The sequence below is a fragment of the Salinibacterium sp. NYA9b genome (assembly GCF_976973725.1).
The window spans coordinates 1,882,843-2,106,789 of sequence record NZ_OZ333476.1 but is presented as its reverse complement, the minus strand read 5'-3'; the positions used below and the strand labels follow the sequence as shown (position 1 = coordinate 2,106,789).

Sequence of the window (223,947 nt, the reverse complement as noted above, 5' to 3'; positions counted from 1 at the left end):
ATTGCCGGGATGAAGTTGATGCCACCCAGCAAGTCGCTGCTGCCGAACGTGAAGCGGGGGAAGCCCACCGAGATGTCCAGACCAATGGTCGAGACGAAGAGCCCGATGAGCAGCGCGATAGTGCCCTTGACTTGAGAACCGCGAGAAATAATGACCGCGGCCGTCAGGCCCAGAATTGCGACCCAGAAGTACTCGTACGACGTAAAGAGCAGCGCCACCTTGGCAAGCTGTGGTGCAGCGAAAATCAGCACCAAACCACCGAAGATTCCGCCGGTCGCCGACGCCAGCAGGCCGACTCCGAGCGCGAGAGCGCCCCGGCCGTTCTGGGTCAAGCGGTAGGAATCTTCGACGTAGGCCGCACTCGCCGGTGTGCCCGGCATCCGCACCAAAGCCGACGGGATGTCCCCCGCGAAGATCGCCATCACCGACATCGTGATGATCGACGCAATGGCGGGAAGCGGGTCGAGGAAGAACGCGAAGGGCACGAGAAGCGCGGCGGCCAGCGTGGCAGTGAGGCCAGGAATGGAACCAATGAAGATGCCGTAGACGCCTGCGGCGAGCACGACGAGGAGCAGTTCCCAACTCGCCACCATGCTGAGCGCCTGGGAGAGATTGTCGATCATGTTCTAACCCCAGAATCCAAGAGGAAGCGGCACGAGAAGCACCTTGTTGAAGATCAACCAGACCACGAGCGTGGTGAGCACGCCGGCCGTAATGGCGACCCACCACTTCGTGCCGAGTCGGAAGATCAGACCGACCGTCATCACACTGACGGTCGTGAGAAAGCCGAGGAAGTCGACGGCGAGAAGATAGAAGATGACCGCACCGATGATGAGCCCGGCATTGATCCACCTGCTCCAGACGACAGCTTCGCCCTTTTCTTTCGCCGGTCGAACCGTCTTGCGGGCTTTGAACCATCGCCCCAGAAGCAGCAGCCCCATGAGGATCATGAGCCCGCCAATAATGCCGGGGAAGAGCGAGGGGCCGAGCTCTCCGCTCGGCAGGGTGGGGTAATCGCGAACGGCGAGAAGGATGGCCGAGCCGAAAACAACTACGACCACGCCACTGGCGAGGTCGTAGCTGTTTTCGGGCTTGCCCACCGACTCCTCTACCTCCGGAGCGGTGTCGAAAGTCATCCGGTCAGTCCTGCTGCTTCCATGATGGTTCCCTTTGCCTTGTCTTCGTTGACGATGAACTCAGTAAACGCGGCTGTGTCCTTGCCGTCAACGCCGAATCCGGCCGTCGTCATGAATTCGACGTACTCGTCGCTCGCCACGATGTCAGCAACCTGGCATTCGAGTTCAGCAACGATGTCTTCGTCCATTCCAGCGGGGCCAGAAACACCGCGCCAGGAACCCATCGAGAAGTCGATTCCGACCTCCTTGAGGGTCGGAACGTCGGGGTAGTTCGGGTCGCGCTCTTCGCCCATGATGGCGAGCGGGCGAGCTTCGCCGGCACCGATCATAGTGGCGTTTTCAGCGAGGCTGGCGAACGTGACATCAATACCGCCAGCAGCGAGCTCTTGAAGGGCGGGAGCGGAACCAGCGCTCGGTACCCAACGGATGTCGTTGACATCCATGCCAGCTTCAAGGAGCATTCCGGCGCGAGCCAGGTCCCAAATTCCGCCAATTGCTGTTCCTGAGCCGACGATCTCGCCGGGGTTAGCGCGGGCATCATCCAGAAGGTCTTCGATCGTGTCCCACGGGGCGTCAGCGGCAACCGTGATGCCCGAGGGGTCAGAGTTGACCTGAGCGATCGGGGTGATGTCTTCATAGCTGAGGTCGGTGAGACCCTGCCAGTGCATCATGGTGATTTCCACCGTGGTCATACCGATAACGGAGCCGTCGGCGTTGCCGTTAGCGATGGCCGTGTGACCGATAACGCCACCACCGCCGTCACGGTTGACGACGTTGACCGGAACTCCCAACCGGTCAGACAACTGAATTCCGACGAAGCGAGAGACGCTGTCGGTGCCTCCGCCGGCAGCCCACGGCACGATGAATTCGATCGCACCGCTCGGGTACGTCGACGAAATGTCACACGCATCACCCGAACTGCCCGCGGCAGAATCAGTAGAAGTTTCGCCGGACTGCGCACAGCCACTGACGAGAAGTCCCGCGGAGACGGCTATGGCGAGTCCCGAAACCCTGACGCGACGCGAAGGCTTGTGCAAGAGCCCGCTAGAGGCGATTTTTGACATCGACATTGATATCCAACCAATCATTGTTGTTAATTCACGTTCATGCTTGTGAACGCCGAAGATACCATAGTTGGCAGGGTGCTGTCTTTAGTGCTGCAAAAACTCATCGTCAGAGAAGTGCCACAACGAGTTCACATCTGTAAACTCCGGACTATGCAACACCAGACAGCGGCGTCACCAGCCCATTCCGTCAAGTCGGCCGATCGCGCATTGGCGATCGTCGACTTGGTCGCAGCCAAGGGCTATGTGAGCTTCACCGAGATCGTTACCGCGCTCGCACTGCCGCGATCTAGCGCCCACGGCTTGCTCAACACGCTGCACTCTGCGGGCTGGCTTGAGCATGACAACTCAACCCGGCAGTATTCGTTGGGGCTGCGCGCCTGGCATGTCGGCCAGATGTACACCGGTCACAACCAGATCGCTAACGCAGCACGGCCGGTGCTCGATGACCTAGCATCCGATCTCGGCGAAACCGTTCAGCTGCTTCGCCTCGATGGTGCAGAAAGCGCATATTTCGCTATCAGCCAGCATTCCAGTGAGGGAATGCGGTTCGGTTCGTCGGTCGGAATGAAGCTCCCCGCCCATGCAACAGCGCCAGGCACGGCGCTGTTGAGCAGCCTCGATCCCACAGAAGTGAAGCGCCGGCTTGTTGCCGCTCCTGCGCCGTTGTTGGTCAACAAGGTGGCCGTCGAGGTGCCCGTTCTTCTTGCCCGCATTGCCGAAGTGAAGGCGCGGGGCTACGCCCTGGACGATGAGACTTACCTCGCAGGCTCCCGCAGCGTTGCTGTGCCGCTCACGAGCGCGACCGGCGGAATCACTGCGGCGATCTCCATCACGATGTCGGCGACGCGTACGAGCGATCTCTGGCCGACGGATGTGCTGCGGGCTCTGGTGGCAGCAGCGCACGAAGTGCGGGTGCAGCTCGGCGCTCGCGAGCCCGAGATTGTGGTTCCAGCGCTGGGGTAGTCACGGCGCTCTCGCCCCACGACCGCACTTGAGATCTTGGTATACCAGTATACTAACTCCGGATGTCGGCCTAATGGAGGGTTTTGAGAATGCACACCAATTCAGCGAATCGCAGTGAGATCGATGAGCAAGCGGCGGCGCACCTCGCCCCGTTAAGCCCCGAAGCGACCCTCGCACTCAGTCGAGTGAGCACCGCAACGATCACCACTCAGTTGATGTCTCGTGGGCTGCGCAACACCTACCTCGAGGGGCTCGAATTCTCGAACCCCGAGCGCCAGCGTCTGCTCGGAGAAGCATTCACGATGCGGTGCATCCCCGCCAGAGAAGACATCGATGTGCCGTCGATCTTTCAGGACTACGACCATCCGCAACGGATCGGTGTCGAGTCGGTCGAACCGGGGCAAGTGCTCGTCATTGACGCTCGCGGCAAGAAGCGGGCGGCATCCATTGGGCACATTCTCGCGACGCGCCTGAAGATGCGAGGAGCAAGCGGAATCGTCAGCGACGGCTCGTTCCGCGACATGGTCGGTTTCGAAGAACTAGACCTGCCGACGTTTTCTGCCGGTGCATCGCCGACAACCAACCTGGCGCAGCACCACGTTGTGGACTTTCAGATCCCGATCGCGTGCGCTGAAGTCGCCATCTATCCGGGCGACATCATGGTGGGCGATCGCGATGGAGTGGTCTGCATCCCGCGTCACCTCGCCGAGTCTGTGGCGCACGACGCTCTCGAGCAGGAAGAGCTCGAAGAATTCATCCTGTCGAAAGTTGAAGCGGGAAGCCCGCTGCGCGGAACATATCCGCCCAACAAAGAACTGCTGAAGAGCTACAGCGAACTGCTGCCCAACTAATCGTGAGTCCGCTACAGCCCGAGCTCACGCTTGGTTACACGCTCGATGGAGGCACCAATGTGTTCTTTCATCAGACGCGCTGCCGTCGTGGCATCCCCGCTGCTCGCTGCAGCGTAGATGGCTTCGTGCTCGCTCGCTTCAATCTCGCGTCGCGGCCAGTTCTCCCAGAGCACTCCAGCAACGGCCAACGCCGTGAGATCCTGCAAACGGTCGAGCGAATTGACGATGAACTCGTTCTCGCTATTGGCATACATTCCGCGATGAAAGCGACGGTTGGCGAGCGCGGTCGCCGCGTTGTCGTTGGCGGCGGCGAAAATGCGAGCGTCAGCCAGCGCCTGACCAGCGACAGTGAACTCACGACCGCTTCGCGCAGCATCCATAATGGCCCACGGTTCGAGCAAGACACGCTCTTCATAAATGTGGCGGATGTCAGTGAACCCCAGTCGTCGAACCGAAATGCGGCGGGCCTGAACATCCAGCAGTCCCGATCGCTCGAGCACAATCAGCGCTTCACGCACGGGAGTTTTCGAGACCCCCAACTGCTCGGCAATCTTTCGCTCGACAAGAACCTGACCCGGTTCCAACGCTCCAGAAACGATCGCCGACCGCAGTGCATCGATGATCTGATCCGTGCGCGTGGGAGTGTCCGCCTGCGGCGGCAGCGGGGACGGAAAAGTGGCGTCGAGCGACTGGGTCATGGAGGTCAGCCTAAACGACCACACGCTCTGCCTCGCAAATGCGACACCAGAACGGCCGCGCACTTCACACCCCACCGCCCCTCATCCTTGGGAGAATCATGCTGACAACGACCAACCCCGCAACCGGGATTACGAACGAAACCGACATTGAACAGACGTCACCGGCAGAGACTGCCGCGCGGGCCGCATCCGCGCAGCTAGCGTTTGACACGGTGCGGGGGAGCACTCGTGACTGGCGGGCCGGGCTGTTGGAGGCACTCGCCGACGGTTTAGAACGTCACCGCCCAGCGCTCGTCGCCACAGCCAATGACGAAACCGGTCTTGGCGAGGCGCGGTTGAATGGTGAACTCAATCGTTCGCAATTTCAATTTCGACTGTTTGCTGAAGCCCTTCGTGAAGGTAGCTACCTTGAGGCCACGATTGACCACGCCGGGGAAACCCCGCTAGGGGCTGCGCCTGAGCTGCGCCGGATGCTGCTGCCCATCGGGCCAGTAGCGGTCTTCGGATCGAGCAACTTTCCGTTCGCGTTCTCCGTTGTGGGCGGTGACACGGCATCGGCGCTCGCGGCGGGCAACAGCGTCGTCATCAAAGCGCACAGTTCGCATCCGCTCACCTCGCGGTTGTCGTTCAGTACCCTCGCTGACGCGGCTACGGCCTACGGTGCTCCGGAGGGCATCCTTGGCATTGTGTATGGCACCGAGTCGGGGCGTGTTCTCGTGGCCGACCCGCACATCGCTGCCGTCGGATTCACCGGATCGCTCGGAGCAGGAGAAGCGCTGCTGGCAATCATCAGCACGCGCCCCAACCCGATTCCGTTCTACGGAGAACTCAGCAGCCTGAACCCGCTTATCGTGACGCCGGCGGCAGCAGCCGAGCGCACGACGCAGATCGCTGAAGGGCTGTTCGGATCCTTCACCCTGGGGGCCGGTCAGTTCTGCACCAAGCCGGGCGTCGCCTTCGTGCCGCGGGGTGCGAGCGGAGACGCGATCCTCGAAGATCTGCGAGCGCGCACCGCCGCGGCTGGTGGAATGGTGCTGCTCAACGAACGCATTTCGCATTCGCTGACCGACATCCTCGGAAGAATCACGAATGATGGTGGCGCGAACGTACTCGCGGTCGGCTCGCTGGCTGGCGCGGGCATCCTTGCGGCGCCCACGCTGCTGGAGATCGATGCTGCAGACTTCACTGAAGCAACCGCCGAGGAAGCCTTCGGGCCCGTGCTCGTTGTCGCTCGCTTCGACTCGCTCGAGCAGATCTTCCACGCCGTCGATGCCATGCCCGGTTCGCTCACCGCCACTATTCACCACGGCGACGATGAACCGGATGTCGTACGCCAACTTTCTGAGCGGATTGCGCCGACAGTCGGTCGACTCGTTTTCAACGGCTTTCCTACCGGAGTGCGAGTGTCGTGGGCGCAACACCACGGCGGAAACTGGCCGTCCACAAACTCCCAACACAGCTCCGTTGGGGTCAGCGCCATCCGTCGTTTTCTCCGCCCGATCGCTTTTCAGGATGCGCCAGCAGCAGTGCTCCCCGAGGAATTGCGGGAGGAGTTCTCCTCAATCCCGCGTCGTATTGACGGTGTGCTCATTCTTCCGGCCCGTGCCGCGACCAGCAAAAAGGTGATCGTGTAGCCTCGACTCGTTGGTATACCAAGCCTGACCATCCCCGATTTTTAGTACCTGTTTTTCATCGCTCAACCAGAAAGAGGCACCATGCAGCTCAACCTCACCGGCCGCAAAGCCCTAGTCACCGGCGCAGGACAAGGAATTGGCGCGGCGATCGCGCTTGGTCTCGCCCAAGCCGGCGCAGATGTCGTCGTCCACTACGCCAAGAGCAAGGATGCCGCTGCCGACGTCGTGGCCCAGATCGTGGCCCTCGGCCGCACTTCGGTCGCGGTGCAGGGTGACCTCACCGACTCTGCCCAAGCAACATCCGTCGTGGATGCCGCTGCGCAAGCGCTTGGTGGTCTCGACATCATCGTGAACAACGCAGGAAACCTCGTCGGGCGTCACACGATCGCCGAGATGAGCGACGAGCACTGGCACCAGGTGATGGATGTCAACGCCACGAGCGGGTTCTTCGTCTCTCGCGCGGCGATCCCGTACCTGACGCAGTCGAGCGCCGGCCGCGTCATCATGATGTCGTCGCTCGCCTCCGAAAATGGTGGTGGCGCCGGTGCTGTTGCCTACGCGACGGCAAAGTCCGCCATCGTCGGCTTCACGCGAGGTCTCGCCAAGGAGCTTGCCGCGTCGAACATCACCGTCAATGCTCTCGCGCCCGGGTTCATCGGTGACACTCCGTTCCACAACAACTTCACGCCAAGCAGCGCGCAGCCCGGAATCATCGCCGGTGTGCCGTTGGGGCGCGCTGGAACTGTGGAAGACGTCGCTGGCGTCACCACATTTCTTGCGTCAGACCTGTCGTCGTACGTCACTGGCCAGGTTCTCGACATCAACGGTGGGCTGAACTTCCGCTAACCACCGGTTCGGGCTTAGCCGACTATCGCTTCAGCTGGCTAGCGCTTCGGCTGGCTAGCGCTTCGGCTGTCCACCGCTTCAGCTCGCGACCGCTTCAGTCCTTCAGGGGGATGACCGCAATCTTGCCCTTTGCGCCTGCCACGACGAGAACGTTGCTGGCCTCGATTCCGTCGAGGGCGGCAACGATTTCGGCGATGCCGGGCTCAAGCGGCGAGGTCGTTGCTCGCTGAAGAACCGTCACGCGAGCTCCGGTTGCGGCACGCACGGCATCCACAAGCTCGGCGCTGTCGTTGGAGGCCACGAGCGTGACGTGACTGATGCGACGAATGACCTCTTCAGTGACGCTGGAGGCGCGGTCGCGTTGCCAAATCGCGAAATGGTAGGCCGCAACAAGAAGCGTTGCGGTGAGCAACCCGAGGGCCTGGCGTGAACGCTCAACGAAGCTTTCACCGCTGCCACCATCGAGCAAGAACGAGAACAGCTGGAACCCGATGACGAGCAACGTGATGAGTGCCACGAGCGCGCTGAGGCCAAAAATGATCACCAAATAGACGCGGCGCCCTGGAGCGGAAACGCGCTCAGGGTTCGAGGCCTGCAGTGGCTTCCACAACATCCACCACAGCACGCCGCCTACTATCAGAGCGCTGAGACCGCTCAGCAGCAGACTGCGGATGTTCCCCTCAATAAGCGAATTGCTCGAGGTAGCGAGCAGCGCATTCACCATCACACCAACACCTGACGCCGCGTACGCCAGCGAAACACCGGCACTCGCAAGCCGCGTAGCTGAACGCACCCCGGCTGAACGTCCGGCGACAACACGAGCGTGATAAACCAGCACGAGAGCACCGACGACCGCGTTAGCGATTGCGATTCCGAGGGGCTCGAGCGTGACAGCGAGAGGCTGCGTCGACGCCGTTACCAGCTCAAGAATGGCGGTGAGCGCGACCATGATGCCCGCAGCGAAGACCGCGATGGACGCGATTCCCGCAATAAAGACGAGCAGCACATTCGAGAAACCCTGAGACTGCTCCCGCACGCCAACACGGAACCAATGCCACCACCACAACAGCGCACCGCCGACGGCCCAGACGAGCCCCTGCAACACCAGCTGCCATACCGGATCGCTGATCACAACTGAGCCGAGTGCAGCATCAACCGCAGAATCAATGAGTTGGCCAAGAGCCCACACCAGACCACCGGCAGCGTAAGTCAGGCCAACGAGGGACGCGATTGCGGGGGCCGCACCTGGCAGTCGGGTTGGTGCCTTGCTAGGGTGTCGCCACATCCAGTAATGCCACAGCCACACCAGTGCCCACACAATACCCACAGCGAGCCCGTACGGCTGCCAGCCATTTACAAAAGCTTGCGCTGCCCATGTGAAGAGCGCAATTGTCGACACCAGCAGAGCCACCGTCGACATGATCGTGAGATAAACAGGCCACATGACGGATGCCCGGTCGCGGGTCATCGTTGCGTCCCGCCAGATCAACCACCACAGCACCGCGGCAAGAGGGCCAGCGATCAGGGCAGAAGCCAACGAGGTCGCCAAGCCATAGTTATCGAAACTGACCTCGAGGCGGTTAGCCGAAAACAGTCGATCGAGAAGGCCGCTGACACCACTCGCCGCGATGATCACGGTCGTTGCGAGCAGAAGGTAGGTGATGACGCGACGCACCGTTTGCACGCCGCCGACCGCCGGAACCACGCTGGGCGGGGGAGTGGGAGTCGATCTCATCGAGGTCATTCGCCTATTCCTTGGTTGTAGCACAGGGTCAGATCCCACGGAGTTGTTTCAATCCGCCACGTTCTACTCTCGAGAACGAGGGTGAATACTTCCTCAGAAACGTAGCCGGAGCCACCGAAGTCACCGCTGCCGCGTTCCATCGACACCCGCACCACCGCGGTGTCGTCGTTGATGGTTGTCGAAATGACGGTCATCCGCAACCCCTGAATCGTGTTCAGGTCGGCGCTCTCGCAATTCTCACGCAGCTCGGTCGACAAAAAATCGCGTGCCGCCGAATAGTCGCTCTCAACAACAGCCAGCGAGTATGACTGCACGACACCCTCAGGTGTCGTGGGGTCTATTTCTGAAGCGCCGCCTCGAGTGAACACCACCACGAGCGCAATCACCACGATTGCGGCGATGACGGAAAGGATCACGATGAGCGTGCGATCGGGGCGTGCAGTGGTTGGTTCCATGACGCCAGCATGCGCCAAAAGTGACGCTTAGTCCATACTCAACAATGTTCACGATCGCTTCACCCGCTCGTCAACACTGTTGTGGCGATTCTAGGGAATGCTACGTTTCATCCATGTCAGTAGCAGTCGAGTCATTTTATGTCGGCGGCGTTAAGTCGGGCGCCTTGCTGCGCCGCCTGAACGCGGACCGCATCACCACGCTGCTGGCATTTCAGAGTCCAGACGGGCCTCTCATCCAGCTTGAGCAAACGACGTGGTTCGCGCCATCTCCTTTGGAGTGGACCAAATTCCGTTTCACTGACCACCTCGCGGGAGTCGAGACCGAGAGCACCCGCGAAAAGTGGCTGGAGAGCCAACAAAACACGCTCAATGCTGAGTTCGGCGAAGCGATCCCCAGCTATCTAACGCACGTGCTCCTCGCCTCCTTTCTCCAGTCACGTGCAGAGAGCCGTGACTTCGGGCAGTTCGCAGAGGGAGCCCCCGACACTGTCGTCGCTGCACAGTTCATTCGCGGTGCGACCGAAGAGATTCAGGTGGGAAGCAACTCAATCGCGGCGCAGAAAGTGTCACTTGTGTTGGACGGTCACGCGACGAATACCTTCTGGGTTGATGGGCAGAGCATCCTCAAGTCGGATTGGAATGGGGCCGAGTCGTATCCGGCGCCCACCCTTGATGATGCGCTTGACGGTCTCAGCACGCCCATCGTCGAGATTGTGACCGCGTTCGCGCACGCCATCGCCGAATAGATCAGGCGGTTGGCTTGCCGCGCATCTCGAGCGCGATCTGTGAGGCGTCGAGATTCGCCAAGGCATTCTCCAGCAGGTCGGCATCGAAGATGCCGTTATCGCGCGCGTCAAGCAGAGCCGTGCGCTGAGCATCAATGACCGCCAGTCGGTGGCGTTTCTCGTCATCGAAATCAGCGTCCAGCGGAGCGTAGGCGTTATCGCTATCAACGACAGCACCATTGACATCCAGCCGCGGAGGGATGGTGCTCGCGCTTGCTTTCAAGAGGGCAAAGAGGCGGGTTCGTTCTTCCCGTTCTCGCTCAGCGACCGCGACCTTATCGGCCTTCGGTGAGATCCGTCGTACGACGGTGCCGATCGTTCCACCCTGGACGAGCAGTGACATCGCCGCCACCGCAAACGCAATCAAAATGAGGGTCGAACGCTGAGGAGTGTCAGCGGGCAACGTCTGGGCTGCAGCCACCGTGATCGCGCCTCGCATGCCAGCCCACACCACAGTGGTGCCCTCGCGCCAACCCAAAGGCTCACGCCGAAAATACTCGATATCGGCCAACGACCGAGTGACCAGACCGGTCACGCGTTGAAGATAGCGCTCCGATCGGGCCGGATTGTGTTTACTGCCGCGCTCCGCCGCATCCTGAATGTCCTTCGGTGCATTCAGCCGCTCTTGCACCACCTGCATTCGCGACTTCATAGACTCATGCCGCTTCGAACGGCGGGCCAAGAACGCGAGAAGGGGAGCGACATACGCTGCACGCACCACGACTGTGATCACGAGAGCCCCGGCCGCGATCAGCACCGCATTCCTTATTCCTGCATCATCGTTTTCGACATCCGTCAGAATGGCCGAAATCTGAAGGCCCATCATCAAGAAAATGGCGCCCTCAAGAACGAGCTCGATCATGCGCCAGTTCTGGGTGTCCGAAAGCCGATTCTGGGGCGAGAACAATCGTGGTGCCCGGATGCCGGTCACAATTCCTGCAACAACAGCGGCGACCAGCCCCGAGGCACCCAATAACTCGGCAGGAACCGACGCAATAAAGGGGACCGTGAACGAGATCGCCGTGTTGACGGTGGGATCGGTGATGCGTTTGCGAACAACAAGGTTCAGCCAACCAACCGCACCACCAATGACGAGGGCGATCAGGACCGAATAGGAGAAGGAGCCAACCGCACCCCAAAACGAGAACGTTGCTGCTGTCGCCACAATCGCGGCCCGCAGCAGCGCGAGGGCAGTCGCATCGTTCAGCAAGCTTTCGCCATCGAGCATGGCAACAACCCGCTTCGAGACTGGTGTCTTCTTGATGATGGATGCTGCAACGGCATCCGTGGGGCTCACGATGGCGCCCAACGCAACACCCCACGCGAACCCGAGCCCCGGAATTACGAGCATGAAGAACACGCCAAGGATGAGCGCAGTGCCCACAACTAGCACCACCGACAGTCCGCCGATGGCCCCAAACTCCCGCCGGAAGTTCATGGTCGGCAAGGACACCGCCGCCGAATACAGCAGCGGCGGAAGGATGCCTTGAAGAATTAGTTCAGGATCGATCTGCACCGAGTCGAATGCCGGCACGAGACTTGCTGCAACGCCAATGGCAACGAGAACGAGGGGTGAAGCAACTCCGAAGCGGGGGCCGAGCAGCGTCGCAGAGGCAATCACAATGAGCGCGACCACGATCACGATAAGCAGTTCGGTCATTTGCTGAGCCTTTCAGGGAAATTTATCGAAAAGCTGATAGCCGGAGAGGACTGATGCTGTCTCAGCGCGAGGGCGAGAATGGATAGACTCGCACCGACGAGTTTGCCTAGGCGTTAGGTGGCTCTTGCACCTTGGCCAAGGAGGTCCACTATGAGAAGAAAACTACTCTCCGCCGCTGTTTGCGGTTCCACCCTATTGCTTGCACTCACCGCCTGCAGCGCTCCTGCAGATTCGGGATCGACCGCCGGTGGCGAGTTGACCGGAACCGGTACTGGCGCAGAATGCGTCATCGATTCTGCGATCCCCATTGGTGCTTCCTTTAGCCTCACCGGTGCTGCTGCACAGTACGGTGCTGGGCAGAAGAATGCACTCGAACTTGCGGTCACGACTCTCAACGAGGTTGGCGGCGTCACGTACAACCTCACTGTCGAGGATGACGCGACCGACCCGAAGGAAGCCATCCAGGTCTTCGATAGCTTCATTAGCGCTGGCGCTAGTGTCATCATCGGCCCGACGCTGTCGAACACGGCAAAGCAAACAGACCCGATCGCGCAGGACGCTGGCGTTCCCGTGCTCGGTGTGTCCAACACTGCAGCGGGCATCACCGAAATCGGTGACTACATTTTCCGCGACTCCCTCACTGAAGATGCCGTCATCCCGCAGACCGTCAAGGCTGCTGTTGACAGTCTCGGTGTGCAGAAGGTCGTTGTCATGTACGCCAACGACGATGCGTTCACCGAATCTGGCTACCAAGCTTTCGCTGCCGCTCTCGAGGACCAAAACGTTGAGGTCGCTGAAACGCTCACCTTCTCCAAGGCTGACACTGACTTCCGCGCCCTGCTCAACAAGGCAAAGCAGTCTGACGCCGACGCGATCATCGTTTCTGGTCTCATCGATGCTGCAGTGCCGCTCGTGACCCAGGCCCGTGAAATCGGCATCGACACCCCGATCATTGGTGGAAACGGCTTCAACTCGCCCGCACTCATCGAAGGTGCTGGCGATGCTGCAGAAGGCGTCATCGTGGGAGCCGCGTGGAACTCTGCGTCAGACAACGAGCAGAACGTGAAGTTCATTGATGACTACACCGCCGCCTACAGCTCAGCTCCCGACCAGTTCGCCGCTCAGGCGTACGCCGGAATGCAGATCATCGACCAGGCAGTCCGTTCAGAATGCTCGGGCGAGCGTGACGGTATCAAGGCTGGCCTTGGCACAATCACGGATGTTCCTACCGTTCTCGGTAATGTGACTCTGAACGCGAACCGCGACGCTGAACATGACGCTCTCGTGCAGATCGTTCAGGACGGCCAGTTCGTCATCCTGAACTAGCGTCACCGCACCGCACCGCCAAATACATGCAGACTGCGTGCCGCCTTCGGGCGGCACGCAGTCACAGAGCAGGGACACCACCAATGCAACTCTTTCTGGACGGGATATTTCTCGGCTCGATCTACGCGTTATTCGCGATCGGGTTCACCCTGGTATTTGGCATTCTTGACCGGCTGAACCTGGCCCATGCGGCGGTGTTCACCGCCGGCGCCTTGGTCGGTATCGAGATCGTCACGGTCTTCGGGGTCCCGATCTGGCTGCTCATCCCCATCGTGCTGGTGGTTGGCGCGATCCTGGGCATTGCTATCGAGCGCATCGCTTTCAGGCCGCTCGCCGGTCGCCACGATGCGCACTTCGCGGGGCTCATCTCTTCGATTGCGTTCGGCGCGATTATCCTCTCTCTCTTGCAGGCGCTGTACGGGGCCGATACCCGTCGTTTTCCCGCGGATGCCTTTCCCACTACGCGCGTGGAAATCTTCGGCGCGACAGTGTCCCTGCTTCAAGTCGTCATCCTCATCATCAGCGTCTCGCTCATGGTCGTTCTCACCTGGCTCGTGGCCAAATCCAAGCTGGGGCGAGGAATGCGCACGATCGCCGAGAACCCGCACGCCGCCGCCGTCCTCGGCCTTAACGTGGGTCGCATCAGCAGTACAACCTTCGCGCTCTCGTCTGCACTCGGTGCGGTTGCCGGTGTGTTGTTCACCCTGAACGTGAATGCTGCATCCCTCGGCATCGGCCATGCCGTTGAACTCAAGGCCCTCGCGGTGATCATTGTCGGCGGAATGGGATCCCTGCCGGGAGCACTCGTTGGTGGTCTGATCCTCGGTCTGGCCGAAGTGCTCGCCGTCAACTACATCGGCAGCTCGTGGCGAGACATGGTGGCGTTCGGTCTTCTGTTCCTCATCCTCATACTTCGACCGCAGGGCCTCTTCGGCGCTCGCAAGACGCGGGAGGTCTAATCGTGATCGCGGAATACTCGTCACTCATCACCCTGATCGCCCTCACGGCGATTCTCGCCTATAGCTTCTACGCCGTGCTCATCGCCGGCCAGTTGAGCTTGGCGCAGGTAGGGCTCGCCTCGTTGGCGGCCTTTACCTCGGCGCTTGTCGTACCCTCCGAGCCACTATTCGGCTTTATCCCGCCGCTCGTCATTGGCATCATCTTCGGCATGATTGTCGGCGCCTTCGCCGCGTTTATCTTGGGACTGCCCGTCATTCGCCTTCGTGGCGTGTTTCTTGCCATCGCCACTCTCGCCTTCGGTGAAATGGTGCGGATCTTTCTGATCAACCAGACATGGACGAACGGTGCGCAAGGGTTGAGCTTCGCCAAGCTCGTTGGCCCCGGCGTCGCCTGGATCGCGTTGATCGTCGTCGCGTACTGGTTCTGGCGCCTGTCTGGTTCCCGCCTCGGGCGAGCGTTCGCCGCAATTCGCGAAGATGAACTGGCCGCGACCACCATGGGCATCGACGTTCCTCGGTACCGGATGGCGTCGTTCGTGATCGCCGGAGCAGTTGCGGGCCTCTATGGCGTGCTTCTCGCGCACTTCTCCCGGTTCGCGGATCCGAACGAGTTCTCCTTCACCGCTGCAGTCGATGGACTTGTCACCGCAGTCGTCGGCGGCGTCACGCTCTTCATCGGCCCCGTCCTTGGCTCCGCTTTCCTCAGTTTGCTTCCTGAAGTGCAGCGCGCGATCGGAATCGATGCCGGGTGGATTCGCCCCACGATTTCGGGTGTGCTTCTTCTGGTCGTGATTCTCTTTCTTCCCGGTGGCCTCTCGGGGCTCATCCCGGTGCGAAAATCGGCCAAGCGACTGAACGTCGATCCCTCATTCCAGCCCACGCTGCCTGCTCTGCCAGCTGTTGGTTCCGAGCTTGTCAACCTCAGTGGCCTTGGCAAGTCGTACGGCGGAGTTCACGCCGTGCAATCTGTTGACCTCACGGTGAATGCTGGAGAGGTGCTCGGACTGATCGGGCCGAACGGCGCAGGAAAGACCACCCTCGTCAACATGGTGACCGGCCTGACGCCGCCAACGACGGGAACCGGCAGTGTTCTCGGCGTTCCTCTCACCGCCAGCACAAAAGCTCACCGCCTGGCGCAAGCCGGAGTGGCGCGCACCTTCCAGCAGATCAAGCTCTTCAACCGCCTCTCGGCGCTCGAAAACGTGCTCGTCGGCGGCTACCGCATCACGCAGGACACCCTGTTGCGTCGGCTGTTCTTCTTGCCCTCAGCTCGACGTCTCGAGCGTGAAGCCGTCGCGATGGCCTCGGCCCAGCTGGTCCGCGTGGGCCTCGGTGAGAAAGCCGCGAACGCCGCCGGTGACCTCTCCTATGGCGACCAACGTCGACTGGAGATCGCCCGCGCGCTCGCCTCGCATCCGTCTCTCCTCGTGCTCGATGAGCCCGCAGCGGGAATGAACCATGTCGAAGCAGCAAGCCTGTCGGAGCTCATTCGTTCGCTGGCCGCCGACGGCATCGCCGTGCTCGTCATTGAGCACAATGTGCGGATGATGCTGGCCACGTGTGACCGCATCATGGTGCTGAACTTTGGTGAGATCATCGCCTTCGGAGAGCCGAGCGAGATCGCTCGGGACCCGCGCGTGCTCGAGGCCTACCTCGGATCAGCAGGCTCCGATGAGGATGTCGAGGCGGCATCCGTGCTCGCCTCCGAAACCCTCGCCCACGTCGTTGATGACCGTGTAGCCGAGCACCCCGAGCATGACGGTGCTGCTGCGGCTGACGACGCGACTACCCCGGAGGAGAACCGATGAGCGACCCGATTCTGAGTGTCACGGGCCTGCAGGTCAACTACGGGCGCGTGGAGGCCGTGCGCGACGTGTCCTTCGAGGTGCCGGTCGGCTCGCTTGTCACGCTCGTCGGCGCCAACGGTGCAGGCAAGACTTCGGTGCTCAACGCCGTATCGGGGCTCTTGCGCCCCCGCCAGGGAGTCATCACCTTCGAGGGCACAGACATCACCAAGTGGCCGGCGCACCGCCTAGTGAAGGCCGGCCTCGTGCAGGTTCCTGAAGGTCGTGAAATCTTGGGCACCCTAACCGTTGCTGAGAACCTCACCCTTGGCGGCTGGCACCGGAGCAACAGCGCGATGCACACAAAAGTGGCCGAAGTCTACGAACGATTCCCCGTGTTGTTTGAGCGTCGCAAACTGCATGCTGGCGCGCTATCGGGTGGAGAGCAGCAGATGCTGGCGATTGCCCGCGCTCTGATTGCCGAGCCGAAGATTCTGCTCCTCGATGAACCGTCGATGGGACTGGCTCCGAAGATCGTCGACGAAGTGTTTACCGTGATCGAGGAAATCCGGCAGACCGGCACCACGGTCGTTCTTGTCGAACAGAACGCCCGCCGTGCCCTCGCCGCCGCCGACTACGGTTACGTCTTGGAGACCGGCGAAGTGTCGCACTCTGGCCCCGCCCATGAACTGCTCGCTGACGAGAAGGTCATCGAGGCCTACCTCGGCCTCGACTAGGGCAGACAGCGAAAGACCCGCAACACTCTCGTCGTTGAGTGACGAGGATGCTGCGGGTCTAGCCACGCAGTGGGGCGACCTGTGTGGTCGCCGTCACCGCAACTACGGCTGACTGCGGATGATCGAAATAGGCCCCGACTGATCGCTCGCTGTCGTCAGTTGGCGCGAAGCGGCATCCGTTGTCTTCGCTTCGGCATCGTCGCTGTCATCGTCGTCCCCGAGCACGTTGAGCGATTCCGTGGCTTCTCCGCGGTCGATGCTGGTGGCCAACGGAACCTCTTTGAGGAACATCAGCAGCACGGCCGAGAGCAGAACCAGCGGCACCATGTAGAGGAACACCGGTGCCAGCGAATCGTTGTAGGAGCTGACGATGATCTCGCGCAGTGCGTCCGGAAGGTCGCGCACAGCAGCCGGCGTCAATGAGTTGGTGTCGCCGGTGGTGCCAGCGGCAGTCGCCGGAAGGCGGGTGCTCAGCAGATCGGTGAGACGAGCAACGAACAGGCTGCCGACCACTGCGGTGCCGATTGAGGCACCAATCTGGCGGAAGTAGTTGTTGGATGCCGTAGCGGTGCCGACCTGCGAGTTGGGGAACGTGTTCTGCACGATAAGCACCAGAATTTGCATGCTCATGCCGATACCGAGGCCCATCACGGCGAGGTACGAGCAGAGAATCCAGAGGGGGAGGTCGGGCGTCATAGTGGAGAGCAACGCCAAACCGGTAGCGAGAACAAAGGCGCCCGTGATCGGTAGCCACTTGTAGCGGCCGGTGCGACTAACCAGTTGGCCCGCCGTTACCGAACTCAGAAGAAGCGCACCCATCATCGGAATCATCAAGAATCCGGCCTGGGTCGCATTCACACCCGTCACCATCTGCAAGTACGTCGGCATGTAGGCGAGGGCACCGAACATGGCGATACCGGTAATCAGGCCGGATGCCGTCGTGAGAACAAAGTTGCGTTCCTTGAACATGCCCATGGGCATGATCGGCTCGGCGGCGGAGCGTTCCACCATCACGAAGGAGAAGGCGGCTACAACGGCGATGATGATTAGCGAGATGATGAGCAGCGAATCCCAGTCGTACTGTGTGCCACCCCACGTTGTCGTGAGAACAACCGCTGCCGAAGCAATGGCGAGCAACACCATGCCGGCGACATCGATACTCGGCTTGCGCTTGTTGTGTGGGGGGAGTTTGAGCAGGGTGACGGCAGCGAGGATCGCAAGGGCACCGAGCGGGAGGTTCATCCAGAACGCCCAACGCCATCCGATCGACTCAGTGAACCAGCCACCGAGTAGTGGCCCGGCGACGCTCGCGAGAGCAAATACGCCGCCGATCGCGCCCATGTAACGGCCGCGCTCGCGTGCGGGAATCACATCGGCAATGATCGCCTGCGACAAAATCATGAGGCCACCGCCACCGAGTCCCTGAACGGCACGGCCGACGATCAGCCAGGTCATGTCGGGGGCGAGCCCGCCGACAACAGAGCCAATCATGAAAATAGAAATTGCTCCGATGAACAGACCCTTGCGACCAATGAGGTCACCGAGTTTTCCGTAGACGGGCATCATGATGGTCGCAGCCAGAATGTAGGCCGTCGTGACCCACAGCATGTGGTTCACGCCATCGAGCTCTCCCACAATGGTGGGGAGCGCGGTGCTGAAGATGGTTTGGTCGAGAGCTGACAGCAGCATCGTCACCATGAGACCCACGAACAGCAACAGGATGCTGCGCTTCGTAGCGGGATCGTTGAAGGTTTCGGGAGTGACGTCGGCGACGGGTGGTTCGTTGGTGGTTGTCATTGAAGTGTGTTCAGTGTTTCTCGTGTAAGTCCGATCGCGCGAAGGTACATGGAGTCGATGTCGGCGGTAGCGCCGGCAGCAATCCATTCCTTGACCGCGATTCGAACGGATGCGACGCAAGTGGCTACGGCAATTTCGGCGACGTGTTCGGGGTCGCGGGGGAGCGTAGTTTCTCGCTTATTGAGGAATTCGACAACGGCAGCAGCCATCGTGCTGTTCAGTTGCGTGAATTGGTGAATCTGTCGGCTCAACAAACGCGGGTGCTCTTGAACAAGAGCCATCCGCTGAGTTTTGAGCTGAGTTCGTGCGGCCATCGGGCCAAAGATGTGGAACATGGTGGAGACGATCGCAACGACCAAGTCATCGGTTTCTGCGCCGGCGACGCCAGCATCGATCGCGCGCTGAACTTCTCCCATGTCTTGAGTTCCGAGGATGGCATCCTCTTTGCTCTCGAAGTAGTTGAAGAAGGTGCGCGGCGAGATGTCGGCGCGGTCGCTGATCATGTCGACCGTGGCGCCATCGAGTCCTTCGGCCGTGACGATTTCAACCGCGGCAGTTTCGATGCGCAGTCGCGTTTCGATTCGTTTGCGGTCGCGGAGACCGAGGGCAGGAGTATCAGGCACTCAGCAATAATTGCAGAGACTGCAAAAATGCACAACTGCAAAAAGCTGGGAGAGTGCTTAGAGGTCCGCGCCGGCTAGAGCGTGATGGATTCGCCCGGCTGCAGAACCGTCAGTTCGCCACCGTAGCCAGCCATGGCATCCGTAATTCGGGCGGCCGAGAGGGCAAGTCCCTTGTCGGAGAGCACGGCATCGTGGGTCTGAATCGCGCGCTTCGGGGCCAGCTCGGTCACGTAATCCATGACCTCACTGATCTTGAGCCACGGAGCGCCGGCGGGGATCGCGGCGGCAGCCACGGGCTTCGGCGGCACCGTGAAGGAGTCGCCGCCGTACCAAAACTCGCCATTCACGAGCACGCCGAGGTTGTCGATCATGGGGATCGAGGGATGGATGATGGCATGCTCGCCGCCGAAGAACTCGAGTGTCCAGGCCCCCACGGTTTCGCTCGCGCCGTCAACGACTGTCGTGATGTTCCAGTTAGTGGCAGCGGCCGTGACACCGGCAGGGCCGAAGATGGGCGCGTCGGGATTGTTGTCGCGAATGCGCTGCAGTTGCTCGTCGGTCCAGTGGTCGGGGTGTTGGTGGGTGATCACGATGGCGGTCACGTTGTCGAGCGCGGGAAGCGGCGCGGTGAACCCGCCGGGGTCGATGACGAGGCGCTCATTCTGGTGTTCGAGAACGAGGCAGGCATGCTCATACTTGGTGACCTTCATGGTTCGAGCCTAAGCCTGTGGTGCGCTGGATGCGAGACAGTGCGACATACTGAAGTGTGGAGTCGATCAAACCCCTGCGTCTCGTTGTCGCGATCAATCCCACAGCATCGTTTGGCCGCGGCAAGAATGTGGGCCCTCGTGCTGTTGAGGCCTTGCGCGCACTCGGGCATGACGTGACCGCGCTTGAGCAACCCAATTTCGCTTTGCTGTTGAAGCGCGGGCGAAAAGCGGTCGCGAAGAAGCCGGATGCCCTACTTGTTGTTGGCGGCGACGGCATGGTCAATTTGGGCACCAATCTGGTGGCGAAAACCAAGGTTCCTTTGGGCATCATTCCGTCGGGCACTGGCAATGACATGGCTCGGGGTCTTGGCATCCCCCTGTCTGATGTGGATGCCGCTGTTGCGAGTGTTGTTCGCGGCCTTGCGAGGCCGCCGCGGGCTATTGACGCCGGCAGCGTTACCTATGTCGACGACGCCACTGGTTCGGCCGCGACCCGCTGGTTTGCGTGTGTGCTCTCCGCCGGTTTTGATGCGATCGTCAACGAGCGTGCGAACCTCATGTCGTGGCCGCGCGGTGCCAGCCGCTACACGGTCGCGCTTCTTATCGAACTGTTGCGGTTGCGCCCGATCCACTACAAGCTCACCCTCGACGACGTGGTGATTGAAACTACGGCTGCGCTTGTCAGCGTGGGCAATAATGTGTCGCTCGGTGGCGGCATGAAGGTAACGCCCGATGCGATTCTGGATGACGGCCTCGCCGATGTTCTCGTCGTTGAAGCTCTGTCGCGGTTGGCTTTCTTGCGCGTCTTCCCGCGCGTCTTCAGTGGCAGGCATCTCAGCGACCCTCGCGTGACGGTCTATCGGGCTAAGCGAATCCGTATCGAGTCCGAGGACATCATGGCGTACGCCGACGGGGAGCGCTTTGCGGCGCTGCCGATCGATATCAAGATGGTCGCTGGCGTGCTGAACGTTCTGGATCAGCGGCCGTAGCCAGTGCTTGCTGGTGTCCCGCTAGGCGGCGGGGGAGGCGGCATCGGTAGCGATGCACGCGTAATCAGTCATGAGCGTGCCATCGTCGGTGGAGTGCTCGGAGATGATGAATTCCTGGTCGGGGCGTGCTGCGCCATCCGCCACTGTCTCTTTGAACGCGCTGAAGGTGTCAGAGCACGCTGAGGAGACCGCGTTCTGCAAGCCGCCGGCGTCAGTGATGGCACTCTTCTCGAGTTCGCCCTTGCCGATCACAATGTGGCTGTGATCTGTGGTGCACGGGGTCACTTCTGCTTCGCTGAGGTTGCTGCCGTCAACGAAAGTAAAGCAGTCATCGACGAGTAGTTCGGTGGAGCCGATGATGGTCGGCTCGAGCACTTGGCCGCTGTCATCGCGCGGAATTTCAGGGGAGAGGAGTGAGCACCCCGTGAGTGCGGCGACAGCCGCAACGGCAATAAAAGTGGCAGTGGTGGCGCGCGTGAAGGCAGTCAAAAATGATCCTGTGATTATAAATTGGCAGAAGTGGGAAAAGTAGTGCAAAAGGTGTGGCATACTTTTCTAGTTGTTGTGAGGCCCCATCGTATAGAGGCCTAGTACGCCGCCCTCTCACGGCGGTAACGCGGGTTCGAATCCCGCTGGGGTCACAGTAGCAAAATCCCGGTCTCGTTCGTGTGAACAAGACCGGGATTTTATCGTTAACGGGACACCCAGTTCAGGGGGTCAATTCCGCCTTCATGGCGCGGTGCCCGCGGCAGTGCGGACGTCAGCGTTGAGCTGGCTTCGGAGAACCGTCCTGCCGCCGCGGCCCTTGCTTCGTGATGAATTCTCGTTACGGTGGAGGGGCGCCTAACTCCAGCGCAGTCGGGATGTGATGCAGATGTTTATGGGTGGGAACGGCCAGTGGGTTCGCGCCCGCAATGAAGCCGGAGCCAAACTTTTTCTTCAAGAGAAACAGTTGGAGGCCGAACGTCATGCAGCCTCTCGGGCTCGCTCCCGAGCATTCTGGAAGCGAACCCGTCGACGGGTGCGTGAATCGTGGCAACGCTGGCGAGCTAAGCGCCAATCACACTGAGCGTGCTTACTCCGCGATGAACTCGAGAATGTCGCGGCCGAGTTGCTCCTGGTAGTCGCCGTAGATGCCGTGGGGCGCTCCCGCATACACCTTGAGCGTTCCGTGCTTCACGAGCGCTGCGGCCTTGTGGGCGGCATCGTCGATGGGCACAATCTGATCGTCATCGCCGTGCGCGAGCAGGATGGGAACATCCAGAGCCTTCAGGTCTTCGGTGAAGTCGGTTTCGGAGAATGCCTTCACGCAGTCGTAGGCAGCGGCCAGATTGACGTTCATGCCCTGGCGCCAAAACTCGCGTTTAGCACCCTCTGACACGGCGGAGCCGTCGCGGTTGGCACCGAAGAATGCTTCGGTCAGGTCAATGTAGAACTGCGACGCATCCTTCAATACACCCGCACGGATGCCATCAAAGGTTTCCATGGGCAAGCCATCGGGGTTGGTGTCGCTGGCCACCATCTGCGGCGGAACAGCGCCGGCAGTGATGACCTTCGCGACGCGGCCGTTGGCGTGCTGAGCGGCATAACGCACCACTTCACCGCCACCCGTTGAGTGGCCAATGACGACGAGGTTGCTGAGGTCGAGGTGCTCGACGAGCTCAGCGAGGTCGCGGGCATAGGTATCCATGTCATTGCCGGTGTAAGTCTTGGAGGAGCGACCGTGTCCGCGGCGATCGTGCGCGATAGCGCGGTAGCCGTTGTCGGCGAGCAGTTTGATTTCGACTTGCCAGGCATCCGAGGAGAGAGGCCAGCCGTGGCTCAGTAGTACCGGCTGACCGGCACCCTGATCGGTGTAGTAAATCTCGGTTCCGTCGGAGGTGGTGAAGTAGGGCATTACGGGTTCCTTTCAAGTGGTGGGGAGAACTCTGTCTCAGGCTAGAAAGGCAATCGCTGGTGCGCGTGCCCCCACGAGTCCTAGGCAGGTACCCTCAGAGGCCCGCACCGGACTAGATTTACTAGTGCGGGAATTGGGAAAGGACCCCTCGTGGCCGATCAACAGGGTGCGCTCGGTGAGTACTTGTGCGCTCGCCGCGGGGTGCTCACGCCTGAGCAAGTAGGCTTGCCGGCCGATCCTCAGCGCCGTGTCGCCGGGCTGCGTCGTGACGAAGTCGCCGCGCTCGCGGGCATCAGCCGCGAATACTACGTTCGGCTCGAACAGGGCCGAGATAATCGCCCGTCGATGCAAGTGATCAGTGCGCTCGCGCGAGCGCTTCAACTCGACGAATTTGCTGTCCGCTACCTCGTGCGGTTGGCAACACCTCAAGCGCCTCGACCGCAAGCAGCGGGGCCGTTGCCGGATGCCATCACGGGCCGTCTACTCGAGCAGTGGCCAGATAGCCCCGCCCTCGTTCTCGACCCTAACCGCGACATTGTCGCCAGCAATTCACTGGCCCGAGCTCTTGTTCCTGAGAGTTTTCAGGTCGGCATGAACCTCATGCTCAATACCTTCTTGCCCGGCGCTCGCACGCGGCATCCTGATTGGAGCGGTCTCGTCTCTGATCACGTTGCGGCGCTTCGCTTCTACAGCGATCCGACAGATCCACGTCGGCAGGAGATCGTCGCTCAGCTGCTGCGTGAACAGCCCGAGTTTGCTCGCTGTTGGGCGCGCCATGACGCCCGACCGTTTAGCGAGCGGATGTTTCGTGTGCCGATTGCGGGGGTCGGGGAAGTGGAACTCAACATCCAACTCTTCTCGCTGCCGGTGCACTTTGGCTACGAGCTGATGGTGGTATTTCCGACCCCCGGATCGCCCGCCGCCGCCGCTCTCGCGTACCTCGCCGCCCGCGGTACTGGGTCCGGCATGACCCCCACACGCTTCAGTGAGCCAGACGCACCGACGCGCTAAATCGCGGTGGTGGGTGGCCCCACCGGGGCTAGGCTGCCGCGACGATCGCGCCCTACGGTGAGCACATGAACGAAGATGTCGATCCCGTCGTTGCGCGCCAACGTGCTCTGGCGAGCGCGCACCTCAGGAACTGGCGTGAAGTGCCCGCAGTGCTGCTGGACCGGCATCTTGAGGTGCTCGCCTCGAATCCGCTCGCTCGAGCGCTCTCCGCCAGTTTCGAGAGGGGCGTGAACCTCGCTCGTTTCACCTTTCTCGAGCCCACTGTCGAGCGCAGTGGGGCATCCTTCACCGCGGCGGCAACCCAGGTCGCCGGGATGCTCAACGACTCGCTCGCGCTTCATGAGGGCGATAGCGAATTTCGGGAGATAGTGGGTGAGCTCTCGGCCAAGAGCCACACATTTTCCGAAGTGTGGGCGAAGGAGTCGATCGGAGCGCAGGTGACCGGCAACGTTGGCTTTACTGATACCCGCGTTGGCACGCTCAATCTGGGCTATAGCCTCGTGAGAATCCCCGAAGACCCCGACGACTACCTACTCGTGTTCTGCACCACCGATGATGGCGCGCAGTCGCAACTCGATGCACTGATAGCGCTCATTGCAGACGATTCTCCGTCTCTCATTGAGAGCTGATGGGGCTCCACGCGAGGAGAGGTTAGGCGTCGGGTGATGGCTCGTCGGAACGGAAGTCGGATGCCCCGGGCCGGCGTATCGACACGAGGTACGCGATGGCGGCTGCAGCGTGAGTGTCGGGCTCGACAAGGTACGTCACAAGATATTGGCCGGGAGCGTTCGATACTTCGAGGGCTTGCCAGCGAAATTCGACCCAGCCGATGGGGTCAACGTGCACGTGGAGTGTGCCGCCCGTATGGGGTCTGGCTTCGTGCCGTGCCCAGAGTGGTCGAAAGCTTCGGTAGGTCGTCGACAAATAGCCGACCACCTCGTGCAGCCGCGGATCATGGGGGTCGCTTGAGAAACGAAGGGCGGCGAGCATCTGGTTGAGAATGGACTCCCAGCCCTCCAGCACCGCGGCGGGCTGCTCCTCGTCGATCGCGCGGGCGTACCCGCCGAAAGCGTCAATGAGCTGATTGTGCCCCGGTTGTACTTCGGGACTGAGGGCGCGCATCAACTGATTGGCGGCGAGCACATCATGGTTGCGATCAAACAGGTAGGCGGGGGTGTGCGACCAGTAGTCGAGCAATCGCAGCACCGACTCCGACAACGGATGCGAACGCATCGTTTGTGACCCCGGTCGCGCTAGTCGAAAGAAATAGTCGCGCGCATCGTCATCCAAGCGCAGCGCTCGCGCCAGCGCGCTGAGCACCTGGTCGGAGGGGTGCTGATCGCGGCCCTGCTCGATACGCACGTAGTAATCGGCGCTGATGCCCGCGAGTTCGGCGACCTCTTCGCGACGAAGCCCAGACACTCGTCGGCCCGCCGTGGCGGGCAGTCCAACGTCGGCGGGCTGCAGCGAATCCCGACGCGTCCGCAGATACGTGGCGAGCGGATTCGGCTCGTGGGCCATCGGGTCTCCTCGTGCTCTCGGCAGCGTGCTCAGTGCTGAATCTAGTACACGATTCGTAACAGAAAGTAGCGAGAAGACACATGCTCGACGCGTGCCCTAATGAGGCTCAAGATAGGGCTCACACCCCATCCGGAACCCTGACTCACCAAGGAAAGCGACCATGCCACATCTCACTGCCACGCCCACTGCGATCGAGAATCGATGGGCGGAGAGCGCCCGCCCCACCACACCAGAGGGCTGGCTTCAGCGCGCTCAAGAAGTGTCTGACATCCTGGCGGCAGATGCGGTTGAGCGGGATGTCGCCAACCAGCCGCCGCACGCCGAAGTGGCGCTTCTCAAGAACTCCGGGCTCGTCACGCTGCTCGGGCCGACCGAGCATGGCGGCGGTGGGCAGGCGTGGGAGACCACCTACACGGTCATCCGCACGATTGCGCGGGGTGACGGCTCGATCGGGCAACTGCTCGGCTACCACTACCTCTGGGCGTGGGCGGCACGCCTCGTCGCCACCGACGAGCAGATCATCACCGTGGAGAAGCACTACACCGAGAACAACTACCTCTTCGGCGGTGCGGTGAATCCACGCGATTCCGATTTGCTCGTCACGGATGAAGGCGACGAGATCGTTTTCACCGGCAACAAGTCGTTCTCCACGGGCGGTGTCGTTTCGGATCTCACCGTGCTCGAGGGCATCCTGGAAGGAACAGACACTCATGTTTTCGCCATCGTGCCGACAGACCAGCCAGCAATCGTGTTCAACGGCGACTGGGACAATCTCGGCCAACGACTGACCGAGTCCGGCTCCGTACAGATTAATGGCGTGCGCACCGGCTGGTCGTCAGCGCTGGGATTCGTGAACAAAGAGTTCCAGCCCCTCACCTACGGCACTCTCAACGTGCCAGCGATCCAGTTGGTCTTCGCAAATTTCTATCTCGGCATTGCTCAAGGAGCGATTGAAGCCGCGTCGTCATACACGCGCACCAAGAGCCGCGCCTGGCCCTATGGCGGTGACAACAAAGCGCACGCGAGCGAGGAGTGGTACATCCTCGAAGGCTATGGCGAACTGCAATCGAAGCTGTGGGCGGATGAGGCCCTGCTCGATGCTGTCGGCACCGAAATCAGTGCGGTGCTTCACGCGCCACGCACCGAGCTCACCGAACGCCGCCGTGGCGAAATCGCCGTGCGCATTGCAGCCGGGAAACTGCGCATTAGCGACGACGGCTTGGAGGTCGCAACGAAGGTGTTCGAGCTGACGGGAGCTCGGGCATCCGCCAACTCAGTCGGCCTCGATATTTTCTGGCGCAACCTTCGCACCCACAGCCTGCACGACCCGGCGCCCTACAAGAAGCGCGAAGTCGGTCAGTACGTGCTGCTCAACGAAGTGCCAGAACCGAGTTGGTACACCTAAGCAGCGTTGGGCGCTGAGAGTAGTTAGCCCTTGACTGCGGCGTCAACAGCCTCCGGCAGATTCTCGAGACGACTCGTCTCGATGTATTCGTCATTCACGAAGAAGGTGGGAGTGCTGTTGACGCCCAGCTCAACGCCGGCATCGAAGTCTGCCTCGACGCGAGCCTGAGTTGCGGGGTCGGCGACGGCGGCATCGTAGGCATCCATATCCAGCCCGATTTCGACGGCGAGCGCGCGGAAGGCATCTGTTTGCGGGGGAGTTCCGCCGGCCCAGTCACCCTGAGTCTCGAAGAGAAGCTGATACATGGCCTCGAATTCTCCCTGCTGGGCAGCAGCCTCGGCCGCGAGGGCGGCATCCATCGAGTTGAGGTGGCTGGGCAGCGGGAAGTAGCGAACGACGTAGTTGATATCTCCGTCGTACACTTCGCGCAGGGCCTCAACATAGGGATAGAACTGGCCGCAGGCACCACATTCGAAGTCGAGGAATTCGACGACGGTGACCGCAGCGGGCCCGACGTTGTCGACATAATTCGAGTCGCTGGCTACAGCGGAGGCGAGTTCGGAGGACCCCGAGCTGGTGCTTGCTGTCTCGGTATCGGCGTTCTTCGCCGTCACGTACACAAAGACGAAGGCGGCGACGAGAGCGAGGATGCCCAGTGCAGCAAAGGTGGGCAGGAGGGCTTTCTTCACACGAGACTCCGAACAGGCTGGGATTGACGGCCAGCGCCCATTGCTGAGCGCGAATCAAGGCTATGCGAAAGTCGAGCCGCGCGGAGGCCGTTCACGATGACCACCAGTTCGGCGAGCTCATGCACGAGCACCACTCCGGCCAGGCCGAGAACGCCCGTGAGCGCCAGCGGGAAAAGACCCACGATGATCGCGAGCGACAGCACGATATTTCCGGTCATGATGCGACGCCCGCGCCGCGCATGAAGCAGCGCCACCGGAATGAGTCTCAGGTCGCTGCCGGTGAAGGCGACATCCGCAGACTCGACCGCCGCTGCCGAGCCTGTCGCACCCATTGCAATGCCCACGTCGGCGGTGGCGAGTGCTGGCGCATCATTGATGCCGTCGCCAATCATTGCCGTGGGGGACACCTGGGAGAGTGCGGCGATCGCATCGGCCTTGTCGGCGGGAAGTAGTTCGGCGCGCACATCGCTGATCCCAGCTTCGGCCGCAATCGTTGCCGCCGTTCTGGAGTTGTCGCCCGTGAGCATCAGGGTGCGGATGCCCGCGCTCGCCAATTGCGAGACAGCCTCCGCAGCGTCGGGCCGCAGTTCGTCGCGGATGCCGAGTAGCCCGATCACGATGCCGGAGCGTTCGATGGCCATCACGGTCATGCCCTCGTCGGCGAGGCGCAGCGCTGCGGGAGAGAGCGCTGCTGGGTCCATCCACCGGGTGCTGCCGGCGCGCACGGGAACGCCGTTCAGGATGCCGGATATTCCGCGGCCGGCATCCTCCCGCACTTCGAGTGCCTCGGGGTGGTCGGGACATGCGGCCAGGACCGCGTGAGCGAGGGGGTGCGTGCTGTGCGTTTCGAGCGCAGCGGCGGTGCTGAGCACCTCGTCGCGCGTCACCCCATCGACGGTTTCGACGGCAACAACGGTTGGCTGGTTTCGCGTGAGCGTGCCGGTTTTGTCGAAAGCAACGGTGCGGATGCTGCCCATGCGTTCGAAGGCGGCGCCCGATTTCACGATGATTCCGAGCTTGCTCGCGGAGCCGATCGCCGAGATGACCGTCACAGGAACGGCGATCGCGAGGGCGCACGGCGATGCGGCAACAAGCACGACGAGCGCTCGTTCGGTCCAGAGTTCGGGGTCTCCGACGAGGAAGCCGAAACCGACGATCGCGGCGGCCACTCCCAAGACGATCGGCACCAGAGGGCGCGCGATTCGATCGGCCAGCCGGGCGCGGTCGCCCTTACGAGCATTTGCTTGCTCCACCAAGTGCACGATTGTGGTCAGGGAGTTGTCGGTGCCGTTCGCCGTGGTGCGGATGCGCAGCACACCTTCGCCATTGATGGAGCCAGCCAGCACGGCGTCGCCAGTGTCGACCGCGGCGGGAAGCGACTCGCCGGTCACCGCTGACGTATCGACGCTGCCTCGACCACTCGCGACAACGCCATCCGTTGCCACGCGTTCGCCCGCGCGCACGACGAGAAGATCACCAACGACGAGGTCGCGAGCCGCAAGAGTGAGAATGCTTCCCTCCCGTTCGACGAGAGCCGTGTCGGGAATGAGCGCGAGCAGGGCGCGCAGACCATGGCGGGCACGGTCCATCGCGCGATCCTCGAGTGCCTCGGCAATGGAAAAGAGAAAGGCGAGCGCGGCCGCTTCGCCGACGTGATCAAGCAGTACCGCCCCGATTGCCGCAATCGTCATGAGCAAGCCAACGCCGAGGGAACCACGCACGAGGCGACGCACCGCGCCCGGAACGAAGGTTGCGGCCCCCGCGAGCAGGCTGAGGCCGAACATCGTGCTCACCGGCCATCCAGCGAGACCCGCCCAGCCGGTAATGACAGCTGCCGCGAGCAGAATGCCGGACGTGGCAGGCAAGGCGAGCCCCCGGTCCTTCCACCATGGCGCGAGCGCGTCATCGGCTCCGTGCGGTGCTGGGGTGCCCGCCGAAGAGTGGGCAGAGGCGGAGGCGGAGGCGGGGCCAGCGGCGGCTAATGAGTCAGCAGCGCGCGACTTCTGCGGAGCATCCACTCCACAGCATTCTTCGCTCACGACGCGGCCACAGTCGGGGTCGCGCTCGCCGCTGCACTGTCGCAGCACAGCGGCACATCGCAGTTCTCATCGGAGCAGGGCACCCCGTCGTCGACGGCCAGCACGACGTTCACGATGGCAGTGAGCGCACGCGTGAGGTGGGCATCCGCGATCTCGTAGCGGGTCGATCGTCCCTCGGGGGTTGCGGCCACTAGTCCGCATCCGCGCAAGCACGTGAGGTGGTTGGAGACGTTGCTGCGAGTGAGTTCGAGATCGTGTGCCAATTGCACGGGGTAGCCGGGTTTCTCGAGCAGCGAGAGCAGGATGCGGGCGCGAGTGGGGTCGGCCATCGCGCGACCTAAGCGGTTCATGACATCGACACGAGAAGCAATGGTCAGCATCCACTGACCATACAGTGATCGCTGACGTTAATTCCACACGCGAAACTGTGAGTTACCGGGCCTCGCTCGGGCCAGCGTCGGCTATCATGGGGCACGCGAAGGGGAGTATCCCACCTCGTTGTACTCGTCAATACGAACCGCTCAGTAGCGGTTCCGGGGCAACGGCATCCACGTCTCTTGTGGGTGCGGGAGAGACTTTCGAGTCTTGCTACGCTTCGAAACCCTTGAACGGATTCTTTTGACTACTCTGCCTATTTGGTTTGAAGTGACGTCGATGTCAGTGCTGCTGATCATTTTGACGGCCGACCTGATCATGGCTTACAAGCGCCCCCACATTCCGAGCACTAGGGAATCGGCACTGTGGGTTGGCTTCTATGTAACGCTCGCCCTCATCTTCGCCCTCCTGATGTTCCTCCTGGGCGATGTCGAACAGGCCGGCCAGTTCATCGCCGGTTGGGTCACGGAATACAGCCTTTCGATCGACAACCTCTTTGTCTTCGTGATCATCATGGGCCGCTTCTCGGTGCCACGAAAGTATCAACAAGAGGTGCTGATGGTCGGCATCCTGATCGCCCTCGTTCTGCGCGGAATTTTCATTCTGCTCGGAGCGCAACTGATCGAAAACTTCAGCTTCATCTTCTACATCTTCGGTGCGTTCTTGCTCTACACGGCCATTCGCCAGGTCTTCGAGGACCATGACGATATGGAGCAAACCGAGAGCGGGATCATCCGCTACTTGCGCAAGCACATCAACATCTCGCCAACCTTCGACGGTGGCAAGGTGCGCACCGTTATCGACGGCAAGAAGGTCTTCACGCCGATCCTCGTGGTGTTTGTAGCGCTCGGTATCACTGACCTCGTGTTCGCGATCGATTCAATTCCGGCCATCTTTGGAATCACGACAGACCCGTTCATCGTGTTCACCGCCAACATCTTTGCTCTGATGGGGCTTCGACAGTTGTACTTCCTTCTCGGCGACCTCATCGACAAGCTCGAGTACCTCCACTACGGCATCGCTTTCGTGCTCGCGTTTATTGGTGTGAAGCTGTTCCTGCACGCCATGCACGTCAACGAGCTGCCGTTCATCAACGGGGGAGAGCCGCTGCTCTGGGCACCCGAGATCGGCACCTGGACCTCGCTCATCGTGATCCTTGCCGCGATGGCCGTTGCCGTCGTCGCGAGCCTTGCCAAGATGCGCCGCGACAAGAAGCGCGAGCTCGCAGAACTCTCGGTCGACTAAGCGGCCGTCCGCAACTGACAACGCGCGGTGGCGCCCCGTGAGCTCGTGCTCGAAGGGCGCCACCGCGCGTTTCGTTTTTAGAGCGGTGCGTTAGCCGGCAGTAACGAGGCGCGACTGCGCGAGACGTTCTGCGGCGTCCAAGGTGGTGATGCTCTGGGCAGCGGCATCGCGGAAGATGGTGGTCACGGTGTCACCGATGGCTTCGACCCGCTTCGTAATGGCTTCGGCATCCGCATCCGGCTCCGAAGCCATGTCGAGGTAGATCACACCGCCACCGTTCACCACGAAGTCCGGCGCCCACAAAATGCCGCGCTCGGCAAGAGCCTCGGCGCCGTCGTGTTGGGCGAGCTGGTTGTTGGCAGCCCCGACAACCCCGCTGACGTTGAGTTCGCGGATGACGCGGGGGCTGAGCGCGCCGCCCATGCCGCACGGGATGTAGAGGTCGGCAACCACGCTGTGCGCTTCGTCAGCGTCAACCCAGTTGGCGTCGAGTTCTGCTGCGAGCAGTTTGCGGTCGAGGTTAACGTCGGTGACGGTGAGCACAGCGCCGGCTGCGGTGAGGGAGCGGGCCAAACGGCCGCCAACCTGGCCGAGGCCAGAAATGACGAGATGACGCCCGGCAAGATCGCGGGTGCCGAAAAGGGCTTCGCACGTGGCGAGGATGCTCGCGTGCACGCCTGCGGCGGTGGCATCCGCCGGTTCTCCAGCGCCGCCCTGATCGGCAGGGAGACCACACACATGTTCGGTGCGCTCGGCAACGATCGACATGAGCTCGGCGCTCGTGCCGACATCTTCGGCCGTCATATACGCGCCGTTGAGGCTCTCGATGGCGTCGCCGAGATCGAGCATGGCCTCACGCTTCTGATCCGCCGTGAGGGTGACGCCCATAGGGATATGGATGACCGACTTGCCGCCACCACGGTTGAGGCCGGCCGCAGAGTTCTTCAACGTCATTGCAGCAGAGAGGCGCAGAGCGTCAGCGACAGCATCGGTCCAGTGCGGATAGTTCCACATTCGCGCACCGCCGAGGGCTTGTCCGAGAACGGTGGAGTGGACGGCGACGGTGATGACAAGCCCGGATCGTTTTCCGGTAGAGATAAGAACGTTCTCGTGCGTGAAATCCGCATTTTCGAGAGCGGATACGGGGGCTTCTAGCGTCGTTGATGCGTGCGAAATCATGAACTTCTCCTGCGTGTGGGCCTTGTGGGCAAAACAACAAAATGGCAAGTGGTGGTAGCGCGAGGGTGGTGCGCTCTGGTCAGCATACCGCCGGGGTTCGGCGGTGTCGCCTATTCGTTGCTACCTTATGATTTGGCACATGCATGAGCGATCGAAAACGGTCGCCACGGGCCGAGAACGTGCGTCCAGCAGCGACAGAGAGACCAGTTCATGAGCGACATTTCGTCAACGCCTCAGCCGAACGAACCAACACCTCAGTCGAGCAGACGCAGGCCCATCTGGAACCTCGTGAAGTTCTTTGTCATCCCGCTCGCGATCATCGCGATAATCGGTGTGCTGACGACGCAAAAGCATGATGGTCGGGCCGAGATCATCGAGAATGGTCTCGTGACGCAGGCCGTACCGACCGGCAACACTGTTGATGAGTCGAGCCGCTCTGGCCGCCACACGGTGCAACTCGTCAGGCTGGAGTTCAGCTACGAGGTCGACGGCACAACCTATACCGCTCTGGGCGACCTCAGCTACGAAGAAGAATCCTTCGATAAGGATGCCGCGCTCGCCGCAAATCCCACGGCCGAGGTTCACTACGTCGACGCCGACCCCGCCACGGCCATCGTGCTCGACACCGACTACCGCTAGGCGACCGCTAGTTCGCAGAATGCGGTTTGTCGCTCGGCGTAGACTAGAGAGATTGAGCCGCGCTCTTTGCGGCACGATCGTCGATTCGAAAGAGGTGCGCTATGGGCAAGACCCTGGCTGAAAAAGTGTGGGATGACCATCTGGTCGTCAAGGGTGCCGATGGCACTCCCGACCTCATTTACATCGACCTTCACCTTGTGCACGAAGTCACGAGCCCTCAAGCTTTTGATGGACTTCGGATGGCCGGCCGCCCCGTTCGCCGCCCCGATCTCACGATCGCAACTGAAGACCACAACACCCCGACTCTCGCGATCCATAAGCCGATCGCCGACCTCACGAGTCGCACCCAAATTCAGACGCTGCGCAACAATGCCAAAGAGTTCGGCGTTCGACTGCACTCGCTCGGCGACATCGAGCAGGGCATCGTTCACGTTGTTGGCCCGCAGCTCGGCCTCACCATGCCCGGCATCACGGTGGTCTGTGGTGACTCTCACACGAGCACCCACGGCGCCTTCGGTGCGATGGCATTCGGTATCGGCACGAGTGAAGTCGAGCACGTGCTCGCGACTCAGACCTTGCCGCTCAAAGCTTTCAAGACGATGGCGATCACCGTGGAGGGCGAACTGCGCCCCGGCGTAACCGCGAAAGACATCATCCTTGCTGTCATCGCGCAGATCGGAACCGGCGGAGGCCAAGGCTACGTTCTCGAGTTCCGCGGCAGCGCCATCCGTTCCCTCTCCATGGAGGGTCGCATGACGATTTGCAACATGTCGATTGAGGCTGGCGCTCGCGCCGGCATGATCGCGCCAGACCAGATCACCTACGACTACCTCAAGGGCCGCCCGCACGCTCCTGAAGGTGCCGACTGGGATGTCGCCGTTGAGTACTGGAACACGCTCGCCACCGATGACGACGCCGTCTTCGATGCCGAAGTCTTCCTCGACGCCAACACGCTCGAGCCCTTTGTCACCTGGGGAACCAACCCTGGTCAGGGTGTCTCGCTCAGCGACAACGTTCCCGTGCCCGCTGACATCGCCGACCCCAACGAGCGTGCGTCAGCCGAGCGTGCCCTCGAATACATGGCGCTCGACGCTGGCATGGCGATGAAAGATATTGCCGTGGATGCCGTCTTCATGGGCTCCTGCACCAACAGCCGTATCGAAGATCTGCGCGCATTTGCGTCGATCATCAAGGGTCGCAAGAAGTCTGATCACGTGCGCGTCATGGTCGTTCCCGGGTCTGCCCGCGTCCGCATCGAAGCCGAAGCCGAAGGCATCGACAAGATCGTGGAAGAGTTCGGCGGCGAATGGCGCTTTGCGGGATGCTCAATGTGCCTCGGCATGAACCCCGACCAGTTGGCTCCGGGAGAGCGTTGCGCTTCCACCAGTAATCGCAACTTCGAAGGCCGCCAAGGCAAGGGAGGGCGCACTCACCTCGTGTCACCCCTCGTCGCCGCCGCCACCGCCATCCGTGGCACGCTCTCGAGCCCGTGGGATCTAGAGAACAGCCCGCTGCCCGAACAACTCGTGTCAGCCAGCACCACCGCAGAGGAGTCGCGCTAATGGACAAGATCACGACCATCCGCGGCAACGCTGTTCCGCTCAAGCGCAGCAACGTCGACACCGACCAGATCATCCCCGCTGAGTTTCTCAAGCGAGTCACCAAAACTGGCTTCGACGACGCACTCTTTTTTGGCTGGCGCCAGGACCCTGAATTCATTCTTAACCGCGAGCCATACAGCCACGGCAAGATTCTCATCGCAGGCTCAGACTTCGGCACCGGCTCTAGCCGGGAGCACGCCGTGTGGGCGCTTCGCGACTTTGGCTTCCAGGCCGTTCTCAGCTCGCGCTTTGGTGACATTTTCCGCGGAAACTCAGGCAAGCAGGGGCTTCTCGCCGCACAGCTCGCCGAAGAGGATATCGAGACCTTGTGGGCGCTCGTTGAAGCCGACCCCGAACTCGAAATCACCGTCGATCTTGAGACCCGTTCGGTGACAGCCGGTTCAGCACAGTTCTCTTTCGAGATTGATGATTACACTAGGTGGCGTTTGCTCGAAGGGCTCGATGACATCGGTCTCACTCTGAGAAACGAATCAGATATCACGGAGTTCGAAGGGCACCGAGAAGCATGGCGCCCGACAACCTTGCCAGCGAAGTAGAGGTAACGATGAATCCATTGGCTCAAGACGCAACAGCGGCAGCCAAGCGATCCGGACTGCATTCCAACCAAATCGTCATTAATGGTGGAAAGCCTCTTCGTGGACGCATTAATGTTCGCGGCGCGAAGAATCTCGCGACAAAAGCCATGGTGGCAGCCCTTCTCGCTGACACCCCGAGTGTGCTCAAAGATGTCCCGGCCATTAGCGACGTTGGCGTTGTTACCGGAATGCTCGAGGCCTACGGCGTCACTGTCACGGAGACGGGCGACGGCGAGCTGACCCTCGACCCCAAGAACGTGCTCAAGGCACACTTCGCCAAGATTGATGCGCTCGCGGGCTCTAGCCGCATCCCGATCCTCTTCTGTGGACCGCTGCTGCACCGCCTCGGTGAAGCATTGATTCCCGACCTCGGTGGTTGCCGCATCGGTGACCGCCCTATCGACTTCCACTTGGATGCGCTGCGTGCCTTCGGTGCCGTCGTCGACAAGAGCTATGAAGGCATCCGTCTCACCGCTCCCGATGGCCTCCACGGCGCTGACATCGATCTGCCCTACCCGAGCGTGGGCGCAACCGAACAAGTGTTGCTCACCGCCGTTCTCGCCAAGGGCGTCACCGAGCTCAAGGGCGCGGCCATCGAGCCCGAGATCATGGATCTCATCGCTATCTTGCAAAAGATGGGCGCGATCATCAATGTCGAGCCCAACCGCGTCATCTTCATTGAGGGCGTCGAGAAGCTCAGCGGCTACAACCACCGCGCACTCTTCGACCGCAACGAGGCCGCAAGCTGGGCATCCGCTGCTCTGGCCACCGGCGGAGATATCTTCGTTGAGGGCGCCATGCAGCAAGAGCTCATGACCTTTTTGAACATCTTCCGCAAGGTGGGTGGCGCGTTCGATATTGCTGAAGACGGCATCCGTTTCTGGCATCCCGGTGGTGCCCTCAAGCCCGTTGTCATCGAAACTGATGTGCACCCTGGCTTTATGACGGACTGGCAGCAGCCCCTTATCGTTGCGCTCACTCAGGCTGAGGGCCGTTCCGTGGTTCACGAGACGGTGTACGAGAACCGTTTGGGCTTCACCGAGGCGCTCGTTGAGATGGGCGCGAATATCGAAGTTTTCGAAGCGGGAATCGAGTCGGTCAGCCGTCGCGTTCCTCGCCGCCCCTTGGAGCAGGCTGCCGTCATCATCGGCCCGACACCACTGCACGGTGCGGATGTTGAGATCCCTGACCTTCGCGGTGGTTTCAGCCACCTCATTGCAGCGTTGACCGCTGATGGTCAGTCGACAGTCAGCAACATCGGAATTATTGCGCGCGGCTATGAGCACTTCATCGACAAGCTTGAATCACTCGGTGCCGACTTCGTCTACGAAGGATAAGTCGCCGGTGTCATCTGGCTCTAATGGCCCCCGACGCGTGAAGTCAGAGAAGACTGCCGCGTTCCGCGTGCTCGCATTCTTGTTGCTTCCCACGATGACCGTCTTGGCAAAATTTAAGTTGCATGACTCACACAATGTGCCCGCCGACGGTGCCTTTGTGATCTCACCCAATCACTACAGCAACATCGATCCTGTCGTGATCGGTGTTGCCATGTGGAAGGTGGGGCGGATGCCGCGCTACATGGCAAAAGCATCGCTGTTCAAAGTTCCCGTTGCTGGTTGGCTGTTGAGAAAGTCGGGCCAAGTGCCCGTCGAACGCTCCCCGCGCGGGCGCCAGAGTGGTGATCCGCTTAAGGCTGCCCGTCAGATTGCCGATCAGGGGCTTGCTGTTGTGGTGTATCCGGAAGGGTCGCTTACACGCGAGCCCGATATGTGGCCCATGCGCGGAAAGTATGGTGCTGTTCGCACGGCGCTCGAGGCTGGCATCCCGTTGATTCCGGCGGCGAGCTGGGGCGCCCAAGAAATTCTGCCGCGCTACTCGAAACGTATTAGTGTTTTTCCTCGAAAGACAGTTCACATTCGTTTCGGTGAACCTCTGGATTTGTCTGAGTACGAAGGCAGACATTTGGATTCGCGTTTGCTCGCTGAAGTAACGGAGAAACTCATGACCGCCATCACGTCGCTACTCGAAGAGATCCGGGGAGAAACTGCCCCTGCGGTGCGGTACAACCCGGCAGAGCACGGTCAGAGTGAGACCGGCCGATTCGAGAGCAAGTAACGTGCTGAGCGGAAGCGCTGGAGCGCCAGAAACCCCTCGTCGCGTCGCCGTTCTCGGCGCCGGTTCCTGGGGAACCACCTTTTCAAAGATCTTGGCCGATGGCGGCAACGATGTTGCGCTCTGGGCACGCCGCCCCGAGCTTGCCCGCGAGATCACGCAATCCAAACGCAATAGCGACTACCTTCCCGGTATCAACCTCCCGCGCTCGTTGTGGGCCAGCGACAAGCTGCATGAAGTTCTGGATGGCGCCGAGCAGGTGTACCTCTCGGTTCCGGCTCAGTCGTTGCGCGAGAACCTGCGCATCGTTCGCGAACTCATCCCTGAGAACGCCATCATTGTCTCGCTCATGAAGGGTGTCGAAAAGGGCACCGGAGCGCGGATGAGCGAAGTGATTCTGCAGGAGTTGGGGGTTGATCCGAACCGGGTCGCCGTGGCATCCGGCCCCAACCTGGCGCTAGAAATTGCCAAAGAGCAGCCGACGGCAGCGGTAATGAGTAGCGCAAGTCTCGAGACCGCTACCGCCGTTGCGGTTACGGCGCGCAACCGCTACTTCCGTTCATTCGTGAACACCGATGTCATCGGTACCGAATTCGGCGGAGTGCTCAAGAACCTCATCGCCGTGGCGATCGGCATCGTGGACGGCGTTGGCTACGGTGAAAACACCAAGGCCTCGATCATCACGCGCGGCCTCGCTGAGATGACAGATTTCTCGGTCGCCTTCGGTGCCCGACCAGAAACGTTGGCGGGGCTTGCCGGTCTTGGCGACCTCATCGCTACGTGTGAGTCATCGCTCTCGCGCAATAACACCGCCGGCCGCCTTCTCGGCCAGGGCTACAGCTTCTCTGAAGTCATCAAGCAGATGAACCAGACCGCTGAAGGCCTCTCATCGGTGGCACCCATCCTTGAGCTTGCCCTCTCCAAAGGCGTTGACATGCCCATCGCAAGCCAGGTGGCTGAAGTGTTGGCGGGCACCCTCGCCCCCCGCGATATCGCCCCACATTTGACCACTGACGACCTTCCTCAGGGGGAGTAAACGATGACGGCCCAACCCACAACAACCGTGGTTTTGCTGTTCGGTGGTCGTTCTTCGGAACACAGCATTAGCTGCGCAACCGCCGGTGGCGTTCTTTCGGCCATCGACCGCGACAAGTACACGGTCATCCCGGTCGGAATTACGCGCGAGGGTGCGTTCACCCTCCAACCTGACGACGCCGATACTTTCCGCCTCAACCCCGAGGCCATGCCGGAGGTTGTCGACAACGGCACGCGCGTGCACTGGCCGGAATCTTCCGCCTCTCGCCAGTTGACGGTCACGGATGCCGAAGGCACCACTCGTAGCCTCGGTGACGTTGATGTGGTGTTCCCTATCCTTCACGGCCCGTTCGGCGAAGACGGCACCGTGCAGGGGCTCATCGAGCTCACCGGCCTGCCGTATGTGGGCAACGGCGTGCTCGCGTCGGCGATGGGGATGAATAAGCACTTTACGAAGCTCGCGCTCGAAGCGGCTGGCGTCGCTGTTGCTCCGTGGGTGACGGTGTCGGCACAGCAGTGGCAGCGCACTCCGGATGTCTGGCGCAAGCGTGCATCCAGTCTCGGGTTTCCTGTCTTTGTGAAGCCTGCCCGCGCAGGGTCCTCGGTCGGAGTGACCAAGGTCTCGAGCACCGAAGAGTTGGATGCTGCTTTCGCGACAGCATTTGCCGAAGACTCGACAGCGCTTGTTGAACAGGCGATGACGGGCCGCGAGATTGAATGCGGCGTGCTGTCGGGCCGCGACGGTGGCGAAACTCGCGTGAGTGTCGCCGGCGAGATCGTGGTCACCGGTCGCGACTTCTACGACTTCGATGCCAAGTATCTCGACGTTTCTGCCGCCGAACTGATTTGCCCAGCACCTCTGCGGGATGGCGAACTGTGGCAAATGCAGCGCACCGCTGCGCGCGCGTTCGAGTCCATCGGGGGAGCAGGCCTTGCCCGGGTCGACTTCTTCTTTGACGGCACCGAATTTGTGGTCAACGAAATCAATACCCTGCCGGGCTTCACGCCGATCTCGATGTTCCCCAAGTGCTGGGCTGCAAGCGGCATGAGTTACCCCGTGCTGATCGACGAACTCATCGAACTCGGGCTAGAAACCGTTCGCTAGGGCGAGCTATTCGGATTCGTCGTCGCCGGAATCGGCGGTGTCGTCGGGAGCGGGAGTGTCAGACAGGCCGACGCAGAAGCGGTCGGCGGGCACCTGACTTACGGCGCCGGCGAGCTGACTGAGGGCGTCGAAGCCAGAGACCTCGTCGCCATCGATATCGGGGTCACCGTCGCTATCGATGATGACCTGCACAGCAGGATCGCGGCCGTACGACGTGAATACATAGTTGGGGGCGTCGCTGTCGTCTCGCAGCCAGTCGATTCCATCGTCTGGCGCAGTGACACACGCGAGTTCCGCAGTCGGATCAGGCACAGCCACGCCACAACGCAGCAGAATGTTTGCCGGTGTGCCCCACGCTCCAGTGCCCTGGGCGTTGGTTTCGCGCTTGTCGAGCCCCGCGACAGTGTCGGGGAGGCGCACAATCACGTCGGCACAGGTGGGGTTAGCGGCGTCATCCGCCGGTTCGAGTGGGACGATTGCCGCGCATCCGCCCAGCGTTGCTAGCAAAGGAATCATCGCGAGCATGGCGATTATGGGGGTGCGGGTCGTCGTTCTCATCGCCTTCAGGCTACCGTGAGAATATGACGATTGACCGCGCGAGCGAGACCCTTGACACTCTCGGCGGCGTGGGCGAGCTTGCCGCGCTCAAGCGCATCTTTCCGCGACTGCCTTCTGCTGCGGCAGAGCTTCTCGGCCCGGGCGATGACTCTGCCGTGTTGGCAACGCCAGACAAGCGTGTCGTGATCACGACGGACATGATGATTCATGGCCCAGACTTTCGGCTTGCGTGGTCCTCTCCGTACGATCTCGGCTGGAAAGCTGCTGCCACAAATTTGTCGGATGTCGCAGCGATGGGGGCGGTTCCCACCGGTCTCGTGGTCGCAATTGCGGCGCCCAACGACACCCCCGTCTCGGCGCTCGAAGCAATCGCTGACGGGCTGCGCGAGGGCTGCGAAACGCTCGCTCCTGGTAGCGGAGTGATCGGCGGCGACCTCTCGGTCTCGACAGTGCTCACGATTGTCATCACGGCTTTCGGTGATCTCGAAGGGCGCGCCCCGGTTCTGCGTTCCGGTGCACGCGTCGGCGACGTGATCGCCGTCTCAGGCACGCTCGGTCTCGCCGCTGAAGGCCTCCGCCTCCTCTTCACCGCGGGCGTCGTTGATGGCGAACCGGATGCCGCAGCGGCCGCCGCGCTCGCGACAACGCATCCCGACGCCATCGCCGCCCAGCTCAGGCCAGCACCGCCGATCGCGGACGGCAAAGCTGCCGCTCTCGGCGGAGCCACGGCCATGCTCGACCTGAGCGACGGGCTCGCGATTGATGCTCGCCGTGTTGCTACCGCCAGTGGCGTTGGGCTTGATCTGTCATCCGAAGCGGTGGGTGGTCGGGCGCAGCTCGATGGTGGCGAAGACCATTCGTTGCTCGCGACTTTTCCCGAGTCAGCGACCTTGCCAGCAGGATTCCGCGCGATTGGTCGCGTCGTAGAGGGCGAGGGCGTGCTCGTTGATGGCGTCGCCTACACCGAGCGCGGTGGTTGGGACCCCTATGCGGGCTGGGACGGTGCCGTCGGCTGAACGCCGAAGTGCCGGCAGGCTATGCCGCGGTCGGCTGAACCCAGTAGAGCGTGGTGTCGCCGTAGTCTTTGCGACGGTCGAGTTCGAGCCCAGCAGGCCATTCCGGTTCGGGGTCGCGCGAGCTGCGTTCGACGATCACGAGGGCGTCGGGGCTGAGCTGGCTGGCGAGCAGTTCGAGCGCCACGAGAAGTTCACCGTTGCCGAGTTCGTAGGGCGGGTCGATAAACACGAGATCCCACTGATCACCGGATGTCTCTAAGAACGTGTGCACAGCGCGAGCGGCGGTGAGAATGATCGGCTTTGAGCCGCGCGGAGCTTTCGCCGCGATGAGCGTCGCGTTCTTGCGGCAGGTGGCAGCGGCGCGAGCGTTGTTCTCGACGAGAGTGACGTGGGGTGCGCCGCGCGAGGCTGATTCGAGCCCGAGCGCTCCGGTGCCGGCGTAGAGGTCGAGCACGCGGGCGCCCTCAATGGCGTCGCGGGCTTCGAGCGCGGAGAAGATGGCTTCGCGCAGGCGGTCGCTGGTGGGCCGAGTGCCCGCGCTCGGTACGGCAATGGTGAGGGAGCCGGCATACCCGGCGATTATGCGTGTCATAGCGTGTCGAGCCTAGCCGGGGTGAGCGGGCGGGCGCACGGGGCTCGCGTGGTGGCGGGTGGACGAGCCCGAGGGCGGGGCAAACGCCAGTGGTCCCCGGTACTCTTCTAGGGTGACCTCGCCCCTTGATCAGAAGCTCAGCGCCGTCTTGGGCGGGCGCACCGCTACCTCGATGCAGCGCGGTCTTGGCCTGCTCACGGTCGGCGATCTGATGACCCACTATCCGCGGCGCTACGCGCGGCGAGGCGAGCTGACTGCGCTGGCTCAATTGCCGTTGGATGAGGCGGTGACGATCGTCGCCGAAGTGCGCGAGGTGCGCAATCGTCCGATGCGCAACAAGCGCGGCTCGATTCTTGAGGTGTCGATCAGCGACGGCACGGGCATCCTGACTCTCACGTTCTTCAATCAGGCCTGGCGTGCCAATGAGTTGACGCCGGGGGTGCGCGGAATCTTCGCGGGCAAGGTTGGCCAATATCGCGGCACGCGCCAGCTCGCTCACCCCGACTACGAACTCTTTGACCGGGATGCTCTCGAGCTCAAGAAGCCCGAGCAGGCCAAGTCATGGGCTGAGCAGCCGATCCCCATTTATCCGGCGACGTCCACGGTCGCGAGTTGGCAAATTCAGAAAGCCGTCGAGGTCGTGCTCGATACGCTTGGCCCGCTTGATGACCCGGTGCCGGATGCCGTGCGTCGCGAACGCGAGTTGCTTCCGTTTGCGAAGGCGCTTGAGCAGGTTCACCGTCCGAAGGTTGACTCGGACTGGCGGGCAGCTCGTGACACCCTGCGTTTTCAGGAAGCATTTGTTCTGCAGTCGGCGCTTCTGCAACAGCGTCAGAAGCAGCGTGAGTCGGAAGCCATCGCGCGCACGGCCGGCCCGCTGCTCGAAGGGTTCGACGCAGCGCTACCGTTCACGCTCACGGGTGACCAGCAGACGGTGGGGGAGGAAATCTTCCACGACATGGCGCAGCCGGTGCCGATGAATCGTCTCGTGCAGGGTGAGGTGGGTTCCGGTAAGACTCTGGTCGCGCTGCGGGCGATGCTCGCGGTCGCGCAGTCGGGTGGGCAGTCAGCGTTGCTGGCTCCCACCGAGGTTCTGGCGCATCAGCACTTCCGTTCGATCATCCGCACGTTAGGCCCCGATCTCGCGGCCGAACTCCGCCCGACCCTCATCACTGGTCAGCTGCCGACAGCAGAGCGCAAGAAGGCGCTGCTGGCGACCGTGTCGGGGGCTTCTCGCATCGTGATTGGCACGCATGCCCTCCTCGGCGACGCGGTCACGTTTGTCGATCTCGGTCTCGTCGTCGTTGATGAGCAACACCGTTTCGGCGTCGACCAGCGGGAAGCGCTGCGGCTCAAGGGCGCGAAGCCTCCCCACGTTCTCGTGCTCACGGCGACGCCCATCCCGCGCACGGTTGCGATGACAGTGTTCGGCGACCTCGATATCTCCTCGATTGCTGAGTTGCCGGCTGGCCGTCAGCCCATCAGCAGCCACGTGGTGCCCCTCGCCGAGAAACCCGGCTGGGTGTCGCGCGTCTGGCAACGGCTGGCAGAAGAACTCGCCATCGGTCGTCAGGGCTTCGTTGTGTGCCCCGCCATCGACGCCAAAACTGAAGAGCCCGGCAGCGAGCCTGCACCCACGGCTTCTGATGACCCGGATGCCGGACCGCCACGTCCGATCGCGAACGTGACCGAGGTGCTGGCGTCGCTGCGCAGCAACGACGTTCTCGCGGGCAAGCGGATTGAGGCGCTCCACGGCAAGCTTTCGAGCGAGGAGAAAGACGAGCTCATGCGCGCCTTCGCTGCCGGCGACATCGATGTGCTCGTCGCGACGACGGTTATCGAGGTCGGCGTTGACGTGCCGAACGCCTCGGTGATGGTGGTGCTCGACGCTGATCGTTTCGGCGTCTCCCAGTTGCACCAGCTGCGCGGCCGTGTTGGTCGTGGTGGGGTTCCGGGGTTGTGCCTGTTTGTCACGGCGGCCGAGGTGGAGTCGTTGGCGCGCGAACGCGTTGAGGCTGTGGCATCCACTCTCGATGGTTTCGAACTTGCCAACAAAGACCTTGAACTGCGCCGCGAAGGCGATGTGCTTGGTGGCGTGCAGTCGGGTGGGCGTTCGAGCCTCAAGCTGCTGCGAGTTGCCAACGATGGTCAACTCATCACCGAAGCGCGCGAGGCCGCTCAGGGGCTGTTGGTCGCAGATCCGACCTTGGCCGAGCATCCGGCGCTCGCCGAAGCACTCAAGCGTCGTCTTGATGAGAGTGCCGAAGCGTTCCTCGGCAAAAACTAGCGCCTCCGCTCGCAGGCACGCTTTGCTGTGTTGCGTCAGATTTCCCCGCACAGCGAACTCCCACGCGCCAATGAGCACCGAGCGGCTATCGTGGGAGCATGAGTCGGATCGCTGTTGTTCCTGGGTCGTTTGACCCTGTCACCCTTGGCCACCTCGATGTGATTGAGCGGGCAGCGAAAACCTTTGACGAAGTGCACGTTCTGGTCGTGCACAACCCGGGCAAGACCGCGCTTTTGCCGATTGCGCAACGCGTCTCCCTCATCGAACAAGCCGTTGCCGACGCTCACCTTCAGGGCAACATCGTTGTAACTAGCTGGAGTATGGGCCTCCTCGTTGACTACTGCACCGATGTGGGGGCGAGTGTCATCATCAAGGGCATCCGTTCTCAAGTGGATGTCGCGTACGAAACGCCTATGGCGATCGTCAACCGCGACCTCGCCGGCGTAGAGACGATTTTCATGCTGCCGAATCCCGCTCATGCGCACGTGTCCAGTTCGCTGGTGCGTCAGGTTGCCGCGCTTGGCGGAGACGTCGCGCCCTATGTTCCGCGTTCGGTTTCTGAGTTTTTGCAAGCGCCGCGCGACTAACACCGGCACAATGGGTTTATGACACTCACCCTCGGATACAAAGCGTCAGCAGAACAATTTGCCCCGCGTGAACTCGTAGAGATCGCAGTGGCAGCAGAAGCACACGGCATGGAGAGTGTTGCGGTTAGCGACCACTTCCAGCCGTGGCGTCACGAAGGCGGGCATGCTCCGTTCTCGCTGAGCTGGATGGCAGCGGTCGGTGAGCGCACGAGCACGATTCGTATCGGCACGAGCGTGATGACGCCGACCTTCCGTTACAACCCCGCTGTGCTCGCTCAGGCCTTCGCCACGATGGGCTGCCTCTACCCAGGGCGCATCATGCTGGGTGTGGGAACGGGCGAAGCCCTCAACGAGGTTGCCACCGGATTCCGCGGTGCTGGCGAGCAGGACTGGCCCGAGTTCAAGGAGCGCTTCGCTCGATTGCGTGAATCCGTTCGCCTCATGCGCGAACTGTGGACCTCAGACCGCGTGTCGTTCGAGGGGGAGTACTACTCCACTCACGGCGCGAGCATTTATGACCGCCCCGACCAGCCCATCCCGATCTATATCGCTGCCGGTGGGCCGATGGTCGCCCGCTATGCGGGTCGTGCCGGAGATGGCTTTATCTGCACATCGGGCAAGGGCATGGAGCTCTACAACGATGCGCTGATCCCCGGGGTCAAGGAGGGTGCAGCCAAGGTCGACCGCAAATTCGAAGACATCGACCGGATGATCGAGATCAAGCTCTCGTATGACACCGATGCCGACGTAGCCCTCGAGAACACACGTTTCTGGGCGCCACTTGCTCTCTCGAAGGAGCAGAAGCACGACATCACTGACCCCATCGAGATGGAACGCGCCGCCGATGCTCTGCCCATTGAGCAGATCGCTTCGCGGTGGATCGTCGGCAACGATCCCGACAAGATTGTTGAAGAGATTCGTCCCTATGTGGATGCCGGCCTCAACCACCTCGTCTTCCACGCGCCCGGCAACGACCAACGCCGTTTCCTCGAGCTCTTCGAGCGCGACATTGCACCGCGATTGCGGGCGCTGTAACTCTGATTGTGCTTAACCGCGACCGCTGAGGTTCGCCATGATGCGGCCGTCACCTCCGAGGTGACGGCCGCATCATGCTTTAGCGGATGATGAACCGCGGATAGTTCTGCTCGGCGCGATCTCTGGCGTGAGCCAGGCGCTCACGACGGAGCTGGTGTGCGGCCAGCAACTCGGCCGACGCGATCAGTCGCGCACGATGGGGCCGGCGGCTCCACGTGATGAGCGCGACGCCGAGATGCAGCGCAAGCCGGTCGATTACCCCCACGCGACGCATGGCAGCCTGTCGCGGCTGGTCATGGTGATGAGGTTCGGACGGATGGGCGTGGCGGTCTTTCGAGGCCGCCAGTAGTTCGTTCATGATGGAAAACTTTCGTGACAGAGAGAGGTTGCGGATGGCGCGTCAGAGCGCGCTGTTTCAGGTGGCGACCCAACAGCATCCTTCGGCAATCGCGAGTTGCCAGAGAAGGGAGTGGTCATCGCGGTGAGTGCTGCGCAGCCCCGTCGGGGTGCGCCGACTCGTCAGTCGAATGCAGTCTCGTGATGATCGAGTTGGGTCGTGTGCTCCGTGAGCGCCGCCACCGTCAGAACCGGTGAGCGGAGAACGCTAACCGGTTAGGCGGAGAGGGTGCCGACGGAGCCGGCAGTAATTGGGTTCTTCGTTGTTGCGAACATAAACACGGCTAGCTCCTTTCAATAGTTGGCGTTTGCTCAGTGTAGGACGGGGATCCCGTGAGGACAAGACCCGATTTAGCTGCGATGCACAGCCGTAATAATTGCGTCGGCAAGCTCGGCTGGCTTCGTGAACTGCGGCCAGTGCCCGGTGGGCAGGTCAACGAGTTCGAGGTCGTCGAGGCGGGCAACTTCGGAGGCGAAGGGCTCATCGTCGCGCATCCATGCCCGCAATTGTTCGCTCGAAAATTCACAACAGATCACCGTCGCCGGCACGCTGAACCGCGCTGGTGTCGACAGATTCTGGGGATCGCTGGCGACCCGAGCGGGCTGCGGAATGGCAATGCGGCGAAAAGTGCTTCGCAGCTCATCGGTGAGATCAACGAGATCTTCGTCATCGAACACCGACCAGTTGGGCAAGGGGATTTCGCCATCGATCGTGGGCAGATCAGTATTAATCGGCATGCCGTGGGGTAGCGGCACGGTGTCGACGTGCACGATCCGGGCGAGGCAGGTGGGGCGAGCATCCGCAACGGCGTGGGCGATGGGCCCGCCGCCGCTGTGCGCCACGAGAACGATGGGCGGTACCACCTGGCCGTGCGCCGCGTCGTCTTCGCAGTCATAGTCGCGAGTGAGACTGTCGACCACGTCAACTACCGCAGCGACGTGATCGGCGAGTGTGATGGCGCCGCGATCAGTGGCGTCGCGGTGAAGACCGGGAAGGGTCAGCGGATGAACCGTGTGGCCAGCCTCGCGAAGCGACCGCGTAATGGGTGCCCACGAGGCTTCATCGAGCCAGAAACCTGGAATGAGAATGACGTGCATCAGCGGACTAGCGGTGCTGATGGAAAACGCGCCCAGATTCATGCCGACTCCTCAGTGAGTAGGGCGCCTATTATCCGCTCGTCGCGACCGCAATTCAATGCTCGGAAAGGTGCTGCAGCACGACAGGGGCAATGCACGCCACAATAGACGGATGCCCGTGACAGTTTCTGCACCTCATATCGGCTACGCCGCCATGCTCGAACGGTTCGCTCCACGTGACGTCATGGAGAGTGCGCAGTACGCCGAATCGCAAGGATTTCGTGGGGTGATGGCCGCAGACCACTACCAGCCGTGGGTTCCCCAGCAGGGGCAGGCGTCCTTCGTGTGGAACGTGCTGAGCGCTCTGGGCGAAACCACTACCGGCGACCTTGGCACCGGAGTCACCGCGCCCACGTTTCGTTGGCATCCGGCAATGGTCGCCCAAGCGTCCGCGACGCTGGCCGCGATGAATCCGGGGCGACACTGGCTCGGCCTCGGCAGCGGCGAAGCTATCAACGAGCACATCGTCGGCCAGTACTGGCCAGAAGCTCCCGAACGCATCAACCGCATGTTCGAAGCCGTCGAGATCATCAAGAAACTGTTCGCTTCGGGGCTCGGCAACAAAGATGTGCGCCACGAGGGGCAGTTCTACCGGCTCGAATCGACACGACTCTGGACAATGCCCGAGGTGGCGCCCGAGATCTTGGTCGCTACCGCCGGGCCGGTCGCCGCGAAGCGTGCCGGTAAAACTGTCGACGGGCTCATCACCGAAGCGGCACCTCTCGACAAAGTCGACATGCTGCTCAAACGATTCGCCGAAGGCGCACGAGAAGCCGGCCGCGCACCCGAGAGCCAGAGCCGCGTGCTGCGGCTGCACTTGAGCTGGGCCGAAACAGACGAACAGGCCATGCGCAACGCGCTCACCGAATGGCCAAACGGTGGTCTGCGGTTCGCGAAGAACGACATCCGCTCGCCCTTCGAGCTTGAGCAACTGGCGCGCATGGTGCGCCCAGAAGACTTCGAGGGGCGGATGCCCGTCAGCGCCGACCCTGACGTGCATCGCGCCTACATCCAGAGCTACCTCGATCTCGGATTCGACCGCATCTACCTCCACAATGTCGGACGCAATCAGCGCGAGTTTCTCACGGTCTTCGGGCGTGACGTGCTGCCGGCACTGCGCAAGTAGTGACTGCGCCACGAATGCCGCAGACTAGACGCGTGAGAATGAGCGCATGGGCCGTGCCCGGCATCCCCGAAATTCAGTCCGGTGACAGCCTTCTTGAGGCGATTACGACGGCTCTCGTTGCCGACTCCGATGACGTGAACTCGGGAGGCCTCGCCGACGGCGACATCCTCACCGTCACCTCCAAGATCGTGAGCAAGGCCGAAGGTCGTTCTGTCGAGGCTGCCGATCGCGAACAAGCCATCACCGACGAAACCGTGCGGATTGTGGCCTCGCGCGAGCACCCCAACGGTGTCACTCGCATTGTCGAAAACCGTTTGGGGCTCGTGATGGCGGCGGCGGGCGTTGACTCCAGTAACACCCCTGACGGCATCGTTCTCCTGCTCCCGCTCGACCCCGATGCGACCGCCCGCGAGCTCTGCGCCGGGCTCCGGGAGCGCTTTGGCGTGACCGTGGGCATTGTGATCACGGATACCGTGGGCAGGCCTTGGCGCAAGGGCCAAGCCGACATCGCGATTGGTGCGGCCGGCATCCATGTTCTCGATGATTTGCGCGGAACCGCGGATGCTTCGGGTCGCCCGCTTGCGGTCAGTGTCACGGCGCTCGCCGATGAAGTTGCTGCCGCGACAGATTTGGTCAAGGGGAAGGCCGGGGGATTGCCCGTTGCGGTCGTTCGCGGGCTAGGTCAGCACGTCGCTGATCTCGACGCTGCCGGTGCGCGATCCCTCGTGCGGTCGGGCCCCGAGGACATGTTTAGTCTGGGCACAAAAGAGGCGTGGATGGCGGGCTTCGATGAGGCTTACAACACCGTCGAAACTAAAGAAGACTAATACTCGACTGTCGGGGAGTTTGCCTCTACGATGAGCGGATGGGGAGTCTCATTTCGCTCGCGTACTTCGCGTTGCTCATCTCAGTGTTGATCGACATCATCCTGATTGATGAATCGCGCATCAAGAATCTCGGCAAGGTCACCTGGATCTTTATCGTGATTTTCATGCCCTTCATCGGCAGCATTCTCTGGTTTGCGATCGGCCGCCAGCACCGGTCCACCGCTCCGAGCTCTGTGCCCTTTGGTGCCCCCGAGCGTCGCGCACACCTGCCATCACTGGAGGTGAGCACGACCGAAGCCGAGATCGCGAAACTCGACGCTGAGATCGAATACTTTCAGCGCCAAGAAAAAATCCGTGCCCTCGAAGATGAACTGCGCAAGCGTAAGCAATTGCCGTAGTGGAAGACCGGTGTAAGACTCGACCCATGGATGCCCCTACCTCCGGGTCACTACCCGACGACGTGTTCCACGATCACTGTGACGCCATTGTGCGCAGTATTTCGACCGTGATTGATGGCAAGACAGAGGCTGTGCGCTTGGCGCTTACGGTGCTTTTGGCGGAGGGCCATCTGCTCATCGAAGACGTTCCCGGTGTCGGCAAGACCATGCTCGCGCGGGCTCTCGCGCGAACGGTAGACAGCACCGTGTCGCGCGTGCAATTTACGCCAGACTTGCTGCCGGCCGACATCACGGGCGTCTCGGTCTATAACCAAAACACGCGTGAATTCGAGTTCAAGAAGGGGCCGGTATTCGCGAACATTCTCATCGGTGATGAGATCAACCGTGCCAGCCCGAAAACGCAGTCTGCGCTCCTTGAGTGCATGGCAGAGTCGAGTGTCACGGTCGACGGGACTACGTACGAACTGCAGAGCCCGTTCATTGTGGTGGCGACGCAAAATCCCATCGAAATGGAGGGCACCTATCCGCTGCCTGAAGCTCAGCGTGACCGGTTTATGGCCCGCATTTCGATGGGCTATCCGGATGCCGCAGCCGAGCTAGAGATGTTGCGCTCACGGGAGCTCAGCAGCCCTCTTGACGCGCTCACGGCCGTGGTCTCGGTTGAGCAGTTGCGCGAGCTCATCGCGACGGTGCGACGAGTATTTGTGAGCACCGCGGTCGAAGAGTATGCGGTTGCGATTGCTCAGGCGACGCGTCGTGACCCCGAGGTGCGGTTGGGTGCTAGCCCGCGGGCTACGCTCCATCTGGTGCGGGCGGCGAAGGCTCGGGCGGCGATTGATGGTCGTGACTTCGTGTTGCCTGATGACATTGATGCGCTTGCCGTGACAGTGCTGGCGCACCGCATGATTCCGGCGCGCCATGCGGCTCAGTCCTCAACGGTTCTGACGGGTCATTCGATCGCTGCTGTGATTGAGCGCATCGTTGCGGAGACGCCGGTTCCGGTCAATTCGGTCGCGTCCTAGCGGACTCTCATGTCTCGCCTTCGCCCTCTTCGAGCTCTCTCTGTCGCGTTGCGCGTTGTACGGCTCACCAACCGCGGAAGTGCCTTTCTCGTGCTGGGCGGGGTCGCACTTGTGGCAGGCTATGCGGCTGGTATGCCGATTCTGTTATATGCCGGATGCTTCGCTCTCGCGTTACCCCTCATGGCTGCTGTGCTGGTGCGCTCGCGGGAATCCGCGCTGTCGGTGAGCCGACAGTGTGCGTTTCCCGTTGTGGAGGCGGGAACCACGAGCCTTGTCACGGTGCGAGTCGATAATCACGCGCGCACGGGACTTCGCGGAGTGCACTGGGCCGATGGCCTGCCGTGGTCTCCGTGGGCTACAGCCAGTGGCTGGATGCCGCCGCTCTCGGCGCGAGTCGGTGGCCTCAACCAGCGCAGTGCAGCCCAGCTCTCCTATTCGCTTACTCCGCGCGATCGTGGAATTTTTGAGATTGGTCCGCTCTTGCTGCAGAGCAGCGACCCGCTCTCGCTGGCGCTCGGCTCGTGGAGTGTCGGCGCTGTCACCGAGTTGACGGTCACGCCGCGGGTCGTCACGCTGGCGCAGTCGGCGTTGCTCGCCCAGTCCGGCGATGGGGAGGCTCGTGTGCTCCAACGTCGGTCGGCCGGTGACGATGACGATGCGATGACCAGGGAGTATCGCCGTGGCGATGCGATGCGACGGGTGCACTGGCGAGCATCCGCCCGGCACGGCAGCCTGATGGTGCGCCAAGAGGAGCAGCACAGTTATCCCGAGGCTCGCATCATTGTGGATACGAGACGTGCAGGGTATACGGATGCCAGCCGCAACGATTCGGTGCGACTCTCGAGCGGAGCCGTTACGGCAGCCGCGCGCAGCCCTCGCTTCGAGTGGGTCGTCAGCATGCTCGCCTCTGCCGCCGTTCAGCTGAAGCGCGAAGGCTTTCTGGTGGAGATCATTGAGACGGGTCCCTCGCAGCTGGCGGATGCCTCAATCGTGCATCGACGGGCCTCCGACGAGCACGAATTTCTGACCCGTCTCGCAACCTTCGGCCCCGTCGATAGTGCGCCGGGCTGGTGGGGTGAGCCAGTGCCCAGCACGAGCGCGGGCGGGCCGGTATTGGCTCTGGTCGCGCATCCTGAGCCGGAGACGGTGTCGTATTTGCGGCGGCAAGCCCTTCCGGGAGTTCTCGCCGTTGCGTTCGTGGTGGAATCCTCGTCGAGTTGTGGAGATTTCACGCGGTCGGGCGACCGTGCTCGCCAGCCCGCCGGTGACGAGCTGCGCGACGCCGGGTGGAAAGTAATTTCGGTGCAATCCTTCGATGACGTTGGCGATGCCTGGACCTCGTTTGTGGCGGAATCGAGGGCACACCGTGACAACAACTGAAGAGAGTCGGGCGCGCAGTGTGCGCGCTCACGAACAACGCGTGCGTACGTGGTCGCTCAGCGGCACTCTGGCTCTGGCACTGGGGGTCGCGGCGAGCAGCCTCGGCGAAGTGCTTACGGAGGGCGCGTGGTGGTTTCCTTACGTTGGAATTGTGCTTGTCGTTCTTGCGGCGGCCGCCGTGGGCCACACGCTGATTTCGCGCGCCTGGATCGGGTCGCTCATCGGCGCCGCGGTCGGCTTGGCGACACTCACCTTGTTCTTCGCAGCCACCACAGCCTTGGTGGGCATCCTGCCAACGTTCACCACTTTCGCACGATTCGCAACCCTCATAGCGCAGGGGCAATCGTCCATGGAAGCTCAGCGCTTTCCCGCGGATGCCGATGTGAGCATCGTGTTTCTGATCTGCCTCGGCGCGCTCGCACTCTCGATCGCAATGGACGTCATCGCGTTCGTGCTGCGTAAGCCGGCGTTCACGGCGCTCCCGCTGCTCATCCTGTTGGCGGTTCCGGCGTTTGTGCGAAGCGAACTGCACGATGCTCTCAGCTTTGCGGTGACCGCTCTCGCCTATGTGGGCATCCTTCTTGTCGCGGGGGAGCGCACGACGATGCGTGCCGCCTGGCCTGTTGTGGCAAGCGCGCTCGTGTTGGCTCTCGTCGTGCCCGTGGTGATCCCGAGTGTTGAGCCGGCTGAGCCATCTCCTGGCACTCCGGGGATCATCGCTACCGGGGTGAACCCGATCCTCAATCTGAGTAACGATCTTCGACGCGATTCCCCGCTGTTGGCTCTGACGTACACCTCGGAACGGGGAGATGAATACCTGCGGGTCGCTGCTTTGGATGAGTTCACCGACGAAACGTGGAGTCCGTCGGAGCGCGAGATTGACGACTCCAATACCGTTGAAGAGTTTGCGCCTTCGCCGGGGCTGTCGGCGGAGGTGCCCCGCACCGAGAGCGTCATGCAGATTCAGATTCAACGCCTGCGGGGAAAGCTGCTGCCCGTTCCTTACGCGACCACGAGCATTGCGGATGTCGGGCGCGGTTGGGCCTGGGAACCTGAGGGCTTAACGGTGTCGACGTCGTTCGCAAATTCCAAGGGTCAAAGCTACGAAGCCTCGTACGTTACCGCTGCCCCCTCGATCGAACAGTTGGAGGCAGCGCCGACGGAGTTGCCCGCTGGTTTTGAGAAGTATGTGGCGCTGCCGGAGTCGCTGCCGGCTGTGGTGGCTGAGACAGCGCAGCAAGTGGCCGGTAACAAAGTGACCAGGTTCGACCAGGCGCTGGCGCTTCAATCGTTCTTTCGCAATGGCGACTTTGTTTACTCCGAGGAGTCGCCGGTTGCCGACGACTATGACGGTTCGGGCGCCGAGGTGCTCGCCGCATTTCTCTCTGCCAAGAGCGGCTATTGCGTGCATTTTGCGTCGGCGATGGCCGCGATGGCGCGCACCCTCGACATCCCCTCTCGCGTGGTCGTCGGCTTCACGCCCGGCCAGCGGAAGGTGGATTCCGAGACCGACGAGGTGAGTTTCGCGGTCACGACAGACAACTTGCATTCGTGGCCTGAGCTCTACTTTCCGACCGTCGGTTGGGTTCGTTTCGAACCAACGACATCCGTGGGCAGCACGCCCCGCTTTGCGCAGAGTGTGAACGATGACCCGAGCACTCCCGACGTTGACGAGTCGAAGCCTGAGCCCACTGCCAGCCCCAGCTCGAGCGCGACTCCGGGTGCGCGTCCCGACCTGCCGCGTGACGAAGTGCCCGAGACGCCCGTTCCCGGTTACGGCGAGACTTCGCCATGGTGGTGGCTCTTGCTCGCCATTCCGTTCCTGCTGGCGATCCCGGCGCTGGTGCGCGTCATTCGTCGAGCACTGCGATTGGCTGCCGTCGCGCGAGGCGATGTTGCGCTTTCCTGGCGAGAGATTTGCGACAGCGCCGCCGACTTGGGGATAGCCGTTTCCCGCACCGGGACGCCACGTCAACAGTATGAGCAGCTTGCGGCTCAACTCGGCGTCGTGCCCGTCGCGGCGAACTCCGCTGGGCCCCCGTCAGCGCCGAGTCCGGAGTCATCGACCGGACTGTCGTCGACCTTGGCGCTCGTGCTCGCGGCAGTTGAAGCGTCGGCGTTCAGTCCGCGCCCGCAACAGGTACGCCGGGCGGCGGTGTCGAGTGTGATCACCTCGCTGCGGTCATCCGTGGGCTGGCGGGCTCGCATCATGGCGGCACTTGCTCCGCGCACGGCCTTCGACCGCTAGCCAGCGGTGCTGCGTGAGGGTGGTGTGGTCTGGGTGAGGGGCGTCCGCGCCGCTACGCGGGGCTAAACCCGATGACAGGCTTGCCGGTGACCGGATTGCGAAGGATGGATGCCGTGACGCCATACACGTCAGCGATCAGCTGTTCCGTCAGCACGGTTTCGGTCGCGCCTGCCGCCACGACGCGGCCATGGGAGAGCACGATGATGTGGTCGCAGTAGCTCGCCGCGAGGGAGAGGTCGTGCAGCGCGGCGAGTACGGTGACGCCGGTGGTGCGCAGGCTCGACAGCAGTTCGAGCACGGCGAGTTGGGCGGCGATGTCGAGGTGGTTGGTCGGTTCGTCGAGGGTCAGCAGCTGTGGCTCTTGGGCGAGGGCGCGGGCGAGCATGACGCGTTGCTTTTCGCCACCAGAGAGGCTCTGGAATTCGCGTTCGCGGAACGCGGTCATTTCTACGGTCTCGAGGCTTGCCGTCACGACGGCAGCGGATTCGGGGGAGTCGGCCTCCCACAGTGACTGGTGCGGCAGACGCCCGAGCTTCACGACCATGTCGACGGTGAGGGAGGAGTCGGTCGTGGCGTCTTGTTCTACGAACGCGGCGAGGCGCGCGCGTTGGCGACGCGGCATCCCGAGCAGGTCGGCGTTGCCGAACGTGACGGTTCCGGATGCCGGAGCCTGCACGGCGGTCAGGGCCCGCAGCAGGGTGGATTTTCCGGCACCGTTTGGCCCGACGAGCGCGCTGAGGGAGCCCCGCGCTACCGTGCAGTCGACGTTGTCGATGAGCAGGGTGCCGTCGATAGTGACGCGGATTCGTTCGGCGACAAGGCCGGTGTCGTCACTCATGTTGAGCTCTTTCGCCGGGTGAGGAGGAACGCGAAGATGGGGGCACCGATCATGGCGGTGACGATGCCGACGGGAATCTCGCGCGGGTCGAAGAGTGTGCGCGCAAGGGTGTCGGCCCAGACGAGAAAGACGGCGCCGAGGAGGGCGCTCAGGGGGAGCAGGGCGCGGTTCCCTGGCCCTACGAGTAGTCGAACGGCATGCGGCAGGATGAGCCCCACGAAGCCGATCGATCCGCTCACCGAGACCATGGCGCCGGTGACGAGGGCGGATGCCGCCAGCAGTCCCCAGCGGGTCGCGCTGACGTTCACTCCGAGCGACGCTGCCTGCACGTCGCCGAAGGCAAAGGAATCGAGCAGGCGTCCCGTAAGCATCACGGGGACTCCGATCACGATGATGGCAACCATGGTGATGCCGACCGCAGGCCAGCGTGCTCCGCTAAGGGAGCCGAGCAGCCACGACAACACTTCCCGGTAGGAGTCGCCGTCGACGCTCCAGAAGATGACAAAGCTTGTGACTGCCGAGGCAAGCGCCGAGACAGCGATGCCGGCGAGCACCGTGCGCGACGGGGTGATCGCACCGAGGGATCCCGCCAACAGCAGGGTGAGGGTCAACGCGAGTAACGCGCCTGCAAAGGCGGCAAACGGAAGTAACACGGCGGCGCCAAGCACAATCACTGACACCGCGCCCAGAGCCGCGCCCGATGACAACCCGAGCAAATACGGGTCGGCGAGTGGGTTGCGCGTAATCGCCTGCATCACCGCACCGCTCAGCGCGAGCCCCGCACCCACCGCCGCAGCGGTGAGCACGCGAGGCAAACGCAACTGCCACACAATGCCATCCCGCAATTCTGTGAGCGGGCTCACTCCGATACCGAGGTGGCTCCCAATCGAGCGCCAGACCTCATCGAAGCGGATGTCGGCAGGGCCAATCGTCACCGCGATGGTGATCGACACGAGAAGTGCGATCCCCAGCGCGGTGCCGAAGGTGAGCGGAGAAACTTTAGCCATCGAGCTCCGCAATTTGAGCCGACAGGCTTTCGGCAGCGTCAACGCTGCGTACGCCGGCCTCGCTCGCCGCGAACGGCACCACGAGGTAACGGCCAGCCTTCACAGCACTGAGGTTCGCGGTGGCGGGGTTGGCCTCAAGCACGTCGATCTTGCTGTCTGCGGTGTTCCAGGCGGCATCCACGAGCACAATGAAGTCGGGGTCGGCGTCAACGACGGCTTCCCAGTTGAAGGGAGCCCACGTCGAGTCGATGTCCCCGGCGATGTTGGTGAGGCCAACTGTGTCGAGCAGCAGCTGCGGTGCTCCGATGCCGGCGCCGACGTAGGGAGTGTCGGAGCCCGAGGAGAACCAGAGCGCGGTACGGGAGTCGCCATTGGCATCGATCGCGGCCAGTTGTGCCCGCTGTTCATCGACGATCTCGGTGGCATCCACGCGGAAGATCGAGGCAACCGTCTCGATGTCGCTGAAGACGTTGTCGAAGCTGAGCTGTTCAGGCTGTTCTGCGCTTTGGCAGGCGGAGGGAGCCACGAAGGTGTTGATGCCGAGAGAAGTGAGGTCGGCGCGCTCGCCGGCGCCGTCAGCGCTGAACGTTGATTCCCACCCGGCAAAGACAAGGTCGGGCTCGAGATCGAGAACGGCTTCTTCGCTCGGCACGCGCTCAGCAATCGAGGTCAGGCCCGCAGCATCGGATGCCCACTGTTCGGGCACAGGGCCGTCCTGAAACGCGGTTCCAATGATGCGATCGCCGAGGCCGAGCGCCAGAAGCATCTCGGTTGTTGACGACTTGATCGTGATGACGCGCTCGGGGGCCGAGTCGAAGGTGACATCGAAGCCACAGTTGCTGAGTTCAACCGATTGCGCGGCGGCATCGGGCGAGGTGGTTTCCGTCTCGTCAGCGGCAGCAGTGCATCCGCTCAAGGCAAGAACGGACACCCCCGCCAGTAGTACGGTGCGAGAGAACGCGGAACGGGGCAAAACGGAACGAGACAGTGCAGACATGGAGCCTTCCAAGAAACGGGTGGATGGGCGCGAGAATGCGCCACAAAGAACGAAAAGTGTTTCGAGAAGACCGGCAGCCCAATCCTGGGCAAACCAACCACGCCATACCAAGCGCACGGGTCTGTCGCACCAGTCTAGAGAGGTACAAAGCCTCCTGCCTACTCCGACCCACACGGTCCGGCGTGCTCATCCGTGGGCTAGCTGACTGAGCGATTGCTGACCGGGGGCGACAGGGGAGCCGTTGCGGGGGTAGAATCGACGATCGTGTCTAGAATCAACGAGAGTCCGTATGCCGTGTTGGTGCGCGATCTCATTCACCGCCCAGGCGAGATGAGAGAGCACTCCATTCAGGTCGTCGTACCCGAAACCTTTGGTACCGCCGTTGTTGGGGTAGAAAAGGGTTCGAAACTGTCCGTCAAGGGCCGTTTTGAGTCACTCCACGACGGCATTCTTGTGGATGCTGTGGTGTCGGGCAAAGCGCAAGCAGAGTGTGTTCGTTGCCTCATTGACGTCACCCTGCCTGTCCGAGTCGAGTTTCAAGAACTTTTCGCGTATTCTGAGGACGAAGCTTTCGACTACACGGTTATCGACGAATACATCGATCTAGAACCTGTAGTGCGGGATTCGGTAGTGTTGTCACTACCGTTCCAGCCGGTCTGTCAGAAGGATTGCCTTGGCCTGTGCCCCGAGTGTGGGGTTCGGTTGCTCGATAATCCAGGACACGAACACGAAGCGCCCATCGATGCTCGCTGGGCAGCGTTGGCCGGCCTCCAAGATTTCACGCAAGACTCGCATGACCAGAACTCGCACGACGCGAACGATTCACCTGAGACCCAAGAAGAAAAGAGTTAGCCATGGCAGTACCGAAGCGCAAGATGTCGCGGGCCAGCACCCGCATGCGCCGCGCCCAGTGGAAGGCAACCCCTCCCACCCTCGTCAAGACTGTTGAAAACGGCAAGACTGTTTACAGCCTGCCGCACCGCGCCAAGGTAGTCGAAGACTCCGCTGGCACGCCCCTGTACATGGAGTACAAGGGTCGCAAGGTCGCTGACGTTTAACTAGTCTTCACATTCTCGAGTCGAAATGGCGATGACGGGCTCTGCCTCACCGGTTGAGCTCTCTGCTGTGCTCGGGGTCGCTATTGACCCCGAGTTGCTCACGCTTGCGTTGACACACCGCTCTTTCGCGTACGAAAACGGCGGAATCGCGCACAACGAGCGGCTCGAATTTCTTGGTGACTCAATTCTTGGCCAGGCAGTAACGGTCAAGCTGTATCGCGATAACCCGGAGCTTGACGAGGGAGACCTTGCCAAGCGTCGGGCTAGTCTCGTTTCTTCTGTCGCGCTCGCTGAAATTGCGCGCCTGATCGGCCTTGGCGCGTTCATTCGCCTCGGCAAGGGAGAAGAGCAGACGGGCGGCCGCGAAAAGCCGTCCATTTTGGCGGACACCGTTGAGGCAATCATCGGTGCCGCCTACCTCGACCTCGGCGAGGACGAAGCTACCGCGCTCGTCCTTCGCCTCGTCGCCCCGTTGCTTGCCGACCCTGAGCGGTTTGGTGCAGCAATGGATCCTAAGACGAGCCTTCAAGAGCTCGCCGCCCAACTAGGGCGTGGGGCTCCCGACTATCGCATCGAAGATAGCGGCCCCGATCACTCCAAGCGTTTTCACGCGAGCGTCGCTCTCGACGACGAGGTCATTGCGACCGGCATCGGCTCGAGCAAGAAGCAGGCCGAAATGGCCGCAGCGCTCGAGGCCTGGACTAGCCTCCAAGCCGCAGCGAAGTAACTGGCGTGCCCGAACTTCCTGAAGTCGAAGTTGTGCGCGCGGGGCTTGAATCAGCCGTTACCGGCGCGACGGCGGCATCCGTCACCGTCTTTGACGAGCGTTCACTGCGCCGCCATGAGGGCCCGAGCGAAGACTTCATTGACCGTCTGACCGGTCGTACTTTCCTGACGCCTCAGCGCCGGGGCAAGTTCATGTGGCTTCCGCTCGCTGACAGTGCTGAGGCAGACAGTGACGAAGCGCAGGATGAAGCCCTCGTCACGCATCTCGGCATGAGCGGGCAGGTGCTTCTGCGCGATCGGAGCACGGATGACCGGCTCACCCGCATTCGCATCGAACTTGATCATCCTGACCACGGCGCACTGCGCCTCAACTTTGTCGACCAACGTATCTTCGGCTCGATGGCGATCGACAGCATGCTGCCCACCGTTGATCAGCCCGCTTTCGCGGTGCCGAGCCAAGTGGCGCACATCGCGCGTGACCCACTCGACCCCTTCTTCGACGATGCCAAGTTCTTGCGATCGCTCAAGGCCAAGCGCACCACGGTGAAGCGGGCGCTGCTCGATCAGACCCTGATCAGCGGGGTCGGCAATATCTACGCCGACGAAGCGCTCTGGGCCGCGCGCGTGCACTACAACCAGCCCACCGAGACCCTCAGCCGCGCGAAAGCGGTGCAGTTGCTTGCGGAAGTGCGGGCGGTGTTTTCGAAGGCCTTGGCCGAGGGCGGCACGAGCTTCGACACCCAGTACCTCAACGTGAACGGCGAGTCGGGCTACTTCGCGCACTCGCTCAACGTCTACGGTCAGCAGGGGCGGGCGTGCCCGCGCTGCGGTCGTGAAGTCGTGCGTGAGAGCTTCATGAACCGCGGCTCGCACTTCTGTAGGTTCTGCCAGCGCATTCGCGTGAGTCAGTCTGCGAGCTAGCGTAACTCTTTCTTCCACGCGCCTTCAGAACCGATGGGAACAAAGCCGACCGCTTCGTTCACCGAGAGCATGGGGAGATTCTCCGCCGCGTTGTAGGTGATGACCGAGGGATGGCCGGGCGCAACTCGTTGGAGATGCGCCAGATTCAACACCTTGAGCAGGTTGCCGAGGCGGTGACCGCGGTGCTCGCTCAGGACGATCGTATTGTCTTGGAGCACCGCGAGTTCCGGCTGCTCTGGCACGGTGAGCGCGGTGTATGCCACCAATTCTGCTGAGGCTACGTGCTCAATCGCGGCGTAGACGGTCGTAACTCCACTAGCGAGTTCGCGTTCGTCATGATCGACCACTCGTTCTGCGGTCCAGATATCTTCGGGAGGCTCGAGTCCCGCACTGGGTTCGTCGGTACTCATGCGCGTGTAGAGCAGCGCGAGGTCGTCGCGCCACTGTTCTGGGCACATCCCCACCCACTCGTGCACGGCATAGTCGCGGCTACACCGCGTGATGGCGTCGTCGACGAGGGAGTGCAGGCCAGGAACCGGGAGAGGGAGCCTGCTCACGCGCTCAACCTGCTCGAAGCTGTACTGCTGCGACTGCAGAAACTGAGTGCCGGCACCGTCACGAGGAACGGTGCCAAAGCCTGTGGGGGAGTCCAGTAGCGCGCCATCAGTGGGCACGCTTGAGACGTAGACGTGAACTTTGCGCTTACCCGCATCCGCCGCAATCGTTTCAAGTTCGGTCAGCAGTCGGCTGCCGATACCGCGACGTCGATAAGCGGGATGCACGTACGCTTCGATCCACGCTGTATCCGCATCCTCGCCGACGTTCGTGCTGTAGTCGCCACGGCCCACAATGCGGTCCTGATCGAGGGCGACGAGCATCCGTCGGTCTTCGAACGCATTGGGCTGCCAGGTCACGAGGGAGACAAGCGGGTCGTGCGCCAGCTCGGGGTAATGCTGCAATATCTCGTCGGTCTCATTGCGCAACGCGGTTGCCGCGGTGAAGTCATCCGATCCATCGGCAGAGAGCGCGAGGGGAATCTCGAGGGCCGAAATGTCTATCTCTGACATGAGCGCACCAATCTGCGGGGCTAAGCGCTACGGAGGTAGCCGACCAGAATACGCCGCGAGTCCGCAGCGCGCTAGAGCCAGGTGCAGCGAGGCACTCATGGCGCGTGACGCTGACGCGAGCCGCGATGCCTGCGCGGCAGAACGGCCGGGCCCCGCGCATCCGGTACCGTATAGCAAGGTTCTGACCAGCAACTTGGTCAGGAATTTAACTAACGCTGAGACCAGCAACGACCGGGCGGTGACGTGTACCTCAAAAGTTTGACCCTCAAGGGGTTCAAGTCGTTCGCTCAACCGACCACTTTTGCGTTCGAACAGGGCGTGACGTGTGTCGTCGGCCCCAATGGTTCGGGCAAGTCGAATGTGGTGGATGCTCTCGCCTGGGTCATGGGCGAGCAGGGTGCCAAAACTTTGCGCGGCGGCAAGATGGAAGACGTCATCTTTGCCGGAACCGCCACCAAGGGACCGCTGGGTCGTGCCGAGGTCATCCTCACGATCGATAATGCGGATGGCGCGCTGCCGATTGAGTACAGCGAAGTCACCATCAGCCGCACCCTGTTCCGCAACGGCGGCAGCGAATATGCGATCAACGGCAGCTCGTGCCGACTGCTCGACGTTCAAGAGCTCCTCAGCGACTCCGGTCTCGGCCGCGAAATGCACGTCATTGTTGGTCAAGGCCAGCTGGATGCGGTGTTGCACGCCAGCCCCGAAGACCGTCGCGGCTTCATCGAAGAAGCAGCCGGCATCCTCAAGCACCGTCGTCGCAAAGAGAAGACGCTGCGCAAGCTCGACGCGATGCAGGCGAACCTCACGCGTCTCTCCGACTTGGCGGGGGAGATCCGTCGTCAGCTCAAGCCCCTCGGTCAGCAGGCCGAGATTGCCAAAGAAGCGGCCTCGATTGCTTCGATCGTGCGGGATGCTCGCGCCCGCCTCCTCGCCGACGAGGTCGTTGAACTGCGCTCGAGCATCAACGATTTCAGCCGCAGCGAGAGCGAACGCAAAACGCAGCGCATCGTGCTGCAGGAGCAGCTCGACCAAAACAAACTGCGCGAAGCCCGACTTGAGCAAGCCCAAGTCGGTGGCGAAGTAGATGAAGCCCGCCGCGTGGCTTTCGGCCTTGAGTCGGTGCAAGAACGCTTGCGTAGCCTCTACACGCTCGCGAACCAGCGACTGTCGTTGCTCGGGCAGCAGAGCGATGCGCCCGTTTCCAGCAACAGCGTCAGTCAGACCCTCGTCGACGAAGTTAAGGCCGGCGCCGATGAGCTCGCGACCGGCGTTGCGGATGCCGAGAAGGCCGTCGCCGCAGCCGCTGCGGCAACCGCGACAGCGAAGGCCGCGCTCGACTCCCTCGACGAAGAAATCGCCGCGCAGAGTGCGCTCGTATCGCGTCACGAGTTGGAGAGCGCCGGTCTCACCGCTCGCGTTGAAGTCGCCACCTCCACTCTGACTGCAGCGCAGGGTGAACTCGTGCGTCAGCAGCAGGCGCTCGCCGAAGCCCAGTCGCGTCGAGAGGCAGCCCAGGCCGAATTTGAGGCTCTCGAAACCCAGGCCAGCAACTCGACCGTCGAAAGTGATGGCTCGCTCGACACCGCCTACGAGGCCGCCGAAGCCACAGTTTCGAGCATTCAGGCCGAGATTGAAGCCCTCCGCGAAGCCCTCCACGCCTCCGAGCGCGAGCGCGATGCCTTGGCCGCCCGCAACTCGGCGCTATCCCTCGCGGTTGACCAGAAAGACGGCTCAAGCGCTCTCGTCGCTGCCAAGCTTTCGGGCATCCGCGGTCTCGTTGCTGAACACGTGAAGATCACGCCCGGCTACGAAGCGGCCATCGCTGCCGCTCTCGGCACGCTTGCGGATGCCGTACTTGCCGATGACCGCGATTCGGCCATTGATGCGCTCGCCGAGTCTGCTTCGCGCGACTTCGGTCGCGTTGAAGTCGTTGTGGCCAACGCCGCGAAGCAGACCGTATCGCTCGGAACGGCGGCCGGAACCATTCCCGCCACCGACGTCGTCACGGCCCCCGACGGAGTGCACGGTCTCCTCACCCACGTTCTCATCGCCGACGACCTTGAGGTCGCCCGCGCCGCCTATGGCTCGCTCTCGAACGCCGCCGATCTCACTTTCGTGACCCGTGACGGAGACGTGCTCACGCAGTTCGTGCTGCGCGGCGGCTCCGGTGCGAAGCGCTCTCGCCTCGAACTTGTTGCTGAGCGGGATGCCGCCGCCGACAAACTCGGCGTTGTCACGACCCAGATCGAGCGCACGAGCTTCGAACTCGACGAGAAGCGCCGCGAGCTCACCTCCGCGAAGACGGATGCTGAACAAGCCCTCGTAACCTTGCGCGAATACGACGCCCAGCTTGCCGCGCAGTCCGAGTTGCTCGGTCGCCACCGGATTCAGGCTGAAGCCGCCCAAGCCGAGTGCGACCGTCTTGCTCGCGCGGTCGCTGTTGCCGAAGAAGCCGTGGCCGACGCCACCACCGAAGTGGCTCGCGCCCAGACTGCCGCCGACAAGTACCAGGCTGCTCCGCGCCCCATGCTCGACGTCTCCGAACGCGAACCGATGCTGGCCGAAGTGGATGCCGCTCGGGCCCACGAAGTCGAGTTGCGCATCCAAATGGAGACCATCCGCGAGCGAGTGCGCGCCGAGCGTGCCCGCGCTGAACAACTCGCCGCCCAGCTGGTGCGCGAGCGCGAAGCAGCCCAAGAGCAGGCGCGACTTGCCGTTATTCGTCAACGTCAGATCGCCTCCGCGACCAAGGTCGTAGAGATGCTTCCCGCGGTGCTCGACTCGGTTGATCGTTCGCTCTCCGAAGCGCGCGTTGTTCTTGCCTCGAAGGAAGCGGCGCGCTCGGCCCAGAACGAAGAGCTCTCCACTCTGCGCCGCGAAGAATCGGCATTGCGTGAACGCCTTTCGGCGGTCAGCGAAAGCGTCCACGGCCTTGAAATGCAGATCTACGAAAAGAAACTGCACCTCTCCAGTCTCCTCGAACGCTCGGGCGAAGAACTCGGACTCGTCGAAGACGTACTTGTGGCGGAATATGGCCCTGAGGTGCCCGTTCCCGATGACCGGGTGAACGACGAAGCGGCCGAGAGCGCCGCCGTCGCGGAGCCCGACGAGAACTCCGCTGCCACGGAATCTGACGCGAGCCCCGCAACACCCGAGCCAGACGAGAACGCTGAGCCCGTGGCATCCGGCCGACCGTTTGTACGTGCCGAACAAGAGGTTCGCCTGCAAAAGGCCGAACGCAAACTTGCGCGCCTTGGCCGGGTCAACCCGCTCGCTCTCGAAGAGTTTGATGCGCTCGAGCAGCGCCACAAGTTCTTGACCGAGCAACTCACCGACCTCACGAACACGCGTAAGGACCTGCTGACAATCATCGACGAGCTCGATGAAAAGATGCAGGTCATCTTCGCGAGCGCATTCGAAGACACCAAGAACGCGTTCAACGATGTCTTCCCGGTGCTGTTCCCCGGTGGCACCGGAAGCATCTTCCTCACCAACCCCGACGAACTGTTGACCACAGGAATCGAAGTCACGGTGAAGCCGGCCGGCAAGAAGATCGAGCGCCTCTCACTGCTGAGCGGTGGTGAGCGGTCGTTGGCCGCCGTCGCGCTGCTGATCGCCATCTTCAAGGCGCGCCCCAGCCCGTTCTACATCATGGATGAGGTTGAAGCGGCGCTCGACGACGCCAACCTTGGCCGCCTGCTGGCGATCTTTGAAGACTTGCGCCAGACCAGCCAGCTCATCGTCATTACCCACCAAAAGCGCACGATGGAAATCGCGGATGCCCTCTACGGCGTCAGCATGCGTGCCGATGGCATCAGCGCCGTCGTGGGCCAGCGCGTCGCGAAAGAGACGGCGTCAGTCGACGCGAGCTAGATCGTGAGAGTGATCGCTCGTGATGAGCGATGACTGCTAGTCGACGCGCGAGAGCGGTTCGCCGTTGACGGTGTGCACGCACCAGCCCGTGTGCAGCTTTTCGACCGTCGATACCGAGCCATTGAGAATGTGGTCGAAGTCACGACCGGCCAGTTGCGAAAGCGTGTAGCGGATGATCGTGCCGTGGCACACGACGATCACCTTTTTGCCGGGGTAGTCCTGGGTCACCTCGTTGAGGGCGGCGATTCCGCGCTCGACGACGTCATGGAGCGATTCGAGTCCGGGGTAGCCGCTGTGGTTGGGCCAGCGTTCGTTGATCTCAGGGGTGGTGAGGCCCTCGCCTTCGCCATAGTTGCGCTCAATAAGCAGGTCGTAGCTGCGACCGAGCTCGAGACCCAAACCGTCGGCGATGATCTGGGCAGTTTCGCGGGCACGCTGTAGGGGAGAGCTGACGATGACGTCCCACTCGGAGCCCCGCAATACCTCTACGGCCTCCCGCGCCTGCTCGCGACCGGTGTCGTTGAGGGGAATGTCGCTGGAACCTTGCATGCGTCCGGCAGCGTTCCAGTCGGTTTGGCCGTGGCGAATCAATGAGATGGTCATGGAGCTCTTTTCTTCGGAAGTTCTTGAACGATTGTTTCAGAGTCAGCTGGCGGGATGTGACAACGCTAGTGCGGTTGGCTGTCGTTGAGGCGCGCCCGAAGGGTCGGCAGGGTAGTAGAGCGCGCGGCTGACGGCGATGCTATAGCGCTCGCCTACGGTCGGCCGTGGTCCCGGCACAAGGCATCGAAAATCGATTCCATTCCAGGTAACCACGACGTCGCTTCCCTCGCGTCCGAATAGTGACGAGACGACGATTCCCTGAGGCCCATCTCCCGTCGCGGGGTGCAGTGTGATGTCTCCCGGGAGGATGGCGACAGATCCCGCGCCATCACCGTGGCCGCCCTCAATGCGGTCACGGGCGATCCGGAGCAGGTGATCATCGGCCGTGAAACCGTGATCCGTCATTCGGCCCGGAATCACCGTCGCGTCACTCAAAAAGCTGGCGATAAAGGCTGTGCGTGGCTCGTGGACCAGCTGCTCGGGTGTGCCGACCTGTTGTATGCGTCCCTGATCGAGCACCACAACGCGATCAGCGAGGGCCAACGCCTCGTCACGGTCGTGAGTGACGTGCACAACGGTGAGACCCATTGCCCGCGTGAGGCTGCGCAATTCGAGGCGAAGCCTGTCGCGCAAAGGTTCGTCTAGCGCGGAGAGCGCCTCGTCAAGAAGCAATACCCGCGGCGTGGACGCCAATGCGCGAGCCAGCGCGACGCGCTGTCGTTGCCCGCCAGACAAAGTGGCCGGATTGCGTTTCTCCATCCCTGCGAGGCCAACGAGTTCAAGCACCTCAGACACCCGTGCAGCGCGTGCGGCCCGCGGTTGTCCTGCAAGCTTGAGTGAGTAGCCCACGTTCCGTGCGACATCCCAGTGGGGCCAAATTGCGTGCTGTTGGAAGACCATGCCGAGCTTGCGGTTTTCTGGTTGCACGAAAGTTTTCTCGCCCGCAACCACCTCGCCGCCGATGCGGATGTCGCCCCGGGTAGGAGCGATAAAGCCGGCGATGCTGCGGAGCAAGGTCGTTTTTCCTGAACCGCTCGGGCCTACCAACGCCACAAATTCTCCATCGGCGATCGTGAGGTCGATGGCGTCGAGGCCGCGGGTTCCGTCGGCAAATCGCAAGCTGACGTCGTTGAGGGCTATCGAAGACATGGATTTCCTTTCTAAGCACGGATGCCGCGAGCGGTGAGCCCGAGTCCGGCAAGTCCGATAATCGTGATGATGAGCGAGAGAGCGGATGCCGCGTTGTACGCACCCGCCTGTTGAAGGTTGAAAATCAGCACCCCGATGGTTTGAGAACCGGGTGCTACGAGGAGTACAGAAATGGTGAGTTCGCGAACCGCGGTGAGCATCACGAGCACGCCGCCGGTTATTGCCGCCGGTGTCGCGAGTCGCCACGAGATATCGAAGAGCGCGCGAGCGCGGCTCGCTCCCGCCAAGCGAGCGGCTTCTTCCAGCGCGAGCGGGGTCGAACGTAGCGGCGCGTTGACGGACTGCACCACCATCGCGAGGAACGCCATGACATAGGCGCACAGGATGAGCCATGGAGTGTTGAACAAGCCCAACTGCGGAGCAATAATGAGCCAGCCGACGGCGAGCACGAGTCCGGGAATCGCTTGAGGAAGCAGCGCCACACCGTTGAGCAGAGCATTGTCTCGGCTGCGCAGGCGGGTGATGAGCGTTCCGATAGTGAGCCCGACAATCGCACAGATGACTCCTGCCGCGACGGAGAGCACTAAGGAATTGAGCGCTCCGGTCGTGGTGCTGGGGCTAGCCAGCGCCCGGCGGAAGCTATCGAGCGTGAGATTCTCCCAGGTCAAGGGAACTCCTGGAGCCGGAAGCAGCGCCTGCGTGGCCAAGGCGAAGATGGGCAGAGCGGTCAAGGACAGTCCCACAGTCCACGCGATCACAGTCGTGAGGAGCTTCGCTCGGCCTAACTGCACGGGAACGGCCACTGTTGCCCCCGCCTCGAGCTCAAGTTTGCGCCGCGAGACGAGATTGTCGGCGAACACGGCGAGCGCGGCCAGCACGAGTAGAAGGAGCCCGATGGTCGAAACGACCTCGAGCGGAGCATCCACGGTGCCGGATTGAATGTAGCGGTAGACGAGCGTTGAGAGGGTTACATAACGCTCGGGCAGCCCAATGATCGAGGGGATACCGAAGTCAGCCAGATTCGAGACAAGCGTCAGCGTAAACGCAGAAAGCAGCGCTGGTTTCAACAGAGGAATGGTTATATGGCGAACCGCAGTCCAGGCCCCAGCGCCGCCAATTCTCGCGAGTTGTTCAAGGTCGCTGGGAACGCGTCTCAACGCCGCGCCGATGATGAGGTAGGCGATCGGATATGAGTGAACGATGAGGAGAAACACCACGCCGTCGCCACCGTAAATGTTCCAGAGTGGTGAGCCGAACGTCGCCGACCAGAAACGGTTAACGGGGGCGGCCGGGCCGGCGATTCCGAGCCACGCGATCGCTCCGACAAATGGTGGTACCAGCAGTGGGGTCAGCATGAAGAGACGCAGCACGCGCGCTCCGGGAAGGTCAGTGCGGTCGAGCACCAGTGCTAACGCGAGACCGAGTGCGACTGCTCCTGCAGCCGACAGGCCTGCAGAAATGAGGCTATTGAGCCCTGCCTCAAGCACGTCGCCCTGCAGCAATAAGGGGAGATGATTGCCGGAAAATGCCTGAATGGCGATAGCGCTGAGTGGGGTGACGATGACACCCAGGCAGAACAGCCACGCTGCTACCCGGAGCCAGCTAACGCCATCCCAGCGGAATGCGCGCCCGTCTGGCCGGCGTGGAGTCCGGTGGAATGGCGCGCCGGAGGGGGCCCGGTCGCGAACGACCAGGCCCCGAACAGTGTTGCTAACCGATGAGGTCATTGAAGTACGCCACTGCTTCTGCGCGACTTTCGCTGATGATGTCGAGGTCGGGCGTCACGATAAGGATCTCGTCCATCGAGGGCGCTCCCTCGGGAGTGCCGACGTCGTTGCGAACAGGCAGGTAGGACTGCGCTACCGCCATCGTCTGGCCCTCAACGCTCAGCAGAAAGTCGATGAACAGTTGCGCGGCTTCGGGCTCGTCGGTACTGGCGAAGATTCCCGCTGGCTGAGACACGTAAGGCACACCGTCACTCGGGTATGACACCGCGATGGGCGAGCCGGCTTCGGCTAGCTCGCGGACAAGGTAGTCCACGACCGCGCCAACGGGCTGGGTTCCCGTGGCGATGGCCTGCGACGTAGGCCCGTTACTGTCGACGATGACGGGATTGTTGGCTGCGAGCTTCTCGAGCCACTCCTTACCGAGTTTGTCGTCGTTGTACCAGACTGCAGCGTTGAACGCCGCGGCTCCGGAGACATCAGGGTTAGGCATCACGATCTTGTCGGCCCACTGCGGGTCGGCAAGCTCTTGCCACGATGACGGCGGAGTCTCGACGAGTTCGGTGTTGTAGGCGATCGCAGTCGGGATGATGCGCGTTCCGACGTAGAACCCCTCAGGATCGATGAGGTCTTGATTGATGTTCTGTGCTTCTGACGATTCGAACTCAAGCAGAAGATCTTCCGCGGCGTAAGCCTCGAAGGTGGGAGCATCGGCCGCGAGCAAAATATCTGCCTGGATGTCGCCAGCGACGCGTTCTGCTTCAATGCGGGCGGTCAGATCGCCGGTACCGGCGCGGAATACTTCAACACTGATGTTGGGCTGTTGCTCCGCAAAAGCGGCGATGATCTCGTCGATCTTTTCTTGGGGTTCGGAGGTGTAGAGAGTGATGCTTGCTGCGTCAGCGCTTGAATTTGTGGACGACTCTGCGGCGGTCGCGCAGCCGGTCAGTGAAACACCGGCGAGTGCGGCGAACGCAACAAGCGTGAGGGGCTTTCGTGCTAGAAACATGATTCTTCTTTCAGGTGAGGGTGGATACTGCGGTGACATTGCGGGAGTGAGAAGTGAAGAGAATTTCGGAGGCGTGCAGGGGAATTGAGACGACGCTGTGGCCGCGTTCGTGGAGGCGGATGAGTGAATAGGCGGGCAAATCCACTCCGCACACTTGTTCTGCTGCTGCCGTCGGGTCTTGTTGGTACGACAGTGCGGGGCTCACGGAGACTGGAATGCCGGCGAGCTGAGCGCTCAGAGAGTGGTGAAAGTGGCCGGCGAGAATGAGTCGCACATCGGTTGTCGCGATGACAGCGGCCAATTCGTCGGCGTCGCTCAGCTCTCGGCCGGCGAGCGAGGGCAGCGGAGACGGCACGGGAGGGTGGTGCAACACGAGAACCGTGCCCCCAGCCGCCGGTTCGCTCAGTTGCTGTGCGAGCCAACGGAGTTGAGCTGTGCCGAGGCTGCCGGAACTTGAATCGAGTAGTGCGAAACGGGTCTGGCCGATATGAACAATGCGCCGGTTCACGCTCGCGGACTGCGGCAGAGTGAGAAAAGCCAGAGGGTGGTCATGGTTGCCCGGCACGACAAGCGCGGGCGCGCCCGTGCTTGCCTCGAGCCGAGTGAGCGCTGCGGCGACATCGCTGTAGGCCTCGGTGTGGCCGGACTGCACGAGATCTCCAGCGACGATAACGGCGTCGGGTCTCACCCCCATCGCAGCGAGCGAACCGGCAACGAGATCCAGACGGTCGACCCCGTTGACCGTTCCATAGAGGGGGCCGCCAACGCTTGCATGCGGATCGCTGACATGCGCCAACACGAGGCTATGCATGATGCGCCATCCGTCGATCAACAAGCATGGTGATCTCATCGGTGGTCACTCCGTGGGCGAGGAGATAGTTCGTGATGCTGCCGAAGCGAACGCGTACCTCTGCGAGCGCGGATTCGAGTGCTGTTGCCGGGCTGTCGAGGTGGAGTTCGAAGGCGTCGGAGAGTTCGTTGCCGCTGAGGTCTAACGAGGCAAGTGACTCGGCAACTAAAGCGTGTCTGCGGGGGCGAACATGGTGCCCGGATGCTGCGTAATCGTCAATGATCGCGGACTCATCGACCCCCGAGGCCAGCAGAGTCAGAGCGACGACGAGGCCCGTGCGGTCTTTGCCCGCTGTGCAGTGGACGAGCACTGGGGCGTCGGCCTGCGCAATTGTGGATACTGCAACAGCGAGCTTGTGGCCGCGATCAAACAGCATGAGCTCATAGATCGAGGTGATGCTGCCTAGCTGCGGTGGGCCATCGGGGAGGTCGTAGATCGGGATGTGGATTGTCGTGATGGAGGCGGCGTGTGACGGGCGTTCGCGCTCTTCGCGAAGATCTACCACCAGCCCGACATCGTTGGCGCGCAGAGTGTCAAAGTCAACGCTCTCCAGCTGATCAAGTGTGGCTGAGCGGTACAGCCAATCTTGATGGGCAGCGCGGCGAAGGTTGTATGTTCCGGACAGGGTCCACATCGCTCAGTCATCCATTCCGTCGTTTCACGAAGCGTGAAATTCGTTTCACATGACTTTCGCGAGCGGAAGTGAACGCGCAGTAAACGGGGTGCGATGCTCCGGTGTACCGACTGCGACAGTTGCGTTAGGGGGTGGAGAAACCGTCGGTGAGCGAGTCTGCGACGACATCGCGCATCGACGTGATGACGGAGTCACCTTCTGGCTGCGCAAATACCGCCCGCTGCAGCGCATGAAGCACCAGACCATGACTAATCCTGCTGAGGTGGGGGTCCACATCATGGTTGCGGGTCACGGGCCCGGTGATGAGCGAGATATCGGCAATTCTCGTCAACGGTGAGCGAGCAAAACTCGTGATCGCAATCACCGTCGCTCCGCCACCGTCTTTCGCTGCGCTGCATGCCTTGAGGGTGTTCGCGTTGGCGCCGGAGTAGCTGACGGCGAGGCACACATCGCCCTCCTTCAACAGTCGCGCCGCGAACTGTTGGGCCTGAACATCGAGGGGAGCATCAACCGGGCGGCCGGCGGTGAGAAACCGAAGTGCAGCATCCTGAATGGGCGGAGAGGAAAACCCCGTACCCACCATCAGCACTCGCGCGGCGCGGGAAAGCGCGGCGGTGGCGTGATCGAAATCGCTAGTGCTGAGGCTCTCCTGGCTCACGCTAATAGCGTCGGTGGCCTCAGCAAAAATCGTGGCGACAATATGGCGTGGTGACTCGTTGTCGTGATGGGGAGTGCGCGCCAGCTCGAGACGAAGATGCTGGTACCCCCGAAAGCCGAGGTTCTGGCAGGCTCGAATGACTGTCGCCGGAGACGTGCTCGCAATCGCTGCGAGCTCAGCGGTCGACCACTCCACAGAACTGTCGGGCGAGTCGATCAGTGCCTGCACCACTCGACCTTCGCTCGGGCCGAGCATGGGGAGCGCTGAGCGCAACCGAGTGAGCAGGGGAGACGACGCTCCAGAATCTAGGGAACTCATGCGCACTCCTTGGCTGAGTAATGTGGCGTGGCGCACAGCATACTGAGCTTCGGCGAACCGAAGGTGTCGATTCGGGCGCTCACGTGCCTTAACCTGTAGTCATGGCAGCATCCTGGTCGCTCTCGGGCGCACTCAAATCAATGTTCGCGCGCGACACGATCGACGCGGAGACCTGGAGTGACCTCGAAGACGCAATGATCTCGGCCGATTTCGGCCCCGACATCACTGAATCCGTTATCGACGAGCTACGGGCAAGCGTCGCGCGTTTCAAAACTGACGACCCTGCAGACCTGAAGCGGATGCTGCGCGAAACCCTCGAGGAACGTCTCGCCCGCCTCGACCCGACTCTCACCCTCAGCGCCCGCCCCGCAGTGGTGCTGGTCGTGGGTGTCAATGGCGTTGGAAAGACCACCACGATTGGCAAGTTCACCAAGTTCCTCGTTGGCCACGGCCGCACGGTGGTCGTGGGTGCTGCTGACACGTTCCGTGCCGCTGCCGTTGAGCAGTTGGCGACGTGGGCGGAGCGCGGGGGAGCCGAAATCGTGCGCCCCCAGCAGCAAGGTCAAGATCCGGCATCCGTCGCCTTTCAGACGGTGGAGCGCGCTCAGCGCGAGGGCATCGACATCGCGATCATCGACACCGCTGGTCGTTTGCAGACCAAGAGCGGTCTGATGGATGAGCTTGGCAAGATCCGTCGCGTTGTCGAAAAGCAGACGGAGATCGCTGAAGTGTTGCTCGTGCTTGACGCGACAACCGGCCAAAACGGTGTCGCTCAAGCAGAAGCGTTCATTCAGCACGCTGGGGTGACTGGCCTCGTCATTACGAAGCTTGACGGCTCAGCAAAGGGTGGCTTCGTGCTCGCCGTTCAGGAGCGCACGGGCATCCCGATCAAGCTCGTTGGGCAGGGCGAGGGCATCAACGACCTCACCGGTTTCACGCCCCACGTCTTCGTGCAGGGCCTCGTCGGCTAGTTGCTAGTTGCTAGTTGTCGGCCGCCCAGGTGCCGGTCGCGACGGGGTAAGCGCCTCGCGCTAGTTGCTGACAGCCTTGTGAGCTGCAGACAGCTCGAGGTAGTGCGCGGCGTTCTGCCGAACGCCAGCCTTCTCCTCGTCGCTGAGTTCGCGGCGAACCTTGGCAGGCACTCCGGCGACGAGTGATCCGGGCGGGATAACGGTGCCTTCGAGCACAACAGCACCGGCGGCGACGAGTGATCCGGTTCCGATTACGGCTCCGTTGAGCACGGTGGCGCTCATGCCGATGAGGCAGTCGTCTTCGACGGTGCAGCCGTGGAGTACGGCGCCGTGACCGACGCTCACTCCGGAGCCGACGGTGGTGGGGATGCCTTCATCGCAGTGCACGGTGACGTTGTCTTGCAGGTTTGAGCCTTCGCCGATCGTGATGGCGTCGGTGTCGCCGCGCAGAACGGCGCCGTAGAAGATGCCGACGCGCTCGGCCAGGGTGACATTGCCGATGAGCGTGGCGTTGGGCGCAACGAAGGCGCTGTCGGCGACGGAGGGGGTTTGTCCGGCGAGGGTCACGATGAGAGCTGTCATGTCTCTAAGCTATCGCGTGCTGCGTGCGGGCTTCGCGTCACTGTGGACCCTCAGCGGGAGAAGCGGGAGGCGATCTCGATCAGCACGCTTTCCTTGCCGACGTAGATGCCGTCGGCGCGGGGCCAGTGCCCAATCACATCGGTGAAGCCGAGGGCGTCGGCGCGACCGACAGCGTCTTCCCACGTGTCGACGCTTTCCAGACTGAACTGGGGTGCGCCATCCAAATTGAGGTAGCGATCAATGCTGCCGGATGCTCGGCCGGCCTTCTCGAGGGCGTCATCCATGCGCGCGGCGGTGTCGGCGACAATCTGCCACCACTCGTCGAGGGTGTCGGCGGTGCGGCCGAGGGTGAGCCAGCCATCGGCCAGCTCGGCGGTAAGCCGTAGGCCGCGAGGGCCTTCGGCGGCAACCACGAAGGGCAGGCGCGGGCGCTGGGCTGGTGCCCCGACCATCCGCGCGTTCACTGCTGTAAACCAGTCACCGCTGAAGCTGATGCCGCCGCTGCCGGGGTCTTCGAAGCGCAGCAGCTCGTCGAGGCCGCGCACAAACTCTTCGAAGCGGGCGTGACGTTCGCGGGGGCTAAGTTCGGTTTGACCGAGCACTGTTGAGTCGAAACCGGTGCCGCCCGAGCCAACGCCGAGCAGAAAGCGGCCAGCGCTCACGTCGTCGAGAGTTGCCAATTCTTTGGCGAAGGGAACCGGATGCCGGTAGTTGGGCGAGGCGACAAAGGTGCCGAGCCCGATGCGGTTCGTGACGCTCGCGGCTGCCGTGAGGGTCGGAACGGTGGCGTACCACTGCTCGTCGGCGAGGGACCGCCACGAGAGGTGGTCGTAAATCCAGGCGTGATCGAAGCCCATTTCTTCCGCTTGAATCCAGCGGTGTTGGGCTTCAGCCCAGGGCTGTTGGGGCAGTATGACGATTCCGTGTCTCACGTTCTCACCCTACTCGGAGCCTCTGTCGGCGTTGTGGAGTCGCAGCACAGCCAAAGACACCTTAAACTGGTGGCATCATGGCCACTTTTGGAAATCTCACCGACCGCCTCGCGGATACCTTCAAAAACCTGCGCGGCAAGGGCAAGCTCAGCGAGGCGGATGTCGATGGCACCGTTCGCGAGATTCGCCGTGCCCTCCTCGATGCTGACGTTGCGCTCGAGGTTGTTAAGGAGTTCACGGGTCGCGTTCGCGAACGTGCGCTTGGCCACGAAGTTTCTGGTGCGCTGAACCCGGCGCAGCAGGTGGTGCAGATCGTCAACGACGAGCTCGTCACGATTCTGGGCGGCGAGGCTCGCCGCATCGAGTTCGCGAAGAACCCGCCGACGGTCATCATGCTCGCGGGTCTGCAGGGTGCCGGTAAGACGACTCTTGCCGGAAAGCTCGCGAAGTGGCTCGCAGCTGACGGCCACACGCCGCTGTTGGTCGCGGCCGACCTCCAGCGTCCGAACGCTGTTACCCAGCTGCAGGTTGTTGCCGAGCAGGCTGGTGTCGCCGTCTTCGCTCCCGAACCGGGTAACGGCAAGGGTGACCCGGTCAAGGTTTCCAAGCAGGCCATGAAGTTTGCCAAAGACAAGCAGCACGACGTTGTGATCATTGACACCGCTGGTCGTTTGGGTGTGGATGCCGAGCTCATGAAGCAGGCAGCGAACATCCGTAAGGCTGTCGACCCTGACGAAGTGCTCTTCGTTATTGACGCAATGATCGGTCAAGACGCCGTCAAGACCGCTCGCGCCTTCCAAGAGGCCGTGGACTTCACCGGTGTTGTGCTCACCAAGCTCGATGGTGACGCTCGCGGTGGTGCAGCGCTGTCGGTTGCTTCCATCACGGGTCGTCCGATCATGTTTGCGTCGACGGGTGAAGGTCTTGGCGACTTCGAGCCGTTCCACCCCGACCGCATGGCCAGCCGCATCCTCGACCTTGGTGACATCCTCACCCTTATCGAGACGGCGCAGAAAACCTTCGACGAAGAAGAGTCGCGCAAGGTTGCCGAAAAGTTTGCGACTGACTCGTTCACTCTTGATGACTTTCTGCAGCAAATGCAGCAGCTCAAGAACATGGGCTCGATCAAGAGCATGCTCGGCATGCTTCCCGGTGCGAAGGGCATGCGCGAGCAGCTCGACAACTTCGATGAGTCGGAGATCACGCGCACTGAGGCGATCATCCAGTCGATGACAAAGCAGGAGCGCACCACACCGAAGCTCCTCAATGGTTCGCGTCGCGTGCGCATTGCGCGCGGTTCGGGCACAACCGTCACTGAGGTGAACGCGCTCGTGAACCGCTTCGAGCAGGCCGCGAAGATGATGAAGACGGTCGCTAAGGGTGGCACGCCTCAGATTCCGGGAATGGGCCCGATCCCTGGTGGCCACGGCGGCAAGTCGGCGAACGCCAAGAAGAACCAGAAGAAGAAGGGTTCCAAGTCTGGCAACCCCGCCAAGCGCGCTGCAGAAGAGGCAGCTCGCGCTCAGGGTGCTGTCGAAACCTCGGCACCCGCCGGCTCTGGCTTTGGTCTTGGCGGTTCGAAGCCTGCCGCTGGCGGACCGTCACCAGAAGAACTCGAAAGCCTACAAAAGTTCCTCGGGCGCTAGCCGCTAGCACTTTTTGACCCTTCCGTCGCCGGTGCTGCACCACTCTTCGTGGTGTGTGTGGGAGGGGATATTGTGGAGCTATGACACAGAGCCGCCCCGTTCGTATCGCCGTTCAGCTTCAACCTCAGCACGCCGAATATTCGGTCATTCGTGACCGCGTAAAAGAGCTTGAACAGCTGGGCGTTGACGTTCTCTTCAACTGGGATCACTTCTTCCCGCTCTACGGTGAGCCCGACGGGCTGCACTTTGAAGCGTGGACAGAGCTGGCATCGTGGGCAGAGATGACGAGCCGAGTTGAGTTCGGCACGCTCGTGAACTGCAACAGCTACCGCAACCCCGATCTGCAGGCCGACATGGCTCGCACCCTTGACCACATCAGTGGTGGCCGCTTCATCTTCGGCACCGGCTCTGGCTGGTTCGAGCGCGACTACCAGGAGTATGGCTACGACTTCGGCACGGCCGGCTCGCGGTTGGATGCTCTTGCTGAAGCACTGCCGCGCATCGAGTCGCGCTGGCAAAAGCTCAACCCGCCGCCCACGCGCAAGATCCCTGTTCTTATCGGTGGTGGGGGAGTGAAGAAGACTCTCAAGCTTGTCGCCAAGCACGCCGACATCTGGCACAGCTTCGCCACGGGCGAGGAGCTCGTGCACAAGCTCGAGGTGCTTGCCGGTCACTGTGAGACCGTCGGCCGCGACATCAACGAGATTGAGCTCTCGAATGAGTTGCGCGACAAGAGCGTTGAAGATGCTGACAGTATGCGGGAGCAGGGCATCACCCTCTTCACGCTCGGTATTACGGGGCCGGATTACGACCTCACGACTACCAAGCAGTGGCTTGCGTGGCGGGATTCTCAGAACGGCTAACGGCACCTCTTTGGGGCTTTATTGGCGATCGGTTCCCCAAGCCGTCAAAACTCTGGCAGAATAGGCGGTTGAGTCCTCCGTAGCCCGACCCTCTAATCAGGCCCGGATGGAATCCACTAGAGCTTTTCTGCCGAGTGTGCCCCCACGCTCACGGCTAGCGGTTCGCCACCAATAACATTTAAATCAGGAGAATTGTGGCTGTAAAGATTCGTTTGAAGCGCATGGGCAAGATCCGTGCACCCTATTACCGCATCGTCGTTGCCGACTCGCGCAAGAAGCGCGATGGCCGTGTCATCGAAGAAATCGGAAAGTACCACCCCACCGAGGAGCCCTCGTTCATCGAGGTCGAGTCCGAGCGTGCACAGTACTGGTTGAGCGTTGGCGCGCAGCCTAGCCCGCAGGTTGAGGCAATCCTCAAGCTGACCGGCGACTGGGGCCAGTTCAAGGGTGACAAGAACGCTGTAAGCACCGTCAAGGTCAAGGAAGCTAAGGCAGAGTTCCAGGCTGACGAGAAGAAGAAGCCTGTTCTCAAGCCCAAGGCTGAGAAGGCAGAGCCCAAGGCTGAAGAAGCACCTGCTGCAGAAGCTCCCGTCGCTGACGAGGCTGCTGCTGAAGCACCTGCCGCCGACGCAGACAAGGCTTAGCAATTGCTCGCTCCCGCGCTCGAACACCTCGTTAAAGGCATCGTCGATCACCCCGAAGACGTTCAGGTCGTTGCAAAGAACACGCAACGCGGCGAACTCCTCGAGGTTCGCGTGCACCCAGAAGATCTTGGCCGCGTAATCGGTCGCTCTGGTCGCACCGCGAAAGCACTGCGAACGCTGATCACGGCTCTGGCCGATGGTCGCAAGGTTCGTGTCGACGTCGTCGACACTGACTTCTAAGCAGTGGGCGAAGTAAAGATTCCCCGAGAAGGTCGCACACAGCTGCGAGTGGGGCGTCTGACGAAGGCTCACGGGCTTAAGGGAGCCGTCAAAGTAGAGATGTACACGGATGCCCCGGAACGTCGTTTCGTTCCGGGCGCCGTGTTTTCTCTGCAAGTGCCGACAAGTTCGGCCTGGCATGGCAAGACACTAGAGCTCATTGAGCTCAAGTGGTTCAACGCACAACCGGTCGCGTTCTTTAAGGGCGTTCCTGACCGCAGTGCCGCTGAGAAGCTCGTCAAGGCAATTCTGTGGATCGATCACGATCCCAACGAAGCGCCAGAAGAAGACGCGTGGTTCAACCACCAGCTGATCGGCCTCACTGTTATCCGTGACGGCAAAAAGGTTGGCACTCTTGCGCAGGTAGATCATTTCCCCGGGCAAGACTTGTTGACGGTCACTACCGACAACGGTGACGTCCTGGTTCCCTTCGTGAAGTCCATCGTGGCTAGCGTCGACATCGAAGCGGGCGAGATGGTGGTTACTCCACCTCCCGGACTCTTCGAGGAGATTGCGGAAGACGCATCCGAAGAGCCCACAGAAGCGGTCGTAGAAACGGTCGAAAAAGAGACGCCGAGTGCAGCTTCTGACGAGGCTGACGCGCCCGAGTGCGACTAGTAGCGAAGGTCACCGCGTGCGCATCGACATCGTGACGATCTTCCCCGATTTCTTCGGGGTGCTCGATATTTCCCTCCTGGGCAAGGCTCGCGAGCGGGGAATCATCGAATTGGGCGTGCACGATCTGCGCGACTACACGCACGATCGTCATCGCACCGTCGACGACACTCCCTATGGTGGTGGTGCTGGCATGGTCATGCGCCCCGAACCGTGGGGAGAAGCGCTGGATGCCGTTCTCGCGCCCGAAACGGTAGTGATCGTTCCCACGCCTGCCGGAGTTCCGTTCACGCAGGCTGCAGCCCGCGAACTGGCTCTCGAGAAGCATCTCGTCTTTACGTGCGGTCGCTATGAGGGCATCGATCAGCGCGTGATCGACTACGCGGCATCCACTGTTCGGGTTCGTGAGATCAGCCTCGGCGATTACGTGCTCAATGGTGGAGAAGTTGCCACGATGGCGATGATCGAGGCGATTGGTCGTCTCGTGCCCGGAGTAATTGGCAACCCCGAAAGCCTCACGGAGGAGAGCCACGAACAGGGCCTTCTCGAATACCCCAGCTACACCAAGCCATCGACGTGGCGTGAGCGTGCTGTGCCTCCGGTGCTGCTCAGTGGCAACCACAAGGCAATTGCCGATTGGCGTTATGCGCAGCAGGTCGAGCGCACCAAGCGTGTTCGCCCCGATCTCTTGCCCGACGCGGAGTAGTACAACTTTCTTCGCGTCTCAGACCCCTGTGTAAGCATGGAGCCATGACGATCAGAGTGACGCCCGGCTCCTTTTTCGCAGCGATTGCGGCAGTTGCTTTGATGGCTGGCTGCACCGCGACTGATGCTGATTCTTCAGACTCGTCGTCGACGGATGCCGCGACGCCAGCACCAGCATCAACGGCAAGCTCCGAAGGTGGAGCGGGTGAATCGAGCGACTCGACTCTCACCACCCGACGGATGACGGTCGACGACGTCACGTTCGCCGATCTCACCGCGAGCCCGCTCCCGGATGGTTACGTGCAGTCTGCGGTGTCGGTGGATGCCTGGCCGTCGGTTGACGTGCTCGTCGACGCCACTGACGCCGAAGTTGTGCAGGCTCGGGGAGAGTTGGCGGCGACGCTCGGCGGAGCGGACATGGTCATCACCGCTGAGGTGGCGTCGTGCGAGCTCATCGCCGTCTGGGTGCTTCCGCAGCCCGATAGTCTGCGCGTCGGCCACGAAACCAACCCGTCTGCGGTCGGATGCTCGGCGCCGACCACCTACGACGTGCTGTTTGCTATCCCGAAGGCAGGAACTAACAGCGAGGGCAGCTGGGACTACACCAGCACGGTTGCGCCGATTCAGCTCGAGCGTCGCGTCGGCACCCAAAGTTAGAGCTGACGGCTTTCGAGAACGCTGGCGTGCGGTCTCGATGCGTTGGAGTTAAGTGCGCGCGGACTGCTCCTACTTGCGAGCGGTAAGGACGAGCGGGCCGTCTGCAGTCACGGCAACCGTGTGCTCGAAGTGAGCCGCGCGAGATCCATCGACGCTGCGCAGGGTCCAGCCATCGTCATCCGTGTAAATGTCATCGGTGCCGATCATGAGCCACGGCTCAATCGCGAACACGAGGCCCGGCTTGAGCGGCATGCCGCGGCGAGCTTTTCCATCGTTCGGGATGTGCGGGTCGCCGTGCATTTCGCGGCCAACGCCGTGCCCGCCAAAGTCCAAGTTCACTTCGTAGCCAGCACCGTAGGCGACATCACCGATCGCGGCCGAGATGCCGCCGATGCGATTGCCGACTATAGCCGCGGCGATGCCAGCATCGAGGGCGCGAGAGGTGGCATCCATGAGTTTGAGGTCTTCGTCACGGGGAGTGCCCACGGCGAAGGTGATCGCAGAGTCGGCAACCCAACCATCGACCGCAACAGCGAAGTCGAGGCTCAGGAGGTCGCCATCTTTCAGCGTGTAGTCGTGGGGGAGGCCGTGCAGGGCCGCGTCGTTGACGGAGGTGCAGATGACCTTGCCGAACGGCGAAGCACCAAACGAGGGGTGGTAGTTGATGTAGCAGCTCTCCGCGCCACGCTCGCGAATCATGCTGTGGGCAAGCGCATCGATCTCGAGCAGGTTCACGCCCACTTTGGATGCCGCTTCGGTAGCGGTGAGGACGCTGGCGACAAACTCGCCTGCCGCCTTCATCTCATTAATTTCGGCGGGGGTTCTCAACTCGATCATGCGGTAGCTGCCTCTTTCGTGTGCGGTGCCAAGAGTTGCGCAATGAACTCTCGGAGCTTGTCGATAAACGGTTCTTCACCGCGCGGGTCATACAAGAATGCACGCTCCAACAGCGAATCGGCGATTTCTACCGTCACTTCGATGTCGAAAGCGAGGGCATCCGAGGCGGGAACTTCGTAAGTGGTGACAAGAAGGTCGGTCAAGATCTCTGCCAGCGCCGTGTTGTTGCTTTTGCGATCAACGTTGAAGCGGCGGTCGATGATGTTGCCGAACGACAACACTCGAAAGCCTGGCTCGGTGCGGCAAAACTCGACATAGAGATCGATGGCGGTGTTGAGAGCCTCAAGGCCCGTTGTCGCACGCTTCGCGAGGGTTGCCGAAAGCCCGGCGCGATATTTATCGAAGTTGCGTGACGCGAGGCCGCGGAGAAGCGACTGGATGTTGGGGAAGTAGCGATAGATAACGCCAACCGAGGAGCGTGACCGCTTTGCGACTTCACTCGTGGTGAGGGCATCAATGCCTATTTCGTCGAGCAGTACAGCGGCCGCATCGAGGAGGACGTTGATTCGTTCTGCGCTTCGCTGCTGCACTGGTTCGGTGCGAACGATCGCGGTGTTGGGCACGGGGGGACACCAAGTCTTTCGGTTCGATGCTTCTCAGCATTCCTGATCACTTCGAAGATACCCTGAGAAGCATGATGATCAGGCGTGCGTTTTATTACTGGCAGTTCATCGCGGTACTTGTCTTGCCCGTGTGGGTTCTGATTGCGCGCGGAATCTACGGGTCGAGCGTGGGCTGGGACTTCGTTCTGTTTCTCATCCTGTGCCCCATCTTGGCTTTCGCGCTGCTCGCTATTGCCGGTCTCACCGTCGCCCGCAAGAGCGTTCGTGATTCGAAGAGCGTCTCGTGGATCGATGCGGGGCTGCTTACTGTGTGGCATGCCGCGATCATCATTTACGGCTTTGTGGATGCGCCGTTCCCGGCCGCCCTCATCGTGATCGTCGCCATTGCAGCGTTCTGGATCGCCCTCTGGCAGCTGGTTACCGAGACACGCAACCGTTTCACGAGCCTCGTTGAGGGCTTCGAGCGCGATGCCCAACGGCCAACCCACCCGGGGGAGAAGCTCGACAATGGTCGTGTGATCATCCTCGAACCGGATGAGAATGGTAATTTCGACTAAATCTGTGGCAGAATTGTCGATTGTGCTCGCGCACGACTCTGCCATGAGGGCGTCGTAACCGCTTGAAGCACAAACTTTCTTATCTAACTAAGTGTGTTCGACTCATGGCGGGCGCAGAGAGCGATCACTAATGCATATTCTCGATGGCGTCGACAAGGCGTCTCTCAAAGACAACATTCCTGACTTCCGTGCCGGCGATAACGTCAAGGTTCACGTAAACATCATCGAAGGTACGCGCTCGCGTATTCAGGTGTTCCAGGGCGTAGTTATCGGTCGCTCGGGCCACGGCGTTCGCGAGACCTTCACGGTCCGCAAGGTCAGCTTCCAGGTCGGCGTAGAGCGTACCTTCCCGGTTCACTCGCCCGTCATCGACCACATTGAGGTCGTATCGCGCGGACTCGTCCGTCGCGCCAAGCTGTACTACTTGCGCGATCTTCGCGGCAAGAAGGCAAAGATCAAAGAGAAGCGCGACAACTAACACAACTCGCAATTCACAAACCAACGGCTCCCGGCGGCATATGCTTGCTGGGAGCTTTGGGGTTAAATGACAAACGAAACTGTTGAAAACACGCTGCCGGGCAGCCGTGGCGGTACTCGCCATGCAGCCAAGAAGACCGGCGGGTGGAAGCTTTTCCTTCGCGACTTAGTAATCATCTTTGTCGCGGCGATTCTGATCTCTTTCCTGATCAAGACTTATCTGGTGCGGTCGTTCTATATTCCGTCGTCGTCGATGGAAAACACTCTCCAGATTGATGACCGCATTCTGGTCAATCAGCTCGAACCTGACCTCTTTGCCATTGAGCACGGCGATGTTGTCGTCTTCACCGATCCGGGTGGCTGGCTCCCTGCGATCTCTAGCGAACCGCAGAACTGGTTCGTCGGCGCCGTAGACGGCGTGCTTGCTTTCGTCGGGCTCAGCGCTCCCGACAGCAGCAACCACCTCATCAAGCGCGTCATCGGCTTGCCGGGCGACACGGTGGAATGCTGCAACGAATTCGGGCAGATTATTGTGAACGGCATCCCGTTGGAAGAGCCGTACATCAAGCTTCCCGACGCGGTCACCAAGGCCACTCAAGAAGATTTCTCTGTCACCGTTCCCGACGACTCCATCTGGGTGATGGGTGACAACCGCTACAACTCTGCTGACTCCGCCTTTCACAAAGACGATCCCACCGGCGGTTTCGTGAAGATCGATTCTGTCGTCGGCCGCGCCATGCTCATCAGCTGGCCGACCGAGCGCTGGAGCATCCTCGATAACTACTCCACGACGTTCCAGCGGGTCACGCAGAACGCCGAGTAGACGGTGGCAGTAGCAGACCCGAATAGCGACGTTGAGCTCGAGCTCTTTCGGGCGGGCGCGCTGGCAGTTATTGGCTGCGACGAGGTAGGGCGCGGCGCGATTGCGGGCCCGGTTGGTGTCGGCATGACGGCGATGACTCCGGCGCATGGTGACTGGCCGGTAGGCCTTCGCGATTCCAAGATGCTCAGTCAGAAACGTCGCGAACTCCTCGAGCCGCTCACTCTCGAGTGGGCACCGCTCTCCGCTGTTGGTTACGCGGATGCCACCGAAATCGACTCCATCGGAATCACCGCTGCCTTGGGGCTCGCTGGCAAGCGCGCGCTCATCCAATTGCACGAAGCGGGGCTCGACATCATGTCGTCCATAGTGCTGTTGGACGGCAGCACCGACTGGCTCAGCGGCGCCCTGACCGTTGCGCCGCGAGTGCACACCCGCGTCAAGGCCGACCGTGACTGCGTATCGGTGGCTGCGGCATCCGTGGTGGCTAAAGTGCAACGCGACAAGCTCATGATCGAAGCCGACGGGGAGTACCCGGGCTATGGCTGGCCGAGTAACAAAGGCTACGGTTCGGCAGCGCACTTCGAGGCTGTGCGCAGTCTTGGTGCCACCGAACTTCATCGGCACACATGGTTGCGGTAGTGCGGCCTACAATAAGGGCAGCATGGATGAAGACGAGTTTGAAGACTACGACCGTGAGGTCGAGCTTGCGCTGTATCGCGAATACCGCGATGTAGTGAGCCAGTTCCGTTTTGTAATTGAGACGGAACGGCGGTTTTACCTCGCCAACGAGGTCGATTTGGTGCGCCGCGATACGGAACACGACTTCTACTTTGAGCTCTCGATGACCGATGTGTGGGTGTGGGATGTGTACCGTTCCGACCGCTTCGTGAAGAGCGTGCGCGTGCTGACGTTCAAGGACGTCAACATCGAAGAGCTCAGTGCCAAGGACCTCGAACTGCCGAAGGAACTCGCGCTCGACGAATAGCGCGTGTCGCTGGTTGGCCTGCTGCAGTTGCTGCAGTTGTTGCGGGGTTGGGTCGGCGTCTGTTGCGTGCGGGCGTGCCGCTTAGCGCTCGGGCAGTGCTGCGGCAAGAACCTCCGCGAGATGCTTGCCCTCGGTGTTCGCGAGTTGTGATGCCTGGGTGCGGCACGAGAAGCCGTCGGCGATCAGAGTGCTGTCGGGTGTCGCTTCACGCAGGGCAGGCAGGATGCCGTTCTCGGCGACCGCGACCGACACGTCGTAGTGCCCTTTCTCCATGCCGAAGTTTCCGGCGAGCCCGCAGCATCCGCTGATCTCGGTGACGGTTGCTCCCGTGGCAGCGAGCAGGGCGCGATCAGCGTCGAACCCCATGACCGCGTGCTGGTGGCAGTGGGGCTGAACGACAAAGGTGTGGTCGCTGAGGATGGGCGGTTGCCAGTTGGCTGGCCCAAGCGGTGCCGGTGCGGTGAGCAGCTCGGAGAGTGTGAAGGTCGAACGGGCGACTGCTGCCGCCGCGGGGTCGTTGGGCAGAAGCTCGGTCAGGTCTGAGCGCAACACGGCCGTGCACGAGGGCTCGATGCCGATAATCGGGATGCCGCGGTCGACATAGCCGGAGAACTCGCTCACCAGGTCGGTGAGCTTCTGGCGCGCGCCCGCCAACTGCCCGGTGGTGATCCAGGTGAGGCCGCAACACACATCGCGTTCCGGAAGCAGGATCTCGTAGCCGGCCGCATCCAGCACGCGGATCGTGGCGCGGGCGATGTCAGGCGAGAAGTTGTCGGTGAAGGAGTCGGCCCAGAGGAGGACCTGGGGGCGCGGGGTTGAGTCGCAGTCGGCAAGGCTGGCGGCGGCTGCGGTGGCGGGGGTTGCCCGTCCAGCGCTGGTTGCCGCGGCCGGGGGCGCCGCGCGCAGGGCACGAGCCTCGGAGCTCGAGCGGAAGGGGTGACGGGCGAAGGCGGGGAACGTGCGCCGAGCATCCATTCCACCGACCCAGAGGGCGATGTGGCGCACGAGCGGCACACGCAGCGCGGCGTTCGCTAGCGGGGCGATCGGCGAGATCAGACGCGCCCAGCGTGGCAGTTGGCCGAGGAGGTAGTGGCTGCGCGGGCGGAGTTTGCCCTCGTAGCGGCGGTGCAACACTTCGGCTTTGAGCGTGGCCATGTCGACGCCGGCGGGGCAGTCGCTCGCGCAGGCTTTGCAGGAGAGGCAGAGGTCGAGGGCGTCGTGCACTTCTGGCGAGTTCACGCCGCCCGACACGAGAGAGCCATTGGCCATTTCTTGCAGCACGCGGGCGCGGCCGCGAGTGGAATCCTTCTCGTCGCCGGTTGCCAAGAACGACGGGCACATGACACCGTGGCTGGCCGAGTTATCGGCACGACACTTGCCGACGCCAACGCAGCGATGGCTGGCCGTTGTGAGGTCGCCGTCGTCGTCGCTAAACGCGAAACCATCGACCTTGATGAGCGGCAGGGCCGCCGGGCGGCGCAACGCGGCATCGACCGGCGCCGGGTCGACGACAATGCCCGGGTTCATCAGATTGTTCGGGTCGAAGAGTCTCTTGAACTGCCCGAACAGCTCGATTGCGGCCGGCGAATACATGCGCGGCAGCAGCTCGCTGCGTGCGCGACCGTCGCCGTGTTCGCCCGACAGCGAGCCGCCATGGGACGCGACAAGGGTGGCGGCGTCATCCACGAAGGCTCGCAAAACTGCGCCATCCATCGCGAGAGGAATATCGAGCCGAACATGAACGCAACCGTCGCCGAAATGGCCGTACGGCATCCCCTGGATGTTGTAGTCGGCCAGCAGCGCATCGAAGTCGCGCAGGTAGGCGCCGAGGCGCTCCGGCGGCACGGCGGCGTCTTCGAAGCCGGGCCAGGCTTGCTTTCCGGATGCCGTGCGTCCGGCGAGCCCGGCCCCATCTTCGCGAATCCGCCACAGTTGCTTCGCGGCCGCCGCATCGGTGATGACGCGGGACTCGATCGCCGCAGCATCGGCGGCGAGGAGGTTCGCGCGCTGGAAGGTCTCGGCGGGGTCGTCTCCCGTGAGCTCAACGAGCAACCAGCCTGCGCCGGCGGGCAGGGCGGCGACGGCGCGGGCTCCCCGGGTGCGGCTCACAGCATCCACGATTCGGGCGTCGAGGCCTTCAATGGCGCTGGGATGGTGGGGGAGAAGCGCGGGCACGGCGTCGGCGGCGGTCGCCATATCGGGATAGCCGAGGGCGACGAGCAGCGGATGCTGGGGCGCAGCCACGAGGTCAACAGTTGCCTCGAGCAGCGTCACGAGACTGCCTTCGGTGCCCACGAGACTGCGAGCCAGGTTGTTACCGTGCTCGGGCAGGAGGTGTTCGAGGCTGTAGCCCGACACCTGACGGCCGAAGCGCCCCAGCTCGGTGCGGATCGTCGCGAGGTTACTGCTGACGAGGGCAGGGAGACCATCAACGATGGTCGGGTCATTAGCCGCGGTCAAGCGTCGCCCGAGGCCATCGACCACCTCAAGGCTCTTCACGTTGTCGGCCGTTTTGCCGAACTGCAGGGAATGAGCTCCGCAGGCGTTGTTGCCGATCATGCCTCCGACGGTGCAGCGCGACCACGTCGAGGGATCGGGGCCGAAGCGCAGACCATGAGGTTGCGCGGCGGATTGGAGAGTGGCCAACACGGTGCCCGGCTGCACGCGGGCGGTTCGGGCATCCGCATCGATCTCAAGAACGTGGTTCAGATGGCGGGAGAAATCGACCACGATGCCGGTGCCGATGGCGTTGCCGGCGACTGATGTGCCACCTCCGCGCGAGGTAAGGGGAGTGCCGGTTTCGCGAGAGACCGAGAGCGCTGCGAGCACGTCGTCGGTGTCACGCGGAAACACGACCACCTGCGGCACGACGCGATAGTTTGAAGCATCGCTCGAGTATTCGGCGCGGCGGCGCGTAGAGTCATCGACCTCGCCGCGCACCGCAGAACTCAGCGCGTGAACGAGGTCACGGTGCTCCGGCGATGGCGTGGTCGGCATGCACCCATTCTGCCCCTAGAGTCATCTCATGCTCTCGATCTTTGCCGTCGTCGTCGCCGGGCTCGGCTTTGGGCTATCGCTGATAATTGCGATCGGCGCCCAAAACGCGTTCGTGCTGCGGCAAGGGCTGCGGCGGGAACACGTCACCGCAGTGGTGCTCGTGTGCATGCTCTCCGACGTTGTGTTGATAACCGCCGGTGTTGCTGGCCTCGGGGCGCTAATCGAGCAAGCGGGTTGGCTCTTGATCGTCGCCCGCGTCGGCGGCGCACTCTTTTTACTCGTCTACGCGTTCCTGTCGCTTCGTCGGGCAGCCCGTCCGCAAGCACTCACCGCAACAGCATCCGGAACGGGGATGACGCTCGCCGCCGCCCTCTCCACAGCGCTCGCGCTCACCTGGCTCAACCCGCACGTGTACATCGATACCGTGCTGCTGCTCGGCTCCATCGGCGGAACCTATGGCGACGACCGCTGGTGGTTCGCGCTCGGGGCATGCCTCGGCAGCGTGATCTGGTTCACGGCGATCGGCTACGGCAGTCGCTATCTGCGACCCCTCTTCGCTAAGCCGATGGCGTGGCGGGTGCTCGACATCCTCATTGCGGCGGTCATGGTCGTGCTGGCGGGCAGCTTGATCGCCGGGTTGTTCGCGTAGCGGCGCCCCGCGGTCTGTGCTCTGCACCCTGTGCGCCCGAAAACGGTTTCGTGACAATTCGTTAGATTCGCTAGGCGGATGCTCGGCTGAGTGTTAGAAATCGACTATGCGTATGTGCGGAGTCGCTCTAGTCGGTGTCGCGGTTGTGCTCGGACTTTCCGGGTGCGTGTCGGCTGAGCCCCAAGTATCGGAGTCGTCGGAGTCGTCGGGTGATGCAGGCGAATCGAGGATGCCGTTGTTGAGCGCGGATCCCGGAATGCAGCGATCAGGTTTCAGCGAAGCAATTCTCTTTGAGCAGGTAGATGTGGGTGCCCACGAATACTCCCTCCCGCCGCTCAGCGACTCCGTTGATCAGCTCTTTCTTGCCATCGGCTGCGACCGGACATCGGAGTTCGAACTCTTCCTCGTCTCCGACGGAGAAGTTGTGGACGGAGTGCAGGCAAACGACTGTGCGAGCGAGCGCGGAACTGCGGCAATGACGAGCATTACGGAGCCGTTCGACGCTGACCCGTCCACTCTGAAGCTCAGGGTTACCGTCGACGACGGTGTGTGGTTCAGCGTCTCGGTGTTTGAAGCGGGCGGTACGACCGGCTAGATCACTAGTCCTCCCCACCGGGGTTCGTGGCGGAGTCTTCTCCCACATCGTGCCGCGCCACGTTCTCGGTTGTGCCCAGGCGCGACTCTTGAGCCATGGCAGCAAAAGACGAACTAGGCGCGCACGGCGAGACCCTCGCGGCCGACCACCTCATCAGTTCAGGGCTCGAGATCCTTGATCGCAATTGGCGGTGCTCACAGGGCGAACTCGACATTGTGGCGCGAGAGCGCGACGAGCTCGTGTTCGTCGAGGTCAAGACTCGTTCGAGCGTGCTGTTTGGGCATCCATTTGAGTCGATCACTGCCACGAAACTTGCACGTTTGCGACGGCTCGCTGCGGCTTGGTGTGACGATCACCCCGGATCTGGTTCTTCCGTGCGCATTGATGCCGTTGCGGTGATTGTGCCCTCGCGTGGAACTGTCGAGATCGAGCACTTGAAACGCATCTCGTGATCGGCAGAACCTATGCCGTCTCCCTACTCGGCCTCGAAGGTGCGATCGTCGAGATCGAAGCAGACCTCTCCAACAACCTTCCCGGCTTCGTGCTCATCGGCTTGCCCGATACTGCGCTGGGCGAAGCAAAAGACCGCGTGCGGGCCGCAGCAACGAACTCCGGATGTGGGCTGCCGAACCGCAAAATTACCGTCAACCTGTCGCCTGCCGCGCTACCCAAACACGGCTCCGGTTTCGACCTAGGGATAGCCGTCGCGGCGCTCGCCGCCTCCGGAACTATCTCTGCAGAATCGATCGACCGGGTGCTCCATATTGGAGAACTCGGGCTCGATGGGCGCTTGCGTCCGGTGAACGGTGTGCTGCCCGCAGTGCTCGCCGCATCGCGGGCCGGATTCATGACAGTGATGGTGCCGAGCGGAAACGCTGACGAAGCATCGCTCGTGCCCGACATGCGCGTGATCGCGGTGCCCTCACTGCGGGATGCCGCCATCTGGCATGGCGGAGAATTCGAGCCTGAACCCGTTGAAGTGATCACGCGCCCGGCCCCCGAGGTGGCCCCCGATACCGGTGGCGACCTTGCCGACATGATCGGCAGTAGCGATGCGATCGACGCAATGCTCGTCGCCGCAGCGGGTGGCCACCACGTGTTCTTGCTTGGCCCTCCCGGTGCGGGCAAAACAATGCTCGCGGCTCGACTTCCTGGGCTACTGCCCGACCTCGATCCCCAAGCAGCTCTCGAAGTCTCCTCCATTCGTTCGTTGGCCGGGTTGCCGGTGGGCAGCAGTCTCACCACCCGGCCACCCCTCGAAGCGCCCCATCACACGGCGACGGCCGCGGCGCTCGTGGGAGGCGGTAGCTCCCAGATTCGTCCGGGTGCTGCCGCCCGAGCCTCCGACGGAGTGCTCTTTCTCGACGAAGCACCCGAGTTTGCGCCGGCAGCGCTGGACGCGCTTCGGCAACCGCTCGAATCGGGAGTCATCAGCATCCATCGGGCGAACGCGATTGCTCACTTTCCTGGCCGCTTTCAGCTCGTGATGGCGGCCAATCCTTGCCCCTGCGGGCAGTGGGGTGCGCGCGACAGCGAATGCACCTGCCCACCCAATAGTCGGCGGCGCTACCTTGCACGCCTGTCGGGTCCGTTGCTTGACCGCATCGACATTCAATTTCGCGTCGAGCGCATCACGAGCGCTCAGCTGCGGTTAGCGGGCGAGCGACCGTCTCTCTCGACGGCGGATGCCCGCGCCCGCGCCACAGCGGCCCGTCAGCGTGCGGCCGCTCGCCTCGAGACCACGCCGTGGCGGCTCAACTCTCACGTGCCGGGCTCGTATCTACGCGGGCGCGAGCTGCGGCTAGCGCCCAAGGTCACGGCGGGGCTTGACCGCGCTCTTGAACGTGGAGGCATCACGATGCGCGGGTATGACCGCGTGTTGCGGGTCGCCTGGTCGCTTGCCGATCTCGCCGACGATTCCCGACCCGACGACACCCACGTCGGGCAAGCGCTCTACCTTAGAAAGGCAATGTCACAGTGAGCATGTTTGGACTCAAAGAATCAGAAGTCGCCACCCTTGTGAAGGCAGTCAGCGTTGGCGGTGGTGATGATCTCGACCGCGACGCGATCGAAGAACGCTTCGCGCGTGCAACATGGAGTGGCCTTGCGGAACCCGGCGATCGTCTTGCTGGTTGCGCCATTCAGCAACTCGGTGCCGTGCGAGCACTCGCCGGCGTTGTCGAACGGTGGGAACCAGAACGCTTCGCTGCCGCTCTGTCAACGGGCGGTGACGCGGTGGCTGAGGGCGACATGGCTCAAGCAATCGAGCGCTGGATGCCGCGGCTCAAGTCCAACACCGCGCTCATCGCTCTGCGGCAGGCCGCCCGTTTTGGCGCACGCCTGCTCACGCCCGACGACCCCCTGTGGCCGTCGCGCCTCAACGATCTCGACTGGCACGCACCCTCGGCGCTCTGGGTTCGCGGAACCGACGAAGCTCTTGCCGGAATCGATCGCGGCATCGCCCTCGTCGGTGCGCGCGCGGCGACCGGCTATGGCGAACACATCACGATGGAAGCTTCCGCCGGTCTCGTCGATCGTGGCTACACGATCGTGTCCGGTGCCGCCTACGGAATCGACGGCATGGCCCACCGCGCTGCTCTCGCCAGCCAAGGACTCACTGTCGCCTTCCTCGCTGGGGGAGTGGACCGTTTCTATCCGAGCGGCCACGACGCGCTCCTCGGTCGCATCGTCGAAAATGGCGTCGTGATCTCGGAGTTGCCGTGCGGCTCACCACCCACCAAGTGGAGATTCCTGCAGCGCAACAGGCTCATAGCTGCAGCGAGCATGGCGACGGTCGTTCTTGAGGCGGGCTGGCGTTCGGGGTCGCTCAACACGGCAGGTCACGCCGCTGCCCTCGGACGCCCGCTCGGTGCAGTGCCCGGGCCGGTCACGAGTGCTGCCTCAGCAGGTTGCCACCGCCTCATCCGTGACTACGACGCCGTGTGCGTCACCAACCCCGACCAAATGGCCGAGCTCGCACCCCTCGAGCAAACGCTCCTATCGGTCGACGAGGCGACAGACTCCGCGGGCACTACACAAACGCCGAGTGAGCATTCGGATGCTGGCAGCCAAGCCAACACCGAGACCACTCGTCTTCTCGACGCCCTCAGCGCTCGCAGCGCCCGCACCACCGATGACATTGCCGCGCGCAGCGGCCTCGCGATCTCCACGGTCCGCGCCCAGCTCGGGTTGCTCGAACTCGACGGTCGCGTCGCCGAAACGGAGCGCGGGTGGAAGCGCGCAGCGAAGAACCGCGGCTAGCGGTGCTGAGTTACGCAGTAACCGCGCAGCCCAGCACCGAGCCAACTGTCTTACTGTGCCGGCGCTACAGCTCCCGTGGATTCCGCGGGCGCACGCCCCTCAAGGATGTCGACGAGCGTTGAATTCCATTCGCTTCGATTCTCGATGAATGCAACGTGTCCGCTGTTCTCGAAGAAGGTCAAAGTCGAGTTGGGGAGCAAACGGTGAGTTTCTTCGCTCCAGCGCGGATCCCAAATCGCATCGTGCCGACCCGAGAAAATGTGTACCGGAAGTTGCACGGAAGGCAGCACAGCGCTCAAGTCGTTATCGAGCAAAGCCTGGAAGCTCGATACGCCAACGAATGCCGGAACCTTCCAACCTGTCTGAACGAACCAATCCCGTGTCGCCGTGAGATCAGTGCGGTGGAAGTTGTTTCCGTAAAGTCCAGCGATGGTCTCAATGGGAGCGATCGTGATGGCATCCACAAGTCCCTGAACCTCGCCCTCCGGAGTGCCGTAGGGGGCATCCTCGGTGCCAGAGAATCGCGGGCCACTTCCGGTGACAACCACGCGTGCAAGCTTCTCGGGATGCTCATGAGCAAATTTGAGCGCAATATGGCCGCCCATCGACCATCCGACGAGGGTTACGCGCTCGAGGCCTAGTTCAGAAACGAGGACATGGAGATCGCGAACGAAGAGATCGTAGTTATAGTCGCCCCACGGCTTATCTGAGCTGCCGTGTCCGCGGAGATCCACAGTGATGCAACGGTATGACGGGGCGAGGTCTAAGACCTGCAGGTCCCACGCATCTCCACTACCTCCCCAGCCGTGAACGAAAACGATTGCTTCACCGGTTCCACGGTCTTCGTAATGCATGGTGATTCCGGGCTCAACCTCGATGTCGGGCATGATTAGTTCCTTTCTTGGTGCAGCTGATTGGTGATGAAAGCGGTGATCAGATCGGCGATGAGCTGTGGCTGCTCCAGCTGGAGCAAATGCCCCGCCTCCGAGATTTCGTGATACTCGGCGTGAGGCAGCTGACGGGCCAGGTGTCGTCCGTTGGCAACCGGCACAACGCGGTCGGCAGCGCCGTGAATAATCACCGTAGGAGAAACGAAGTCACACGGAGATCCGGTCGCCATGAACTGTTGCGCAGCATCGAACTGCCTCTGCCACACCGACGCACTGGTTGGATACATGGCTCGCTCGCTCAGTATTTTCTCGAACTCGTCAGGATGCTGGTGTGGCCAGTCTTCGCTGAACGACAGCGGCATGGTGCGCCTGGCGTACTCGGCGGGCGTGAGTCCGCGGGCGCTAGCCCACGCATCCACCGTCGATTGAGGAACCGGATCAGCGCTAGGGCCTCCGCAGCTAGTGCTGACGAGAACCAGCCCGCGGACGAGATCCGGGCGAGACCGTGCAAGAGTCTGGGCGATATAGCCCCCCATGGAATGGCCGACAATGATGAGCGGTCCGCCCAGAGACTCCACTGCCAGAGCAGCATCCGCCGCGAGGTCCGCGATCGATGACGACGCATCAGTGTCCCCGGAGAGGCCAGTGCCGCGATTGTCGAGACTCCAGAGCCCGAAGTCCTGGCCCAAAGCGGCCCGCAATCGCTGAGCTTCCCAGCTCGCGTACCCGAGCCCGTGGATCATGAGAATTCTCGGTGTCCCGGCGCCTTCGAGGTGAAGTTTCACATCACCGGCGGTCTGTAGCGAACGCGTGAGTAGGCTCACAATCACACGCTCACTTCGGGAAACTCGATTATCTGCCGCACAGCATCGCCGTTTGCCAGAGTCTCGAATCCCTCATTAATATCTTTCAACTCGATTCGAGCGGTGATGAGGTTCTCAATAGGCAGTAGGCCCTGACGCCACAAATTTTCGTAGAAGGGGATGTCGCGTGACGGAACCGCTGAACCGAGGTAGCTGCCGACGATCTCGCGAGCTTCCGCTACGAGTTGCAGTGGAGAGATGCGCACTTCCGCTTCGGGCCCGGGCAGGCCGACGCTCACCGTGCGCCCACCGGGTGCGGTGAGCGCGACAGCGGTTTCGAACGCTCGCGCGACGCCCGCGCACTCAATGACGACGTCTGCGGTGAAACCAGCATCGACAGCTTGCTCGGGGGTAAACGTTGCGGAAGCACCGAGTTCCAGGCCCAAGCCGAGTTTGCCCACATTCGCATCGATGCCAACGACCGTCACCCCGGGAACGGATGCGGCAACCAGCAGCGCAGCCATGCCGACGCCGCCAAGCCCGACGACAGCGACGGTCTGTCCGGCAGTCGGCCGACCAGCATTGAGCACAGCGCCGCCTCCCGTAAGCACGGCGCAGCCCAAGACGGCCGCAATATCCGGAGGCACATCCGCTCCGACGGCGACGAGAGATCGAGCATCCAGTACGGCATGAGTGGCGAATGCTGAGACGCCCAGGTGATGAGCGATGGACTCGTCACCCGAATGCAGTCGTCTGCTTCCGTCAAGAAGGGTTCCTTCGCCGTTCGCGTGTGACCCAGGCGTGCAGGGAAGTCGGCCGCCGGTCTGACAAGCCGCACACGTGCCGCAGCGGGGGAGGAACGCCGCAACAACACGTTGCCCGATAGAGAGGCCAGCGACATCGGAACCGATTTCTTCGATGATCCCTGCGGCTTCGTGCCCCAGCAGCATAGGCAACGGCCGAAGGCGGGAGCCATTGACGACGGAAAGGTCAGAGTGACAGATCCCTGCCGCCTCTATCCGGACCAGAACTTCGTGGGGGCCAGGCGGATCCAATTCGAGCTGCTCGATCGTGAGAGGGCTCGACGTTGAGTAGGGGCGAAGAGCATCGGATGTTCTCAACACTGCACCGAGGATTCTCATTTACCGGGTTCTCCCTTGAACATGTAGCAATTGTGCTGCTCTCCGCCGGTGACCTTCTATGTGCTCAGTACACAAGTTGGTGAAAGAATATGTCCATGGCTCCACAAATAGGCTCGGAAGCTCCCATACTGCGCGAAGTGGCAGAAGACATTTCTGCGCTTCATGACCCTGACTTGATCCTCACGGGACTCGTTCGACGAGTGCGTTCTGCGGTTGGTTGTGAACTCGCGTATCTCAGCTTGAACGAGAGCGCGACCCGCACTACTGAGATTCAGTTCTCCGACGGCATCCTGACGCCTGAATACGCTGCGATCCGCATGCCCATCGGCACGGGAGTGCTCGGGATGGCGGCGGCCGGCTTCATGACCGAGTCTGCCGATTACTTGCGCGATGTTTCGAGGCTGCACATCGAGTCGGTGGATGAGGCAGTGACATCCGAAGGCGTGCGGGCAATCTTGAGTACGCCGCTGCGTGCCGGCGGTGATGTGGTCGGTGCGCTCACCGTCGCGAATCGCACCGCTGGAGCTTTCACGCAACGTCAGAAAGAGACCCTTGTCGAGGCCGCACTGATCGGCTCGATCGCGGTCGACGTGTACAACCTTCGGAGGCGGCTGGAAACACAGACCGAAACATCGAAGCGCGAGATTGAAAGCCTCCTTTCGAGCTCGGAAGTCGAGACCATTCAACTTCGGGCATCCGATCAGTTCTCGGCGGCGCTCGCTGCTGGCCAGGGCACGGTTGAGCTGCTCGAGATCGCGTCAACGGTGGTGAGGGGGCGCGTCACAATCGGCGACAGCGACGAAGGTTCCAGCCTGGCTGATAGTGCTACTTCAATCCCTCTTGATGCGGGAGGCGCAATCCAGGTGTCCGATGCTGACCCGCGTCTTATTCAGGCGCTCGCACCGACCATGGCAACGTTTATCTCGATCTCGCTGCTGTACGAACGAGCGATAGAGAATGCGCGGCATTTCAGGGAATCCGAAGTGGTCGAGCGTGTGATCGAACCAGCTCGTGACGGTTCCGGGCCGTCTGTGCGTTTAGGGCTCCCGGGAACAGGGAGCGTGGAGGTCACGGTCATCGCGATCGAAGACCCGAATGCGCGTCGCGCGGCGCTGGCATCGCTGCGCAAAGGGATGGGGAGGGACGCGATCGCGGCCGAGCGGCGGGGATCGATCATCGTCATCGTTCGCAGTCTTCCCTCGAGGGCGGAACGCCTGTCCGAATGCGTCGGTTCGTTCACCTATTTCGGGGGAATTGCAGCTGCGGTATCCGAAGCTGATATTCCTACCGCGTACGCCGAGGCTGCGCGCCTAGCCAGGTCAATGCGCGCTTTGCATCGGCCACGAGAACTGGCGGCAAAAGCATCTCTTGGTGTGGTCGCGTTTGCAGTAGGAGGCTCAGGAGAATCTGCGGAACTCTACGTCGCTGATCAGCTGGGGCCGCTAATGGGCGGCACGTCCCGGGATGAGCGCTTGTTGGAAACTGCCTTGCGCTATCTCGACACTCAGGGTTCCGTATCCGGCGTTGCTTCGAGTCTTTCTATTCACGAAAACACCGTGCGCCAAAGGATGGAGAGACTCGATCAGTTGCTCCCCGGGTGGCGCGAAGGACCTCGGAGTCTGGACGTGCACATCGCGTTGCGCACGCATGCAGTGTTGGATGCCGGCTAAGAGGCTGTCTGTGAAAGAGAGCCGGGGTGCCGGCCGTCACGATCACACCCGCCGGCCAGCTAAAGGTGCTGTCCGGCGAAAAATTAGCGCGGTTTGCGCCGTATGGGCGCAAGGGGTGAAAGCTGTGAATGTCGCGCACGTCGCGCAAGACTCCTGTGCAAACGTGAGAATTCTGCCACATCACTGCGTTTGAGGCAGTAATCATTAGATTTCTTTACGTTTCATGTCGGGCTTTTTAGATTGTCACTAATCCTTATCTCTGCGAGGGTAGACAGGCTTAGCCCACGGATGTGTAAAGGAAAGGCGACAAAATGAACGATCAGTTCTTCCAAATTATCGCGATGGTCATTTATTTGGCCGCAATGCTTGGGATCGGTTGGTGGGCGTACAAGCGCACCAGCAACCTTGACGACTACATGCTCGCTGGCCGCAAGCTCAGCCCCGGAGTCGCGGCGCTGAGTGCTGGAGCATCCGACATGTCAGGTTGGCTCCTTCTCGGACTCCCCGGCGCCTTCTACCTTGGTGGCCTCTTCCAAGGCTGGATCGCCATCGGCCTCACCATCGGTGCCTGGCTCAACTGGAAATTTGTCGCACCGCGACTGCGTGCGTACACCGAGGTTTCCAAAAACTCGATCACACTGCCGAGCTTCTTCGAGAACCGTCTCCGCGACAAGTCACGCGTTCTGCGCGTCACTGCTGGAATCATCATCCTCGTCTTCTTCACCTTCTACGTATCCTCCGGAATGGTCGCCGGTGGCGTCTTCTTCCAGAGCGCATTCGGCTCTGAATACTGGATCGGAATGCTCGTTGTCGGTGGAGTAACCGTCCTCTACACCCTCTTCGGCGGATTCATCGGCGCAACCTACACCGACGTCGTCCAGGGCATCATGATCTTCCTCGCCCTCATCGCAGTGCCCATTGTTGGCATCACGCAGACCGGTGGAGTCGCCAACACGATCGAATCGATCCGTGCCGCGAACACCGAAATCGATATGTTCAGCCTCTTCACCGGCGGAACAGTACTCGCCGCGATCTCCGCAGCAGCGTGGGGCCTTGGTTACTTCGGCCAGCCGCACATCCTCGTACGCTTCATGGCGCTTCGCTCTCCTGGAGACGCCGTAGCCGGTCGCCGCATTGGAATCAGCTGGATGATCATCTCCGTTATCGGAGCCATGGCATCCGCCCTCATCGGTGTTGCGTACTTCCAGCAGCACCCTGAGCTCACGCTTGATAATCCTGAGCGCGTGTTCCTCGAACTTGCGCAGATCTTCTTCCACCCGCTGATCGCGGGCCTTGTCCTCGCAGCAGTACTCGCCGCCGTCATGAGCACGATCTCGTCGCAGCTCATCGTGTCGTCATCGGCACTGGTTGAGGACCTCTTCAAGATCGTCGCCAAGAAGGAAGCAACGCCTAAGGCTCAGGTCATCCTGGGTCGTATGGGCGTACTGATCGTCTCGGTCGTCGCGATCATTCTCGCGTGGGACCCCGACTCGTCGATCCTGAGCCTCGTCGCTTACGCGTGGGCTGGCTTCGGTGCCGCGTTCGGACCGATCGTTATCCTGTCGCTCTTCTGGCGCAAGCTGACCAGCGTCGGAGCGATTGCTGGAATGATCGCTGGCGCAGTCACCGTCGTTATCTGGGGCAACGTTCCCGTACTGACGGGCGCGATGTACGAGATCGTTCCTGGCTTCGCGCTCAACATCATCGTTGCCGTAGTAGTGAGCCTGCTCACCTTCAAGAACAGCGACAAGATCACTGAAGAGTTCGATACCACTCTCGAAAGCGTGCGTACCGGAACAGTTCAGCTGCCGATAATCCCTAAGAACAACTAGTTATCCACGTGCGCGCGTCTAGTTGAGCGCGACCGCGAAGAAATGCCCGCCCCACAGTTGTGGAGCGGGCATTTCTAGTTGAGCGACGCGGCTACTTCTCCGTCCTCGGCGCGGGGTGTTGGAAGCGCACGCTGCCCTCATTGAGCCCCACGCGGCGACAAATCGAGTACTTTTTGCACGGGTGCGGGTGCGGGTGCGGGTGCGGGTGCGAGATCGGTGCGGGATCACTGAAGGCTGCAGTAGCGAGATGCTCTGCACGATGGGCCAAGCGCTGGTGGCGTACCGCGCCTTCGTGATCTCCTCCATCGACTCGGTGATCTTGCCTGTTGCGGGAATGCGCCCCACCACAATCTAGAAATTCACGGTGGATGACAGCCGTGCGGCTTAGGCTTGCCGTGTGATTCAACTCGGCCAGTACCCAGCACCCAGCCACGTCATCGCGCATGTCAGTGATACTCATCTGCTCGCGGGCGGTCGACCGCTCTATGGTGCGGTCAACACGATTGATCACCTCGAGCAGGCGCTGGCCCAGCTTGAGCGTTCGACGGCGCACCCTCAAGCCATTGTGTTTACGGGAGACCTCGCCGACTTGGGCGAGCCCGATGCTTACGTGCGCTTGCGCGCCATCGTCGAACCCGCGGCCAAACGAATGAACGCCGAGATCATCTGGGTCATGGGCAACCACGACGAGCGCGCCCAGTACTCGTCACTCCTTTTTGACGAAGAGTCGGATGCCCCGCAAGACCGGGTTTACATGATCGACGGGTTGCGCATCATCTCGTTCGACACCACCGTGCCCGGCTACCACCACGGCGACATTAGCGACGAACAGCTGGAATGGCTGCGCGCGGAGCTCGCCACCCCGGCCCCGCACGGCACTCTTCTTGCGGTGCATCATCCCCCCATCCCAACCCCGATGTTGGAGGCGATGGGGATGCTCGAATTGCAGCGCCAAGAACGGCTTGCAGAGGTCCTCGAGGGCAGCGACGTTCGCGCGATTCTGGCAGGCCACTTGCACTATTCGACGCATTCGACGTTCGCTGGCATCCCCGTTTCAGTCGCGTCCGCAACCTGTTACACCCTCGACCTCAGCGCCCACGAACGGCTGCTTTCCGGCGTCGACTATGGGCAGTCCGTTAATGTTGTTCATATCTACGACAAGCAGACCGTGCACTCGATCATCCCGGTGGGTGACACCGCCGAGATTACCGGCCACTCGTCTGAAGCCTGGGCTCAGATCGAATCGATGACGCCCGAGCAGCGACTCGAAACTTTCTCGGCCAAGAACTCCACGTTCAATGCGGCTGAAGTGGCGGCATCCGACTAGCTCGGGCGTGATGCGCGCTTCTCGCCCGCGTCGCGCGTGCACGAAGCATCCAGTGCACCGTGAAATCATTGAGCTATGACTTTGGGCTCGACACACACCGCACCGGCATCTCGAATCGAACAAGAGCGGCGGGAGATTTCGCCCGAGTTCATTACGGACACGATCCGGGTGCTCACGAGCCACGAGTCCATCCGTAGCTTTGAAGCGACCCCGATTGCGGCGGAAGCCCTTGATGCCATTTTGGTGTCGGCCCGCAGTGCTCCTACGTCGTCCAACTTGCAGGCATTCAGCATCATCGTCGTCGAGGATGCGGAGCGTCGTGCCCGGCTAGCTCTCCTGGTCGGCGACCAGAGTTACGTTGCCGAGGCGCCCGTCATGCTCATATTCTGCGCTGACGTATCGCGCTTCCATTACCTCGCCGAGCGTCAGGGGCACAGCTTTGACGCCGACAACCTCGAGATGTTCTTGACGGCATCCATCGATGCCACTCTCGCGTTAGAGAACGCACTGGTGGCGGCCGAGTCGCTCGGCCTGGGGGCTGTGCCGATTGGTTCTGTGCGCAACAACCCCACGGCCATTGCCGAAGAACTGGGCCTGCCGCAGGGAGTCTTTGCTGTTGCCGGTCTCACGCTCGGCTATCCGCGCGCGGGTGTGCGTCGGGGGAGCAAGCCCCGGTTGTCGAGTGACGCTGTCGTGCACCGTGAGCAGTATTCGGGTGCCGAAGTCGAGAAGCACGTCAGCGACTATGACGACGTCATGATTGCCAATGGCCTCTATGCCGGGCGTCAAGTCGCGAGTGGGGGCGTGCAGATTCCGGATGCGGAATACGGCTGGGCTGAGCACACTGCCCGCCGCACGAGCAAGCCCGAGGGTGTCACCGGGCCTTCAGTTGCCATGCGCGATCATCTTAAAGACGAGGTCGAAGCGCGCGGTTTTAGAATCCGCTAGCGCCCGAGGGTGCTGTTGTCGCCAGCGCGGCTTGCTCGCGCCACAAACACCATGATCACTGGTTGGGCCACTTTCATGAGGCCCCAGACCAGTGTGTAGCGCACGCTCGGCACCGACACGGCGCGACCGCGTGCTGCTGCACGCAGGGCGGAACGAACTACGAATCCAGCATCAAGCCACATCCATCGCGGCGCCATGTCGGCGCGCTCAATGCCAAGGCGAGCGTGGAATTCGGTGCGCACGAATCCGGGCGCGACTGCGCTGAATGTCACCCCACGGTGGCGGTAGTGGGCATTTGCCCAGCGGCTGAAGCTCAGCGGCCACGATTTGGCGGCGCTATAGAGACCGAGCGGTGCTCCGCCGGCAATGCTCGCGACGGTGAGCACGGTGCCGCTACCGCGACTCAGCATTCCACTGAGCACGGCATGGCTGAGGCGCAGCGGGACGGTCGCGAGAATCTCCAGCATGCGCGCCTCATCATCGATGGAGTTCGTTTCGAACTCTTGCGGCAGGCCATAGCCGGCGTTGTTCACCAGGTAGCTGATGGGAGCATCCGACGATTGCAGTCGCTGTTCCACGAGGGCACGTTCGTCGACGTTAGTGAGGTCGGCTCTGAGCACTTCGGTCCTGACGCCGTAGCGCGAGTGCAACTCGGTCGCGACAGAGTCGAGCCTGGATCGATCGCGAGCAACTAAGACAATGTTGTACCCGGCTGCAGCTAGTTGGTGGGCAAACTCTGCCCCGAGGCCGGAGGTCGCTCCGGTGACGAGCGCAGTGCCAGCGTGGGGTTGTGGGGCCTGAGTGGTCATCCCGAAACGCTATCGTGCCGAGGCATATTGTTCGTAGCATGCAGCACGATAGAGGAGTGAGCCTGCCGCGCCGTGTTGATGAGTTCGTCGAGTACCTCTCGGCAGACCGCGGCTTCAGCGTGCACACGGTTCGGTCGTATCGCTCTGATCTCACCAACCTCGTCACATTCGCTGCCGAACGTCTGGCGGTAGAGCCCGCTGACCTCGATCTCGAGCTCTTGCGAGAGTGGTTGTGGCAGTCATCCCAAGAGGGGCTCGCGAAAGCCACATTGGCGCGTCGGGCTGCTGCTTCGCGAGCCTTCAGCGCGTGGTTGGCTCAGAATAGTCTCATCGAAGTGGATGTCGCGGCTCGCCTCAAGGCTCCCAAGGCCGAGCGGCACTTGCCCCGGGTTCTCAATCGCGACCAGATGTCCGAGATGTTGCAGAGCGTTGAGGCGCGGGCATCCACGGCGGATCCCGTCGCGTTGCGGGACTGGGCCATTGTCGAGCTCCTCTACGCGTCTGCGTTGCGGGTGAGCGAGCTTGTCGGGCTCAGTGCGAATGACGTGGATGATTCCCGACTAACGGTGCGCGTCATGGGTAAGGGCTCGAAGGAGCGGGTGGTGCCTTTCGGCATCCCAGCTCAGCACGCGATCGCTGACTATCTCAAGCGCGGGCGACCTCAGCTCACCGCTGAAAACGGGGGAGCTGCACCGCTATTCGTGGGTGCCCGCGGCAAGCGGGTCAGTGCGCGCACGGTGTATGAAGTGATCGCGCATTTGTTGGCGGACGTTCCTGGTTCGGGTGGGTCCGGTCCGCACACGCTGAGACATACGGCCGCAACCCACTTGTTGGATGGCGGCGCTGATTTGCGCGCTGTTCAAGAACTTTTGGGGCATGCGAGCCTCGGCACTACCCAGCTCTACACGCACGTGTCGACTGAGCGGTTGCGCGAAAGCTATCGCACGGCGCATCCGCGCGCTTAGCCAACACGCGCGCTTAACCATCACCAGCGGGCAGCGATCATCCGCGCGGTGTGCGCTGCTCGTTAGGGAAGAAGCGGCCCGTTGCTGATGTGAGTCTCTGGCTTCCACGAGGTGCGACGGGGGCCGGGCAGGTCGATCTTGGGTGGTGCAACGGCTGGCTTGGGGGCGGGAACGTCGGCGGGCTCGGGCAACTGTGCGCGATAGATGGCGACGACCTGGTCGAGGTAGCGCTCAATGACGTCTTTCTCGTCGTCATCGAAATTGTCGAGAACACTATCGATGCCCATGATCATCGGCATGAGGGTTGCCATCGCGGTTTCCACGGAGCGCGGGTTGGGGACCACAACGATGCTGCGGCGATCGGTCGGATGCTGGGCGCGCGTGACATGACCGACTCCGATAAGACGGTCGATGACGGCGGTGACGGCGGGGGTTGAGATGTTGAGGCGCCGAGATAGTTCGGTGGGTGGCAGGGGGCCGCTCATGATCAGGTGTTCCATCGCTTCAAGGTCGGTGGCGTTCACCGAGAGTGTGCGGCCCACGTGTTGTTCGAACTCTTCACTCGTATCGAGGATGTCGCGCAACAGCTGGGTGGGGCGCCGCGCTTGAGGTCGCTCCATGGGGGGCTCGGTGGGTTGCATGGTCTTTACTTTACCGGTAGGTTTCTAACTTGTCTAATATCTAGTTAATCGAAGTACTTTTCTTCAGAAGGAGAGCGATGTCTCGCCTCAGGACGTTCATCACCGCCCGCCGCACTTCGTGGATCGTATTGGTTGCCGCTTTTCTTGCGGCCGGAGCGATCTTCGCCGCGGGTTCGGGCAACGAGGAGGGCGCGCTTCCCGGCATCGGCCTTCCGGATTCTGCCGAATCTGCCCAGGCTGCGGCAGCGGCAGGGGATCTGCCCGGCGCGGATTCCACCGTGGCGCTGCTCGTCTACACCCGTGACGGTGCCGACCTCACCGACGACGACATCGCGGCGATCACGTCAGCGACAGCGTCGCTCAGCGACCTCTCTGCTGAAGGATTCGTTCCGCCAGCCTCGTTCTCCGACGACGGCACCACAGCGCTCGTCACCGTTCCGCTCGACACACTCTCCGAGGCCGGCGAACAAGCCGAGCGGGCAGACGAGATTCGCACCGAAGCCAACGCTGACCTTCCGAGCGGGCTTTCCGCTCTCCTGAGTGGTCCAGAAGGATTCGCAGTCGACATCGCCGCCGTCTTTGAAGGCGCAGACTTCACCCTTCTCATCACCACCGTGATTGTTGTCGCGGTGCTCCTGCTCGTGACGTACCGCAGCCCCTGGTTGTGGCTGGTGCCGCTCATCGTTGTTGGTACCGCTGACGGTCTTGCCGGAATCGTCGCGGCCCGGGTGGCCACGCTCGCCGGCATCCAGCTGGATGCCTCGGTCACTGGAATTCTCTCGGTACTGGTCTTCGGTGCCGGCACCAACTACGCGCTGCTCTTGATCGCTCGATACCGCGATGAATTGCGCTTGGAAGAAGACCGTCGCGAGGCGATGTCGCGGGCACTGCGCGGAGCTGGCCCCGCCATCATCGCCAGTGGCAGCACAGTGGTGCTCGCCCTCCTCACTCTCGTATTCGCGGAGCTGCAGGGCAACCGTGCGCTCGGCATCGCGTGTGCGACGGGTGTCGTTATTGCCATGATCTTCGCGCTCGTTGTCTTGCCGGCCGCTCTCGTCTTGTTCGGTCGTGGTCTCTTCTGGCCGTACATCCCCAAGTTCGGCACGGAAGGCAGCGCCGAGCGCGGTGTCTGGCACAAGCTGGGCGTTCTCGTCTCCAAGAAGCCTGTTGCCGTCGCCATCTTGGGAGCAGTCGTACTGGGCGCCCTTTCCTTGGGTGTGCCGCAGATCAAGATTGGGCTGTCGCAGACCGAGAGCTTTACGCAGGTTCCCGAAGCGGTTCAAGGTCAGGAACTCATTGCTGATGCCTTCCCCGCTGGTAGTGGTTCGCCGGCATCCGTCATCGTGAATTCTGACTACACCGAGGAAGCGGCCCAGGCTGCAGAGGGTGTTGACGGCGTCGACGCTGTACGGATCGGTGAAAGCACCGACACCATCACGCAGATCAGCGTGGTGTTGGATGACGCGGCCGAAACTGAGGGCTCGTTCGCCGCTATTGAGGCTCTCCGCGCTGAACTCTCCACGATCGATGGTGCTGATGCGCTCGTCGGCGGGTTGGATGCGCAGGCTCTCGACGTGCAGCGTGCCCAGCAGCATGACCAAGATCTGGTGATCCCGCTTATCTTGGGTCTGGTCTTCATCGTGCTGGTACTGCTCTTGCGTTCGCTCGTGGCGCCCATCCTGTTGCTGCTCACGGTGCTTGCCTCCTTCTTTGCAAGCCTCGGTGCGAGCTGGTTGCTGTTCCAGTCGGTCTTCGGATTCCCGGCGATCGATACCAATGTGGTGCTGTTTAGCTTCCTCTTCCTCGTGGCCCTAGGTGTGGATTACAACATCTTCTTGGTCACACGGGCTCGAGAAGAAGCGGTTGAGTACGGCACACGCCAGGGAATGATTCGCGCGCTCTCCTCGACCGGTGGCGTCATCACGAGCGCGGGTATTTTGCTCGCCGCGGTGTTCGCTGTGTTGGGTGTTCTGCCGCTCATCACGCTCACGCAGATTGGAATCATCGTCTGCATTGGTGTGCTGCTCGACACTCTCCTTGTTCGCACGGTGATCGTGCCGTCGCTTGCATTCATGCTTGGTGAGAAGTTCTGGTGGCCGGGCCGCGTGATCTCGGTCGGTGCAGAAGTGCGCACCCCGAAGCGTGCCGCAGCAGAGCACGTTCGCGAACACGCTCCGTCTCACACCGAAGATCACGCTCCGAAGCACGCCGAGGGTGGCCACTCGCCGAAACACAGCATCGACGCTTAGTCAACGCACAACTCGGATGCTCGCCCTAGTCGAGCCTGCAGGCGCTATGCGCTCGGGCTCGACTAGGGCTTTCGTGTCGGCAGCAGTATCGCGCGAGGGATTGCGCCGAGGTAATTCAGCGGCGACACGTATTCGCCATCGAGGCGCACGCCAAAGTGGATGCACGTGACCGAGCAGTGTCCGGGCTGCAGCTCGCCAATCACGTCTCCTTGCTGCACGGGATCGCCGCGCGAGAGCGTGGTGGTCACAGGCTCGTAGCTCGTGATGAGCCCGCCAGAGTGCCGCAATGACAGCACCGGGCGATCTACAACGACTCCGGCGAAGTGCACGACGCCCGCGGAGGGAGCTCGCACTTCAGTCGTGGTGCCAGCGCCAATGTCGATTCCACGATGTCCCGCCGAATACGCCGTGTCAGGGGCGATATAGGGGCGGATGATCGGATGCGGTGCCTCCACGGGCCAGTCCCAGTCGGTGGGCGTGGTGGCGTTCGCACTCGCGCCGGCAGCGGCCACCACGAGAAACGCAAGAATCACTGCTGAAGGGGTTCGAAACATCCATTCAGCGTGCTGTTTCGGCACTCCCGATGGAGGTCGAAACGCACATCCGGGGAAACCTCTCCGCGGTGATGCTGTTGTGGGGGAGCGATGGTATGATTTTGGCAGCACCGCGTGTATTCGCGGTGACTACGCGTGCCCCGCTGCAGTACAACTACCGCAGCACACGGCCGCTATCTCCACTCAGTCCCCTCTCGTGCACCATTGCGCTGGGGGCGGAGGTATGCCCGGGCACTAGGATTCGCGCCAACCGGTCGCGAATATTAACTGAGAAGGCCATTGCCGCCACGCGCGCCAGTGAGCCAGAAAAGGAGAACGGCCATGGCCGTCGTAACCATCCGCCAGCTGCTCGACAGCGGCGTACACTTCGGACACCAGACTCGTCGTTGGAACCCGAAAATGAAGCGCTTTATTCTGACCGAGCGCTCGGGCAGCCACATCATTGACCTTCAGCAGTCGCTGGGTCACATCGACGCTGTTTATGACTACGTCAAGGAGACGGTCGCCCACGGCGGAACCATCCTCTTCGTCGGTACCAAGAAGCAGGCACAGGGAACCATCGCTGAGCAGGCACTGCGCGTAGGCCAGCCTTACGTCAACCAGCGCTGGCTCGGTGGACTCCTCACCAACTTCCAGACGGTTTCCAAGCGTCTTGCACGCATGAAGGAACTTGAAGAGGTCGACTTCGACGACACCACTCGTGGTTTCACCAAGAAGGAACTGCTCATTCAGAAGCGCGAGCTTGTGAAACTGCAGAAGAGCCTCGGTGGTATCCGTAACCTCACGAAGACCCCTTCGGCGATCTGGATCGTTGACACCAAGAAGGAGCACCTCGCTATTGACGAGGCTCACAAGCTTGGTATCCCCGTTATCGCCATCCTCGACACCAACTGCGACCCCGACGACGTTGCGTACCCGATCCCGGGTAACGACGACGCCATCCGCTCGGTTGGTCTGCTCACGCGCATCGTTGCTGACGCTGCTGCTGAGGGCCTCATCCAGCGTCACCAGAAGCCAGAAGAGGGCAAAGAAGTAGAGCCCATGGCTGCTTGGGAAGCTGAGCTTCTTGGTCAGGCTGACGCGGATGCCGCTGCAGCAAAGACCGAAGAGCCCAAGGCCGAAGAAGCCAAGGCTGAGGAAGCTAAGGCTGAAGAGCCCAAGGCTGAAGAAGCTAAGGCCGAAGAGCCCGCCAAGGCAGAGGAAAAGGCTGAAAAGGCCGCCGCTAAGCCCGCAGCAAAGAAGACCCCCGCGAAGGCTGCAGACGCAGCTGACGACAAGAAGTAAGGATTCGAACAATGGCAGACTTCAGCCTCGAAGACCTCAAGACCCTGCGCGAGCGCCTCGGCACCGGCATGGTTGAAACCAAGAACGCTCTCGTTGAGGCAGGCGGTGACCTCGAAAAGGCCACCGAACTCCTGCGTCTGCGCGGTGCCAAGAGCAACGCAAAGCGTTCTGACCGTTCCACCAGCGAAGGCCTCATCGCCGCGAAAGCCGCTGGCGGATCAACCACCATCATCGAGCTCGCCTGCGAGACCGACTTCGTTGCCAAGGGTGACAAGTTCGTTGCTCTCGGCGAGGCCGTTGCTACTGCAGTTGCTGAGTCCGGCGCGTCGACCGTAGAAGAGGGCCTCGCGGCCCCCGCTGGGTCGTCGACTGTCGAACAGCTCATCAACGATGAGGCTGCGATTCTCGGTGAGAAGTTCGAACTGCGTCGCCTGACCAAGGTCGAGGGTGACTCGTTCGAGGTCTACATGCACCGCACCAACAAGGACTTGCCTCCGCAGGTCGGCGTTGTTGTCGCATACACGGGTGACGATGCAGAGACCGCTCGCGGAATCGCGCAGCACATCTCGTTCGCTGCTCCGACCTACCTTTCGCGTGAAGACGTTCCGGCAGATGATGTCGAGAACGAGCGTCGTATCGTTGAAGAAATCAGCCGCGGAGAGGGCAAGCCTGACGCTGCTCTCCCCAAGATCGTTGAAGGTCGTCTCGGTGCGTTCTTCAAGCAGGTTGCCCTGCTTGACCAGGACTACGCTCGCGACAACAAGGTTTCGGTCGCCAAGGTTGCCGCTGACGCGGGCATCACCATCACTGGTTTTGCACGCTTCAAGGTAGGCGCCTAACACGCATATCGATGAAGGCCCGAGGCTCTATTGCCTCGGGCCTTTGTTGTGTGCCGCCGAGGATCAGGCGGCCCATCACGGTGTTTGCGGCGAATGTGCTGTGCGCCCGTGCTGAACTCTCCGCAACGCAATACCCTGTAATAGAGAACCGCTAGGGAAAGAAGACGATGACAATTCAACGCAAACGCCGAGTGCTGCTAAAACTGTCGGGAGAAGCATTCGGTGGCGGACAGTTGGGTGTTAACCCCGACGTTGTCTCGGCCCTGGCCAAAGAGATTGCTGCGGCTGCCGCTGACGTAGAGATCGCCATCGTCGTCGGTGGTGGCAACTTCTTCCGTGGTGCGGAGCTCAGCCAGCGAGGAATGGACCGCGGTCGCGCTGACTACATGGGCATGTTGGGCACCGTTATGAACGCCCTCGCCCTCCAAGACTTCCTCGAGCAAGCGGGTACCGCTACCCGCGTTCAGTCGGCCATCGCGATGACTCAGGTCGCCGAACCGTACATTCCGTTGCGCGCCGAACGCCACCTTGAGAAGGGCCGCGTCGTCATTTTCGGTGCCGGTGCAGGCTTGCCGTACTTCTCCACCGATACTGTCGCCGCTCAACGCGCTCTCGAGATTGGTGCTGAAGAAGTGCTCGTTGCTAAGAACGGTGTCGACGGCGTCTACGATTCTGACCCCCGTAGCAACCCGGATGCCCGCAAGCTTGAATCAATCAGCTTCCAGGACGCTCTCGTGCAGGGCCTCAAGGTTGTCGACTCGACCGCCTTCAGCCTGTGCATGGACAATGCGATGCCTATGCTCGTATTCGGCATGGAGCCTGCCGGCAACCTCACGCGCGCCATTGTGGGAGAGCAAATCGGCACTCGCGTGCACGGATAGCGCTCAGCGCCCCCAACACCACCCAAGCTAAACGATTTCCGAGTGCCGCACCGCAGTTGTTCACGCCTCTGCACGCTAAACTTGGATGAGACCCAGAGGAGTGCCCCGTGATCAGTGATGTTCTAGCCGAGGCTAGCGAAAAGATGAACAAGGCAGTAGAAGCTGCCAAAGATGACTTCGGCACGGTTCGTACCGGCCGCGCTAATCCGGCGTTGTTCCAGAAGGTCCTCGTGGACTACTACGGAACCCCCACACCGTTGCAGCAGCTTGCGTCCATGGTGAACCAAGAGGCTCGTACTCTCCTGATCACCCCGTTCGACAAGTCCGCGCTCAAAGACATTGAGAAGGCAATCGCAGGCGCTCACCACCTCGGTGCAAGCGTCGGAAACGATGGCAATGTCATCCGCGCCACTCTGCCGGAACTGACGGAAGACCGCCGTAAAGAGTTCGTCAAGGTAGTTCGCGACAAGGCTGAGCAGGCTCGTGTCTCGCTTCGCAACGTGCGCCGTAAGGCGAAAGACGACCTTGAGGCACTCACCGAGGTCGGCGAAGACGAGGTTGCGCGCGCCGAGAAAGAACTAGAAGCGAGCACGAAGGCTCACGTCGACACAATCGACGACGCTCTCAAGCGCAAAGAAGCTGAACTGCTCGAGGTCTAATGGTCTCCGAATTCGAAGCTCACGTTCGAGCTACAAACGACAAGATTAACGCCCGCACAGGGCGTCCTTTGGCGATGGCTCTCACCGTGGGGCTGGGGCTGGGTCTTGCGTTGTTGTTCAGCTTGATCTTTGTCAAAGAGCTGTACATGCTCTTTGCCGGCGTGCTGGTTGCCTTCACAGCATTCGAGCTCGCCAGTGCGCTTCGTTTTGCAGGCCTCAAGATTCCGCGAGTGGCAGCTGTCATCGCGGCAGTCGCGGTTGTTCCGGCGTCGTTCTATTGGCAGGCTGAAGGCCAGTGGTTTGTCACGCTCGGTGGCATTGTGTTCGTGTGGCTGTGGCGACTCGTTGAAGTAGTCGTGATGCCGAGTCACCGTGGCTCGGTGCGGTCGATCATGCGCGACCTCGGCGCCGGCGTCTTCGTGATGCTATATGTTGCTTTCTTGGCAAGCTTCACGGTGCTGCTCACTGCTCAAGACGGCGGTCAGTGGTGGACGCTTGCAATGTTGATCGTTGTCGTTGTCAGTGACATCGGGGCGTATGCGAGCGGGCTTTCGTTTGGCAAACATAAGATGGCTCCCACCATCAGCCCCGGCAAAACCTGGGAAGGGTTTGCGGGAGCAGCGCTTGCGGCGATCACTGCAGGCATTCTGCTTGCCCTCTTCATGATCGATCAGCCTTGGTGGGTTGGACTCATCTTTGGCCTCGTCATTTTGGGCACCGCAACCATGGGAGATCTAGCGGAGTCACTTATCAAACGAGACCTCGGGATCAAAGACATTAGTACGTGGCTTCCGGGCCACGGCGGCTTCTTGGATCGCGTAGATTCGTCGCTTTTGTCAGCCGCAGCGGGCTATGCACTCTTTCTTATCTTCTCGTAAGGCACAATAGAACCGTGAGCACCACATTTCCTCGTAGCCGAAAGTCAAAGCTCGGGTACAACGTCGACCAGGTCGAGGACTTCCTCGAGGAGGCGCGTCGTGCCTACACCGCCGATCGCGGCGACTCGTCAGTCGTGTCGTCTCGCACCATCCGCAAGCTGGCTTTTGCCATGCAGAAGGGTGGATATTCGCCGGTACACGTCGACTCCGCGTTGGAGCGCCTTGAAGACGCATTCGCCGCTCGCGAGCGTGATCGTGCGATTGCGGAACTGGGGGAGACTGCCTGGTACGCCAACGCTCGCTCCGAAGCGCAAGAAATTCTCAACCGTCTGGCACGACGCGATGGCAAGAAATTCGCGCGCACAAGTTCTTTCACCATCGGATACTCGATCAAAGACGTTGATGCGTTTGCTCAGGAGCTTTCCGACTACTTCCAGCACGGTGCCCCGCTCACGATCGATCGCGTGCGCACGGCGGCTTTCCGCAGCGCCAAGGGTGGCTATCGCGAAGCGCAGGTCGATTACCTCATCGACTCTGTCATCGACGTCATGCTCGCCGTTCGCTAATTCCCTCTGTTTTTTCAGGTCTGTCCGTTAGCATCGTCGTACTTTGTTTATTAAATCTCATGCGGCAATCCTCCGCGCTCAGGCCAAGAGTCAGAGCGCGGATCTTTCTGGGCGGCACAAACGCGTCTCGTGGAGCTTGCCTGCTTTCGCTTCGACAGTGAGCTTGGGATTCATTGCGACGTTGATGATGGCTGCTCCGACGCCGGCGAGTACTGTTTCGGCCGCTCCGGCGCCGTTGAGCACCGTGCAGCGCGCAGAAGTGCAATCGATCACTGTTGCCGAAGGCTTTGTGAACGAAGTTTCGCGCGACAAACTCACTATCAAAGAGATTGTCGTAGAACCTGTTGTTGTCGCCGCGCCTGAAGCGCCGGCTGTTGGCACTCCTGACCCGGGCACTGCCCAAGCGATTGCTCTGTCTATGCTCACTGCCCGAGGCCTAGGCACGAGTGAGTACAACTGCCTCGTCAGCCTGTGGAACCGCGAATCTGGGTGGAACGTTTATGCCCAGAACGCGTCGAGTGGTGCCTACGGCATCCCGCAGGCGCTTCCCGGCAGCAAGATGGCTACTGCGGGTGCGGACTGGGCTACTAACCCCGCAACTCAGATTGCGTGGGGCTTGAGCTACATCGAGGGCCGTTACGGAACTCCGTGTGGCGCGTGGGCTTATTCAGAGTCCAACGGCTGGTACTAGACCGTCTCGCGTCACCGCATAAGCTTGAGCTATGCCTCGTTCTAATCGCCCCCGCGGGCGGCGTCGTCCCGACGACGACGACAACGGTGACCTCCGGCAGGCACTGTTTGGCTCGCGGCGCACCGAAATGAAGCGTGACGGCGAATGGAACGTTCAGCCTGTCTCGCCCGCTAACGCCGTAAAGAACTACACGTGCCCCGGATGCTCGCAAACGATCACTTCGGGCACTGCGCACACCGTTACGTGGCGTGCTGACGGCATCATGGGGTCCGCAGACGACCTCGCCGCCCGCCGCCACTGGCATCAGCACTGCTGGAAGATCAGATTGTGAGCCGTACCCTGTGAACGAAACTGCTGTGAACGACACTCCCGCAAGCGAACCCATTCGGGGTGCTACCGAGCTCCCGGCGGTGCGCGAGAATATCGAGCTGCACACCGACGACGGCTTCACCCTGGTGGGGGAGTTGTCGCTTCCGGAGTCCGGCCACATCGCAGCGACGCTCGTCACACTTCACCCCTTGCCGACGGCTGGCGGGTTTATGGACTCGCACATCATCCGCAAAGCTGCCGCTCGACTGCCGGCACTCGCCGACATCGCTGTGCTGCGCTTCAACTTCCGTGGGGTTACCTCTCCCCGCGGAACATCAGAGGGCTCGTTCGGTGAGGGCGAGCTTGAAGCGCACGACCTTGCAGCGGCAATGGACTTCGTGCGTGAACGCGGGCTTCCCAACGTGTGGTTGCTTGGGTGGTCATTTGGCACAGAGGTCACACTCAAGTACGGCTTGCAGCATCCGATCACGGGCGCAATTTTGCTTTCGCCGCCGCTGCATCGTGCGACTGCGGATGACGTAGCCGCGTGGGCAGCAAATGAGCGTCGCTTGGTTGCGGTGATTCCCGAGCTCGATGACTACTTACGGCCTGAAGAAGCCGCGCAGCGCTTTGCCTCGGTGCCTGAACTGGAATTCGTCGCCGTCGAGGGTGGCAAGCACCTGTGGGTGGGGGAGACGCAAACCTATCGCGTGCTCACCGAGGTCGTAGCACGGCTCAACCCTGTGGTGCTGCCGTTGCCGCGCACGTGGCCGCCCGAGGCCACACCGGCCCTGTGACGCCTCGTCGTTAGAGGTCTGCTTGGCGCGGCACGACAACTTGCTGAACAATCAGCAGGATCGCTGCGGCAACGGGGATTGCGATAAGCGCGCCCAGGATGCCCAGTAACGTTCCCCCCGCGAGGGCGGCAATCACCACGAGCGCGCCGGGAATCTTGACGGCTTTGTTCATGATGCGTGGGTTGAGCAGGTAAGCCTCGACCTGCATGTAGATCAGGTAGTAGATTCCAACGGCGATCACGCTGGGCGGGCCGTTGAACAGCAGCACGAGCAGCGTGATGACAATGGAGCCGCTGAGAGTTCCAACGAGTGGGATGAGTGACCCGACGAAGGCGATGAAGGCCAGCAGTGCTGAGTACTTCACGGGGAGCCCGAATGCCGGGAAGATCAGAGTCAGGACCAGGAACGACAGCACACCGTTGACGAGCGCGAGTGAGCCCTGACCGATGACGTAGCGACCAACTGCAGCGCTGACTTGTTCGGCGAGGTCGATGAACTTCGCGCGCTTGGTCGCAGGCACGAGTTGGTACAGGCCACCTTTGATGTTGTTGAGCGACGATACGAAGTAAATCGTGAGGATAAGCACGATGATGGCGCCGGTAATTCCGGTGGCGATGCCGATGCCGACGGCGAACACTCCGCCACCGATCGTGGTGAAGTCGAGGTCGGCGATCCAGACGTTGAAGCCGTCGAGCAGATCTTGCACGTTGAGCCACGGGAACGCTGTCTCGACGCTCTCGCGAACGGTTCCATCGAAGAAGGCTGTGACAAGTCGCGGAATGGCTTCGGACGCATTTCTGACCTGCTCGGCGATTACGGGAACGATCGCAAAAATGAGCCCGGTGAAAACCCCAAGCACGCCAGCCAGCACGGTAAGAATCGCGGTCCATCGCGGGAACTTCTTCGTCTCGAGCCACGTGACGACAGGGTCGAGGCCGAGCGCGAGGAAGAGCGCTGCCCCCACGTACGTCAGGATCGTCGCGAGCGAAATCACCGTCTGGCCGATTCCAACCGCGACAAGAACCCCTAGACCGCCGAGTAGTCCGAGGCGGAATGGATTGAGGATCTTCATTGCATGGCTCCGTTCGGCCTAACGCAACTGTGTCGGGCTGAGCGCAATTCTAGGTGCCGTGCGGGCTGTTGCTAGCTAACTTCCTCGGCTTGGTTCAGAACTCCGCGAAGGTTTTCGAAGTATCCGGCAACTGTTTCGCGCTCCGCCTTGATCTTGGCGAGGCGGTCTTCGGCCTCGCTGACGAGATCGTGGGAGCGCTTCTCGGCGTCGTCGAGCATCGCCTTGGCGCGCTGTTCGGCATCCGCAACTTCGTCGGTAGCCCGACCAGAGGCGTCGGCGAGCAACGTTTTGGCTTCGGCTTGCGAGCTCTTGGTGAGCTCCTCTGCTTCGTTACGTTTGGCGTTAGCCTCACGCACAGCTTCGGCCAGTTGGGCTTGGGCTTCCTCGAGGTAGTTCTGCGTTTGAGCTGTTGCCTCTTTGTGCTGCGCCAGGAATTCCTTTTCGGCGTCATCGCGGCGTGCCGCAATTTCCTGCTCAAGTGAGATGCGGGCTGCTTCGGCCTCGCGCTCGATCGTGGTGCGGGTCTCCTCAAGCTGATGCTTGATGGTGGCCCGTGTCGACTCAACCTCGTTGGCTAGTTCTGCACGCTGGCGTGCGATGTCGCGCTCAAGGTCAGTGGTCTGCTTCTCGACATCGTGAGCAAGCGTGGACCGTGTCTCTGATGCGTAGCTTTCGAGTTCGGTGCGCTTGCTGTCGATTTCAGCATCCAGCTCTGCGTGGCGGCGTGCCATTTCTTCTTCGAGGCCTGCCGTTGCCGAGGCGATTTCGGCTTCGAGTTCGTTGCGACGAGTGCTCGTCTCGGCGTCGAACTCGGCGCGAGCGGTGGTGCTCTCCTGTTCGAAGGCGGCGCGAGCGCTCGTGATTTCGGCTTCGAGACCGGCCTGCGTGGTTTCTACATCGCTTTCCAAAGCCGCGCGTGTTGTCGAGACTTCCTTGGCCAGCGCCTTCGTGGTGGAAGAAACTTCCTTGTCGAGGGCCTTCTTCTGAGTGGCGACATCGGCGGCAAGCTCTTTTCGAGTGGTCTTGACGTGAGCATCAAGCTCAGCCCGCGTCGTGGTGACCTCGTCGTCGAGGGCAGCCTTTGCGGTGGCAACTTCTGTTTCGAGTTCGGAGCGAGTGGTCGTAACCTCTTGTTCAAGTGAGGCTTGGGTCACCTTCACTTCTTGTTCGAGTGCCGTCTTGGTGCTGGAAACTTCCTGTTCGAGCGCTGCCTTGGTGCTCGTTACCTCATGTTCAAGAGCAGCCTTCGTGGTGGACACCTCGTCTTCGAGTGCCGCACGAGTTGTGGTGACGTCGCTCTCGAGTTGCTGACGGGCTTCGCGCTCTTCGTGTTCCCACAGCTCGCGGGCCTCAGAGAGTTCGGCTTCGAGGGATGACTGCGTCGCGAGAACGGTCTTTTCAAGTTCAGCGAGCGTGTTCGCTGCTTCGGTCGCGGCGGCAGTGCGTGTTGCTTCTGCTTCCGCTTCGAGTGCAGCGTAGGCGGCATCGAGCTCAGCCTGATGCTTGGCCTTGGCCGCTTTTGTTTCGTTGGCGAGCGTGGTGTGGGCCGCTTTTGTTTCGTTGGCGAGCTTGGTGTGAGCTGCCTTTGTTTCGTTGGTGAGCGTTTCGCGCGCTGTGGCTGTTTCGGCCTCGAGCTCGGCGCGTGCCGTCTCGATCTCGCGAGCAAGGTCAGTGCGTGCTTGTTCGATGTCGCGGTGGAGGTCTTCTCGCTGCTTGGTGTTTTCGGCCTCGAAGGTTGCGCGGCCGAGCTCAGCATCGCGAGCCAAGGACTCTGCTGCTTCGCGGGCTTCAGCCACTTCGCTTGCGGTGCTGGCACGCAGCTCCGTCATGGCGCGTTCGGTTTCGGCACGCAGTGCTGCAGATTCACGCTTGGCTGAAGTGCGAGCATCCGCAGCCTCTGTTGCCACAGCACCGCGAATAGTGGCGGCTTCGCGGGCAGCGTCGGCGACGAGCTGAGAGGCTTCGTCTTTCGCCCGACCGATGAGAGCATCAGCTTCGGCACGAGAGGATTTGGCGAGGGCGGCGGCTTCACTGTTTGCATCGTTGAGGATGCGTTCGGATTCAGTGGCCGTGTCGGCACGCAGCGCCGCGGTTTCGGACTGCACGGCCTTGCGCATTTTCTCGGCGTCGATGTCAGCTTGGCTGATCAGTTGAGTGGAGTGCTCTTCAGCAACGCGCAGCATGCTTTCGAGCTTGGAGCCGAGTCCGCTGTAAGTGGGGCTTCCCGATTCGTCGAGCTCAGCCTGAAGATCCTCGTTGACGGCGAGGAGTCGCTTTACCTCTTTAGTGGAGGAAGTGCGGTCTGCTTTGGCGGCTACAAGCTCACGACGAAGCTCGCCGATCAGTTTATCGACGTCGTCCCTCTTGTAACCGCGCATCTCTGTGCCGAAATCGGTATCGTTCGCGGCCAAGATTTCTCCTCGATGTCAGCGGAATGAACCCTCTGAGTTTAGTGGGGTGAGGAGGCCTCCTGTCATTCTGGTCTCATCCCCAATCTGGGGCGTTCACTGATCTCCCAGAAACTTCCCAGAAGAGTAACTAGTTCGCACGAAGACGATCGGCTATTCTTGAACGTCTTTGTTGTTGCCTACCCGCGTGGATGGGGCCCTTACCTCCAGTCCGACCGAGGTTCAGCCAGTGTGGCTAGGGCCCTCGCACGGCGAGTAATCCTGGGCAACACGAAAGGAGAGATAGTGAGATTCGTTCTCGCCATAGTTAGCTTTATGCTCGCAGCCGGACTCATCGGCTACGGCATTGCACAGCAGACTATTCTTGCGACCCCAGATCAAGTCTCGGTTTCCGCAGAAACCAGCGGCGCCGCGCCTCTCACCGTGATCAGCGGTGAAGCGTTCAATACGTACTCGGGCAATCAGACGATCCGCATCGAAGGCGATCGTCGCGTCGTCGCTGCCTACGGTCGCACGACCGACGTGCTCGCGTGGGTCGGTGACGCCAGCTACAACATGGTCACTCTCGACGCCGAAACGGGAGACCTCGCCACTGAGAGCATCAGCGGCACAGAACAAGAGGTTCCCGACCCCTACACGTCTGACCTGTGGCTCGAGAGCTACGAGGCTGAGGATGAGCTCGCTCTCACCGTGAAGATTCCGAGCGATGTGTCATTCATCGTGGCCGCTGATGGCATCGAGCCCGCACCAAACGCGGTATCGATCTCGTGGCCGCTCGACAACACCACCCCCTGGGCTGGTCCGCTCATCCTCGGCGGTGCTGCCGTGTTGCTGCTCGGCCTGATCTTCTTGATGTGGGCTGTGCACCACATGCGTCGTGCTGGCGGCCCTCGTCGCAAGCCGCAAAAAATGCCCAAGGTTCCTAAAAAGGCCCGCTATAAGCCTTCTAAGCGTGGCTCCAAGGCGAGCGAAAGCACCACTTTGCGCACGAGCGTTCGCTTCGCAGTGCCGACCGTTCTGGTCAGTGTTCTCGTGTTGAGCGGATGCACGACCTCGAGCACGCCGAACTCCGCAGCTGATGAGAGCGTCCCGAGTCCTACTGCGACCTCCACCTCTGCGGCAGGAACCGCGGCAACTCCCGCGGTATCCGTGCGTCAGATTGAGAAGATCGTTGCGCAGATCAGCGCGGTCTCCCAAGAGGCCGACGAAGAGCGTGGCACTGATCTCATCGAGACACGCTTCGCTGAAGCTGCGCTGGAATATCGTCTTGCGAACTACAAGATGCGCAAGGCAGACGATTCGATTGCCCTCCCGGCCGCGATTCCGGATGGCCCCGTGCAGCTGACGTTGCCGCAACAGACTGAGTCCTGGCCGCGCACGGTCTTCACGATCATCCTCGACGAGACTGATTCAACGGTCGCTCCGATTGCATTGTTCTTGGAACAGGAAACTCCTCGCGACAACTACAAGGTCAGCTACGCCATGAACCTTGAACCCTCCGTGGTGTTCCCGGATGTCGCGGCTGCCAGCGTGGGTACCTCGCGCCTACCCGCCGATAGCGGTCTTTTGCGTTCCTCACCCACCGAGGTTGCTCTCAACTATGCAGAGATTCTTGAACAGGATGTCGAAAGCGACTCCTATCTCGACTTCGAAGCTGAGGGCGACAGCCTTCGTGTGAGCGTCGGTCTTGCCGTGAAGAAAAAGGAGAAGGCCGCCCTCTCCAGCACAGCCACTCTGACCTATGGTCACGAGCTTGGTTCGGCAGATCCGATCGCGATGGCGACGATCGATGCGGGTGCAATTGTTGCCGTGCATCTTTATGAGACTAAGGTCGCAGCGCCCAAGGAAGAGGGCTCTGCTGTGACCTTTAGCGGTCAGACGAAGGCTCTCTCCGGCATCTCGATTACCGAAGAGGGAATCAAATCTACCTACGGGGATCAGTTACTCTTTTATGTCCCAGCAGCGGGCAGCGATGAGAAAATTATCCTGCTTGGCTACACCCAAGGACTTGTTGCAGCATCGGAGTTGAAATGACTAACGCCCCCCTGAATGCCGCTAGCCTTCGCGGCGCAGTGGATCTCTCATCCCTCGTTCGCCAGCACAACACGCCCGCCCCTGCGGCAGGCGAGAGTGCCGGCGCCACGACGGCGGGAGAAACGCCACAGCCCAGTGGTTTTGCCACCAGCGCGAACGACGCTTCGTTCACGCAGGTCCTTGAGCTGTCGAACACGGTTCCCGTGATCGTCGAGTTCTATGGGCAGGGCATCGAGCCAGCTCTCGAGCCCACGATCGCGCAGTACAAGGGCCGTTTCGCCCTGGTTGTGGTGGATGCCACGAGCAACCCGCAACTGGTGCAGGCTTTCCAGGTGCAAGAGGTTCCCACGGTAGCCGCGGTTATCGGTGGGCGTCCTGTGCAGCTCTTCAGCGGCATCATGCCCGAGAACGATCTCAAAGAGGTGCTCGAGCAGGTGTTGCAACTGGCAGCCGAGAACAAGGTGACCGGCACGCTGCCGGCCCCCGAAGGGTCTGACGCAGCTGAAGAAGAACCAGTGGAAGAGCCGCTGCCGCCGCTTCATCAGGAAGCGTTTGATGCCATTTCGGCTGGCGACTATCCCGCAGCGATTGCCGCGTACCAGTCAGCTATTACTCAGAACCCGCGCGATCAGCAAGCAGTCGCTGGGCTTGCTCAGGTGTCATTGTTGTTGCGCCTCGACGGGCACACGGTTGACTCTGTGCGCAGCGCAGCAGCCCAAGAGCCCCTCAACGTTGACGCTCAGTTGGCGGTTGCCGACCTCGATGTCTCTGGCGGACACCTCGGTGATGCCTTCGATCGTTTGCTCGAACTCTTTCCTTCGGCCGACGCCGACGGCAAGGGCGCTATCCGCACCCGAATGCTCGACTACTTCGAAATTGCGGGCGCTGAAGATCCTCGTGTGGCCGATGCGCGCCGCCGTTTGACACTGCTGCTCTACTAGGGCGGGGTGGCATTCGGTTCGGGCGCCCAGTTGCTGCGCGAAACACGCTAATCGCGCACGCGGCGCGACAATCGCACGCGGCGCGTCAACTCCGCACGCTGTGTGTTAGCCGCGTGCGATGGGAGCGGTAATTGCCGCAGCCGCGCGGATGAGGTCACTCGGCGCGAGTTCAATGTCACAACCGCGCGTACCGCCGCTGACAAAAACGGTGTCGAAGAGTTCAACGGTTTCGTCAATCACCGTGCGGTGCGTTATTCGCTGGCCAAGCGGACTGATTCCTCCGAGTACGTAACCAGTGCGGCGTTGCGCGACCGTGGGATCAGCCATGCTGGCCTTCTTTCCGCCCACAACGGCGGCGAGTTCTTTGAGGTCCAATTTTCCGGAGACAGGCACTACAGCTACGACCATCTCGTCATCCACCATCGTCATTAATGTCTTGAACACTTGCGCGGGGTCGACGCCGAGAACTGTGGCCGCTTCTGCACCGTATTCAGTCGTGCCCGCATCGTGCGCATAGGGGTGCGAGGTGAAGGAGATGCCGAGCGCGTCGAGCGCCACGGTTGCCGGAGTGCCGAGCGCCATTAGCGGGCTCCTGCGTTCGGGCGAGTAGAAGCGAGGTCGAAGCGAGAGTGCATGCGATCTAGAGTAATGACACACAGACATCCGGATGGATTCTGTGGGGGAGTAGCGGAGTTACGGTGACGATCTATCTTGACCATGCGGCGACAACGCCCATGCGCCCGGCTGTGGTGCAGGCGTTTGCGCACGCATTGCCGGTCGTCGGTAACCCTTCGTCAATTCACTCCCAGGGGCAAGCGGCCAAACGTATGCTCGAAGAGGCGCGCGAGGCGGTGGCCGCGAGTGTGAGTGCAGACTCGGTTGAAATTACCTTTACTTCTGGCGGGACAGAAGCAATTAACCTCGGCATCAAGGGGCTGTACTGGGCCCGCAATTCTGGTGGCGTCCAACGCCGCCGAATCTTGGTTGCCCAGGCCGAACATCACGCCACTATCGATGCTGTGGAGTGGATGAGCGCTCACGAGGGCGCAGTACTCGACTGGATTCCCGTCGACGCTGTCGGTCGCATCGACGTGGACTATGTGCGCGAGGCGCTCGCCGACGACGTTGCTCTTATTTCGATGCTCTGGGCCAACAACGAAGTCGGTACCCTCCAGCCGGTTTCCGAAATTGCGGCGCTTGCGAAGGCCCATGGTGTTCCCGTGCACGTTGACGCGGTATCCGCGCTCGGTTACGTTCCGATCGACTTTCATGCTGCTGGTGTTGCTGCGCTCAGCGTTTCGGCACACAAAATCGGGGGACCGGTCGGCGTCGGTGCGCTCGTGATCGCTCGTTCGGCATCCGTGACTCCGCTCATTCATGGCGGAAGTCAGCAGCGCGCACGCTCCGGCACGATGGATGCTCCGGGGGCGGTTGCTTTTGCGGCAGCAGCGCGGGAGGCCACAGCCGATCTGGCAGAGCAGGCAACTCGGCTCACGGCGCTGCGCGATTCTCTCATCGCCGGAGTTCGCTCAGCAGTGCCCGAGGCTGTGCTGCGGGGCGATCCGCACGATCGGCTCCCTGGCAATGCGCACTTCACGTTCCCGGGTTGCGAGGGTGACTCTCTCTTGTTCCTATTGGATGTCGCAGGTTTCAGTGTTTCGACGGGTTCCGCTTGTCAGGCGGGGGTGCCAGAAGCGAGTCATGTTTTGCTCGCGATGGGTCTCGACGAGCCCACTGCTCGCGGTGCTTTGCGGATCTCGCTCGGAGAGTCCACGACGGCTGACGAGGTTGCTCAGTTCGTTGCGGCCTTGCCGCACGCGGTGGAGCGGGCGCGAGATGCCGGCTATTCGGACCGCCTGACTGTGCTCGGTCGTTAGGGCAACTTTCTGCTCGTGCGGTGCCGCGCACCGTCAGCCTTGACCTTGCGATCACCTATGTGTAAGTTTTTTATTACAGGTGAAAGGATTCTTGTGAATTCTGAAGAGCTCGGAGCGTGGTTAGCCGCGGTGGCTAATCCGCAACGCATGCGCATTCTGGCCGAGCTATCGAGCGGCCAGAAGCACGTGAGCGAGCTCGCTCGTCGCGTCGGAATGTCCCGCCCCTTGCTATACATGCACCTCGCCAAGCTTGAGGAAGCGGGCTTCGTCGCCGGCCATCACGAGCTGAGCGACGACGGCAAAGCGCTGAAGCTCTTCGAGGTGGTTCCCTTTCGCGTCACCGTTGCGCCGGCTTTGCTCGCGAGGGCAGTGGCGAAAACTGCGGCGACGAGTGCGGCACCCGACATCGCCGTCGACGATGCAACTCCGTCCGACAACAGCAACTCTCACGAAGGAACATAATGGAAATCTTCTATAGCCTCTGGTTTTGGATCGCGATCATTGCCGTCACGGGAATCATCGCGGGCGTGATCACCAACGCGGTCAACAAGAAGGCCGAGACGGCCAAATACGTTTCGGATGCCCAAGCGGGCGGCGATTATCGGGCGCTCGCCGAGCAGACGCTCGAAGCCAATCAGGTGCTCATTCAGCGACTGGATGCCATTGAACAGCGCCTCGCTGGCGTCGAAAAGACGCTCACCGACATCCCGCAGTAAGAACTTGCCCAGCAACTCGTCTCGTACACTTGATGTATGAAGGTTTTAGCGGCGATGAGTGGCGGAGTGGACTCCGCGGTTGCTGCCGCGCGTGCAGTCGAGGCAGGGCATGAGGTTGTTGGGGTGCATTTGGCGCTGAGCCGGCAGCCAGGAACCCTGCGCACCGGTGCTCGCGGTTGCTGCACGATTGAAGATTCTATGGATGCCCAGCGGGCGGCCAACATGATTGGCATCCCGTATTACGTCTGGGACTTCTCCGAGCGCTTCAAGCTCGATGTCGTCGATGACTTCATCGCCGAGTATTCGGCCGGACGCACTCCGAACCCCTGCATGCGCTGCAACGAGCGCATCAAGTTTGCGGCTCTCCTCGAGAAGGCTGTCGCCCTAGGGTTTGACGCTGTCGCTACCGGCCATTACGCCAACATCGTTGAAGATGACAACGGCAATCGTGAGCTTCACCGCGCTGCGGCCTGGGCGAAAGACCAGTCCTACGTTCTTGGTGTGCTCACGACCGAGCAGCTCGCGCACAGCATGTTCCCGCTCGGGTCTACGCCGTCGAAGGCAGAGATTCGTGCTGAGGCCGCAGAGCGTGGTTTCTCGGTAGCGAACAAGCCTGATTCTCACGACATTTGCTTTATCCCTGATGGCAACACTCGCGGCTGGTTGGCCGACAAGGTTGGCGCAGAGCAGGGCGAAATTCTTGACCGCAATGGCGAGGTTCTCGGCAAGCACGAGGGTGCTGTCGCGTTCACGATCGGCCAGCGCAAGGGCCTCAACGTCGGTTATCCCACGGATGACGGCAAGCCCCGTTTCGTGTTGGAGATCCGTCCCAAGACCAACGAGGTCGTTGTCGGGCCCCGCGAAGCTCTTGCTCTTTCCGAAGTCGCCGGCACCAAGTTTTCGTGGGCTGGGCTTGACCCGCTCGCCTCGGGTTTCATCAGCGAACCCGGTGCAAGCTTCGAGTGCCATGTTCAAGTGCGCGCACACTCCGACCCGATGCCGGCCACCGCTCGGATTGCCCCGGCAACCGAGGGCGTCGACAACGTCGGCGATGCGAAGGGTCCCGAGCTCATTGTGCGGCCCCACGAGCCGCTCATTGGTGTCTCGCCCGGCCAGACTGCGGTTCTTTACGTTGGCACGCGAGTGCTTGGCCAGTGCACAATCGCACGCACCGTTTCTGCGGTTCCGGTCGGGGTCTAAAACTCCTCGATTGGCCCCTCGGTCGGCTCTCCTGCCGAGTCGGCATGGTTGCACACTCAGAAGTCAGTGCCGCTGTTTACACTTGAGGCGTGGCTACTAGCACCGAGAACTCAGGTTCCTCCCACTCGTCCGACGGCCAGGTCGTTGAGACAGCCGATCCGTCGCTCGCCGAGGCGCGGCACGAGGCAGAAAGCCTCACCACGCGCATCCTTGAACTACGTGATGCGTACTACGTGCGCGACGAAGTGCTGGTCGATGACGCCGAGTATGACGGTCTAATTCAGAGGCTCGAGAAACTTGAGACCCTGCATCCTGAACTCCAGGGCCAAGACAGCCCGACCCTGCGCGTTGGCGGTAAGGCAGCCACCCTCTTCGATCCCGTTGAGCACGCCGAACGCATGCTGAGTCTCGACAACGTCTTCTCGCTCGAAGAGTTCGCTGAATGGGCCGCGAAGGTGCAGCGCGATTCTGCGCGCGACGTCGACTTCTTGTGCGAGCTCAAGATCGATGGGCTGGCGATCAACTTGCGCTACATCGATGGTGTGCTCGTCAGTGCCGCCACCCGGGGCGACGGTCGCGTGGGCGAAGACGTGACCGAAAACGTTGTGCGCGTGGAAGGCATTCCGCAGCGGCTGGCAGGCACCGGGCATCCGCCCATCGTTGAAGTGCGTGGAGAGGTGTTCATTCCGCTCGAGCTGTTCCGCGAGCTGAATGCCGAACAGACTCGCATCAGTGAGAAGGTTTTTGCGAACCCCCGCAACGCTGCGGCGGGGTCGCTTCGTCAAAAGTCTGAGGGCAAATCTGAAGAGAAGCTTGCCCACATGCGTCGGCGATTGTCGTCGTTGCGGATGCTCGTGCACGGCATCGGCGCGTGGAATGGTGAGCGTGAGGGCCACGAGCCCATTCGCACCCAGAGCGAGATCTACGGTGTTCTTTCCGGTTGGGGCCTGCCGACGAGCAAGTATTTTCGAGTAGTGCCGACGGCGGGCGAAGTAGAAGAATTCATTCTCTACTACGGCGAACACCGGGACAGCGTTGAGCATGAGATCGACGGCATTGTGATCAAGGTCGACGAGCTTGCACTTCACGACGAGCTCGGCGCTACCTCTCGTGCGCCGCGGTGGGCGATCGCCTACAAATATCCGCCCGAGCAAGTGAACACGAAGCTGCTCGACATCGTGGTGGGAGTGGGGCGCACCGGTCGCGCAACACCGTATGCGGTCATGGAGCCGGCGCTCGTTGCCGGGTCTGTCGTGCGGCAGGCAACACTGCACAATCAGGATGTCGTCAAGCGCAAGGGTGTCCTCATCGGTGACACCGTTGTGCTGCGCAAGGCGGGCGATGTGATCCCTGAGATTCTTGGCCCGGTCGAAGAACTGCGGGATGGCAGCGAGTACGCCTTTGTCATGCCCGCGAATTGCCCAGAATGCGCTACACCGTTGCGGGCGATGAAAGAGGGCGATATTGACTTGCGGTGCCCGAATGCCCGCAGTTGCCCCGCTCAAGTGCGAGGTCGTATCGAACACGCCGGCAGTCGGGGCGGGCTCGATATCGAGGTGTTGGGTGAAGTAATTGCTCGTGCCCTGACCCAGCCCCGCGAACCCGAGGTTCCTCCGCTGATCAACGAGGCGGGGTTATTCGATCTCACGGTGGAAGATATCTTTCCGATTGTCGTTGCGGTGCGTGACTCCGAGACGGGGGAGGTGCTCGTCAACGATGACGGCTCCGACCGACTCGTCACTCCGTTCCGGCGTGCACGCAAGTTCACGGGCAAAGACGCTGACCCCGAGTTCGATGCCGACGCGACCGAATTTTCTGGAACACCCGATTGGGTGCCGTCGAGCAACGCAATCAAACTCATCGCCAATCTTCAGGAAGCGAAAACCAAACCCCTCTGGCGGCTCCTAGTGAGCCTCAGCATCCGCCATGTCGGTCCGGTCGCTGCGCGTGCTCTCGCCGACTATTTCGGCTCGCTCACCGCCATCCGCGAGGCCACGCGAGAAGAACTTGCCGCCGTGGATGGCGTGGGCGGAATCATCGCTGATTCTGTGGGGGACTGGTTCGAGGTCGATTGGCACCAAGAGATCGTGCAGCGGTGGACAGATGCGGGTGTGCAGTGGTCAACTCCCGGTCATGCCGGCCCCGGCGCCGCTCAGTCCAACGACGGGATTCTTGCCGGATTGACCATCGTTGCCACGGGCAGCCTCGATGGATTCACTCGTGAAGGCGCACAAGAGGCGATCATCGCGGCGGGCGCTAAAGCGGCCTCCAGCGTGAGCAAAAAGACTGACTATGTTGCCGCCGGGCCGGGTGCCGGTTCCAAACTCACCAAGGCGGAGCAGTTGGGTATCCCCGTGCTTGACGCTGCACAATTCGCCCGTCTGCTCAAAGGTGGCCCTGAAGCTATTTAAAACTATGCAAAACGACAGTAATGCCTTTGGTTTACCCCCGAACAGGGCGCGATTGCCTTAGGATTGCCTGAACGTGTTCGTGTGCGGGGATGGCACATGGTCAATGTTCCTGAGGGGAATACCCGTCGTTGCTGATTGAAATTGCATTCGTTCTAGCTACCTCGGTCGTCGGCTTACCCGCCACCGAGGTCTCTGGCGTGCCCGAAGTGCACTTCAGCTCGATTGTCACCAGCGATGCACCGGCCCCCTTTGTGGGTCCCGTCGTCGACACCACTGGGGCGCTGAGCGGCTCGGCGGTAGGAACATCCACGTTCAGCGGTCGTACTCTGACAGCCCTCGCGAGCATTCCCACTAGCGGCATTGCGGAGTATCTTGCAGCCCGCCCGGGCGCCGTGGAACAGATCCTTTCAGCGCAGCCGCCCGCGCAAGAAGTGGCTCTCTGGTGGGGCGACCTCGCGATTGACCGCCAAGAAGCGTTAGAAGTAGCGAGCCCCCAACTCCTCGGCAACCTTGAGGGCGTGCCGTACACGATTCGCGATGTCAGCAATCGCACGGTGCTTGACGAGACAATCGCCGAGCTCAATTCGGTCGCGAATTCGGATGCCGGTCGTGCCGTGCAGCAGAGCGCACGTCAACAACTCAGCATGTTGTCCTCCATCTCGGAGGCTCTGGTCTTTGATAGTTCTAACCCCGAACGCACTCTGGTCACGTTGGATGTCACGGGGCAGGGTCGGGCTGCCATTGTGCTTGGCGACCTGAACGACGCCGACTACGTGAGTTTCTTGGTGCCGGGCATGTTCTTCACCATTGAGGGGCAGATGTCGTTTTGGGCGGATGCCGCCAACACTCTGTACACCGAGCAACAGGCGTGGCTTGAGCTCTTTGATTCTCAGTCGGTCTTCACGAGCAACGAAACGGTCGCCACCGTGGCGTGGATTGGCTACGACACCCCTAACCTCACCAATGTGGGGGCGATCGATAACGCCGTACAGGGGCGTGACACTCTGGCGAACGCCATTCTCGGTCTGCAGGCGCAACGTGGTGCCGATCAGCCTTACATCTCGGTAGTCGCACACTCGTATGGAACGACGGCGGCGATGATGGCGTTGTCGGAATATGACTTCGATATTGATGCCTTAGCAATGGTGGGTTCGCCCGGAAGCCCCGCAGAGTCCGTCGCTGATTTGAATGTGCGCGATGGCAACGTGTTTGTCGGCGAGGCCGCGTGGGACCCGATTCCTAATAGCTCTTATTTTGGTGCCGATCCTGGCACCGCGTCATTCGGTGCACAGTCACTCGGCGTGAGTGGCGGCTTCGATGTGCTGCAGAAGCAAGAACTGGCTGGCTCTGTTGGCCACAACGAGTACTTCACTCCCGGCTCTGAAGCGATGCGTAATTTTGCGTTGATGTGTATCGGTCGCGGTGACCTAGTCATTCCCGAAGACGCTTCCGGCGTAGCGCGGGCAATCGGCTCAACGGCTCACGATCAGAGCTGATTAGAGCCCTGTCGCTCCTCGCCTCGCGCTAAGCCGAATACACTTATACGGTTCCCTGTCTGTTTCCCATCTTCGGAGCTCCATGACTGACACCAATCCTGGTGCGATCACCAGCGAGGTTGTTTCGCACCTCGCCTCGCTCGCCCGTATCGCCCTCACCGCTGACGAAATCGAGAAGCTCACTGGCGAGCTCGGCGCAATTGTCGATTCTGTGGCCAAGGTCAGCGAAGTCGCTACCGACGATGTTCCCGCAACAAGCCACCCGATTCCGCTGAGCAATGTTTTCCGTGCCGATGTTCCCGGCGTCACGCTCACCACAGAGCAGGCCCTGGCCGGAGCACCCGAGCACGATGGTTCACGTTTTGCGGTTAGCGCGATTCTGGGAGAAGAGCAGTAATGGCAGATCTGAACGACCTCACCCGCATGTCGGCATCCGACTTGGCAACCAAGCTGAGCTCGGGCGATGTGTCGTCGGTTGAAGCAACCCAGGCGCATCTCGACCGCATCGCTGCCGTCGATGACAAGGTCCACGCGTTCCTGCATGTGTCGGCGGATGCTCTGGCCAATGCCAAGCGCATCGACGAGCGTCGCGCGGCAGGGGAGTCGCTCGGCGAACTCGCCGGTGTGCCCGTTGCCGTCAAAGACGTGCTGTGCACAATCGATATGCCCACCACTGCTGGGTCCAAAATTCTCGAAGGCTGGGTTCCGCCCTACGACGCAACACCCGTTGCGAAGCTGCGTGCGGCCGGCCTGATTCCGCTCGGCAAGACCAACATGGATGAGTTCGCCATGGGGTCGTCAACCGAGCACTCGGCATATGGTCCGACTCATAACCCGTGGGATCTCGACCGGATCCCTGGTGGTTCCGGTGGTGGTTCGGCCGCGGCAGTGTCTGCGTTTGAGGCTCCGCTTGCCCTCGGTTCCGACACCGGTGGATCGATCCGCCAGCCGGCATCCGTGACGGGTTCTGTTGGCGTCAAGCCCACCTACGGCGGAGTATCGCGCTACGGCGCGATCGCGTTGGCTTCGTCGCTCGACCAGGTCGGCCCCGTCTCGCGCACCGTTCTCGATTCGGCGTTGCTTCACGATGTCATTGGTGGCTGGGACCCGCGCGACTCCACGTCGCTCAACGAGCAGTGGCCGTCGTTTGCTGCTGCCGCTCGTGCCGGTGCTGCTGCCGAAAGCCTCAAGGGCGTTCGTGTTGGTGTCATCAAGCAGCTCGACAGCCCCGGCTTCCAAGCGGGCGTCTCGCAGCGCTTCCACGAAGCACTGCAGTTGCTCACTGATTTCGGTGCCGAGATCGTTGAAGTGGATGCTCCGCACTTTGAGTACGCCGTTGAGGCGTACTACCTCATCCTCCCCGCCGAGGCGTCGAGCAACCTCGCTAAGTTTGACTCGGTGCGCTTCGGCCTCCGCGTCACGCCCGAGGGTGGCGGAACCGTCGAAGACGTGATGGCAGCAACTCGCGAGGCCGGTTTCGGCGCCGAGGTCAAGCGCCGCATCATCCTCGGTACCTATGCCCTCAGCGCTGGTTACTACGACGCGTACTACGGCAGTGCACAGAAGGTTCGCACACTCATCCAGCGCGACTTCGCTGCGGCCTTCGAGAAGGCTGACGTTCTCGTCTCGCCCTCAGCGCCCACCACCGCGTTCAAGCTCGGTGAGAAGCTCGAAGACCCGATGGCGATGTACCTCAACGATGTGACGACCATTCCGGCGAACCTTGCCGGCATCCCAGGCATGGGGCTCCCGATGGGGCTCGCTCCTGAGGATGGTCTGCCGACCGGTTTCCAGATCATGGCTCCGGCTCGCGGCGATGCTCGACTCTACGAAGTTGGCGCGACACTTGAGCGCTTGCTTGAGCAGCAGTGGGGTCACACCCTGCCGAGTCAGGTTCCGTCGCTCGGCTAGTTGCCTGCGGCTTGCCGCTCGCGGTAGGCGATTTGATTCATCCGGTTTCCACAACGGATGCTGCAGAACCGGCGTGAGCCGTTGCGTGACAGATCGGCCATGAGGCCTTCGCAATCGGGGGCTTGGCAGCGTCGTAAGCGCCACATGGCGTCGGAGCGCACAACGTCGACGAGCGCAAGGCCGACTTCGGCCTGAATGCGCTCGGCGAGGGGTGCTTCGGGGTCGTTGGCGTGCAGGTGCCAATCAAAGTCGCCGTGCCGCGCTAGGAAGGGCAGCGCCTTTGCTTCGGCGAGCATCGCGTTGATTTCGACGGCGGCATCGTCGCGGGTCAACTTCCAGACCTCACGGATACGGTCGCGAACGGCGCGCACTTCGGCGACTTCGTTGTTGTCGCGGTCGATGCGCCCGCTGAACCGAAACTGCATGATGAGAGCGTGCACGTGATCGGCCGTCGCAAGCTCGTCGGCGCCCGATCTGCTCGCGAGTTCGTGTGTATTTCCGAGCAGAACGGCAAACTCGAGACTCTCCACGGTGTCAGGGGCAAAATGCAATTTGACTCCTTATTTGTTTCGAGACTAGCGTCAGCAGAAATACTCGTCAATCTCGTTCAAAGTAGTCGCCCATGAAACGCTCATCCACAACTCTCGGTTTGCTTATTGCCCTTGTTGCCGCCGCTAGTTTTGGGCTCTCCGGAGCGCTCGTAAAACCAGTCCTCGAAGCCGGGTGGAGCCCAGCCGCCGCCGTAACGCTTCGCGTGCTTATCGGTGGTGCAGTGCTCGCTCCGTTCGCGATCCTGGCGCTCAAAGGTCGCTGGATCGCCCTGTGGTACGCGCGCAGTCGCATCCTCCTGATGGCCATCATTGGCGTTTCAGGAACCCAGTTGGTCTACTTTGCGGCGATCGAACGCATCCCGGTCGGCATCGCGATTCTTCTCGAATACATGGCGCCGTTGCTGCTGGTTGCCTTTTCGTGGGTCACGTCGCGGCGCACGCCTAAGGCCGTTGTGCTCATCGGTTCCGTCGTCGCCCTCGGCGGGCTCATCCTCGTGGTCTCCCCAGAGGGTTCCGGGGCCCTTGATCCACTCGGAATCATGTTCGGCGCCTGCGCTGCTATCGGCGCCGCCGTGTATTACGTCGTTGCCGCGCGCACGAGCGAAGGCCTTCCGGCGGTGGCTCTTGCCTCGGCCGGGTTGCTCATCGGAGGCATCATTCTCGGGCTTGTCGGCCTCGTCGGCATTGTGCCGTTCGATATGCCGATGGTGGATGTCACGGTGCTGGGCATTGTGGCTCCGTGGTGGGTTCCGCTGCTCATCGTGGGTATCGTCGCGACCGGTATCGCGTATTCGACGAGCATTATGGCGAGCGAAATGCTCGGTTCCCGCCTCGCGTCTTTCGTCGGATTGCTCGAGGTCGTCACGGCAGCGATCTACGCGTGGTTGCTGATTGGCGAGAACTTGTCGATCATGCAGTTCATCGGGGGAGCACTCATTTTGGCGGGAATCGCCTTCGTTCGCTCCGAGAAATCCGAGGAGTTCAGCGACTTCACGATTGAGGCTGAAGCTATTCCGAGCGACGACGATGAACCAATTTTGGCCCCAGCATCCGCGCCGCTCGAACCGGGTACCGATACGGTGCCGTTGCGCCACGTACAATCATCGGGTGGCTAAAGCTGAATTGATGGACTACGACAAAGCACTCGAACTATTTGAGCCGACGCTCGGTTTCGAGGTGCATGTCGAGTTGAATACCCAGACCAAGATGTTCTCGGATGCTCCGAACCCGGCAGCATCCGGTGCTGAGCACGGCGAACCGAACACCATGATCACTCCGGTGGATCTCGGCTTGCCCGGCAGCTTGCCTGTCGTCAACGAAGAGGCGATCAAGTATTCGATCTCTCTCGGCCTTGCGCTCGGCTGCCAGATTGCGCCGAGTTCGCGCTTTGCCCGCAAGAACTATTTCTACCCCGACCTGGCGAAGAACTACCAGATCAGCCAGTTCGATGAGCCGATCGCGTTCGAGGGTTCTGTCGACATTGAGCTCGAGAGCGGTCGCACGATCACGATTCCGATCGAGCGCGCGCACATGGAAGAAGACGCCGGCAAGCTCACGCACGTGGGTGGCGCAACTGGTCGCATCCAGGGTGCCGAGTATTCGCTCGTCGATTACAACCGTGCTGGCGTTCCCCTCGTCGAGATCGTCACGCACATGATCACGGGCACCGAAGCGGATGCTCCCGAGGTCGGCAAGGCCTACGTTTCGGCTATTCGTGACATCGTTCGTTCGCTCGGTATCTCTGAAGCCCGTATGGAGCGCGGCAACTTGCGCTGTGACGCGAACATTTCGTTGAGCCCGCGCGGCTCCGGAAAGCTCGGAACGCGCACCGAAACCAAGAACGTGAACTCGATGCGCAGCGTCGAGCGCGCGGTTCGTTACGAAATCCAGCGTCAGGCGGCCATTCTTCAGAAGGGTGGCACGATCACTCAGGAGACGCGCCACTGGCACGAAGACACCGGCGTCACGAGCGCTGGTCGCCCGAAGAGCGATGCTGATGACTACCGTTACTTCCCGGAGCCTGACCTTCTACCGGTTGAGCCGTCGCTCGCATTGATCGAAGAGCTGCGCGCGGCACTTCCTGAGCCTCCGGCAGAGCGTCGTCGTCGACTTCAGGCGGCCTGGGGCTTCACCGATCTTGAGTTCCGCGATGTTAATAACGCGGGCCTCTTCAGCGAAATCGAAGCGACTATCGAGGCTGGCACGACGGCGGCTCAGGCTCGCAAGTGGTGGACAGGCGAGATTGCTCGACTGGCCAACATCCAGAGTGCAGACCCCAGCTCGTTGATTACCCCCGCGGATGTCGCGGCTCTCGTCACGCTCATCAACGATGGTGTTCTCAACGACAGTCTGGCCCGCCAGGTTCTCGAGGGTGTCATTGCTGGCGAAGGTTCACCTGCCGAGGTTGTCGAGAGTCGTGGACTCAAGCTGGTCTCGGATGACGGCCCGCTCATTGCGGCGATCGATGAGGCACTTGCTGCTCAGCCTGATGTTCTTGCGAAGATTCGCGATGGCAAGGTTCAGGCCGCCGGCGCAGTTATCGGCGCAGTCATGAAGGCAATGAAGGGTCAGGCTGACGCCGCTCGCGTGCGTGAACTTGTCTTGGAGCGCGCTTCCGCCGAATAACGCGAGCAGCGCTTGTCGGCTGCAGGCAGTACCGTTGTGGTCATGTCTGATTCTGCTGAACTCGTTGTCGAAATCCACGTACCGCTTACCCCCGACGCCAATGCGGCCGAGGGCGAGTCGCGGTTCCCGTGGATCGAATCGCTCGTGGAATTCACGAACGAGCTCGAAGAGGGCGGCGAGATTTTCGTTGTCGAAGAGGGCGACGTGTTCAACGACGCGTACGTCATTGTGATCACGGGTGCCGACGAGTCGACGCTCACCGGCGTGGCCAATCGTGTGGCGAACCTTCCCGGCATCCCGACCGGTGTTTTTGCGGTTGTCACGGATGCCGATGCTGACGAGTTGGGGCAGGGCACGGTCGTCGAGATTTCTTAGTCGCACGCGCAGTCGCGCCCGCATCCAAAGTTAGTCAAATTTGTTTGATTTGGAGCGCGGGCGGCATACACTGGAATGGCACCGCAGCCGCCAGTGTGAGCGCGTGATTATCCGCCGCACCGACGAGGAACCATCCGTTCCGTCTGCAGTAGCTTCGTACTACTGAAGAGCTCAACACCATGACACGCAACATCCCCGTGGGCGCAACAACTGGCCCCATTTCTGTACCCACGAGCATTTTTTCTGCGCACCTGCGATGGACAACGATCGGGGCGTTCGCCCTGATCTTCTTGGGCGCTTTTGAAACGCTCGCGGTTACTACGATCATGCCGACGATCAGTCGTGATCTGAATGGCCAAGCGCTCTATTCGGTCGCGTTTTCCAGCACGCTGGCAGCGAGCGTGATCGGAATGGTGCTTGCCGGTCAATGGTCTGATCGCACGGGGCCAGCCAAGCCGTTGATCGCGGCAATGGTGGTTTTCACCCTGGGGCTGCTGGCGGCAGGCTTCGCCGGAACGATGGGCATTTTCATCGCCGGCCGCTTTCTGCAGGGCCTCGGCTCCGGAGCCCTCATCGTTTCGCTCTATGTGGTTGTCGCCCGGTTGTATCCGGCGGCGCTGCATCCGAAAATCTTCGGGCTCTTCGCTTCCGCGTGGGTGTTGCCCTCGTTGATCGGCCCACCTCTTGCGGGAGTCGTTGCTGAGCAGATCAGTTGGCACTGGGTGTTCTTTGGTGTCGTGTTTCTGGTGCTGGCGGCGGCATCCGCGATTCTGCCTGCGATTCGCATTCTGATGAGTCAGCCGGTGGTGCCCGCCGAGAAGTCGTCGGGCGGCCGCGCTGTGGTGTGGGCGATCGTTGCGGCGCTGGCGGTGATGGGCATCAGCCTCGGTGGTGAACGCGACGGGGCGCTCGCGTGGCCGCTGGCCGGGGGAGCGTTCGTGATCGTCATCATTGCGCTGCGGCCATTGCTGCCGACAGGTTCGTTGAGCTTCCGGCGCGGGCTGCCCGCCACGATCGTGTTGCGCGGCTTCTTTGCCGCCGCCTTCTTCTCGACCGAGGTCTATCTGCCGTACTTGCTGAACGAACGTTACGGTCTGCCCGCCTGGGCGGCCGGTCTCATCCTCACCGTCGGCGCGGTCTCGTGGGCGGTGGGCTCAGCGCTGCAGGGCCGCCTTCCGGAATCTGTTTCTCATGGGCGCGTGGTGGTCGCGGGCGCTCTCTTGCTCAGCTTCGGCATCGCCACCCAGTTCATCACCGCGTATTTCATGCTCTCGTTGTGGGTCGCCGCGATCGGCTGGCTCGTCGCTGGCGCCGGAATGGGCATCACCTTTCCGCGGCTCTCGACCCTCGTGCTCAGTCATTCCAGCGCTCGAGACCAAGGTTTCAATAGTGCTGCGCTCTCGATCTCGGATGCCGCTGGTGGCGCCATTGCGATCGCCTTCAGCGGTCTCGTCTTCGCTGGCGTCGGCGGGCTCGTGGACGGGGCGGGCTTCGTAGCCGCACTCGGTTTGGCGACGGTAGTGGCAATCGCTTCGGTGCCGGTCGCGCTGCGAGTTCGCACGTAATAAATCTCTTTGTTAAGCACTGTTTCGGTCTGTTACGGCGTGCTCTCGCGACCGCCGCGGATTGCGATTACCGTCGCCGCATGACACTTCTCACGAATGAAACCACGACCATTGATCTCGCTGCCGACCGTGCAGCCCGACTCACCGCTGCCGGCGCTGCCTGGAACTCGCGAATTGCCGCCAAGCCAGCCGCAGCCGAAATCACGTACGCCGTCACCGGCAAGGGGGTCGGCTCTGTCGGCACCGTACTCAAGGCAGGAAAGCATGTCTTCCACATCGACGAGCCCGAGGGACTCGCCGGGGATGATGTTGCCGCCAGCCCCGTTGAGATTGCTCTTGGCGCGCTGATCGCCTGTCAGGTAGTCGTCTTCCGTCTCTACGCTCAGGCGCTCGACATCCAAGTAGATGACATCTCGGTCAAGGCTGAGGGTGACCTCGATGTTCGCGGCCTCTTCGGAATCGACGAGAACGTGCGCAACGGCTTCGGCGCCATCCGTCTCTTCGCGACCATCACCGGGCCAGAGTCGCAGGAACGTTACGACGAGTTGCGTGACGCAGTCGACGCCCACTGCCCCGTACTCGACCTGTTCGCGAACCCGACCTCAATCACCACTCAGGTGGTCAAAGGCTAAGGGCACCCCATGATGATGCCCTCTGACATGCTCGACCGGTAGCTCAGGCTACCGGTCGAGTTTTTTTTTAACTCCCGTGCCGGTTAAAGCCCGCACTGCCAGCCAGCACAACCGCACAATCCCGCCCCGAACGGGGTAGACCGTTTCGCGCCGCCAGCTTCAGCACGCCCCCTACGCTGGAGATATGAGCCGCACAACCGAGCCACGTCCCTGGATTAAACGTCGCTCGAGTCAGATCGGCTTAGTCGCTTTGTCTCTCGGTATTGCTGCTGCTCTCGTCTGGACGCTGAGCCCCTGGCCCGCAGCACTGCTCATCCGGGCGATGTTCGAGGCCGATGCCTCCAAGGTTGTCGCCGAGATGGAAGGCCACGCCACGACTGTTCCGCTTACTGAAACGCTGGATGAGGTGTACGGCGATGCGGGCGCGGAGACCTCGCTCGATGTCTACTCTCCGGCTGCGTCATCCGGTCCCCTCACTACCATCGTCTGGATTCATGGCGGTGCCTGGATCTCGGGCGACAAGTCGAACATCACCCCCTACGCCCGCAATCTGGCCGCCGAGGGATTCACTGTTGTCGCGGTGAACTACACAGTGGCGCCCGATGCGATCTACCCCACGGCGCTCACTCAGCTGAACGACGCGATGGGCTATCTCGTTGACAATGCTGTGCGCCTGCAGATCGATCCCGACAACATCGTGTTCGCGGGAGACTCTGCTGGTTCGCAGCTCAGTGCCCAACTCGCCACCGCCATCACGAACCCCAGCTATGCGACGACGCTCGGGCTCACGCCAACCCTGAGCGCTGACCAACTGAGCGGGGTCATCCTCAATTGCGGCATTTACGACGTCAGCGGCATCCCCAATGCTCCGGGGCTTGGCGGTTGGGGTTTCCGCATCGCGTTATGGGCGTACATCGGCGACAAGGACTGGTCTGATCAGCCCGGTGGCGACGAGATGTCGGTCATTGACGATGTCACTGCTGACTTTCCGAGCACGTGGATCTCCGGCGGCAACGCTGATCCGCTCACCCCGTCGCAGTCGGTGGCCTTCGCTGACGCCCTCGACACTCTCGGGGTCGACACCACACGCGTGTTTTACGCGGACAATCACTCCGCGCAGTTGCCGCACGAGTACCAGTTCCACCTTGATTTTGAGGATGCTCGCTCTGCATTCGACTCGACGGTCGCCTTTGTGAAGTCCGTCGAGCAGTAGCTCGTCTGCATCTCGCCAACGTCGCGACTGCAGACTGGCGAGTACGCTCAAAGCATGAAGCCCGAGTTCGAGTTCACGTCTGAGATCACCCCGTGGTCGTCAAAGCCCAGCGTGTATTTTGTGCAGGTGCCGCCGGATGTCGGGGCCGACGTAAAAGAGATCCCGTCACCGCCGCGGGGGTTCGGTGCCGTCGCGGTAGAAGTCACTATTGGCTCCACCACGTGGACGACGTCGATCTTTCCGAACAGCAGCGTGGAAGACAGCTTCTTTCTCCCCGTGAAGGCCGCTGTGCGCCGCGCTGAGGGTTTAGAGCTCGGTGATACGGTGCAGGTGTCGATCCAGCTCATCTAACGGACTGCAGCGGGCGTGGTAGCCGCTGCGGTGTGGGCAATGGCTAGGCCGGCCACACCCCGATGATGATGGCCATGACCACAATCGTCACGAACTCGTGGCTCACGTTCAACACGGTGAGGCCGTTGGGGCGCCCATCGAATTGGTCGTGAGTGATGAAACGTGCCGCGGTGAATCCGCCCCACAACACGATGCTGGTCAAGACCGTGTTGAGAAAGAAGCTTCCGCCGTAAAAGTCAGAGGCGATGAACGCGGCGCCGGCAAGAATCCAGGCCGTAAAGAAACTCACGATGACCGTGACCACAATGGGTCGAACGGCATCCGCAGTGTTGCCGCTGGGGGTGACGTTGGCCGCCTTCATCCAGTAGTTGCCAAATACGCGCGGGGAATACCAGATAGTGCCGACGATCATGCTCGATAGCGTCGCCAAGATGACGGCGATGTAGTTAATTTCGGGAACCATGACAACCTCCGGTCGATAACGGTCACCGAAGCCTACTCTCCGAGCGACTAGCCGGTAATGCTCTCTTCGAACCGTTGAATCGGGTCGTACCAGCCCTGCTCGAGCACATAGCTCTGGAACTGCTTATCGAGACCCAGGATGACGGCGAGACCCACGACCAACAGAATGATGCCGATCACGCGCTTGAAGACGCCGTTGGGGTTAGCGAGCCAGCCGAGTTTGCGAGCGAATGCCTGACCGAGAAACGCGATCATGAGCAGCGCGACGGCGAGGCCGATGGCGTATACGACGATGTAGAGCAGGCCTTCTGCGAACGAGACCGGCAATACTGTCGCCAAGATGAGCGCATAGGTGGGGGAGCAGCTGCTGAAGGTCGGGCCGAGTGCTGCACCGAGCATCACATCTCCGCTAAGGCCGCCGCGTGAATACGAACGGTTCATCACGGCGTTTGCCCGGTTTTGGATGCCCGTGGCGAGCATAAAGCGCTCCCAGAGCGCAGGGAATACCAGCGTGAGGCCGAAGATGATCAGGATGCCGCCGGCAATGATCTGCCACACCAGCTGCGGGATCCCCAGCAGGGCTGTCGTTGCTTTGAGCAGCAGGGTGAAGATGATCACTGACCCTGCGAGGCTCACCGCGATAACCACAGGGCGGAACCACTGGCGTTCGGCCACGGTCGAATCGCTGCTGGTGCGCGCGATCGAGCCACCCACGATGACCGGCAACAGCGGCAGCACGCAGGGCGCAGCAACCGTCAGAACTCCCGCAACAAACGAGAGCAGAATCAGGCTAAGCATCGGGGCCTAGCCGAGGGCGGTGAGAACGGCGTTTAACGAAGGGTCGGCGTACGCCACAAAGTTGTCTTGCACTTTCTCGCCGTTGGCATCGACCTCAACGAACGTGGTCTGCTGGGTAACGCCGTATTCGGCACGTAGATCCTGGTTGGTGTCGTAGTCGACCTTCACGATCGTGATTCCAGAGGGAACGCCCGACGCCTTGATGTCTCCGTCGGCGGAGACGCACTGGGGGCACCACGTGGCGTGGAAGAACAGGATGACGCGACCATCGGCATCCGCAATGGCCGAGGGGCTGTAGTCGACGTAGTCACCGCCGCCATCGTTCTCGATGGCAACAGCGTCGTCGGTCTCGGCGCCGGAGTCGCTTGAGCTCTCCGAACTTTGAGCTGCGCTGTCAGCGGCAGGGGACTCGCTAGAGCCGTTCGAGTTCTGGGCTGAGACGATCCAGACTGCTGCAATAACAACGACGGCAAGAGCAACAATGACCGCGACAATTCGCTTGTTCATGCCTCTAGTAACGCACGCGGCCTCAAAATACTTCCGCGGGTGGCGAAATTTCTCTGGTTATACCCAGACTTCAGCGGTGTGCGAATACAGCTTGAGATCGCCGAAAGTCAGGGCACCCGTGAATCTGGCTCGCGTATACGGGAGCAAAACCATGAGCGCTGCGCCCGCTTTGTGCTCGATTCTCACTTCAATGGCGTCAGACTTGAGCGACGCAATTCTCGTGTTCGAGACGATGGCGCTGCAGCGAGAAATGGCCGCCATCTGGCGCAACTGAGTCACGGTTTGCGCAATCAGTTTCTCGGCATCTAGGTGCTTCTTCTTCAATGCTTCGTCAGCAGTCATTTCAAGCACCCGGCCGCTGCCATCCGTCATCAGCGCGAACGTCATGAACTCACTCGCATGGCCCAAATGGCTTCGTGCCACATTGAGCGCAGAGTCGAGAATTCGATCAACGTCAGCCTGCTGCTCGGCGTTGAGCGCGTCCCTCCACGATTTCATATTCCAAACCGTAGCGACTCTCACACCCGCTTGTCCTGCGAAGCGCCCAAATCACCCGCGTTTTGGTGTCAAGACTGATTCTCACGTTGTGCACTCGATTGCGCCGATTTTCCACGTTCGTCGCACCGCTGCGCTAACGTCGAACCATGCAAAAAGCGCAACTAACCAGTGCACAGCGGGGCCATTCTCTTGTTGCGGGAGCGGTTGCCCACGCCTTCTTCTCTGTGGGTTGGCTCATGCTCGGCTTCGTCGCCCTCGGCGGGGGACTCACCCTGCTCGTTGGTGGCACCGCAGCGGGAGTGAGCGGTCTCTTTGGCGATGTGCCGGCGGTGCGTGACGTGGTGAGCGGCGCGGGCAGTGTGATCGGCACCGTGATTATCGTGATCGGCATCGTTGCGCTTCTCTTGGTGGCGCTCGCTGCATTCGCGAGCATGTACTTGCTCAAGCGCGGCGGCGTTCGCAAACCGTGGCAGGTCACCTTCCAGTCCCTCGGCATCGTTGCGCTGCTCGATGTCCCCCTCTTTGTGGCCTATCTCACGATCGCGGCGAATGTCACCGACTCTGCTGTTGGTGGCACTGTTCTTCTCGGCCCCGTTGTCGGTATCCTCGGCTCCGCCATTGTCGGCGCCCTGGTCTGGTGGTGGATGGCATGGTCGCGTCGTGGATCAGCGTCCACATTTGCTGGTGTCACAGCCACGGCATCCGCGACCGCCGTTGCGACTCAGCAACCACCGAGCGTCGATGGGGATACTGGCAGCAACGAAAAGTAGTCGTTCGAGTTTCAGCAGTATCGAGCAGAGAGTGCATGATGACGGCACGGATTGAAACACTGATCATCCTCGGAGCAGGCGGAGACCTCACGTCGCGCTTACTCTTGCCCGGCCTTGCGTCGTATCTGGGCGGTGGCGAAGCGCAAAAACTCACTCTCATTGGCGTGGATCGTCAAGAAATGGATGACGCGGCCTGGCAGAAGCGCGTCGCGACATCGTTTGCGGCTCAGGCTTCGCCCGCTGCTGACGCCGTGGCCAGTGCAGCGCACTACGTGCAGGCCGACGTCACTGACGCGCAACAAGTGCGCGACGTGATCGAGTCGGCTACCGGCCGTGTGGCGTTGTATTTTGCCTTGCCTCCGGCGGTCGCCCATCAGGTTGTTTCGGTGTTGGCGACCATTGATTTGCCCGAGGGGATTGTGCTTGCCCTTGAGAAGCCCTTCGGAAGCGATGAGGCCAGCGCTCGTGATCTGAACCGCGTGTTGCAGACGATCGTGCCAGAGCAGCAGGTTTTCCGGGTTGACCATTTCTTGGGCAAGTCGACGGTGCTGAACCTTATCGGTTTGCGGTTCGCTAACCGTGTCTTCGAGCCGCTCTTGGCCGCACCTAATGTGGCAAAGGTCGAGCTAATTTTTGATGAGGCGCTCGCGCTCGAAGGTCGGGCTGGCTATTACGACCGCGCCGGCGCTGTGGTCGACATGATCCAAAGCCACTTGCTGTTGGTGATGGCGCTTACTGCGATGGAACCACCGGCGAGCGTGAGCTCAGAGGACTTGCGGGGGTCGATGGCTCAGGTGCTGCGAGCAACGCGCGTGCAGAGTATCGACGGCACGTGCGCTCGCCGTGCGCGCTACACCGCGGGCACGATCGGCGACCGCAGCCTTCCCTCGTACGTTGACGAGAAGGGCGTGAACCCTGATTTCGGCACGGAGACTCTGGCTGAGGTCACGTTTGAGATCGATAACTGGCGTTGGGCTGGTGTGCCGTTTGTGTTGCGCTCGGGCAAGGCCATCGGCAATGCCCGTCAAGACATCGTGATTACTTTCGCGCCGGTTCCGCACCTTCCCTACGGCCTCACGGGCAGCGAAGATCCTGCGAAGCTCACTATTTCAATCAAGCCGGCAACGCTCGAACTCGATCTCATCGTGAATGGCGCTGGCGATCCGTTCACGCTCGACCGCACGCAACTCACGACCACCCTCGGCGCCCCGGCCATGAGTGCCTACGGCGAAGTGATTGCATCTCTCGTTGAGGGGGATCCAGTGTTGTCGGTGCGCGGCGATGTCGCTGAACAGTGCTGGCGAATTGTCGCTCCCGTGCTCGAGGCATTCCGCACTAATCAGGTTCCTTTGGAGGAGTACGAGGCCGGTTCGTCCGGCCCGGGATCGTGGGAGTCAGCATGACCAGCACCGGCCGTCGTGGGGTGACCGCAACCGCGCAGGCCCGCACACGAGCGAGCGCCCGCCAGGCCTACGACTACTCGGGACCGATTGACCCTGCGCAGTTTTATCCTCGCTTCGGCCCCTTGCCGGCGGTCGTCACTGTGCTCGAGCAGTCCGGAACGTGGGATGCTGTCGGTCACACCCGACGCCTCGTGCTCTCCGATGGTGGTCACGTGGTTGAGACGATTACCAACGCGGATTCTCCCGAACTTTTTGCTTACGAACTCAGCGACTTCCAGAAGCTTTTTGGCCTGCTCGTTTCGGGGGCTCGAGCAGAATGGCGCTTCGATGACCGCTCGACCGGTTCGCGCATCCGCTGGAGCTATACCTTCTTCGCGAAGCCGGGGCGAAGCTGGATCGTGTGGCTGATCATTCGCCTGTGGTGGGGGCGTTACATGCGTCGGGTGTTGCCGCCAATTGCGCGTGAAGTGGAGCGGCTCGCGGCTAGCTAGGGAAGCGCAGTTACCGAATCGTTGCCATAAATGGCGCTGTTCACATCCTGCTTCCACCCTTCTCACAACTGGCGCGAAGATGCGCTTGTGACAATGGCTGGTATGTTCCGATCGAGATTTGCCGTTGCGTTAGCCGCAGCGCTCTACTTCGCCGCCCTGGCGAGTCTCGCTTTCGTGATCGCTCCGGGCAGTAACGGTCGCTTCTGGATCTGGACCACCGTTGCGTTTATCCCCGTTGGTATTTTCTTGGTTGGCATGTTCGGCCGTCGCCGTTGGTGGGCAGCACTCGCCTTCAGCATCGTTGCCGCAGCGTGGCTCGAAGCCGCCCAGACGGTGTGGATGCCCGTCGGCTACGCGGATGTCGTTGACATTCTGCTCGCGGCTATCGGTTCCGGGATCGGTGTTTCTTCCGCCGTGGGCATCGCGCTCTGGCGAGAGCACGCCCAACGCCCGGCAGCAGCATTCGCGCAACCGTCGACGAACCTTGCGAGCTCCCGTCGCGCCTCCGCCAGCAACGCGGCGGCACCGCTTAACCTCGATCGGTGACTGACGACCGCTATTCCCACGACGTTCTCGCTGACTTCTCAATCAAACGCGGGCCAGCAGTGCTGCCGAAGGTTCCGATCGAATCCGGCATGGTTGTCGAGGTAATCGCTGACGGTTACGTAGGTGCCCTGGTGGGTTTCGCCAATGGGCTCATGGAGCTCGAAGACCGTCGGGGCTCCGCTCGCGCGTTCCCTCTCGGCAGCGGCTATCTCATCGACGGCGTGCCGGTAGAGCTCGTCAAGCCCGCGCCGAAGGCTGCCGCCGCCGCCCGTAAGACAGCCTCAGGGTCGTTTGCGGCCCCCGAGCAGCGTGCCCGCACCGCGCTCGCGAGTCGCATCTATGTCGAAGGCCGCCATGATGCGGAACTCGTCGAAAAAGTGTGGGGTGATGACCTGCGCGCCGAAGGTGTCGTCGTCGAATTCTTGGGCGGCATCGACGACCTCGAGAAGATCGTCGCCGACTTTGCACCCACCTCCGACCGCAAGTTGGGAATCTTGGTCGATCACCTTGTTCCTGGCTCGAAGGAGAGCCGAATTGCGGATGCTGTGGGGCGCGGCAAGTACGGCCAGTACGCGCTCGTGGTCGGTCATCCATTCGTCGATGTCTGGCAGGCCGTGAAGCCGCAAAGCCTCGAAATCGCTGCCTGGCCTACGGTGCCGCGCACGATCGAGTGGAAGCACGGCATCTGCGAAGCATTCGGCTGGCCGCACGAAGACCAAGCCGACATTGCTCGGGCGTGGCAGTTCATCCTGTCGAAGGTAAAGAACTTCGGTGACCTCGAACCAGCACTTTTGGGGCGCGTTGAGCACCTCATCGACTTCGTCACGGTCGATCAGGACTCCTAAAGCGGCCCCGCAGCACTATCAGTCGAGCTGGGGAATCACTTCGCGGGCGAGAAAGTCGAGCTGGTCGAGATCGTGGAAGTCCATGATCTGGAAGTACACGCGAGTGAACCCGAGTGCCTGCAGCTCTGAAATCTTGTCGACGACTTCGCTGGCAGTTCCCGCGAAGCCGCCAAGACGCAGGTCGGCGGGAGTTGCGTTGGCTGCGGTAGCACGCGTCTCGATCTGAGCTTCGGTGGCGCCGATAGCAGTCGTGCCGGCAACGGAAAGCACGAGCGTGGCGGGGTCGCGGTCGAAGTGCTCGCACGCGGCACGCACGCGGTTGATGCGCTCCGTGAGCGGCGCAATGGTGGCGAAGCCAGCGTTGTACTCGGTCGCAAACTTGGCGGTGAGCGCCGGCGTACGGCTTGGACCACTGCCGCCGATGATGATCGGCAGAGGGTTCTGCACGGGCTTCGGCAGCGCGGGGGACTGGCTCAGCTGGTAGTGCTTGCCCTCATAGGAGAAGGTCTTTCCCGGTTCTGTGGCCCAGATGCCCGTGATCACGTCGAGCTGTTCTTCGAGCATGCCGAACCGCTTCGCCGGGAACGGGATGCCGTACGCAGCATGTTCGCGTTCGAACCAGCCGGTGCCGAGCCCGAGCTCCACGCGGCCGCCCGACATGTCGTCGACCTGCGCCACTTGAATCGCCAAGATTCCCGGATGCCGAAAGGTCGCCGAGGAGACGAGCGTGCCCAGACGAATCGTCGAGGTTTCGCGCGCCAGCCCCGCAAGTGTCGTCCACGAATCAGTGGGGCCAGGCAGCCCGCCGTTGCGGTCATCCATCGTCACGTAGTGGTCAGAACGGAAGTAGCCGTTGAAACCGAGCTTCTCTGCGGCTTGCGCAAGAACAAGCTGATCGGTGTAGCTGGCGCCGTTCTGAGGTTCAGTGAAGATGCGGAAGTCCATACGCCGAGCCTATTGATGATTAGACTGGGTGGCGAACACGGGAGTCCGGTGAGCCGGGCTGAGAGGGAGCTTCTCCAAGCTTCGACCGTCGAACCTGATCTGGATCATGCCAGCGCAGGGAGCAGACACTCTTGAAACCCGTGCCATTCACTAGTGAAAGGCACGAAAGTGACCACAACAGCACCATACTCATCCACGTCTACCCCGACGAAGCCCGGATCGCGTTTTCAGTGGCGGGTGATCGACATCGTCGTCGCGAGCGTTATCGGCGTCGCAAGCGGTTTGATCTTCGTCGTCTGGAACATTGCATCCGTTCCCGCTCTGGCCCCGATCGCTGCGCTCCTGCCCGGCCTGCAAGCGATTGGTGGCGGTTTCTGGCTCTTCGCCGGTGTGCTCACCGCACTCGTCATCCGCAAGCCGGGTGCCGCGATTTACGGAGAGATGGTCGCCGCCTCCGTGTCGGCCCTTATCGGTAACCAGTGGGGTGTACTCACGCTCGTGAGCGGCTTCACACAGGGCATTGGTGCCGAGATCGTCTTCGCTGCCTTCCTCTACGCCAACTGGCGCGTCAGCGGTGCGATTCTTGCGGGCGCCGGTGCCGGCCTCGCGATGGCTATTACTGACTTGCTGCTCTGGTACCCGGGATCAGCGCTTCCCTTCATCATCATCTACACGATCGCCGCCATCGTCGGCGGGATGCTCATTGCTGGCCTCCTGTCGTGGCTCGCGACACGCGGTATTGCCGCAACCGGAGCGCTCAACCGCTTTGGTGCTGGCCGCGAGATTGCGAAACGGGTCTGAGCCCCACCACGCCTGTTGGCGTCACCGTCGAAGGATGGGGGTGGCGCCATTCCAGCAGGCTCGCTTGGGCGGTACGCGGTCTCGATCTGCGTATTGAACCGGGCGAACGCGTGTTACTCCTCGGCGAGTCCGGGGCGGGAAAGTCAACGTTTCTGCATGCCCTCGCGGGGGTAGTCGGCGACGACGAAGGCGAAACAGAAGGTTCCCTGCTCGTTGCGGGCGAGCATCCGGCCGCCCATCGTGGGCGCACCGGTCTCGTGATTCAAGACCCCGACAGCCAGGTGATCTTGGAGCGCGTCGGAGACGACGTTGCGTTCGGTTGTGAAAACTTGGGTGTTCCGCGCGACGAAATCTGGATTCGTGTGCGTGACAGTCTCGCCTCCGTCGGCCTCGAGGTTGCTCTCGACCGCAACACCAGTGCGCTCTCGGGCGGTCAGAAGCAGCGGCTCGCGCTCGCCGGGGTGCTGGCCATGCGGCCCGGTTTGATCGTGCTCGACGAGCCAACCGCCAATCTCGACCCCGCGGGGGTGACCGAGGTTCGGGATGCCGTCATCCGCGTCGCCGAGGCAACCGGCGCCACGATTGTGGTTGTCGAACACCGCGTCTCGGTGTGGAGCGACGTTGTCGACCGCGTCGTAGTGCTCGCCGCCGGCGGGGGAGTCATCGCCGATGGGGCGCCAGCCGACGTTCTCGCACGGCAGGGCAAAGAGCTCGCCGCTCGGGGAGTCTGGATCCCGCAGTTTCCGCCACCGCGCCCGGTGCGGGCAGTGCGGGGCCCGCAACACGCGCTTCTCAGCGCTCAGCAGTTGACCGTCGGCCGCGGCAAAGTAGCCCTGGGGGCTCCGCTCGACCTCCAGATCATGAGCAGCCACGCTCTGGCCATCACCGGCCCCAATGGCGCAGGCAAGTCAACGCTCGCGCTCACCTTTGGTGGGCTTTTGTCGCCCGTCAGTGGTGCTGTCGTGGCGAGCCCGGCGCTCGCGAATGGAGCGGGCGAGCAACCGATCCGCTGGAAGTCGCGTGAGCTGCTCACCCGAATCGGCACCGTGTTTCAAGATCCCGAGCACCAATTGCTGACGAGCACAGTGCGCGCAGAGCTCGAAGTGGGCCCGCGGGCATTGAAGCTCCCCGAGAGCGAAGTGGATGCTCGCGTCAACGAGTTGCTCACCCGGTTGCGCCTTGACCGGCTAGCCGACGCCAACCCGTTCACTCTCTCGGGCGGCGAGAAACGTCGCCTGAGCGTCGCCACAGCCCTCGCTACGCGCCCGCAGGTGCTCGTGCTCGACGAACCCACGTTCGGGCAAGATTCGCGCACCTGGAGCGAATTGCTCGCCCTGCTGGCACGACTCGTGGATGACGGAAGCAGCGTAATCGCCGTCAGCCACGATCTCGATTTCGTCGATGCACTCGCCGACTCAACGGTCGTGCTCGAATGATCCCTATCGCGTCGGTGAATCCCGTGGCCAAACTAGGAGCAGGGCTCCTCGTGAGCCTGTTCTTGCTCGCCACGATCGACTGGGTGTCGGCCACGACCGCGCTCGTGCTCGAGCTTGCCATCATCGCGTTCTTCGGGATTGAGCCGAAACGATTCTGGTTGCGGACTTTGCCGGTGTGGGTGGCGGCGCCGCTGACCGCTCTCACGATCCTGCTGTATGGCCGCTATGACGGCACCGTGTACTTCGAATTCTTGTTGATCAGAATCAGTGATGGTTCGATCGAGCTCGCCCTCGCGACCTTCTTGCGGGTGCTCGCGATCGGCCTGCCCGCCGTCGTGTTGTTTATCTCGATCGACCCCACCGACTTCGCTGATGGCCTCGCTCAGCGACTTCGACTGCCCGACCGCTTCGTCGTTGGCGCGTTAGCAGCCGTGCGCATGGTCGGGCTCTTTCTCGAGGATTGGCGCTCCCTCGAACTAGCCCGTCGCGCTCGTGGCGTGGCAGACCGTGGTCGCCTCCGCCGTATCGCCGGTCAGGGTTTTGCGTTACTTGTGCTCTCGATCCGTCGAGGCAGCAAACTGTCTATTGCGATGGAAGCGCGCGGCTTCGGCGGCGATACGACCCGCACGTGGGCCCGGGAGTCGCCGTGGGGGCGGGCTGAATGGCTCACGCTGCTCGTGGGTCTGCTGATCGGCATTACCGCTACAGTCGTTGCCGTGCTCACGGGAAGTTGGAATCTCATTGTTGGCTAGCGCGCAGCCGCCTGCTCCGCGCTGGCGGTGTCTTATCGACGGTCGCTCTGGTTCGGGCAAGACCGAACTTGGCCGTGCCATGGCCGCAGCCTGGCCAGAGGTTCAGCTAGTGAAACTCGACGACTTTTATCCCGGCTGGGATGGCTTGGATGCCGCTAGCGCCCTCGTTCCGCGCATCCTCACCGAGTTGCGGTGGCAAGAATGGAACTGGCTCACCAACGAGCCGGGCCCCTGGCACGAGCTCGACGGCGATCGCCCCCTCGTGCTGGAGGGAATCGGTGCCCTGAGCCGCGCATCCGCCCCTCTCGTCGACCACAGCATTTGGGTCGAGCTCGACGACGCCTCACGCAAGAAGCGGGCCCTCGACCGCGACGGAGACACCTACGCCCCTTATTGGGAGCGGTGGGCACGCCACGAGCTCCGCTTTATGGCGCGCGAGAACCCCCGTGAACTGGCGGATGAGACGCTCGACGGTGTCGATATCTCACGCTGGTTCGCTGGGCGTTAGTTGGACTTGTTCCACACTTGAATGAGGTCGGTTCCGCGCGGGTTGACCGTCATCACGTCCCCTTCGCAGGTGAGCACTAGCCCGAGCATGTCATCGAAGTCGCTGCGGGGAATCGTGTACTTCAACTCTTCGACAGGCTCATCGGCGAGCACTGCCGTGGTTTCGACCGTGTAATCGGAGATGTCCCAGTCGCGGGGGATCGCGACATCCACGTTGATGAGGGCCTTGCCGACGACGGTTCCCGTGTAGGACTGGGTGATCGTCATGACTTGATCTGCCTTGGGCTCAGCGCTAATTGTGAACACGAGGTCTGACTCGATCGTGAGAGCACCAGTGCTCTCCCACGTGAGAGTTTGTCCGCCGCTAGGTTCAACAGCCTTCGCCGGAACGTCTTCAGAGGGTAGTTCTGCCAGAAGCTTTTCAGCGAGATCAGCAGTGTCGAGCGTCCACGTGTGACCCATCGCGCACAATTCCATGGCCGTAGGCGGCTCGCTGGTATCGGCGGGTTCGATCAGTGCGCAACCAGACAGCACCAGCAGTGCGGCGGGGGCCATCAACAACGCACTCGCGCGCTTGCTCGAAATCATCAATCCTCCTGAGGTTCGTGACACTCACGAAATCCTACGCGGTCAGGACCGGATGTCGGCTCACCGACCGCTAGGCCCAGCCGAGTTCATGCAATTGCTCGTCATTGATGCCGTAATAGTGGGCGATTTCGTGCACGAGAGTGATGTGAATCTGTTCTTTCAGCTCGTCGAGCGACTCGCTCACGGCCAGCAGTGGTTCCCGAAAGAGGACGATGCGGTCGGGCAATTCGCCAAAGCCGTACTGACCGCGCTCAGTGAGGGCAACACCGTCGTACAGGCCGAGCACCGAGAGTGACCCATCGTCGGGGCGATCTTCGGTCACAAATACGACGTTCTCGAGCCCCTCAACGATCTCGTCCGAAAGTGCATCAAGGCCTTCGACAACGAGCGTCTCGAACTGTTGGGCATCGAGATTCTCCATGAACCCAGCTTGCCAGCTTCTGCTGGGAGGAATGACAGTGCCCTTTCCGGTGAAACTCCCGTTGTGGTCTTAGCAAACCGATAGAAACTTTCTTTAGCGTCGCACTCATGCAAAGAAAAAAGTTATGGGGCGTAGTCAGCACTACCGTCGTTCTCACTCTTACACTCGCGAGCTGCTCCGTGGGTTCGACGGACACTGCGGGGAGTGCAGGCACCACCGACTTTGTGAACGTGAGTCTCACGACTGAAGCGGACTCGTTTTTCGATTCTGCTGTTGTGCACTCGATCGAAATTGACGTCGATAGCGACGAGGTCCTAGAGATGGTTGAGACGTATCTCGATTCCGGCGATAAGGAGTGGCTGGAAGCGACCGTGGTTATCGACGGCACGACCTATGGGCAGGTGGGAATCAAGCTCAAAGGAAACTCGAGCTTGCGCGGAGTAACCGCGGACACTCCCATTGAAGAACTGCCCTGGAGAATTCGTCTCGATAAGTATGTTGACGGACAAAGCATCGAGGGGGTCACTGATGTTGTGGTGCGCTCCAACAACACTGAGACCTCACTGAACGAGGCTGTTGCTCTTGAGACGTTGAGCGCGGCTGGGTTGGCGAGCGAAGAATCAGTTGCGACACGGTTCTCCGTGAACGGTAGCGAAGAGACTCTGCTTCTCACTGTCGCGGTGCCGAACCAATCGTGGATTGAACGAAACTACGAGGCGGGATTGCTGCCCTCGGATGATGGCATCCTCTGGAAGGCGGAGAGCGAAGGCGATTACTCCTGGTTAGGTGACGACCCGGAGCTCTACACGGAGGTGTTTGATCGCGAGGCCGGAGATGATGACTACGAGCCCCTGGTCAACTTTCTCGATGTCGTAAACAACACGACAGACGAAGAGTTTGTCGATCAACTTTCCGACGTTCTCGACGTGGAATCCTTCGCGCGATATCTCGCGGTTGAAGATCTCATTGACAACTTTGACGACATTGATGGGCCTGGCAACAACTCGTACCTGTATTACGACCCAGATTCTGGGCTCATGTCAGTCCTGGCCTGGGACCATAACTTGGCGTTCGGCACGGTAAACGAAGCCGGCGGCGGTACCGCGGGCGGCGCAGCGCCTGAGGGTGCGCTTCCTGAGGGTGCGCTTCCTGAAGGCGAGCTTCCTGAGGGCGAGCTTCCTGAGGGCGAGCTTCCCGAAGGTGAGCGTCCGGGCGGCGCCGCTGACGGTGTCGCTCCCGGAGGTTTGCCTGCCGGAGGCGGCGGGGATGCCGCAGGCGGTGGACAGGCTCAGCAAGGCAACAACATTCTGACAACACGGTTCACCGAGATTCCGGAGTTTGCTGCGATGTACGAGGATGCGCTCGAGGAGTTGCAGGCGGAGATTTTCGAGAGCGGGCAATTCGCCAGCATCGTAGAGTCGCGTTCCGAAACGCTGTCTGACGAGGCAGCTGATCTCGTCGACAGCGCAGTGCTGGAATCTGAAACGGAAGCGATACTTGCCTACTCATCTGGTGAAGTGCAAGAAACCGCGGCAGGGCAAGGCGGTGCTCAAGAAGGCACGCGACCGGGCGGTCGATAATTCGTAGGTCGCTCGCTGCGGGGAGCCGGTAACAACAAAAATGAGGCCCAACTCCTCGCGAGACATCGTGCTCGTCTCGAGGGGTTGGGCCTCATTATCTTGGGGTGAACGACGGGGCTCGAACCCGCGACTTCCGGCTCCACAAGCCAGCGCTCTACCAACTGAGCTACGCCCACCAAGGTTGTTTTTCGCCCTGCGGCGATAAGCAACTGTATAAGTGTATTACAACCGCGGAGCGAATCCAGCCACTACGTCAGCAGAAATTGCTTGAACCTGTTCTGTCGTCGGTCCTGGCTCGCCCACAAAGACCGCTTTGCGGTAGTAATCGAGCTCACGAATCGACTCGAGAATGTCGGCAAGAGCCCGATGTCCTCCGTTTTTGTCTGGGGCGTTGAAGTACACGCGCGGGAACCAACGCTTCGAGAGCTCTTTGATCGACGACACATCGACGCTGCGGTAATGCAGGTGAGTGTCGACGCGTGGCATGTACTTGGCCAAGAATGTACGGTCGGTGCCAATGGTGTTGCCGGCCATCGGGGCGGTGCGGGCGTTGGGCACGTAGCGCACGATGTATTCGTTCACGGCGAACTCGGCGTCAGCAAGAGAAACCCCGTTCGGCATCTCTTCGATGAGTCCGCTTGAGGTATGCATGTTGGTGACGAACTCACCCATGTTCGCGAGAGCAGCCTCACTGGGCTTGATGACAATCGTCATTCCCTCATCGACGGGAACGAGGTCGTAGTCGGTGATCACCACCGCAACTTCGACGAGTTCGTCGATTTCGACATCCAATCCCGTCATCTCGCAGTCGATCCAAACCAGATAATCAGCGTGTGATGCCATGTGCTGATTCTACCGCTCCTGAAATGTCACCAGCGTTCGTCCACTCTTGTCTGGTAAACCTGTGGTCATGAGCGAATCAACCCCCACTCTCGCGCACGGCGACGAGTACATCGTGTTTTTTGTCGGCGGCCCGTACAACGGCCAGAACGATACGCGTATTGCAACCGAGGAGGGATGGGATGATTATGTGACCCTGATCGCTGCAGACGCTGTAGGTTCCGAAACGCAATTGCGTTACGAATCTCCGGTAGCGAAGCAGGTCGGTGACAAAGTCCACGTGACGTATACGTGGGATCAGGCCGATAGCGACCCTCTGGAAGACCTTGACGAACGAAACGACCTCTAACAGCAGCACTTCTGAACAGCCAACGGTGCTGTTCTTTTCGTCTGCCTTTTGTGACCCGTGTGCGACGGCGCGCCGAACCCTCGACGAGGTGGCGCGCCTCGTGCCGGCGGTGACCTATGCAGAATTGGATGTCGCGCGTGAGGCAGAGCGTGCCGAGCAGGCTGGCATCACCTCTACGCCCACCATCGTGATTGTGTCTGCGCAGGGCGAAGAAGTTTTCCGTGCCCAGGGCGCCCCAACGCTCAACCAGATGTTGGTGGCGCTCGCGAAAGCCGTATAGCGGCTGATTCGCATCGTGCGATTGGTCCGCATCGTGCCACTGATCCGCATCGTGTGACTAACGCGCTATCGTTTAACGCGTATACCCCGCCCTCGTAGCTCAGGGGATAGAGCAGGAGCCTTCTAATCTCTTGGCCGCAGGTTCGAATCCTGCCGAGGGCACCGCATCGAAGGGGATGGTCCTGACGTGAACACACCGAACAAAACGGCCCCCACCGAGGTCACCGTTGCCGAGTTCATCGACTCCGTGCCGACCGAACGGCGGCGGGATGAGGCGCAGACTCTTCTGGATATCTTTGGCCGTGCCTCTGGCCAGCCTGCAGTGATGTGGGGCACATCCATCATTGGGTTCGGCTCTAGTCACTATCGGTATGCCACCGGTCGTGAGGGAGATACGGCCACGATTGGTTTTTCTCCGCGCAAGGCCAAAATCTCGCTGTACACGGCTCGCAATTTTCGGGAGTTCCCGGAGCTGCTTGAGCGACTGGGAACCCATGAACTGGCGGTGGGCTGTCTTTATGTCAAGAAGTTGGCGGATGTCGATCTTGCGGTTCTCGAGGAGTTGCTGACGCGAAGCTATGAGGTCGCCCGTTTTGATTACGATGCGCTCGCCGAGGATGACTGAGGCTCCGGCGTGAACCGGCGGCGGGCTCTCCTGGCGGCCGCGGTGGCTGGTGTGGCGCTAACCACCGTCTCGGGTTGCATCGCAGGGCCGGAGCCGACGGTCGCAGTTTTCGAGGTCCCCAGTGGCGGTCAGTTCACGATCGAGCTTGTGACCCCGGAACTCGTTGAGCATGCGCAGGCACTGCTGGCGGGGGAGAACGTGGCCGCGGTGCCTCAGGGAGTCGTCGTGCGGGAATCGTCGTCGGTAAATATGCCGTGGTCGTGGCACATCGACCCTGCCACGCTTGAGTTCACCAACATCACGACCGAGGCGTGCGATGGTATTCCGCAGTATGTCGAGGATGAGATTCTGACCTCAGACAGTTTTTGTCCGTGGTCTGCTCGTGTTATCGCGGTTGAGGGACCTGACGCCTAGGCCGTGTGGTGGTCCACGTTGTTAGTCGCGGTCGGGAGTGATGACGACTGTCGGAGTCGGTTCCGAGCCTGACGCGGTAGCGGAAGACGGCGGTGTGGACGAACCCGTAGACGGTGTTGAGCTGCCTTCGGCGGCTTGACGCGACGCCCATTCTTGCTGCTTGACGACGAGCTCGTCTTCAGCTTCGCCGGTTTCGTATTTCCAGCTGGCGAGGTCTTGAGCGAAGAGCTTCTTGGCGCGGCCGGGACGGGCTTGCCAATCAATGAGGCCGTCTTGAAGCTCTGCGAGGTCTTGTTCGGCCTGGAAGCTGTAGTTGACGGAGTTCTTCTTCATGGCCGCGAGCTTGTGAGAAGCCCAGTCGGCGGCGATGTTTGCACCCTTGAGGGGGAGGAGGCGCACTCGAACTTCGGCTTCGCTTGCCTGGTAGTCGACGTGCTCTTTTTCGCCGGCGGAGAGAGTGCTCCAGGCGGCAGCGCGACGGCCCGATGAAATAAGAGCAGCGACGGCGGCAGCCTTGGCTTGGCGGTCTTGGTGGCCGATAAGGCGACGCAGCGAAGAGCGCGCGATGAGCCCGACAATGATTCCTCCGACAACAATCGCGAGGAAGGGCACTAGAGCGTTCGTAATAAACGTCCAGCCTGCATCAGAGTTGAACCAGTCGACGATGTCGTTCCACCACTCAAGAATCATGTTGGAACTGTAACCCGGCTAGCGCACGTGACCCGATAGCGACAGGCGCGTCACATCAAAACCGGAAGATATCGAGAGCATCGTCGATGGTCCAAAAGTCTCCGAGGGGCAAGAAGCGGCGTTGGCGCTGAAGCATGCGCTTGGCTTGAAAACGAAACCCTGCAGCGGATTGCCAGCGGTGAACGTAGCCCAACACTTCGCCATCCTGGCGGGTAATGCGCCACAGGTCGTCGTTGAGTTGAACAGTCACGACGCTTGAGCGAATCGAGCGCGTAGGGCCAGCGAAATCGAGAGTGGTGGTCATGGGTGCTCCTGACAAATATCGAACGCGAATGTGTGTTGTTCGAATATATGTTCGAACACTGACATTCGTGCGTCAGGAGCACCTCAATGACGAGGTTTGGCTAGCGCAAAGCCGTACCGTCGAACGCGAGTGGCTCGATGGCGGCAAGTTCGGCATCCGTTAATGCTGGGCCCTCGAGGGCGGCAAAGTTGTTCTCCAACTGCGCGACACTGCTGGCTCCGACAAGCGCAGACGTAACTTGCGGATGACGCAGCACCCAGGTCAGCGCGAGCTGAGCGAGGCTTTGCCCACGGTTCTGAGCAATCTCGTTCAGGGCCCGAACGCGTTGCAGGTAGGTGTCACCGATGGGGCCGGGCTGGAGCCAGCGACCCTCAGACGCACGAGATCCGTCGGGGATCGTGCCATCCAAGTAGCGGTCGGTGAGCAAACCCTGCGCGAGCGGGGAGAACACGATGCTGCCGGCGCCGATTTCGTCGAGCACGGGAAAGAGTCCGCTTTCGATGTGGCGATCAAACATGTTGTAGCGCGGCTGGTGAATGGTCAGCGGGATGCCGTACTCCGCGAGTGCGGCAGCGGCGGCTACGGTCTGCTCGGGGCTGTAATTCGAGACACCAACGTAGAGCGCTTTGCCCGAGTTCACTGCGGTCGCCAATGCGCCCATCGTTTCTTCGATAGGGGTCTCGGGGTCGGGGCGGTGGTGGTAGTAGATGTCGACATAGTCGAGGCCCATGCGGTCGAGGCTTGCGTCGAGAGACGAGAGCAAATATTTGCGTGAACCCCAGTCTTGGTAGGGGCCGACTCCCATCATGTAGCCGGCCTTGGTCGAGATGATCAGTTCATCGCGATAGCGCTCGAAGTCGTCGGCAAAGATCTCGCCGAAGTTGCGCTCGGCGGCACCGATTTCGGGGCCGTAGTTGTTGGCCAAGTCGAAGTGAGTGATGCCGAGGTCGAACGCGCGGCGCAGAATCGCTCGTTGCGTTGCGCGGGGGCGGTCATCACCGAAGTTGTTCCACAATCCCAACGAAATCGCGGGAAGTGTGAGGCCGCTGCGGCCTACGCGGTGATATTCGGCGGTGTCATATCTGGCGAGGGAGGCTTCGTAAGGCATTCGTTCAGCATATGCCCAGCGACTGAGGGAACACGGCACGCGAGGTGTGCGTTGTATGAGACATCCAGCCCAAGAAAGTAGGCTCAACTTATGCACACATTTCATCTCGCAGGCGGCTGTTTCTGGTGCCTCGATGCGGTCTACCGCACCCTCAACGGCGTCACCGACGTAGTCTCTGGATACACCGGCGGCACAGTGCCCAACCCCAGCTACGAACTGGTGTGCACTGAGACCACCGGCCACGCAGAAGCGGTTGCCGTCACCTTCGACCCTGAGGTCATCCCCGACGAAGTCATTCTTGACGTGTACTTCACCCTCCACGACCCGCGCCAGCTCAACCGGCAGGGCAACGACGTGGGATCGTCGTACCGTTCGGCGATGTTCTACGAAGACGACGAGCAGAAAGCTCTCTTCGAGGCTGCCCGTGACCGCGCATCCGAATATTGGGATGGCGGCATCGTGACGACGATCGAGCCACTCGACACCTACTACAAGGCTGAGGACTACCACCAGGACTTCTTCGCGAAGAACCCCGGCCAGGGGTATTGCATGGCGGTTGCGTTGCCCAAGGTCAACAAAATTCGTTCATCGTTCTCGAGCTACATCAAGTAGTACTCGGCAGCGACATAATCTGTGCGCCGTCTCGCACGAAGGTCTTTATCTTCGTCGCGAGGCGGCGTACGGTCGTTAACAAGCGACAGTGGCGTCGCTTTCTTACTAATTCGAAGGAGGTTCGGAAATGACAAACCACACTCTGACCGGACAAACCTGGGTGGCATTCACGCAGGCAGGAGCAGTTGGCTCGGTGCACCGGGTAACAGACGGGTTCACCTTCAAGTTATTGAAAGACGAAGACTATCGAGCGGTGTATCCGACTCTGGATGCCGCGAAGGCTGCCCTGCACGCGAACCTGCTTCCCGGCACGGCGTGGCCCGAGTTCCGCGAGCACTAGGCTGATCGCCCACTTCTCCTGATAGCGGGCGCGGTGTGTCCGGCATCCACAGATGCTTAGGCGCATCTCGCTCGCTCTGGCGTGCTGACGAACACTGGTGTCAGACGGATGCCGGGTCGGCTTCCCGGCACGAGTGTCGGCCCGCATCTGTCTCCCACATCGGCCGCGTTGTTCGCTTCGTGGCCCAGACCAAGGAGCAGATATGTCAGACACCATTACCGTTTCGGGGCTCGTCGCGACGACCCCACGGCACATCGTCACGAGTGAAGGTTTGCCCATTACGTCATTCCGGCTCGCGTCTACGCAACGTCGGTTTGACCGCAGCAATCAGCGGTGGATCGATGGCGAAACCAACTGGTACACGATCACCTCGTTTCGCCAGCTCGCGATCAACAGCGCTACGTCGATCGGCAAGGGCGATCGCGTCGTGCTCAGCGGGCGACTGAAGATTCGCGAATGGGAGAACGCTGACCGCAGCGGCACCAATATCGAGATTGAAGCAGACTCGCTCGGTCACGATCTCATGTGGGGCACTGCTCAGTTTTCTCGAACCATCTCCAGTGTGAGCTCAGCGAGTCACCAGACCGAGAGCGACGATACGTTCCCCGCAGCTGACGCTGACGCTGACGCTGACGCTGACGCTGACGCTGACGCTGACGCCGCTGAAGAAGGCGAGCTCATTGCGGCGGGAAGCAGCGCAGTCAAGCCCTTCTGAGCGGATCGTGCGCGCAAGCAATCTAGACTTGATGCGGCCCTGAAGTCTCGTGGCCGATGAAGGGAATGCAATGCGCGTACGACCCACTCGCCGACTCGGTGCAGTTCTTGCCCTTACCTTGGCGGCAGCAGTCGCGCTCAGCGGTTGCGTAGCGGAGACGCCCGAACCGACAGCAACCCCCACAACATCAACGACGCCGGCTCCCGAAGCCAGCGAGACCGCCCCCATGCTGCGCCCCGGCGAGAATGCCGTTGCTAATCGTCAATTCTTCGATCAGATCAACACCGAGTACTTCGAAGCGAACGGTCGCGGAGATGGCCGCAGCATCGTCGACAACCTCATCGAAAACGGCTTCGAAAAGCAAGACATGGAAGTTACTGCAGACACCACGGCTATCGGCCTCGCCACAGACTCCATCGTGGTCTCCGTGCGCATCAAGGGAGAGTGCCTGCTTGGCCAGTTTGCTCCCGATAACTACGTCTCATCCATCGAACCGCTTTTGGGCACCGGCGGCTGTCTTGTCGGAAAGACCCGCGCAATCGACTGGTAGTCCCGAATCGGGTTCGACTCACGCCCAGCGCTCCGTAGAATGGTCACATGGCCGAATTCATTTATTCCATGGTGCGCGCGCGAAAAGCGGTCGGCGACAAGCTCATCCTTGACGACGTCACAATGTCGTTCTATCCCGGCGCGAAGATTGGTGTGGTTGGCCCTAACGGTGCCGGTAAGTCCACAATCCTCAAGATCATGGCGGGCCTCGACATCCCCAGCAACGGTGAAGCCCGCCTGAGCCCTGGGTATTCCGTCGGCATCCTCATGCAGGAGCCCGAACTCGATGAAACCAAAACGGTTCTCGAAAACGTGCAAGAAGGCGTTGGACCGATCAAGGCCAAGGTTGACCGTCACGCGGCCATTGGCCTCGAAATGGCTGAGCCAGACGCCGACTTTGACGCGCTCATGGCTGAAATGGGTTCGCTTCAGGAAGACATCGACGCTGCTGATGCGTGGGACCTCGACTCCCAGCTTGAACAAGCAATGGATGCCTTGCGCACCCCGCCAGGAGACTGGCCCGTCAACAAACTCTCCGGTGGAGAGAAGCGCCGTGTTGCGCTCACCAAGCTGCTCCTTCAGAAGCCCGACCTGCTGCTTCTCGATGAGCCCACTAACCACCTCGACGCCGAAAGTGTTCTCTGGCTCGAGCAGCACCTCTCCAAGTACCCGGGCGCCGTACTGGCCGTAACCCACGATAGGTACTTCCTCGACCACGTCGCCGAGTGGATTGCTGAAGTCGACCGCGGTCACCTTTACCCCTACGAGGGCAACTACTCCACCTACCTCGAGAAGAAGCAAGAACGTCTTCAGGTGCAGGGCAAGAAAGACGCCAAGCTCGCGAAGCGTCTCTCGAGCGAACTCGAGTGGGTGCGCTCCAACTCCAAGGGCCGCCAGACCAAGTCGAAGGCTCGACTCGCACGCTACGAAGAAATGGCGAACGAAGCGGAGAAGACCAGAAAGTTGGACTTCGAAGAAATCGTCATCCCGATGGGGCCACGCCTCGGTGCGCAGGTCATCGACGCCAAGAACCTCAAGAAGGGTTTCGACGAGCGCATCCTGATCGATGGGCTCAGCTTCACCCTTCCCCGCAACGGAATTGTGGGAGTCATTGGCCCGAACGGTGTCGGTAAGACCACGCTGTTCAAGACCATCGTGGGTCTTGAGCCGCTCGACTCTGGAGACCTGAAGGTCGGCGAAACAGTCGACATCTCCTACGTCGACCAGACTCGTGGCGGCATCGACCCCAACAAGACGCTGTGGGAAGTTGTCTCTGACGGCCAGGACTACATCCAGGTCGGCAAGACTGAAATTCCGTCGCGCGGGTACGTCTCGCAGTTCGGCTTCAAAGGTCCAGACCAGCAAAAGAAGGCCGGTGTGCTCTCCGGTGGTGAGCGCAACCGCTTGAACCTCGCGCTCACGCTCAAGCAGGGCGGAAACCTTCTCCTGCTTGACGAACCGACTAACGACCTGGACGTCGAGACTCTCGGAAGCCTCGAAAACGCGCTCCTCGAGTTCCCCGGCTGCGCTGTGGTGATCACTCACGATAGGTGGTTCCTCGACCGCATCGCGACCCACATCCTCGCCTACGAAGGTTCGGAAACGAATCCCGGTTACTGGCACTGGTTCGAGGGCAACTTCGACGCTTATGAAGAGAACAAGATCGAGCGTCTCGGCCCCGACGCGGCCAAGCCTCACCGCAGCGCCTACCGCAAGCTCACCCGCGACTAGCCATGAGATTGCACATCCCGCTCCCGCTGCGCTGGTCAGACGTTGACGCGTACCAACACGTCAACAACGCCGAAGTGTTTCGTCTCCTCGAAGAGGCGCGCATTCACGCATTCTGGCCAGTAGCGGGAGCGGATGCGCCCCTCACCGCCGTGCTCGATGGTCGTCCAGGCGGCGCCACCATGACGCTTATTGCGCGTCAAGAAATCGAATACCTGCTTCCGATTCCGTACATGCGCGAACCCATCGACATCCAGATGTGGATTGGGCGCGTCGGGGGAGCAAGCCTCGAAGTTTGCTACGAGATTTACACTCCCGTGGGCGTTGAGCCCCAGCAACTCTTCGTTCGAGCATCCACCACATTGGTGCTTGTTGATGTTGCAACTTCACGGCCCATGCGCATTAGCCAAGCGCAACGCGCTGTATTCAACGACTACGCCGAGGAACCGCTTCAATTCGCCAAGCGGCGCTAGTCGCACGCGCTAATTCCCGAGTGCTAGCTGTCAGACGCTAGGTGCCAAGCGCTAGCTGCCAGACGCTAGTTGCCGAGCGTCGCGTCGTCGTCGCCCTCTTCATCTCTGAACTCGGCGTCGAGGTCGGTGGGTTCGAACCATTCGGCGATAGCGTGCGCGCCACGCGCTTCGAGCAGCGGAGCCGCCAGCTGGAAGAGTTCTTTGCGGCTCTCGATACCTGAGCCCAGCGGCAGAGCTACGTCGATGCCAGCAGCCTTCGCTTCGCTCGGGCTCATTCCCACACTGCCCGCAATTACCGCGAGCCACCCGCTTGGGCCTTTGGCGCCGCGCAGGTAGTCAACAACTTTGCCGTCGAGCGACTGCGAATCGAAGCGGCCCTCGCCGGTGAGAATGATGTTGGCGCTGGCGATTACCTCGCTCAGCCCGATCGCATCGGCAACCAGCTGGGCGCCGGGAACCAACTCTGCGCCGAAGAGCGCCACAAGAGGAGTGGCCATACCGCCGCCGGCTCCCATGCCGGGCAGGGCGCAGATTCCGGCGGCAGAGAAGCCGCGTTCGGCAGCCAGCGGTGTCTCTGCCAGCACTTCGGCAAGTCTGGTGAGCCCGGCATCCAAGACAGCGACATCGGACGCCGAAGCCCCCTTCTGAGGCCCGAAGACGTGGGCTGCGCCCTGTTCTCCCACCAGTGGGTTGGTCACATCGACGGCGATGCGCCACTGCGTCTCCCGTGCGCCGGCGATGAGCCCGCTGAGGTCGATCGTTGAGAGGGAGGCTAGCGCGCCTCCTCCGGGTGCCAGTTCGTTGCCCTCGGCGTCGAGGAATCGCGCACCGAGCGCGCGGAGAATGCCCGTACCGCCGTCGGTGGTTGCGGAGCCGCCGAGAAAGAGTGTCACGTCGCGCGCGCCTTTTTCGATGAGGCGTGCGGCGATGAGGCCGACGCCGTAGCTGTCGGCGCGCAAAGCCTGTAGCGGCACGTCGCTGACGTAGGGGAGTCCGTTGGACTGCGCGGCTTCGATGATCGCCCGGCGACCTTCGCTGTCGAGGCCGTAGCTGGCTTCGCGTTCGCGACCGATGGCATCCACCGTCGTCATCGTGAGCGCCGGCTGGAGCCAGGCGGCCAGTACGGCGTCGAGGGAACCTTCTCCGCCGTCAGCCATGGGGAACGTGAGCACGGTGGCTGACTCGGGAAGCATTTCGCGGGCTCCACGTTCGAGAGCCGCCGCGGCATCCGCAGCGGTCAGGCTGCCTTTGAACGAATCGGGAGCGATGACGACGACAGGATTATCAATTGCTGGCACCATTCGACCCTAGCGTGACACCGGATGGTTGCCGTGCGCACGCAAAAAGGGGCCGCCCGAAGGCGACCCCTTTTCGTGAGTTACAGCACCGAAGCGCTGAAAGCTACAACAGTATTAGCTGGTGAGGCCGTCTACGTAGTCCTGGTTCGCTGCAATCCAGTCAGCAACGATGGGCTCGAAGTCGGTTCCTTCGTACTCGTTGTACATGACGTTCTCGAGCGAGTAAAGCAGCTCGGAGTCCATCTTGAAGCTCGAGATCCACTCGGTGACCTCAGGCATGTCGTCGCTCAGGGTGTCGCGTGCGAAGGAGTGAATTTCTTCAACGTCTCCGAGCGTTCCCTCGGGGTCAGCAAGGTCCTTGATGTCGAATGCATCGTAGGCCCAGTGCGGACGCCAGAGAGTGACGGCAATGTTCTCGCCGTTGTCGAGTGCAGCCTGCAGTTCAGCAAGCATGGCGGGGGTCGACGAGGTGAGAAGTTCCATGTCGTCGAGGCCGTAGGTCGGCATGGTGTTGTTCAGGACTGCTTCAGTGAGTCCTGCACCAGGCTCGATACCAACGATGCGGTTGCCGAAAGCGTCAGCGTTTGCTGCGAGCTCGTCGAGCGAATCGATGGGGGCATCAGAGTTGACTGCAACGGTCAGGCCAGCTTCGCTGTTCCATGCGCCGAGGTCTTCAATGGTGTCGCCGTACTCTTCCATCAGGCTTGCGTGAGTGATGGGGAGCCATCCGTCAAGCGCGATGTCGTAGTCACCGGTGCTGAGGCCCGAGAAGATCGGGGTAACGTCAGCGTATTCGAGCTCTACGTTGTAACCCTTTTCTTCAAGGATTGCCTTCCAGAGGTACGAAACTGCTTCGCCCTCAGGCCATCCGTTGAATACGGCAATGCTGAGATCCTTGCTCTCAACAGCGTCGCCGGACGCGGTGTCGTCTCCGCCTGCGGCGCAAGCCGACAGACCGAGGAGCGCAGCGGCTCCGATTGCAATTGCAGCACGTGTCTGCTTCTTCATTGTGTCGTCCTTTTCTGTCAACGCTAAAGCGTCGACGATGTTGACGTCGATGCATACAGGATTTTCTGCATGCGGGAAACGAGCGCGGGTTGGCGCCCGAAAATTAGCGAACGGGGGGAGTGTGTTCGGCTGGTTCGGTCGTAGCGGCCGAGCTGTCTGCGGTGGTGTCAACCACTTCAGATTCTTCGCTACGGCTACGAACCTTGAAGGACTCGATAATGAACTGGAAGTAACCCTTGCCCGAACCGAAGGATGCCGTGAGGCGGTCCAGGAAGATGGCCAAGATAACTACAGACAGTCCAGCCTCGAAGCCGAGTGCGACATCCGCTCGGCTCAAGCTCTGGATAACGGGCTGGCCGAGGCCGCCGGCACCAACCATGGACGCGATAACGACCATGGAGAGCGAGAGCATGATGACCTGGTTTATGCCGGCCATGATTGACGGCAGAGCCAGCGGAAGCTGAATCTGTCGAAGGATGCGGCCGGGCGATGCGCCGAAAGCCTGGCCGGCTTCAACAACTTCGCTATCCACACCGCGAATTCCGAGTTCCGTGAGGCGAACACCGGGTGCAAGAGCGAAGAGCACGGTTGCGACGATTCCGGGAACGTCACCTATGCGGAACAGGATGAGCGCAGGAATCAGGTAAACGAAGGCGGGCATCGTCTGCAGGAAGTCCAAGATCGGCTTCACGATGGTCGAGACCGTTCGGTATTTAGCCGCCAGAATTCCTAACGGAACACTGATAATGATGGCGAGGAAGGCCGCGACGAGCACGAGCGCCATGGTGTCCATAGCATTTTCCCACTGGTCAAGCGTGAGAATAAGCAGAAAACCAAGGATGCTTCCTACCGAGAACATCCAACCGCGAGCCACAAAAGCAATGACGGCGAAGATGATCAGGATGACCCAGAAGGGTGGGGAGGTGAAGAGGAAGTTCATTCCGTCGGAGATCGACGCAATGATGAACTTGATGACGTCGAAGAAGGCGCCAAAAGTCTCGGTGATGTAGTCAATACCGTTTTCGACCCACTGGCCGAGGGGAATTCTGAGGAAGTCGTTCATCGTGCGTCCTCCTTCGCGTCGGAGCTCGTATCGCTGGCGTCAAGGGCGTCGGTGATGACCGAGGTCGAGACGGTAAGAGGCGGTTCGATGGCTTGAAATTCATCGGTGTCGGTCGTGACGTTGCCGAGAGCAGCAAGCAGAGTAACGCGAGGTACGACACCCCGCAGGCGGCCACGCTCGTCGATAACGGCGAGCGGAAGAGGGCTTTCGACCGAGGGAACGAAAAGTTCCGACAGGTAGGTGTTTTCGTCCACCGCGTTGTATTCGTCGCTCAAGATCGTTGTCAGGTCGCTGACGCCCTTGCGGACGAGCTTCATCACGTCAGCATCGCGAACGACGCCCTGGAGCGTGCGGTCGCGGCTGATTACGAAAGCAGTTGAGGTCTGAAGGTCACGCATAACCTTCAGTGCTGCGCGCGGTCCGCCACTGGCGAAGACCGTCGCACGGACGGGCTCCATGACGCTGGCGGCCGTGAGAACACGCGAGCGGTCAACATCCTGAACGAACTGAGCAACATAGTCGTTGGCCGGGTCGGTGAGGATGTCTTCTGGCGTGCCGATCTGAACGATGCGGCCGTCACGCATCACTGCGATGCGATCTCCGAGGAACATTGCCTCGTTGAGATCGTGAGTGATGAAGATGATGGTTTTGCCGAGTTCGGTCTGAAGCTCGAGCAGCTGCTCTTGCATTTCGCGACGAATCAGCGGGTCGAGAGCACTGAATGCCTCGTCCATGAGGAGGATGTCGGTATCGGCAGAGAGGGCGCGGGCGAGGCCGACGCGCTGCTGCATTCCACCGGAAAGTTCGGAGGGCATCTTGGAGCCCCAGCCCTTGAGACCAACGAGGTCGATGGTCTTCTGGGCGCGAGCGAGACGTTCAGCCTTCGGCATTCCCTGAACTTCGAGGGCGTAGGCCGCGTTCTCAAGAACGGTGCGGTGCGGGAACAGGGCGAAGTGTTGGAACACCATCGAAATGTGACGGCGGCGAACCTCGCGAAGCTTGGGACCGGAAATGCCGGTGATCAGGTCGCCACCGACGGTGACGCTGCCCGATGTGGTGTCCCACAGTCCGTTAAGCATGCGGATGAGGGTGGATTTTCCGGAACCGGAAAGGCCCATGACTACGAAGATTTCACCGGGGCGAACGTCGAAGCTCGCATCGATGACCGCTGCTGTTCCTAGGTCAGTAATCTCATCGCGGGTGGCGCCATGCTGAAGCCTCTCAACGGCTTCCTGTGGACGGCGGCCGAACACCTTGTAGATGTTCTTCGCGCTAACAGCAAATTTCTCGGTCACGTTCTCCTGATTACTCGGCACCTTAAGGGCTTCGCTTCTCTCGATTACGGTCCGGGTTGAACGCAGGGCTCTGTCAATTCCAAGGTGGTTCTGCTGGGAAAAGATAGGGGAGCGCTTTCGGAGCAACTCCACTGCGAAACAACCGTACGAGCGACATCCCGGTGACGGGGTGGCGCGCGCGGCCTGATTTCGTAGCACCTTGCTTACAGGGCCCAAAAAAGGGGCACACCGCCAGCAAGGCCGATATCAACGGTAACGTTTTTTGGGTTTTTCCGCAGTTTCAGGTCCACCAGATTGGGGACATCCAGTGACGGCGACCGGGCGCGATCCGCGGCACAGTAGGGATCGAGCGGGGTCATCTTTGTTACTTGTTTGTTACCTATCGGAACTAAAAGAGCCGTCCAATTTGACGAATCGGGGCCTTCTAGCGAGGAGGGCGCACCATTCCCTCTTGCGCAACGCTCGCGATCAAACGGCCAGAGCGATCGTAGATTCGACCGAGTGAGAGGCCACGGCCACCAATGGCAGTCGGAGACTCCTGCACATAGAGGAGCCACTCATCCACTCGAGCTTCGCGATGCCACCACATGGCGTGGTCAAGACTCGCCACCTTGATTCCGGGAGTGACCCAGGCGAGGTCGTGGCGTCGCATGATTGATTCCAGAATTGAGTAGTCGCTGGCATACGCCAGCGCTGCCCGGTGCAGGTTCATGTCGTCGGGCATCGGGCCAACCGACTTGATCCACACGGCCTGATGCGCGACGCTGCCGCCATCAACGCTCATAAAGATGGGCGAGGTGACGTAGCGCATGTCAAAGGGGCGCTCAGATGCCCAATAGCGAGCGACCGGATGATCGACGCTCGCCAGTGACTCAGCGGTCGTGGGCAGCGACTCCGGGTCAGGAAGATCTGCGGGCATGTCGATCTGGTGGTCGAGCCCTTCATCGTCATCCTGGAACGAAGCGATTGCCGACAAGATCGGCACGCCCTCTTGATACGCCTGAGTGCGCCGCGTTGAGAAGGAGCGACCATCGTGAATGCGGTCAACAGAGAACGTGATCGGAAGGTTCACGTCGCCCGGGCGGAGGAAATATCCGTGCATGGAATGCACGACGCGGTCCTCAGCGAGAGTGCGTTGCGCGGCAACGAGAGCCTGCGCTAACACCTGGCCGCCGAAGACGCGGCCCTGCGGCATCCACTGGCTGGGACCAGTGAAAATGTCTTCGCTTGTTCGTGCGCCGGTGTCGGTCAGATCGAGGGCAGTCAGAAGCCCAGACATAGGGTCGCTCATGCCTGTAGTTTAGAGGCCTATGACTGGATCGTTTACTTTGGTGGATTCCCTGGCGCTGGGAGATCTGCAGGTTTTCTTGGGCCGTGCCGCCCGAGTCGATGAGGGCTCTGTGCGACTCATCGGTGGCGCCGGCGTTCTCGCCGTCTATGTTTCCGTTCTTCACCCTGCGGGGCTCCTTGACCAGAGCCCTACCGTGCTTGGATTGCGCACCTTCGCTCTGTCTTCAACGGATGATTTCGATGCCGTCGTTCCGGTTCGCTCCCTGCTTGGCCGCATTGAGAGCGCCGTCGAGGCTTCTGCCGCTAGCTTTTCTGAGCCTGTTGCCGTCAACTTGCCGATGAGCGTCAACACCGTCACGTGGGCTGCCATCACGCCACCGCGCGGGGGCTGGGTCGCGATCGATTCTGTGCCGAGTGCTGTGCTTGAAGAGGCAGCACGGGCAGGCATCGAAGAAGTCGCCGCCGCTATTCCCACTGGAACCGGCGAAGCGATCGTGCACAAAGTGCGCACCGAAGTCTGGGGGCGTCCGCTAGACGAGCCCGACTATCTGCCCGCCGGTGCAGGGTTCGCAGCCGTTAGCTTGGGTTTTCTCGCCGATGATGAGGCGGCATCCGTCTATGAATCTGGAGCGTGGACGCGACTATCGACTAAGCGCGGTCACATTCTCGTGAAGCGCCGCGCCTGGTCAGTCGCGCGCTAGAGAGTTTCTACTGCCCGGCTGAACAACATGCCCATGAACACGACCGTTGTCGCAAACATGATGGCCAAGACGCCGAACGCTGCCCACATCGGCGCGAGTCCTTGACCGGTGCGATTCTTGACCACAACACAACGGCCGATGACGTAGATCAGCCAACCGAGGAAGATGAACGCCCAGTGGAAGGGGCGGTCGATGCCGCGATGATCGAGTTCGCGTCGGTCGAAGATCGCCAAGGGAATGTTGACCAGGAACATGAGCCAACCGGAGATCATCATCCACAGGTAGCCGGGATCAACGAGCAGGCGCAGCTGGGCGTCGGTCGGAGTATCTGTCGGGCGCGGGACGAGGGCGTCAAGGTCGATGGCGAACAGGCCGGGAAGTGAAATCAGCGGCAAGAGCACAAATACCCACATTTGCCAGGTGTTCGTTCCGGTATCGCTGACGTCGCTGGGGGCTGCATAGGTGTAGTTGGCGGCCGGGTTCACGACTGGTGGGGCACCAACCGTTGCTGCAGCCGGCGTCGTTGCGGCAGGAGAAACGGGCGTAATCGGAGGCACCGAATTGGTCGCTGCTGGTGGCGTCGCGGCAGGGGCAGTGCCCGATTGCGCAGAGGATGTAGCTGCTGCAGCGGCAGGAGCAGGAGTCGGCAACGGGGTCGCATCTTCGGGCACCGTGTTGGCGGCAGCCCAGGCGGTTCCACTCCACCAACGGGGTGCGGCTCCTCCGGCGGGATCGCGATACCAGCCGGCAGGAGGAAGGGGAGTCGATGCGTCGTTCACCCTGCGATTCTAACGGCGGCGAGAGCCAAATCTGACACTTACTCGGTGGCGACACTCCGCCTCGCCACGCTTCGGCCGGCGGCACTCCCGCTGAAAAGGCAACCGCCGAGAAACGTGCCCTCGAGCGCTCGTGCCGAGAGATCAGTCTGGATGCCGCCCAAACTCTTGCGGGTAAGAATGTTGAGCTTGACCGCAATCAGCGGTCCCGCTTTCGGATCGAGTATGCGGTGGGGCTTGGCCACCCGAATCAGTTTGTCTCCGAGATAGTTGCGCGCCTGGCGCAGCGCAGTGATTGGGGAATCCTTGGTGAACTTATTGGTGAGTTCGCGATCCCGAGCTTCAACCTCGCGGCGCACGTGTTCCGCATCGATTGCGATGTCGGGGGTGAGCTGTTGCATGCCGTCAAGAAGTTCGGCGAGGGTGTCGGCGACGATGAAGTCGGCGCCGTGCTCCTTGAAGGCTTCGACCGGGGCTGCCGCACCCTTGCCGAGCCGTTGCGTGAGGAGTTCGCGCACACTTTTGCCGGTGAGATCAGGGTTCTGTTCGCTGCCGGAGAGAGCGAACTCCTTTTCGATGATGGCCTGAGTGAGTACGAACCACGAGTGGTCGTAGCCGGTCGCGTAAAGCCACACGCTCGACGGGCCGGGGAGGATGCGGATGCCATGCTTCGGCCACACCGGATCCCAGTTCTGGATGCCCTCCACGCAGTGCCACATGCGGTCGCCGTTGAGAACCCGAGCTCCCGCGCTCGCGGAGCCACTCGCGCTTCTCACCGGCAGCAAACTGAAGGTAGGCCTCCGCCCAGCGGCGCGGTCACTCGTATTCGTCTCGATCAAAACTGGCAGTGCCGAACCAGTCCTGCGTAGCGAGCTCGAGAGAGTCTTTGACGCCCAGGCGTCGGTGTTCCGGCGAATCAATGAGGAACATCCCGCCGAACGACCACCACGCTTGGCCGCCAAGACTCGCCTCTGGCTCCTGCTCGACGAGCGCGATGTGCTTGCCCGCCGCGAGCAATTCAGCCGCCGCGACCAATCCGGCGAGGCCCCCGCCGACAACGATCGCGTCCAATTTGGGGGACTGCGGCAGCCGTGATTCCTGCGACACTGAGCGACGCCAACGGTGGCGACTCCTGCGCTGACAGTATGCCGGTCATCCTCACAATCTGGGGCAACTTTGGCGTGGAACCTTGTGCCCCGCCCGCGGGGTAGGTACCGTCAGATTAACTCCGAGCGACGAGGCTCGGATCAACCTGCGATTTACCAATCGCGGTTGTGAGGATCGCTAGAGCGCAGCACATCAGCAGGCGCGCTGGCGGATCGGAGAAACGATGAGTACCACCGTGCCCGTGAAAGCCCAGATTCCTGGAGCGAAGAAGCAAACTCCTGAGTTTGTGCAACTTCTTGACCCAGACGGAAAACGGTTAAGCGACGAACTCTATGACCCTTGGGTGTCAGACGTCACCGGTGATCAGCTCGCGAGTCTCTATGAAGACCTCATCATCGTGCGCCGTATCGATACGGAAGCAACCGCTCTGCAGCGTCAGGGCGAACTTGGCCTCTGGCCGCCGCTCCTCGGGCAGGAAGCTGCTCAAGTCGGCTCTGCCCGCACTCTGCGCCCCGACGACTTTGTCTTCTCCAGCTATCGCGAGAATGCGGTGGCGTATTGCCGCGGAGTGCAGCTGCCTGACCTAGTGCGGGTCTGGCGCGGCACAGCAGCCTCTGGTTGGGATCCTTTCGAAGTCGGTATGGCAACGCCGGCCGTCATCATCGGGGCCCAGACGCTGCACGCCACCGGCTATGCGGTCGGGTGCAAATTTGACGGCGTCGACAGCGTCTCGGTCGCCTACTTTGGCGATGGCGCGACGAGCGAGGGGGATGTCAGCGAAGCGATGGTGTTCGCGGCCTCCTTCAACGCTCCCGTGATTTTCTTCTGCCAGAACAACCAGTGGGCGATCTCTGAGCCCGTGGGGCTTCAAGCTCAGCGGCCGATTGCCGACCGTGCTCCGGGGTTCGGGATTCCGAGCATCCGGGTCGATGGCAACGACGTGTTGGCTGTGATGGCGGCAACGCGCAGCGCCCTCGATCGTGCCCGCAATGGCGGTGGGCCCACGTTTATCGAAGCAGTGACGTATCGTCGCGGGCCGCATACGACGTCCGACGACCCGAGCCGCTATGTCGACCCGGTTGTTGCCAAGGAATGGGAAGCGAAAGATCCCATTGCGCGCGTGGAAGCCTTTTTGCGCAGCGAAGGGGTGCTGACCGACGAACTGGCGGCATCCATTCAGGGTCGAGCAGATGCAGTGGCGGCAGAATTCCGCGCCGGATGCTTGGCGCTCGAGAATCCCGAACCGCTCAGTGTGTTCGACAACGTCTATGCAACCGAGCACTCGGGGCTGGCGCGTCAAAAGAGCCAGTACAAGGCCTACCTTGAGGGGTTTGAGAAATGACCGAACTAACTCTTGCGAAAGCTCTCGGCTCTGGGTTGCGGCGTGCGCTCAGCGACGACGACAAAGTTGTCTTGCTTGGTGAAGACATCGGTACTCTCGGTGGCGTTTTTCGCGTGACCGACGGGCTGCAGCGCGACTTCGGCAAAGACCGTGTGATCGACACCCCTCTCGCCGAAGCCGGAATTATCGGTATGGCGGTCGGCCTTGCTTTCCGTGGCTACCGCCCGGTCTGCGAGATCCAGTTCGACGGCTTCATTTACCCGGGCTTCGACCAGATCGTTGCCCAGGTCGCCAAGCTGCACTACCGCACCGCCGGCAAGGTGCGGATGCCGCTGACGATCCGTGTTCCGTATGGCGGAGGTATCGGCGCTGTCGAGCACCACTCTGAGTCACCGGAGGCGTACTTCGCCCACACCGCTGGACTGCGCGTTGTCACGTGTTCGACGCCGCAGGATGCCCACAGCATGCTGCGCGAAGCAATCGCGAGCGACGACCCGGTTCTGTTCTTTGAGCCCAAACGTCGCTACTGGACCAAGGGTGAGGTCGACGAAGACGCCACCGCTCTGCCCATGGGCAAAGCGCGCGTCGTGACCGAGGGAACCGACGTCACGCTGGTGACGTACGGCCCGCTCGTCGCCACGGCTCTGGATGCCGCAGTCGCCGCAGCTGATGACGGCGTCTCTATCGAGGTGGTTGATCTTCGCTCGCTCTCCCCGGTCGACTTCGACACTGTTGAGGCGAGCGTGCGCAAGACGGGACGGCTCGTGATCACCCACGAGGCTGCGGAATCTGGCGGCCTCGGTGCCGAGATCGCTGCAACACTCACGGATCGCTGTTTCTACTACTTGGAGGCAGCTCCCGTGCGCATCACGGGCTTCGATGTGCCGTATCCGGCCGCAAAGTTGGAGGACCACTTCTTGCCTGACCTTGACCGCATCCTTGACGGTGTTGACCGTGCGCTGGGTCGCGTGAATTCACTCACCGGTTGGAGCGCGTAATGGCTGTCAAGGAGTTTGCTCTGCCCGATCTGGGTGAGGGTTTGACCGAGTCTGAGATCGTTGAATGGCATGTTGCTGTCGGCGACCTCGTGACGCTCAACCAGCCCATTGCTGAGGTGGAGACCGCCAAGGCGATTGTCTCCCTGCCTTCGCCAGTCGCCGGCAAGATTTCGGCACTGCACGCTGAGCCCGGTTCGACCGTGCAGGTAGGCACGCGCATCGTCACGTTCGAGTTGGATGGCGGCCCAGACGCCGCCCCTGACGCGGCTGGCACTCCGGCTGTCGGTGGTGCCTCTGCTGGCGCTGGCGCAGAGAGCGCGAAAGCGGATAGCGGAGAACAGGCGCCGGCCGCTGAGGCTGCCCCTGAGCGCAACGCTGTGCTCGTCGGGTACGGTCCCGCCGTCGAGAGCGGCAAGCGCCCTACGCGCAAGCCTCGCGCCGCGCGGGCGGCATCCGCAGCGGCAGCGGAAGCCCCTTCGGTTGCGACTGTGGCAGAACCCGCGCCAGCGGCCGCGCCAGCGCCTGAACCCGAGACCGCGCCACAGGCCGCACCACAGACTGCATCCGAGCCTGCCGTGATCCCCTCCGACGCCCGCACCAAGACGACTCCACCGGTGCGCAAGCTCGCGGCTGATCGCGGCGTCGACCTGACGCAACTGACCGGCACGGGTCCCGAGGGCATCATCACGCGCGACGATGTGCTGAGCGCGGCAGAACAGTCGCCCGCTGATAAGCAGTCGGGCGACGACACTGTGGCGGGAGCAGCCGCACCGCAGACGGCGAGAGCCTTCGCGGGCACACGTCCGCTCGAAACCCGCACGCCGATCAAGTCGGTGCGTAAGGCAACCGCGGCCGCGATGGTTGCGAGTGCGTTCACGGCGCCCCACGTCACCGAGTTCTTGACGATCGATGTCACGCGCACGGTGGAGCTGGTGGCGAAGCTGAAGGCGAAAGGCACCGCAGCGTCCGTTCTCTCCGTTGTCGCGAAGGCGCTGTGCATCGGTGTGGCTCGTCATCCGTCGCTCAATTCGCGGTGGGATGCCGAGGCGAACGAGATTGTCGAGTTCGGTTACATCAACTTGGGTATCGCTGTCGCGACGCCCCGGGGTCTGATGGTGCCGAACCTCAAGGATGCGGATGCCATGAGCCTCGCCGAGCTCACCGACGCGATCGGCGACTTGGCGCGCAATGCGCGAGCGAGCAAAGCAACTCCGGCATCGCTCAATGGTGGAACTATTTCGATCACCAACGTGGGCGTCTTCGGTATCGACGCGGGCACTCCCATCCTGAACCCGGGAGAAGCCGCGATTCTGGCGATGGGTGCTGTTCGCAGGATGCCGTGGGAACACCACGGCGACATCGCCCTGCGCGACGTCATGACCTTGAGCCTGTCGTTCGATCACCGTCTTGTCGACGGCGAGCAGGGCGCCCGTTTCTTGACCGATGTTGGTTCGATTCTGAACGACCCCGGCACCGTTTTGACGATGGTGTGAAAGCAGCGGTGGCCGCAACAGGTAAGAATGGTCTTATGACCGAGAATCTCGACCCTGCTGCGGCCACCACTCCTTCACGCGCACCGCGCCGTCTGCTGGTGGGTGTCTTTGCGCTCGCGGCATTCGTGATCGCGGCAGACCAGCTCAGCAAGTGGTGGGCTGAAACCAACCTCGGTGGCGGCATCAACATCCCCATCATTGGTGACCTGCTGTCGTTCCAGCTCGTCTACAACCCCGGCGCCGCATTCTCTCTCGCGGAGGAATACACCTGGGTGCTCACGATTATTGCGGCGCTCGCCGTGGTCGCGATCACGTGGTACGCGTGGACGGTTCAGTCCCGCGCCTGGGCCATCGCGCTCGGCATGCTCCTCGGCGGTGCCATCACTCACCTCGGTGACCGCCTGTTCCGTGACCCTGGTTTCGCCCGCGGTCACGTCGTCGACTTCATCAACTACAACGGCTACTTCATCGGCAACATCGCCGACATTGCCCTCGTGGGCGGTGCGATCATGATCGTCATCATTTCCATCATGGGAATCGCCGCCAAGCCCGAAGAGGCAACGGCATCGAGCGCGGATGCTCCGGCGGAAGCAACGACCACCGAATGACCGATCTCAGCCTGCGCATGCCCAACACGCGTCTGCGGGCAGTGCTCAACCTCGGAACGCAGCGCTCACCGGCGCTCGACCTCCCGCCAGCACTGAAAGCTCCCGAGCTCTTTGGCGACTGGGACGACGAAGCTCAGGTGAGCGATCTCTACGTCGAGTATGCCGATGGGCAACTGCACTTCGAGACAACGAGTGCGGGCAGCAATCACCATTTCCACACTCCGGCGGGTGAGCATCGCGGCTCGAGCCCGTGGTCGGCCAACGACACCCGAGTGCTCCTGCAGTGGGCAACGCAGCTTGCCAGCGCCTTTCACGCGCTGCTGCCGAAGCTGCTCGACGACATCACCCAGGCCGCGGCGTGGCACGATGCCGGGCTCGACCTCTACATTTGCGAGGTCGAAGAGCCGGTGCAGCTCGATCTGCTCGAGATCGAGGTCGAGGGAGAGCTCTTGACGCTCCCGTGGCTCGGTGCCGGCACCGTGACGCACGACCACATCGAGGGCGAGAATCATCCGATTGCGCTGCTCTGGGGCGCAGGGGAGTCAGAGCCCGACCGACCGATTGCTCAAGCGTGGACCGATCCGCGCACGGGCGAGCCGCGCTCCAAAGCTGTGCCCGGTATTGACTGGAACGTCATCGGGCTTGCCGCTGAAGAGGTCTTGCCGTGGCTTGAGGGTATTTACCTCAACCACCATGTGATTCCGGATGCCGCGGGCACGCTCTTGAACGCCGTCTTGCGGCGCTTGGGCGGCCTGTCTTCAGACCGCGCCTCGTCCTAGCCCCTCGTAGCTAGTCGAAGCTGATCGACGGCTCGTCGCTGACAGACAGCGTCAGCACGGCCTTCTTGATCAGATCGTTGCCCTCGATCGAGCGTTCGAGCTCACGCAGTTGACGTGCGACCTCTTCTTCGCGATGGTTGCCCTCCAGGTCGATGGCTGCGACGACGAACAGTTGTGACGGGCCTACGAACTCGAGGTGCAGGTAGGTGACCCGACTGATTTCGGGATGCTCGGCGAGAGCCCGCCCCGCTACAGCGCGCGCAGCGTCGCCCGGCGTTTGACCGACGAGGAACCGACGATTGCGGTTGATGAGAACGACCGCCACCACACCGAGAAGGAGGCCGATCGCAAGCGAACCAACGGCATCCCACACTGAATTGCCGGTGAGCTGGTGCAGCAGGATGCCGAAGAAGGCGATGGTGAGGCCGATCAGGGCGGCAGCATCTTCGGCCAGCACCGCACGAAGGGTGGTGTTGGAACTGTTGAGGGCATATTCGAGGGTGCGGCGGCCGAAGCGAGCGGCTCCCTTTTTGGCTTGGACCATCGACTGCACGAAGGAAACGCCTTCGAGCACAGCGGCGATCCCGAGCACGAGGTAGGCGATTCCGAAGTCACTGGCGGGTTCTGGGTCGATGAGTTCGGAGATTCCGTGCTGCACCGAGACGACAGCACCCGCGGTGAACAAGCCGACGGCCGCGAAGAGTGACCAGACGTAGGCCTCACGTCCGAATCCGAGTGGATGGCTCGCATCGGCAGGTTTTACCGAGCGGCGTTCGGCAATGAGGAGAAAGATCTCATTGCCGGCGTCGGCCCACGAGTGTGCGGATTCGGCGAGCATCGAAGCCGAACCGGTGATCAATGCTGCGATCGATTTTGCAATTGCTACGAGAAGGTTGGCAACGAAGGCGACCACGACGGTGCGCACTTGTGCTGTTTTCTTGGGAGCGTCACTCATAGTTACACGCTAGTACCGTGGCTCCTAGCCGCGGTACGCAGGGCTGGTCGATCAGCACCGAGCGCTGCGTCAGTCTCTGACTGCACCGGTGATCCGGGTGCTGCCCCTGACTTGAAAACGAAGCGTCGCTGCACCTGGAAGCTGATGATGTAGAGCGTGACGTCGGAGAAGACCTTGGCGATGACGAGCGGAACGCCCCAGTCGACGAGTACCGAGAGCCATACGTAGCTGGAGGCGACGAGCGCGAGCGCGAGAATGACGTAGCGCAGGGCATCCCGCGCCACATGTTCGCGATTGCTGGCGTTGAACACGAGATGGCGGTTGATGAGGAAGTTCACGGAGGCGCTCACGAGCCGGGCGCCGACCACCGACACGAGCAGCGACTGCGTGAGGGCAAAGAGGATGAAAAGCCCGATCGCGTCGATCAGGAAGGCCGCCAGAGAAGAGGAAATGTAGCGCAGCAGTGGCGCGAAGACTTTTACCGAATCAACGATCGGTCGAAAGTGCGAAGAGGCATTGTGCTGCAAGTAGACCGTCTCAATCTCGATTTCTTCGATGCGGATGCCGGCCGAGCGCGACCCGAGCAATGCATTCAGTTCATACTCGAACCGTTCGCCTTTCACGCCGAGTAGCCAGTCGAGCATTGTGGCGGGGTAGCCGCGCAGCCCGGTCTGAGTGTCGCGCACGGCAACACCGGTGGCGAATTTGAAGGCTGCGCGTGAGACGGCGTTGCCAAAGCGGCTGCGGGTGGGAACGTCGCCCGCAAAGGCGCGACCGCCGAGAACCATCGCGCCGTCGGACGCCTGCAGTTGGGCAACCACGCGCAGGATGTCTCCCACTGTGTGTTGGCCGTCGCTGTCTGCGCAGACGACGGCCTCACCGGGGTGATTTTTGCGGATAGAGCGGAAGCCGAATTTGAGGGCGTGCCCTTTGCCGCGGTTGTCGTCGTAGCCGATCACGTCGGCGCCGGCGTGCTGCACAGCCGCGAACAGGTCGGCATAGGCCGGGCCGCTGCCGTCATCCACGACGACGACGCGGAGCAGAGGGGCAGTCGCGCGCAGATCGCACACGAGCTGCAGGAGGCGGTCATCCGGTTCAAAGGAGGGGATGAGGATGATCATGATGCGGCTCCCACGTAGAGGATGTCTGAGGTTTCGCGTTCTCCGCCATTGGACGGTTGGTTGATGACGGTGCCGTTGAAGTACATGGTCGAGGAGCCGCCGCCATCGAGGTTGTAGGCGGTAGTGGCACCGAGATCTTGCATGATGACGGCGAGGTCGGGCAGGGTCACACCGGCGCTGTAGCCGGGGTCGCGACCATCGACGACAACGAAGACGAGATGGTTGTCGTCGATCACGCCGACCGCAGTGCGGGGCTGTTCGCCCTGGATGGAGTGATTGCCGAAGTTGGTGTCGATCTCGACGTTCTCGATACCGGCAACGACATCGCCGTCTTCAACAATTGCGGGCCCGAAGGAGAGCGTGTTCCAGACGCCGTCGGCGATCAGCTCGTCGGCAGAGGTAGTGGTTTCGTCATAGACCTCGACGCTGCCGTCGAGATAGAACGCGAGCCCATCGCGGGCCGGTTCGTCGCGGTAGGTGACACCGTTGCGGATGACGATGCCAGTGTCTCGAAAGCCGTAGTAGTCGCCGTTGATGGCGAAGATCGCATCGTGCTCAGCCGCGATGGACGAGGTGAGGTCGATGATGTTCTCACCGAAGCTGTTCTGAGCAAATGCCGACCGCAGGGCAGTGGCCTCCGTCAGTTCGACATCCGCGACGTAGTAGGTGACGGTGTCGGCACCGCTGCCAGAGACGACCGTGGAGATTGTGACGTTGGAGTCGTCGGAGGTATAGCTCGTCTCGGTGAGAACGGGTTCCGTGGACGTCGTGGTCGTGGTCGTGGTCGTGGGCTCGGCGCTCGTGGTGGTGCTGTTGTCGGCTTCGTACTGCGCGACGTCAGAAATCTCGACGTGCTCGATGACAAATCGATCGAGAGCCCACGCAGCGGTGCTGCCCAGACCGAGCACGAGCACCAGCACGGAGCCGATGACGATGTGCCGTTTTCGCAGAGGTTTCTTGTGCATGGTCTAAGGAATACGGGGAGTTGCTATCCCGGCCTCATGAAATAGCTGAGAGCTTGCAAGGAGCCGCCAGAGAGTCTGCTTTGAAGACAAAGAAGGGCCTGCGACCGATCAGTCGCAGGCCCTTCGTCCTCGGGGGAGGTGCTGGGTGGTGGTTAGTCGTCGGTGGGTGCTTCTTCGACCGCGTCAGCGTCATCATCACGGTTGGGTCGGTCTGCGACGTCGCCGCGATCGCCGTGGCCTGCGCGGGCGCCTGGGGTGCCTTCGCCGTTACCGTCACCGCCGCCGACGCGTTCGTCGCCAGAAGCTTCCTTGGCGGCTTCGCGGTCAGTTCGAATGTCAGCAAGTGCGGTGGTTACCGCGTCTTCGTCAACGTTGAGTTCGGCAGCGAGAGCCGTCGCGAACGCGGCCTGGCGGGCATCCTTGGCGGCCATCTTTTCATCGGCGGTCGCGTCTTTATCGAGGGTTGTTTCGGATGGTTCGGTTGCGTCCCGCACGGCGGTCACGGCGTCAGAGACTTCAGTTTCGGTGAGTCCGAGTGCGGTGGCGAGAGTTGCAGCATCAATTCGGGCGCCACCCTGGCTGTGACCGCGGGCAGCACGGTCGCCGGTGGCGGAAGTGCCCGATTCAGAGGCGCTCGAGCTGGAGGTGGCGGTCGTGAGAGTCTCGGCCTGAGCGGGCAGGGCCACTGCGAGTCCGACGCACGATGCCAAAACTACTCCGGCCGCTCCTGCAATCAGTGTCTTCTTCATGGTTGATCCTTTTCGTCATTTCCGGAATCTCCGGTGTACGAAACCAACACTGCGGGCCGGGTCTATCAAGGCACTGTGCTGGCACTGTACGCCCCGTGGGGAAGTGCTGATGTAACCCAATGAGGCGGCTACGTGCGGCGCTGAGTTCGGCGGCGGGATGACGGCGGCCGACCGCGCGTAGAGGGCGGTTAGGCGGCGAGCGGGCGGTTAGGCGTCGAGGGCGGCCAGCGCCATCCGCTCGAGCACGGCACTGGTGGCGCCGGCCCGCCCGCTGTGGGGAGTGGAGTTGATGAGCCCGAAAGTGGCGTGGGCGCGGGTGCGTAACTCGGTGGTCGCGGCATCCGGATGCAACTGGGCAAGCACGCCAACCCACAGTTCAACGTAGCTGCGCTGCAGGGCGCGCACCTCGTGTTGGTCGCTGGCGGTCAGGCTGTCGAGGTCGCGGTCTTGAACGCGGATGACGTCGGCATTGCCAAGCGCAAACTCCACATGAAACTGAACGAGGCTTTCGAGCGCGGCTCGCGGTGTGGCGGCGTGCTCGATCACGGTCTGTGCCCCGCGGCACAGGTTGGAGCTGGCGTCGACCAGTATCGCGGCGAGCACGTCTTGTTTGCCGTCGAAGTGGCGGTACACGGCGGGGCCGCTCACGCCGGCGGCCGAGCCGAGTTCTTCGAGCGAGACGCGCGTGAAGCCGCGCTCGGCGAAGAGGCTGGCGGCGGCGTCGAGGAGGGCCTCGCGTCGGTCGGCCTTCGCTTGGCTGCGCGGAGTTGGCGTCTCGTTCATGTTCTGAGTCTAGACAGTTCGGTTAATGCTCGCTAACCTAAATTCAGTTAGTAATGACTAACCCAAGTGGCCACAAGCTGCGCTGAACGAAGGTGTTCGATGGAGAAGATTTCCACGGCCGCTCAACCGTCCCACCCGACGTTTGCGGCTAACGAAGAGTCAATGCGCGGCCTTGTCGAGCAATTGCGCGAACGACTCGCGACGACGGCCCTCGGTGGCTCTGAGAAGTCTCGCGAACGCCACGTCTCCCGCGGCAAGCTTCTGCCGCGCGACCGAGTCGATGAACTGCTCGACGAGGGCAGCCCCTTCATCGAGATCGCCCCGCTCGCCGCGAATGGAATCTACGACGACCAGGCTCCCGGTGCTGGCGTGATTGCCGGTATCGGCCTCATCCACTCTCGCCCCGTGCTCGTGATCTCGAACGATGCGACGGTCAAGGGCGGCACGTACTTTCCGCTCACGGTCAAGAAGCATCTGCGGGCGCAAGAGATCGCGCTTGAGAACAAGCTGCCGTGCGTCTACCTCGTTGACTCGGGCGGCGCCTTTCTCCCGATGCAAGACGAGGTCTTTCCCGACCGCGACCACTTCGGGCGCATCTTCTACAACCAGGCTCGGCTGTCGGCCGCGGGCATCCCGCAGATTGCTTCGGTCATGGGCTCGTGCACCGCGGGTGGCGCTTACGTTCCCGCAATGAGCGACGAAACGATCATCGTGCGCAATCAGGGCACAATCTTCTTGGGCGGTCCGCCGCTCGTGAAGGCGGCCATCGGCGAGATCGTCACGGCCGAAGAACTCGGCGGGGGAGACGTGCACGCGCGCACCTCTGGCGTCACCGACCACCTGGCCGACGACGACCGCCACGCGCTCGAAATTGTGCGGGACATCATCAAGACCATCCCCAAGCCTGCCGCTCCCGCGTGGGATGTTGTTGCCTCGCGGCCTCCCGCCGTGAACCCTGACGAGCTCTACGGCGTCGTACCCACCGACGTGCAAAGCCCGTACGAAGTGCGCGAAGTAATCGCGCGGCTCGTTGACGGCAGCGAGTTCCACGAGTTCAAGAAGGAATACGGCACAACGCTCATCACCGGCTTCGCGACGCTGCACGGGCATCCGATCGGCATCGTCGCCAACGCCGGGGTGCTGTTCAGCGAATCGGCGCTCAAGGGTGCTCACTTCATCGAACTGTGCGATCAGCGCGGCATCCCGCTGCTGTTCCTGCAGAACATCTCTGGCTTCATGGTCGGCAAGGAATATGAGGCCGGTGGCATCGCCAAGAACGGCGCAAAGATGGTGACCGCGGTGGCGACAACGCGCGTTCCCAAATTCACGGTCGTGATCGGTGGCTCGTTCGGTGCCGGCAACTACTCGATGTGCGGTCGCTCGTATTCGCCGCGCTTCTTGTGGATGTGGCCCAACGCCCGCATCTCGGTCATGGGCGGCCCGCAGGCTGCTGCCGTGCTCTCCACGGTGCGCCGCGATCAACTAGGCGAAGACGCCTTCACCGACGACGACAAGGCCGAGTTCGAGAAGCCCATCCGCGAACAGTACGAACGCCAGGGCAGCCCCTACTATTCGACAGCCCGCCTGTGGGATGACGGAATCATTGACCCCAAAGACACCAGAGATGTGCTCGGCATGGCGCTCGATATCGCCGCGGCCACCCCGCTGCCTGAGCCGGGCTTCGGCCTCTTCCGGATGTGATTGCCATGTTCTCTGCCGTTCTGGTCGCCAATCGTGGCGAAATTTCCTGTCGCATCACGCGCACCCTTCACTCGATGGGCATCCGCTCGATCGCGGTCTACACCGAGCACGATCGTGACGCGAAGCACGTTCAAGTCGCGGATGCCGCAGTGCTGATCGACAGCTACCTCTCGGTCGACTCGATCGTTGCTGCCGCCCATGCCGTAGACGGCATGCATGCTGATGCGGTGCACCCGGGCTATGGTTTCCTCTCCGAAAACGCGTCCTTGGCTGAGGCCTGCGCCGCTGCCGGAATCACGTTTATCGGCCCGGGCGTCGAAGCACTCGAGATCATGGGCGACAAGATTGCCTCGAAGAAGCACGTGACCGAGCGCGGCGTTGCCGTGATTCCCGGCGTTGCTGAGCCGGGCATGACGAACGACGATCTTGTGGCTGCTGCCGCCGAGGTCGGGTTCCCGCTGCTCATCAAGCCGTCGGCCGGTGGCGGTGGCAAGGGCATGACGATCGTGCGCGAGCCCGATGCTGTCGCCGGTGCGCTCGACTCTGCTCGTCGCGTGGCCAGTGCCGCGTTTGGCGATGACACGCTCTTCCTCGAGCGCCTCGTGGAGAAGCCCCGCCACATCGAGGTGCAGGTTCTGGCCGATAGCCACGGCACGATCATCCACTTGGGCGAGCGCGAATGTTCGCTGCAGCGTCGCCACCAGAAGATCATCGAAGAAGCGCCATCGCCGTTGCTCGATGAAGCCACGCGTCAGCGCATCGGTGAAGCAGCCTGCGAGGTCGCGCGCAGCGTGAGCTACATCGGTGCCGGAACCGTCGAGTTCCTCGTCTCCGACAATGCGCCAGACGAGTTCTTCTTCATGGAGATGAACACGCGCCTGCAAGTGGAGCACCCCGTCACCGAAATGGTCACCGGCATCGATCTCGTGGAGTGGCAAGTGCGCATTGCTGCCGGCGAGAAACTCACGGTGGAGACGCCGACGCTCACCGGTCACGCGGTCGAGGCGCGCATTTACTCCGAAGATCCCGCCAACGACTTCTTGCCCTCCGCTGGTCAGATCGTGCACCTGCACGAAGCCGCCGACGGAAGTGCGCTCAGCGCCGGCACAACAGGCACAGCCACAGCCAGCACAGCCACATCCAGCGTGCGCGTCGACAGCTCACTCATCCAGGGCGGCACGGTCTCGGCTAACTACGACCCGATGCTCGCGAAGGTGATCGCCCACGGCGCCACCCGCGCCGAAGCACTCCGCGCCCTCGACCGTGCCCTCGCCGACACTGTCATTCTGGGCGTCACCACCAACATCGAATTCCTCCGAGCCCTGCTCAACCGTGACGACGTACAAGCCGGTGAACTAGACACCGGCCTCATTGAGCGAGCGTTAGCCGAGATCGAGTTCGCCACCCCAACCCCGGCGGTGCTCGCGGCCGCGGCCCTGAGCATCCATTCCGAACGCTGGATGCCGGGCTCACCCTGGCAGCAGCCCAGCGGTTGGCGTGTGGGCCAGCATCGCCCGGCCCGCTACCGTCTCGCGAGTGCGGGGCAGGTGCACGAGGTTTTGGTTGCCGGCCCGCCCAGCGCAGCGGAAGTCACGATCGACGGCACCACCACCCCGGCGCGCTTGACGAGCACCGGTGTCGAGTGGGGCACCCAGAGCATCCGTCTCGCTATTGAAACGGTCGGCGCCACCGTGTGGATTGGGCAGGAGGGCACTTCCTGGGCTCTCACTGCGCAGTCTCGCGCCGAGTCGTTGGCTGACCACCGCGCGACGCTCGCGAGGGTCGCCGGTGTGGTCGATCCCGAGTTGCGTTCGCCCATGCCCGGCACGGTTGTGGCGGTTGCGGTGGCGAACGGAGACTCTGTGACTGCCGGTCAGACGGTGCTCACCATTGAAGCCATGAAGATGGAACACCCCGTTGTCGCGACCCTCGATGGGGTTGTCGATATCAGTTTGAAGCCTGGCGATCTGGTCACACGCGATCAGATCGTTGCCCGAATCGAATCGCCACAAGCGAGCACTGAAGGAGAAACCTCATGAGTCACGACGCTACCCGCGGCGAAATCACCCACCTCGGCCTCACCGATGAGCAGTTGAAGTTGAGCGCTGATGTGCGCGACTTCGCTGACAAGGTTGTTGCTCCGGCCGCGTATGAGTACGACACGAAGCGTGAATTGCCTTACGGCATCATCGCCCAGATGGGTGAGATGGGTCTCTTCGGTTTGCCGTTCCCCAAGGAGTTCGGCGGGCAGGGCAAGGACTACGTTTCGCTGTGTCTCGCTATTGAGCAGCTTGCTCGCGTTGACCAGTCGATCGCGGTGACGCTCGAGGCCGGCATTGGTCTTGGCGCGATGCCGATTTTCAAGCACGGGAGCGAAGAGCAGAAGCAGCAGTGGGTTCCGATGCTCGCGCGCGGTGAAGCTCTCGCTGGTTTCGGTCTGACCGAAGCGGATGCCGGCTCCGATGCTGCGGGGACGAAGACCACTGCCGAGCTCGTCGATGGCGAATGGGTCATCAACGGAACGAAGCAGTTCATCACTAACTCGGGCAGCGAGATCACGAAGGTCGTGACGGTGACCGCGGTTACTGGTCGTCGCGAGAATGGGCGCCCTGAGCTGAGCGCCATCCTCGTTCCGAACGGTACGCCTGGCTTCACGGTGCACCCGCCCTACGACAAGGTCGGCTGGCACACCTCCGACACGCACCCGCTGTCGTTCGACAACGTGCGGGTTCCCGAAGAGAACCTGATGGGGGAGCGCGGCCGTGGCTTCGCTAACTTCATTGAGGCTCTGGATGAGGGCCGCGTCGCATTCTCGGCTCTCTGCACCGGTGCGGCGCAGGGTTGTCTGGAGGAGTCGATCCGTTACGCCAACGAGCGTCACGTCTTCGGTCGTTCGATTGGCTCGAACCAGCACATTGCGTTCAAGATTGCGCGGATGCAGGCCCGAGTTCACTCGGCACGCTTGGCAACCTACGACGCAGCCCGCAAACTGGTTGCCGGAGTTCCTTTCAAGATGGAGGCGAGCTTGGCGAAAATGATCAGCAGCGAGGCGGCCATGGATAACGCTCGGGATGCCACCCAAATCTTTGGTGGCTATGGCTTCATGAACGAGAACCCTGTTGCCCGCCACTACCGCGACTCGAAGGTGCTGGAGCTCGGTGAGGGCACCACTGAAGTGCAGATGATGGTCATTGCTCGTGAGCTGGGATTCGCGACCCTATGACCGGCAAACGTATTCAACAGCGCGGTCTCTGGTTCGACGAGTTCGAGGAGGGCGCGGTCTATCTGCACGCGCCCGGCCGCACCGTCACTGAGGCTGACAATGTTCTCTTCACGACGATGACGATGAACACGCAGTCGTTGCACTTGGATGCTGCGTGGTCAGAGCAGCAGCCTTTCGGGCAGCGGTTGGTGAACTCGATGTTCACGCTCTCGACGATGGTGGGGGCATCCGTTGCTCAACTGACTCAGGGCACGATTGTGGCGAATTTGGGCTTCACGGAGGTCAATTTTCCGCATCCGCTGTATCACGGCGACACGATGTATTCCGAGTCTGAGGTGCTGGACAAGCGGCTGTCGAAGTCGCGCCCCGGCCAGGGAATCATTTCGTTGCGTCACACGGCCAAGAACCAGGACGGCGTTGTGGTGGCTGTGGCAACCCGTTCGGTGATGGTCTGGACTGAGGAGGGCGCACCGTGAGCTTCACTCTAGGGCCGTCGATTCTGTTTGTTCCGGGCGATCGCCCCGACCGTTATGCCAAGGCGCTGGAGCGCGCGGATGCCATCATCATTGACCTTGAGGATGCCGTAGCCAGTGTCGACAAGGCTGCGGCGCGCGCTGCCCTGATCGCTAACCCGATGGATCCGGCCCGCACGATCGTGCGACTGAACCCGGCCGGCACCGAGGATCACGATAGTGACCTCGAGGCATTGGAGCAGACGGAGTACCGCACGGTGATGCTCTCGAAGTCGGAGTCGGTTGCCGACTTTGATGCGCTCACTGACCTCGACGTGATCGCCCTGTGCGAGACGGCGCGGGGTGTGTTGGCGGCCACGAGTTTGGCGGCGCTGGATTGCGTGGTTGCCCTCATGTGGGGTGCCGAAGATTTGGTGGCGTCGCTCGGTGGTTCGTCGTCGCGCGAAGATTCCGGCCCCTACCGTGGTGTCGCGCTGCATGCGCGCTCGTCGGTGTTGTTGGCGGCCGGTGCCTACTCGAAGGCCGTGATTGATGCGGTGCACCTCGATATCGCAGACGTTGAGGGTCTCGGTGCTGAGGCTCGGGATGCCGCTGCGCTCGGGTTCACGGCCACGGCCTGCATTCATCCCTCTCAGGTCGCTATCGTGCGCGAAAGTTATGCGCCCACGGTCGAGCAATTCGCGTCAGCCCGGGCACTTCTCGCCGCCGCGGAATCGCAGCCCGGAGTCTTCAGCTTCGAGGGCCGCATGGTCGACGGGCCCATCCTGCGGCACGCGGAGTGTGTGGTCGCGCGGGCGGGGTTGCGCGAGGGTTAGCTAGCCACGGAATCATTGCCGGGTCAGGGGCAACCCGTCGCGCAGTCGGGGGTTCGATGATCTGGCAGCCGTAGTCGGTACAGAACCAAAACGGCGTAAGTGGCGACTAGAAACTTCGGAATCGAATCACGATTGAGCACGAAAGTTGTGTTTGCCGCAGATCGGCTTCGCGCCATGCGCAGCCGCTAGGCAACATGCCGCGCTGAAGCCAGTTAGCTTCGACGGAGAGCGCAGTCGGCGCCTGATATGCGACCGCGAGATATCGACTATTCAAAGTGCAGCACTTGATCCGCTCCGTCAGTGGGTCCAAAACATCTTGATCGTCGTGACACTTTGCGGTTTTGCCGGACTCAAAATTGCGGGCGGCGACTCAATCGCGCAGCATGGTCCAGAGAATGGTGCGCCTAGGGCGTCGATGACTCACTGTGAACAAAAGGCGATCTCTGATGTCTTAGTTGGATAAAGTTTGCGTATGACTTTTGCTCCCTTTGATCCGCTATCGTTCAAAAACACCGTTGTGAGCGAAGCGGCGCTTGCTGCTGTGCGTCGAGAGCTGGACAACATCCTTAGTTCTTACGTTGGATGGTTCGATCCCTTCTCCGAACTAGTGCAGAACGCGCTCGACGCGGTAGATTCGAGGCGTGAACTCGAAGCGCACGCGGGAAACGAATCCTATTCCCCGAAAATTATCGTCGACATAGACATCGACGCGAACACTCTCACTGTCACCGACAATGGTGTCGGTCTTGCAGAAGCTGAATTCCAACAATTTCTGGCGCCCAGCTTCTCATTCAAGAAGATCGAAAATGGTACGCGTGGGCACAAAGGGGTAGGCGCAACGTACATTGCTTACGGCTTCAATCTCATGCGCATTGCGACTAAATCGCCTGGGTTCGAACAATCCGGGCGTATTGTAGGCGCGCGAAGCTGGCTACGAGGAACTGGGAGCGCTGAGAACCCGCAAGTAGAGCCCGACCTAGAGGCGGCACCAGCATCGTTCGGGGCAGTCGACCGGGGAACATCGATCACTGTTCGTTTCGATGAGACCACAACACCAGGAGTGTTGTCCTGGCTTAAGGCAGATACAGCCGCCACCTGGCTAAAGATTCTCTCCGCTAAAACAGGTATCGGCTCAGTCATTTCGGACGAGGTCAAGTCCGTTACCGTGAACGTGATCTCCGCAGGCCAAACAACGACGGTTACCCAAATCGGAACCGGATACCTATGGCTTCACGATTCCGCTGGGAAGGTTGCCAGGCTGCGCGATATCGACGCGAAAGCCGACGAGTTCTACGCAACCTATGGAGCAGGGAAAAAGCTTCCTGACAAATTCAGCAAGCTCGATTTCATTTACGACAGTTGGACGACGGCGGAGCTGAAAGCGTTAGTGGCTGGATCGCTCGATGAGGATGACCTCGCGCTGATTGAAAAGTACTCTCCCTCGGTCTCAGTCGAATTCGGATATACGGCGAAATTCTGGACTATTTTCAACAAGGATTTAGGCATCCGGGCCGGGCAGACTGTCCTGACTAGCGGGATTCAAATGGCCGCGAACAACATGCCTCAGGGCGAGACAATTCTGATTCCCTTGATCCGTAACATCGGTCGTCAGAACCAGTTGCACTTTCTGATTCACTTCGACAATTACACGCCCGATCTTGGCCGGAAGGGATTCCACCGGGAGCTTAATGATTTCGCCAAGAAAGTGGCACGCGCGATAACGGAAGGGCCGCTGTCAAAGCGAAGGAGTCAACTTAAAGCGAATACCGGGGCGTCGCCCGACCTTGCGAGAGAATTGGCAGTTGCCGACTGGAAAGAGAAACTCGTTCAGCATGAGCTTGACTCTCCGCTAAAGCTTACAAGTCCGCATTTCTTTGCCCCTACGCAATCAATTTCGATCACTTCTGAGCCGACTCGTGAACAAGATGTGATCGCACTATTTCACGAGCTTATTGCTGGCGGAGTGATTCGTGGCATTTCAATCATGTCTACGAACGAGCACAGCACCTACGACGGGTTGTTCAAAGTCTCGTTTGCGTTAGATCGTGAGTTGTATGTATATGACGATCGCACGAATCCATTGGGAGTAGATGGCGCAGTTCTCGACGAGCTACACGGGAGGGTGACACAACCTAGAGTTCTTGAGTATAAGTTCTCTCTGGATGGGCTTATCGAAGACTTCGAAAACAACGACAAGAATATTAACGACATCGACCTATGTATCGCGTGGGACACCGGGTCGCTCTATGAGTCTCGTTACGGGATCACATCCCTCCTAGTTCCGGAGAATGCGGATCAACGTCAGTACCACGGCGTAACCCATGTACTTGAGGATATGGAGACCGGAAATAAGCAGTGTGACCTAATTATTTTGAGTGAGTTAGTCGCGAGCTTGAATGACCCGGAGGACTCCTCGGCGCTGCAACGGGTCAAGTATGAGTAGGAACCAGCCTTCGTGCGGACGGATTACGCGGGATGTCACAATCGTTCGCAACCGATGACGGCCAATAACTAGCTTCGAACCAGAACTCCCATCGATGCGGGTACGCGGTTCGGATGGGCTGTCGGCGGTGCAAACGAAGATGAATGGTCGTTGCAGTGCAGTGCAGTGCAGTGCAGTGCAGTGCAGCTAGCGGTCGCAAATATTCGAATCCATAATCGTCGACGTGTTACTCGGCCTATCCACACGACGTGGGCGTCAGATCTGACCAGTTCCCTCGCTCCGCAATAGTCCAATCTCACTAGTGGCAAGAGCTATCCGCCCACGGTTGAGGAAATAGCGTCGGCACGCGCAATTCACGCTGCAGCCAGTGCCAGCCCGGAGTCTTCAGCTTCGAGGATCGCATGGCCGAGAGGCCCGCCCTGCTGCGCCGGAGTGCATGGCCGCGCGGGCGGGGATGGCGCGAGGGCTAAACGACTGGCGCTGCATCGCCGCTCGGGCGGATAGAGAGCCCCCTGCGATTACGAGTCGTGAAACCTCACGCGAAGGACAAGCCTAGAATCTGACGAGCGCGCTTAACCTGAATCGCTAATTGGCGAATCGGTGTTCCGCGATAGCATCCGTAGTGTGAAGATTGCTGATGAGAAGACGCACATTGCGCTGTCCTATATTGCGGCGGCGACTCGCGGTGGCGGAGTCCTTACGGCCTTGGCGCTGGAGGAATTTGCAAATTCTCCGAACAAAGCTCGCGCAAGGTACGAGAGTCTGCTGGCCGCGAGTCTCGCTGGCTCTATCGCTTCAATGGCCGACGCATTTGGTAGAGGCGAGCTGATCGCCGAAGCGGAAACATGGGCGCACTATTTTGTTCGGCTCTCCTGGGTGATTGTAGATGGCGATTCAATCCGGCTCTCGTCTTTGGGGAAGGCAGTGCTTCACGAGCTCGAGCGGCCCATTGTCGACGTCGATAGCGAAGAACCGATCTCCGTAATAATCGATCCAAAGGATTCGTTCGCCTACATTCGGGTGTTCGAGTTGATTTCATCCCATGGTGGAGGAGTGTTCGTCGACCCCTATCTAGGAACCAAGGAGTTGCTCGAAGTGCTCAATCTCTCGAGCGTGAACAGATTGTTGATTGGCGATCAGAAAAAGAAGGACCACTCGTTAATGGCGATGGCGCTCGGCAAAGCAGCAAATCCGCCTGAAGTACGTTTCTTGTCTCAAAAACTTTTGCACGATCGATTCTTCATTCCGGACATGGGAGACGTGATTTCGTTTGGGAGCAGCTTGAACACACTAGTTAAGCGCCCAGGAGTAGTCGTTCCGATTAAAGACCCTGCTGCGTCGATGGCGATGCGTGAAGTATACGAATCGTTTTGGCAGAAGGCTGAGAAGATAGTTCCGTCCTTCGTGGAAGACTGATCCTCCCAGATGGCCTGTTGAAACTGGTTTTGTCGCACCGTGGCGTTCGCTGCAGGTGAGGAGCAATTTTTGATCCGGTCACACTCGGTTAGGTCGCGAGGAATATCTAGACAGTTCTGAGCTGCGGTAGCTGCATGTAGTGGATTGCAAGGTTGGTCTCTGCGTGCGCTTTGCCTTCTCAATAGAATCTAGAGATGACTGGATTGTTGAGGCTAGAGGGAGCGCCTACAGCCGCCGAGTGGCAAGCGTTGTTTGCGGGGGCCGGTGTCGCGGTGACTCTGATCGTTGCATCGATTGCTTGGTGCAACTTCGGAATTACCTCAGCGAGAGAGAGGCCGCGGCTCGTCCATATCTTGTTGTGGACTACAAGTTTCGATCGATCCTGATGTACATCGAAGTAAAGAATCTTTCAGGGGTGACCGCAACGGACATTCGATTATCGGTCGACAAGCCCTTCGACTGTCATATGGCCGGTCGCGCGAAGGTGTTAAATAAGGTGTTTAGCGAGAAATACCAGATAAAACAGCTTGCCCCCGGTCGCTCTATTTTCTGGACTTTCGACCGCACACCAGACTATTTTGATGGCGATTACCCGCGAAATTATGAGGTGACAGCTATCTATTCGGACCCTCGGCTGATCCGTCGAGAAGCGGCGTGGAAGTTTTGGAGACCAAGGCTCACTGCCCGCTACGCAGATTCCTTCGATCTTAATATTGAGCAATATGGGGACGCGAGCGCTGAGACTGATCGCGAGATCGAAGCTGACAATGTCAATCGTCGAAACGAATCTCGAATTGAGCGAATTGCCGTACACGTGGAGGCGGCGGCTGACGCTCTGAGGGGTGAACGCTTCCGCCCTTTTCCCATCGCTGGCAGGCGGCGCCCACGCCGCTGATTTCGACACGAGAACTGTTGGATCAGACCTTCCGTAGCGCCTACGGTAGGAGCGACTTGAGTTGCGCCAAATCGGTGTGGGCCTTAAGCTCTTCCATCCGGCTTCGCAACTATGCGGATTTTGGACGCTTCGTAAATGGCCTTGTCTGTGGCAGTAAGTATCGAGTTACATGGAGCATCATTCGCGCGATTCAGCACCTCACACCATCGACCCCAAGTCTGACCCAGTCGAAGGGTACGCGGCAGTTGTCGCCTTGATTTGGCGGGTGGTGAGACCGTTCTTCATGGCGAGCGCGATCGTGTTGGCGAGTTCGGCATAGTCGTGGCCGAGGAGGTGGGCGCCGATGATGCGGTCGGTGCTCTTGTCGACCAGAATCTTGGTCGCACCGGTCGTTTCACCAATGCGGTAGTTGGAGAACCATCCGCTCGTGTCAGTAAAGCGCACGTCAACGTCGAGCCCGCTCTCTTTGGCCTCCTGCTCGAGCATGCCGACTCTGACGAGCTCCGGAATGGTGAACACCGCAGTGGGAATGGCGCTGTAATCCGGTGTCGCCGAATTCGGCTTCACCATGTTGGATGCCGCGATCTTCGCCTCGAACACCGCTACCGGTGTCAGCGGCATCCCCGGGGTATCTGCAGCATCGCCAGCCGCATAAACGTCCGGGTTCGTGGTGCTCTGCAAATGCTCCGAAACTTGGATGCCGCGAGGGCCGAAAGCGACATTGGCCGCTTCGAGATTCAGACGACTGAGGTCTGCGGTGCGGCCAGCACCGTGCACGACAAGGTCAACATCCATCGTGGATTCTGTGTCGCCCTGTTGAGTCCTGACCCGGAACCCTTGGGCGAGCTTCTCGACGCTCGTGATGGTCGTTTCGCGGTGCACTGCAACGCCAGCGCTCTCGCCACGCTTGAGCAAGAGTTCGACGAGGTCGGGGTCGAAACCCTTCAGCGGAATGCGGCCGCGGTCGATTACTACCGGGGTGCTTCCCGCGCGGGCAGCGATGTGCGCAAACTCGAACGACACGAAGCCGCCGCCAATGAACGCAATCCGTCGCGGAAGCGCGGGGAGGTTCAGGAAGCCGGTGCTGTCGATGAGGTGCTCGTGGCCGGGAAAGTCCAGCTCGCGGGGCACCGCACCGGTAGCGATCAAGAACTTGTTCGCCTGAAACTTCTCGCCGTCGATCTCGATGTGGTCGTTGTCGATGAACGTCGCGATCCCGTGCAGGGTGTCAACGCCGGCCGCCTTGAGGCCCTTCTCCATGCTCTCGGGCACCGGATCGGTGAACCCGTGCTTGTGCTGCATGAGGTCAGCCCAGTTGACGCCGAGGGCATCCGCGTTGATTCCTTTGCCCGCGAAGAGGCGGGCAGAATCGACGATCTCTGCGGCGCGTCGAAGGATCTTCTTGGGGTCGCAGCCACGAAGCGCGCACGTGCCGCCATAGGGGAGTGCATCCACAATTCCCACGCGCCACCCGCGCGACGCCGTCTTCTTCGCGGCAGCAATGCCGGCCATTCCGGCGCCGATCACGAGCAAGTCATAGTTGTTGTCACTCATGGCTGTTCAACTTCTCTCTCAGCTGGTCAACAGTGGGTGCGCCGGCAAAGCCAGCCGGGGTGATGTAGCGGCGGCATGCAAGCCCGACCGGGGCATCCGGCTGGGCGAAGGGATCCACACCATCGAAGAGGATGCTCGGCGACCCGTGGAACCCTACACGCTCAGCTTCTTCGACCGTGTCGACCAGGTGTCGCGACACCGTGATCTGCGGGAACTCCTGAACGAGTTCGGTGATGTGCTGATCGGCAACCTTCCAGTTGGGGCAGCCCTCGAAGTATTGCAGCGTGATTTCCATACCTTCACGGTAAACCCTGAAGTGCACTTGAAGGTCAAGCGTTAGTCTTGCCCCATGCTTATTGGAGAAGTCGCCGATCGCCTAGATGTTCCGCGCCACACGATCCGTTTTTACGAGAAACAGGGACTGCTGCCCGAGCCTCAGCGGCAAGGCAACGGGTATCGCGACTACGATCCCGCCGTTGTCGACCGAGTCACGTTCATCCGCAACAGCCAAGCCGCGGGGCTCACGCTGTCGGAAATCATGAGCATCCTGTCGCTGCGGGATGCCGGCGAAGCTCCCTGCACCCACGTCTCAAGCTTGCTCGAACACAAACTAGAAGGTGTGCAGGAGCGCCTGAAAGACCTGGCGGTGCTCGAAGCGGAGCTGAAACAGCTCATCCACGAGGCGCAAACTCTCGACCCGGCGAACTGCACTGAAGCGGAGATCTGCACGATCATCCCGCGATCTTAGAGCGGCGGTAATTCGACCTAGGGTTGCCCTGTCGTCACGGTATCGTGCTCAGCATGAGAACCCTGCCGAAAACGGTTAGCACCGAGCACGGGCCGAGCGTCGAAGGAGCCGGGCCCGAACTCCTCACCGAATTGCTCGCAGAATTTGAGACAGAACTGCGCGCAGTGGGTGCCCCGGCAAATCTTTTCAATCCCGGAGCGGGGGCTGACGAGCTGACACAACAGCTGGCATCTCGAGTCCCGGCCCTTCCTCCCGAGCTGTTCAGCTGGTTCGCGTGGCACAACGGGGAACGCCACGAACTTCCTGGCGAGGCACCGCAGATCCTGTGGCCCGCGGGAGTATTTCACGATGTTCCGGGAGTCATCCGCATGCAAGACCTGGACATCGGGGAAATTGCAGGCAACGATTTCGATTGGGACCCCAGCTGGCTCAGGCTCACCGGGCGTTGGGATAACGGCATCGCAATTCAGTGCACTGACTCTGAGGCGTTGCCGTTAATCAGGATGGTTGCATTCGATACGAGAACCAACCCGGCCGATACAGATACTCAGCTGGTTTCCCTCTGCACTCCTATTGCCTGGTGGATCGAAGCGCTAAGAACTGGTCAATATCGCTATGCCGATGGAGGGTGGACTCGTCATTTCGAAATGATCCCGCGCGAAAGATCGTTCACCGGCTGGGTGTGAAGCGCGCGCCAACTACTCCTCAAACGTATTGACCATGGAGCGGTCGAGGTACGCCCAGATTTCGGCGTCGTAGAGCGGCGGTAATTCGGCCTAGGGTTGCCCTGTCGCCACGGTATCGTGCTCAGCATGAGAACCCTGCCGAAAACGGTTAGCACCGAGCATGGGCCGAGCGTCGAAGGTGCCGGGCCTGAACTTCTCGCCGAATTGCTCGCAGAATTTGAGACAGAGCTGCGCGCAGTGGGTGCCCCGGCAAATCTTTTCAATCCCGGAGCGGGGGCTGACGAGCTGACACAACAGCTGGCATCTCGAGTTCCGGCCCTCCCTCCCGAGCTGTTCAGCTGGTTCGCTTGGCACAACGGGGAACGCCACGAACTTCCTGGCGAGGCACCGCAAATCCTGTGGACTGCAGGAGTTTTCCACGATGTTCCGGGAGTCATTCGCATGCAAGACCTGGACATCGGTGAAATCGCAGGCAATGAACTCGATTGGGATCCCAGTTGGCTCAGGCTAACCGGGAGTTGGGATCACGGGATCGCAATCCAGTGCACAGACGCTGAGGCGTTGCCGTTGGTCAGGATGGTTGCATTCGATACGAGAACCAATCCGGCCGATACTGACACGCAGCTCGTTTCGCTCTGCACGCCAATCGCATGGTGGATCGACGCCGTACGAAGTGGTCACTACCGCTGGAGCGATGCCGGGTGGACCCGCTACTTCGAACTGATCCCGCGCCAAAGATCGCTTACCGGCTGGGTGTGACGCGCGCTCGCCAGCTACTCCTCAAACGTGTTGACCATGGCGTGCGCGGCACGGTCGAGGTACGCCCAGATTTCGGCGTCGTAGAGCGGTGGTAATTCGAGGGTGTCGAGGGCTGCCCGCATGTGGTGTAACCAGCGGTCACGGGCATCCGGGTTCACCTTGAAGGGCATGTGGCGCTGGCGTAGGCGGGGGTGTCCGCGTTCCTGGCTGTACGTGTTCGGGCCGCCCCAATACTGTTCCAAGAAACCCGTTAGACGCTGAATCGCGCCCTCAAGCTCGGGCTGCTCTGGGTACATCGGCAGCAGCACCTCATCGGTTGCCACACCCACATAGAACTCGCGCACGAGCTTCTCGAACGTGTCGCGACCGCCGATGAGTTCCCACATCGAATCGGCCGGAGCATCCGGAGTCACCGCCGGCTTCGCAATGATGCGAATCTTCGGCAGCTTCGTCGGCACAGCCTCGCTGCTTGGCTCGGCGCCATCAACGGGCTCGGTCACGTTCTCAGAATCGGTCATTTCTTGGGCTTCTCCTCGCCAAAGTTCAGCGGCACCGGACGAGTGCGCGGCGGACGCGCACCACGAACACTCGCAGCACCCTCGAACCCACTCAACACGATGGAGTTCAATGCGGGAAGTTTGACACCCGCCTCATCAAGAGACTTCTTCAAACGGCTTCGCAATTCACGAGCAACATCATCTTTAGTGGCGGATGCCGTCTTCACTACCAAGCGAACGACCACGGCTTCATCCGAAATAGATTCGATGCCCCAAATCTCGGGCACCTCCAAGATGCGAGTAGCCCACTTGGGAGTCTTCGACAGATCGACTGCCGTCTGCAGAATACGCTCTTGCACAGCATCCACATCCGACTCATACGGCACAGCAAGATCAATGATCACGCGCGCCCACCCCTGCGACATATTGCCCACCCGGGTGATTTCACCGTTGCGCACAAACCACAGGGTGCCGTTCACATCGCGCACCTGCGTGGTGCGGATATCGACAGACTCCACCACACCAACAGCCGGCCCGAGGTCAACAATGTCGCCCACGCCCAACTGATCCTCGGCCACCATAAAGAGACCGTTCAGTACGTCCTTGACCACGTTTTGGGCACCGAAACCTAGACCGGCACCGGTTGCCGCCGTGATGAGGGCGAAGGCGCCGGTGGCGTTCGGCGCGAAGAGGTCGAAGAGCAAGATCATCACGATGATCACAATGACGACAGTGACGATGCTGGAAAGCACGCCGCCGAGGGTGCGCGTGCGCTGAACGACTCGAACCGCAGCCAGCGGCGAGGTCAGCAGAACTTGGGTGTCGTGAATGTTCTCTTTGTGTTTGACACCGTTGACGACGCGATCAACAACGCGCTTGATGACGAACAACAGCACGAAGCGCAGCAACCACGCGCCAACAATAATCGCGAGGCCGCGCAGCAGATGCAGGCTGCCGTCAATGGCGCCAAGGGCGGCCCACAGTCCATCCCACGAGAAATCTTCCATGCTCGGAGCCTAGCGAGTGACTTCTGTGTAGTCACCGCTAGGCCCCAGCATGCCCGCCGTGAGGCGGCTGAAAGGGGTTAGGAGTTGTCGCGAGCCTGAACTACCAGTGCACGCTCAACCCCCGCAAGGTTCTCCACGATGATGCGGCGCAGGGCCGGAACATCGGGGTTTGCCTCGAGCCAGGCGTTCGTGGCATCCACGAGTCCCTGATTTGCCAGCGGTGCCGGGTAGAGGCCACGAAGAACCGTCTCGGCAATCGCATAGCTGCGGTTGTTCCACACATCGTTGATCGCCTCGAAGTAGGGAGCCACGAAAGCCTCCAGCACAGCGGGGTCGTTGACGTGGGTGTAGCCCATCGTCACGTTACGCACGATAGCGTTCGGAGCTTTGTCACTCTTCACGAGTGAATCAAACGCAGCCTGCTTGCCGGCTTCGGTCGGAATCGTTGCGCGAACCCGAGCCGCAGCCTGCTGGCCGTTCGCCGTCTTGTCCTTGGCGAGCGCCTCATCCACGTCAACATCACCGGCAGCACCGTTGAGCACGAGGCCCTCCAGAAGCTCCCAGCTCAAGTCAGTGTCAATCTCGAGACCCTCAAGCGTGGTCGAACCGCTGAGCAGAGCGCGAAGAACCGTAACGTGCTGTTCGGTGGATGCCACATTCGCGAAGTACTTCACGAACTGGAACTGAGCATCCGATCCAGCCTCAGCACTCTGAGCGAGAGCCCAGAGCGTGTCGCCGATCTTCTCAACCGTGGCCGCACGACGCTCAGGAGCAACATACTGCTTAGCAACCAACACCAGCTGCGCAAGCGTGGTGCGGATGGTGGTCGACTCGGTCTCCGACGCAATGTTGCCGAGAACCAGGGCAACATAATCGCTGGCCGGAGTCTCAGAATCACGAGCAGCATCCCACGCGGCACCCCACACGATGGCGCGAGCCAGCGGGTTGGTGATGTCCGAGAGGTGCTCCATGGCCACAGCCAACGACGCGTCATCGAGACGGATCTTCGCGTAGGCGAGGTCGTCATCGTTGATCAGGATGAGGTCGGGGCGCTTCGTGCCGACGAGCTCAGGAACCTCGGTGCGCTCACCCTCAACATCGATCTCGATGCGGTGGTGGCGAACGAGCTTGCCGTCCTCCAGCGAGTAGTAACCGATAGCGAGACGGTGCGGGCGAATCGTGGGGTAGTCGGCAGCCGCGGTCTGAACGATCGCGAAGCTTTCGACGGTTCCATCTTCGGCGGTCACCACATCCGGGCGCAGCGTGTTCACACCAGCGGTCTCAAGCCACAGCTTGCTCCACTCCATGAGCTCGCGGCCACTGGTCTTCTCCAGTTCAACCAGCAGATCCTTGAGCTCGGAGTTGCCGTAGGCGTGCTTCTTGAAGTACGCCGCAACGCCGGCCATGAATGCTTCGAGACCAACCCAGGCAACGAGCTGCTTGAGAATCGAGCCACCCTTGGCGTAGGTGATGCCGTCGAAGTTGACGAGAACGTCATCGAGGTCATTGATCGACGCGTAGACGGGGTGAGTCGACGGAAGCTGGTCCTGCTTGTAGGCCCAGCTCTTCTCCATGGCCGCGAACGTGGTCCACGCTTCGGTCCACTCGGTAGCTTCAGCAGTCGCGATGGTGGAAGCCCACTCAGCGAACGACTCGTTGAGCCAGAGGTCGTTCCACCACTTCATGGTGACGAGGTCGCCGAACCACATGTGAGCCAGCTCGTGCAAGATCGTGACAACGCGACGTTCCTTGATGGCGTCGGTCACCTTCGAACGGAACACATAGGTTTCGGTGAACGTGACAGCGCCAGCGTTCTCCATGGCACCCGCGTTGAACTCGGGCACAAACAGCTGGTCGTACTTCGGGAAGGGGTACGGGTACTGGAAGTGCTTCTCGAAGTACTCGAAACCCTGCTTGGTCTTCTCGAAAATGTAATCAGCATCGAGAAACTCGCTCAGCGAGGCACGCGTGAAGATGCCGAGGGGGATGACGCGGCCATCGCTCGAGGTGAGCTCATCGCGAACCTCGGCATACGGGCCAGCCACGATCGCGGTGATGTAGCTCGACATGATCTGAGTGGGTGGGAACTCCCACGTGGCGTTCTCGCCATCCACGACAGGCTCGGGCGTGGGCGAGTTGCTGATCATGGCCCAGCGTGCCGGTGCGGTCACCGTGAACTGGAACGTGGCCTTGAGGTCAGGCTGCTCGAACACAGCGAAAACGCGGCGCGAATCCGGCACCTCGAACTGCGAGTAGAGGTAAACCTCGTCGTCAACGGGGTCAACGAAGCGGTGCAGACCCTCACCGGTGTTGGTGTATTCGGCATCCGCTACAACCTCAAGAACGTTGTTCTCAGCAAGGTTGTCGAGCTGGATGCGCACACCATCGTTCACGGCAGCAACATCAAGAGCGGTGCCGTTGAGGGTGACCGAGTCAACCGTGCGGGTGATCGAATCAATGAAAGTGGATGCGCCAGCAGTGGCAGTAAAACGAACAGTCGTGCTGCTCTTAAACGTCTCAGGACCCGTAGTGAGGTCAAGCGCAATCTCATAACTGTCTACGTTGACAATCGCTTTGCGTTCTTGCGCTTCAACTCGGGTGAGGTTCTCTCCGGGCACGTACAACTCCTTCGTCTTGGGGCGGTTTGTGACCGCACCTAACTAGCTTATGCCGCGCCCGCTGAATGTCGGCAATAGTGGATGATCGCGACCGTAGACTGGACAAATGCGCATCCATATCGCCACCGATCACGCTGGCCTCGAGTTCAGTGCCACCCTGCAGCAGCACCTCACCGATGCCGGCCACGAAGTGATCGATCACGGCCCCGTTCAGTACGACGCTCTCGACGATTACCCCGGATTCTGCATCGCCGCAGCCCGTGGTGTTGCCGCCGACCAGGCTGCCGGTGTCGAAGCGCTCGGTGTTGTCTTTGGTGGGTCGGGAAACGGTGAGCAGATCGCCGCCAACAAGGTTGTGGGCATCCGCGCCGCTCTCGTGTGGAACGACTCGACCGCCGCTCTGGCCCGCCAGCACAACGACGCCAACGTCATCTCCATCGGCGCCCGTCAGCACACCGTTGACGAAGCCACGCGCTTCATCGACCTCTTCATTGCCGAGCCCTTCTCGGGCGACGAGCGCCACGCCCGCCGCATCGCTCAGCTTGCCGAGTACGAGACGACAGGCGCCATCGCCGCGCACCCCTTCGACGACTAATGCCTGAGGGGCATTCCGTACATCGCATTGCGCGCCAGTTCGCGCTGCACTTCGTCGGCAAAACCGTCGCCGTGTCCTCACCGCAAGGTCGCTTTGCTGCGGGAGCCGAACGCATCGATGGACTGCGGATGCTCAGCGCCAAAGCCGTCGGCAAGCAGATGTTCCTCGAATTCGAGCACGACCGCTGGCTGCGCGTGCACCTCGGGCTTTACGGAGCCTGGGACTTCGCGGGCAACTTCACGGCCGACGCGACTACGGCATCCGCTGCCGGTCGCATGGGGCAGACCAACCAGCACGGCACCGTTGTTGATGATGCTGACGCTGGGTCTGGCGCTGTCGAGATGAGCAGCGCTGCGGCGGGTGCGGGCAACACGGTGGTGGGGGAGCACGAAGACTCGCTCGCGAGCATCGGTGCCCCACGACGCACCCGCTTGCGGATGTCGGAGCAAGAGAAAGCCAGCGACACGGTTTCAGAGTTCCCGCCCGAGCCCATCGGCGCCGTGCGGGTTCGCCTGCTCACCCACACGACGTGTGCTGACTTGCGCGGGCCAACCGCGTGCGAAGTGCTGAATCCCGACGAAGTGCAGGTCGCGCTCAACAAGCTCGGGCCCGACCCCTTGGTCGACGACAATGGCGAGGCCGAAGAACGCTTTGTCGCGACCGTTCGCAAGAAGCAGACGGCCATTGGCATCCAACTCATGGATCAGTCGATCGTCAGCGGTATTGGCAACGTCTACCGTGCCGAGATTTTGTTCCGCGCGCGCCTTGATCCGCACACGCCGGGGAAGCTCATTCCCGAAGAACTGGTGCGCGAACTCTGGCGCGACTGGGCCCACCTGTTAGAAATCGGTGTGCGTACCGGCCAGATGATGACGATGGATGGGCTCACCGGCGACGGCTACACGGCCGCGCTCGCGAGCAGGGATGACCGTCACTGGGTGTATCACCGCGAAGGTCTGCCGTGCCGTGTGTGTGGCACGAACATCGCAATGGAACTCGCCTCGGCCCGCAAGCTGTACTGGTGCCCCAGCTGCCAAGCACCACTGGGTAGCTAAAGTGCGTCACCGCTCTAACTGCGCGTACGCTAGCTCAGAACTAGCCGCAGAAATGACAAGGGCACTACCGAGTGAAACTGACTAACGCGCGCATCGTCGGCGACGATGCCTCCGCCCTGGTCGATGTCACCCTCACCGAGGGACGCATCTCCGCTATCGAGCCCCACGGGCAGTCGGCGGATGCCGCTGGCGACGTTGCTGCAGACAGCGACGCTGCCGATCACGACACCATCGATCTCGACGGCCGCTGGATCATGCCCGGCCTGTGGGATCAGCACGTGCACTCCAGCATGTGGGCGCAGCAATCGCAGCGCCTTGATCTCAGCCACACGACCTCGGCCACCGAAGTTGCTGTCACCCTTGCTACTTCGGTGCTCCCGCAGTCCGACGGCATCATCGTTGGTCAAGGATTCCGCGATGCCCTCTGGCCCGACCAGCCCACCCGCGCCCTGCTCGACTCGGCCGTCTCCGACATCGCCGTCGTGCTTGTCAGCGGCGACCTGCACTCTTGCTGGCTCAACAGCCTCGCCCTCGAACGCTTCGGTTTTTACGACCACCCCACCGGGTTCCTGCGCGAAGAAGAAGCCTTCGCTGTCGGAAGCGCGCTCAGCCGAGTGGAACCCGACATTCTTGATGGCTGGATCCGTGACGGGGCTGCGGAAGCGGCATCCCGTGGCGTCGTCGGAATCGTCGATCTCGAAATGACGTGGGAGTTCGAGAACTGGCAGCGCCGCATGCTCGAAGGATTCGATCTCTTCCGGGTGCGCGTTGGTGTTTACCCGCGCTTCCTGGAACGCGCCATCTTCGAAGGCCTCGCCACCGGGCAACAGTTGGCGCCACTGCTCGAAGTCGGGCCGTTCAAGATCATCACCGACGGTTCGCTCAACACCCGCACCGCGTACTGCGTCGAGCATTACCCGGGCGAACCACACAACAGGGGAGTGCTCAACATCCCCGCTGATGAACTCGTCGAGTGGATTCGCACTGCCAGTGGCGCTGGCCTCTCGCCCGCCGTGCACGCCATCGGCGACGACGCCAACACGCTCGCCCTCAACGCTTTTGAAATCGTCGGATGCCGTGGCCGCATCGAGCACGCCCAGTCACTTTCTGAATCGGACTTGCCTCGCTTCGCGGCTCTCGGAATCGCAGCAAGCGTGCAGCCCGAACACGCCATGGATGACCGCGATGTTGCCGACGCTCTCTGGCCCGGACGCAACCACCGCACGATCGCGCTGCGTTCCATGCTCGATGCCGGCATCGAACTTCTGATGGGATCGGATGCTCCGGTCGCCCCGCTTGACCCGTGGGCAGCGATCGCGTCGGCTGTGAGCCGCAGCCGCGATGGGCGGGAGCCGTGGTATCCCGAACAGCGCATCACCGTAGCCGAAGCTCTCAAGGCCTCAGTGCAGTCGACCATCGCCGTGGGCGAAGTGGCGGACATTGTTGTGACACGCAAAAACCCGCTCGACTGCAGCGGTGAAGAACTGCGGGCGATGCGGGTTGACGCGACGATTCTGGATGGGCGCTTCACTCACAACCAGCTGTAGCGACGACGAATCGTAGGCTCAACTAGTCGCGGTGAAGCGACCGCCAGAGAAGTTACTTGGTGGCGAGGTGAGCGAAGAGGAACCAGCGGTCCTTCTCCAGCCCACGAGCGATCTCAATCGCGACGTCTTCGCTGACCTTGTCGAGCTCACCGAGCTCGTCAACGGCGGTGCGGACGGTCACGAGAGTCGCGTCGATCGCGGCGATAACCTGCGCGATGACCTCGTCGGACTGCTGGAAGCCTGCGGTCATGCTCGGAGTCGTTGCCTTGGCGCCGACGGTCTGCGTGCGAGCGTCAATCGGAAGTCCGAGAGCGACTACGCGCTCTGCTGCGGTGTCAGCCCACTCGCGGGCGTGGTCGACGATGACGTCGAGAAGTTCGTGTACTGCCTGGAAGTTGACACCGCGAACGTGCCAGTGAGCCTGCTTGCCGTCAATCGACAGGGCCGTGAGGTCGGTGACGACCGGGCCGAGGAACTGGGCAACACCCGAGGTGACATCAGGGTCTGCTGAGGTCTGCGGAACTGCTTTAATTTCGGTCATTGTGTGCTCCTTCGTTGTTCTACAGGTACAACGCTACGTCGGCGCAAAAAATTCGCAAGCAAGCTGAGGCAACGCTAACCCGCTGCAGTACGCGCTTTCCGCAGTGCCGAATGGATGCCAGTCTTCAACGCAGAGCTCGCTCACGGGGGATATCCCCACTGCCGTTTTGTGTGCATCCACGCTGGGGAGTATTTCTGGTTTTCGCGATTCTGTAGGAGACGAACATCCGCCCCGCCAATGCGCGAGACTAAAGCGAGAGACTTATGACTACAGACACTGTGACGAAGCCCCGAAACCCCTATTGGCAGCTATGGCGCACCACGCCAAAAGAGGTGCTCTATCTGATCCTCGGATTCCCGATTGCGATAACCGGATTCGGCGTGGCAATCTCGCTCGTCGCTACCGGGATCGGCACGCTCGCGGTCTTTCTTATCGGGTTCTTTGTCATGATTTTGGCGTTGTATGTCGGCCGCGGCTTCGGGCTGGCCCATGTCAACCTTCTGGAATGGACTGGCCGGGCACGTCTAGAGCGCCCGGATTGGCAAGACGACCGAGCCGCTACAGGTTTCGGCGGCTGGCTCGCTGCGACGCTTGGCAACGCGCACTACTGGCTGTACCTGCTGCACACCACAATTCTTGGCTTCATTCTCACGATCATCACGTGGACGATCTCCTTCGTGTGGCTCACCGTCGGACTTACCGGAATCTTCGCGTGGGCCCTCGATGGTGAAGTGCAGACGGGCGACCCCGACTGGTCGATCGGCGAGTGGTCCTTCGGCCTCTTCGGGGTCAACACCGCCGGTTGGAACCCTGTAGTCGCCGATAACATCGTTGCGTTCGTCATCGGCCTCATCTTCATCGCCACCCTCCCGTTCGTCACTCGCGGCCTCGTTCTGACCCAGTGGTGGCTTGCCCGCGGAACCCTCACCGCCTTCAAGTCGGATGGTCTTCGCCGCGAAGTGCAGTCCCTCGAAGAGTCGCGTGGCGCTGCCCTCTCGGCAGAAGGTCACTCGCTGCGCCGGCTGGAGCGTGACATCCACGACGGCCCCCAGCAGCGTCTCGTGCGATTGCAGATGGATCTCGCGGCTGCTGAACGCCAGCTCGACACCAATCCAGACAAGGCTCGCCAGTTGCTCACCGAAGCCCAAGCGCAGTCGGCTGAAGCGCTCGAAGAACTGCGGGCTCTGTCACGCGGGTTCGCACCGCCACTTTTGCTCGACCGTGGCCTCGTCGCGGCCCTTGAATCAGTAGCCGCGCGCGCGGCCGTGCCAACGACGCTCAGCTCCGAGCTTCCGACCCCGCTCGTTCTTCCAGGCGAAGTCGAGCGTGCGTCGTACTTCGTTGTCGCTGAATTGCTCACCAACGTCGCCAAGCACGCTCACGCTGGCCATGCCTCCGTTCGGCTTCTCACCGAGCAATCGGATGGCCGTCCCTGGCTCCTCGTTCAGGTCACGGATGACGGCCAGGGCGGCGCCGCGGTGCTCGCCGACCACGGTCTTGCGGGCATCGAAGAACGTGTTCGCGGTGTCGGCGGACGCCTTGAGATCGAGAGCCCCACTGGTGGGCCAACGACGGTAGCGGCGCGGCTGCCTTTGCCCAAACTGAGTGCAGATCGGGCGCCCGTTGACCTCTAGTCTTAAGCGCATGAGCCCTTTGCGCGTTGCTGTTGCTGATGATTCGGTACTGCTGCGCGAAGGGCTCGTGCGTGTGCTCGTCGAAGCCGGCTTCGATGTTGTCGGTGCGTTTGGGGACGCGGATGAGCTGCTCGCGAACCTCGACGACTGTGCACCTGATCTCGTGGTGCTCGACGTGCGCATGCCGCCGACGTTTCGGGATGAGGGAGTGCGCGCCGCCATTCGCTTGCGTGAATTGCGGCCCCAGATCGGCATCCTCTTGCTCTCGCAGTATGTCGAGGTTGTGTATGCGCAAGAGCTCTTGTCGTCAGGTCGCGGCGGGGTCGGCTACCTCTTGAAGGATCGCGTCGCGTCTCTGGATGAGTTGCAGGATGCCGTGGAGCGGATTTCTGCCGGCAGCACGGTGCTCGATCCCGAGGTCGTTGCTCAACTCGTCGGTCGCCGTCAGGATCCCTTGATGTCGTTGACTCCGCGTGAGCACGAAGTCATGACGCTCGTGGCCGAGGGCCGCACGAATGCGGCTATCGCCAAACAGCTCGTCATCGGTGTTGGCGCGGTCGAAAAGAACGTGACGGCAATTTTTCAGAAGCTGAATCTCGAAGATTCGGGCAGCGACCACCGCCGCGTTCTCGCGGTGCTCACCTGGTTGCAGCGCTAGCGTCGCCTTCTTTCTGCTTAGCGAAGGGCGCTGAATTTGGTGTTGAGCGTCTTGAGATCGCGGATGCGCCGCTCGAGCGTAATGCCGAGGAACAACACGATCGCGCCACCGACCACAGCCCACAGCCACCACGAGGTCAGCTGGTAGAAGCTGATGAGCGCGGGAGCAAACGTGTGCGACGCGTGAATGAGAACGACAACGGTGGCAATGATGAGGGGCGCTTTGAGCTTCAGCCAGGCGCCGAGCACGATGATCGTCACGCCGACGATTCCGAGAGCAACAATGCGCCACTGAGTTCCCGCGCTATCGGTGTCCACAAACGTCGCGATGAGACTGGGGGCCAGCAGCACAACGAGGCCGCCGCTAAGCCACTGCATGCTGCGCGCATCCGGATCGCTCACCATCCGCAGCCCTCCGTGGGCGAGCAGAGCCACCCCGAGAAGCACAGACACCCACTCGAGTGGCTCCACGAGCGTTCCGAAGTACCCGATCACGCCGAGGATGCTGGCGAGAGTGAAGGCGAGGTAGCTCATTCGGTGGGTAAGCGGTCGCGTAGAGGCACGAGCCGCGAGCACGAGAAGAACGCTGCCGAGTGCGACCAGACTAATGATGCGAACGGCGTCGACCGACGCGTTTCGCTGGTCTGTGCCGAGCAACGTCAGGATTTCCATCCCATAAAGCAGCACGAGGGCACTGCCGAGCAGCACTTCGCTCATGGTTGCCCACCCCGGGCGGTTCTCGTCACGAGAGAATCCACTGGCAGCGGCACCGAAGCTGGCGAGAGCCAGTAGCGCAACCGCGACCAGCAGACCGGAGTCGAGTTCAGGCAACAGTCCTCTGTTTTCAAACAGCAGGATGAACGCCCGTGACGCGGTCGCGAGAATGAGCCCGGATGCGGACGCAATGATTGCGACGCCCCAGAAGTCGATGAGCTCGCTGCGTGGTTCCACGAAGGCGGCAGCCACTAAGAGAGCTCCGCAGAGCCCCGCGATGATGAGGGTGCGGAGTCCGTTGCCGTCTGCAGCATTGAGCGCGAGGGGAAGCACCGCAATGAGCAGGCCGACGAGAGCGATCGCCGGTGCCGAAGCTAGCCGCGCCCCTCTCAGCTCTGCGCGTGCAATCAGTATCGAGAGGGCGATCACGACGGCGCTGAGAGGCAGAACGTACGCTTCAAGAGCGTCGACGCGGGCCTGATCGAGTCGAAGCCACAGTGCCCACGTGCCAAAGGCCACCGCAGCCCACACCACGTGGCGGCGAAGTGATGCAGACCCGAACACTCCGTCAGTCGAAATGGCACTGAGTAGCAGCGCGACCGACACAAACAACACGATCAGCCATGGAGTGCTCTGTGGCTCGAGAACCGCACTCACCGTCGTGATTGCGGCAACCGTAAGAGCACTGATCTCACTTGCTCGACGAACGGCGCTGCGGTGATCCCGCAGTCGCAGAATCATGCTGAATGCAGCGACGAGCACTGCTGCCGTTGCGGGAGCGAGTTCGATCACGACTGCCGAGAGCTCGATCATTCTGGCAGTGCTATCGAGCAGCCAGGCGGTCGCGGGGGCGAGAGCTGCCGCTGCGGCAATGTTCTCGGGCACAAACGTGTGTGCGCCTCGAGCGAAAATGGTGAAGCTCAACGCCACGACGAGGAGCGCGGCACCCACGGTATTGATGACGGCTACATCGAGCATGAAAGGAGCGGTGACTCCTGATCCGCCGACGACGTTTGCGTTCCAGAAGTGTGCTCCGGCGAATGCGGTCGCGCCAAAGCCTGTCCACCAGAGCGCTTGCGGTTCGAGCATCGTGACCTCACGCGAGCGAATAATTAGTGCTCGTGCGATCATCCCGAAGCCAAGGATGGCGGCGATCAGCCAGAACTCGAGGTACTGCACGACGCCCAGGGCGTAGGTCGCGAGTGCAATGAACGACGCGAGGGTGAACGCAAGGTAGGTCACGTGGGGGGTGAGAGGCGGCGTCGCGAAGCGCGCGCCCACAACGAGAAGCACCGCGCCAAGAGCGACTAAGGCAAGCACCCGGATGTCGGTGAGAGGTGTCGACGAAGTAGACGGGTCAATCACGATGATGCCTTCAACCACATACAGCAGTGTCACGGCGGCGCCGAGCAGCACGGGCCCCGACCGCTGCCACAGGGTGGAGTGCGAGACACGCGCGAAACCGGCGGAGGCGAGTCCGAAACTCGCGATCGTCATGAGGGCTACAGCCCCGATGAGCCACACTTCTGCTTCGGGCAGCGCGCTCGGTGCGGCGGTCACGGAGTAGAGAACGCGCGCTGCTGTGGCGGTGATGAGTCCCGTGGCTGAGGCGACAACGGCGATTCCCCAGAAACTGAGCAACGACTCGCGCGGCGCAATGAACGACGCGGCAATCAGGAGCGCCGCACACAGGGCGGAGATGACGAGGGTGCTGGTGCCTGAGCCACTTGCGGAGTTCAGCGCGAGCGGCACAACGGCGATAAGCAGTCCAGCGAGAGCGATGAACGCTCCAGAGCGCAGGCGGGATTCGCGTAGTTCTGCTCTGGCCGTAAAGATGGCGATTGCCACCACAACCGCGGCAAGCGGCAGTACGTAGGCCTCGAGCGCCTCGACTCGGTATTGCTCAAGGCGTAGCCACAAGGCCCACGTGGCGAATGCGACCGCACCCCAGATAACGAAGCGCCGTGGCGAAGCCGAGCCTACGATTCCGTCGGCGGAGATCGATGCCAGCAGAAGGGTGATCGAGACGAGAAGCGCGATCAGCCAGTGTGTCTCGTGGGGCTGAAGAATTGCACTCGCTGTGGTGAACAGTGCAACGGTGAGCGCGCTGAGTTCAGCGATGCGTCGCACGAATGTGTGTCGGCCCCGCACACGCAGGGCCATCGTGAGCGCTCCGACGAGAACGGATGCCGTGGCCGGCGCTAACTCGATCGCTATAGCGCCGAGACCAGCGGTACGGCTCGCACTATCGAGTGCCCACACCAGCGCGGGCGCGAGCGCCGCAGCGGCAACGAAGCTTTCGATCGAGCGCCCTGTCGGTGCACTCGTTGCGCTCGCAGCATTCGTAGCGCCCGTATTTGCTGATGCTCGGGCAACTAGCGCGGTGTTGTTCAGCATCGTGACGATAAGCACTGCGACGAACAGCACAGAGACGAGCAGGCTGATGGTTGTGAGGCTCAGGGCGAGTGGTGCATTCGCGAAAGGGGCCCCGCTGCCTGTTGCTACCCAAAGAATGGTGCCCGCAACTGCGGTGCCGACAAACCCTATCCACCACAGAACCTGTCGTTCGAGGGCGGTCACTTCGCGGGTGCGGGGCCAGAGCGATCGCGCGCTGATGACGACGGCAAGAACGGAGACGGTCATCCACGATTCGAGCGGATGGGGATCGAGGGGAGTGAGTGCGAATTGCAGCTGTTCTCCCACGCCCGCGGCCGCGAGCAACAGCACGAGCATCGTCAAGCCCAGCATCGTCGTGCGAACTGACACAACGGTCACGAGGTAGCGGGCGGCAAAGAGCACGGCCGCTGTGCCGAGGCTGGCGAGAAGCCACGTTCCGTAGCTGGACCATCCTGAACCGAACGCAAGTGCTAGCGGTGTGAAGCCGCCCAGGGCAAGAATGATTGTGCTGAGGCGCAGTCCGGGGCGGCGGCGTTGGCTCACACCGATTGCCACGACAGCCAGTACAGCTAGCGCAAGCCACACCGCAACAGCGAGCAGCAGTGTTCCGGCCAGCGGTGCTGCCAGGGCGAGCGCGGCACCCGCGCTCGCGAGCAGTAGAGAGAGCCGACCGCGGAGTTGCCGCGTGGCCCACCACGCCAACCCCATAATTACTGGAACGCTGAGGAGGGCAAGCTGAGGCCACCCATTGTCGATGATGGCGAACGGCGCGCTCGCCGCGGTAGTGCGGCGCAGGGACGTCTGAGAGAAATACTGCAGCGCTACAGAGAGCGACGCACTGAGGGGCGCGATCAGCGCAATCGCGGTAATCGCCCACACGCCGAGCGATGCCCACAGGGTGGTACTCCGGCTTGTCGCGCCGAAGTGTCGCCCGCTCGCCTCGCTCAGCACCGCAAGAGTGGTGAGCGCAGCGGCAACGGAGAACACCGCGATAGGGGAGTCGTTCGAGAGGAGAGTCGACACTGCTGTCGCGATCGTGAGACCTGCGATCATCGCGAAAGTGTTGCGGATGATCGGATCGAAGGCCGCACGATGAGCCGCGACGCTGTGGATTGCCGCTACCGCGCCCAAGACGAGGAGCCAGATTCCCGTCGAGCGATTGCCAGCGAATTCTGACGAGACGAACAGAGAGATGATTGCGCTGAAGAACCCGATCGAGAGCCCCAGGTAGGCGAAAACGAGCATGGTCGTGCGCTCTACTCGCCCAGAGTATTCTCCGTGCGCAGCTACGAGGTAGATGAGCGTCGCGGTGGTGAACGCCACCATGGGGAGCAGCACATTTGCCTCAGGGAACCGTCCGTCGGTCACGCCGGCGACGACGAGGGCAGCCGCGGGCGGGAAAGCCACGAACGCCACCACATTGACGAGCCTGATTGTGCTCGCCCGATGCCACCACATGAATCCCAGCGCAGCGACGATCATCGCTGAGCCCCAGTACACGCGGCCGGCAGAGTCGCCGACGACAAGTAATTCATTCGCACGCACAGCGTAGATATCGAGCCCGACAAGCACGATGGCAAGTGCGGATAGGGCTTCAGCGGTAGCAGAGAGCCCACGCTTCTTCACCATGGTTGCCCCGACGATGCTGGCGATAGTGATGGTTGCGATGATCGCCGACCGCCAAATGAGCCCAAAGCTAATGAAGGCGTAGATAAGGAAGAAGATCGCGCCGACCGAGAGCAGCGACACTCCCACGATCAGCAGGATGACTTGGATGCCAGCGTGCGAGCGAGCAGCGGGGGCGTCGATCGTTGTCGGAGCTGTGGCTTCAGTGGTGGGTGGAACTGAAACGGGAGTCGGCATCGCGGAAGCGACCGGGGTGGGAGCAGCGATGGGCGTGGGCTGCGGGAACTGCGGATGCACCGGAGCCTCGATCGGAGCCGGCGTCTCCGGGGCCGCAACGGTGTGATCACTGGATTGCAACATGGCGGCCACGCGGGCTGCGCGTTGTGCTGCCGCAGCCTCGAGGGCAGCGTATTCGGCATCCCGAACTTCGTCACGAACGCGTTTGCGTTCAGCGGCGGTCTCGAAACGGATCTTGCCGATGAGCTCGAGCCGGGAATCGAGCAGAGCCGCGACGTCGAGTGATTCTTCGCGGAGAAGGGCGGCATCCGGATGATTGAGATCAAGCCCACATTGTGAGCACACCGCGGAAGGCGGGAGCGTGACAAAACACGCCGGGCATCGCGAAGTGTCTGTGAGGTCTAGCGGGCCACGGGGAAAAAGAACGTGACCGACGTGCTCTATAAACGAACGCGGTGCATCAACCATGTACTCGGGACTTCCTTTCGGGAGGAAGCCCCAGAGTATCGCTGACTAAAGCTTAAGAAGCGATAAGCCGCGAAAGTGTGGACTGATTGTGGTTGTAACCGTTCGCAGCCTGGATTTCAGGACGAGGCTTTTCGAGACGGTTAGTCCACGCCTTGCCGTCCCACCAGCGCAGCATGTGGCTGCCTGCGGGGTCCGGGTACCAGCCGAAGGGAGGAAGTTGGGTTGCAGTGTTAGACATCGGGGGAGTCCAAAGGTGCCCTGCCACGAGGGGCGATACGGGTGTGGCGTTCGATCCAGCCGCGGAGGATCAGTTCGGGGGTAACGGCTATCCCCAGTATAGGGGACACGCTAGAGCCCTGACAAGAGGTCACTTTCCGCGGCGAGGGTGACTTCGGAGTTCGAGTCTGCATGGGTAAGATGGAGCCGTGAATATCTTCGGTTTCGTAATCTCCTTCGTGCTCTTTGTGGGCGGCATCTACATGATGGGCGAAGCTTTCTACGTGGAGGGCCTTGAGTCGGTCGTGTTCATCGGCGGCTTGCTTGTTTCCACGGCGGGCGTCTTCATTCCCATTCACGTCATGAAGCGCGTCGACAGCTAGCGCACAATGGCGAGCCTTCTTAGCCGGCTCGCTCCACTTGCGTTGACCCTGCGAGGGTCAAAACGCATGTTTAGCGATCCAGAGCGCACTCTCGCGCGGATCGCTGAGCTTCGAAAGCATCCAGTTTCGTTTGATCCACCGGCATCAATCGCCCGGCACGTGAATGTTTCGTCTCACGATGTTGGCGGCTGGCCCGTGTTTACGATTGCGCCGAAGACACCATCGAACGCTGGTCATGTTGTCTACCTTCATGGTGGGTCGTACGTGTTCCAGATCAATCCGCTGCACTGGAAGTTCATCGCCCGCCTAGTTCGAGCAACGGGAACCACCTTTACGGTCCCGATCATGCCGCTGGCACCGGAGGGGCGCGCTGCGGTCGTAGTCGACCGCGCAGCAACGATCGTTCAGTCGATTGTCCAAGACGTCGGTGCCGAGAATGTCAGCATCGTGGGGGATTCCTCGGGCGGCGGGATGGCGATGGCGGTGTCAATGGAGCTGCGCGATCGCAAGCTTCCGCCGCTTCACGCGATAGTGCTCATCGCACCCTGGCTCGACATCAGCGGCACGGATCCGATGCTCGCAGAGATTGCACCGCACGACCCGTGGCTTGCTGTTCCCGGCACCCATGCGGCTGGGGCTCTCTATCGCGCCGAGCTCGACGAAAGCGATTGGCGGGTCAGCCCCATCCATGGCGATCTCAGCGGACTGGGGCCGATCACCCTTTTCACGGGCACACGCGATCTTGTGCACGCGGATGCGCTGCGCCTTCGTGAGCGCGCACAGCACGAAGGCATCGCCCTCGACTTCCAGGTGGGGGAGGGCATGATCCACGATTACCCACTCTTACCGATTCCTGAAGCAGCGCACGCCCGCAGGATCGTTGAACGAGCAATCGTGTGCGGTGGCTCGACGGTGTGATGAGCTAAGACCAACACGCTACGCATCCAGCCAAGGATGGCGCAGCCGGATGCTGTGCGTCAGTTAACGAACGAAGGCCACCTCAACCGAGGTGGCCTTCGTTCTGTAGTGGAGGGGATACGGAGAATCGAACTCCGGTCATCAGTTTGGAAGACTGAGGCTTTACCATTAAGCTACATCCCCACTCGGCACCCGATCATGCTGTGCACCGAGGAATACTGTACCCGAAACCTAGCAAAGTACGAAGTCGAGATCGCTGCCCGCGTAATCCGCCCCATATTTGCTGGGTTCTGGCCCCGTAAATGCTGCAAGCGCGGCCCGAAAAACATTGATCTTGGTATCTCGTCAACATTCGGTGCGCGCTCAGGCTAGACTTGCCGAGGTCAAATTTGTACCGGCATTTCTACGTGATGCCATGACCGTAAGACAGCACGGCGCCCCGGGGCGTAGCTCAGCTTGGTAGAGCGCTCGGTTTGGGACCGAGAGGTCGCAGGTTCGAATCCTGTCGCCCCGACGAAATACACCATCGAATTACAGGAGATCCACGACGTGAAGACAACCGTTGAGAAACTGAGCCCGACCCGCGTCAAGCTCAACATCTCGGTCACCCCCGAAGAACTCAAGCCGAGCATCGATCACGCGTATGGCCACATCGCCTCGCAGATCAACATCCCCGGCTTCCGCAAGGGAAAAGTTCCGCCGCAGCTGGTTGACCAGCGTGTCGGCCGCGAAGAGATCCTGAACCACGCGGTCAGCGACGGACTTGACGGTTTCTACCGCCAAGCAGTCACCGAAGAAGAGATTCGCGTTCTTGGTCGTCCCGAGGCAGACATTGTCACGTGGCCCGAGGTCAAAGACTTCAGCGGAGACCTCGTTCTCGCCATTGAGGTAGACGTTCGCCCCGAGTTCGACATGCCCGCCTACGACGAGCTCACCCTCACGGTTGAAGAAGTCAAGGTTTCGGCAGACGACGTCAAGGACGAGCTCGACACCTTGCGTGCCCGCTTCGGCACGCTCGTTACCGTCGAACGCCCCGCCACGAAGGGCGACTTCGCTCAGCTCGACCTCGTCGCCAAGATTGGCGAGACCGAGGTTGACTCCGCAACCAGCATTTCCTACGAGCTCGGCTCGGGTGAACTGATCGAAGGCATCGACGAGGCACTTGACTCGCTCAGCGCCGGCGAATCGACCACCTTCGAGTCCGTACTGCTCGGTGGCGACCACGAGGGTGAAACCGCTGTAATCAGCGTGTCGCTTCTCACGGTCAAGGAGCGCGAGCTTCCCGAAGCAGACGACGACTTCGCTCAGATGGCTAGCGAGTTCGACACCATCAAGGAACTCAAGGCAGACCTCAAGGAGCAGATCAAGCGCTCCAAGTCGTTCGGCCAGGGTGCAGAAGCTCGCGACCAGATCGTTGACGAACTGCTCAAGAGCGTTGAGATCCCCGTTCCCGAGAAGCTCGTTGAAGACGAAGTTCACCGTCATCTCGAGAACGAAAACCGCCTCGAAGACGACGAGCACCGCGCCGAGGTCGTTATCGCTAGCGAGAAGACCTTCCGTTCGCAGATTCTGCTCGACTCCATCGTTGAGTCCGAAGAGATCAAGGTCAGCCAAGAAGAGCTCACCTCGTACCTCGTGCAGGGCGCACAGCAGTACGGCATGGAGCCCGGCGAGTTCATCCAGATTCTGGACAAGAACGGCCAGATCCCGGCCATGGTTGCTGAGGTCGCTCGCAGCAAGGCTCTCGCAGTCGTGCTCAGCAAGGCCAAGGTCGTTGACACCAAGGGCAAGTCGGTAGACGTTTCGGCATTCACCGCCGTAGCAAACGCCGAGCCCATTGAGGAAGCTCCCGAGGTTGCTGCAGTAGAAGCAGCAGACGACGAGTCCTAAAACACTTCGCTTAACCCTCACGGCCAACTAGTTATCTAGTTGGCCGTGAGGTCGTTAACGGGCTGTTTCGCTTGAACTATCGTGTGATCGTGTCGAGGAACAGCTTCGCGTAACGGGCGCTATCGATCCCGAGCGCCACATCAATTCGGCGGAAAAGGGGATCTCCGGCTCCGGCCTGGTCGTGGCCGGCCGTGCGATGATCCACGACCGTTTGTCCGCGAGTGAGAGGATCAGCCAGGCTCACTCGCACCGGCAGATGTGTGGTGCTGAGTCCATCCGGATCGATCGCAGCGCACACCGCGCCCGCATCGCCAATATCGCCGTGTCCATCACCGGCGACGCGCACCTCACTGCCTTTTACCGTGACCAGATGCTGCAGCAGGCGCCCGGCGAGCTGCGTGCCGGGTTCGGGACTGGCGGCGAGCCGAACGATGTCCTCAGGCGGGATTGTCACGGCATAGAACACATCCAAGCCATACATGGTGATGGGGGCGCCAGAGGTCAACACGATTTCGGCGGCCTCGGGATCGTGCCACGTATTGAACTCGGCAACCGCAGTGGCATTGCCGACAGAGGCAGAACCTCCCATGAAGACGATCCGCTCCACGTTGTCTAACACTTCTGGGTACAGTCGCACGAGAAGCGCAATGTTGGTCATCGGCGCAAGCGGCACGAGCGTTACCGGCGTCGGGCTCGCCAGAATTTCTCGACGCAGCAGTTCAACCGCGTGCAGTGGCACGACAGTGCGCGGCGACTCGGGTAAACCGAGGTCGCCAAGACCGTCAGCGCCGTGCACGTGAGCCGCTGAATGAGCCTCAGAGAGCAGCGGACGGTGAGCGCCTGCCGCAACCGGAATATCTCCCGCGCCCGCAGCGTCCAAGACCGTCAGAGTGTTGCGCACCACCTGTTCGAGGCTCGCATTGCCGGCGACGCACGTGACAGCCCGCAGATTGACTCCCGGATGCCGCACCGCCAACAGGAGCGCGAGCGCGTCATCAATGCCGGTATCAACGTCGAGAATCATTTGCTGCATTCGGCAATGCTAATGGTCGCAGGGAGCCTGCCGACGCTGAGGCGACTGAGGGGAGTGGGGCGCCGTAGTGCTGCCGTGGCAAGCGCTGAGTGACCTTACTCGGCCACCAGCTCCGCTGCGTAGCCGCGCACCGAACGCTGATAGATCGGCAAATAGTTCGCCAATGCCATCAGTGCGACCGAAGCCCCCAGGGTGGGATCGCCGCGAGTGGTGAGGGCAAGGGCGAGAAATGCGGCGGTTGGCCCCGTCCACTCATCGTCGGGATGCTCGTGCAACTGCTGCTCGAGCAAAGCAATCGACTCATCGACGCGATTGAGATTGCGCAGCGTACTCGCCAACTGGATGACCGCGCGTGGCCGCAGGGCGGCATCCAACCCATTGTTAAGAGCACTGCGGTACAGCGGCTCTGCCTCAGTCTCACGACCGGCATAGTCGCGGGCGCCCGCTGCCTCGAACAACGCCTCAGCGTCGTCAGGGGCACGTTCAGCAACGAGCTCATCAATTGCCGCGACAACATCTCCCTCGGCCATAGTGGCGGCGTGGGCCCAAATATCTGCGATTCGATCGCGCCAAGTCTGCTGCATTTGGCGAGCCTACAAGCAGCCTCCGGCGACGCGGTACTTTGCCTAGGGCGAACACGCCAGAATAGCGGCGCGTACTCGGATAGATTCGTATCACGCGATAACTGAAATGGAGCGCAACAATGGCCCAACCGGCATTGGTCTCGAGCATCTTCGACCAACTCCTCAAGGACCGCATCATCTGGCTCGGCTCAGAGGTGCGCGATGCAAACGCGAACGAGATCTGCGCAAAGATCTTGCTGCTCGCCGCAGAGGATCCCAAGCGCGACATCTACCTTTACATCAACTCACCCGGTGGATCCATCACCGCGGGAATGGCGATCTACGACACGATGAAGTTCGTGCCGAACGACATCGTCACCGTCGGCATTGGCCTTGCCGCCTCGATGGGGCAGTTCCTGCTCTCCTCGGGCACCAAGGGCAAGCGCTACATCACCCCCAACGCGCGCGTGCTCCTGCACCAGCCGTCGGGTGGATTCGGTGGAACCGCTGCAGACATCCAGACTCAGGCTGGCGTCATCCTCGATATGAAGAAGCGCATGGCCGAGCTCACCGCCGAGCAAACAGGCAAGAGCGTCGAGCAGGTTCTCATCGACAACGACCGTGACAACTGGTTCACGGCCAAAGAAGCCCTCGAATATGGCTTCGTCGATCACCTCCGCGAATTCGCCTCTGACGTAGTTGGCGGCGGCGGAACTGAAGACAACGCAACCGGCAAGAAGGACTAATTATGGAGAACTTTAACCTCGGAGCACAGGCTCCCGCCGGCATTGGTCGTCCGGATGCTGACGCTCGTTACATCTTGCCGACGTTCGAAGAGCGCACGGCCTATGGCTACAAGCGTCAAGACCCATACGCGAAGCTGTTCGAAGACCGCATCATCTTCTTAGGTGTGCAGATCGACGACGCTTCTGCTGACGACGTTATGGCTCAGCTTCTCGTTCTCGAGAGCCAGGACCCTGACCGCGACATCGTCATGTACATCAACTCACCCGGTGGCTCGTTCACCGCGATGACGGCGATCTACGACACGATGCAGTACATTCGTCCGCAGATTCAGACCGTTGTTCTCGGCCAGGCTGCGTCAGCGGCTGCCGTGATCACTGCCGGTGGAACCAAGGGAAAGCGTTTGGCTCTGCCCAACGCTCGCATCCTCATCCACCAGCCCAGTGGTGGTTCTGAAGGCTCAAGCCAGGCTTCGGACATCGAGATTCAGGCTCGCGAGATTCTGCGCATGCGCGGATGGCTCGAAGAGACCCTGTCGTTCCACTCGAACCGCACCCCTGAGCAGATCAACAAGGACATCGAGCGCGACAAGATCCTGAGCGCAGCTGAGGCAATGGAGTACGGTCTCATCGACCAGGTACTCACGAGCCGCAAGACGCTTCCGGCGATCACGAGCTAGTTCTACGTTCTTAACGTTACTGAGGCCGTTACCCATTGCGGGTGGCGGCCTCAGTGCGTTAACTGCGTTACGCCAAGGCCCATTCTCGCCACACGGTATCGAGCGGCGAGAGGTGGGTTTCTCTCCCAAGCCACCGCGCAAGACCACCCGGCTCCTCGAAATCGAGCACGACTGCAGCAAGATCGATGGACGATGCGGGTGCCCGCGCGCCAGCAAGCAACACAGTATCCATGACACGCTCGGCACCAAGGTGACCCCAGACGGGTGCGCTTCCATCGAAATCTTGCTGCTCAATCAACACGGGGACAGCGTTTGCCGAGACGGAGGTTCGGGTCACCACCCGACCGCCTTTTTCCCCTTCGCGCCCTAACACAAGGGTCTCTCGAATGAGCGCTACAGCGCCTTCATCCAACTCGACGTCAAGGACCCGCTCGACGCAGGCGCCGTCGGCGATGATGAACGGGAGGGTTGCCCAAGACAATTGGGCTCCAGCCTGCAGCCGGACCTGAATCGTCATGGTCGCAGACTGCCCCTCACCGTCGTACGCCACCATTCCGCCAATGTCTTCGAGGGTGAGGCGGCAACCCGCGCCGACCGTGATTTCGATCGCAACGGTGTCGCCGCCGAGCAGGAGCGCGCCCCCGGCGACCAGAGCGACATCCGCTGACTGATCCGTGCAGGAGATGAGTCGCGGTATGAGTATTCCTGCCCTCAACTCCACGCGCGCGTTCCCTGACGCGTTCGCGTTTACCGAGACTCGCGTGACTCGCGAAGCCGCATCAGACTGCACGCGAAGGCCTTAAGCTCTCACGGGATGGTCATGGTCATGGTCATGGTCATGGTCATGGTCGTGGTCTGAACTGGGACTGTGGGTGTGAACCACAGCTTGGCCGCCCTCATCGAGGTGACTATGCGGCGCCATCGGACCGGGGTCTTGGGGGCTGTGGGTTCCGGAGCGATAGGCGGCGAGCATTTCGAGCACCCACAGCCGTAAGAGGGCAATCGAGTTGTCATCCGTTCGGGACAGGGCAATAACGGGCCGCCCTTCGCGCGCGTGAGTTGCGTCAGAGACCATCGTCTCCACATCAACGCCGACGTACGGCGCAAGGTCCGTCTTGTTTACTACGAGCAGATCGGCGCGGGAAATGCCCGGGCCACCCTTGCGGGCTACATCGCCGCCGCCGGCGACATCAAGCACGAAAATTTGCGCGTCTACGAGGGCGGGAGAGAACGTCGCCGTCAAGTTGTCGCCGCCGGACTCGATGATGACAATGTCGAGGGGAGCGAAGTCGGCTTCAAGATCTTCGGCAGCCAGCAGGTTCGCCGTCACGTCATCGCGGATCGCTGTGTGCGGGCACGCTCCCGTCTCCACAGCACGGATTCTTTCGGGATCCAGTACTCCAGCAGACCGCAGGAATCGCGCATCCTCATCCGTGTAGATGTCGTTGGTAATGACACCCAGTCTCAGTTCCTCACCAAGGGAACGACACAGAAGTGCGATGAGCGACGACTTTCCGGTTCCCACGGGACCGGCTATTCCCAGACGTAGTGCGCGGGAGGGCGCGTTTTTTTCAGGCACGGAACAACCTCTTCTTCATAACGGAGTGAGCCTCAGCCCACCCCTCGGCTTGCGGAGCGCCCAAGGCGGGGATCGCCTCAGGCGTAGTGATAAGTGAGAGCTGATGGACAAACGGTTCGGCTACTTCGCAGGCATTGAGCACCCAGGTAACCACTGTGGCGGGGTCGATCGGGTCGAGCTTGAGTACGGCGGATGCTGCATTCTGAACCTCCTCGTAGACGACAAGACGAACCAGGTCGGCTGGCTTCATCAGGGCGGTTGCCGCGATCGCTCCGAGCACGACGGCCCGGGGTGGCTGTCGCAGCTGAGCGCAGAACGCAATTGACGCGCTGCTCGGCCACACGGTGCGGCCAATCCTTGTGTAGCCGCGACCGAGGAGTCGTGAAGCGTCGCGCAATGCCGGGCTAGGGGTTCTCGCCGCCCAGGCCGCGATTAGAGCGTCTATCCCCGACGGCGCGGCTTCGCTGATGAAATGTTGCCGTGCCACTACCGCCGTTCCGGCTTCGACGAGTGTTGTCGAGCGTGTTTTGCCGGCAAGGAACGAGGGGATGTCGTCTCGTTTGAGCCCACCAAGCAAAGCAGGTTCCATTCCCGCCGAGTGAGTGTGTCCGCCGGTGGGCAGGCGCGCATCAGCGAGGAGCATCGCGAGCGTCCCCGAGTCGACCATTAGAACATCGTGTAGAGCTGAGCGAGGGGCAGGGTATCGACGGGAGCGGGCACGACAAGTTCGTCATCGATCGAGATCGCGAAGGTATCCGGACGAATATCGATTTTCGGGAGCGTGTCATTGTTCTTCAGGTCATGCTTGGTCACTTCCCGAGTGGACTGCACGGCGACAACGGTGCGCCCAAGTCCCATCCGTTCCTCAAAGCCGTCATCAATTGCGGCCTGCGCGACGAACGAGAGTGAAAGTCGGTCGCCAATGGCATCCGCAAATGACGGTCGCATGAGCACCGGCTGCGGGGTAGGGATTGAGGCGTTGGGATCGCCGAGAGCGCCCCACGCCAAGCCGCCTCCCTTGATGACAACTTCGGGCCTAATGCCGAAGTATCGCGGATCCCACAGCACCAAGTCAGCCAACTTGCCTGGCTCGATGCTCCCTACTTCTTTATCGATTCCGTGACCGATGGCGGGGTTGATTGTGTATTTAGCGATGTAGCGCCGTGCGCGCTCGTTGTCGGCGGGGTGCGCGGCGCCGAGCGACCCGCGCCGTGCTTTCATGACGTGTGCAACCTGCCACGTACGGGAAATGACTTCGCCAATTCGGCCCATCGCCTGAGAGTCTGACGACGTGATCGACAGTGCTCCGATGTCGTGGAGGATGTCCTCCGCCGCGATCGTTGTTGCGCGAATTCTGGACTCAGCGAAGGCGAGGTCTTCGGGCACCGATGCATTGAGGTGATGGCACACCATCAGCATGTCGAGGTGTTCCGCAACAGTATTTATGGTGTGGGGGAGCGTCGGGTTCGTTGATCCCGGGATGACATTGGGCAGAGACGCGATCGACAAAATATCGGGCGCGTGACCGCCGCCAGCACCTTCAACATGAAATGCGTGGATGCCGCGTCCGCCGATCGCATCGATCGTGGACTGCACATAGCCGGCTTCGTTGAGCGAATCGGAGTGCAGCGCGACCTGTAGACCGAAGGTGTCGGCGGCCTCAAGAGCCGCATTGATCGCTGCAGGTGTCGCGCCCCAATCCTCATGAATCTTGAAACCACCAGCACCGGCTAACGCCTGTTCCTTGAGGGCTTCGGGCGAGACGGTGTTTCCCTTGCCGAGCAAGAGCAGGTTAACCGGCAAGCGATCCATGGCGCGGTGCATGGTTTCCAGATGCCACGCGCCGGGGGTGACAGTGGTGGCCTTTGATCCCTCGGATGGCCCGGTGCCGCCACCTACCACGGTAGTGATTCCTGTGGCGAGCGCTTCATGAATTTGGGAGGGGGAGATGAGGTGAACGTGGGAATCAATACCCCCGGCGGTGAGGATGCGACCCTCTCCCGAGATCACGTCAGTCGATGGGCCGATCACGAGTAGGGGATGGACGCCGTCGGCGATGTCAGGGTTTCCTGCACGGCCTAACGCGACGATTCGTCCATCTCTGATGCCGACATCCGCCCGCTGAATGCCCCACCAGTCGAGCACGATGGCATTCGTAATGACGGTGTCTAGCGCGCCTTCGGCGCGAGTGCGCACGCCTTGAGCCATAGACTCTCGAATCGATTTGCCGCCACCGAATACGGCTTCTTCTCCACCAACGGTGAGATCGCGCTCGATTTCGATCCAGAGGTCGGTGTCGCCGAGGCGTATCTGGTCGCCCGCAGTAGGACCATAGATTGCTGCGTAGCGTTGTCGGTCAATGGATACCATCGAGTTGCTCCTTGCCTGCATGCGAAAGTTGGAGGCCGGGAATGCGCCTCGCTCCCTGAATTGCGACCGCGTCGAGTTCTCGAGAGGCGCCTGGTTCGAATCGTTGCGATGTTCCCGACGGGATATCGAGCCGGAAACCGTGGGCCGCTTCGCGGTCGAAGGTGAGGGCGGCGTTCGCGTCCGGCAGGTGAAGATGAGACCCGATCTGGATAGGCCGATCTCCAGAGTTGAGGAAGACAACGCGAATACGCTCAGCCTCCGTGCGGTCGGCATTCAGTTCGATGATTCCCGGTCGAATTCTGAAGGCGCCCGGCCCTTCGGAGCGTGCACTAGCCATGATCTATCTCCCTTTTACTGGATGGGGTGATGCAAGGTGACGAGCTTGCGGCCGTCGGGAAAGGTTGCTTCGACTTGAACGTCGCGGATCATGTCGGCGACACCGGGCATCACTTGGGCGCGCGTGAGCACCTCCCGGCCTTCGTCCATGAGGTCGGCGACGAGTGCGCCGTCACGGGCGCGTTCGATCACCCAGCTGCTGAGCAAGGCGATGCTCTCGGGGTAGTTGAGGATGACCCCGCGGTCGAGTCGCTCCCGAGCGACCATCGCCGCAACGCTGAGCAATAGTTTCTCGGTATCGGCAGGAGTGAGATGCATCAGACGCCTTCTTTCATCATCGGCTGAGGAGTAACGAATGCAGAGGTGCGATCGCTGTGTGATCGTCCGATTGCCAGCACAACAAGCCAGCCAACAAGGATGAGCCCCGCTAGTACGAAGCCAAGAGATGACACTTCGGCACCCGAGATCCAATTCAGTACACCCGCAGTTCCTCCGGATGCAGTAACCGCCGAAGCGAGCTGCACGACACCGACAACAACCGCGACGGTGACAGCAACGACAGTCATTCCGACGCTGAAGGCTCGTTGGACGCGTGAGGAGCGCGAGCCTGGTCGGTAAACGCGGCTCGCCATGAGGCCTTGAAGGGTATCCATCGCGGTCATTCCTGCTGCGAACAGAATGGGAAGCGCGAGCACAGCCCACAGCGAAGTAGACGAGAGAGCGGCTGCGCCCAACAGGACGAGAAGCCAGATCTCTGTGGCGGTATCGAGGCCGAGTCCGAACAACAGACCGACTACGTACATTCGACTTGGTCGATCCACAGCCTTATCGAAACGTCCGAGTAGCCAAGTGACGGGGCCACGAACTCCGTGACTATGGGAACGGGTGAGCGCAATAATGTTGGCAGCGGCGATGACGAGCAGGAAGACTCCTGAGATCGTGGGGCCGTAGACAGTCGTGGTGAACTGAACCGCTGAGCCGTCAGCTGCCATGGCGGTTTCCAGTGCCTGCCCGAATGCCATAAGAAGCACGCACAGGACCGTGACGATCGTCGAATGCCCCAGCGCGAACCAAAAACCGACGGTGCCGCGCGCTTCGCGGGGCGACGTCGCGAGTCGTCGGGTCGTGTTGTCGATGGCGGCGATGTGATCGGCATCAAAAGCGTGACGAACTCCCAACGCGTAGGCGGTGAGCCCGATTCCGAGAGCGACGGCCAACCCGCTCGCTGCGCCCGAGGAGTCCGCTGCTGACGGCGCGCTCGCGAGAACGAGCGCGCCGAACCCGACGACGTGGAGCGCAACGATGGCACCGAGAACGCCCCAGGGGCGGTTCATGCGTGTGGTCGTGGCAGACCGTGACGGCAGGCTCACGACTTATCCCTCGGTCTGATCGTCACTGCGACCGGAGAGTTCACTGACGAGGGTGAACAATGCCGAATGATCGAGGTCGCCGTCGCCGCGGGCTTTGAGCGAACCCATGAGCTGCGCCACCACGGCTCCGAGAGGAATAGCGACCCCCGCTTCCCGTGCCGCAGCCGTAACGATTCCCAAGTCTTTGTCGTGCAAGGTCACACGGAAGCCCGGTGCGAAGTTTCTGGAGAGCATGTTCGGAGCTTTCCGCGAGAGAACTGTGCTGCCGGCAAGACCTCCCGAAAGCACCTTCACTGCGGACTCCATGTCTACTCCGTGGGCTTCGAGGAAGACGAGAGCTTCGGCGACGAGTTCCATCGTGCCGGCCACGATGAGCTGATTTGCAGCCTTTACCGTCTGACCAGAACCTGACGGGCCCACGTGAACGATCGTTGATCCAACAGCGTCGAAGACGGTGGAAGCCTGAGCGAAAGCTTCGGCTGATCCTCCGACCATGACGGATAGTGCACCCTCCACAGCTCCCGCCTCACCACCCGAGACCGGCGCATCGAGCATGTGAATCCCTGAGCTTGCTGCTTCTTCGGCCAACCGGATGGCAACATCCGGTCGAATCGTCGAAAAGTCGATGACGAGGGTGCCCTGCGGCACACGTGCGAACACGCCGCTTTCGCCGCTCAATACAGACTCGACATCGGGGGAGTCCGGCAGCATCGTCACCACAATTTCGGCGCCGGCGATCGCCTCTTCGACGCTCTGTGCGCCTGACCCGCCCTGCGCAATGAACGTGTCGACGGCGGCCCGGCTGCGGTTAAACCCTGTGACGTCGTGGCCAGCGGCAATCAAGTTGGCCGCCATAGGCGCGCCCATGATGCCGAGACCGATGAATGCAATTTTTGTCATAGTGAAGAACCTCTCGTTACTGAAACTGTGATCGATGGGAAATCATTGAGATTGGCGATGCTGGCTTGAGTGTCGCCAGTGGACGGCTTGTACTCGAGCGCGACCGCCCCGGTATAGCCCTGCTCGGTCAATTCGCTGAGATAGCGGTCTAGATCGAGCGTTCCGGAGCCGGGTTCTCCTCGGCCAGGGAAGTCCGCGATTTGTACATGCGCAACGGATGAGGCGTGACTCTTGATAGCGGCTGAAACATCATCCCCGTTCGCGGCTAAGTGGAAAATATCGAGCAAGAAAGCAACGTTCGAGTGTCCGGATGCCCGGACGCGATCTACCACCGCGATAGCGTCCGCCGCGGTGCGCAGCGGATAAGGCTTGGGGCCGCTCACGGCCTCGATGAGCACTGTCGCCCCGATGGTGGCGGCAGCGTCGGCGGCAAAGCCGAGGCTCTGGATCGCGAGCTCATCCTGTACTTCCGGAGTCGAGGTCTCGACTCGGTTTCCATAAAGCGCGTTGAACGCTCCCACGTTGAGGCGCGAACCGATGGCCGTTGCGATTTCCACGCTGTCGCGAAATTCTGCTTGGCGGTCGGGAAGAGAGAGGACACCGCAATCGGGCCCGAAAAGGTCCCCAGCAAAGTAGTTGAGTCCGACAAGCTTCGCTCCGGAATCGTCAATAGCCCCGACAAACTTGTCGACGTCGCTATCAGTGGGCGAAGCAGAATCGAACGGCCACCAATATTCGATCGAATCGAAACCAGCGTTATAGGCGGCGGCCGGCCGCTGGAGGAGGGGCAACTCTTGGAACAGCAGCGAGCAATTGGCGACGTAGGTGGAACGTTGGGGGGAGTTCATGCGATGTCCTTACTTGAGTCCGGAAGAAGCGAGGCCCTGCACGAAGAAGCGCTGAGCGAAGAGGAAGAGGAGGATCAGTGGCACTGTGGCCACCGCAGCGCCCGCGAACGTCAAGCCCCAGTTGGGCAGCTCACCCGCAGATACCGACTGGGCAATGGCGACCTGAATGACCTGATTCTGAGAACTTTGCACGACCGTCAACGGCCAGAGGAATGCGTTCCACGAGAACAAGAAGGTCACGAGGCAGAGAGTTGCCAACGATGTGCGCACGTTGGGAAGGATGATCGACCAGAACACACGGAAGTGTCCTGCGCCATCGAGTCGTGCCGCCTCATCCAACTCCATCGGGATCTCTTCGAAGGCTTGCTTCAGAAGGAAGAGCCCGAAAACGCTCGAGACCCAGGGAAGAGCGACAGCGAGGAGTGTGTCTTGCAGGTTGAGGCCAGCAATTACCCCATACATCGGCACGACAAGCGCTTCTGCCGGAAGCATGAATGTTGCGAGGATCACCGCGAAGACCACGCCGCGGCCCTTGAACGAAATTCTCGTCAACGCGTAGGCAGCGAGGGTGCAGACCACCAGGGTGCCGCCCACTTGGATGAACGCGACGATGAGCGAATTGACGAGAGCGAGACCGATTCCTTTTTCGAAAAGCGCCACAAAGTTGTCGATCGTTCCGCCGACGGGAAGAAATACCTTCCACGAGAGCGGGTTGAGATCATCGAAGATCGCGGTCTGATTTTTGAATGCAGACGACACCATCCAGAGGTAGGGCAGGAGGAATGCGCCCACGATGATGGCAATCACCACAAACGAGACGCCGAAGCGAGCGATAGTCATGGGGAGTCGGCGAAGCTGATGTGGTTCCGCTATGCGTTGAGTAGTCATGGCGTCCTCCTAATAGTTCCAACGAGTGCGAAGTAACCGCATCTGGATCAAGCTGATGATGATGGCGAAAGCAAGCACGACGAGCGCCATTGCGGAGGCGTAGCCCGGCTGCTGAAGAATGAACGCCGTCTTGTAGATGTGATAAATGATGAGGTTCGTCGTGCCCTGAGGGGCGCCACCCGTCATGATGTACGCCGGCGCAAATGCTTGGAGTGCGAAGACAGTCATCACTACGACAATGAACAGGGTCGTGCGGGAGAGCAGCGGAAGAGTGATGCTGAGCGTGCGACGGAGGGGCCCGGCTCCATCCATATGTGCTGCCTCGCTGAGCTCGGCGGGAACTGCTTGCAGTCCACCGAGAAAGAGAACGGTTGCCAGGCCCACTTGTTGCCAGACGGTCATCACGATGATGGCGGGGAGTGCTTGGGTGGTGTCGGTGAGAAAACCTGCGGACGGAATTCCAACTGTCGCGAGCACCGAGTTGATCAACCCTGTCTCATTGAGCAGGAACGTCCAGAGTGTCGCGACGACAACTGACGAGGTGACAACGGGAAGAAAGATCATGGTGCGTACGAGAGCCCGAGCGGGCAGCTTGCCGTTGAGAAAAACCGCCAGTGCGAAGGACGCAGGGACGACAAGAACAAGGACACCGAGAATGAACGCGAACGTGATCAGCAGCGACTGGATTGTCTCTGCATCCGTGAAGATCCGGATGAAGTTGTCCGCACCGACGAAGGTTGCGTTGTCGGGGTTGAAAAGGCTGTAGTCGAGCACGCTGCTGCGAGCCATGACTGCCAGCGGAATGTATTGAAAGACCAGCAGAAGCAGAAGGAACGGGGTGAGGAAGGCAAGCGCAGGTAGTGCGCCCTTCCCCATCGCGCTCTTCGATCTGCGCCTGGGCGGAAGCGAAGTGCTTCCGCCCAGGTCTCTGACCGCGAGCGGCGTGGAATCGATCGGGCCAGAATGCATGACGATGTTTCCTGTTCTACTTCGAGAGGATCGGGTCGAGCTTGGCGACTGCCTGATCGAGCTCAGTCTTCGGATCCGCTCCGTATGCGATGTTCTTCAACGCCGCAGTGACGTAGAGGTCATACGCGTCGAAGTGCGGTCCGGGAGGACGCGGTACGCCCCACTCCTGGATCTCTTCGACGGGAATGTTCAACGGTGCTTCGCTGAGCGAAGGCAGTGCTTCGGTCGTCGACACCAACACTGGAATCCGGAGGTTGTTCTCAACCCACTCGAGGTACTGGTCACCGGTGTCCATTGCAACAACGGCCGTGGCCGCTGCCTCTGCGTTGTTCGAACGTGCGGTGACGCCGAATGTAACAGCGCCGGTGTGCACAACAGGAGTAACGAGATACGGCGTTGGGCTCACACCGAAGTCCACTCCCGCGTTAGTAAGAGTCGTAGCGTTGGAGCTCACTTCGAGGTCGAAGCACGCCTTGCCATCGATCAGTGCATTGGGAAGACCAGTCTTCGATGTCACAGCATCCGGGCCTTCGAACAAGTTCTGGTAGAAGGTCGCACCCTCGATAGCTTCAGGCGTGTTCAGCCAGCCATCGACAGTGGTGCCGTCGTCAGAGATTGCATAGAACGTCTTGTAGGCCGACGACGATTCAGGAGCAGTGGGGTCTCCCATGCTGCGCAAGAAGAGCTGATCGCGGTACGACGTTCCCGGGGTGCCGTCTCCGAGTCGTGACGGTGCGAGACCGTACACGGTCGACCCAGCAGCCTCGGTTGCCGATACCTGGCAGGTCAGCATTGCGGCTTGCGCCTCTGGCCATGTCCACGCGGTGTCAAGAGAGGTGGGAGGTGTGATGCCGGCTGCATCAGTCAGCTCCTTGTTGAAGTACAAGGAGAGAGTGTCTTGCTCGTTGCCGGGCGAGTAAACCTGGCCGTCCCACGAGTTCTCTGTCAACGTCGCTGACGTCACGTCGTCAAACCAGCCATCGGGCAGGTAATCGTCAAGGGGAAGCAAGAAGCCCTGCGATGCGTAGGATGCGGTGCTGGGAGCGTCGAATCCGACAATGTCTGGCGGGTTCGACGACGGTGCGAGCACCGCGATCTTTGCTGCCAAGTTTCCGAACGGAACTTCGTCCACGGTGAAAATGACGCATTTGTTGGCGGCTGTGTAGGCATCCAATTGCTCGTCAGTGGGGGAGTTGTTTTCTGCGCGGAGTACGGAGAGTTCCGTTACGCCGTCCTCGCAGCCTGCGATGGTGGGGGTGGAGCCGGCAGAACATCCGGCGAGAGCCATAATGGCTACCGTCCCGACCGCCGTGCTCAGTGTTGCGATGTTGCGTTTCATTGTTTTCCCTTGCTTAGGTGGAGCGAAATATTCGAAACGTGAAGAGCAGTGGTTATCGCTGGATAGAGACACACTCCTTCAGCAGTCGATAGAAGACGTCAGCGTTCGCCGTCAATGCGACGTAGGCGTTCGGTTCTTCTATGCCTCGGTGACGAACGTCGATAACAGTTCTGCCGAAGGTGCGCACTCCTGTTGTCTCGATGCCGACGTGAAGGTGGTTAAGAGGAAGGACAGCGGGGTCGAGCAGATACGCGATGCAGACGGCATCGTGAATGGGGGCGCTGTCGGGAATCGCCTGTGGCTGGCTTTCATCGTGGGCGACGATGCGCTGTTGGATACAGATCGCGGTCGCCAGTCCAGCGGGGGTACTGAGAGCGTGAAGCTCGGATGCCTGTGCTCCGGTGACGAGTGCGTCGTGCGTCGCGTCGAGGGGAACCAGAACAATTCGCTTGAAGCCGGCTTTGAAAACGACGTCAGCAGCTACGGGGTCATGCCAGATGTTCGATTCTGCCGACGGCGTTGCGTTGCCGAAAGCGTGCGCGCCACCCATGATGACGATCTCGTCGACCTTCTCGATGATCGAGGGGTCGAGGGTGATCGCAGCCGCGATGTTTGTCAGTGGACCGACTGGCACCAGCGTGATGGGTTCAGTACGAGCTCGCAGCGTCTCGACTAACCACTCGACAGCGCCCTGCGTTTGAGCAACCGAGGTGGCGGGCGGGAGGTCGAGTTCCTTCGGGTGCATCTTTCCGCCGCTGTGATCGTCCGAAGGGCTGGGCTGCGGTACGCCGATAGGGCCGAATGGCTCATCGAGTCCCCGATAGACAGGGATGTCGGAGCGG

225 protein-coding genes, 5 tRNA genes and 1 pseudogene (2 of these 231 cut by a window edge) are annotated in these 223,947 nt (G+C 61.3%); 136 read left to right on the top strand and 95 right to left on the bottom strand.

The genetic code is table 11. The features are described from left to right. The 3 genes in view from ACWFSR_RS10110 to ACWFSR_RS10100 are tightly spaced (at most 3 nt apart) and all read right to left on the bottom strand, a layout consistent with a single transcriptional unit that may run on beyond the window. On the bottom strand, nt 1–623 hold the start of the coding sequence (locus ACWFSR_RS10110; protein ID WP_197123844.1) for a tripartite tricarboxylate transporter permease. Its footprint begins 886 nt before the window's first position; 623 of the gene's 1,509 nt are visible here — the first part of the coding sequence; the start codon lies at nt 621–623; its stop codon lies beyond the left edge, outside the window. Between the two features lie 3 nt (nt 624–626). Then, entirely contained in the window at nt 627–1,136 is a 510-nt protein-coding gene (locus ACWFSR_RS10105) for a tripartite tricarboxylate transporter TctB family protein (RefSeq protein WP_197155086.1), read from the bottom strand. Beyond that, nucleotides 1,133–2,206 (bottom strand): tripartite tricarboxylate transporter substrate binding protein, encoded by a 1,074-nt coding sequence (locus tag ACWFSR_RS10100; RefSeq protein WP_447522319.1) that lies wholly within the window; start codon nt 2,204–2,206, stop codon nt 1,133–1,135. The genes ACWFSR_RS10105 and ACWFSR_RS10100 overlap by 4 nt, the downstream gene beginning before the upstream one ends. Before the next feature lie 147 nt (nt 2,207–2,353). Here ACWFSR_RS10100 and ACWFSR_RS10095 point away from each other — a divergent pair, with 147 nt between their 5' ends. Both ACWFSR_RS10095 and ACWFSR_RS10090 read left to right on the top strand, forming a co-directional pair. Beyond that, nucleotides 2,354–3,166 carry an IclR family transcriptional regulator gene (locus ACWFSR_RS10095; protein WP_447522318.1) on the top strand — a complete coding sequence of 271 codons (813 nt, stop codon included), beginning with the start codon at nt 2,354–2,356 and terminating at the stop codon, nt 3,164–3,166. Between the two features lie 89 nt (nt 3,167–3,255). After that, nucleotides 3,256–4,017: a ribonuclease activity regulator RraA gene (locus ACWFSR_RS10090; RefSeq protein ID WP_447522317.1), complete on the top strand. Its 762-nt coding sequence runs from the start codon at nt 3,256–3,258 to the stop codon at nt 4,015–4,017. 11 nt (nt 4,018–4,028) lie between these two features. On the opposite strand, the gene ACWFSR_RS10085 is transcribed toward ACWFSR_RS10090, so the two are convergent. Beyond that, nucleotides 4,029–4,715 carry a GntR family transcriptional regulator gene (locus tag ACWFSR_RS10085; protein ID WP_197106121.1) on the bottom strand — a complete coding sequence of 229 codons (687 nt, stop codon included), beginning with the start codon at nt 4,713–4,715 and terminating at the stop codon, nt 4,029–4,031. A gap of 98 nt (nt 4,716–4,813) precedes the next feature. Between ACWFSR_RS10085 and ACWFSR_RS10080 the strand changes: the two genes are divergently transcribed. Next, a complete protein-coding gene (locus ACWFSR_RS10080) occupies nt 4,814–6,349 on the top strand; it encodes an aldehyde dehydrogenase (NADP(+)) (RefSeq protein ID WP_447522316.1) in 1,536 nt (511 codons plus the stop codon). An 81-nt stretch (nt 6,350–6,430) separates the two neighbouring features. After that, nucleotides 6,431–7,195, top strand: a complete 765-nt coding sequence (locus ACWFSR_RS10075; RefSeq protein WP_447522315.1) for an SDR family NAD(P)-dependent oxidoreductase — start codon at nt 6,431–6,433, stop codon at nt 7,193–7,195. A 94-nt stretch (nt 7,196–7,289) separates the two neighbouring features. On the opposite strand, the gene ACWFSR_RS10070 is transcribed toward ACWFSR_RS10075, so the two are convergent. Together ACWFSR_RS10070 and ACWFSR_RS10065 are read right to left on the bottom strand one after the other, a co-directional pair. Beyond that, a complete protein-coding gene (locus tag ACWFSR_RS10070; protein ID WP_447522314.1) occupies nt 7,290–8,939 on the bottom strand; it encodes a DUF5671 domain-containing protein in 1,650 nt (549 codons plus the stop codon). Further along, on the bottom strand, nt 8,936–9,394 hold the full coding sequence (locus ACWFSR_RS10065; RefSeq protein WP_447522313.1) for a hypothetical protein: 459 nt from the start codon (nt 9,392–9,394) through the stop codon (nt 8,936–8,938). Before ACWFSR_RS10065 ends, ACWFSR_RS10070 begins: the two co-directional genes overlap by 4 nt. A gap of 113 nt (nt 9,395–9,507) precedes the next feature. Between ACWFSR_RS10065 and ACWFSR_RS10060 the strand changes: the two genes are divergently transcribed. Beyond that, nucleotides 9,508–10,140 carry a hypothetical protein gene (locus tag ACWFSR_RS10060; RefSeq protein ID WP_447522312.1) on the top strand — a complete coding sequence of 211 codons (633 nt, stop codon included), beginning with the start codon at nt 9,508–9,510 and terminating at the stop codon, nt 10,138–10,140. Nucleotide 10,141: 1 nt separating this feature from the next. On the opposite strand, the gene ACWFSR_RS10055 is transcribed toward ACWFSR_RS10060, so the two are convergent. Continuing rightward, nucleotides 10,142–11,839, bottom strand: a complete 1,698-nt coding sequence (locus ACWFSR_RS10055; protein WP_447522311.1) for a cation:proton antiporter — start codon at nt 11,837–11,839, stop codon at nt 10,142–10,144. 150 nt (nt 11,840–11,989) lie between these two features. Here ACWFSR_RS10055 and ACWFSR_RS10050 point away from each other — a divergent pair, with 150 nt between their 5' ends. The 4 genes from ACWFSR_RS10050 to ACWFSR_RS10035 all read left to right on the top strand — a co-directional run bounded on the left by ACWFSR_RS10050 (nt 11,990) and on the right by ACWFSR_RS10035 (nt 16,645). Next, nucleotides 11,990–13,165, top strand: coding sequence for an ABC transporter substrate-binding protein (locus ACWFSR_RS10050; RefSeq protein WP_447522310.1), 1,176 nt, complete (start codon nt 11,990–11,992; stop codon nt 13,163–13,165). An 83-nt stretch (nt 13,166–13,248) separates the two neighbouring features. After that, entirely contained in the window at nt 13,249–14,124 is an 876-nt protein-coding gene (locus ACWFSR_RS10045) for a branched-chain amino acid ABC transporter permease (protein ID WP_197106114.1), read from the top strand. Nucleotides 14,125–14,126: 2 nt separating this feature from the next. Next, nucleotides 14,127–15,932 carry a branched-chain amino acid ABC transporter ATP-binding protein/permease gene (locus tag ACWFSR_RS10040; protein ID WP_307784099.1) on the top strand — a complete coding sequence of 602 codons (1,806 nt, stop codon included), beginning with the start codon at nt 14,127–14,129 and terminating at the stop codon, nt 15,930–15,932. Further along, nucleotides 15,929–16,645 (top strand): ABC transporter ATP-binding protein, encoded by a 717-nt coding sequence (locus ACWFSR_RS10035; protein ID WP_447522309.1) that lies wholly within the window; start codon nt 15,929–15,931, stop codon nt 16,643–16,645. The genes ACWFSR_RS10040 and ACWFSR_RS10035 overlap by 4 nt, the downstream gene beginning before the upstream one ends. 102 nt (nt 16,646–16,747) lie before the next feature. Here the strand turns inward: ACWFSR_RS10035 and ACWFSR_RS10030 are convergent, their stop codons facing one another. The 3 genes from ACWFSR_RS10030 to ACWFSR_RS10020 all read right to left on the bottom strand — a co-directional run bounded on the left by ACWFSR_RS10030 (nt 16,748) and on the right by ACWFSR_RS10020 (nt 19,775). Continuing rightward, a complete protein-coding gene (locus ACWFSR_RS10030; protein ID WP_447522308.1) occupies nt 16,748–18,442 on the bottom strand; it encodes an MDR family MFS transporter in 1,695 nt (564 codons plus the stop codon). Then, nucleotides 18,439–19,065: a TetR/AcrR family transcriptional regulator gene (locus ACWFSR_RS10025; protein ID WP_197106111.1), complete on the bottom strand. Its 627-nt coding sequence runs from the start codon at nt 19,063–19,065 to the stop codon at nt 18,439–18,441. The genes ACWFSR_RS10030 and ACWFSR_RS10025 overlap by 4 nt, the downstream gene beginning before the upstream one ends. Nucleotides 19,066–19,139: 74 nt before the next feature. Continuing rightward, a complete protein-coding gene (locus ACWFSR_RS10020; protein ID WP_197106110.1) occupies nt 19,140–19,775 on the bottom strand; it encodes an MBL fold metallo-hydrolase in 636 nt (211 codons plus the stop codon). Between the two features lie 56 nt (nt 19,776–19,831). On the opposite strand from ACWFSR_RS10020, the gene ACWFSR_RS10015 reads away from it, so the two are divergent. After that, nucleotides 19,832–20,764 carry a diacylglycerol kinase family protein gene (locus tag ACWFSR_RS10015; RefSeq protein WP_197106109.1) on the top strand — a complete coding sequence of 311 codons (933 nt, stop codon included), beginning with the start codon at nt 19,832–19,834 and terminating at the stop codon, nt 20,762–20,764. Between the two features lie 21 nt (nt 20,765–20,785). Here ACWFSR_RS10015 and ACWFSR_RS10010 read toward each other — a convergent pair whose 3' ends face one another. After that, nucleotides 20,786–21,253 carry a hypothetical protein gene (locus ACWFSR_RS10010; protein ID WP_197106108.1) on the bottom strand — a complete coding sequence of 156 codons (468 nt, stop codon included), beginning with the start codon at nt 21,251–21,253 and terminating at the stop codon, nt 20,786–20,788. Between the two features lie 79 nt (nt 21,254–21,332). Between ACWFSR_RS10010 and ACWFSR_RS10005 the strand changes: the two genes are divergently transcribed. Next, nucleotides 21,333–21,405, top strand: a tRNA-Glu gene (locus ACWFSR_RS10005). Between the two features lie 434 nt (nt 21,406–21,839). Here the strand turns inward: ACWFSR_RS10005 and ACWFSR_RS10000 are convergent. After that, nucleotides 21,840–22,661: an alpha/beta fold hydrolase gene (locus ACWFSR_RS10000; protein WP_197106107.1), complete on the bottom strand. Its 822-nt coding sequence runs from the start codon at nt 22,659–22,661 to the stop codon at nt 21,840–21,842. 150 nt (nt 22,662–22,811) lie between these two features. Between ACWFSR_RS10000 and ACWFSR_RS09995 the strand changes: the two genes are divergently transcribed. Both ACWFSR_RS09995 and ACWFSR_RS09990 read left to right on the top strand, forming a co-directional pair. Then, nucleotides 22,812–23,672 (top strand): helix-turn-helix domain-containing protein, encoded by an 861-nt coding sequence (locus ACWFSR_RS09995; protein ID WP_447522307.1) that lies wholly within the window; start codon nt 22,812–22,814, stop codon nt 23,670–23,672. A gap of 65 nt (nt 23,673–23,737) precedes the next feature. Next, nucleotides 23,738–24,301 (top strand): MmyB family transcriptional regulator, encoded by a 564-nt coding sequence (locus tag ACWFSR_RS09990; protein ID WP_447522306.1) that lies wholly within the window; start codon nt 23,738–23,740, stop codon nt 24,299–24,301. A gap of 22 nt (nt 24,302–24,323) precedes the next feature. On the opposite strand, the gene ACWFSR_RS09985 is transcribed toward ACWFSR_RS09990, so the two are convergent. Beyond that, the gene (locus ACWFSR_RS09985) at nt 24,324–25,193 is read right to left on the bottom strand and encodes a helix-turn-helix transcriptional regulator (RefSeq protein ID WP_447522305.1); all 870 of its coding nucleotides are present in this window, start codon (nt 25,191–25,193) and stop codon (nt 24,324–24,326) included. Between the two features lie 160 nt (nt 25,194–25,353). Here ACWFSR_RS09985 and ACWFSR_RS09980 point away from each other — a divergent pair, with 160 nt between their 5' ends. Continuing rightward, nucleotides 25,354–26,598, top strand: coding sequence for an acyl-CoA dehydrogenase family protein (locus tag ACWFSR_RS09980; RefSeq protein WP_447522304.1), 1,245 nt, complete (start codon nt 25,354–25,356; stop codon nt 26,596–26,598). Nucleotides 26,599–26,621: 23 nt separating this feature from the next. Here ACWFSR_RS09980 and ACWFSR_RS09975 read toward each other — a convergent pair whose 3' ends face one another. Genes ACWFSR_RS09975 through cmtR form a run of 3 tightly spaced genes read right to left on the bottom strand, consistent with a single transcriptional unit; the run spans nt 26,622 to nt 29,706 of the window. After that, nucleotides 26,622–27,287 (bottom strand): DsbA family protein, encoded by a 666-nt coding sequence (locus ACWFSR_RS09975; protein WP_447522303.1) that lies wholly within the window; start codon nt 27,285–27,287, stop codon nt 26,622–26,624. Next, on the bottom strand, nt 27,284–29,326 hold the full coding sequence (locus tag ACWFSR_RS09970) for a heavy metal translocating P-type ATPase (protein ID WP_447523444.1): 2,043 nt from the start codon (nt 29,324–29,326) through the stop codon (nt 27,284–27,286). Before ACWFSR_RS09970 ends, ACWFSR_RS09975 begins: the two co-directional genes overlap by 4 nt. Beyond that, nucleotides 29,323–29,706 carry a Cd(II)/Pb(II)-sensing metalloregulatory transcriptional regulator CmtR gene (gene cmtR, locus ACWFSR_RS09965; RefSeq protein ID WP_447522302.1) on the bottom strand — a complete coding sequence of 128 codons (384 nt, stop codon included), beginning with the start codon at nt 29,704–29,706 and terminating at the stop codon, nt 29,323–29,325. The genes ACWFSR_RS09970 and cmtR overlap by 4 nt, the downstream gene beginning before the upstream one ends. A 238-nt stretch (nt 29,707–29,944) precedes the next feature. Between cmtR and ACWFSR_RS09960 the strand changes: the two genes are divergently transcribed. Continuing rightward, a complete protein-coding gene (locus tag ACWFSR_RS09960; RefSeq protein ID WP_255528447.1) occupies nt 29,945–30,946 on the top strand; it encodes a TerC family protein in 1,002 nt (333 codons plus the stop codon). A 90-nt stretch (nt 30,947–31,036) separates the two neighbouring features. On the opposite strand, the gene ACWFSR_RS09955 is transcribed toward ACWFSR_RS09960, so the two are convergent. Continuing rightward, a complete protein-coding gene (locus tag ACWFSR_RS09955) occupies nt 31,037–32,125 on the bottom strand; it encodes a Glu/Leu/Phe/Val dehydrogenase family protein (RefSeq protein WP_197106099.1) in 1,089 nt (362 codons plus the stop codon). 210 nt (nt 32,126–32,335) lie between these two features. Between ACWFSR_RS09955 and ACWFSR_RS09950 the strand changes: the two genes are divergently transcribed. The 7 genes from ACWFSR_RS09950 (at nt 32,336) to ACWFSR_RS09920 (ending at nt 39,213) form a co-directional block, all read left to right on the top strand. After that, nucleotides 32,336–32,764: a hypothetical protein gene (locus ACWFSR_RS09950; RefSeq protein ID WP_447522301.1), complete on the top strand. Its 429-nt coding sequence runs from the start codon at nt 32,336–32,338 to the stop codon at nt 32,762–32,764. Between the two features lie 101 nt (nt 32,765–32,865). Next, the gene (gene leuC, locus ACWFSR_RS09945) at nt 32,866–34,326 is read left to right on the top strand and encodes a 3-isopropylmalate dehydratase large subunit (RefSeq protein ID WP_447522300.1); all 1,461 of its coding nucleotides are present in this window, start codon (nt 32,866–32,868) and stop codon (nt 34,324–34,326) included. Next, nucleotides 34,326–34,922, top strand: a complete 597-nt coding sequence (gene leuD / locus ACWFSR_RS09940; protein ID WP_197123803.1) for a 3-isopropylmalate dehydratase small subunit — start codon at nt 34,326–34,328, stop codon at nt 34,920–34,922. Before leuC ends, leuD begins: the two co-directional genes overlap by 1 nt. Before the next feature lie 8 nt (nt 34,923–34,930). Next, entirely contained in the window at nt 34,931–36,298 is a 1,368-nt protein-coding gene (gene murA, locus ACWFSR_RS09935) for a UDP-N-acetylglucosamine 1-carboxyvinyltransferase (RefSeq protein WP_197107152.1), read from the top strand. A 7-nt stretch (nt 36,299–36,305) separates the two neighbouring features. Further along, nucleotides 36,306–37,076 (top strand): lysophospholipid acyltransferase family protein, encoded by a 771-nt coding sequence (locus tag ACWFSR_RS09930; RefSeq protein ID WP_307783828.1) that lies wholly within the window; start codon nt 36,306–36,308, stop codon nt 37,074–37,076. 1 nt (nt 37,077) lies between these two features. Beyond that, entirely contained in the window at nt 37,078–38,109 is a 1,032-nt protein-coding gene (locus tag ACWFSR_RS09925) for an NAD(P)H-dependent glycerol-3-phosphate dehydrogenase (RefSeq protein ID WP_197106094.1), read from the top strand. Between the two features lie 3 nt (nt 38,110–38,112). Then, nucleotides 38,113–39,213, top strand: a complete 1,101-nt coding sequence (locus ACWFSR_RS09920) for a D-alanine--D-alanine ligase family protein (protein WP_447522299.1) — start codon at nt 38,113–38,115, stop codon at nt 39,211–39,213. Nucleotides 39,214–39,219: 6 nt separating this feature from the next. On the opposite strand, the gene ACWFSR_RS09915 is transcribed toward ACWFSR_RS09920, so the two are convergent. Then, the gene (locus ACWFSR_RS09915; protein WP_447522298.1) at nt 39,220–39,771 is read right to left on the bottom strand and encodes a DUF3515 family protein; all 552 of its coding nucleotides are present in this window, start codon (nt 39,769–39,771) and stop codon (nt 39,220–39,222) included. A 23-nt stretch (nt 39,772–39,794) separates the two neighbouring features. On the opposite strand from ACWFSR_RS09915, the gene thiL reads away from it, so the two are divergent. Next, on the top strand, nt 39,795–40,787 hold the full coding sequence (gene thiL, locus ACWFSR_RS09910) for a thiamine-phosphate kinase (protein WP_197106091.1): 993 nt from the start codon (nt 39,795–39,797) through the stop codon (nt 40,785–40,787). A 19-nt stretch (nt 40,788–40,806) separates the two neighbouring features. Here the strand turns inward: thiL and rsmD are convergent, their stop codons facing one another. Further along, nucleotides 40,807–41,379, bottom strand: a complete 573-nt coding sequence (gene rsmD / locus ACWFSR_RS09905) for a 16S rRNA (guanine(966)-N(2))-methyltransferase RsmD (protein ID WP_447522297.1) — start codon at nt 41,377–41,379, stop codon at nt 40,807–40,809. Nucleotides 41,380–41,551: 172 nt separating this feature from the next. Here rsmD and ACWFSR_RS09900 point away from each other — a divergent pair, with 172 nt between their 5' ends. From ACWFSR_RS09900 to fgd, 3 genes are all read left to right on the top strand, one after another. Then, complete coding sequence (locus tag ACWFSR_RS09900) at nt 41,552–43,666, top strand: ATP-dependent DNA helicase RecG (RefSeq protein WP_447523443.1); 2,115 nt, start codon at nt 41,552–41,554, stop codon at nt 43,664–43,666. A 98-nt stretch (nt 43,667–43,764) separates the two neighbouring features. Beyond that, nucleotides 43,765–44,253, top strand: coding sequence for a pantetheine-phosphate adenylyltransferase (gene coaD, locus ACWFSR_RS09895; RefSeq protein ID WP_197106088.1), 489 nt, complete (start codon nt 43,765–43,767; stop codon nt 44,251–44,253). Between the two features lie 18 nt (nt 44,254–44,271). Further along, on the top strand, nt 44,272–45,288 hold the full coding sequence (fgd, locus tag ACWFSR_RS09890; protein ID WP_197106087.1) for a glucose-6-phosphate dehydrogenase (coenzyme-F420): 1,017 nt from the start codon (nt 44,272–44,274) through the stop codon (nt 45,286–45,288). Between the two features lie 79 nt (nt 45,289–45,367). On the opposite strand, the gene ACWFSR_RS09885 is transcribed toward fgd, so the two are convergent. Together ACWFSR_RS09885 and ACWFSR_RS09880 are read right to left on the bottom strand one after the other, a co-directional pair. Continuing rightward, entirely contained in the window at nt 45,368–45,646 is a 279-nt protein-coding gene (locus ACWFSR_RS09885) for a hypothetical protein (protein WP_447522296.1), read from the bottom strand. 389 nt (nt 45,647–46,035) lie between these two features. Then, complete coding sequence (locus tag ACWFSR_RS09880; protein ID WP_447522295.1) at nt 46,036–46,824, bottom strand: alpha/beta fold hydrolase; 789 nt, start codon at nt 46,822–46,824, stop codon at nt 46,036–46,038. Nucleotides 46,825–46,933: 109 nt separating this feature from the next. On the opposite strand from ACWFSR_RS09880, the gene ACWFSR_RS09875 reads away from it, so the two are divergent. From ACWFSR_RS09875 to ACWFSR_RS09850, 6 genes are read left to right on the top strand one after another with little or no spacing between them, the layout of a single operon-like run. Then, a complete protein-coding gene (locus ACWFSR_RS09875; RefSeq protein ID WP_197106085.1) occupies nt 46,934–47,947 on the top strand; it encodes a TIGR03557 family F420-dependent LLM class oxidoreductase in 1,014 nt (337 codons plus the stop codon). Between the two features lie 38 nt (nt 47,948–47,985). Continuing rightward, nucleotides 47,986–48,774 (top strand): coenzyme F420-0:L-glutamate ligase, encoded by a 789-nt coding sequence (cofE, locus tag ACWFSR_RS09870; RefSeq protein WP_447522294.1) that lies wholly within the window; start codon nt 47,986–47,988, stop codon nt 48,772–48,774. Between the two features lie 38 nt (nt 48,775–48,812). Next, complete coding sequence (locus ACWFSR_RS09865) at nt 48,813–49,172, top strand: PLD nuclease N-terminal domain-containing protein (RefSeq protein WP_447522293.1); 360 nt, start codon at nt 48,813–48,815, stop codon at nt 49,170–49,172. Nucleotides 49,173–49,198: 26 nt separating this feature from the next. Continuing rightward, complete coding sequence (locus ACWFSR_RS09860) at nt 49,199–50,194, top strand: AAA family ATPase (RefSeq protein WP_197106082.1); 996 nt, start codon at nt 49,199–49,201, stop codon at nt 50,192–50,194. A 9-nt stretch (nt 50,195–50,203) separates the two neighbouring features. Continuing rightward, nucleotides 50,204–51,574 (top strand): DUF58 domain-containing protein, encoded by a 1,371-nt coding sequence (locus ACWFSR_RS09855; RefSeq protein WP_447522292.1) that lies wholly within the window; start codon nt 50,204–50,206, stop codon nt 51,572–51,574. After that, on the top strand, nt 51,561–53,822 hold the full coding sequence (locus ACWFSR_RS09850) for a transglutaminase family protein (protein ID WP_447522291.1): 2,262 nt from the start codon (nt 51,561–51,563) through the stop codon (nt 53,820–53,822). The genes ACWFSR_RS09855 and ACWFSR_RS09850 overlap by 14 nt, the downstream gene beginning before the upstream one ends. A gap of 52 nt (nt 53,823–53,874) precedes the next feature. On the opposite strand, the gene ACWFSR_RS09845 is transcribed toward ACWFSR_RS09850, so the two are convergent. Genes ACWFSR_RS09845 through ACWFSR_RS09835 form a run of 3 tightly spaced genes read right to left on the bottom strand, consistent with a single transcriptional unit; the run spans nt 53,875 to nt 56,664 of the window. Then, complete coding sequence (locus tag ACWFSR_RS09845; RefSeq protein ID WP_197106079.1) at nt 53,875–54,660, bottom strand: ABC transporter ATP-binding protein; 786 nt, start codon at nt 54,658–54,660, stop codon at nt 53,875–53,877. Then, on the bottom strand, nt 54,657–55,667 hold the full coding sequence (locus tag ACWFSR_RS09840; RefSeq protein ID WP_197106078.1) for a putative F420-0 ABC transporter permease subunit: 1,011 nt from the start codon (nt 55,665–55,667) through the stop codon (nt 54,657–54,659). Before ACWFSR_RS09840 ends, ACWFSR_RS09845 begins: the two co-directional genes overlap by 4 nt. After that, nucleotides 55,660–56,664 (bottom strand): putative F420-0 ABC transporter substrate-binding protein, encoded by a 1,005-nt coding sequence (locus tag ACWFSR_RS09835; RefSeq protein WP_447522290.1) that lies wholly within the window; start codon nt 56,662–56,664, stop codon nt 55,660–55,662. Before ACWFSR_RS09835 ends, ACWFSR_RS09840 begins: the two co-directional genes overlap by 8 nt. 264 nt (nt 56,665–56,928) lie before the next feature. Between ACWFSR_RS09835 and ACWFSR_RS09830 the strand changes: the two genes are divergently transcribed. Genes ACWFSR_RS09830 through mutM form a run of 4 tightly spaced genes read left to right on the top strand, consistent with a single transcriptional unit; the run spans nt 56,929 to nt 59,369 of the window. Then, a complete protein-coding gene (locus tag ACWFSR_RS09830) occupies nt 56,929–57,516 on the top strand; it encodes a YceD family protein (RefSeq protein WP_307783833.1) in 588 nt (195 codons plus the stop codon). A 2-nt stretch (nt 57,517–57,518) separates the two neighbouring features. Next, nucleotides 57,519–57,722, top strand: coding sequence for a 50S ribosomal protein L32 (rpmF, locus tag ACWFSR_RS09825; RefSeq protein ID WP_009772721.1), 204 nt, complete (start codon nt 57,519–57,521; stop codon nt 57,720–57,722). A 25-nt stretch (nt 57,723–57,747) separates the two neighbouring features. Further along, a complete protein-coding gene (gene rnc / locus ACWFSR_RS09820) occupies nt 57,748–58,449 on the top strand; it encodes a ribonuclease III (protein ID WP_197106075.1) in 702 nt (233 codons plus the stop codon). A gap of 5 nt (nt 58,450–58,454) precedes the next feature. After that, the gene (mutM, locus tag ACWFSR_RS09815; RefSeq protein WP_447522289.1) at nt 58,455–59,369 is read left to right on the top strand and encodes a bifunctional DNA-formamidopyrimidine glycosylase/DNA-(apurinic or apyrimidinic site) lyase; all 915 of its coding nucleotides are present in this window, start codon (nt 58,455–58,457) and stop codon (nt 59,367–59,369) included. Here mutM and ACWFSR_RS09810 read toward each other — a convergent pair. Then, complete coding sequence (locus ACWFSR_RS09810; protein ID WP_447522288.1) at nt 59,366–60,436, bottom strand: N-acetyltransferase family protein; 1,071 nt, start codon at nt 60,434–60,436, stop codon at nt 59,366–59,368. The two genes, mutM and ACWFSR_RS09810, sit on opposite strands and share 4 nt — an antisense overlap. A 243-nt stretch (nt 60,437–60,679) precedes the next feature. On the opposite strand from ACWFSR_RS09810, the gene smc reads away from it, so the two are divergent. Continuing rightward, a complete protein-coding gene (smc, locus tag ACWFSR_RS09805; protein WP_447522287.1) occupies nt 60,680–64,312 on the top strand; it encodes a chromosome segregation protein SMC in 3,633 nt (1,210 codons plus the stop codon). A gap of 36 nt (nt 64,313–64,348) precedes the next feature. Here the strand turns inward: smc and ACWFSR_RS09800 are convergent, their stop codons facing one another. The 7 genes from ACWFSR_RS09800 to ACWFSR_RS09770 form a co-directional block, all read right to left on the bottom strand. Then, complete coding sequence (locus ACWFSR_RS09800) at nt 64,349–64,915, bottom strand: histidine phosphatase family protein (RefSeq protein WP_197106071.1); 567 nt, start codon at nt 64,913–64,915, stop codon at nt 64,349–64,351. A 42-nt stretch (nt 64,916–64,957) separates the two neighbouring features. Next, nucleotides 64,958–66,064 carry an ABC transporter ATP-binding protein gene (locus tag ACWFSR_RS09795; protein WP_447522286.1) on the bottom strand — a complete coding sequence of 369 codons (1,107 nt, stop codon included), beginning with the start codon at nt 66,062–66,064 and terminating at the stop codon, nt 64,958–64,960. An 11-nt stretch (nt 66,065–66,075) separates the two neighbouring features. Beyond that, on the bottom strand, nt 66,076–67,791 hold the full coding sequence (locus ACWFSR_RS09790) for an ABC transporter permease (RefSeq protein WP_447522285.1): 1,716 nt from the start codon (nt 67,789–67,791) through the stop codon (nt 66,076–66,078). Further along, a complete protein-coding gene (locus tag ACWFSR_RS09785) occupies nt 67,775–68,797 on the bottom strand; it encodes an ABC transporter substrate-binding protein (protein WP_447522284.1) in 1,023 nt (340 codons plus the stop codon). Before ACWFSR_RS09785 ends, ACWFSR_RS09790 begins: the two co-directional genes overlap by 17 nt. Nucleotides 68,798–68,807: 10 nt before the next feature. Next, a complete protein-coding gene (locus ACWFSR_RS09780; RefSeq protein ID WP_447522283.1) occupies nt 68,808–69,608 on the bottom strand; it encodes a metallophosphoesterase in 801 nt (266 codons plus the stop codon). Further along, nucleotides 69,601–70,281: a tyrosine-protein phosphatase gene (locus ACWFSR_RS09775; RefSeq protein WP_197106066.1), complete on the bottom strand. Its 681-nt coding sequence runs from the start codon at nt 70,279–70,281 to the stop codon at nt 69,601–69,603. The genes ACWFSR_RS09780 and ACWFSR_RS09775 overlap by 8 nt, the downstream gene beginning before the upstream one ends. 124 nt (nt 70,282–70,405) lie before the next feature. Next, the gene (locus ACWFSR_RS09770) at nt 70,406–71,257 is read right to left on the bottom strand and encodes a MurR/RpiR family transcriptional regulator (protein WP_197106065.1); all 852 of its coding nucleotides are present in this window, start codon (nt 71,255–71,257) and stop codon (nt 70,406–70,408) included. 101 nt (nt 71,258–71,358) lie between these two features. Here ACWFSR_RS09770 and ftsY point away from each other — a divergent pair, with 101 nt between their 5' ends. Further along, nucleotides 71,359–72,228, top strand: a complete 870-nt coding sequence (ftsY, locus tag ACWFSR_RS09765; protein WP_197106064.1) for a signal recognition particle-docking protein FtsY — start codon at nt 71,359–71,361, stop codon at nt 72,226–72,228. A gap of 60 nt (nt 72,229–72,288) precedes the next feature. Here the strand turns inward: ftsY and ACWFSR_RS09760 are convergent, their stop codons facing one another. Together ACWFSR_RS09760 and ACWFSR_RS09755 are read right to left on the bottom strand one after the other, a co-directional pair. Further along, on the bottom strand, nt 72,289–72,810 hold the full coding sequence (locus tag ACWFSR_RS09760) for a gamma carbonic anhydrase family protein (protein WP_447522282.1): 522 nt from the start codon (nt 72,808–72,810) through the stop codon (nt 72,289–72,291). A gap of 50 nt (nt 72,811–72,860) precedes the next feature. Then, a complete protein-coding gene (locus ACWFSR_RS09755; protein ID WP_447522281.1) occupies nt 72,861–73,742 on the bottom strand; it encodes an LLM class flavin-dependent oxidoreductase in 882 nt (293 codons plus the stop codon). Nucleotides 73,743–73,819: 77 nt separating this feature from the next. Here ACWFSR_RS09755 and ffh point away from each other — a divergent pair, with 77 nt between their 5' ends. The 7 genes from ffh to ACWFSR_RS09720 all read left to right on the top strand — a co-directional run bounded on the left by ffh (nt 73,820) and on the right by ACWFSR_RS09720 (nt 79,151). Then, complete coding sequence (gene ffh, locus ACWFSR_RS09750; protein ID WP_197106061.1) at nt 73,820–75,388, top strand: signal recognition particle protein; 1,569 nt, start codon at nt 73,820–73,822, stop codon at nt 75,386–75,388. An 80-nt stretch (nt 75,389–75,468) separates the two neighbouring features. Next, entirely contained in the window at nt 75,469–76,251 is a 783-nt protein-coding gene (locus ACWFSR_RS09745) for an LLM class F420-dependent oxidoreductase (protein WP_197106060.1), read from the top strand. A 194-nt stretch (nt 76,252–76,445) separates the two neighbouring features. Next, nucleotides 76,446–76,895 (top strand): 30S ribosomal protein S16, encoded by a 450-nt coding sequence (rpsP, locus tag ACWFSR_RS09740; RefSeq protein WP_197106059.1) that lies wholly within the window; start codon nt 76,446–76,448, stop codon nt 76,893–76,895. A 3-nt stretch (nt 76,896–76,898) separates the two neighbouring features. Further along, nucleotides 76,899–77,135, top strand: a complete 237-nt coding sequence (locus ACWFSR_RS09735) for an RNA-binding protein (protein WP_010203243.1) — start codon at nt 76,899–76,901, stop codon at nt 77,133–77,135. Nucleotides 77,136–77,183: 48 nt separating this feature from the next. Continuing rightward, the gene (gene rimM, locus ACWFSR_RS09730) at nt 77,184–77,792 is read left to right on the top strand and encodes a ribosome maturation factor RimM (RefSeq protein WP_447522280.1); all 609 of its coding nucleotides are present in this window, start codon (nt 77,184–77,186) and stop codon (nt 77,790–77,792) included. 16 nt (nt 77,793–77,808) lie between these two features. After that, on the top strand, nt 77,809–78,495 hold the full coding sequence (gene trmD, locus ACWFSR_RS09725; RefSeq protein WP_447522279.1) for a tRNA (guanosine(37)-N1)-methyltransferase TrmD: 687 nt from the start codon (nt 77,809–77,811) through the stop codon (nt 78,493–78,495). Between the two features lie 44 nt (nt 78,496–78,539). Beyond that, nucleotides 78,540–79,151 (top strand): hypothetical protein, encoded by a 612-nt coding sequence (locus tag ACWFSR_RS09720; RefSeq protein ID WP_447522278.1) that lies wholly within the window; start codon nt 78,540–78,542, stop codon nt 79,149–79,151. Between the two features lie 69 nt (nt 79,152–79,220). Here ACWFSR_RS09720 and map read toward each other — a convergent pair whose 3' ends face one another. Together map and ACWFSR_RS09710 are read right to left on the bottom strand one after the other, a co-directional pair. Next, the gene (map, locus tag ACWFSR_RS09715; RefSeq protein WP_197106056.1) at nt 79,221–79,988 is read right to left on the bottom strand and encodes a type I methionyl aminopeptidase; all 768 of its coding nucleotides are present in this window, start codon (nt 79,986–79,988) and stop codon (nt 79,221–79,223) included. Then, nucleotides 79,985–80,611 carry a TetR/AcrR family transcriptional regulator gene (locus ACWFSR_RS09710; RefSeq protein WP_197107149.1) on the bottom strand — a complete coding sequence of 209 codons (627 nt, stop codon included), beginning with the start codon at nt 80,609–80,611 and terminating at the stop codon, nt 79,985–79,987. Before ACWFSR_RS09710 ends, map begins: the two co-directional genes overlap by 4 nt. A 71-nt stretch (nt 80,612–80,682) precedes the next feature. Here ACWFSR_RS09710 and ACWFSR_RS09705 point away from each other — a divergent pair, with 71 nt between their 5' ends. From ACWFSR_RS09705 to ACWFSR_RS09685, 5 genes are all read left to right on the top strand, one after another. After that, nucleotides 80,683–81,168, top strand: a complete 486-nt coding sequence (locus ACWFSR_RS09705; protein WP_197106055.1) for an MFS transporter — start codon at nt 80,683–80,685, stop codon at nt 81,166–81,168. Between the two features lie 130 nt (nt 81,169–81,298). Next, nucleotides 81,299–81,646 carry a 50S ribosomal protein L19 gene (rplS, locus tag ACWFSR_RS09700; protein ID WP_129071803.1) on the top strand — a complete coding sequence of 116 codons (348 nt, stop codon included), beginning with the start codon at nt 81,299–81,301 and terminating at the stop codon, nt 81,644–81,646. 66 nt (nt 81,647–81,712) lie between these two features. Beyond that, a complete protein-coding gene (lepB, locus tag ACWFSR_RS09695) occupies nt 81,713–82,468 on the top strand; it encodes a signal peptidase I (RefSeq protein ID WP_197106054.1) in 756 nt (251 codons plus the stop codon). A gap of 3 nt (nt 82,469–82,471) precedes the next feature. Further along, nucleotides 82,472–83,107 (top strand): ribonuclease HII, encoded by a 636-nt coding sequence (locus ACWFSR_RS09690; protein ID WP_197123863.1) that lies wholly within the window; start codon nt 82,472–82,474, stop codon nt 83,105–83,107. A 22-nt stretch (nt 83,108–83,129) separates the two neighbouring features. Continuing rightward, nucleotides 83,130–83,453, top strand: a complete 324-nt coding sequence (locus ACWFSR_RS09685) for a DUF2469 domain-containing protein (RefSeq protein WP_009772690.1) — start codon at nt 83,130–83,132, stop codon at nt 83,451–83,453. A gap of 81 nt (nt 83,454–83,534) precedes the next feature. On the opposite strand, the gene ACWFSR_RS09680 is transcribed toward ACWFSR_RS09685, so the two are convergent. Further along, nucleotides 83,535–86,450, bottom strand: coding sequence for an FAD-binding and (Fe-S)-binding domain-containing protein (locus tag ACWFSR_RS09680; protein ID WP_447522277.1), 2,916 nt, complete (start codon nt 86,448–86,450; stop codon nt 83,535–83,537). 28 nt (nt 86,451–86,478) lie between these two features. Here ACWFSR_RS09680 and ACWFSR_RS09675 point away from each other — a divergent pair, with 28 nt between their 5' ends. The 5 genes from ACWFSR_RS09675 (at nt 86,479) to dprA (ending at nt 90,955) form a co-directional block, all read left to right on the top strand. Then, nucleotides 86,479–87,099 (top strand): LysE/ArgO family amino acid transporter, encoded by a 621-nt coding sequence (locus tag ACWFSR_RS09675; RefSeq protein WP_197106051.1) that lies wholly within the window; start codon nt 86,479–86,481, stop codon nt 87,097–87,099. 106 nt (nt 87,100–87,205) lie between these two features. Then, nucleotides 87,206–87,694: a hypothetical protein gene (locus ACWFSR_RS09670; RefSeq protein WP_197106050.1), complete on the top strand. Its 489-nt coding sequence runs from the start codon at nt 87,206–87,208 to the stop codon at nt 87,692–87,694. A 95-nt stretch (nt 87,695–87,789) separates the two neighbouring features. After that, complete coding sequence (locus ACWFSR_RS09665) at nt 87,790–88,146, top strand: YraN family protein (RefSeq protein WP_197109693.1); 357 nt, start codon at nt 87,790–87,792, stop codon at nt 88,144–88,146. Next, on the top strand, nt 88,143–89,675 hold the full coding sequence (locus ACWFSR_RS09660) for a YifB family Mg chelatase-like AAA ATPase (RefSeq protein ID WP_447522276.1): 1,533 nt from the start codon (nt 88,143–88,145) through the stop codon (nt 89,673–89,675). The genes ACWFSR_RS09665 and ACWFSR_RS09660 overlap by 4 nt, the downstream gene beginning before the upstream one ends. Beyond that, nucleotides 89,672–90,955, top strand: a complete 1,284-nt coding sequence (dprA, locus tag ACWFSR_RS09655) for a DNA-processing protein DprA (RefSeq protein WP_447522275.1) — start codon at nt 89,672–89,674, stop codon at nt 90,953–90,955. The genes ACWFSR_RS09660 and dprA overlap by 4 nt, the downstream gene beginning before the upstream one ends. A gap of 50 nt (nt 90,956–91,005) precedes the next feature. Here dprA and ACWFSR_RS09650 read toward each other — a convergent pair whose 3' ends face one another. The 3 genes from ACWFSR_RS09650 to ACWFSR_RS09640 form a co-directional block, all read right to left on the bottom strand. Continuing rightward, complete coding sequence (locus ACWFSR_RS09650) at nt 91,006–91,842, bottom strand: alpha/beta fold hydrolase (RefSeq protein WP_447522274.1); 837 nt, start codon at nt 91,840–91,842, stop codon at nt 91,006–91,008. A 2-nt stretch (nt 91,843–91,844) separates the two neighbouring features. Beyond that, a complete protein-coding gene (locus tag ACWFSR_RS09645; RefSeq protein ID WP_447522273.1) occupies nt 91,845–92,588 on the bottom strand; it encodes an alpha/beta fold hydrolase in 744 nt (247 codons plus the stop codon). 83 nt (nt 92,589–92,671) lie between these two features. Continuing rightward, entirely contained in the window at nt 92,672–93,790 is a 1,119-nt protein-coding gene (locus tag ACWFSR_RS09640; protein ID WP_447522272.1) for an alcohol dehydrogenase catalytic domain-containing protein, read from the bottom strand. 95 nt (nt 93,791–93,885) lie between these two features. On the opposite strand from ACWFSR_RS09640, the gene ACWFSR_RS09635 reads away from it, so the two are divergent. The 4 genes from ACWFSR_RS09635 (at nt 93,886) to ACWFSR_RS09620 (ending at nt 99,567) form a co-directional block, all read left to right on the top strand. Beyond that, the gene (locus tag ACWFSR_RS09635; RefSeq protein ID WP_447522271.1) at nt 93,886–95,460 is read left to right on the top strand and encodes a helix-turn-helix domain-containing protein; all 1,575 of its coding nucleotides are present in this window, start codon (nt 93,886–93,888) and stop codon (nt 95,458–95,460) included. 311 nt (nt 95,461–95,771) lie between these two features. Continuing rightward, a complete protein-coding gene (gene putP / locus ACWFSR_RS09630; protein WP_197106041.1) occupies nt 95,772–97,292 on the top strand; it encodes a sodium/proline symporter PutP in 1,521 nt (506 codons plus the stop codon). Between the two features lie 397 nt (nt 97,293–97,689). Next, nucleotides 97,690–98,619, top strand: a complete 930-nt coding sequence (locus ACWFSR_RS09625; RefSeq protein WP_197109707.1) for a phosphodiesterase — start codon at nt 97,690–97,692, stop codon at nt 98,617–98,619. Between the two features lie 75 nt (nt 98,620–98,694). Next, nucleotides 98,695–99,567: an NADPH-dependent oxidoreductase gene (locus ACWFSR_RS09620; RefSeq protein WP_447522270.1), complete on the top strand. Its 873-nt coding sequence runs from the start codon at nt 98,695–98,697 to the stop codon at nt 99,565–99,567. Here ACWFSR_RS09620 and ACWFSR_RS09615 read toward each other — a convergent pair. After that, on the bottom strand, nt 99,564–100,376 hold the full coding sequence (locus ACWFSR_RS09615; RefSeq protein ID WP_447522269.1) for an SDR family NAD(P)-dependent oxidoreductase: 813 nt from the start codon (nt 100,374–100,376) through the stop codon (nt 99,564–99,566). The two genes, ACWFSR_RS09620 and ACWFSR_RS09615, sit on opposite strands and share 4 nt — an antisense overlap. Before the next feature lie 38 nt (nt 100,377–100,414). Between ACWFSR_RS09615 and ACWFSR_RS09610 the strand changes: the two genes are divergently transcribed. Further along, a complete protein-coding gene (locus tag ACWFSR_RS09610) occupies nt 100,415–101,341 on the top strand; it encodes a tyrosine recombinase XerC (RefSeq protein ID WP_447522268.1) in 927 nt (308 codons plus the stop codon). A gap of 62 nt (nt 101,342–101,403) precedes the next feature. On the opposite strand, the gene ACWFSR_RS09605 is transcribed toward ACWFSR_RS09610, so the two are convergent. Continuing rightward, nucleotides 101,404–101,982, bottom strand: a complete 579-nt coding sequence (locus ACWFSR_RS09605; RefSeq protein ID WP_197106036.1) for a MarR family winged helix-turn-helix transcriptional regulator — start codon at nt 101,980–101,982, stop codon at nt 101,404–101,406. Nucleotides 101,983–102,059: 77 nt separating this feature from the next. On the opposite strand from ACWFSR_RS09605, the gene ACWFSR_RS09600 reads away from it, so the two are divergent. Continuing rightward, a complete protein-coding gene (locus ACWFSR_RS09600; RefSeq protein WP_447522267.1) occupies nt 102,060–104,231 on the top strand; it encodes an MMPL family transporter in 2,172 nt (723 codons plus the stop codon). 62 nt (nt 104,232–104,293) lie between these two features. Here the strand turns inward: ACWFSR_RS09600 and ACWFSR_RS09595 are convergent, their stop codons facing one another. Further along, entirely contained in the window at nt 104,294–104,785 is a 492-nt protein-coding gene (locus ACWFSR_RS09595; protein ID WP_447522266.1) for a M23 family metallopeptidase, read from the bottom strand. A 321-nt stretch (nt 104,786–105,106) separates the two neighbouring features. On the opposite strand from ACWFSR_RS09595, the gene rpsB reads away from it, so the two are divergent. From rpsB to ACWFSR_RS09550, 9 genes are all read left to right on the top strand, one after another. Next, complete coding sequence (rpsB, locus tag ACWFSR_RS09590) at nt 105,107–106,069, top strand: 30S ribosomal protein S2 (RefSeq protein ID WP_197106034.1); 963 nt, start codon at nt 105,107–105,109, stop codon at nt 106,067–106,069. An 11-nt stretch (nt 106,070–106,080) separates the two neighbouring features. Then, nucleotides 106,081–106,908, top strand: coding sequence for a translation elongation factor Ts (tsf, locus tag ACWFSR_RS09585; protein ID WP_197106033.1), 828 nt, complete (start codon nt 106,081–106,083; stop codon nt 106,906–106,908). A gap of 167 nt (nt 106,909–107,075) precedes the next feature. Continuing rightward, entirely contained in the window at nt 107,076–107,789 is a 714-nt protein-coding gene (pyrH, locus tag ACWFSR_RS09580; RefSeq protein WP_197106032.1) for a UMP kinase, read from the top strand. Between the two features lie 107 nt (nt 107,790–107,896). Further along, on the top strand, nt 107,897–108,448 hold the full coding sequence (gene frr / locus ACWFSR_RS09575; protein WP_197106031.1) for a ribosome recycling factor: 552 nt from the start codon (nt 107,897–107,899) through the stop codon (nt 108,446–108,448). Beyond that, complete coding sequence (locus ACWFSR_RS09570; RefSeq protein WP_197109713.1) at nt 108,448–109,326, top strand: phosphatidate cytidylyltransferase; 879 nt, start codon at nt 108,448–108,450, stop codon at nt 109,324–109,326. Before frr ends, ACWFSR_RS09570 begins: the two co-directional genes overlap by 1 nt. Nucleotides 109,327–109,340: 14 nt before the next feature. Further along, nucleotides 109,341–109,892: a DivIVA domain-containing protein gene (locus ACWFSR_RS09565; RefSeq protein ID WP_197106029.1), complete on the top strand. Its 552-nt coding sequence runs from the start codon at nt 109,341–109,343 to the stop codon at nt 109,890–109,892. A gap of 43 nt (nt 109,893–109,935) precedes the next feature. Then, nucleotides 109,936–110,583, top strand: coding sequence for an aggregation-promoting factor C-terminal-like domain-containing protein (locus tag ACWFSR_RS09560; protein ID WP_231599665.1), 648 nt, complete (start codon nt 109,936–109,938; stop codon nt 110,581–110,583). 31 nt (nt 110,584–110,614) lie between these two features. Further along, the gene (locus ACWFSR_RS09555; protein WP_197106028.1) at nt 110,615–110,914 is read left to right on the top strand and encodes a hypothetical protein; all 300 of its coding nucleotides are present in this window, start codon (nt 110,615–110,617) and stop codon (nt 110,912–110,914) included. Nucleotides 110,915–110,924: 10 nt separating this feature from the next. Continuing rightward, entirely contained in the window at nt 110,925–111,689 is a 765-nt protein-coding gene (locus ACWFSR_RS09550; RefSeq protein ID WP_307783838.1) for an alpha/beta hydrolase, read from the top strand. 10 nt (nt 111,690–111,699) lie between these two features. On the opposite strand, the gene ACWFSR_RS09545 is transcribed toward ACWFSR_RS09550, so the two are convergent. After that, nucleotides 111,700–112,761, bottom strand: coding sequence for an AI-2E family transporter (locus ACWFSR_RS09545; protein WP_197106027.1), 1,062 nt, complete (start codon nt 112,759–112,761; stop codon nt 111,700–111,702). Nucleotides 112,762–112,832: 71 nt separating this feature from the next. Next, nucleotides 112,833–115,172, bottom strand: a complete 2,340-nt coding sequence (locus ACWFSR_RS09540) for a hypothetical protein (protein ID WP_447522265.1) — start codon at nt 115,170–115,172, stop codon at nt 112,833–112,835. 282 nt (nt 115,173–115,454) lie between these two features. Between ACWFSR_RS09540 and ACWFSR_RS09535 the strand changes: the two genes are divergently transcribed. Continuing rightward, nucleotides 115,455–117,203 (top strand): hypothetical protein, encoded by a 1,749-nt coding sequence (locus tag ACWFSR_RS09535; protein ID WP_447522264.1) that lies wholly within the window; start codon nt 115,455–115,457, stop codon nt 117,201–117,203. Continuing rightward, the gene (locus tag ACWFSR_RS09530; protein WP_197109716.1) at nt 117,200–118,144 is read left to right on the top strand and encodes a tetratricopeptide repeat protein; all 945 of its coding nucleotides are present in this window, start codon (nt 117,200–117,202) and stop codon (nt 118,142–118,144) included. Before ACWFSR_RS09535 ends, ACWFSR_RS09530 begins: the two co-directional genes overlap by 4 nt. A 105-nt stretch (nt 118,145–118,249) precedes the next feature. Here ACWFSR_RS09530 and ybaK read toward each other — a convergent pair whose 3' ends face one another. Continuing rightward, nucleotides 118,250–118,726, bottom strand: coding sequence for a Cys-tRNA(Pro) deacylase (ybaK, locus tag ACWFSR_RS09525; protein WP_447522263.1), 477 nt, complete (start codon nt 118,724–118,726; stop codon nt 118,250–118,252). 116 nt (nt 118,727–118,842) lie between these two features. Here ybaK and ACWFSR_RS09520 point away from each other — a divergent pair, with 116 nt between their 5' ends. From ACWFSR_RS09520 to gatA, 8 genes are all read left to right on the top strand, one after another. Next, nucleotides 118,843–120,021, top strand: coding sequence for a cysteine desulfurase family protein (locus ACWFSR_RS09520; protein ID WP_447522262.1), 1,179 nt, complete (start codon nt 118,843–118,845; stop codon nt 120,019–120,021). A 93-nt stretch (nt 120,022–120,114) separates the two neighbouring features. Further along, nucleotides 120,115–120,483, top strand: a complete 369-nt coding sequence (locus tag ACWFSR_RS09515; protein ID WP_447522261.1) for an ArsR/SmtB family transcription factor — start codon at nt 120,115–120,117, stop codon at nt 120,481–120,483. After that, nucleotides 120,483–120,737, top strand: a complete 255-nt coding sequence (locus ACWFSR_RS09510; RefSeq protein ID WP_197106021.1) for a hypothetical protein — start codon at nt 120,483–120,485, stop codon at nt 120,735–120,737. Before ACWFSR_RS09515 ends, ACWFSR_RS09510 begins: the two co-directional genes overlap by 1 nt. Nucleotides 120,738–120,773: 36 nt before the next feature. After that, nucleotides 120,774–121,937, top strand: a complete 1,164-nt coding sequence (gene mnmA, locus ACWFSR_RS09505) for a tRNA 2-thiouridine(34) synthase MnmA (RefSeq protein ID WP_197106020.1) — start codon at nt 120,774–120,776, stop codon at nt 121,935–121,937. A gap of 89 nt (nt 121,938–122,026) precedes the next feature. Continuing rightward, on the top strand, nt 122,027–124,348 hold the full coding sequence (gene ligA, locus ACWFSR_RS09500) for an NAD-dependent DNA ligase LigA (RefSeq protein ID WP_447522260.1): 2,322 nt from the start codon (nt 122,027–122,029) through the stop codon (nt 124,346–124,348). A gap of 128 nt (nt 124,349–124,476) precedes the next feature. After that, nucleotides 124,477–125,844, top strand: coding sequence for an alpha/beta hydrolase (locus ACWFSR_RS09495; protein ID WP_447522259.1), 1,368 nt, complete (start codon nt 124,477–124,479; stop codon nt 125,842–125,844). An 82-nt stretch (nt 125,845–125,926) separates the two neighbouring features. Beyond that, nucleotides 125,927–126,241: an Asp-tRNA(Asn)/Glu-tRNA(Gln) amidotransferase subunit GatC gene (gatC, locus tag ACWFSR_RS09490; protein ID WP_197106017.1), complete on the top strand. Its 315-nt coding sequence runs from the start codon at nt 125,927–125,929 to the stop codon at nt 126,239–126,241. 8 nt (nt 126,242–126,249) lie between these two features. Then, nucleotides 126,250–127,755 carry an Asp-tRNA(Asn)/Glu-tRNA(Gln) amidotransferase subunit GatA gene (gene gatA, locus ACWFSR_RS09485; RefSeq protein WP_197107146.1) on the top strand — a complete coding sequence of 502 codons (1,506 nt, stop codon included), beginning with the start codon at nt 126,250–126,252 and terminating at the stop codon, nt 127,753–127,755. On the opposite strand, the gene ACWFSR_RS09480 is transcribed toward gatA, so the two are convergent. After that, complete coding sequence (locus ACWFSR_RS09480; RefSeq protein WP_447522258.1) at nt 127,752–128,306, bottom strand: CGNR zinc finger domain-containing protein; 555 nt, start codon at nt 128,304–128,306, stop codon at nt 127,752–127,754. The genes gatA and ACWFSR_RS09480 overlap by 4 nt on opposite strands. 71 nt (nt 128,307–128,377) lie before the next feature. Here ACWFSR_RS09480 and ACWFSR_RS09475 point away from each other — a divergent pair, with 71 nt between their 5' ends. The 7 genes from ACWFSR_RS09475 (at nt 128,378) to ACWFSR_RS09445 (ending at nt 135,067) form a co-directional block, all read left to right on the top strand. Beyond that, the gene (locus ACWFSR_RS09475) at nt 128,378–129,421 is read left to right on the top strand and encodes an EamA family transporter (RefSeq protein WP_197106015.1); all 1,044 of its coding nucleotides are present in this window, start codon (nt 128,378–128,380) and stop codon (nt 129,419–129,421) included. Continuing rightward, on the top strand, nt 129,414–130,931 hold the full coding sequence (gatB, locus tag ACWFSR_RS09470) for an Asp-tRNA(Asn)/Glu-tRNA(Gln) amidotransferase subunit GatB (protein WP_447522257.1): 1,518 nt from the start codon (nt 129,414–129,416) through the stop codon (nt 130,929–130,931). Before ACWFSR_RS09475 ends, gatB begins: the two co-directional genes overlap by 8 nt. Nucleotides 130,932–130,973: 42 nt before the next feature. After that, nucleotides 130,974–131,306, top strand: a complete 333-nt coding sequence (locus tag ACWFSR_RS09465) for a glutamyl-tRNA amidotransferase (RefSeq protein ID WP_231599668.1) — start codon at nt 130,974–130,976, stop codon at nt 131,304–131,306. A gap of 179 nt (nt 131,307–131,485) precedes the next feature. Then, nucleotides 131,486–132,871, top strand: coding sequence for an MFS transporter (locus ACWFSR_RS09460; protein ID WP_197106012.1), 1,386 nt, complete (start codon nt 131,486–131,488; stop codon nt 132,869–132,871). An 80-nt stretch (nt 132,872–132,951) separates the two neighbouring features. Next, the gene (locus ACWFSR_RS09455) at nt 132,952–133,503 is read left to right on the top strand and encodes an OsmC family protein (RefSeq protein WP_447522256.1); all 552 of its coding nucleotides are present in this window, start codon (nt 132,952–132,954) and stop codon (nt 133,501–133,503) included. Between the two features lie 184 nt (nt 133,504–133,687). After that, nucleotides 133,688–134,716 carry an alpha/beta hydrolase gene (locus ACWFSR_RS09450; protein WP_447522255.1) on the top strand — a complete coding sequence of 343 codons (1,029 nt, stop codon included), beginning with the start codon at nt 133,688–133,690 and terminating at the stop codon, nt 134,714–134,716. Between the two features lie 54 nt (nt 134,717–134,770). Then, nucleotides 134,771–135,067: a DUF1905 domain-containing protein gene (locus ACWFSR_RS09445; protein WP_197124125.1), complete on the top strand. Its 297-nt coding sequence runs from the start codon at nt 134,771–134,773 to the stop codon at nt 135,065–135,067. A 43-nt stretch (nt 135,068–135,110) separates the two neighbouring features. Here ACWFSR_RS09445 and ACWFSR_RS09440 read toward each other — a convergent pair whose 3' ends face one another. Genes ACWFSR_RS09440 through ACWFSR_RS09425 form a run of 4 tightly spaced genes read right to left on the bottom strand, consistent with a single transcriptional unit; the run spans nt 135,111 to nt 137,332 of the window. After that, nucleotides 135,111–135,530, bottom strand: a complete 420-nt coding sequence (locus ACWFSR_RS09440; RefSeq protein WP_197106008.1) for a DUF1761 domain-containing protein — start codon at nt 135,528–135,530, stop codon at nt 135,111–135,113. A 47-nt stretch (nt 135,531–135,577) separates the two neighbouring features. Then, nucleotides 135,578–136,327 (bottom strand): cytochrome c biogenesis CcdA family protein, encoded by a 750-nt coding sequence (locus ACWFSR_RS09435; RefSeq protein ID WP_447522254.1) that lies wholly within the window; start codon nt 136,325–136,327, stop codon nt 135,578–135,580. A 6-nt stretch (nt 136,328–136,333) separates the two neighbouring features. Then, nucleotides 136,334–136,834 carry a thioredoxin family protein gene (locus tag ACWFSR_RS09430; protein WP_197109725.1) on the bottom strand — a complete coding sequence of 167 codons (501 nt, stop codon included), beginning with the start codon at nt 136,832–136,834 and terminating at the stop codon, nt 136,334–136,336. A 57-nt stretch (nt 136,835–136,891) separates the two neighbouring features. Further along, nucleotides 136,892–137,332, bottom strand: coding sequence for a hypothetical protein (locus ACWFSR_RS09425; RefSeq protein ID WP_197106005.1), 441 nt, complete (start codon nt 137,330–137,332; stop codon nt 136,892–136,894). Between the two features lie 146 nt (nt 137,333–137,478). Here ACWFSR_RS09425 and ACWFSR_RS09420 point away from each other — a divergent pair, with 146 nt between their 5' ends. From ACWFSR_RS09420 to ACWFSR_RS09400, 5 genes are all read left to right on the top strand, one after another. Next, entirely contained in the window at nt 137,479–138,102 is a 624-nt protein-coding gene (locus ACWFSR_RS09420; RefSeq protein ID WP_447522253.1) for a hypothetical protein, read from the top strand. 35 nt (nt 138,103–138,137) lie between these two features. Continuing rightward, entirely contained in the window at nt 138,138–139,505 is a 1,368-nt protein-coding gene (locus ACWFSR_RS09415) for a glucose-6-phosphate dehydrogenase (RefSeq protein WP_307783843.1), read from the top strand. Continuing rightward, a complete protein-coding gene (locus tag ACWFSR_RS09410) occupies nt 139,502–139,996 on the top strand; it encodes an SRPBCC family protein (RefSeq protein WP_447522252.1) in 495 nt (164 codons plus the stop codon). Before ACWFSR_RS09415 ends, ACWFSR_RS09410 begins: the two co-directional genes overlap by 4 nt. Before the next feature lie 102 nt (nt 139,997–140,098). Further along, nucleotides 140,099–140,542, top strand: coding sequence for a VanZ family protein (locus ACWFSR_RS09405; RefSeq protein WP_197106002.1), 444 nt, complete (start codon nt 140,099–140,101; stop codon nt 140,540–140,542). Then, nucleotides 140,539–141,387 carry a DUF3097 domain-containing protein gene (locus ACWFSR_RS09400; RefSeq protein ID WP_447522251.1) on the top strand — a complete coding sequence of 283 codons (849 nt, stop codon included), beginning with the start codon at nt 140,539–140,541 and terminating at the stop codon, nt 141,385–141,387. Before ACWFSR_RS09405 ends, ACWFSR_RS09400 begins: the two co-directional genes overlap by 4 nt. 18 nt (nt 141,388–141,405) lie before the next feature. Here the strand turns inward: ACWFSR_RS09400 and ACWFSR_RS09395 are convergent, their stop codons facing one another. Then, nucleotides 141,406–142,332 carry an LLM class F420-dependent oxidoreductase gene (locus tag ACWFSR_RS09395; protein WP_447522250.1) on the bottom strand — a complete coding sequence of 309 codons (927 nt, stop codon included), beginning with the start codon at nt 142,330–142,332 and terminating at the stop codon, nt 141,406–141,408. A 168-nt stretch (nt 142,333–142,500) separates the two neighbouring features. Here ACWFSR_RS09395 and ACWFSR_RS09390 point away from each other — a divergent pair, with 168 nt between their 5' ends. Genes ACWFSR_RS09390 through ACWFSR_RS09375 form a run of 4 tightly spaced genes read left to right on the top strand, consistent with a single transcriptional unit; the run spans nt 142,501 to nt 145,829 of the window. Then, nucleotides 142,501–143,133 carry an ECF transporter S component gene (locus ACWFSR_RS09390; protein WP_447522249.1) on the top strand — a complete coding sequence of 211 codons (633 nt, stop codon included), beginning with the start codon at nt 142,501–142,503 and terminating at the stop codon, nt 143,131–143,133. Further along, complete coding sequence (locus ACWFSR_RS09385) at nt 143,130–144,569, top strand: ABC transporter ATP-binding protein (RefSeq protein WP_447523442.1); 1,440 nt, start codon at nt 143,130–143,132, stop codon at nt 144,567–144,569. The genes ACWFSR_RS09390 and ACWFSR_RS09385 overlap by 4 nt, the downstream gene beginning before the upstream one ends. Next, nucleotides 144,566–145,321 (top strand): energy-coupling factor transporter transmembrane component T family protein, encoded by a 756-nt coding sequence (locus ACWFSR_RS09380; RefSeq protein WP_197105998.1) that lies wholly within the window; start codon nt 144,566–144,568, stop codon nt 145,319–145,321. The genes ACWFSR_RS09385 and ACWFSR_RS09380 overlap by 4 nt, the downstream gene beginning before the upstream one ends. After that, on the top strand, nt 145,314–145,829 hold the full coding sequence (locus ACWFSR_RS09375) for an ATP-binding protein (protein ID WP_447522248.1): 516 nt from the start codon (nt 145,314–145,316) through the stop codon (nt 145,827–145,829). The genes ACWFSR_RS09380 and ACWFSR_RS09375 overlap by 8 nt, the downstream gene beginning before the upstream one ends. Here ACWFSR_RS09375 and ACWFSR_RS09370 read toward each other — a convergent pair. Beyond that, on the bottom strand, nt 145,826–146,440 hold the full coding sequence (locus ACWFSR_RS09370) for a hypothetical protein (protein WP_307783845.1): 615 nt from the start codon (nt 146,438–146,440) through the stop codon (nt 145,826–145,828). The genes ACWFSR_RS09375 and ACWFSR_RS09370 overlap by 4 nt on opposite strands. Nucleotides 146,441–146,486: 46 nt before the next feature. Continuing rightward, nucleotides 146,487–146,837: a metallopeptidase family protein gene (locus tag ACWFSR_RS09365; protein ID WP_197105996.1), complete on the bottom strand. Its 351-nt coding sequence runs from the start codon at nt 146,835–146,837 to the stop codon at nt 146,487–146,489. A 179-nt stretch (nt 146,838–147,016) separates the two neighbouring features. On the opposite strand from ACWFSR_RS09365, the gene ACWFSR_RS09360 reads away from it, so the two are divergent. After that, on the top strand, nt 147,017–148,417 hold the full coding sequence (locus tag ACWFSR_RS09360) for a CotH kinase family protein (RefSeq protein WP_447522247.1): 1,401 nt from the start codon (nt 147,017–147,019) through the stop codon (nt 148,415–148,417). A 100-nt stretch (nt 148,418–148,517) separates the two neighbouring features. On the opposite strand, the gene ACWFSR_RS09355 is transcribed toward ACWFSR_RS09360, so the two are convergent. After that, nucleotides 148,518–148,593 (bottom strand) — tRNA-His (locus tag ACWFSR_RS09355). Between the two features lie 46 nt (nt 148,594–148,639). After that, nucleotides 148,640–149,260: an oligoribonuclease gene (gene orn / locus ACWFSR_RS09350; protein WP_197105994.1), complete on the bottom strand. Its 621-nt coding sequence runs from the start codon at nt 149,258–149,260 to the stop codon at nt 148,640–148,642. A 67-nt stretch (nt 149,261–149,327) separates the two neighbouring features. On the opposite strand from orn, the gene ACWFSR_RS09345 reads away from it, so the two are divergent. The 5 genes from ACWFSR_RS09345 (at nt 149,328) to ACWFSR_RS09325 (ending at nt 150,924) form a co-directional block, all read left to right on the top strand. Further along, nucleotides 149,328–149,606: an oligoribonuclease gene (locus ACWFSR_RS09345; protein ID WP_197105993.1), complete on the top strand. Its 279-nt coding sequence runs from the start codon at nt 149,328–149,330 to the stop codon at nt 149,604–149,606. After that, nucleotides 149,584–149,886 carry a thioredoxin family protein gene (locus ACWFSR_RS09340; RefSeq protein WP_197109734.1) on the top strand — a complete coding sequence of 101 codons (303 nt, stop codon included), beginning with the start codon at nt 149,584–149,586 and terminating at the stop codon, nt 149,884–149,886. The genes ACWFSR_RS09345 and ACWFSR_RS09340 overlap by 23 nt, the downstream gene beginning before the upstream one ends. 88 nt (nt 149,887–149,974) lie before the next feature. After that, nucleotides 149,975–150,047, top strand: a tRNA-Arg gene (locus ACWFSR_RS09335). Between the two features lie 25 nt (nt 150,048–150,072). Then, the gene (locus ACWFSR_RS09330) at nt 150,073–150,510 is read left to right on the top strand and encodes a DUF1801 domain-containing protein (protein WP_447522246.1); all 438 of its coding nucleotides are present in this window, start codon (nt 150,073–150,075) and stop codon (nt 150,508–150,510) included. Nucleotides 150,511–150,561: 51 nt separating this feature from the next. Further along, a complete protein-coding gene (locus tag ACWFSR_RS09325) occupies nt 150,562–150,924 on the top strand; it encodes a BP74-related protein (RefSeq protein WP_447522245.1) in 363 nt (120 codons plus the stop codon). A 21-nt stretch (nt 150,925–150,945) separates the two neighbouring features. On the opposite strand, the gene ACWFSR_RS09320 is transcribed toward ACWFSR_RS09325, so the two are convergent. The 3 genes from ACWFSR_RS09320 to ACWFSR_RS09310 form a co-directional block, all read right to left on the bottom strand. Continuing rightward, a complete protein-coding gene (locus ACWFSR_RS09320; RefSeq protein WP_197105989.1) occupies nt 150,946–151,614 on the bottom strand; it encodes a hypothetical protein in 669 nt (222 codons plus the stop codon). 55 nt (nt 151,615–151,669) lie between these two features. After that, nucleotides 151,670–151,918: a hypothetical protein gene (locus tag ACWFSR_RS09315; protein ID WP_197105988.1), complete on the bottom strand. Its 249-nt coding sequence runs from the start codon at nt 151,916–151,918 to the stop codon at nt 151,670–151,672. A gap of 100 nt (nt 151,919–152,018) precedes the next feature. Beyond that, a complete protein-coding gene (locus ACWFSR_RS09310; RefSeq protein WP_447522244.1) occupies nt 152,019–153,026 on the bottom strand; it encodes an aldo/keto reductase in 1,008 nt (335 codons plus the stop codon). A gap of 90 nt (nt 153,027–153,116) precedes the next feature. Here ACWFSR_RS09310 and msrA point away from each other — a divergent pair, with 90 nt between their 5' ends. The 6 genes from msrA (at nt 153,117) to ACWFSR_RS09280 (ending at nt 157,443) form a co-directional block, all read left to right on the top strand. Continuing rightward, a complete protein-coding gene (msrA, locus tag ACWFSR_RS09305) occupies nt 153,117–153,638 on the top strand; it encodes a peptide-methionine (S)-S-oxide reductase MsrA (RefSeq protein WP_197105986.1) in 522 nt (173 codons plus the stop codon). Nucleotides 153,639–153,765: 127 nt separating this feature from the next. Further along, nucleotides 153,766–153,978 carry a methyltransferase gene (locus tag ACWFSR_RS09300; protein ID WP_197105985.1) on the top strand — a complete coding sequence of 71 codons (213 nt, stop codon included), beginning with the start codon at nt 153,766–153,768 and terminating at the stop codon, nt 153,976–153,978. Nucleotides 153,979–154,180: 202 nt separating this feature from the next. Continuing rightward, nucleotides 154,181–154,693, top strand: a complete 513-nt coding sequence (locus ACWFSR_RS09295) for a single-stranded DNA-binding protein (RefSeq protein ID WP_447522243.1) — start codon at nt 154,181–154,183, stop codon at nt 154,691–154,693. 70 nt (nt 154,694–154,763) lie between these two features. Beyond that, nucleotides 154,764–155,243, top strand: coding sequence for a DUF6993 domain-containing protein (locus tag ACWFSR_RS09290; RefSeq protein WP_197105984.1), 480 nt, complete (start codon nt 154,764–154,766; stop codon nt 155,241–155,243). Between the two features lie 47 nt (nt 155,244–155,290). After that, the gene (ettA, locus tag ACWFSR_RS09285; RefSeq protein WP_197105983.1) at nt 155,291–156,973 is read left to right on the top strand and encodes an energy-dependent translational throttle protein EttA; all 1,683 of its coding nucleotides are present in this window, start codon (nt 155,291–155,293) and stop codon (nt 156,971–156,973) included. Nucleotides 156,974–156,975: 2 nt separating this feature from the next. Beyond that, nucleotides 156,976–157,443 carry an acyl-CoA thioesterase gene (locus ACWFSR_RS09280; protein ID WP_447522242.1) on the top strand — a complete coding sequence of 156 codons (468 nt, stop codon included), beginning with the start codon at nt 156,976–156,978 and terminating at the stop codon, nt 157,441–157,443. A gap of 65 nt (nt 157,444–157,508) precedes the next feature. Here ACWFSR_RS09280 and ACWFSR_RS09275 read toward each other — a convergent pair whose 3' ends face one another. The 5 genes from ACWFSR_RS09275 to ACWFSR_RS09255 form a co-directional block, all read right to left on the bottom strand. Beyond that, nucleotides 157,509–158,744, bottom strand: a complete 1,236-nt coding sequence (locus tag ACWFSR_RS09275; RefSeq protein WP_447522241.1) for a glycerate kinase — start codon at nt 158,742–158,744, stop codon at nt 157,509–157,511. 111 nt (nt 158,745–158,855) lie between these two features. Continuing rightward, the gene (locus tag ACWFSR_RS09270) at nt 158,856–159,749 is read right to left on the bottom strand and encodes a glycine betaine ABC transporter substrate-binding protein (protein WP_197105980.1); all 894 of its coding nucleotides are present in this window, start codon (nt 159,747–159,749) and stop codon (nt 158,856–158,858) included. Nucleotides 159,750–159,852: 103 nt separating this feature from the next. Continuing rightward, nucleotides 159,853–160,812: an ABC transporter permease gene (locus ACWFSR_RS09265; RefSeq protein WP_197105979.1), complete on the bottom strand. Its 960-nt coding sequence runs from the start codon at nt 160,810–160,812 to the stop codon at nt 159,853–159,855. After that, on the bottom strand, nt 160,809–162,107 hold the full coding sequence (locus tag ACWFSR_RS09260; RefSeq protein ID WP_197105978.1) for a quaternary amine ABC transporter ATP-binding protein: 1,299 nt from the start codon (nt 162,105–162,107) through the stop codon (nt 160,809–160,811). Before ACWFSR_RS09260 ends, ACWFSR_RS09265 begins: the two co-directional genes overlap by 4 nt. Before the next feature lie 424 nt (nt 162,108–162,531). After that, complete coding sequence (locus tag ACWFSR_RS09255; RefSeq protein ID WP_197107142.1) at nt 162,532–163,386, bottom strand: acyl-CoA thioesterase; 855 nt, start codon at nt 163,384–163,386, stop codon at nt 162,532–162,534. Between the two features lie 31 nt (nt 163,387–163,417). Between ACWFSR_RS09255 and ACWFSR_RS09250 the strand changes: the two genes are divergently transcribed. Further along, a complete protein-coding gene (locus tag ACWFSR_RS09250) occupies nt 163,418–164,098 on the top strand; it encodes a hypothetical protein (RefSeq protein WP_197105977.1) in 681 nt (226 codons plus the stop codon). Here ACWFSR_RS09250 and ACWFSR_RS09245 read toward each other — a convergent pair. Continuing rightward, nucleotides 164,095–164,877 carry a hypothetical protein gene (locus ACWFSR_RS09245; RefSeq protein ID WP_447522240.1) on the bottom strand — a complete coding sequence of 261 codons (783 nt, stop codon included), beginning with the start codon at nt 164,875–164,877 and terminating at the stop codon, nt 164,095–164,097. The two genes, ACWFSR_RS09250 and ACWFSR_RS09245, sit on opposite strands and share 4 nt — an antisense overlap. A 38-nt stretch (nt 164,878–164,915) precedes the next feature. Next, nucleotides 164,916–165,963, bottom strand: a pseudogene (locus ACWFSR_RS09240) (FAD-binding protein). Nucleotides 165,964–166,204: 241 nt separating this feature from the next. Between ACWFSR_RS09240 and pdhA the strand changes: the two are divergent. The 5 genes from pdhA to ACWFSR_RS09215 are packed head-to-tail and all read left to right on the top strand — an operon-like array spanning nt 166,205 to nt 171,201. Then, nucleotides 166,205–167,323, top strand: a complete 1,119-nt coding sequence (pdhA, locus tag ACWFSR_RS09235; protein ID WP_447522239.1) for a pyruvate dehydrogenase (acetyl-transferring) E1 component subunit alpha — start codon at nt 166,205–166,207, stop codon at nt 167,321–167,323. After that, a complete protein-coding gene (locus tag ACWFSR_RS09230; protein WP_447522238.1) occupies nt 167,320–168,321 on the top strand; it encodes an alpha-ketoacid dehydrogenase subunit beta in 1,002 nt (333 codons plus the stop codon). Before pdhA ends, ACWFSR_RS09230 begins: the two co-directional genes overlap by 4 nt. Next, a complete protein-coding gene (locus ACWFSR_RS09225; RefSeq protein WP_447522237.1) occupies nt 168,321–169,814 on the top strand; it encodes a dihydrolipoamide acetyltransferase family protein in 1,494 nt (497 codons plus the stop codon). Before ACWFSR_RS09230 ends, ACWFSR_RS09225 begins: the two co-directional genes overlap by 1 nt. Before the next feature lie 35 nt (nt 169,815–169,849). Then, the gene (locus tag ACWFSR_RS09220) at nt 169,850–170,422 is read left to right on the top strand and encodes a signal peptidase II (RefSeq protein WP_231599672.1); all 573 of its coding nucleotides are present in this window, start codon (nt 169,850–169,852) and stop codon (nt 170,420–170,422) included. After that, the gene (locus ACWFSR_RS09215) at nt 170,419–171,201 is read left to right on the top strand and encodes a hypothetical protein (protein ID WP_197105971.1); all 783 of its coding nucleotides are present in this window, start codon (nt 170,419–170,421) and stop codon (nt 171,199–171,201) included. Before ACWFSR_RS09220 ends, ACWFSR_RS09215 begins: the two co-directional genes overlap by 4 nt. Before the next feature lie 10 nt (nt 171,202–171,211). Here ACWFSR_RS09215 and ACWFSR_RS09210 read toward each other — a convergent pair whose 3' ends face one another. The 5 genes from ACWFSR_RS09210 to ACWFSR_RS09190 all read right to left on the bottom strand — a co-directional run bounded on the left by ACWFSR_RS09210 (nt 171,212) and on the right by ACWFSR_RS09190 (nt 175,774). Beyond that, nucleotides 171,212–172,156 (bottom strand): cation diffusion facilitator family transporter, encoded by a 945-nt coding sequence (locus ACWFSR_RS09210; RefSeq protein WP_197105970.1) that lies wholly within the window; start codon nt 172,154–172,156, stop codon nt 171,212–171,214. 2 nt (nt 172,157–172,158) lie between these two features. Then, nucleotides 172,159–173,277 carry a GtrA family protein gene (locus ACWFSR_RS09205; protein WP_447522236.1) on the bottom strand — a complete coding sequence of 373 codons (1,119 nt, stop codon included), beginning with the start codon at nt 173,275–173,277 and terminating at the stop codon, nt 172,159–172,161. Next, entirely contained in the window at nt 173,274–174,242 is a 969-nt protein-coding gene (locus ACWFSR_RS09200) for a phosphodiester glycosidase family protein (protein WP_447522235.1), read from the bottom strand. The genes ACWFSR_RS09205 and ACWFSR_RS09200 overlap by 4 nt, the downstream gene beginning before the upstream one ends. Nucleotides 174,243–174,394: 152 nt before the next feature. Next, nucleotides 174,395–174,991 (bottom strand): hypothetical protein, encoded by a 597-nt coding sequence (locus tag ACWFSR_RS09195; RefSeq protein ID WP_447522234.1) that lies wholly within the window; start codon nt 174,989–174,991, stop codon nt 174,395–174,397. Between the two features lie 207 nt (nt 174,992–175,198). Beyond that, on the bottom strand, nt 175,199–175,774 hold the full coding sequence (locus tag ACWFSR_RS09190) for a TetR/AcrR family transcriptional regulator (protein WP_197109748.1): 576 nt from the start codon (nt 175,772–175,774) through the stop codon (nt 175,199–175,201). 99 nt (nt 175,775–175,873) lie between these two features. Here ACWFSR_RS09190 and ACWFSR_RS09185 point away from each other — a divergent pair, with 99 nt between their 5' ends. From ACWFSR_RS09185 to ACWFSR_RS09150, 8 genes are all read left to right on the top strand, one after another. Continuing rightward, nucleotides 175,874–177,475, top strand: coding sequence for a carboxyl transferase domain-containing protein (locus tag ACWFSR_RS09185; protein WP_197135993.1), 1,602 nt, complete (start codon nt 175,874–175,876; stop codon nt 177,473–177,475). A 5-nt stretch (nt 177,476–177,480) separates the two neighbouring features. After that, nucleotides 177,481–179,514, top strand: a complete 2,034-nt coding sequence (locus ACWFSR_RS09180; RefSeq protein WP_447522233.1) for an ATP-binding protein — start codon at nt 177,481–177,483, stop codon at nt 179,512–179,514. Next, nucleotides 179,511–180,698 (top strand): acyl-CoA dehydrogenase family protein, encoded by a 1,188-nt coding sequence (locus ACWFSR_RS09175; protein WP_197135991.1) that lies wholly within the window; start codon nt 179,511–179,513, stop codon nt 180,696–180,698. The genes ACWFSR_RS09180 and ACWFSR_RS09175 overlap by 4 nt, the downstream gene beginning before the upstream one ends. Beyond that, nucleotides 180,695–181,174, top strand: a complete 480-nt coding sequence (locus ACWFSR_RS09170) for a MaoC family dehydratase (RefSeq protein ID WP_447522232.1) — start codon at nt 180,695–180,697, stop codon at nt 181,172–181,174. Before ACWFSR_RS09175 ends, ACWFSR_RS09170 begins: the two co-directional genes overlap by 4 nt. Further along, on the top strand, nt 181,171–181,986 hold the full coding sequence (locus ACWFSR_RS09165; RefSeq protein WP_447522231.1) for an HpcH/HpaI aldolase/citrate lyase family protein: 816 nt from the start codon (nt 181,171–181,173) through the stop codon (nt 181,984–181,986). Before ACWFSR_RS09170 ends, ACWFSR_RS09165 begins: the two co-directional genes overlap by 4 nt. 472 nt (nt 181,987–182,458) lie before the next feature. Further along, entirely contained in the window at nt 182,459–184,429 is a 1,971-nt protein-coding gene (locus tag ACWFSR_RS09160; protein ID WP_447522230.1) for a hypothetical protein, read from the top strand. Nucleotides 184,430–185,053: 624 nt separating this feature from the next. Further along, the gene (locus ACWFSR_RS09155; RefSeq protein ID WP_447522229.1) at nt 185,054–185,845 is read left to right on the top strand and encodes a hypothetical protein; all 792 of its coding nucleotides are present in this window, start codon (nt 185,054–185,056) and stop codon (nt 185,843–185,845) included. Between the two features lie 358 nt (nt 185,846–186,203). Beyond that, nucleotides 186,204–186,740, top strand: coding sequence for a hypothetical protein (locus tag ACWFSR_RS09150; protein ID WP_447522228.1), 537 nt, complete (start codon nt 186,204–186,206; stop codon nt 186,738–186,740). 198 nt (nt 186,741–186,938) lie between these two features. Here ACWFSR_RS09150 and ACWFSR_RS09145 read toward each other — a convergent pair whose 3' ends face one another. Both ACWFSR_RS09145 and ACWFSR_RS09140 read right to left on the bottom strand, forming a co-directional pair. Further along, nucleotides 186,939–188,294, bottom strand: coding sequence for a dihydrolipoyl dehydrogenase family protein (locus ACWFSR_RS09145; protein WP_447522227.1), 1,356 nt, complete (start codon nt 188,292–188,294; stop codon nt 186,939–186,941). Then, complete coding sequence (locus ACWFSR_RS09140) at nt 188,287–188,589, bottom strand: thioredoxin family protein (RefSeq protein WP_447522226.1); 303 nt, start codon at nt 188,587–188,589, stop codon at nt 188,287–188,289. The genes ACWFSR_RS09145 and ACWFSR_RS09140 overlap by 8 nt, the downstream gene beginning before the upstream one ends. Before the next feature lie 54 nt (nt 188,590–188,643). Here ACWFSR_RS09140 and ACWFSR_RS09135 point away from each other — a divergent pair, with 54 nt between their 5' ends. The 3 genes from ACWFSR_RS09135 (at nt 188,644) to ACWFSR_RS09125 (ending at nt 190,487) form a co-directional block, all read left to right on the top strand. Continuing rightward, entirely contained in the window at nt 188,644–189,042 is a 399-nt protein-coding gene (locus tag ACWFSR_RS09135; RefSeq protein ID WP_447522225.1) for a heavy metal-responsive transcriptional regulator, read from the top strand. A 53-nt stretch (nt 189,043–189,095) separates the two neighbouring features. Beyond that, the gene (locus tag ACWFSR_RS09130; RefSeq protein WP_447522224.1) at nt 189,096–189,728 is read left to right on the top strand and encodes a hypothetical protein; all 633 of its coding nucleotides are present in this window, start codon (nt 189,096–189,098) and stop codon (nt 189,726–189,728) included. A gap of 126 nt (nt 189,729–189,854) precedes the next feature. Then, nucleotides 189,855–190,487: a hypothetical protein gene (locus ACWFSR_RS09125; RefSeq protein WP_447522223.1), complete on the top strand. Its 633-nt coding sequence runs from the start codon at nt 189,855–189,857 to the stop codon at nt 190,485–190,487. 14 nt (nt 190,488–190,501) lie between these two features. Here the strand turns inward: ACWFSR_RS09125 and ACWFSR_RS09120 are convergent, their stop codons facing one another. From ACWFSR_RS09120 to pepN, 3 genes are all read right to left on the bottom strand, one after another. Beyond that, nucleotides 190,502–190,873 carry a globin gene (locus tag ACWFSR_RS09120; RefSeq protein WP_447523441.1) on the bottom strand — a complete coding sequence of 124 codons (372 nt, stop codon included), beginning with the start codon at nt 190,871–190,873 and terminating at the stop codon, nt 190,502–190,504. A 128-nt stretch (nt 190,874–191,001) separates the two neighbouring features. Then, nucleotides 191,002–191,991 carry a mechanosensitive ion channel family protein gene (locus ACWFSR_RS09115; RefSeq protein ID WP_447522222.1) on the bottom strand — a complete coding sequence of 330 codons (990 nt, stop codon included), beginning with the start codon at nt 191,989–191,991 and terminating at the stop codon, nt 191,002–191,004. A 77-nt stretch (nt 191,992–192,068) separates the two neighbouring features. After that, a complete protein-coding gene (gene pepN / locus ACWFSR_RS09110) occupies nt 192,069–194,609 on the bottom strand; it encodes an aminopeptidase N (protein WP_447522221.1) in 2,541 nt (846 codons plus the stop codon). A 106-nt stretch (nt 194,610–194,715) separates the two neighbouring features. Here pepN and ACWFSR_RS09105 point away from each other — a divergent pair, with 106 nt between their 5' ends. The 3 genes from ACWFSR_RS09105 (at nt 194,716) to ACWFSR_RS09095 (ending at nt 197,806) form a co-directional block, all read left to right on the top strand. Then, entirely contained in the window at nt 194,716–195,204 is a 489-nt protein-coding gene (locus tag ACWFSR_RS09105) for a ribose-5-phosphate isomerase (RefSeq protein ID WP_197105941.1), read from the top strand. Further along, on the top strand, nt 195,204–196,259 hold the full coding sequence (locus tag ACWFSR_RS09100; RefSeq protein WP_447522220.1) for an Fpg/Nei family DNA glycosylase: 1,056 nt from the start codon (nt 195,204–195,206) through the stop codon (nt 196,257–196,259). The genes ACWFSR_RS09105 and ACWFSR_RS09100 overlap by 1 nt, the downstream gene beginning before the upstream one ends. Before the next feature lie 71 nt (nt 196,260–196,330). Continuing rightward, nucleotides 196,331–197,806: an amidohydrolase family protein gene (locus ACWFSR_RS09095; protein WP_447522219.1), complete on the top strand. Its 1,476-nt coding sequence runs from the start codon at nt 196,331–196,333 to the stop codon at nt 197,804–197,806. Nucleotides 197,807–197,858: 52 nt separating this feature from the next. On the opposite strand, the gene ACWFSR_RS09090 is transcribed toward ACWFSR_RS09095, so the two are convergent. Beyond that, nucleotides 197,859–198,347 carry a Dps family protein gene (locus ACWFSR_RS09090; RefSeq protein ID WP_197105938.1) on the bottom strand — a complete coding sequence of 163 codons (489 nt, stop codon included), beginning with the start codon at nt 198,345–198,347 and terminating at the stop codon, nt 197,859–197,861. A gap of 263 nt (nt 198,348–198,610) precedes the next feature. Here ACWFSR_RS09090 and ACWFSR_RS09085 point away from each other — a divergent pair, with 263 nt between their 5' ends. Together ACWFSR_RS09085 and ACWFSR_RS09080 are read left to right on the top strand one after the other, a co-directional pair. Beyond that, the gene (locus tag ACWFSR_RS09085) at nt 198,611–199,981 is read left to right on the top strand and encodes a sensor histidine kinase (protein ID WP_447522218.1); all 1,371 of its coding nucleotides are present in this window, start codon (nt 198,611–198,613) and stop codon (nt 199,979–199,981) included. A gap of 10 nt (nt 199,982–199,991) precedes the next feature. Continuing rightward, a complete protein-coding gene (locus ACWFSR_RS09080) occupies nt 199,992–200,639 on the top strand; it encodes a response regulator transcription factor (RefSeq protein WP_231600582.1) in 648 nt (215 codons plus the stop codon). Between the two features lie 17 nt (nt 200,640–200,656). Here the strand turns inward: ACWFSR_RS09080 and ACWFSR_RS09075 are convergent, their stop codons facing one another. Then, nucleotides 200,657–205,957, bottom strand: coding sequence for an SCO7613 C-terminal domain-containing membrane protein (locus tag ACWFSR_RS09075; RefSeq protein ID WP_447522217.1), 5,301 nt, complete (start codon nt 205,955–205,957; stop codon nt 200,657–200,659). Nucleotides 205,958–206,132: 175 nt separating this feature from the next. Further along, nucleotides 206,133–206,318, bottom strand: coding sequence for a DUF2510 domain-containing protein (locus ACWFSR_RS09070; protein ID WP_197105935.1), 186 nt, complete (start codon nt 206,316–206,318; stop codon nt 206,133–206,135). Nucleotides 206,319–206,505: 187 nt separating this feature from the next. On the opposite strand from ACWFSR_RS09070, the gene ACWFSR_RS09065 reads away from it, so the two are divergent. Then, nucleotides 206,506–206,679, top strand: a complete 174-nt coding sequence (locus tag ACWFSR_RS09065; protein WP_197105934.1) for a hypothetical protein — start codon at nt 206,506–206,508, stop codon at nt 206,677–206,679. Between the two features lie 66 nt (nt 206,680–206,745). After that, nucleotides 206,746–207,597: an alpha/beta hydrolase fold domain-containing protein gene (locus tag ACWFSR_RS09060; RefSeq protein WP_447522216.1), complete on the top strand. Its 852-nt coding sequence runs from the start codon at nt 206,746–206,748 to the stop codon at nt 207,595–207,597. A 109-nt stretch (nt 207,598–207,706) separates the two neighbouring features. On the opposite strand, the gene ACWFSR_RS09055 is transcribed toward ACWFSR_RS09060, so the two are convergent. Next, nucleotides 207,707–207,780, bottom strand: a tRNA-Gly gene (locus ACWFSR_RS09055). 257 nt (nt 207,781–208,037) lie between these two features. Between ACWFSR_RS09055 and ACWFSR_RS09050 the strand changes: the two genes are divergently transcribed. Both ACWFSR_RS09050 and tig read left to right on the top strand, forming a co-directional pair. Next, nucleotides 208,038–208,111: transfer RNA gene (locus tag ACWFSR_RS09050), tRNA-Pro, on the top strand. A 35-nt stretch (nt 208,112–208,146) separates the two neighbouring features. After that, nucleotides 208,147–209,487 carry a trigger factor gene (tig, locus tag ACWFSR_RS09045; RefSeq protein ID WP_447522215.1) on the top strand — a complete coding sequence of 447 codons (1,341 nt, stop codon included), beginning with the start codon at nt 208,147–208,149 and terminating at the stop codon, nt 209,485–209,487. 76 nt (nt 209,488–209,563) lie between these two features. On the opposite strand, the gene ACWFSR_RS09040 is transcribed toward tig, so the two are convergent. Both ACWFSR_RS09040 and ACWFSR_RS09035 read right to left on the bottom strand, forming a co-directional pair. Continuing rightward, complete coding sequence (locus ACWFSR_RS09040) at nt 209,564–210,520, bottom strand: nucleoside hydrolase (RefSeq protein WP_231603845.1); 957 nt, start codon at nt 210,518–210,520, stop codon at nt 209,564–209,566. A 95-nt stretch (nt 210,521–210,615) separates the two neighbouring features. Then, the gene (locus tag ACWFSR_RS09035; RefSeq protein WP_447522214.1) at nt 210,616–211,104 is read right to left on the bottom strand and encodes a tetratricopeptide repeat protein; all 489 of its coding nucleotides are present in this window, start codon (nt 211,102–211,104) and stop codon (nt 210,616–210,618) included. A 119-nt stretch (nt 211,105–211,223) separates the two neighbouring features. On the opposite strand from ACWFSR_RS09035, the gene ACWFSR_RS09030 reads away from it, so the two are divergent. Beyond that, nucleotides 211,224–211,829 (top strand): ATP-dependent Clp protease proteolytic subunit, encoded by a 606-nt coding sequence (locus tag ACWFSR_RS09030; protein WP_197105930.1) that lies wholly within the window; start codon nt 211,224–211,226, stop codon nt 211,827–211,829. 2 nt (nt 211,830–211,831) lie between these two features. After that, complete coding sequence (locus tag ACWFSR_RS09025) at nt 211,832–212,506, top strand: ATP-dependent Clp protease proteolytic subunit (RefSeq protein WP_100388715.1); 675 nt, start codon at nt 211,832–211,834, stop codon at nt 212,504–212,506. Between the two features lie 67 nt (nt 212,507–212,573). On the opposite strand, the gene ACWFSR_RS09020 is transcribed toward ACWFSR_RS09025, so the two are convergent. The 13 genes from ACWFSR_RS09020 to ACWFSR_RS08960 all read right to left on the bottom strand — a co-directional run. After that, on the bottom strand, nt 212,574–213,227 hold the full coding sequence (locus ACWFSR_RS09020) for an urease accessory protein UreD (protein WP_447522213.1): 654 nt from the start codon (nt 213,225–213,227) through the stop codon (nt 212,574–212,576). A 78-nt stretch (nt 213,228–213,305) separates the two neighbouring features. Next, nucleotides 213,306–214,085, bottom strand: a complete 780-nt coding sequence (gene ureG, locus ACWFSR_RS09015; RefSeq protein ID WP_447522212.1) for an urease accessory protein UreG — start codon at nt 214,083–214,085, stop codon at nt 213,306–213,308. Beyond that, the gene (locus ACWFSR_RS09010) at nt 214,078–214,752 is read right to left on the bottom strand and encodes an urease accessory protein UreF (RefSeq protein WP_447522211.1); all 675 of its coding nucleotides are present in this window, start codon (nt 214,750–214,752) and stop codon (nt 214,078–214,080) included. Before ACWFSR_RS09010 ends, ureG begins: the two co-directional genes overlap by 8 nt. Further along, complete coding sequence (locus ACWFSR_RS09005) at nt 214,752–216,455, bottom strand: urease subunit alpha (protein WP_447522210.1); 1,704 nt, start codon at nt 216,453–216,455, stop codon at nt 214,752–214,754. Before ACWFSR_RS09005 ends, ACWFSR_RS09010 begins: the two co-directional genes overlap by 1 nt. Further along, complete coding sequence (gene ureB / locus ACWFSR_RS09000; protein WP_197105925.1) at nt 216,442–216,792, bottom strand: urease subunit beta; 351 nt, start codon at nt 216,790–216,792, stop codon at nt 216,442–216,444. The genes ACWFSR_RS09005 and ureB overlap by 14 nt, the downstream gene beginning before the upstream one ends. A gap of 14 nt (nt 216,793–216,806) precedes the next feature. Further along, nucleotides 216,807–217,109 (bottom strand): urease subunit gamma, encoded by a 303-nt coding sequence (locus ACWFSR_RS08995; RefSeq protein ID WP_197105924.1) that lies wholly within the window; start codon nt 217,107–217,109, stop codon nt 216,807–216,809. Further along, nucleotides 217,109–218,125: a HoxN/HupN/NixA family nickel/cobalt transporter gene (locus ACWFSR_RS08990; protein WP_197218710.1), complete on the bottom strand. Its 1,017-nt coding sequence runs from the start codon at nt 218,123–218,125 to the stop codon at nt 217,109–217,111. The genes ACWFSR_RS08995 and ACWFSR_RS08990 overlap by 1 nt, the downstream gene beginning before the upstream one ends. 39 nt (nt 218,126–218,164) lie before the next feature. After that, the gene (locus ACWFSR_RS08985; protein WP_447522209.1) at nt 218,165–219,061 is read right to left on the bottom strand and encodes a 2-hydroxy-3-oxopropionate reductase; all 897 of its coding nucleotides are present in this window, start codon (nt 219,059–219,061) and stop codon (nt 218,165–218,167) included. Then, nucleotides 219,058–219,909, bottom strand: coding sequence for a hydroxypyruvate isomerase family protein (locus ACWFSR_RS08980; RefSeq protein WP_447522208.1), 852 nt, complete (start codon nt 219,907–219,909; stop codon nt 219,058–219,060). Before ACWFSR_RS08980 ends, ACWFSR_RS08985 begins: the two co-directional genes overlap by 4 nt. A 9-nt stretch (nt 219,910–219,918) precedes the next feature. Next, nucleotides 219,919–220,797 (bottom strand): carbohydrate ABC transporter permease, encoded by an 879-nt coding sequence (locus ACWFSR_RS08975; RefSeq protein ID WP_197105920.1) that lies wholly within the window; start codon nt 220,795–220,797, stop codon nt 219,919–219,921. A 9-nt stretch (nt 220,798–220,806) separates the two neighbouring features. Continuing rightward, a complete protein-coding gene (locus ACWFSR_RS08970; RefSeq protein ID WP_197105919.1) occupies nt 220,807–221,673 on the bottom strand; it encodes a carbohydrate ABC transporter permease in 867 nt (288 codons plus the stop codon). Nucleotides 221,674–221,782: 109 nt separating this feature from the next. Further along, entirely contained in the window at nt 221,783–223,105 is a 1,323-nt protein-coding gene (locus tag ACWFSR_RS08965) for an ABC transporter substrate-binding protein (protein WP_197105918.1), read from the bottom strand. 52 nt (nt 223,106–223,157) lie between these two features. Next, nucleotides 223,158–223,947, bottom strand: the 3' portion of a protein-coding gene (locus tag ACWFSR_RS08960) for a nucleoside hydrolase (protein ID WP_197105917.1). Its footprint extends 170 nt past the window's final position; 790 of the gene's 960 nt are visible here — the last part of the coding sequence; the start codon falls outside the window, past its right edge — the gene reads right to left on this strand; it ends in the stop codon at nt 223,158–223,160.

Excerpts from the sequence above, each read along its gene's own strand:
- ACWFSR_RS10105 (WP_197155086.1), bottom strand. The coding sequence starts at position 1,136 with ATGACTTTCGACACCGCTCCGGAGGTAGAGGAGTCGGTGGGCAAGCCC.
- ACWFSR_RS10100 (WP_447522319.1), bottom strand. The coding sequence starts at position 2,206 with ATGTCGATGTCAAAAATCGCCTCTAGCGGGCTCTTGCACAAGCCTTCG.
- ACWFSR_RS10095 (WP_447522318.1), top strand. The coding sequence starts at position 2,354 with ATGCAACACCAGACAGCGGCGTCACCAGCCCATTCCGTCAAGTCGGCC.
- ACWFSR_RS10090 (WP_447522317.1), top strand. The coding sequence starts at position 3,256 with ATGCACACCAATTCAGCGAATCGCAGTGAGATCGATGAGCAAGCGGCG.
- ACWFSR_RS10085 (WP_197106121.1), bottom strand. The coding sequence starts at position 4,715 with ATGACCCAGTCGCTCGACGCCACTTTTCCGTCCCCGCTGCCGCCGCAG.
- ACWFSR_RS10080 (WP_447522316.1), top strand. The coding sequence starts at position 4,814 with ATGCTGACAACGACCAACCCCGCAACCGGGATTACGAACGAAACCGAC.
- ACWFSR_RS10075 (WP_447522315.1), top strand. The coding sequence starts at position 6,431 with ATGCAGCTCAACCTCACCGGCCGCAAAGCCCTAGTCACCGGCGCAGGA.
- ACWFSR_RS10070 (WP_447522314.1), bottom strand. The coding sequence starts at position 8,939 with ATGACCTCGATGAGATCGACTCCCACTCCCCCGCCCAGCGTGGTTCCG.
- ACWFSR_RS10065 (WP_447522313.1), bottom strand. The coding sequence starts at position 9,394 with ATGGAACCAACCACTGCACGCCCCGATCGCACGCTCATCGTGATCCTT.
- ACWFSR_RS10060 (WP_447522312.1), top strand. The coding sequence starts at position 9,508 with ATGTCAGTAGCAGTCGAGTCATTTTATGTCGGCGGCGTTAAGTCGGGC.
- ACWFSR_RS10055 (WP_447522311.1), bottom strand. The coding sequence starts at position 11,839 with ATGACCGAACTGCTTATCGTGATCGTGGTCGCGCTCATTGTGATTGCC.
- ACWFSR_RS10050 (WP_447522310.1), top strand. The coding sequence starts at position 11,990 with ATGAGAAGAAAACTACTCTCCGCCGCTGTTTGCGGTTCCACCCTATTG.
- ACWFSR_RS10045 (WP_197106114.1), top strand. The coding sequence starts at position 13,249 with ATGCAACTCTTTCTGGACGGGATATTTCTCGGCTCGATCTACGCGTTA.
- ACWFSR_RS10035 (WP_447522309.1), top strand. The coding sequence starts at position 15,929 with ATGAGCGACCCGATTCTGAGTGTCACGGGCCTGCAGGTCAACTACGGG.
- ACWFSR_RS10030 (WP_447522308.1), bottom strand. The coding sequence starts at position 18,442 with ATGACAACCACCAACGAACCACCCGTCGCCGACGTCACTCCCGAAACC.
- ACWFSR_RS10020 (WP_197106110.1), bottom strand. The coding sequence starts at position 19,775 with ATGAAGGTCACCAAGTATGAGCATGCCTGCCTCGTTCTCGAACACCAG.
- ACWFSR_RS10000 (WP_197106107.1), bottom strand. The coding sequence starts at position 22,661 with ATGCCCTACTTCACCACCTCCGACGGAACCGAGATTTACTACACCGAT.
- ACWFSR_RS09990 (WP_447522306.1), top strand. The coding sequence starts at position 23,738 with ATGAACGAAGATGTCGATCCCGTCGTTGCGCGCCAACGTGCTCTGGCG.
- ACWFSR_RS09985 (WP_447522305.1), bottom strand. The coding sequence starts at position 25,193 with ATGGCCCACGAGCCGAATCCGCTCGCCACGTATCTGCGGACGCGTCGG.
- ACWFSR_RS09980 (WP_447522304.1), top strand. The coding sequence starts at position 25,354 with ATGCCACATCTCACTGCCACGCCCACTGCGATCGAGAATCGATGGGCG.
- cmtR (WP_447522302.1), bottom strand. The coding sequence starts at position 29,706 with ATGCTGACCATTGCTTCTCGTGTCGATGTCATGAACCGCTTAGGTCGC.
- ACWFSR_RS09955 (WP_197106099.1), bottom strand. The coding sequence starts at position 32,125 with ATGATTTCGCACGCATCAACGACGCTAGAAGCCCCCGTATCCGCTCTC.
- ACWFSR_RS09950 (WP_447522301.1), top strand. The coding sequence starts at position 32,336 with ATGAGCGACATTTCGTCAACGCCTCAGCCGAACGAACCAACACCTCAG.
- leuC (WP_447522300.1), top strand. The coding sequence starts at position 32,866 with ATGGGCAAGACCCTGGCTGAAAAAGTGTGGGATGACCATCTGGTCGTC.
- leuD (WP_197123803.1), top strand. The coding sequence starts at position 34,326 with ATGGACAAGATCACGACCATCCGCGGCAACGCTGTTCCGCTCAAGCGC.
- murA (WP_197107152.1), top strand. The coding sequence starts at position 34,931 with ATGAATCCATTGGCTCAAGACGCAACAGCGGCAGCCAAGCGATCCGGA.
- ACWFSR_RS09920 (WP_447522299.1), top strand. The coding sequence starts at position 38,113 with ATGACGGCCCAACCCACAACAACCGTGGTTTTGCTGTTCGGTGGTCGT.
- ACWFSR_RS09915 (WP_447522298.1), bottom strand. The coding sequence starts at position 39,771 with ATGAGAACGACGACCCGCACCCCCATAATCGCCATGCTCGCGATGATT.
- thiL (WP_197106091.1), top strand. The coding sequence starts at position 39,795 with ATGACGATTGACCGCGCGAGCGAGACCCTTGACACTCTCGGCGGCGTG.
- rsmD (WP_447522297.1), bottom strand. The coding sequence starts at position 41,379 with ATGACACGCATAATCGCCGGGTATGCCGGCTCCCTCACCATTGCCGTA.
- ACWFSR_RS09900 (WP_447523443.1), top strand. The coding sequence starts at position 41,552 with ATGCAGCGCGGTCTTGGCCTGCTCACGGTCGGCGATCTGATGACCCAC.
- coaD (WP_197106088.1), top strand. The coding sequence starts at position 43,765 with ATGAGTCGGATCGCTGTTGTTCCTGGGTCGTTTGACCCTGTCACCCTT.
- fgd (WP_197106087.1), top strand. The coding sequence starts at position 44,272 with ATGACACTCACCCTCGGATACAAAGCGTCAGCAGAACAATTTGCCCCG.
- ACWFSR_RS09885 (WP_447522296.1), bottom strand. The coding sequence starts at position 45,646 with ATGAACGAACTACTGGCGGCCTCGAAAGACCGCCACGCCCATCCGTCC.
- ACWFSR_RS09880 (WP_447522295.1), bottom strand. The coding sequence starts at position 46,824 with ATGAATCTGGGCGCGTTTTCCATCAGCACCGCTAGTCCGCTGATGCAC.
- ACWFSR_RS09875 (WP_197106085.1), top strand. The coding sequence starts at position 46,934 with ATGCCCGTGACAGTTTCTGCACCTCATATCGGCTACGCCGCCATGCTC.
- cofE (WP_447522294.1), top strand. The coding sequence starts at position 47,986 with ATGAGCGCATGGGCCGTGCCCGGCATCCCCGAAATTCAGTCCGGTGAC.
- ACWFSR_RS09865 (WP_447522293.1), top strand. The coding sequence starts at position 48,813 with ATGGGGAGTCTCATTTCGCTCGCGTACTTCGCGTTGCTCATCTCAGTG.
- ACWFSR_RS09860 (WP_197106082.1), top strand. The coding sequence starts at position 49,199 with ATGGATGCCCCTACCTCCGGGTCACTACCCGACGACGTGTTCCACGAT.
- ACWFSR_RS09855 (WP_447522292.1), top strand. The coding sequence starts at position 50,204 with ATGTCTCGCCTTCGCCCTCTTCGAGCTCTCTCTGTCGCGTTGCGCGTT.
- ACWFSR_RS09845 (WP_197106079.1), bottom strand. The coding sequence starts at position 54,660 with ATGAGTGACGACACCGGCCTTGTCGCCGAACGAATCCGCGTCACTATC.
- ACWFSR_RS09840 (WP_197106078.1), bottom strand. The coding sequence starts at position 55,667 with ATGGCTAAAGTTTCTCCGCTCACCTTCGGCACCGCGCTGGGGATCGCA.
- ACWFSR_RS09835 (WP_447522290.1), bottom strand. The coding sequence starts at position 56,664 with ATGTCTGCACTGTCTCGTTCCGTTTTGCCCCGTTCCGCGTTCTCTCGC.
- rpmF (WP_009772721.1), top strand. The coding sequence starts at position 57,519 with ATGGCAGTACCGAAGCGCAAGATGTCGCGGGCCAGCACCCGCATGCGC.
- rnc (WP_197106075.1), top strand. The coding sequence starts at position 57,748 with ATGGCGATGACGGGCTCTGCCTCACCGGTTGAGCTCTCTGCTGTGCTC.
- ACWFSR_RS09810 (WP_447522288.1), bottom strand. The coding sequence starts at position 60,436 with ATGTCAGAGATAGACATTTCGGCCCTCGAGATTCCCCTCGCGCTCTCT.
- ACWFSR_RS09800 (WP_197106071.1), bottom strand. The coding sequence starts at position 64,915 with ATGACCATCTCATTGATTCGCCACGGCCAAACCGACTGGAACGCTGCC.
- ACWFSR_RS09795 (WP_447522286.1), bottom strand. The coding sequence starts at position 66,064 with ATGTCTTCGATAGCCCTCAACGACGTCAGCTTGCGATTTGCCGACGGA.
- ACWFSR_RS09790 (WP_447522285.1), bottom strand. The coding sequence starts at position 67,791 with ATGACCTCATCGGTTAGCAACACTGTTCGGGGCCTGGTCGTTCGCGAC.
- ACWFSR_RS09785 (WP_447522284.1), bottom strand. The coding sequence starts at position 68,797 with ATGTTTCTAGCACGAAAGCCCCTCACGCTTGTTGCGTTCGCCGCACTC.
- ACWFSR_RS09780 (WP_447522283.1), bottom strand. The coding sequence starts at position 69,608 with ATGCATAGCCTCGTGTTGGCGCATGTCAGCGATCCGCATGCAAGCGTT.
- ACWFSR_RS09775 (WP_197106066.1), bottom strand. The coding sequence starts at position 70,281 with ATGTGGACCCTGTCCGGAACATACAACCTTCGCCGCGCTGCCCATCAA.
- ACWFSR_RS09770 (WP_197106065.1), bottom strand. The coding sequence starts at position 71,257 with ATGAGTTCCCTAGATTCTGGAGCGTCGTCTCCCCTGCTCACTCGGTTG.
- ftsY (WP_197106064.1), top strand. The coding sequence starts at position 71,359 with ATGGCAGCATCCTGGTCGCTCTCGGGCGCACTCAAATCAATGTTCGCG.
- ACWFSR_RS09760 (WP_447522282.1), bottom strand. The coding sequence starts at position 72,810 with ATGACAGCTCTCATCGTGACCCTCGCCGGACAAACCCCCTCCGTCGCC.
- ffh (WP_197106061.1), top strand. The coding sequence starts at position 73,820 with ATGGCCACTTTTGGAAATCTCACCGACCGCCTCGCGGATACCTTCAAA.
- ACWFSR_RS09745 (WP_197106060.1), top strand. The coding sequence starts at position 75,469 with ATGACACAGAGCCGCCCCGTTCGTATCGCCGTTCAGCTTCAACCTCAG.
- ACWFSR_RS09720 (WP_447522278.1), top strand. The coding sequence starts at position 78,540 with ATGACGATCAGAGTGACGCCCGGCTCCTTTTTCGCAGCGATTGCGGCA.
- map (WP_197106056.1), bottom strand. The coding sequence starts at position 79,988 with ATGATCGAGTTGAGAACCCCCGCCGAAATTAATGAGATGAAGGCGGCA.
- ACWFSR_RS09705 (WP_197106055.1), top strand. The coding sequence starts at position 80,683 with ATGATGATCAGGCGTGCGTTTTATTACTGGCAGTTCATCGCGGTACTT.
- rplS (WP_129071803.1), top strand. The coding sequence starts at position 81,299 with ATGCATATTCTCGATGGCGTCGACAAGGCGTCTCTCAAAGACAACATT.
- lepB (WP_197106054.1), top strand. The coding sequence starts at position 81,713 with ATGACAAACGAAACTGTTGAAAACACGCTGCCGGGCAGCCGTGGCGGT.
- ACWFSR_RS09685 (WP_009772690.1), top strand. The coding sequence starts at position 83,130 with ATGGATGAAGACGAGTTTGAAGACTACGACCGTGAGGTCGAGCTTGCG.
- ACWFSR_RS09680 (WP_447522277.1), bottom strand. The coding sequence starts at position 86,450 with ATGCCGACCACGCCATCGCCGGAGCACCGTGACCTCGTTCACGCGCTG.
- ACWFSR_RS09675 (WP_197106051.1), top strand. The coding sequence starts at position 86,479 with ATGCTCTCGATCTTTGCCGTCGTCGTCGCCGGGCTCGGCTTTGGGCTA.
- ACWFSR_RS09670 (WP_197106050.1), top strand. The coding sequence starts at position 87,206 with ATGCGTATGTGCGGAGTCGCTCTAGTCGGTGTCGCGGTTGTGCTCGGA.
- ACWFSR_RS09665 (WP_197109693.1), top strand. The coding sequence starts at position 87,790 with ATGGCAGCAAAAGACGAACTAGGCGCGCACGGCGAGACCCTCGCGGCC.
- ACWFSR_RS09650 (WP_447522274.1), bottom strand. The coding sequence starts at position 91,842 with ATGCCCGACATCGAGGTTGAGCCCGGAATCACCATGCATTACGAAGAC.
- ACWFSR_RS09645 (WP_447522273.1), bottom strand. The coding sequence starts at position 92,588 with ATGATCCACGGGCTCGGGTACGCGAGCTGGGAAGCTCAGCGATTGCGG.
- ACWFSR_RS09640 (WP_447522272.1), bottom strand. The coding sequence starts at position 93,790 with ATGAGAATCCTCGGTGCAGTGTTGAGAACATCCGATGCTCTTCGCCCC.
- ACWFSR_RS09635 (WP_447522271.1), top strand. The coding sequence starts at position 93,886 with ATGGCTCCACAAATAGGCTCGGAAGCTCCCATACTGCGCGAAGTGGCA.
- putP (WP_197106041.1), top strand. The coding sequence starts at position 95,772 with ATGAACGATCAGTTCTTCCAAATTATCGCGATGGTCATTTATTTGGCC.
- ACWFSR_RS09620 (WP_447522270.1), top strand. The coding sequence starts at position 98,695 with ATGACTTTGGGCTCGACACACACCGCACCGGCATCTCGAATCGAACAA.
- ACWFSR_RS09615 (WP_447522269.1), bottom strand. The coding sequence starts at position 100,376 with ATGACCACTCAGGCCCCACAACCCCACGCTGGCACTGCGCTCGTCACC.
- ACWFSR_RS09610 (WP_447522268.1), top strand. The coding sequence starts at position 100,415 with ATGCAGCACGATAGAGGAGTGAGCCTGCCGCGCCGTGTTGATGAGTTC.
- ACWFSR_RS09605 (WP_197106036.1), bottom strand. The coding sequence starts at position 101,982 with ATGCAACCCACCGAGCCCCCCATGGAGCGACCTCAAGCGCGGCGCCCC.
- ACWFSR_RS09600 (WP_447522267.1), top strand. The coding sequence starts at position 102,060 with ATGTCTCGCCTCAGGACGTTCATCACCGCCCGCCGCACTTCGTGGATC.
- ACWFSR_RS09595 (WP_447522266.1), bottom strand. The coding sequence starts at position 104,785 with ATGTTTCGAACCCCTTCAGCAGTGATTCTTGCGTTTCTCGTGGTGGCC.
- rpsB (WP_197106034.1), top strand. The coding sequence starts at position 105,107 with ATGGCCGTCGTAACCATCCGCCAGCTGCTCGACAGCGGCGTACACTTC.
- tsf (WP_197106033.1), top strand. The coding sequence starts at position 106,081 with ATGGCAGACTTCAGCCTCGAAGACCTCAAGACCCTGCGCGAGCGCCTC.
- pyrH (WP_197106032.1), top strand. The coding sequence starts at position 107,076 with ATGACAATTCAACGCAAACGCCGAGTGCTGCTAAAACTGTCGGGAGAA.
- ACWFSR_RS09570 (WP_197109713.1), top strand. The coding sequence starts at position 108,448 with ATGGTCTCCGAATTCGAAGCTCACGTTCGAGCTACAAACGACAAGATT.
- ACWFSR_RS09555 (WP_197106028.1), top strand. The coding sequence starts at position 110,615 with ATGCCTCGTTCTAATCGCCCCCGCGGGCGGCGTCGTCCCGACGACGAC.
- ACWFSR_RS09545 (WP_197106027.1), bottom strand. The coding sequence starts at position 112,761 with ATGAAGATCCTCAATCCATTCCGCCTCGGACTACTCGGCGGTCTAGGG.
- ACWFSR_RS09530 (WP_197109716.1), top strand. The coding sequence starts at position 117,200 with ATGACTAACGCCCCCCTGAATGCCGCTAGCCTTCGCGGCGCAGTGGAT.
- ybaK (WP_447522263.1), bottom strand. The coding sequence starts at position 118,726 with ATGGCGCTCGGCACTCCGGCAACCGTGGCGCTCGACGCGCTCGGCATC.
- ACWFSR_RS09510 (WP_197106021.1), top strand. The coding sequence starts at position 120,483 with ATGGAAATCTTCTATAGCCTCTGGTTTTGGATCGCGATCATTGCCGTC.
- mnmA (WP_197106020.1), top strand. The coding sequence starts at position 120,774 with ATGAAGGTTTTAGCGGCGATGAGTGGCGGAGTGGACTCCGCGGTTGCT.
- gatC (WP_197106017.1), top strand. The coding sequence starts at position 125,927 with ATGACTGACACCAATCCTGGTGCGATCACCAGCGAGGTTGTTTCGCAC.
- ACWFSR_RS09475 (WP_197106015.1), top strand. The coding sequence starts at position 128,378 with ATGAAACGCTCATCCACAACTCTCGGTTTGCTTATTGCCCTTGTTGCC.
- ACWFSR_RS09465 (WP_231599668.1), top strand. The coding sequence starts at position 130,974 with ATGTCTGATTCTGCTGAACTCGTTGTCGAAATCCACGTACCGCTTACC.
- ACWFSR_RS09460 (WP_197106012.1), top strand. The coding sequence starts at position 131,486 with ATGACACGCAACATCCCCGTGGGCGCAACAACTGGCCCCATTTCTGTA.
- ACWFSR_RS09455 (WP_447522256.1), top strand. The coding sequence starts at position 132,952 with ATGACACTTCTCACGAATGAAACCACGACCATTGATCTCGCTGCCGAC.
- ACWFSR_RS09450 (WP_447522255.1), top strand. The coding sequence starts at position 133,688 with ATGAGCCGCACAACCGAGCCACGTCCCTGGATTAAACGTCGCTCGAGT.
- ACWFSR_RS09445 (WP_197124125.1), top strand. The coding sequence starts at position 134,771 with ATGAAGCCCGAGTTCGAGTTCACGTCTGAGATCACCCCGTGGTCGTCA.
- ACWFSR_RS09440 (WP_197106008.1), bottom strand. The coding sequence starts at position 135,530 with ATGGTTCCCGAAATTAACTACATCGCCGTCATCTTGGCGACGCTATCG.
- ACWFSR_RS09435 (WP_447522254.1), bottom strand. The coding sequence starts at position 136,327 with ATGCTTAGCCTGATTCTGCTCTCGTTTGTTGCGGGAGTTCTGACGGTT.
- ACWFSR_RS09430 (WP_197109725.1), bottom strand. The coding sequence starts at position 136,834 with ATGAACAAGCGAATTGTCGCGGTCATTGTTGCTCTTGCCGTCGTTGTT.
- ACWFSR_RS09425 (WP_197106005.1), bottom strand. The coding sequence starts at position 137,332 with ATGAAATCGTGGAGGGACGCGCTCAACGCCGAGCAGCAGGCTGACGTT.
- ACWFSR_RS09420 (WP_447522253.1), top strand. The coding sequence starts at position 137,479 with ATGCAAAAAGCGCAACTAACCAGTGCACAGCGGGGCCATTCTCTTGTT.
- ACWFSR_RS09415 (WP_307783843.1), top strand. The coding sequence starts at position 138,138 with ATGATGACGGCACGGATTGAAACACTGATCATCCTCGGAGCAGGCGGA.
- ACWFSR_RS09410 (WP_447522252.1), top strand. The coding sequence starts at position 139,502 with ATGACCAGCACCGGCCGTCGTGGGGTGACCGCAACCGCGCAGGCCCGC.
- ACWFSR_RS09405 (WP_197106002.1), top strand. The coding sequence starts at position 140,099 with ATGTTCCGATCGAGATTTGCCGTTGCGTTAGCCGCAGCGCTCTACTTC.
- ACWFSR_RS09395 (WP_447522250.1), bottom strand. The coding sequence starts at position 142,332 with ATGGACTTCCGCATCTTCACTGAACCTCAGAACGGCGCCAGCTACACC.
- ACWFSR_RS09380 (WP_197105998.1), top strand. The coding sequence starts at position 144,566 with ATGATCCCTATCGCGTCGGTGAATCCCGTGGCCAAACTAGGAGCAGGG.
- ACWFSR_RS09365 (WP_197105996.1), bottom strand. The coding sequence starts at position 146,837 with ATGGAGAATCTCGATGCCCAACAGTTCGAGACGCTCGTTGTCGAAGGC.
- orn (WP_197105994.1), bottom strand. The coding sequence starts at position 149,260 with ATGGCATCACACGCTGATTATCTGGTTTGGATCGACTGCGAGATGACG.
- ACWFSR_RS09345 (WP_197105993.1), top strand. The coding sequence starts at position 149,328 with ATGAGCGAATCAACCCCCACTCTCGCGCACGGCGACGAGTACATCGTG.
- ACWFSR_RS09320 (WP_197105989.1), bottom strand. The coding sequence starts at position 151,614 with ATGATTCTTGAGTGGTGGAACGACATCGTCGACTGGTTCAACTCTGAT.
- ACWFSR_RS09315 (WP_197105988.1), bottom strand. The coding sequence starts at position 151,918 with ATGACCACCACTCTCGATTTCGCTGGCCCTACGCGCTCGATTCGCTCA.
- ACWFSR_RS09310 (WP_447522244.1), bottom strand. The coding sequence starts at position 153,026 with ATGCCTTACGAAGCCTCCCTCGCCAGATATGACACCGCCGAATATCAC.
- msrA (WP_197105986.1), top strand. The coding sequence starts at position 153,117 with ATGCACACATTTCATCTCGCAGGCGGCTGTTTCTGGTGCCTCGATGCG.
- ACWFSR_RS09300 (WP_197105985.1), top strand. The coding sequence starts at position 153,766 with ATGACAAACCACACTCTGACCGGACAAACCTGGGTGGCATTCACGCAG.
- ACWFSR_RS09295 (WP_447522243.1), top strand. The coding sequence starts at position 154,181 with ATGTCAGACACCATTACCGTTTCGGGGCTCGTCGCGACGACCCCACGG.
- ACWFSR_RS09290 (WP_197105984.1), top strand. The coding sequence starts at position 154,764 with ATGCGCGTACGACCCACTCGCCGACTCGGTGCAGTTCTTGCCCTTACC.
- ettA (WP_197105983.1), top strand. The coding sequence starts at position 155,291 with ATGGCCGAATTCATTTATTCCATGGTGCGCGCGCGAAAAGCGGTCGGC.
- ACWFSR_RS09280 (WP_447522242.1), top strand. The coding sequence starts at position 156,976 with ATGAGATTGCACATCCCGCTCCCGCTGCGCTGGTCAGACGTTGACGCG.
- ACWFSR_RS09275 (WP_447522241.1), bottom strand. The coding sequence starts at position 158,744 with ATGGTGCCAGCAATTGATAATCCTGTCGTCGTCATCGCTCCCGATTCG.
- ACWFSR_RS09270 (WP_197105980.1), bottom strand. The coding sequence starts at position 159,749 with ATGAAGAAGCAGACACGTGCTGCAATTGCAATCGGAGCCGCTGCGCTC.
- ACWFSR_RS09265 (WP_197105979.1), bottom strand. The coding sequence starts at position 160,812 with ATGAACGACTTCCTCAGAATTCCCCTCGGCCAGTGGGTCGAAAACGGT.
- ACWFSR_RS09255 (WP_197107142.1), bottom strand. The coding sequence starts at position 163,386 with ATGTCTGGGCTTCTGACTGCCCTCGATCTGACCGACACCGGCGCACGA.
- ACWFSR_RS09250 (WP_197105977.1), top strand. The coding sequence starts at position 163,418 with ATGACTGGATCGTTTACTTTGGTGGATTCCCTGGCGCTGGGAGATCTG.
- pdhA (WP_447522239.1), top strand. The coding sequence starts at position 166,205 with ATGAGTACCACCGTGCCCGTGAAAGCCCAGATTCCTGGAGCGAAGAAG.
- ACWFSR_RS09230 (WP_447522238.1), top strand. The coding sequence starts at position 167,320 with ATGACCGAACTAACTCTTGCGAAAGCTCTCGGCTCTGGGTTGCGGCGT.
- ACWFSR_RS09225 (WP_447522237.1), top strand. The coding sequence starts at position 168,321 with ATGGCTGTCAAGGAGTTTGCTCTGCCCGATCTGGGTGAGGGTTTGACC.
- ACWFSR_RS09220 (WP_231599672.1), top strand. The coding sequence starts at position 169,850 with ATGACCGAGAATCTCGACCCTGCTGCGGCCACCACTCCTTCACGCGCA.
- ACWFSR_RS09215 (WP_197105971.1), top strand. The coding sequence starts at position 170,419 with ATGACCGATCTCAGCCTGCGCATGCCCAACACGCGTCTGCGGGCAGTG.
- ACWFSR_RS09210 (WP_197105970.1), bottom strand. The coding sequence starts at position 172,156 with ATGAGTGACGCTCCCAAGAAAACAGCACAAGTGCGCACCGTCGTGGTC.
- ACWFSR_RS09205 (WP_447522236.1), bottom strand. The coding sequence starts at position 173,277 with ATGATCATCCTCATCCCCTCCTTTGAACCGGATGACCGCCTCCTGCAG.
- ACWFSR_RS09200 (WP_447522235.1), bottom strand. The coding sequence starts at position 174,242 with ATGCACAAGAAACCTCTGCGAAAACGGCACATCGTCATCGGCTCCGTG.
- ACWFSR_RS09195 (WP_447522234.1), bottom strand. The coding sequence starts at position 174,991 with ATGAAGAAGACACTGATTGCAGGAGCGGCCGGAGTAGTTTTGGCATCG.
- ACWFSR_RS09190 (WP_197109748.1), bottom strand. The coding sequence starts at position 175,774 with ATGAACGAGACGCCAACTCCGCGCAGCCAAGCGAAGGCCGACCGACGC.
- ACWFSR_RS09185 (WP_197135993.1), top strand. The coding sequence starts at position 175,874 with ATGGAGAAGATTTCCACGGCCGCTCAACCGTCCCACCCGACGTTTGCG.
- ACWFSR_RS09180 (WP_447522233.1), top strand. The coding sequence starts at position 177,481 with ATGTTCTCTGCCGTTCTGGTCGCCAATCGTGGCGAAATTTCCTGTCGC.
- ACWFSR_RS09175 (WP_197135991.1), top strand. The coding sequence starts at position 179,511 with ATGAGTCACGACGCTACCCGCGGCGAAATCACCCACCTCGGCCTCACC.
- ACWFSR_RS09170 (WP_447522232.1), top strand. The coding sequence starts at position 180,695 with ATGACCGGCAAACGTATTCAACAGCGCGGTCTCTGGTTCGACGAGTTC.
- ACWFSR_RS09160 (WP_447522230.1), top strand. The coding sequence starts at position 182,459 with ATGACTTTTGCTCCCTTTGATCCGCTATCGTTCAAAAACACCGTTGTG.
- ACWFSR_RS09145 (WP_447522227.1), bottom strand. The coding sequence starts at position 188,294 with ATGAGTGACAACAACTATGACTTGCTCGTGATCGGCGCCGGAATGGCC.
- ACWFSR_RS09140 (WP_447522226.1), bottom strand. The coding sequence starts at position 188,589 with ATGGAAATCACGCTGCAATACTTCGAGGGCTGCCCCAACTGGAAGGTT.
- ACWFSR_RS09135 (WP_447522225.1), top strand. The coding sequence starts at position 188,644 with ATGCTTATTGGAGAAGTCGCCGATCGCCTAGATGTTCCGCGCCACACG.
- ACWFSR_RS09130 (WP_447522224.1), top strand. The coding sequence starts at position 189,096 with ATGAGAACCCTGCCGAAAACGGTTAGCACCGAGCACGGGCCGAGCGTC.
- ACWFSR_RS09125 (WP_447522223.1), top strand. The coding sequence starts at position 189,855 with ATGAGAACCCTGCCGAAAACGGTTAGCACCGAGCATGGGCCGAGCGTC.
- ACWFSR_RS09120 (WP_447523441.1), bottom strand. The coding sequence starts at position 190,873 with ATGTGGGAACTCATCGGCGGTCGCGACACGTTCGAGAAGCTCGTGCGC.
- ACWFSR_RS09115 (WP_447522222.1), bottom strand. The coding sequence starts at position 191,991 with ATGGAAGATTTCTCGTGGGATGGACTGTGGGCCGCCCTTGGCGCCATT.
- ACWFSR_RS09105 (WP_197105941.1), top strand. The coding sequence starts at position 194,716 with ATGCGCATCCATATCGCCACCGATCACGCTGGCCTCGAGTTCAGTGCC.
- ACWFSR_RS09100 (WP_447522220.1), top strand. The coding sequence starts at position 195,204 with ATGCCTGAGGGGCATTCCGTACATCGCATTGCGCGCCAGTTCGCGCTG.
- ACWFSR_RS09090 (WP_197105938.1), bottom strand. The coding sequence starts at position 198,347 with ATGACCGAAATTAAAGCAGTTCCGCAGACCTCAGCAGACCCTGATGTC.
- ACWFSR_RS09085 (WP_447522218.1), top strand. The coding sequence starts at position 198,611 with ATGACTACAGACACTGTGACGAAGCCCCGAAACCCCTATTGGCAGCTA.
- ACWFSR_RS09080 (WP_231600582.1), top strand. The coding sequence starts at position 199,992 with ATGAGCCCTTTGCGCGTTGCTGTTGCTGATGATTCGGTACTGCTGCGC.
- ACWFSR_RS09070 (WP_197105935.1), bottom strand. The coding sequence starts at position 206,318 with ATGTCTAACACTGCAACCCAACTTCCTCCCTTCGGCTGGTACCCGGAC.
- ACWFSR_RS09060 (WP_447522216.1), top strand. The coding sequence starts at position 206,746 with ATGTTTAGCGATCCAGAGCGCACTCTCGCGCGGATCGCTGAGCTTCGA.
- ACWFSR_RS09040 (WP_231603845.1), bottom strand. The coding sequence starts at position 210,520 with ATGCAGCAAATGATTCTCGACGTTGATACCGGCATTGATGACGCGCTC.
- ACWFSR_RS09035 (WP_447522214.1), bottom strand. The coding sequence starts at position 211,104 with ATGCAGCAGACTTGGCGCGATCGAATCGCAGATATTTGGGCCCACGCC.
- ACWFSR_RS09030 (WP_197105930.1), top strand. The coding sequence starts at position 211,224 with ATGGCCCAACCGGCATTGGTCTCGAGCATCTTCGACCAACTCCTCAAG.
- ACWFSR_RS09025 (WP_100388715.1), top strand. The coding sequence starts at position 211,832 with ATGGAGAACTTTAACCTCGGAGCACAGGCTCCCGCCGGCATTGGTCGT.
- ACWFSR_RS09010 (WP_447522211.1), bottom strand. The coding sequence starts at position 214,752 with ATGGTCGACTCGGGGACGCTCGCGATGCTCCTCGCTGATGCGCGCCTG.
- ACWFSR_RS09005 (WP_447522210.1), bottom strand. The coding sequence starts at position 216,455 with ATGGTATCCATTGACCGACAACGCTACGCAGCAATCTATGGTCCTACT.
- ureB (WP_197105925.1), bottom strand. The coding sequence starts at position 216,792 with ATGGCTAGTGCACGCTCCGAAGGGCCGGGCGCCTTCAGAATTCGACCG.
- ACWFSR_RS08995 (WP_197105924.1), bottom strand. The coding sequence starts at position 217,109 with ATGCATCTCACTCCTGCCGATACCGAGAAACTATTGCTCAGCGTTGCG.
- ACWFSR_RS08990 (WP_197218710.1), bottom strand. The coding sequence starts at position 218,125 with ATGAACCGCCCCTGGGGCGTTCTCGGTGCCATCGTTGCGCTCCACGTC.
- ACWFSR_RS08985 (WP_447522209.1), bottom strand. The coding sequence starts at position 219,061 with ATGACAAAAATTGCATTCATCGGTCTCGGCATCATGGGCGCGCCTATG.
- ACWFSR_RS08980 (WP_447522208.1), bottom strand. The coding sequence starts at position 219,909 with ATGAACTCCCCCCAACGTTCCACCTACGTCGCCAATTGCTCGCTGCTG.
- ACWFSR_RS08975 (WP_197105920.1), bottom strand. The coding sequence starts at position 220,797 with ATGACTACTCAACGCATAGCGGAACCACATCAGCTTCGCCGACTCCCC.
- ACWFSR_RS08970 (WP_197105919.1), bottom strand. The coding sequence starts at position 221,673 with ATGGGGAAGGGCGCACTACCTGCGCTTGCCTTCCTCACCCCGTTCCTT.
- ACWFSR_RS08965 (WP_197105918.1), bottom strand. The coding sequence starts at position 223,105 with ATGAAACGCAACATCGCAACACTGAGCACGGCGGTCGGGACGGTAGCC.